188 protein-coding genes, 1 tRNA gene and 3 rRNA genes (1 of these 192 running past the window's edge) are annotated in these 230,686 nt (G+C 64.7%); 61 read left to right on the top strand and 131 right to left on the bottom strand.

Going from position 1 to position 230,686, the window contains the following annotated elements:
- The 4 genes from ACVZTU_RS10360 to hrcA form a co-directional block, all read right to left on the bottom strand.
- Positions 1 to 446, bottom strand: partial view of a PhoH family protein gene (locus ACVZTU_RS10360; RefSeq protein ID WP_482400345.1) — the 5' end (the start) only. 580 nt of this gene lie to the left of the window's left edge; the window shows 446 of its 1,026 coding nt (coding positions 1-446); the start codon lies at positions 444 to 446; its stop codon lies beyond the left edge, outside the window.
- 100 nt (positions 447 to 546) lie between these two features.
- Entirely contained in the window at positions 547 to 1,308 is a 762-nt protein-coding gene (locus ACVZTU_RS10365) for a 16S rRNA (uracil(1498)-N(3))-methyltransferase (protein WP_482400346.1), read from the bottom strand.
- Positions 1,305 to 2,420: a molecular chaperone DnaJ gene (gene dnaJ / locus ACVZTU_RS10370; protein WP_139908137.1), complete on the bottom strand. Its 1,116-nt coding sequence runs from the start codon at positions 2,418 to 2,420 to the stop codon at positions 1,305 to 1,307. The genes ACVZTU_RS10365 and dnaJ overlap by 4 nt, the downstream gene beginning before the upstream one ends.
- Positions 2,421 to 2,542: 122 nt before the next feature.
- Positions 2,543 to 3,583, bottom strand: a complete 1,041-nt coding sequence (gene hrcA, locus ACVZTU_RS10375) for a heat-inducible transcriptional repressor HrcA (protein ID WP_139908138.1) — start codon at positions 3,581 to 3,583, stop codon at positions 2,543 to 2,545.
- 160 nt (positions 3,584 to 3,743) lie between these two features.
- On the opposite strand from hrcA, the gene ACVZTU_RS10380 reads away from it, so the two are divergent.
- The 3 genes from ACVZTU_RS10380 (at position 3,744) to ACVZTU_RS10390 (ending at position 6,389) form a co-directional block, all read left to right on the top strand.
- Positions 3,744 to 4,607, top strand: coding sequence for a DUF3097 family protein (locus tag ACVZTU_RS10380; protein WP_139467369.1), 864 nt, complete (start codon positions 3,744 to 3,746; stop codon positions 4,605 to 4,607).
- Between the two features lie 164 nt (positions 4,608 to 4,771).
- A complete protein-coding gene (locus ACVZTU_RS10385) occupies positions 4,772 to 5,446 on the top strand; it encodes a magnetosome magnetite crystal formation protein family (protein ID WP_139467370.1) in 675 nt (224 codons plus the stop codon).
- An 85-nt stretch (positions 5,447 to 5,531) separates the two neighbouring features.
- Positions 5,532 to 6,389 (top strand): DUF4870 domain-containing protein, encoded by an 858-nt coding sequence (locus tag ACVZTU_RS10390; RefSeq protein WP_259356826.1) that lies wholly within the window; start codon positions 5,532 to 5,534, stop codon positions 6,387 to 6,389.
- 87 nt (positions 6,390 to 6,476) lie between these two features.
- Here ACVZTU_RS10390 and hemW read toward each other — a convergent pair whose 3' ends face one another.
- The gene (gene hemW / locus ACVZTU_RS10395) at positions 6,477 to 7,706 is read right to left on the bottom strand and encodes a radical SAM family heme chaperone HemW (RefSeq protein ID WP_482400347.1); all 1,230 of its coding nucleotides are present in this window, start codon (positions 7,704 to 7,706) and stop codon (positions 6,477 to 6,479) included.
- Positions 7,707 to 9,575 (bottom strand): translation elongation factor 4, encoded by a 1,869-nt coding sequence (gene lepA, locus ACVZTU_RS10400; RefSeq protein ID WP_253903700.1) that lies wholly within the window; start codon positions 9,573 to 9,575, stop codon positions 7,707 to 7,709.
- Positions 9,576 to 9,736: 161 nt separating this feature from the next.
- Between lepA and ACVZTU_RS10405 the strand changes: the two genes are divergently transcribed.
- The 3 genes from ACVZTU_RS10405 to rpsT all read left to right on the top strand — a co-directional run bounded on the left by ACVZTU_RS10405 (position 9,737) and on the right by rpsT (position 11,746).
- Positions 9,737 to 10,501, top strand: a complete 765-nt coding sequence (locus ACVZTU_RS10405; RefSeq protein ID WP_482400348.1) for an endonuclease/exonuclease/phosphatase family protein — start codon at positions 9,737 to 9,739, stop codon at positions 10,499 to 10,501.
- 124 nt (positions 10,502 to 10,625) lie between these two features.
- Positions 10,626 to 11,240 (top strand): type II toxin-antitoxin system PemK/MazF family toxin, encoded by a 615-nt coding sequence (locus tag ACVZTU_RS10410; RefSeq protein WP_458312333.1) that lies wholly within the window; start codon positions 10,626 to 10,628, stop codon positions 11,238 to 11,240.
- Positions 11,241 to 11,485: 245 nt separating this feature from the next.
- Positions 11,486 to 11,746: a 30S ribosomal protein S20 gene (gene rpsT / locus ACVZTU_RS10415; RefSeq protein WP_139467376.1), complete on the top strand. Its 261-nt coding sequence runs from the start codon at positions 11,486 to 11,488 to the stop codon at positions 11,744 to 11,746.
- A gap of 130 nt (positions 11,747 to 11,876) precedes the next feature.
- Here the strand turns inward: rpsT and holA are convergent, their stop codons facing one another.
- The 5 genes from holA to ACVZTU_RS10440 form a co-directional block, all read right to left on the bottom strand.
- A complete protein-coding gene (holA, locus tag ACVZTU_RS10420; protein WP_482400349.1) occupies positions 11,877 to 12,860 on the bottom strand; it encodes a DNA polymerase III subunit delta in 984 nt (327 codons plus the stop codon).
- 60 nt (positions 12,861 to 12,920) lie between these two features.
- Positions 12,921 to 15,260 (bottom strand): ComEC/Rec2 family competence protein, encoded by a 2,340-nt coding sequence (locus tag ACVZTU_RS10425; RefSeq protein WP_482400350.1) that lies wholly within the window; start codon positions 15,258 to 15,260, stop codon positions 12,921 to 12,923.
- Positions 15,244 to 16,176 carry a ComEA family DNA-binding protein gene (locus ACVZTU_RS10430; protein ID WP_139467378.1) on the bottom strand — a complete coding sequence of 311 codons (933 nt, stop codon included), beginning with the start codon at positions 16,174 to 16,176 and terminating at the stop codon, positions 15,244 to 15,246. The genes ACVZTU_RS10425 and ACVZTU_RS10430 overlap by 17 nt, the downstream gene beginning before the upstream one ends.
- A gap of 127 nt (positions 16,177 to 16,303) precedes the next feature.
- A complete protein-coding gene (locus tag ACVZTU_RS10435) occupies positions 16,304 to 17,179 on the bottom strand; it encodes a DegV family protein (RefSeq protein ID WP_139467379.1) in 876 nt (291 codons plus the stop codon).
- Positions 17,176 to 18,483, bottom strand: a complete 1,308-nt coding sequence (locus ACVZTU_RS10440; protein WP_139467380.1) for a UDP-glucose dehydrogenase family protein — start codon at positions 18,481 to 18,483, stop codon at positions 17,176 to 17,178. The genes ACVZTU_RS10435 and ACVZTU_RS10440 overlap by 4 nt, the downstream gene beginning before the upstream one ends.
- Positions 18,484 to 18,578: 95 nt before the next feature.
- Here ACVZTU_RS10440 and ACVZTU_RS10445 point away from each other — a divergent pair, with 95 nt between their 5' ends.
- Entirely contained in the window at positions 18,579 to 19,295 is a 717-nt protein-coding gene (locus tag ACVZTU_RS10445) for a hypothetical protein (protein ID WP_139467381.1), read from the top strand.
- 86 nt (positions 19,296 to 19,381) lie between these two features.
- On the opposite strand, the gene nadE is transcribed toward ACVZTU_RS10445, so the two are convergent.
- Entirely contained in the window at positions 19,382 to 20,215 is an 834-nt protein-coding gene (nadE, locus tag ACVZTU_RS10450) for an ammonia-dependent NAD(+) synthetase (RefSeq protein ID WP_139467382.1), read from the bottom strand.
- A 99-nt stretch (positions 20,216 to 20,314) separates the two neighbouring features.
- Positions 20,315 to 23,230, bottom strand: coding sequence for a leucine--tRNA ligase (leuS, locus tag ACVZTU_RS10455; RefSeq protein WP_482400351.1), 2,916 nt, complete (start codon positions 23,228 to 23,230; stop codon positions 20,315 to 20,317).
- A gap of 189 nt (positions 23,231 to 23,419) precedes the next feature.
- Here leuS and ACVZTU_RS10460 point away from each other — a divergent pair, with 189 nt between their 5' ends.
- Positions 23,420 to 25,228 carry an AMP-dependent synthetase/ligase gene (locus ACVZTU_RS10460; protein ID WP_139467384.1) on the top strand — a complete coding sequence of 603 codons (1,809 nt, stop codon included), beginning with the start codon at positions 23,420 to 23,422 and terminating at the stop codon, positions 25,226 to 25,228.
- Positions 25,229 to 25,468: 240 nt separating this feature from the next.
- Positions 25,469 to 26,512: a glutathione S-transferase family protein gene (locus ACVZTU_RS10465; protein ID WP_434589763.1), complete on the top strand. Its 1,044-nt coding sequence runs from the start codon at positions 25,469 to 25,471 to the stop codon at positions 26,510 to 26,512.
- 14 nt (positions 26,513 to 26,526) lie between these two features.
- Here the strand turns inward: ACVZTU_RS10465 and ACVZTU_RS10470 are convergent, their stop codons facing one another.
- The gene (locus ACVZTU_RS10470) at positions 26,527 to 27,162 is read right to left on the bottom strand and encodes a DedA family protein (protein WP_434595387.1); all 636 of its coding nucleotides are present in this window, start codon (positions 27,160 to 27,162) and stop codon (positions 26,527 to 26,529) included.
- 288 nt (positions 27,163 to 27,450) lie between these two features.
- On the opposite strand from ACVZTU_RS10470, the gene ACVZTU_RS10475 reads away from it, so the two are divergent.
- Both ACVZTU_RS10475 and ACVZTU_RS10480 read left to right on the top strand, forming a co-directional pair.
- Positions 27,451 to 28,488 (top strand): YhjD/YihY/BrkB family envelope integrity protein, encoded by a 1,038-nt coding sequence (locus ACVZTU_RS10475; RefSeq protein ID WP_139467386.1) that lies wholly within the window; start codon positions 27,451 to 27,453, stop codon positions 28,486 to 28,488.
- A 55-nt stretch (positions 28,489 to 28,543) separates the two neighbouring features.
- Positions 28,544 to 29,971: a glyceraldehyde-3-phosphate dehydrogenase gene (locus ACVZTU_RS10480; protein WP_139467387.1), complete on the top strand. Its 1,428-nt coding sequence runs from the start codon at positions 28,544 to 28,546 to the stop codon at positions 29,969 to 29,971.
- 259 nt (positions 29,972 to 30,230) lie between these two features.
- Here the strand turns inward: ACVZTU_RS10480 and ACVZTU_RS10485 are convergent, their stop codons facing one another.
- The 9 genes from ACVZTU_RS10485 to ACVZTU_RS10525 form a co-directional block, all read right to left on the bottom strand.
- Positions 30,231 to 30,818, bottom strand: coding sequence for a hypothetical protein (locus ACVZTU_RS10485; protein ID WP_139467388.1), 588 nt, complete (start codon positions 30,816 to 30,818; stop codon positions 30,231 to 30,233).
- On the bottom strand, positions 30,815 to 31,780 hold the full coding sequence (locus ACVZTU_RS10490) for a D-2-hydroxyacid dehydrogenase (RefSeq protein WP_139467389.1): 966 nt from the start codon (positions 31,778 to 31,780) through the stop codon (positions 30,815 to 30,817). Before ACVZTU_RS10490 ends, ACVZTU_RS10485 begins: the two co-directional genes overlap by 4 nt.
- A complete protein-coding gene (locus ACVZTU_RS10495; protein ID WP_139467390.1) occupies positions 31,722 to 33,518 on the bottom strand; it encodes an MDR family MFS transporter in 1,797 nt (598 codons plus the stop codon). Before ACVZTU_RS10495 ends, ACVZTU_RS10490 begins: the two co-directional genes overlap by 59 nt.
- A gap of 11 nt (positions 33,519 to 33,529) precedes the next feature.
- On the bottom strand, positions 33,530 to 34,174 hold the full coding sequence (locus ACVZTU_RS10500; RefSeq protein ID WP_139467391.1) for a TetR/AcrR family transcriptional regulator: 645 nt from the start codon (positions 34,172 to 34,174) through the stop codon (positions 33,530 to 33,532).
- A gap of 78 nt (positions 34,175 to 34,252) precedes the next feature.
- Entirely contained in the window at positions 34,253 to 36,325 is a 2,073-nt protein-coding gene (gene dnaG, locus ACVZTU_RS10505; protein ID WP_139467392.1) for a DNA primase, read from the bottom strand.
- Positions 36,326 to 36,328: 3 nt separating this feature from the next.
- The gene (locus ACVZTU_RS10510) at positions 36,329 to 37,636 is read right to left on the bottom strand and encodes a deoxyguanosinetriphosphate triphosphohydrolase (protein WP_446657430.1); all 1,308 of its coding nucleotides are present in this window, start codon (positions 37,634 to 37,636) and stop codon (positions 36,329 to 36,331) included.
- A 2-nt stretch (positions 37,637 to 37,638) separates the two neighbouring features.
- The gene (gene dusB, locus ACVZTU_RS10515; RefSeq protein ID WP_172169815.1) at positions 37,639 to 38,826 is read right to left on the bottom strand and encodes a tRNA dihydrouridine synthase DusB; all 1,188 of its coding nucleotides are present in this window, start codon (positions 38,824 to 38,826) and stop codon (positions 37,639 to 37,641) included.
- Between the two features lie 89 nt (positions 38,827 to 38,915).
- The gene (locus tag ACVZTU_RS10520; protein ID WP_482400352.1) at positions 38,916 to 40,592 is read right to left on the bottom strand and encodes an ATP-binding cassette domain-containing protein; all 1,677 of its coding nucleotides are present in this window, start codon (positions 40,590 to 40,592) and stop codon (positions 38,916 to 38,918) included.
- A 234-nt stretch (positions 40,593 to 40,826) separates the two neighbouring features.
- A complete protein-coding gene (locus ACVZTU_RS10525; RefSeq protein ID WP_139469824.1) occupies positions 40,827 to 41,375 on the bottom strand; it encodes a helix-turn-helix domain-containing protein in 549 nt (182 codons plus the stop codon).
- 61 nt (positions 41,376 to 41,436) lie between these two features.
- Here ACVZTU_RS10525 and ACVZTU_RS10530 point away from each other — a divergent pair, with 61 nt between their 5' ends.
- A complete protein-coding gene (locus tag ACVZTU_RS10530) occupies positions 41,437 to 42,825 on the top strand; it encodes an L-lactate permease (RefSeq protein WP_482400353.1) in 1,389 nt (462 codons plus the stop codon).
- 85 nt (positions 42,826 to 42,910) lie between these two features.
- Here the strand turns inward: ACVZTU_RS10530 and ACVZTU_RS10535 are convergent, their stop codons facing one another.
- Complete coding sequence (locus tag ACVZTU_RS10535; protein ID WP_172169823.1) at positions 42,911 to 44,239, bottom strand: M24 family metallopeptidase; 1,329 nt, start codon at positions 44,237 to 44,239, stop codon at positions 42,911 to 42,913.
- Between the two features lie 401 nt (positions 44,240 to 44,640).
- On the opposite strand from ACVZTU_RS10535, the gene ACVZTU_RS10540 reads away from it, so the two are divergent.
- Positions 44,641 to 45,126, top strand: coding sequence for an Lrp/AsnC family transcriptional regulator (locus ACVZTU_RS10540; RefSeq protein WP_101547408.1), 486 nt, complete (start codon positions 44,641 to 44,643; stop codon positions 45,124 to 45,126).
- Positions 45,123 to 46,514, top strand: a complete 1,392-nt coding sequence (locus ACVZTU_RS10545; protein ID WP_169252425.1) for an aspartate aminotransferase family protein — start codon at positions 45,123 to 45,125, stop codon at positions 46,512 to 46,514. Before ACVZTU_RS10540 ends, ACVZTU_RS10545 begins: the two co-directional genes overlap by 4 nt.
- A 79-nt stretch (positions 46,515 to 46,593) precedes the next feature.
- On the opposite strand, the gene ACVZTU_RS10550 is transcribed toward ACVZTU_RS10545, so the two are convergent.
- Together ACVZTU_RS10550 and ACVZTU_RS10555 are read right to left on the bottom strand one after the other, a co-directional pair.
- Positions 46,594 to 47,907 (bottom strand): YibE/F family protein, encoded by a 1,314-nt coding sequence (locus ACVZTU_RS10550; RefSeq protein WP_180345675.1) that lies wholly within the window; start codon positions 47,905 to 47,907, stop codon positions 46,594 to 46,596.
- A gap of 164 nt (positions 47,908 to 48,071) precedes the next feature.
- Complete coding sequence (locus ACVZTU_RS10555; protein WP_139469819.1) at positions 48,072 to 49,454, bottom strand: glycine--tRNA ligase; 1,383 nt, start codon at positions 49,452 to 49,454, stop codon at positions 48,072 to 48,074.
- Between the two features lie 383 nt (positions 49,455 to 49,837).
- On the opposite strand from ACVZTU_RS10555, the gene ACVZTU_RS10560 reads away from it, so the two are divergent.
- On the top strand, positions 49,838 to 51,643 hold the full coding sequence (locus ACVZTU_RS10560) for a DEAD/DEAH box helicase (RefSeq protein WP_482400354.1): 1,806 nt from the start codon (positions 49,838 to 49,840) through the stop codon (positions 51,641 to 51,643).
- Positions 51,644 to 51,826: 183 nt separating this feature from the next.
- On the opposite strand, the gene ACVZTU_RS10565 is transcribed toward ACVZTU_RS10560, so the two are convergent.
- The 4 genes from ACVZTU_RS10565 to ACVZTU_RS10580 all read right to left on the bottom strand — a co-directional run bounded on the left by ACVZTU_RS10565 (position 51,827) and on the right by ACVZTU_RS10580 (position 56,641).
- On the bottom strand, positions 51,827 to 52,603 hold the full coding sequence (locus ACVZTU_RS10565; RefSeq protein ID WP_139469817.1) for an isoprenyl transferase: 777 nt from the start codon (positions 52,601 to 52,603) through the stop codon (positions 51,827 to 51,829).
- Entirely contained in the window at positions 52,600 to 53,328 is a 729-nt protein-coding gene (gene recO / locus ACVZTU_RS10570) for a DNA repair protein RecO (protein ID WP_139469816.1), read from the bottom strand. Before recO ends, ACVZTU_RS10565 begins: the two co-directional genes overlap by 4 nt.
- 78 nt (positions 53,329 to 53,406) lie before the next feature.
- Positions 53,407 to 55,170, bottom strand: a complete 1,764-nt coding sequence (gene leuA / locus ACVZTU_RS10575; RefSeq protein ID WP_139908170.1) for a 2-isopropylmalate synthase — start codon at positions 55,168 to 55,170, stop codon at positions 53,407 to 53,409.
- Between the two features lie 193 nt (positions 55,171 to 55,363).
- The gene (locus ACVZTU_RS10580; protein WP_482400355.1) at positions 55,364 to 56,641 is read right to left on the bottom strand and encodes a DUF6636 domain-containing protein; all 1,278 of its coding nucleotides are present in this window, start codon (positions 56,639 to 56,641) and stop codon (positions 55,364 to 55,366) included.
- A gap of 60 nt (positions 56,642 to 56,701) precedes the next feature.
- Between ACVZTU_RS10580 and ACVZTU_RS10585 the strand changes: the two genes are divergently transcribed.
- Together ACVZTU_RS10585 and ACVZTU_RS10590 are read left to right on the top strand one after the other, a co-directional pair.
- Positions 56,702 to 57,544: a L,D-transpeptidase family protein gene (locus ACVZTU_RS10585; protein WP_139469813.1), complete on the top strand. Its 843-nt coding sequence runs from the start codon at positions 56,702 to 56,704 to the stop codon at positions 57,542 to 57,544.
- 31 nt (positions 57,545 to 57,575) lie between these two features.
- Entirely contained in the window at positions 57,576 to 58,151 is a 576-nt protein-coding gene (locus ACVZTU_RS10590) for a hypothetical protein (RefSeq protein WP_482400356.1), read from the top strand.
- Between the two features lie 10 nt (positions 58,152 to 58,161).
- On the opposite strand, the gene ACVZTU_RS10595 is transcribed toward ACVZTU_RS10590, so the two are convergent.
- Positions 58,162 to 58,836 (bottom strand): NAD(P)-dependent oxidoreductase, encoded by a 675-nt coding sequence (locus ACVZTU_RS10595; RefSeq protein WP_139469811.1) that lies wholly within the window; start codon positions 58,834 to 58,836, stop codon positions 58,162 to 58,164.
- Positions 58,837 to 58,864: 28 nt separating this feature from the next.
- A complete protein-coding gene (locus ACVZTU_RS10600) occupies positions 58,865 to 60,637 on the bottom strand; it encodes an N-acetylmuramoyl-L-alanine amidase (protein WP_482400357.1) in 1,773 nt (590 codons plus the stop codon).
- Positions 60,638 to 60,928: 291 nt separating this feature from the next.
- Between ACVZTU_RS10600 and ACVZTU_RS10605 the strand changes: the two genes are divergently transcribed.
- A complete protein-coding gene (locus ACVZTU_RS10605) occupies positions 60,929 to 61,807 on the top strand; it encodes a DUF817 domain-containing protein (RefSeq protein WP_482400358.1) in 879 nt (292 codons plus the stop codon).
- A 34-nt stretch (positions 61,808 to 61,841) separates the two neighbouring features.
- Complete coding sequence (locus tag ACVZTU_RS10610) at positions 61,842 to 64,547, top strand: penicillin acylase family protein (RefSeq protein ID WP_482400359.1); 2,706 nt, start codon at positions 61,842 to 61,844, stop codon at positions 64,545 to 64,547.
- A gap of 10 nt (positions 64,548 to 64,557) precedes the next feature.
- Here the strand turns inward: ACVZTU_RS10610 and ACVZTU_RS10615 are convergent, their stop codons facing one another.
- Positions 64,558 to 65,757, bottom strand: a complete 1,200-nt coding sequence (locus tag ACVZTU_RS10615; protein ID WP_139469807.1) for an alpha/beta hydrolase family protein — start codon at positions 65,755 to 65,757, stop codon at positions 64,558 to 64,560.
- Between the two features lie 156 nt (positions 65,758 to 65,913).
- Here ACVZTU_RS10615 and msrB point away from each other — a divergent pair, with 156 nt between their 5' ends.
- Entirely contained in the window at positions 65,914 to 66,363 is a 450-nt protein-coding gene (msrB, locus tag ACVZTU_RS10620) for a peptide-methionine (R)-S-oxide reductase MsrB (RefSeq protein ID WP_139908177.1), read from the top strand.
- Between the two features lies 1 nt (position 66,364).
- A complete protein-coding gene (locus ACVZTU_RS10625; RefSeq protein ID WP_139908178.1) occupies positions 66,365 to 66,898 on the top strand; it encodes a GNAT family N-acetyltransferase in 534 nt (177 codons plus the stop codon).
- A 4-nt stretch (positions 66,899 to 66,902) separates the two neighbouring features.
- Here the strand turns inward: ACVZTU_RS10625 and ACVZTU_RS10630 are convergent, their stop codons facing one another.
- Positions 66,903 to 67,427 carry a MarR family winged helix-turn-helix transcriptional regulator gene (locus ACVZTU_RS10630; RefSeq protein WP_482400360.1) on the bottom strand — a complete coding sequence of 175 codons (525 nt, stop codon included), beginning with the start codon at positions 67,425 to 67,427 and terminating at the stop codon, positions 66,903 to 66,905.
- Between the two features lie 101 nt (positions 67,428 to 67,528).
- Here ACVZTU_RS10630 and ACVZTU_RS10635 point away from each other — a divergent pair, with 101 nt between their 5' ends.
- Complete coding sequence (locus ACVZTU_RS10635; RefSeq protein WP_258233245.1) at positions 67,529 to 67,816, top strand: hypothetical protein; 288 nt, start codon at positions 67,529 to 67,531, stop codon at positions 67,814 to 67,816.
- Between the two features lie 143 nt (positions 67,817 to 67,959).
- Here ACVZTU_RS10635 and hemQ read toward each other — a convergent pair whose 3' ends face one another.
- From hemQ to hemE, 3 genes are read right to left on the bottom strand one after another with little or no spacing between them, the layout of a single operon-like run.
- On the bottom strand, positions 67,960 to 68,670 hold the full coding sequence (gene hemQ / locus ACVZTU_RS10640; RefSeq protein WP_139908180.1) for a hydrogen peroxide-dependent heme synthase: 711 nt from the start codon (positions 68,668 to 68,670) through the stop codon (positions 67,960 to 67,962).
- A 22-nt stretch (positions 68,671 to 68,692) separates the two neighbouring features.
- Entirely contained in the window at positions 68,693 to 70,108 is a 1,416-nt protein-coding gene (gene hemG / locus ACVZTU_RS10645; RefSeq protein ID WP_482400361.1) for a protoporphyrinogen oxidase, read from the bottom strand.
- Between the two features lie 4 nt (positions 70,109 to 70,112).
- Complete coding sequence (gene hemE, locus ACVZTU_RS10650) at positions 70,113 to 71,159, bottom strand: uroporphyrinogen decarboxylase (RefSeq protein WP_482400362.1); 1,047 nt, start codon at positions 71,157 to 71,159, stop codon at positions 70,113 to 70,115.
- Between the two features lie 168 nt (positions 71,160 to 71,327).
- Here hemE and ACVZTU_RS10655 point away from each other — a divergent pair, with 168 nt between their 5' ends.
- Both ACVZTU_RS10655 and ACVZTU_RS10660 read left to right on the top strand, forming a co-directional pair.
- A complete protein-coding gene (locus tag ACVZTU_RS10655; protein ID WP_172169860.1) occupies positions 71,328 to 71,942 on the top strand; it encodes a DUF3000 domain-containing protein in 615 nt (204 codons plus the stop codon).
- Between the two features lie 17 nt (positions 71,943 to 71,959).
- Positions 71,960 to 73,111, top strand: a complete 1,152-nt coding sequence (locus ACVZTU_RS10660; protein WP_482400363.1) for an HRDC domain-containing protein — start codon at positions 71,960 to 71,962, stop codon at positions 73,109 to 73,111.
- A gap of 59 nt (positions 73,112 to 73,170) precedes the next feature.
- Here the strand turns inward: ACVZTU_RS10660 and dxs are convergent, their stop codons facing one another.
- Together dxs and acnA are read right to left on the bottom strand one after the other, a co-directional pair.
- Positions 73,171 to 75,111 carry a 1-deoxy-D-xylulose-5-phosphate synthase gene (gene dxs, locus ACVZTU_RS10665; protein ID WP_482400364.1) on the bottom strand — a complete coding sequence of 647 codons (1,941 nt, stop codon included), beginning with the start codon at positions 75,109 to 75,111 and terminating at the stop codon, positions 73,171 to 73,173.
- Positions 75,112 to 75,848: 737 nt separating this feature from the next.
- Positions 75,849 to 78,533, bottom strand: coding sequence for an aconitate hydratase AcnA (gene acnA, locus ACVZTU_RS10670; RefSeq protein WP_482400365.1), 2,685 nt, complete (start codon positions 78,531 to 78,533; stop codon positions 75,849 to 75,851).
- Between the two features lie 310 nt (positions 78,534 to 78,843).
- Between acnA and ACVZTU_RS10675 the strand changes: the two genes are divergently transcribed.
- Entirely contained in the window at positions 78,844 to 79,038 is a 195-nt protein-coding gene (locus ACVZTU_RS10675) for a hypothetical protein (protein ID WP_101546980.1), read from the top strand.
- 13 nt (positions 79,039 to 79,051) lie between these two features.
- Here the strand turns inward: ACVZTU_RS10675 and ACVZTU_RS10680 are convergent, their stop codons facing one another.
- Positions 79,052 to 80,437, bottom strand: a complete 1,386-nt coding sequence (locus ACVZTU_RS10680) for a class I SAM-dependent RNA methyltransferase (RefSeq protein WP_482400366.1) — start codon at positions 80,435 to 80,437, stop codon at positions 79,052 to 79,054.
- A gap of 7 nt (positions 80,438 to 80,444) precedes the next feature.
- The gene (locus ACVZTU_RS10685) at positions 80,445 to 82,355 is read right to left on the bottom strand and encodes an APC family permease (RefSeq protein ID WP_482401750.1); all 1,911 of its coding nucleotides are present in this window, start codon (positions 82,353 to 82,355) and stop codon (positions 80,445 to 80,447) included.
- Positions 82,356 to 82,491: 136 nt separating this feature from the next.
- Here ACVZTU_RS10685 and ACVZTU_RS10690 point away from each other — a divergent pair, with 136 nt between their 5' ends.
- Positions 82,492 to 83,166, top strand: a complete 675-nt coding sequence (locus tag ACVZTU_RS10690; RefSeq protein WP_139469795.1) for a potassium channel family protein — start codon at positions 82,492 to 82,494, stop codon at positions 83,164 to 83,166.
- Positions 83,163 to 83,849, top strand: coding sequence for a potassium channel family protein (locus ACVZTU_RS10695; RefSeq protein WP_259356858.1), 687 nt, complete (start codon positions 83,163 to 83,165; stop codon positions 83,847 to 83,849). The genes ACVZTU_RS10690 and ACVZTU_RS10695 overlap by 4 nt, the downstream gene beginning before the upstream one ends.
- A 65-nt stretch (positions 83,850 to 83,914) precedes the next feature.
- Here ACVZTU_RS10695 and ACVZTU_RS10700 read toward each other — a convergent pair whose 3' ends face one another.
- The 3 genes from ACVZTU_RS10700 to dut are packed head-to-tail and all read right to left on the bottom strand — an operon-like array spanning position 83,915 to position 85,624.
- Positions 83,915 to 84,292, bottom strand: a complete 378-nt coding sequence (locus tag ACVZTU_RS10700) for an OB-fold nucleic acid binding domain-containing protein (RefSeq protein WP_259356859.1) — start codon at positions 84,290 to 84,292, stop codon at positions 83,915 to 83,917.
- Positions 84,293 to 84,298: 6 nt separating this feature from the next.
- On the bottom strand, positions 84,299 to 85,144 hold the full coding sequence (locus ACVZTU_RS10705; protein ID WP_482400367.1) for a DUF3710 domain-containing protein: 846 nt from the start codon (positions 85,142 to 85,144) through the stop codon (positions 84,299 to 84,301).
- A gap of 6 nt (positions 85,145 to 85,150) precedes the next feature.
- On the bottom strand, positions 85,151 to 85,624 hold the full coding sequence (gene dut, locus ACVZTU_RS10710; RefSeq protein WP_482400368.1) for a dUTP diphosphatase: 474 nt from the start codon (positions 85,622 to 85,624) through the stop codon (positions 85,151 to 85,153).
- Between the two features lie 64 nt (positions 85,625 to 85,688).
- Here dut and ACVZTU_RS10715 point away from each other — a divergent pair, with 64 nt between their 5' ends.
- On the top strand, positions 85,689 to 86,144 hold the full coding sequence (locus tag ACVZTU_RS10715; protein WP_482400369.1) for a DUF3093 domain-containing protein: 456 nt from the start codon (positions 85,689 to 85,691) through the stop codon (positions 86,142 to 86,144).
- Positions 86,145 to 86,276: 132 nt separating this feature from the next.
- Here the strand turns inward: ACVZTU_RS10715 and ACVZTU_RS10720 are convergent, their stop codons facing one another.
- Entirely contained in the window at positions 86,277 to 86,576 is a 300-nt protein-coding gene (locus tag ACVZTU_RS10720) for a DUF4193 domain-containing protein (protein WP_135541258.1), read from the bottom strand.
- A 287-nt stretch (positions 86,577 to 86,863) separates the two neighbouring features.
- Here ACVZTU_RS10720 and ACVZTU_RS10725 point away from each other — a divergent pair, with 287 nt between their 5' ends.
- Positions 86,864 to 87,091 (top strand): hypothetical protein, encoded by a 228-nt coding sequence (locus tag ACVZTU_RS10725; protein WP_482400370.1) that lies wholly within the window; start codon positions 86,864 to 86,866, stop codon positions 87,089 to 87,091.
- 66 nt (positions 87,092 to 87,157) lie between these two features.
- Here the strand turns inward: ACVZTU_RS10725 and ACVZTU_RS10730 are convergent, their stop codons facing one another.
- Positions 87,158 to 88,270, bottom strand: a complete 1,113-nt coding sequence (locus ACVZTU_RS10730) for a ferrochelatase (protein ID WP_139469788.1) — start codon at positions 88,268 to 88,270, stop codon at positions 87,158 to 87,160.
- Between the two features lie 328 nt (positions 88,271 to 88,598).
- On the opposite strand from ACVZTU_RS10730, the gene sepH reads away from it, so the two are divergent.
- Entirely contained in the window at positions 88,599 to 89,720 is a 1,122-nt protein-coding gene (gene sepH / locus ACVZTU_RS10735) for a septation protein SepH (protein WP_420096597.1), read from the top strand.
- A 2-nt stretch (positions 89,721 to 89,722) separates the two neighbouring features.
- On the opposite strand, the gene cydC is transcribed toward sepH, so the two are convergent.
- The 3 genes from cydC to ACVZTU_RS10750 are packed head-to-tail and all read right to left on the bottom strand — an operon-like array spanning position 89,723 to position 95,850.
- Positions 89,723 to 93,247, bottom strand: coding sequence for a thiol reductant ABC exporter subunit CydC (cydC, locus tag ACVZTU_RS10740; protein ID WP_482400371.1), 3,525 nt, complete (start codon positions 93,245 to 93,247; stop codon positions 89,723 to 89,725).
- Positions 93,244 to 94,266 carry a cytochrome d ubiquinol oxidase subunit II gene (cydB, locus tag ACVZTU_RS10745; RefSeq protein ID WP_259358832.1) on the bottom strand — a complete coding sequence of 341 codons (1,023 nt, stop codon included), beginning with the start codon at positions 94,264 to 94,266 and terminating at the stop codon, positions 93,244 to 93,246. The genes cydC and cydB overlap by 4 nt, the downstream gene beginning before the upstream one ends.
- A 12-nt stretch (positions 94,267 to 94,278) precedes the next feature.
- Positions 94,279 to 95,850: a cytochrome ubiquinol oxidase subunit I gene (locus ACVZTU_RS10750; RefSeq protein ID WP_172169970.1), complete on the bottom strand. Its 1,572-nt coding sequence runs from the start codon at positions 95,848 to 95,850 to the stop codon at positions 94,279 to 94,281.
- A 243-nt stretch (positions 95,851 to 96,093) separates the two neighbouring features.
- Here ACVZTU_RS10750 and ACVZTU_RS10755 point away from each other — a divergent pair, with 243 nt between their 5' ends.
- Positions 96,094 to 96,456 (top strand): BlaI/MecI/CopY family transcriptional regulator, encoded by a 363-nt coding sequence (locus tag ACVZTU_RS10755; RefSeq protein ID WP_092013109.1) that lies wholly within the window; start codon positions 96,094 to 96,096, stop codon positions 96,454 to 96,456.
- An 18-nt stretch (positions 96,457 to 96,474) separates the two neighbouring features.
- Positions 96,475 to 97,368, top strand: coding sequence for a M56 family metallopeptidase (locus tag ACVZTU_RS10760; protein WP_482400372.1), 894 nt, complete (start codon positions 96,475 to 96,477; stop codon positions 97,366 to 97,368).
- 75 nt (positions 97,369 to 97,443) lie between these two features.
- Here the strand turns inward: ACVZTU_RS10760 and ACVZTU_RS10765 are convergent, their stop codons facing one another.
- A complete protein-coding gene (locus tag ACVZTU_RS10765; protein ID WP_139469783.1) occupies positions 97,444 to 99,555 on the bottom strand; it encodes a DNA gyrase/topoisomerase IV subunit B in 2,112 nt (703 codons plus the stop codon).
- Between the two features lie 126 nt (positions 99,556 to 99,681).
- Between ACVZTU_RS10765 and ACVZTU_RS10770 the strand changes: the two genes are divergently transcribed.
- Positions 99,682 to 100,530, top strand: coding sequence for an N-acetylmuramoyl-L-alanine amidase (locus tag ACVZTU_RS10770; RefSeq protein ID WP_482400373.1), 849 nt, complete (start codon positions 99,682 to 99,684; stop codon positions 100,528 to 100,530).
- Between the two features lie 84 nt (positions 100,531 to 100,614).
- Here the strand turns inward: ACVZTU_RS10770 and ACVZTU_RS10775 are convergent, their stop codons facing one another.
- Both ACVZTU_RS10775 and ACVZTU_RS10780 read right to left on the bottom strand, forming a co-directional pair.
- Positions 100,615 to 102,045, bottom strand: a complete 1,431-nt coding sequence (locus ACVZTU_RS10775) for an RNA polymerase sigma factor (RefSeq protein WP_482400374.1) — start codon at positions 102,043 to 102,045, stop codon at positions 100,615 to 100,617.
- Between the two features lie 323 nt (positions 102,046 to 102,368).
- Positions 102,369 to 103,541 carry a DUF4192 family protein gene (locus ACVZTU_RS10780; protein WP_482400375.1) on the bottom strand — a complete coding sequence of 391 codons (1,173 nt, stop codon included), beginning with the start codon at positions 103,539 to 103,541 and terminating at the stop codon, positions 102,369 to 102,371.
- 295 nt (positions 103,542 to 103,836) lie between these two features.
- On the opposite strand from ACVZTU_RS10780, the gene ACVZTU_RS10785 reads away from it, so the two are divergent.
- Positions 103,837 to 104,589, top strand: coding sequence for a spermidine synthase (locus tag ACVZTU_RS10785; RefSeq protein ID WP_248284067.1), 753 nt, complete (start codon positions 103,837 to 103,839; stop codon positions 104,587 to 104,589).
- 233 nt (positions 104,590 to 104,822) lie between these two features.
- Positions 104,823 to 107,054, top strand: coding sequence for a HelD family protein (locus tag ACVZTU_RS10790; RefSeq protein ID WP_139469778.1), 2,232 nt, complete (start codon positions 104,823 to 104,825; stop codon positions 107,052 to 107,054).
- Between the two features lie 257 nt (positions 107,055 to 107,311).
- On the opposite strand, the gene nrdR is transcribed toward ACVZTU_RS10790, so the two are convergent.
- The 22 genes from nrdR to mraZ form a co-directional block, all read right to left on the bottom strand.
- Complete coding sequence (gene nrdR, locus ACVZTU_RS10795) at positions 107,312 to 107,809, bottom strand: transcriptional regulator NrdR (protein WP_025777954.1); 498 nt, start codon at positions 107,807 to 107,809, stop codon at positions 107,312 to 107,314.
- Positions 107,810 to 107,811: 2 nt separating this feature from the next.
- A complete protein-coding gene (gene hisD, locus ACVZTU_RS10800) occupies positions 107,812 to 109,122 on the bottom strand; it encodes a histidinol dehydrogenase (protein ID WP_139908242.1) in 1,311 nt (436 codons plus the stop codon).
- A gap of 71 nt (positions 109,123 to 109,193) precedes the next feature.
- Positions 109,194 to 112,703, bottom strand: a complete 3,510-nt coding sequence (gene dnaE, locus ACVZTU_RS10805; RefSeq protein WP_458311403.1) for a DNA polymerase III subunit alpha — start codon at positions 112,701 to 112,703, stop codon at positions 109,194 to 109,196.
- Between the two features lie 240 nt (positions 112,704 to 112,943).
- The gene (locus ACVZTU_RS10810; protein WP_482400376.1) at positions 112,944 to 113,867 is read right to left on the bottom strand and encodes an RluA family pseudouridine synthase; all 924 of its coding nucleotides are present in this window, start codon (positions 113,865 to 113,867) and stop codon (positions 112,944 to 112,946) included.
- The gene (locus ACVZTU_RS10815) at positions 113,860 to 114,396 is read right to left on the bottom strand and encodes a signal peptidase II (protein ID WP_139469774.1); all 537 of its coding nucleotides are present in this window, start codon (positions 114,394 to 114,396) and stop codon (positions 113,860 to 113,862) included. The genes ACVZTU_RS10810 and ACVZTU_RS10815 overlap by 8 nt, the downstream gene beginning before the upstream one ends.
- 124 nt (positions 114,397 to 114,520) lie before the next feature.
- Positions 114,521 to 115,324 carry a DivIVA domain-containing protein gene (locus ACVZTU_RS10820; RefSeq protein WP_482400377.1) on the bottom strand — a complete coding sequence of 268 codons (804 nt, stop codon included), beginning with the start codon at positions 115,322 to 115,324 and terminating at the stop codon, positions 114,521 to 114,523.
- 304 nt (positions 115,325 to 115,628) lie between these two features.
- Complete coding sequence (locus ACVZTU_RS10825; protein WP_101546294.1) at positions 115,629 to 115,928, bottom strand: YggT family protein; 300 nt, start codon at positions 115,926 to 115,928, stop codon at positions 115,629 to 115,631.
- Between the two features lie 93 nt (positions 115,929 to 116,021).
- Complete coding sequence (locus ACVZTU_RS10830) at positions 116,022 to 116,540, bottom strand: cell division protein SepF (protein ID WP_101546293.1); 519 nt, start codon at positions 116,538 to 116,540, stop codon at positions 116,022 to 116,024.
- Between the two features lie 78 nt (positions 116,541 to 116,618).
- Positions 116,619 to 117,377, bottom strand: coding sequence for a peptidoglycan editing factor PgeF (gene pgeF / locus ACVZTU_RS10835; RefSeq protein WP_434589935.1), 759 nt, complete (start codon positions 117,375 to 117,377; stop codon positions 116,619 to 116,621).
- Position 117,378: 1 nt separating this feature from the next.
- Positions 117,379 to 118,566 (bottom strand): cell division protein FtsZ, encoded by a 1,188-nt coding sequence (gene ftsZ / locus ACVZTU_RS10840; protein ID WP_139469770.1) that lies wholly within the window; start codon positions 118,564 to 118,566, stop codon positions 117,379 to 117,381.
- A 270-nt stretch (positions 118,567 to 118,836) separates the two neighbouring features.
- Positions 118,837 to 119,592 (bottom strand): cell division protein FtsQ/DivIB, encoded by a 756-nt coding sequence (locus tag ACVZTU_RS10845; RefSeq protein WP_482400378.1) that lies wholly within the window; start codon positions 119,590 to 119,592, stop codon positions 118,837 to 118,839.
- A gap of 5 nt (positions 119,593 to 119,597) precedes the next feature.
- Positions 119,598 to 121,013 (bottom strand): UDP-N-acetylmuramate--L-alanine ligase, encoded by a 1,416-nt coding sequence (gene murC / locus ACVZTU_RS10850; RefSeq protein WP_376906506.1) that lies wholly within the window; start codon positions 121,011 to 121,013, stop codon positions 119,598 to 119,600.
- 2 nt (positions 121,014 to 121,015) lie between these two features.
- Positions 121,016 to 122,116 (bottom strand): UDP-N-acetylglucosamine--N-acetylmuramyl-(pentapeptide) pyrophosphoryl-undecaprenol N-acetylglucosamine transferase, encoded by a 1,101-nt coding sequence (locus ACVZTU_RS10855; RefSeq protein WP_482400379.1) that lies wholly within the window; start codon positions 122,114 to 122,116, stop codon positions 121,016 to 121,018.
- A 1-nt stretch (position 122,117) separates the two neighbouring features.
- On the bottom strand, positions 122,118 to 123,728 hold the full coding sequence (ftsW, locus tag ACVZTU_RS10860) for a putative lipid II flippase FtsW (protein WP_181271722.1): 1,611 nt from the start codon (positions 123,726 to 123,728) through the stop codon (positions 122,118 to 122,120).
- A 1-nt stretch (position 123,729) separates the two neighbouring features.
- Positions 123,730 to 125,250: a UDP-N-acetylmuramoyl-L-alanine--D-glutamate ligase gene (gene murD / locus ACVZTU_RS10865; RefSeq protein WP_248284066.1), complete on the bottom strand. Its 1,521-nt coding sequence runs from the start codon at positions 125,248 to 125,250 to the stop codon at positions 123,730 to 123,732.
- Complete coding sequence (gene mraY / locus ACVZTU_RS10870; protein WP_139469765.1) at positions 125,243 to 126,331, bottom strand: phospho-N-acetylmuramoyl-pentapeptide-transferase; 1,089 nt, start codon at positions 126,329 to 126,331, stop codon at positions 125,243 to 125,245. Before mraY ends, murD begins: the two co-directional genes overlap by 8 nt.
- On the bottom strand, positions 126,328 to 127,794 hold the full coding sequence (locus ACVZTU_RS10875; protein WP_139908251.1) for a UDP-N-acetylmuramoyl-tripeptide--D-alanyl-D-alanine ligase: 1,467 nt from the start codon (positions 127,792 to 127,794) through the stop codon (positions 126,328 to 126,330). The genes mraY and ACVZTU_RS10875 overlap by 4 nt, the downstream gene beginning before the upstream one ends.
- A 1-nt stretch (position 127,795) precedes the next feature.
- Complete coding sequence (locus ACVZTU_RS10880) at positions 127,796 to 129,367, bottom strand: UDP-N-acetylmuramoyl-L-alanyl-D-glutamate--2,6-diaminopimelate ligase (protein ID WP_482400380.1); 1,572 nt, start codon at positions 129,365 to 129,367, stop codon at positions 127,796 to 127,798.
- Positions 129,367 to 131,148, bottom strand: coding sequence for a peptidoglycan D,D-transpeptidase FtsI family protein (locus ACVZTU_RS10885; protein WP_139908253.1), 1,782 nt, complete (start codon positions 131,146 to 131,148; stop codon positions 129,367 to 129,369). Before ACVZTU_RS10885 ends, ACVZTU_RS10880 begins: the two co-directional genes overlap by 1 nt.
- 75 nt (positions 131,149 to 131,223) lie before the next feature.
- Positions 131,224 to 131,790 (bottom strand): cell division protein FtsL, encoded by a 567-nt coding sequence (gene ftsL / locus ACVZTU_RS10890; protein WP_139908254.1) that lies wholly within the window; start codon positions 131,788 to 131,790, stop codon positions 131,224 to 131,226.
- Positions 131,787 to 132,749: a 16S rRNA (cytosine(1402)-N(4))-methyltransferase RsmH gene (rsmH, locus tag ACVZTU_RS10895; protein WP_259358850.1), complete on the bottom strand. Its 963-nt coding sequence runs from the start codon at positions 132,747 to 132,749 to the stop codon at positions 131,787 to 131,789. Before rsmH ends, ftsL begins: the two co-directional genes overlap by 4 nt.
- 165 nt (positions 132,750 to 132,914) lie before the next feature.
- Positions 132,915 to 133,346: a division/cell wall cluster transcriptional repressor MraZ gene (mraZ, locus tag ACVZTU_RS10900; RefSeq protein WP_039208349.1), complete on the bottom strand. Its 432-nt coding sequence runs from the start codon at positions 133,344 to 133,346 to the stop codon at positions 132,915 to 132,917.
- 458 nt (positions 133,347 to 133,804) lie between these two features.
- Here mraZ and ACVZTU_RS10905 point away from each other — a divergent pair, with 458 nt between their 5' ends.
- From ACVZTU_RS10905 to ACVZTU_RS10915, 3 genes are read left to right on the top strand one after another with little or no spacing between them, the layout of a single operon-like run.
- Positions 133,805 to 134,794 (top strand): AAA family ATPase, encoded by a 990-nt coding sequence (locus ACVZTU_RS10905; RefSeq protein ID WP_101546280.1) that lies wholly within the window; start codon positions 133,805 to 133,807, stop codon positions 134,792 to 134,794.
- A 4-nt stretch (positions 134,795 to 134,798) separates the two neighbouring features.
- Complete coding sequence (locus ACVZTU_RS10910) at positions 134,799 to 136,058, top strand: DUF58 domain-containing protein (protein WP_181271725.1); 1,260 nt, start codon at positions 134,799 to 134,801, stop codon at positions 136,056 to 136,058.
- On the top strand, positions 136,055 to 138,577 hold the full coding sequence (locus ACVZTU_RS10915; RefSeq protein WP_482400381.1) for a transglutaminase TgpA family protein: 2,523 nt from the start codon (positions 136,055 to 136,057) through the stop codon (positions 138,575 to 138,577). The genes ACVZTU_RS10910 and ACVZTU_RS10915 overlap by 4 nt, the downstream gene beginning before the upstream one ends.
- A 123-nt stretch (positions 138,578 to 138,700) precedes the next feature.
- On the opposite strand, the gene ACVZTU_RS10920 is transcribed toward ACVZTU_RS10915, so the two are convergent.
- From ACVZTU_RS10920 to dinB, 3 genes are all read right to left on the bottom strand, one after another.
- Positions 138,701 to 139,393, bottom strand: a complete 693-nt coding sequence (locus ACVZTU_RS10920; protein ID WP_139469757.1) for a YdcF family protein — start codon at positions 139,391 to 139,393, stop codon at positions 138,701 to 138,703.
- Positions 139,394 to 139,442: 49 nt separating this feature from the next.
- Positions 139,443 to 139,850 (bottom strand): DUF3040 domain-containing protein, encoded by a 408-nt coding sequence (locus ACVZTU_RS10925; protein ID WP_139469756.1) that lies wholly within the window; start codon positions 139,848 to 139,850, stop codon positions 139,443 to 139,445.
- A gap of 131 nt (positions 139,851 to 139,981) precedes the next feature.
- Positions 139,982 to 141,217, bottom strand: coding sequence for a DNA polymerase IV (dinB, locus tag ACVZTU_RS10930; RefSeq protein ID WP_139469755.1), 1,236 nt, complete (start codon positions 141,215 to 141,217; stop codon positions 139,982 to 139,984).
- Positions 141,218 to 141,277: 60 nt separating this feature from the next.
- Between dinB and ACVZTU_RS10935 the strand changes: the two genes are divergently transcribed.
- Both ACVZTU_RS10935 and ACVZTU_RS10940 read left to right on the top strand, forming a co-directional pair.
- Entirely contained in the window at positions 141,278 to 141,823 is a 546-nt protein-coding gene (locus ACVZTU_RS10935; RefSeq protein WP_229664119.1) for a hypothetical protein, read from the top strand.
- Positions 141,820 to 143,100: a polyprenyl synthetase family protein gene (locus ACVZTU_RS10940; RefSeq protein ID WP_420097328.1), complete on the top strand. Its 1,281-nt coding sequence runs from the start codon at positions 141,820 to 141,822 to the stop codon at positions 143,098 to 143,100. Before ACVZTU_RS10935 ends, ACVZTU_RS10940 begins: the two co-directional genes overlap by 4 nt.
- A gap of 101 nt (positions 143,101 to 143,201) precedes the next feature.
- Here ACVZTU_RS10940 and ACVZTU_RS10945 read toward each other — a convergent pair whose 3' ends face one another.
- Positions 143,202 to 143,552, bottom strand: a complete 351-nt coding sequence (locus tag ACVZTU_RS10945) for an Rv2175c family DNA-binding protein (protein ID WP_101546273.1) — start codon at positions 143,550 to 143,552, stop codon at positions 143,202 to 143,204.
- A gap of 129 nt (positions 143,553 to 143,681) precedes the next feature.
- Here ACVZTU_RS10945 and ACVZTU_RS10950 point away from each other — a divergent pair, with 129 nt between their 5' ends.
- Together ACVZTU_RS10950 and ACVZTU_RS10955 are read left to right on the top strand one after the other, a co-directional pair.
- Positions 143,682 to 144,821 (top strand): lytic transglycosylase, encoded by a 1,140-nt coding sequence (locus ACVZTU_RS10950; RefSeq protein WP_139469754.1) that lies wholly within the window; start codon positions 143,682 to 143,684, stop codon positions 144,819 to 144,821.
- Complete coding sequence (locus ACVZTU_RS10955) at positions 144,818 to 147,070, top strand: protein kinase domain-containing protein (RefSeq protein WP_482400382.1); 2,253 nt, start codon at positions 144,818 to 144,820, stop codon at positions 147,068 to 147,070. The genes ACVZTU_RS10950 and ACVZTU_RS10955 overlap by 4 nt, the downstream gene beginning before the upstream one ends.
- Positions 147,071 to 147,222: 152 nt before the next feature.
- Here the strand turns inward: ACVZTU_RS10955 and ACVZTU_RS10960 are convergent, their stop codons facing one another.
- From ACVZTU_RS10960 to gcvH, 4 genes are read right to left on the bottom strand one after another with little or no spacing between them, the layout of a single operon-like run.
- Positions 147,223 to 148,617, bottom strand: coding sequence for a class II 3-deoxy-7-phosphoheptulonate synthase (locus ACVZTU_RS10960; protein ID WP_173153058.1), 1,395 nt, complete (start codon positions 148,615 to 148,617; stop codon positions 147,223 to 147,225).
- A gap of 10 nt (positions 148,618 to 148,627) precedes the next feature.
- Complete coding sequence (locus ACVZTU_RS10965) at positions 148,628 to 149,113, bottom strand: bifunctional nuclease family protein (RefSeq protein ID WP_101546269.1); 486 nt, start codon at positions 149,111 to 149,113, stop codon at positions 148,628 to 148,630.
- Positions 149,114 to 149,123: 10 nt separating this feature from the next.
- Positions 149,124 to 150,296, bottom strand: coding sequence for an FHA domain-containing protein (locus tag ACVZTU_RS10970; protein ID WP_482400383.1), 1,173 nt, complete (start codon positions 150,294 to 150,296; stop codon positions 149,124 to 149,126).
- Positions 150,296 to 150,700, bottom strand: a complete 405-nt coding sequence (gcvH, locus tag ACVZTU_RS10975) for a glycine cleavage system protein GcvH (RefSeq protein ID WP_139469750.1) — start codon at positions 150,698 to 150,700, stop codon at positions 150,296 to 150,298. The genes ACVZTU_RS10970 and gcvH overlap by 1 nt, the downstream gene beginning before the upstream one ends.
- 230 nt (positions 150,701 to 150,930) lie before the next feature.
- Between gcvH and ACVZTU_RS10980 the strand changes: the two genes are divergently transcribed.
- Positions 150,931 to 151,007 (top strand) — tRNA-Pro (locus ACVZTU_RS10980).
- Positions 151,008 to 151,172: 165 nt separating this feature from the next.
- Here the strand turns inward: ACVZTU_RS10980 and ACVZTU_RS10985 are convergent.
- The 4 genes from ACVZTU_RS10985 to ACVZTU_RS11000 all read right to left on the bottom strand — a co-directional run bounded on the left by ACVZTU_RS10985 (position 151,173) and on the right by ACVZTU_RS11000 (position 155,797).
- Positions 151,173 to 152,345, bottom strand: coding sequence for an MFS transporter (locus ACVZTU_RS10985; RefSeq protein ID WP_482400384.1), 1,173 nt, complete (start codon positions 152,343 to 152,345; stop codon positions 151,173 to 151,175).
- Positions 152,342 to 153,733, bottom strand: coding sequence for a sodium:proton antiporter (locus ACVZTU_RS10990; RefSeq protein WP_139469748.1), 1,392 nt, complete (start codon positions 153,731 to 153,733; stop codon positions 152,342 to 152,344). Before ACVZTU_RS10990 ends, ACVZTU_RS10985 begins: the two co-directional genes overlap by 4 nt.
- A gap of 194 nt (positions 153,734 to 153,927) precedes the next feature.
- A complete protein-coding gene (locus ACVZTU_RS10995; RefSeq protein ID WP_181271731.1) occupies positions 153,928 to 154,431 on the bottom strand; it encodes a DedA family protein in 504 nt (167 codons plus the stop codon).
- A gap of 151 nt (positions 154,432 to 154,582) precedes the next feature.
- A complete protein-coding gene (locus ACVZTU_RS11000; protein ID WP_482400385.1) occupies positions 154,583 to 155,797 on the bottom strand; it encodes a metal-dependent hydrolase family protein in 1,215 nt (404 codons plus the stop codon).
- Positions 155,798 to 156,053: 256 nt separating this feature from the next.
- Between ACVZTU_RS11000 and ACVZTU_RS11005 the strand changes: the two genes are divergently transcribed.
- Both ACVZTU_RS11005 and ACVZTU_RS11010 read left to right on the top strand, forming a co-directional pair.
- Positions 156,054 to 160,013 carry a Pls/PosA family non-ribosomal peptide synthetase gene (locus ACVZTU_RS11005; RefSeq protein ID WP_139469745.1) on the top strand — a complete coding sequence of 1,320 codons (3,960 nt, stop codon included), beginning with the start codon at positions 156,054 to 156,056 and terminating at the stop codon, positions 160,011 to 160,013.
- Positions 159,943 to 161,469: a M1 family metallopeptidase gene (locus ACVZTU_RS11010; RefSeq protein WP_482400386.1), complete on the top strand. Its 1,527-nt coding sequence runs from the start codon at positions 159,943 to 159,945 to the stop codon at positions 161,467 to 161,469. Before ACVZTU_RS11005 ends, ACVZTU_RS11010 begins: the two co-directional genes overlap by 71 nt.
- Positions 161,470 to 161,553: 84 nt before the next feature.
- Here the strand turns inward: ACVZTU_RS11010 and ACVZTU_RS11015 are convergent, their stop codons facing one another.
- Together ACVZTU_RS11015 and ACVZTU_RS11020 are read right to left on the bottom strand one after the other, a co-directional pair.
- Positions 161,554 to 162,411, bottom strand: coding sequence for a GNAT family N-acetyltransferase (locus tag ACVZTU_RS11015; RefSeq protein ID WP_482400387.1), 858 nt, complete (start codon positions 162,409 to 162,411; stop codon positions 161,554 to 161,556).
- Positions 162,408 to 163,724, bottom strand: coding sequence for an MATE family efflux transporter (locus ACVZTU_RS11020; RefSeq protein WP_139469744.1), 1,317 nt, complete (start codon positions 163,722 to 163,724; stop codon positions 162,408 to 162,410). The genes ACVZTU_RS11015 and ACVZTU_RS11020 overlap by 4 nt, the downstream gene beginning before the upstream one ends.
- 323 nt (positions 163,725 to 164,047) lie before the next feature.
- On the opposite strand from ACVZTU_RS11020, the gene ACVZTU_RS11025 reads away from it, so the two are divergent.
- Complete coding sequence (locus tag ACVZTU_RS11025) at positions 164,048 to 165,124, top strand: hypothetical protein (RefSeq protein WP_482400388.1); 1,077 nt, start codon at positions 164,048 to 164,050, stop codon at positions 165,122 to 165,124.
- 76 nt (positions 165,125 to 165,200) lie between these two features.
- Entirely contained in the window at positions 165,201 to 166,973 is a 1,773-nt protein-coding gene (locus ACVZTU_RS11030; RefSeq protein ID WP_482400389.1) for an HNH endonuclease signature motif containing protein, read from the top strand.
- A 160-nt stretch (positions 166,974 to 167,133) separates the two neighbouring features.
- Here ACVZTU_RS11030 and ACVZTU_RS11035 read toward each other — a convergent pair whose 3' ends face one another.
- Entirely contained in the window at positions 167,134 to 168,333 is a 1,200-nt protein-coding gene (locus tag ACVZTU_RS11035) for an acetyl-CoA C-acyltransferase (RefSeq protein ID WP_259358863.1), read from the bottom strand.
- A gap of 51 nt (positions 168,334 to 168,384) precedes the next feature.
- The gene (locus ACVZTU_RS11040) at positions 168,385 to 169,128 is read right to left on the bottom strand and encodes an SDR family oxidoreductase (protein WP_259358864.1); all 744 of its coding nucleotides are present in this window, start codon (positions 169,126 to 169,128) and stop codon (positions 168,385 to 168,387) included.
- 446 nt (positions 169,129 to 169,574) lie between these two features.
- Between ACVZTU_RS11040 and ACVZTU_RS11045 the strand changes: the two genes are divergently transcribed.
- From ACVZTU_RS11045 to ACVZTU_RS11065, 5 genes are all read left to right on the top strand, one after another.
- The gene (locus ACVZTU_RS11045; RefSeq protein WP_482400390.1) at positions 169,575 to 170,789 is read left to right on the top strand and encodes an ABC transporter substrate-binding protein; all 1,215 of its coding nucleotides are present in this window, start codon (positions 169,575 to 169,577) and stop codon (positions 170,787 to 170,789) included.
- An 85-nt stretch (positions 170,790 to 170,874) separates the two neighbouring features.
- Entirely contained in the window at positions 170,875 to 171,741 is an 867-nt protein-coding gene (locus ACVZTU_RS11050) for a branched-chain amino acid ABC transporter permease (RefSeq protein ID WP_139469740.1), read from the top strand.
- A 5-nt stretch (positions 171,742 to 171,746) separates the two neighbouring features.
- On the top strand, positions 171,747 to 172,853 hold the full coding sequence (locus ACVZTU_RS11055) for a branched-chain amino acid ABC transporter permease (RefSeq protein WP_482400391.1): 1,107 nt from the start codon (positions 171,747 to 171,749) through the stop codon (positions 172,851 to 172,853).
- Complete coding sequence (locus ACVZTU_RS11060; RefSeq protein WP_482400392.1) at positions 172,850 to 173,623, top strand: ABC transporter ATP-binding protein; 774 nt, start codon at positions 172,850 to 172,852, stop codon at positions 173,621 to 173,623. Before ACVZTU_RS11055 ends, ACVZTU_RS11060 begins: the two co-directional genes overlap by 4 nt.
- Positions 173,623 to 174,327 carry an ABC transporter ATP-binding protein gene (locus tag ACVZTU_RS11065; protein ID WP_139908273.1) on the top strand — a complete coding sequence of 235 codons (705 nt, stop codon included), beginning with the start codon at positions 173,623 to 173,625 and terminating at the stop codon, positions 174,325 to 174,327. Before ACVZTU_RS11060 ends, ACVZTU_RS11065 begins: the two co-directional genes overlap by 1 nt.
- Before the next feature lie 176 nt (positions 174,328 to 174,503).
- On the opposite strand, the gene ACVZTU_RS11070 is transcribed toward ACVZTU_RS11065, so the two are convergent.
- The 24 genes from ACVZTU_RS11070 to ACVZTU_RS11185 form a co-directional block, all read right to left on the bottom strand.
- The gene (locus ACVZTU_RS11070; protein WP_139469736.1) at positions 174,504 to 175,130 is read right to left on the bottom strand and encodes an L-threonylcarbamoyladenylate synthase; all 627 of its coding nucleotides are present in this window, start codon (positions 175,128 to 175,130) and stop codon (positions 174,504 to 174,506) included.
- A 147-nt stretch (positions 175,131 to 175,277) separates the two neighbouring features.
- On the bottom strand, positions 175,278 to 176,588 hold the full coding sequence (locus tag ACVZTU_RS11075; RefSeq protein ID WP_482400393.1) for an AI-2E family transporter: 1,311 nt from the start codon (positions 176,586 to 176,588) through the stop codon (positions 175,278 to 175,280).
- The gene (gene der / locus ACVZTU_RS11080; protein WP_139469735.1) at positions 176,589 to 178,100 is read right to left on the bottom strand and encodes a ribosome biogenesis GTPase Der; all 1,512 of its coding nucleotides are present in this window, start codon (positions 178,098 to 178,100) and stop codon (positions 176,589 to 176,591) included.
- Positions 178,097 to 178,756 (bottom strand): (d)CMP kinase, encoded by a 660-nt coding sequence (gene cmk / locus ACVZTU_RS11085; RefSeq protein ID WP_482400394.1) that lies wholly within the window; start codon positions 178,754 to 178,756, stop codon positions 178,097 to 178,099. The genes der and cmk overlap by 4 nt, the downstream gene beginning before the upstream one ends.
- Positions 178,753 to 179,901, bottom strand: coding sequence for a prephenate dehydrogenase (locus ACVZTU_RS11090; RefSeq protein WP_482400395.1), 1,149 nt, complete (start codon positions 179,899 to 179,901; stop codon positions 178,753 to 178,755). Before ACVZTU_RS11090 ends, cmk begins: the two co-directional genes overlap by 4 nt.
- Complete coding sequence (locus tag ACVZTU_RS11095; protein ID WP_139908276.1) at positions 179,898 to 180,758, bottom strand: pseudouridine synthase; 861 nt, start codon at positions 180,756 to 180,758, stop codon at positions 179,898 to 179,900. The genes ACVZTU_RS11090 and ACVZTU_RS11095 overlap by 4 nt, the downstream gene beginning before the upstream one ends.
- Before the next feature lie 17 nt (positions 180,759 to 180,775).
- Positions 180,776 to 181,429, bottom strand: a complete 654-nt coding sequence (gene scpB, locus ACVZTU_RS11100) for an SMC-Scp complex subunit ScpB (RefSeq protein WP_181271742.1) — start codon at positions 181,427 to 181,429, stop codon at positions 180,776 to 180,778.
- Positions 181,426 to 182,283: a segregation and condensation protein A gene (locus ACVZTU_RS11105; RefSeq protein WP_229664124.1), complete on the bottom strand. Its 858-nt coding sequence runs from the start codon at positions 182,281 to 182,283 to the stop codon at positions 181,426 to 181,428. Before ACVZTU_RS11105 ends, scpB begins: the two co-directional genes overlap by 4 nt.
- 89 nt (positions 182,284 to 182,372) lie before the next feature.
- Positions 182,373 to 183,239 (bottom strand): ParA family protein, encoded by an 867-nt coding sequence (locus tag ACVZTU_RS11110; RefSeq protein ID WP_101546302.1) that lies wholly within the window; start codon positions 183,237 to 183,239, stop codon positions 182,373 to 182,375.
- A 38-nt stretch (positions 183,240 to 183,277) separates the two neighbouring features.
- Positions 183,278 to 184,228 carry a site-specific tyrosine recombinase XerD gene (gene xerD / locus ACVZTU_RS11115; protein ID WP_420096582.1) on the bottom strand — a complete coding sequence of 317 codons (951 nt, stop codon included), beginning with the start codon at positions 184,226 to 184,228 and terminating at the stop codon, positions 183,278 to 183,280.
- A 6-nt stretch (positions 184,229 to 184,234) separates the two neighbouring features.
- Positions 184,235 to 184,939: an NUDIX domain-containing protein gene (locus tag ACVZTU_RS11120; RefSeq protein ID WP_446657347.1), complete on the bottom strand. Its 705-nt coding sequence runs from the start codon at positions 184,937 to 184,939 to the stop codon at positions 184,235 to 184,237.
- Positions 184,940 to 185,027: 88 nt separating this feature from the next.
- On the bottom strand, positions 185,028 to 186,707 hold the full coding sequence (locus ACVZTU_RS11125; protein WP_482400396.1) for a CTP synthase: 1,680 nt from the start codon (positions 186,705 to 186,707) through the stop codon (positions 185,028 to 185,030).
- An 8-nt stretch (positions 186,708 to 186,715) separates the two neighbouring features.
- Positions 186,716 to 187,852: a glycosyltransferase gene (locus ACVZTU_RS11130; RefSeq protein WP_172170106.1), complete on the bottom strand. Its 1,137-nt coding sequence runs from the start codon at positions 187,850 to 187,852 to the stop codon at positions 186,716 to 186,718.
- Positions 187,853 to 187,885: 33 nt separating this feature from the next.
- Positions 187,886 to 189,034 carry a glycosyltransferase family 4 protein gene (locus tag ACVZTU_RS11135; RefSeq protein ID WP_446657346.1) on the bottom strand — a complete coding sequence of 383 codons (1,149 nt, stop codon included), beginning with the start codon at positions 189,032 to 189,034 and terminating at the stop codon, positions 187,886 to 187,888.
- A complete protein-coding gene (murJ, locus tag ACVZTU_RS11140; RefSeq protein ID WP_446657345.1) occupies positions 189,031 to 190,788 on the bottom strand; it encodes a murein biosynthesis integral membrane protein MurJ in 1,758 nt (585 codons plus the stop codon). Before murJ ends, ACVZTU_RS11135 begins: the two co-directional genes overlap by 4 nt.
- A complete protein-coding gene (locus tag ACVZTU_RS11145) occupies positions 190,785 to 191,654 on the bottom strand; it encodes a hypothetical protein (RefSeq protein ID WP_446657344.1) in 870 nt (289 codons plus the stop codon). Before ACVZTU_RS11145 ends, murJ begins: the two co-directional genes overlap by 4 nt.
- Positions 191,651 to 192,643, bottom strand: a complete 993-nt coding sequence (locus tag ACVZTU_RS11150) for a copper transporter (protein ID WP_139469722.1) — start codon at positions 192,641 to 192,643, stop codon at positions 191,651 to 191,653. The genes ACVZTU_RS11145 and ACVZTU_RS11150 overlap by 4 nt, the downstream gene beginning before the upstream one ends.
- The gene (steA, locus tag ACVZTU_RS11155) at positions 192,636 to 193,874 is read right to left on the bottom strand and encodes a putative cytokinetic ring protein SteA (protein WP_172170118.1); all 1,239 of its coding nucleotides are present in this window, start codon (positions 193,872 to 193,874) and stop codon (positions 192,636 to 192,638) included. The genes ACVZTU_RS11150 and steA overlap by 8 nt, the downstream gene beginning before the upstream one ends.
- A gap of 15 nt (positions 193,875 to 193,889) precedes the next feature.
- Positions 193,890 to 195,593 carry a DNA repair protein RecN gene (recN, locus tag ACVZTU_RS11160; RefSeq protein WP_482400397.1) on the bottom strand — a complete coding sequence of 568 codons (1,704 nt, stop codon included), beginning with the start codon at positions 195,591 to 195,593 and terminating at the stop codon, positions 193,890 to 193,892.
- Positions 195,594 to 196,535: an NAD kinase gene (locus ACVZTU_RS11165; protein WP_172170124.1), complete on the bottom strand. Its 942-nt coding sequence runs from the start codon at positions 196,533 to 196,535 to the stop codon at positions 195,594 to 195,596.
- Positions 196,532 to 197,338, bottom strand: coding sequence for a TlyA family RNA methyltransferase (locus ACVZTU_RS11170; protein ID WP_139469719.1), 807 nt, complete (start codon positions 197,336 to 197,338; stop codon positions 196,532 to 196,534). Before ACVZTU_RS11170 ends, ACVZTU_RS11165 begins: the two co-directional genes overlap by 4 nt.
- Positions 197,335 to 197,565 carry a hypothetical protein gene (locus ACVZTU_RS11175; protein ID WP_139469718.1) on the bottom strand — a complete coding sequence of 77 codons (231 nt, stop codon included), beginning with the start codon at positions 197,563 to 197,565 and terminating at the stop codon, positions 197,335 to 197,337. The genes ACVZTU_RS11170 and ACVZTU_RS11175 overlap by 4 nt, the downstream gene beginning before the upstream one ends.
- Positions 197,562 to 198,539, bottom strand: coding sequence for an HAD-IIA family hydrolase (locus ACVZTU_RS11180; RefSeq protein WP_248284057.1), 978 nt, complete (start codon positions 198,537 to 198,539; stop codon positions 197,562 to 197,564). Before ACVZTU_RS11180 ends, ACVZTU_RS11175 begins: the two co-directional genes overlap by 4 nt.
- Complete coding sequence (locus ACVZTU_RS11185; protein WP_180345670.1) at positions 198,536 to 200,341, bottom strand: hypothetical protein; 1,806 nt, start codon at positions 200,339 to 200,341, stop codon at positions 198,536 to 198,538. The genes ACVZTU_RS11180 and ACVZTU_RS11185 overlap by 4 nt, the downstream gene beginning before the upstream one ends.
- A 639-nt stretch (positions 200,342 to 200,980) precedes the next feature.
- Between ACVZTU_RS11185 and ACVZTU_RS11190 the strand changes: the two genes are divergently transcribed.
- Together ACVZTU_RS11190 and ACVZTU_RS11195 are read left to right on the top strand one after the other, a co-directional pair.
- Positions 200,981 to 202,459 carry an aldehyde dehydrogenase family protein gene (locus ACVZTU_RS11190; protein ID WP_482400398.1) on the top strand — a complete coding sequence of 493 codons (1,479 nt, stop codon included), beginning with the start codon at positions 200,981 to 200,983 and terminating at the stop codon, positions 202,457 to 202,459.
- Between the two features lie 48 nt (positions 202,460 to 202,507).
- On the top strand, positions 202,508 to 204,070 hold the full coding sequence (locus tag ACVZTU_RS11195; RefSeq protein WP_482400399.1) for a GMC family oxidoreductase: 1,563 nt from the start codon (positions 202,508 to 202,510) through the stop codon (positions 204,068 to 204,070).
- 218 nt (positions 204,071 to 204,288) lie between these two features.
- On the opposite strand, the gene ACVZTU_RS11200 is transcribed toward ACVZTU_RS11195, so the two are convergent.
- Both ACVZTU_RS11200 and ACVZTU_RS11205 read right to left on the bottom strand, forming a co-directional pair.
- Positions 204,289 to 205,140: a toll/interleukin-1 receptor domain-containing protein gene (locus tag ACVZTU_RS11200; RefSeq protein WP_434590049.1), complete on the bottom strand. Its 852-nt coding sequence runs from the start codon at positions 205,138 to 205,140 to the stop codon at positions 204,289 to 204,291.
- Positions 205,141 to 205,247: 107 nt separating this feature from the next.
- A complete protein-coding gene (locus ACVZTU_RS11205; protein ID WP_434590052.1) occupies positions 205,248 to 207,041 on the bottom strand; it encodes a BCCT family transporter in 1,794 nt (597 codons plus the stop codon).
- Between the two features lie 385 nt (positions 207,042 to 207,426).
- Here ACVZTU_RS11205 and ACVZTU_RS11210 point away from each other — a divergent pair, with 385 nt between their 5' ends.
- Positions 207,427 to 208,299: a hypothetical protein gene (locus ACVZTU_RS11210; RefSeq protein WP_434590055.1), complete on the top strand. Its 873-nt coding sequence runs from the start codon at positions 207,427 to 207,429 to the stop codon at positions 208,297 to 208,299.
- A gap of 206 nt (positions 208,300 to 208,505) precedes the next feature.
- On the opposite strand, the gene ACVZTU_RS11215 is transcribed toward ACVZTU_RS11210, so the two are convergent.
- From ACVZTU_RS11215 to ACVZTU_RS11230, 4 genes are all read right to left on the bottom strand, one after another.
- Complete coding sequence (locus ACVZTU_RS11215; RefSeq protein WP_434590058.1) at positions 208,506 to 208,901, bottom strand: hypothetical protein; 396 nt, start codon at positions 208,899 to 208,901, stop codon at positions 208,506 to 208,508.
- A 190-nt stretch (positions 208,902 to 209,091) separates the two neighbouring features.
- Positions 209,092 to 209,210, bottom strand: a 5S ribosomal RNA gene (gene rrf, locus ACVZTU_RS11220).
- Positions 209,211 to 209,401: 191 nt separating this feature from the next.
- Positions 209,402 to 212,522, bottom strand: a 23S ribosomal RNA gene (locus tag ACVZTU_RS11225).
- Positions 212,523 to 212,944: 422 nt separating this feature from the next.
- Positions 212,945 to 214,472 (bottom strand): 16S ribosomal RNA (locus tag ACVZTU_RS11230).
- Together the 16S, 23S and 5S rRNA genes form the textbook arrangement of a ribosomal RNA operon.
- 629 nt (positions 214,473 to 215,101) lie before the next feature.
- Here ACVZTU_RS11230 and ACVZTU_RS11235 point away from each other — a divergent pair.
- Positions 215,102 to 215,944 (top strand): formate/nitrite transporter family protein, encoded by an 843-nt coding sequence (locus tag ACVZTU_RS11235; protein WP_482401751.1) that lies wholly within the window; start codon positions 215,102 to 215,104, stop codon positions 215,942 to 215,944.
- A gap of 9 nt (positions 215,945 to 215,953) precedes the next feature.
- Here ACVZTU_RS11235 and ACVZTU_RS11240 read toward each other — a convergent pair whose 3' ends face one another.
- The 3 genes from ACVZTU_RS11240 to ACVZTU_RS11250 all read right to left on the bottom strand — a co-directional run bounded on the left by ACVZTU_RS11240 (position 215,954) and on the right by ACVZTU_RS11250 (position 218,259).
- Entirely contained in the window at positions 215,954 to 216,355 is a 402-nt protein-coding gene (locus tag ACVZTU_RS11240; RefSeq protein ID WP_025780405.1) for a YccF domain-containing protein, read from the bottom strand.
- Positions 216,356 to 216,669: 314 nt separating this feature from the next.
- Entirely contained in the window at positions 216,670 to 217,956 is a 1,287-nt protein-coding gene (gene tyrS / locus ACVZTU_RS11245) for a tyrosine--tRNA ligase (RefSeq protein WP_434590077.1), read from the bottom strand.
- Between the two features lie 135 nt (positions 217,957 to 218,091).
- Positions 218,092 to 218,259 carry a hypothetical protein gene (locus tag ACVZTU_RS11250; RefSeq protein WP_369864474.1) on the bottom strand — a complete coding sequence of 56 codons (168 nt, stop codon included), beginning with the start codon at positions 218,257 to 218,259 and terminating at the stop codon, positions 218,092 to 218,094.
- Between the two features lie 140 nt (positions 218,260 to 218,399).
- Between ACVZTU_RS11250 and ACVZTU_RS11255 the strand changes: the two genes are divergently transcribed.
- Positions 218,400 to 218,546 carry a hypothetical protein gene (locus ACVZTU_RS11255; protein ID WP_482400400.1) on the top strand — a complete coding sequence of 49 codons (147 nt, stop codon included), beginning with the start codon at positions 218,400 to 218,402 and terminating at the stop codon, positions 218,544 to 218,546.
- Between the two features lie 199 nt (positions 218,547 to 218,745).
- Positions 218,746 to 219,006: a hypothetical protein gene (locus ACVZTU_RS11260; protein ID WP_369864475.1), complete on the top strand. Its 261-nt coding sequence runs from the start codon at positions 218,746 to 218,748 to the stop codon at positions 219,004 to 219,006.
- 68 nt (positions 219,007 to 219,074) lie between these two features.
- Here the strand turns inward: ACVZTU_RS11260 and ACVZTU_RS11265 are convergent, their stop codons facing one another.
- The 8 genes from ACVZTU_RS11265 to argC all read right to left on the bottom strand — a co-directional run bounded on the left by ACVZTU_RS11265 (position 219,075) and on the right by argC (position 227,155).
- On the bottom strand, positions 219,075 to 219,314 hold the full coding sequence (locus tag ACVZTU_RS11265) for a hypothetical protein (RefSeq protein WP_369864476.1): 240 nt from the start codon (positions 219,312 to 219,314) through the stop codon (positions 219,075 to 219,077).
- Positions 219,315 to 219,427: 113 nt separating this feature from the next.
- Complete coding sequence (gene argH / locus ACVZTU_RS11270) at positions 219,428 to 220,849, bottom strand: argininosuccinate lyase (protein ID WP_482400401.1); 1,422 nt, start codon at positions 220,847 to 220,849, stop codon at positions 219,428 to 219,430.
- Between the two features lie 165 nt (positions 220,850 to 221,014).
- Positions 221,015 to 221,536 (bottom strand): arginine repressor, encoded by a 522-nt coding sequence (locus tag ACVZTU_RS11275; protein WP_039206772.1) that lies wholly within the window; start codon positions 221,534 to 221,536, stop codon positions 221,015 to 221,017.
- Positions 221,536 to 222,456: an ornithine carbamoyltransferase gene (gene argF, locus ACVZTU_RS11280; RefSeq protein WP_482400402.1), complete on the bottom strand. Its 921-nt coding sequence runs from the start codon at positions 222,454 to 222,456 to the stop codon at positions 221,536 to 221,538. The genes ACVZTU_RS11275 and argF overlap by 1 nt, the downstream gene beginning before the upstream one ends.
- Positions 222,457 to 222,571: 115 nt before the next feature.
- A complete protein-coding gene (locus ACVZTU_RS11285) occupies positions 222,572 to 223,849 on the bottom strand; it encodes an acetylornithine transaminase (protein ID WP_482400403.1) in 1,278 nt (425 codons plus the stop codon).
- A complete protein-coding gene (gene argB / locus ACVZTU_RS11290) occupies positions 223,846 to 224,874 on the bottom strand; it encodes an acetylglutamate kinase (RefSeq protein WP_482400404.1) in 1,029 nt (342 codons plus the stop codon). Before argB ends, ACVZTU_RS11285 begins: the two co-directional genes overlap by 4 nt.
- Complete coding sequence (gene argJ / locus ACVZTU_RS11295) at positions 224,871 to 226,049, bottom strand: bifunctional glutamate N-acetyltransferase/amino-acid acetyltransferase ArgJ (protein WP_482400405.1); 1,179 nt, start codon at positions 226,047 to 226,049, stop codon at positions 224,871 to 224,873. Before argJ ends, argB begins: the two co-directional genes overlap by 4 nt.
- Entirely contained in the window at positions 226,046 to 227,155 is a 1,110-nt protein-coding gene (gene argC / locus ACVZTU_RS11300) for an N-acetyl-gamma-glutamyl-phosphate reductase (protein ID WP_482400406.1), read from the bottom strand. Before argC ends, argJ begins: the two co-directional genes overlap by 4 nt.
- A gap of 44 nt (positions 227,156 to 227,199) precedes the next feature.
- On the opposite strand from argC, the gene ACVZTU_RS11305 reads away from it, so the two are divergent.
- The 3 genes from ACVZTU_RS11305 (at position 227,200) to ACVZTU_RS11315 (ending at position 230,682) form a co-directional block, all read left to right on the top strand.
- Entirely contained in the window at positions 227,200 to 228,174 is a 975-nt protein-coding gene (locus tag ACVZTU_RS11305) for a quinone oxidoreductase family protein (RefSeq protein ID WP_482400407.1), read from the top strand.
- 571 nt (positions 228,175 to 228,745) lie between these two features.
- Positions 228,746 to 229,258 (top strand): helicase associated domain-containing protein, encoded by a 513-nt coding sequence (locus tag ACVZTU_RS11310; protein ID WP_482400408.1) that lies wholly within the window; start codon positions 228,746 to 228,748, stop codon positions 229,256 to 229,258.
- Between the two features lie 653 nt (positions 229,259 to 229,911).
- Positions 229,912 to 230,682, top strand: a complete 771-nt coding sequence (locus ACVZTU_RS11315; protein ID WP_482400409.1) for a hypothetical protein — start codon at positions 229,912 to 229,914, stop codon at positions 230,680 to 230,682.
- Positions 230,683 to 230,686: the final 4 nt, after the last annotated feature.

A 230,686-nucleotide genomic window follows, 5' to 3' on the forward strand; every position in this document is an offset into this window, starting at 1 on the left:
TGGTTGCGGATGGCCCTGACGTAGTCGTGCTGGCCCATCGTCTTCGGACGGATCGACTTTCCCCTGGTGGAGAGGATGTTCGTGCCCAGCACCGCCGAGGCGGCCGCTCCCTCGGAGGAGAACGTCGTGACCCTCTCGATCGTCTCTTCGTTGATGCGATGGCCGGCCGCGTGGAGTTTCTTGAGTTCCCCGATGACGCTGACGAAAGCTTCGACGCGTTTCGGGTCGCCGGTGACCTGGACCTGATTGGCCCGGACGTGGATGTCGAGGTCGGCGAAGGTCTTCTCCAGGGCGCGCAGGTTCGATTCCCCGGGACCGAAGAAGGCGACGAGGTCGATGGAGTCGGGGATGACCAATCGCACGGTGTCACGATCGGCACCTTGGGTGTCCGTCACGGCATCATCGCGTGCGGCACCGTCGCCGGTGTCCGAGTCGGTGGGGTTCATGGAGTTCGGGTTCGGTGGGGTGATGTCCAGAATGTTCCTTTGCAAGTGAGCGCACCGTCACCGGCAGCGCCTGAGTGTGCTTCCATCCTAGTCCGATGCCTCACCAACGGCCCAATGAATTCTGGGCCAGGACGAGACCGGCGGGTCCCGCCGATGACGAGCGCAGGATCGTCGGTCCCAGCAGCACCGGGATTGCTCCACAGTCGGTCAGTGCATCGAGTTCGCCGTTGCTGATGCCGCCCTCGGGGCCGACGACGAAGACGATGCGCTCCGGCGGCTGCGCCGAGTCGTTCGCGATCAGGCTATTCAGCGCTTCGGAGAGCCTGCGCTGAGCGGTCTCGTGGAGGACGAAGACCGCATCGGCGTCGTCGAGGGTCTTGGCCAGGGCGGCTCCGCGGGCGAGGCCGTGGAGGATGGGAAATCGTGCTCGTCTGGCCTGCAGGGAGGCCGCTCCGAGGAGGTTCTCCCATTTCGCGGCCATCTTCTCCCGCTTCTTGGCCGGCCAGTCGGCGATCGAGCGTTCAGCGGCCCAGGGAATGACGTCGTCGACGCCGATCTCCGTGGCTGTTTCGATGGCCCGCAGGTCCCGGTCGCCCTTGGCCAGGGCTTGGACGAGGACGAGGCGCGGGCCCGTGCGCTCCTCGACCGTCACCTCGGTGACATCGATCGTCAGCTCATTCGCCGAGGCGGCCGTGACGGTTCCGCGCGCACGTGTGCCTTCCCCGTCGACGATGTCGATCTCCTCGCCGGGACCGATCCGACGCACCCGCACCGCATGCCCGGCCACGTCCTCACCGAGGGTGAGGGCGGACCCGACGACCGCCTCGGCGGCGGTGGCGGAACGGAAGACGGGAAGACTCACCGACCGGCGAACCTCTCACGCATGCGGGAGAACATTCCGCGGTTCTCGGTCGAGATCTGGGCGCGCGGAGTCTCTTCGCCGCGCAGTTCGGCGAGTTTCTCGAGCAGTTCGCGCTGTTCGTCGTCGAGTTTGTCCGGGGTGAGGACGTCGACGGTGATGAGCAGGTCGCCGCGGGTCTCCGAACGCAGGCGGGCGGCTCCGAGCCCGGGAAGTTTGACGATGGTGCCGGACTGGGTGCCGGCGGCGATGGTGAGGTCCTGAGTGCCGTCGAAGGTCTCGAACGGGATGGTCGCACCCAGGGTCGCTGCGGTCATCGGCACGGAGACGGCGGCCCGGAGGTTGTCGCCGTCGCGCTGGAAGACCTCGTGGCGGGTGACCATGACCTCGACGAAGAGGTCACCGGCGGGTCCGCCTCCGGGGCCGACCTCACCCTGGCTGCTCAGCTGGATGCGGGTGCCGTCGGAGACCCCGGCGGGGATCCGGATCTTCATGGTCCGCTGTTTGCGCACTCGTCCGTCGCCCTGGCAGTTGAGGCAGGGGTTCGGGATGACGGTGCCGAAGCCGTGGCAGGAGTTGCAGGTCTGGTTCGTGACCATCTGACCCAGCAGGGTCCGGGTCATGCGCTGGACGCTGCCGGCTCCGTGGCACAGCGAGCAGGTCTCGATCTTCGTGCCTTCCTGCGTGCCGGCGCCCGAACAGGTGTCGCAGACGACTGCAGTGGTGACATCGAGGTCGACGGTGCCGCCGAAGGCCGCGGTCTTCAGGTCGATATTGACTCCGACGAGGGCATCCTTGCCGCGCTGGGTGCGCGGGATCGGACCCCCGGCCTGACCGCCGCCGCCGCCGAAGAAGGTCTCGAAGATGTCGCCGAATCCGCCGAATCCGCCGCCGGCCGGGAAGCCCTGACCGTTCTCGCCGCCGCCCATATCGTAGTTGCGGCGCTTCTCCGGGTCGGAGAGCACATCGTAGGCCAGTGAGATGGCCTTGAATTCGTCCTCGTGACCGGGATTGACGTCCGGGTGGTACTTGCGTGCCAGCTTCCGGTACGACGACTTGATCTCAGCCGCGGAAGCATCTTTGGACACTCCGAGTGTTTCATAGTGATCGGCCACAGAAACTTCTCTCTCCCTGACGTAGTGGTCTTCTCTGTTCGTGGTGGTGGCTGCGTCCTTGCGCGGTGCTCACCGGTGATGCGCTGCCCGCCTGCGGGTGCCCCTGGTCGATGTCAAGGGACCTACCCTCGATCGAGGATCGAGGACACGTATTTGGCGACGGCACGGACTGCCGAGATCGTCGTCGGATAGTCCATTCGGGTCGGGCCGAGCACTGCCAGTCTGGCCGAGGAACCCGCGTCATGACCATATTCGGCGGCGACGACGGAAGTCGAGCTGAATGATTCGTGAGTATTCTCACGCCCGATGCGCACGCTGATCTCCTCGTGGTCTTCTGCCATCGAGGTGAGCAGCCTGAGCAGGACGACCTGTTCTTCGAAGGCTTCGAGGATCGGGGCCATCTTCTCTCCGAATTCGCTTCCGGAGCGGGCGAGGTTCGCGGTGCCGGCCATGATGATGCGCTCTTCACGCGTCGCGGCCACGAGGTCGACGACGGCGGCTCTGACCTGTTTGAGCCCGGAGTCGTCACGAGCGGTCGGCTCACTCGATTCGGTGGCGGTCGCCTCGGCGGCGGGGGCCGATCCGAAGACCTGCGCGAGTGTGCGTCCGGCGAATTCGGCGTTGATCTGATCGCGCAGTCCGCGGACGGCGTCTTCGTCGAGCGGGCTCGGGGTGATCACGGTCTTCTGCTCGACCTGGCCGGCATCGGTGATGAGGACGACGAGGATCCGGCCGGGTCCGAGACCGACGATCTCGATGTGCTTGATGCGCGCCCGCGACACCGTCGGGTATTGGATGAGCGCGACCTGTCGGGTGAGGCCGGAGAGGACGCGGACGGTGCGGTCGAGCATCTCGTCGAGATCGACGTCGCCGTCGATGAGCTGAAAGATCGCGCGCCGCTCGGCGGTGGTCAGCGGTTTGAACTCGTCGATCCGGTCGACGAACATCCGGTAGCCGAGGTCGGTGGGGATCCGTCCGGCAGAGGTGTGGGGCTGGGCGATATAGCCCTCTTGTTCGAGCGCGGCCATATCGTTGCGGATCGTGGCGGGAGAGACGCCGAGGGTGTGGCGCTGGACGATCGCCTTCGATCCCACGGGTTCGTTGGTGGCGACGAAGTCCTCGACGATGGCGCGCAGCACCTGTGCACGTCTGCTGTCGTTCATCGCGGATCTCCTCTCCGTCTCGCCGATCCATCGCGGTCCCGTGCCTGCGCTTGGCACTCTGTGAGTCTGAGTGCCAATTCTACGCCTCTCGTTCCCGGAATTCATTTCAGGGGTGGCCTGCGGGTCTGCACGCCTGCGGGACCGTCCTTGATTATGGTGGGTGCCCGTGAATGCTTTTGATCGATATGGTCCCGATGTGCTCTCCGGTTCCTCCCCGTCGTCGCACCGTCCGAAGAAGTCCCGCCAGGTCGAGCTCGGCCTGGGCATGGTTCTCGAGGATGCGATGAGCGGCTATGTCGGTGCTGTCGTCGGCGCGGAGAAGACCACGGCCGGTGTCGTCGTCAAGCTCGAAGATCGCGTCGGCAAGGTGCGTGCCTTTCCCCTGGGACCGGGCTTCCTCCTCGAGGGCCGGCCCGTCGATGTGCAGCTGCCGAAGAAGAAGGCGCAGCAGCCCGGACGGACGGCGTCGGGGTCTCGCGCCGTGGTCGGCGCGAAGGCTCGGGTGGCTCGTGGGTCGCGGATCTGGGTCGAGGGCAAGCACGACGCCGAACTCGTCGAGAAGATCTGGGGCGATGATCTGCGCATCGAAGGCGTCGTCGTCGAACCCTTGGGCGGTCTCGATGATGTCACCGACAAGCTCGAGGCCTTCGGTCCGGATCGGGACCATCGAGTCGGTGTCCTCGCCGACCATCTGGTTAATGGGACGAAGGAATCGAAGATCGCCGAGGCGGTCCGTGCCGATCCGCGCTACCGCGATGTCGTCCACATCATCGGTCACCCGTACGTCGATATCTGGCAAGCGGTGAAGCCCCACGTCGTCGGCATCCGCGAATGGCCGGTCGTCCCTCGCGGTGAGGATTGGAAGACGGGAATACTGCGTCGCATCGGATGGCCGCATGCCGACCATCGGGACGTTGCCCGCGGGTGGGTGCGCATCCTCGGGAAGGTGAGCACCATCGCCGATGTCGAACCGACGCTGTCGGGTCGCGTCGAGGAGCTCATCGACTTCGTCACCGTCGGCTGAGTGACTTCGGTGGTGCGGCGCGGTGGTTCTTGGTGGTCACGCGGATCTGTCGGCGTGTGCCGACGGCGTGTGCCGAATCTGTCACAGGAGTGAGGCTTTCCCGACATCCTCGGGACACTTGGCTCGGCTAGTGTGAATGGCAAGCGTTTCTCGAAAGGATCCCCATGTCGTATCACCCCGAGCAGCCGGGCAGCCGGCCGATGCCGCCGAACTACTCTCAGGCCTCAGGTCCGCAGCAGCACTACGCGCCGCAGAGCCAGCAGTATTCTCAGCCGCAGACGCACAGCGGTCAGACGAACTACGAGGGCCAGCCGGGATATGGTTCGCAGCGGGCGTACGGCGCTCAGCCGAACTACGGGGGCCAGCCGGGATACGGCGCGCAGCCGGGCTACGGTATGCCGCAGATGCACAACCCGGCGATGTTCGACTCCCGCTCCCTGCCTGAGCAAGCCTACGGACCCGGCTCCGAGCAGTTCTGGATGGCCCACGAACCCGACCGGACCACGGCATTGTGGACCCACCTCGGCTCGCTCATCTTCGGCTTCATGCCGCTCATCATGTTCCTTGTGAAGAAGGACGAATCGCCGTTCGTCCGCGAGCACTCACGTCAGGGTCTCAACGCGATGATCACGAACACGATCGTCACCTTCGGTGCGCTCTTCGTCTTCGGCTTCGTCGGTTTCATCCTGGCACTGGTGACCTTCGGGATCGGCATCATCGTCATGTATGCGGCGCTCATCGTTCCGCTCGTCTACTGCGTCTTCTACATCATCGCGGCCGTCGCAGCGAACAAGGGTGAGGGGTATAAGTTCCCGCTCACAATCAATTTCGTGAAGTGACCATTCCCGCTCACCCCGGGTTCTCTGGGGCTGCCCGGACTCTCTGGGTTAGTGTGGAGTGATCGCACACTCTGAAGGGACTCTCATGTCGGACAACCCGCAGCAGCCGAACAACGAACAGTCACAGCCGATGCCTCCGAACTACTCCCCGCAGTCGGGCTCGCAGCAGCCGTACACCCAGCAGCCACAGCAGGGTTCGCAGCCACAGCAGAGTGGTCAGGCCCAGCAGGATGGTCAGGCCCAGTACGGCTCGCAGCCGCAGACCCCTCAGCAGGGATCGCAGCCGGGCTATGGCTCGCAGCCGCAAGCCGGGTACGGCTCCCAGCAGCAGAATCCGGCCTCCGGATCTCAGCAGCAGAACCCTCAGCAGCAGTATGGTTCCCAACCGGGCTACGGTTCGCAGCAGGCAGGCGGCGCCCAGCAGCCGTACGGTTCTCAGCAGCCCTACAGCGCTCCGCAGGGACACCCTCAGCCCGGTTACGGATTCCAGGGAGCATCGTCGGCGCAGTCGGCTGCCGCAGGAGTGCCCATGGGGGCCGAACTGCCGGATGCGGCCTACGGCCCGAATTCGCTCGGATTCTGGAATGCAGATCAGAGTGAACGGACGACCGCACTGTGGTCGCACCTCGCTCACGCCGCCACCTATGTCGTCGGTGTCGGCTGGATCGTCACGCTCATCCTCTTCATCATCAATAAGGACAAGTCGCCGTTCCTCCGCCATCATGGCGCACAGTCGCTGAATCTGCTGATCATCGGCGTCATCGCGGCGTTCGGCATCGGGCTGATCGGCGGAATCCTCACGATCGTCGGAATCGGCTTCCTCATCCTCCTGCTCCTGCCGGTGCTCTCGATCTACATGATCGTCATCGAGATCATCGCCGGCATGGCAGCCAACCGCGGTGAAGGCTACCGCATTCCGATGACGCCGAACTGGATCAAGTGATCTGACGTCCAGTGAGAGCCTCACCCCGGCAGATTCGCTGAACAGCTCGCCCCGCCACTCGTTCCCGAATGGCGGGGCGAGACTCATTCACACGTATTCGGTGAGGATGCGCACCATATAGTCGGCCATGAGTCGTCCCTGCAGAGTCGGCTGGAACCAGCCGGTCGCGGCACCATCGGCGTCGAGCAGTCCCTGCCTGACGAAAGTCCTGATCGCCTGTTCGCTGCCCGGGGCCAGAGAATCGAGACGCAGCTCGCGGTCGATCCTGGCCGCCAGCATGATCCGTTCGATCTCCCGGGTCTGAACGTCGAGGACCTCACGACCGATCGCCGGGGACTCCCCCGCCAACAGCCGATCGGCCCAGGCACGGGGGTGTTTGGCATTCCAGAACCGCACGCCTCCGACGTGTGAGTGGGCGCCGGGCCCGAAGCCCCACCAGTCGGCATTGCGCCAATAGGCCATATTGTGCTCACAGCGGGTCTCGAGACCGGTCGACCAATTGCTCACTTCGTACCAGTGCAGACCAGCAGCGGAGATCGCTGCGTCGGCGATCTCGTATTTGTCGGCCAGGTCATCCTCATCAGGCATCGGCAGTTCGCCGCGGCGAACCATCGCACCCATCTTCGTTCCCGGTTCGACGATGAGGGAATATGCCGAGATGTGATCGACCTCGTTGGACAGCGCCACGTCGAGAGAGCGACGCCAATCGTCGATCGACTCCCCCGGGGTGCCGTAGATGAGGTCGAGGCTGAGCTCGAGGTCGGCGTCCTTGACCCAGCGGGCCACCTCGGGGATCTTCTCCGGGTCGTGGGTGCGGTCCAAGGTCGCAAGCACGTGCGGCACGGCCGACTGCATACCCATGGAGATCCGGTTGAAACCGGCTCCGGCAAGGGTCGCGATGTAGTCGGGGTCCAAGGTGTCGGGGTTGGCTTCGGTGGTGATTTCGACATTCTCGGCCAGGCGGAAGCGGGCGCGGACATCGTCCATCACCCCGGCGAGCACATCCGCTGCGAGCAAGGTCGGGGTGCCCCCGCCGAAGAAGATCGTCGAGACCTCACGGTCGCCGGCCCCCGCCTCGGCGAGGGTGGCCACGGACAGATCGAGCTCACGGGCGAGATTGCTGCGGTAGTCCTCGCGGGACGCGCCCGGGCCGAGATCGTCGGCGGTATAGGTGTTGAAGTCACAGTAGCCGCAGCGGACCCGGCAGTACGGGACGTGGATGTAGAGGCTCAGCCGCCGCTCCGCGGCCCCGATCCCCACCGATGTCGGCAGCGAACCGTCGCGCGGAGGGACCTCACCGGTCGGTTGTGCGGGCACTTACTTCTTGCTGTCCTTCGTCTCCGGCTCGTCGGAGGACAGGGCCGCGATGAACGCTTCCTGCGGAACCTCGACGGTGCCGACCATCTTCATCCGCTTCTTGCCTTCCTTCTGCTTCTCGAGCAGTTTGCGCTTACGGCTGATGTCACCGCCGTAGCACTTCGAAAGGACGTCCTTGCGGATGGCGCGGATGGTCTCGCGGGCGATGATGCGTGAGCCGATGGCCGCCTGGATGGGCACCTCGAACTGCTGGCGCGGGATGAGCTTGCGCAGCTTTCCGGCCATCGCCACACCGTAGGAGTAGGCGTTGTCGCGGTGGACGATTGCGGAGAACGCATCGACCTGGTCGCCGTGCAGCAGGATGTCGACCTTGACGAGGTCGGAGGCGTCCTGGCCGTCATCGGAGTAGTCGAGGGAGGCGTAGCCCTTGGTCCGGGACTTCAGCTGATCGAAGAAGTCGAAGACGATCTCGGCCAGGGGCAGCCGGTAGCGGATCTCCACACGGTCCGAGGACAGATAGTCCATGCCCTGGAGTTTGCCGCGGCGATCCTGGCACAGTTCCATGACCGCGCCGATGTAGTCGCTGGGGGTGAGGATCGTGGCCTGCACCATCGGCTCCCGGACTTCCTTGATCTTGCCCGTCGGGTACTCGCTCGGGTTCGTCACCACGGTCTCCGAACCGTCTTCCATGGTCACGTCATAGATCACGGACGGGGCGGTGGAGATGAGGTCGAGATCGAACTCCCGTTCCAGGCGGTCGCGCAGGACTTCGAGGTGGAGGAGACCGAGGAATCCGCAGCGGAAGCCGAAGCCCAGTGCCGTCGAGGTCTCGGGTTCGTAGGCGAGAGAGGCGTCGTTGAGTTTGAGTTTGTCCAGCGCGTCGCGCAGCACCGGGTAGTCGGACCCGTCGATCGGGAAGAGTCCGGAGAACACCATCGGTTTGGGCTCCCGGTAACCGCCGAGGGCCTCTGTCGCGGGCCCCGCAGCGGCGGTGACGGTGTCGCCGACCTTCGACAGACGCACATCCTTGACACCGGTGATGAGGTAGCCGACCTCACCGACGCCCAGTCCCTTCGTCGCCTTGGGCTCGGGCATGGAGGCGCCGATCTCCAGCAGCTCGTGGGTGGTGCCGGTCGACATCATCTCGATCTTCTCGCGTGGGGACAGAGAACCGTCGATGACGCGGACATAGGTGACCACACCGCGGTAGGTGTCGTAGACGGAGTCGAAGATCATCGCGCGGGCCGGGGCCTCGGCATCGCCGACGGGCGCGGGGATATCGGTAATGATGCGGTCGAGGACCTCCTCGACGCCTTCGCCCGTCTTGCCGGACACGAGCAGGCAGTCCTCGGGTTCGCAGCCGATGAGGTTGGCGAGCTCTTCGGCGTACTTCTCCGGCTGTGCAGCCGGCAGGTCGATCTTGTTGAGCACGGGGATGATCGTCAGATCGTTCTCCATGGCCAGGTACAGGTTGGCCAGCGTCTGGGCTTCGATGCCCTGAGCGGAGTCGACGAGCAGCAGGGCACCCTCGCAGGCGGCCAGGGACCGCGAGACCTCGTAGCTGAAGTCGACGTGCCCGGGAGTGTCGATCATGTTGAGCGCGTACGGGGTGTCCTCGTGCTCCCACGGCATGCGCACAGCCTGGGATTTGATGGTGATTCCGCGTTCGCGTTCGATGTCCATCCGGTCGAGGTACTGGGCACGCATATCGCGGTTCTCGACGACGCCGGTCATCTGGAGCATGCGGTCGGCCAGGGTCGATTTGCCATGGTCGATATGAGCGATGATGCAGAAATTGCGAATCAGCTCGGGTGAGGTGGCAGACGGTGAGATCCGCTTTGCAGCTTCCTTATTCACCTGAGGTGACATGAACGCCCTTTCTTTGACAGACCAGGTCCCCAGACAGACCGGATCCCCCATTGTTTCATGACTTGCGCGCGGACCTGGAATCCACGGGCGTGCACGTCGTGATCGTCCGGATCTTTCGCGATTCGCCCCGCCGAACGGTGCCGATCGGGGAAGATGGTCTCATGAGCGAATTCCGGGTCATGAGCTTCAACCTCCGCTATCCCGCGATGGACGGTCATCCGGTGGCCGAGCGGCTGCCCATCGCCGCCGATCTCATCCGGCGTGCACGTCCGCACCTCATCGGCACCCAAGAGGGCGAACTCGACCAGCTCGAGACGCTCATCAGCCTGCTGCCCGAGGAGTACATCTGGCTCGGAGAGGGCCACTCCGGTGGCAACTCCGGCGAGTTCACAGCCGTGATCCTCGATTCGAAGCGCTTCGATGTGGAAGGCGTGGACATCAGCTGGCTGTCCGAACAGCCCGACACCGTGGCCTCGGAATCGTGGGGAGTCTCGCATGCGCGCACCCTGACGACAGTCGATGTCCGCGACTTCGAATCCGACCGGCGTCTGCGTGTGCTCAACACCCACCTCGATCACAAGTCCGAGCGAGCCCGTCTCGAGTCCGGTCGGATCATGGCCGAGACCATCGCCGAGGCGGCCCATCCCTGCGTGGTCACCGGCGACTTCAACGTCGCCACCGGCTCCCCGGTCTACGACTTCTTCTGTACTGAGCTCGGCCTCACCGACACCGCCGCCGAGGTTCCCGGTGAGGACATCGGCACCTTCCACCGCTACAAGGGGCCGAAAGCAGGCGAGCCACGCATCGACTGGATCCTCACAACCCCGGGCCTGCGCACACTGTCCACGCGCATCGACACGTTCGAGGTCGACGGGAAGTACCCTTCCGACCATTTCCCCGTCGAGGCGGTCCTCGAATTCTCGTGACCGTGACGGCTCGTTCGACCGATCATTACGGGTCGTTTGCCCGTCCGCGTCGGCTCGTTCGCCCGACCGGGTCGGCACACAGTTCTTTGCAGCCTGTGACAGCCGGCTCGTTTAGGCTGGACGTATGAATTGGAGATCACTGGTCAATCGGGCCGCGAGAATCGGTGTCCGCGAAGGGCTGCGCTATCTGCGCCAATCGCAGTCGAAGAAGAACTCCGGAGGCGCATCGCAGCCGACGGATGCCAGCCGGCCGAATCCGGCACGGTCCGGCGGTGGAGGTGCCGCCTCGGCGGGTTCTGCCGATCGTTCCGACTCGGACGGCCAGGGCGGATCCGGTGCGTATCCCGGCGATTACACGGGCACGATCACGGTCAGCTACTCCCCCGACCTCGACGGCGACGCCGATCCGGGCGAAGTCGTCTGGGGGTGGGTCCCCTTCGAGGAGGACCACTCGCAGGGCAAGGACCGACCGTCCCTCGTCGTCGGACGTGACGGCCGATGGGTGCTCGCGCTCATGCTCACCAGCAAAGATCACATCCCGGGCGGCGTCGGCGAGGTCCGGCAGGACCGGCACGCGAAGTGGATGAACATCGGCACCGGGGATTGGGATTCGCAGGGTCGGCCCTCGGAGCTCCGCCTCGATCGCATCATCCGGCTCGATCCCGATTCGATCCGCAGGGAAGGCGCGATCATGCCCCGCGACGTCTTCGACCGGGTGGCCGGGCACATCTCCGGCTGAGCCCCGGCAGACCGACCGAGCGAAGCCTGCAGCTTCCCTGCGTTGCTGGGCGCGCAGGGATTTCCAGCCCGGGACGAGAGCCTGTATCATAGGTGATTGTGTCTTCATCAAGGCGTGTGTCTCGCCGAGGTCGGGTGAAGACGCCATCGGATTCGATGTCGTCGATGTGTTTCCCCGCGGAGATGATCATGTCGGTTCGATGCGCCCTCACGACCATGTACCACTAACACGAAAGAGTGTTGAAATTGGCTAATATCAAGTCCCAGATCAAGCGGATCAAGACCAACGAGAAGGCTCGTCAGCGCAACAAGGCTGTCCGGTCCGAGGTTCGGTCCTACGTCCGCGTCGTTCGCGAGAACATTGCTGCCGGCAACAAGGAAGAGGCACAGCAGGCTTATGCTGTGGCTGCCCGCAAGCTCGACAAGGCTGTTTCGAAGGGTGTTCTGCACAAGAACAACGCTGCGAACCGCAAGTCGCGCCTGGCCACGCAGATCAACGCTCTCTGAGCGCACGACTGAGGCTATAGCTTCACGGGGTCCGAACCACACGGTTCGGACCCCGTACTTTTTACTTATTACTACCTGACGGCGGCCCAGCAACCTCGCGCGAGGTTGCTGGGCCGCCGTCAGGTAGCAATTAGCGGAGGCGGGCTAGGCGGGCGACTTCTGAGACGAACCATTCGACGGCGTAGACGGGGTCACGTCCACCGCCCTTGACGGCCGCATCGGCCTCGGCTGCGGCGATGAGCGACTGGCCGAGCGCCACCTCGTTCCACCGCCTCACCTCCCGGCGGGCCCGGTCGACCTGCCACGGAGCCATCTTCAGCTCGGAGGCCAGCTCGCCGCTGGTGCCGGAGAACCCCTGCACCTTCGCCATACCGCGCAGCTTCATCGCAACTGCCGCCACCAGCGGGACCGGATCGGACCCGGTCGACAGGGCATGCCTGAGCAGGCTGAGTGCGTTCTTCGCGTCTCCGGCCACTGCCGCATCGGCGACCTTGAAGCCGGTGGCTTCGACCCGGCCGCCGTAGTACTGGTCGACGACCTCGGCGGTGATCGTGCCTTCGGTGTCTTCGATGAGCTGGTCGACCCCGGCATTGAGTTCGGCGAGATCAGAGCCCAGCGCCGACATGAGCGCGGCCATTCCCGCCTCGTCGATGCGCCGCTTCGCGGTCTTGAACCGGGTCTGGGCGAACTTCGCCCGATCGCTTTCGTTCTTCAGCACCGCCGCGTCGATGCGCGGGAAGCCGGCGGAGTCGAGTTTCTTGATGAGCTTCGCTCCCCGGTTGCCGCCGGCGTGCAGCAGCACCACGACGGCATCATCGTTCGGAGCGTCCAAATAGGCCAAAGCGTCACCCAGGAAGTCCTCCGAGCACTTCTCGACGGCATCGACGACGATGAGCTTCGAGGACGAGAACAGAGACGGTGAAGCCGCCATCGCCAACTCGCCGGCCTGGTATCCCGCTGCGTCGAATTCGATCTCTTCGGGATCCTGTTTCCGCGCGGCCGACACGATGCGTTCCTTGGCCATGCGCACGAGCACCGATTCGCCACCGGAGATCATGACGACAGGGGCCGGTTTCGCCGAGCTCCACGGGATCAGGGTCTTCTTCACTGCCATGGACCCCAGCCTATCGCGGCTGCCCGACATGACCGGCAAGGCGGACCGACACCCGCCGTCTCACCCCTTGTCCTCGGAACAGCTGTGGCCGGTGCTGAACCGACTCTGCGCGTAGAGCGCAACCGAACCGCAGTGATCGGTGCGCAGCACGGGCACGGGGCCGAAGGAGCGCAGTGACTTCTCACTCGGATGCCCGTAGCTGTTCTCCCCCACCGAGACGACGCCGAGACCGGGAGCCGCTGACGCGAAGAACTCGGGTGCCAGATCGGAGGAACCATGGTGCGGTGCGACGAGCACATCCACCGGTCGCACCTGTTGGGCGAGCACATACTGCTCCTCGGCGCCGACGTCGCCGGGCAGCAGAGTGCTCAGACCCTCCTGTTCGACCCGCACCACCAGGGAGTCTTCGTTGCGCAGCTCCTCGTCCTCTGCCGCAGGTACCGAGCGCAGGGGCGGCCACAGCACCTCCAGGCTCGCTGCCTCGAAGCTCAGCGTCCGGCCGCGGTGGGTGGGGACCGCCTCGGCGCCGATGTCAGCGATCACGCGCCTGACTTCGGGCGAGGACGCGACGTTCGCGGAGACGAACAGCCGATCGACCGTGCGCCCCCACGTCGTGCCCGCATAGCCGGCGAAATGGTCGGCGTCGAAGTGGGAGATGAACAGATCGAATTCCTCGATCCCGGATTCGTCGAGGCAGGTGTCGATGGGTTTCGGCTCGCGCCCCGTGTCGACGACAAGGCCCCGACCATCACCGAGGTTGATGATGGCAGCCGAACCCTGACCGACATCGCAGACGAGCACCAGCCAGTCCGCTGCAGGCGGCTTCGCCCTCACCGTGACGATGACGGCGGCCGTGAGCAGGCAGCACAGGACGAGGACGGGTAGACCCCAGAGGCGACGCCGCACGAGCATCCACGTACCGGTCACGGCGAGGCCGAGCAGCCCGAGCGCCAGCAGCGTTCCGAGCGGCGGCACCGGCCAGTCCAGTGCCGCTCCCGGCAGTGCGGCGCAGACTCGGGCAACGAGGACGATCCACCAGGCCGGAAAGGACCCGATCCACGCCAGCAGGGCAGAGGCGAAGTCGGCTCCGGGCAGCCCTGTCGTCACGATGCCGGTGGCCACGAGGCTGAGGAAGCCCGCCACCGTCGCCGGCATGACCGCGGGTGCGGCCGCGGCGTTGGCAGCGACCGACCACAGTCCGATGCGCGGGTCGATCGCCACCAGCACCGGGGTGCACGCGAGCTGGGCGACGAAGGGCACGATGAGCGCGGTCACGAGCACCGTGGGCAGCAGCGGCAGGTGCACGGCGAGACGGCGCAGCAGGATCGGGACGACGAACATGATCGCGGCGGTGGAGACCACGGACAGGACGAACCCCACCGAGGTGGCCAACACCGGCACGAAGGCGAGCAGCAGGCTCGCGGTCGAGCACATGACCGCGACCGGGGAGATCCCACCGCCGCGCAGAAACACGAGTGCCGCCGCAATCGCCATTCCGGCGGCCCGGATGGCGCTGGGTTCGAATCCGACGATGAAGACGTAGCCGAGGCAGGTGAGCACTCCGATGCTCACGCGCAGCCGTGGACCGGCTCGGCAGGCTCCGGCGAGCAGTCCGGCACCGAGGCTGACGATCGTGACGTTGCTGCCCGACACGGCCGAGACGTGGGTGAGGGAGACGACCCGCATATCGTCGATCATCCGGTCGTCCTGGGGCGAGGTGTCACCGACGACGAGTCCGGGCAGCAGCCGTCCTCCGTCGTTGCCGGCGGCGAGAGAATCGACGCGGAGTTCGGTGCGCAGCCGCTCACGCCACTGCCACAGTCGGTTCGGTGCTTCGAGCACCTGTGGTTCCGTATCGGTCGAGCGGATATCGTCGAGGCGCTGAGTGCGCATCCGCACGGTCGTTCCGTCGGCAGCGATTTCGGGACTGAGCACGTGAGTGAATCCGGTGGTGGTGAGCAGCGTCAGTCGCGTCCAGCCGGACGCTCCGGGTTCGCTGTGGCCGACGACGAGCCCCGTGGTCTCGGCCTCATCATCCGGTCCGTGGGCGGCGGCCAGGGCGGTGATCTGGATCGTCAGCAGACAGGTGAAGACGAGAGCACCGACACCGAGGTGGTGGTGCCGTCGCAGGATCACGATCCCGAGGAGTCCGAGCACGGGAACGCCGAAGAGCACCCATGGCTCCGGTGACAGGAGTGCGCTGGCCCAGAGGCCGGCTGCACAGCAGAGGAGGCGGACGGAGCCCGGCCACAGCGCCGCCCGCTCCCGCACCCAGGCAACCGCAGCCGCGCACACATGTCGCAGGGCAATCAGTCTGCGCTCCCACGCCTGCTGCCAGGATCGCCTCGTTCGCAGCTGTGTGTGCGCGGCTGCGGGGCCCGGGTCAGCCGACGGTGACAAGGTCTTTGAGGCTTTCGAAGGTCTTCGGCCCGATGCCTTTGACGAGCAGCAGATCATCGACGCTCGCGAACGGCTGCTGGGTGCGGTGGCTGATGATCGCCTCGGCTGTGACGGGTCCGACCCCGGGCAGCGTCTCCAAGGTGGTGGCATCGGCGGTGTTGAGGTCGACCTTCCCCGCCTGACCGGGTGCCCCGCCGCTCGCGGCTGCAGATGAATCCGCGGATCCCGGCGAACCGCCTCCTCCCGCGCCCCCTCCCCCACTTCCAGACGAACCGGTTCCGTCCTGACCGGTCCCGTTCGCCCCGGTCCCGTTCGCATCGGCACCATCGACTCCGGCTGCCGGTTCTTCGCCTTCTGTCGGGATGTGGATCTGCTCACCGTCGGCGAGCACGCGCGCCAGATTCACCGCTTCACCGTCGGCTCCGGCGCTCAGTCCTCCAGCGGCTTCGACGGCGTCTTGGACCCGCGCACCTGCCTTCAGCGTGACCACGGAGGGGTCGTTGACCGCCCCGGTGATATGGACGGTCACCTCGCCGTTCGCATTCGCCGACTTCGCCGAGGCGGCTCCTTCCTGTCCTGCGGCTGATCCCGCCGATCCCTCACCGGCTTCTCCTGTTTCACCTCCCTCGCCGGTCGCGGCAGGCGACTGACCGGCTCCTGCGCCTTGGCCGGGATCGTCACCGCCGCCCACGGGCGAATGCTGTGCAGCGGGACGGAAGAGGAAGAAGGCGAGAACGAGGATTCCGACCGTGGCGATGCCGAGAGCTGCCAGCACGGGCAGACGCACGCGACGGGGCTCGACGGGTTCTTCCTCACCGGCGGTGTCGGCGGCATAGACGTCGCCCGGCACCCAACCGCCGCGCTCGGCACTGGCGCCCAGGAGGCCGGCGAAACGATCATCCGGAGACACAGCCATGGTCCGAGGTTAGGAAGCGCCGGTACGCAGCGGCCAGGGCAGAAGCGTCGCCTGTGGACAGAGCATCTGCGTCCACAGGGCAGAGGTGATCAAGTCACCCGAGCATCCCCAGGCAGGAATGTGTGAGTCAGGGTGTGGTCTGCACGGTCACACCGACCGTACCGGGGCCGACATGCGCGGTGATGATCGTCGACAGCGTCCTGAACGACGAGTCGAATCCGAGCTCGCGCAGCCGTGAGCTCAACAGCTCGGCATCCGCTGTGTCCATCTCCCCTTCGGCGTTCTGGACCTCGACGTGCACGGTGTCCTCGGGATCGGCCACCTCCGCAGCGGCCTGCGCGGCCAAGGCGACGATCTTCTCCAGGGCTTTGGTGCGAGTGCGCACCCGGGCCAGCGGAACGACGACTCCAGCGCTGAGACCGAGCACGGGGACGATCTGCAGGGCCCGGCCGAGCAAGGAGGACGCGGCGCCGATCCGGCCGCCTCGGCGCAGGTGTTCGAGGCTGCCGGGGGCGAACACGGAACGAGTCTCGGCCGCGCACCAATCGGCGATGGTTCCGGCGATCGATTCGACGTCGAGTCCCTGCCGGATCCCGGCCACGGCTACAGACAGTGCCCCGGCCAGTCCCGCCGAGGTGGTCCTCGAGTCGACGACATCGACGAGGATGTCCTCGGCTTCGGCGGCCTTGACCGCGGAATCGCGGGTGCCCGAGAGCTCCGCGGACATGGTCACGACGATGATGGCTTCCGCGCCGTCCTCGTGCAACCGTGCATAGGCGTCGGAGAACTGGGCCGGGGTGGCCATGGACGTGGTGACCTCGACTCCGTCGGTCATCTTCGCGCACAGATGCCCGGCATCGACCTCACCGTCGGCGAAGGCGACCCCGCCGATGAGCACGGTCAGCGGCACCACGGCGAAGAGACCGCCGGTGGCCTCGCTGAGCGCTTCGCGTTCGTCCGCGGAGAGCTGCGCCGTAGAGTCGGTGACCAGCCCGATTCTCATGGACGGCCCAGGGCTCGGTAGGTCCAGCCCGCTGCCCGCCACAGTTCGGGAGTGAGCACATTGCGGCCGTCGACGAGCACTTTCCCACTCACGAGCTCGGCGGTCGCCGCCGGGTCGAGGTCGCGGTATTCGCGCCATTCCGTCAGCAGCAGCACGGCTTGCGCCCCGGTGATCGCCTCGGCGGTGTCGGCGACGTAGTCGAGTTCGGGGAACGACTTCTGCGCATTCCCGATCGCCTGCGGATCGGTGACGGTGACCAGCCCGCCCTGGGTGGCGATGAGCCTGGCCACGGCCAGGGCCGGAGAGTCACGGACGTCATCGCTGTCGGGCTTGAACGCGGCGCCGAGGATGGTGATCTTCTTGCCGATGAACGACCCGCCCAGGGCATCGCGGGCGATGTCGACCATCCGCACACGACGGCGCATGTTGATCGAGTCGATCTCCTTAAGGAACGCCACCGCCTGATCGGCGCCGAGCTCCCCGGCCCTGGCCATGAAGGCGCGGATGTCCTTGGGCAGGCATCCGCCGCCGAATCCGAGCCCGGCGTTGAGGAACTTGCGGCCGATCCGGTCATCCATGCCGATCGCATCGGCGAGCTGGGTGACATCGGCTCCCGATGCTTCGCAGAGTTCGGCCATGGCGTTGATGAATGAGATCTTGGTGGCGAGGAACGAGTTCGCCGCGGTCTTGACCAGCTCGGCGGTCGCGAAGTCGGTGATCATCCGGGGCGTGTCTTCGGCGAGGATCGAGGCGTAGACCTCGTCGAGAGTTGCGGCCGCGGCCTGCCCCGGCTCACCGTCGGCGACTCCGTACACGAGACGATTCGGGTGGAGGGTGTCCTCGACGGCATGGCCCTCGCGCAGGAATTCCGGGTTCCACATCATGGCGGCGCCGGTGTCGGCGATGATTCCGGCCAGACGCTCGGCGGTGCCCACGGGAACGGTCGACTTTCCCACAACCACCGACGTCGCAGTCAGGTGCGGGTGCAGGGATTCCACGGCCGCATCGACATAGGTGACATCGGCGGCGAACTCACCGGGCTTCTGCGGAGTGCCTACACATACGAAGTGCACGGTGGCGTCGGCGGCGCGGGAGATCTCGGTGGTGAATTCGAGTTTTCCGCGCTCCTGAGCCTTCACGAGGAGTTCACTCAGTCCCGGTTCGTAGAAGGGCGGACGACCGGAGGTCAGGGCCTCGACCTTCTCCGTGTCGACATCGACTCCCGTGACCTCATGGCCCAGAGACGCCATGGCCGCCGCATGGACCGCGCCCAGATATCCGCAACCGATGACTGAAATCTTCAAACCGAGCTCTCCTGGGTATTGGCATGCGTTTTCGACCACACTATATGCCACCCGGTTGCACGATATGTGGAGGTTGAAACAGTAGGCTTGGAATTGTGAAGCGTTTCCTTGATTTCCTCACCAACTCACCGGCCGCCGTGACGTTTGCGGTGCTCACCGTGCTCGGCATCATCGCCTTCGCCATCCCCGGGCTGCACTCTGCCGCCTGGATCATCGGGCTCGTGCTGTGTCTCGGCGTGATCGCCGCGCTGCTGATGTTCCACGGCGAATGGCGACGTGCCCAACAGCAGATCGACGCACTGCGCCAGCAGCTCAGCGTCGAACGCGGTCGGATGGACACTCTCGGACTGACCCCGGTGGACGACAAGGTCGAGTTGCTTCCCGATGAGCGTCGCGCCCGCCGCATCCTCGAGCTCATCCCGGATTCGTCGGGCCTCGTCCAGTCCCTGCGCCTCGATGCGACCTTCGCCACCGTCGCCGTCGACGAACTCGAACCGCTCACCACCTTCTGTGCCGAATTCAAGAAGGCCAGCTTCGACAACCCCCGCTCGCACACCGCGTTCATGAACCTCTATCGGGCAGCCGAGGGCCTGTCGATCTGGGTGAAGGAGGAGACCCAGGTCTCCCCCGATGATGCCGGCACCCGTGAGATCCGTCCCGGCGATGCCCGCAAGGACGGCTGGCGCGGCTACACCGAGGCTCAGAGCCGGGGCGAACGCCTCAGCGACGACTTCGTCTCCTCCCGGTGGGAGTTCAACCAGACAGCACTCGAACTCGGACTCGTCTCAGGCACCCCGCCGTTCAACGACTGACAACGTTCGACAGACGACGTTCGGTAAAAAATTGAGGCCCTCACATTGTGAGGGCCTCAATTGCTGCCAGTGTTCACGTGCTCGGCTCAGTGCCGGATCCACCACGAATCCAACGGAGCCACGGGGGTGCGGCGTTTGTGCTCTGAGCGGCGGTACTTCTCGATGAGCGCCGAGGCGGCCGCGGGCTCGATCTCCTTCCCCTCGAGGAAGTCATCGATCTGGTCATAGCTCAGACCCAGCGACGATTCGTCCGTCTGCCCGGGTTCGTCATCGAGCAGATCCGCGGTGGGGACCTTGACGATGAGATGTTCGGGAGCGCCGAGGTGGCGCAGCAGTTCCCGTCCCTGCCGTTTGTTCAGACCTGCCAGGGGGATGACGTCGGCTGCGCCGTCACCGAACTTCGTGAAGAACCCGGTGACCGCCTCGGCGGCGTGGTCCGTGCCGACGACGAGCGCTTTCTTCTCCCCTGCCAGCTCGAACTGCGCGATCATCCGCATCCGGGCCTTGACGTTGCCCTTGCCGAAATCGGTTATCGGCTCTCCGGTGGCCTTCTCGTACTCCTCGGCGGCCGCATCCGTGGCGGCGCCGATGTTGATCGCGAGTTCGTGATCGGCGGCGATGAACGACAGAGCGTCCTGGGCATCGGCCTCATCGGTCTGCACATGGTGAGGCAGGCGCACGGCCCAGAATTCGGCATCGGCCCCACGGCGGCGCAGGTCCTCCACCGCCAGCTGGCAGAGCCTGCCGGCCAGTGTGGAGTCCTGCCCGCCGCTGATGCCGAGCACGAGACCTCTGACTCCGGTGGTGAGCACATAGTCGACGAGGAACTCGACACGCCGGGCGATCTCCGTCGCCGGATCGATCTGCGGTCGCACGCCGAGGGCGTGCCGAATCTCGTCTTGGACTCTGTCGTTCGTCATGCTCACACCAGTCGTAGTCGGGGGCGAAGCGCCGCCGTTCGGCGCCCGCACTCATGCAGTCTCCCAGATGCCGTGTTACGGCGAAGTATCGGCCGGGTCTCAGGCGTCGGGGACGATGTTGACGAGCTTGGGGGCTCGCACGATCACCTTGCGCACTCCGGCGCCGCCGAGGGCCTTGACGGCGTTCGGCGATTCGAGAGCCAGCTTCTCGAGTTCTTCTGCGGTGATGTCCGGGGCCACCTCGAGCCGTGCGCGCACCTTGCCCTTGACCTGGACCACACAGGTCACGGTCTCGGCGACGAGGTGGTTCGGGTCCGCCTCGGGGAAGGCCGCATAGGTGACCGTCGACTCGTGTCCGAGACGTGACCACAGCTCTTCGGCCAGGTGCGGTGCGAAGGGTGCGAGCATGATCGTCAGCGGTTCGAGGACGTCCCGGGTCGCACCGCCCTGTTTGGTGGCATGGTTGGTGAGCACGATGAGCTTGGAGATCGCGGTGTTGAACCGCAGATGGTCCATGTCCTCGCGCACACCGTCGATGACCTGGTGGAGGACCTTGAGCGATTCGGCGTCGGCCTCACCGTCTGCGACCACGGACTCGCCGGTGGTCTCGTCGACGAAGAGTCGCCACACGCGCTGCAGGAACCGCTGTGCGCCGACGACGGCGCGGGTGTCCCAGGGACGGTCCTGTTCCAGCGGGCCCATCGACATCTCATAGACGCGGAAGGTGTCGGCACCGAAGGCGTCGTACATCTCGTCGGGCATGACGGAGTTCTTCAGCGATTTGCCGATCTTTCCGTACTCCCGATTGACCTGTTCGCCGCCCAACCAGAACGTCAGCTCACCGTTCGATTCGGTTCTCTCCTCCACCTCGGCGGCGGGGACGTAGACGCCGCGGGAATCGGTGTAGGCATAGGCCTGGATGTATCCCTGGTTGACCAGACGGTGGAACGGCTCGGACGAGGAGATGTGCCCGAGGTCGAAGAGGATCTTGTGCCAGAAGCGGGCATAGAGCAGGTGGAGCACAGCGTGCTCCTGTCCGCCGACGTAGAGGTCGGCGCCGCCGCGCGGTTTCGAGGCCCGCGGTCCCAGCCAGTACTTCTCGTTGGCGGGGTCGACGAGGCGTTCGTCGTTGTGTGGGTCCGCGTAGCGCAGCTGGTACCACGAGGATCCGGCCCAGTTGGGCATCGTGTTCGTCTCACGCTGGTAGGTCTTCGGACCGTCGCCGAGGTCGAGTTCGATGCTCGTCCATTCCTGGTTCCTGCTCAGCGCCGGTTCGGGACGGCTGTCGGCATCGTCGGGCGCGTAGGTCCGCGGTGCGAAATCGTCGACTTCGGGCAGCTGGACGGGCAGCATCTCGTCGGGCAGAGCAATCGGGGTGCCGTTCTCGTCGTAGACGATCGGGAACGGTTCGCCCCAGTAGCGCTGGCGCGAGAACAGCCAGTCGCGCAGACGGTACTGGGTGGACTCGGTGGCCAGTCCTTTTCCGGCCAGCCATTCGGTGACCCGGGCCTTCGCCGCGTCGATCTCGAGGCCGTTGATGTCGATCTCGGCGTTGGCCGAGTTGATCATCACGCCGGTGCCGGTGAACGGCGCGTCCTCGTCGTGGTCGGCCGGAGGCTGCACAGTGCGGATATAGGGCAGTCCGAACGCCTTTGCGAAGTCCCAGTCACGGGCGTCTTCGGCCGGCACGGCCATGATCGCTCCGGTGCCGTATCCCATGAGCACATAGTCGGCGATGAAGATCGGAACCTCGGCCCCGGTGGCCGGGTTGAGCGCATAGGAGCCGGTGAAGATGCCGGTCTTCTCCCGGCTCTGCTGCCGGTCGGCGTCGGTCTTGGCCGCAGCGGCGCGCTGGTAGGCGGCGATCGCCTCGGCGGGGGTTGCCTCTCCCCCGCGCCAGGACTCGGGGGTGGACTCATCCCAGACCTCAGCGGTCAGGTCGGCGACCTGCGGGTGTTCAGGGCTGAGGACGAGGTACGTGGCGCCGAACAGGGTGTCCGGGCGGGTGGTGTAGACCTCGATGTCGGACGCATCGTCACCGGCGATGGGCAGGCGCAGCAGGGCGCCCTTCGACCGGCCGATCCAATTGACCTGCATGGCGTGGATCGCATGCGGCCAGTCCAGCACGTCGAGGTCGTCGATGAGGCGGTCGGCGTACGCCGTGATGCGCATGTTCCACTGGCGCAGACGGCGGGTGAATACCGGGTAGTTTCCACGCTCGGACAGACCCTCGGCGGTGACCTCTTCATTGGCCAGCACGGTGCCCAGCCCTGGGCACCAGTTGACCGGGGATTCGGAGACGTAGGCGAGGCGGTAGCCCTGCAGAACGTACTCGCGCTCCGCCGAGCTCAGCTCCGACCAGGTGCGACCGTCGGGTGTAGGGCGGGCACCGGAGGCGAACTGCTCGATGAGCGTGTCGATCGGTCGAGCCGCGCCTTTGGCCTCACCATCGGGGGTGGTCGCCTCGGTGTCGTACCAGGAATTGAAGATCTGCAGGAAGATCCACTGCGTCCATTTGACGAATTCGTCGTCGGTCGTGGCGAAGCGACGGCGCACATCGTGGGCCAGCCCCAGGCGACGCAGCTGCTCGGTCATGTTCGCGATATTGGCATCGGTGGTGATGCGCGGGTGCTGACCGGTCTGCACCGCGTAGAGATCGGCGGGCAGTCCGAAGGCGTCGTAGGACAGGGCATGCATGACGTTGCGTCCGCGCATCCGCTGGTAGCGGCCGTAGACGTCGGTGCCGAGGTAGCCCAGCGGGTGGCCGACGTGCAGTCCCACACCGGAGGGGTACGGGAACATGTCCATGATGTACAGGGACTCGCGCTCGCTGAGGTCGGCCGGCGGACCGTAGGGCGACGAAGCATCCTGGGAGTCGAGCTCGCCGAGGTCTCCGGTGGGGTTCGGGGTGTGGAACGTGCCCGATTCCTCCCAAGTGCGCTGCCAAGACTTCTCGATCTTTTCGGCCAGCGCCGCATCATAGCGGAAACCGGTCTCCTCAGGGTTCGTCGTCATTACCTTCCTTCGCAGAACAGACGTGAGCGGGTTCTGACCATCGTACTCTGAACGCCCCCTGATTCGACTTGGTTAGACTGCTCACAGGTCAGCGGACGCCGGTTATCTCGGCAAACGTGATCGATTTCACTGAGACCCGGCCGAACTGTAAGATAACCGAGCAGTAACTTACGTCCTCGAAGGAGACTCATGAGCTCAACGACCATGCCGCAGTCGTCAACACCCGTCGTCGGTTTCGAGGTCGATACCGCCTCGTCGACCACCGATATCTTCCTCAGCACAGTCGCTGAGAACCCCAGCCGCCCTCTGGTCGCCAAGCCCGACGGGGACGGTTGGAACGAACTGACCGCGGCCGAATTCCTCGCAGAGGTCAAGGCGGCCGCGAAGGGGCTCATCGCCTTGGGCGTGGGAGTCGGTGACCGGATCGCGATCTTCGGCCCCACCTCCTACGAGTGGACGCTCAGCGACTATGCCATCTGGTACGCCGGCGGAATCTCCGTGCCGTTCTACGACACCTCTTCGGAGAGCCAGCTCAGTTGGATGCTCACCGACGCCGATGTCACTCGTGGGCTCGTCGCCACTGGCGACCATGCCGATCGGGTGCGGGCGGCGGCCAAGGCTGCCGGACGGGAAGAGCCAGCCCTGCGGGTCTGGAACGAAGGCGCTTTCGCCGATCTCACCGAAGCCGGCAAGGCCGTCACCGATGAGGAGCTCGAAGCCGCCCGTTCGCAGGTCGGCTCCGATTCCGTGGCGACGATCATCTACACCTCCGGCACCACCGGAAAGCCCAAGGGCTGTGTGCTCACCCACGCGAACTTCGTGCAGACCGCCCAGGCCGCGCGCCACCAGATCCCCAGCGTTCTCGACACGAAGATGCGCTGCCTGCTGTTCCTGCCGCAGGCCCACGTCTTCGCCCGGTTCATCGAGGTCCTGGCCATCAGCAACGGTGCTCTGCTGGCGCACCAGTCGGACCTGACGAAGCTCACCGATGCCATGGGCAGCTTCCGTCCGTCGTTCATCCTCGGTGTGCCCCGGGTCTTCGAGAAGGTCTTCAATTCCGCGCTGGCGACCGCTCAGGCAGGCGGCAAGGAGAAGATCTTCCGCCGTGCCGAGCAGGTCGCCGTCGCCTATTCGAAGGCACTCGACACCGGCAAGGTGCCCACCGGGCTGAAGCTCCAGCACGCCCTGTTCGACAAGCTGGTCTATTCGAAGCTGCGCGCGGTCATGGGCGACAACGTCACTCATGCGGTCTCCGGCGGCGGTGCGCTCGGCTCTCATCTCGGCCACTTCTTCCGCGGACTGGGCATCATCGTCCTCGAAGGCTACGGACTCACTGAGACCACGGCACCGATCACCGTCAATATTCCGGAGAAGTCGAAGATCGGAACCGTCGGCGTGCCGCTGCCGGGCGTCTCGGTGGCGATCGCTCCCGACGGTGAGATCCTGGCCAAGGGCGTGCCGGTCTTCCGCGAGTACTGGAACAACCCCGAGGCCACGGCCAAGGAGTTCCACGACGGTTGGTTCGGCACCGGTGACCTCGGCTCGCTCGATGACGACGGCTACCTCACGATCAACGGCCGCAAGAAGGAGATCATCGTGACCTCCAGCGGCAAGAACGTCGCCCCGGCTCCGCTCGAGGACGTGCTGCGTCGCCACCCGATCATCGGCCAGCCGGTGCTCGTCGGCGAGAACCGCAAATTCGTCTCGGCGCTGATCTTCCTCGATTCGGAGATGCTGCCGGGCTGGCTGAAGAACCACGATCTGCCGCAGATGAGTCTGCGCGAAGCCGCCGAGGACGATGCGGTCCAGGCCGAAGTGGCCAAGGCCGTCGAACAGATGAACAGGACCGTCTCGCGGGCCGAAGGAGTCAAGAAGTTCACAATCCTGCCGATCGAGCTCAGCGAGGAGAACGGCTACCTCTCTGCCAAGCAGTCGGTCAAGCGTCACCTCATCAATAAGGACTTCGCCGCCGAGATCGACGCGCTCTACGCCGGCTGACGCACAGCCGCTGCCGCCTGGGACATAGTCGCTGAACTCAGCCTGCGGGGTACGGCCCGGGCACGGACTCGAACGGTCCGTCCCGGGCCGCCGTCGTCCCGCCTCGGTGGCGGTGGGCGGACTCCTCCCAATCGGGAGGGCATGGCAATGGTGACGTCGTCCCGCCTCGGCGTGGGCCTGCCTCAGCGTCGTAAGCTGAGGACAGAAGTCGAACTCATCGATCTCATTGGAGGCAGCGTCATGTCCGAGACCACCGATCACACACCCAGCTACGTGACCGAAGGGGCGGAATTCAACCGGGATACGAACTACATCGACGATCGCATCCTCAACGATCCCAACGCTCAGTGGCCCGTCGAACCGGGCCGCTACCGCCTCGTCGCCGCCCGTGCCTGCCCGTGGGCGAACCGGACGATCATCGTCCGTCGCCTCCTCGGGCTCGAGGACGTCATCTCCCTCGGCATGCCCGGCCCCACCCACGATGCGCGGTCGTGGACCTTCGACCTCGACCCGGGCGGGGTGGATCCGGTGCTCGGCATCGAACGCCTGCAGCAGGCGTTCTTCGCCCGTTACCCGGACTATCCGCGCGGAATCACCGTGCCGGCCGTCGTCGACGTGCCCACCGGCGTCGTCGTCACCAACGACTTCCCGCAGATCACGGAGGACTTCTCCACCCAGTGGACCGAATACCACCGAGAGTGTGCCCCGAATCTCTGGCCCGAGGAATCGCGGGAGGAGATGGAGAAGGTGATGCGCCATATCTACACGGAGATCAACAACGGGGTCTACCGCTGCGGTTTCGCCGGCTCCCAGGACGCCTACGAGGCGGCCTTCGACCGCCTATTCAACGCGCTCGATATCGTCGAGGATCGGCTCAGCCGGTCACGGTTCCTCATGGGTGAGACCATCACCGAGGCGGATGTGCGACTGTTCACGACGCTCGTGCGCTTCGATCCCGTCTATTTCGGTCACTTCAAGTGCAACCGGCAGCCGCTCACGGCGTTCGAGAACCTGTGGGGCTACGCCCGCGACCTGTACCAGACGCCGGGCTTCGGCGACACGGTGGACTTCGAGCAGATCAAACAGCACTACTACATCGTCCACCAGGATGTGAACCCGACGCAGATCGTGCCCAAGGGCCCCGACCTCTCCGGTTGGCTCAGCGATCACGGTCGCGACCGGAAGTTCGGCGGATCCCCCTTCGGCGAGGGAACCGCTCCCGGACCCGTCAAGCCCGGCGAAGAGGTCGCACCAGCGCATACGGCAGCGGCCTGGGTGAGCTGAGCCGAGGAATCACCTCAGACCTCGAATTCTCCGGGCTCGATATGATCGTCTTCGGTCGTGTCGAGCCCGGCGGCCTTCTTCCGTCGCTGTTTGCGGATCTTGAACACGATCCACACGATGACGAAGACGACGACGGCGACGATGACGACGTTCTGGAAGTAGCCGGCGTAGGTCTCGACGACCGACCAGTTCTCACCGAGGGTGAAGCCTGCGACGATGAGGATCGTGTTCCAGATCGCGCTGCCGGCCGTGGTCAGCAGCAGGAACTTGGTCAGGCGCATGTCCCGCATTCCGGCGGGGATGGAGATGAGCGACCGGAAGATCGGGATCATCCGACCGAAGAACACGGCCTTGTCCCCGTGCTTGTCGAACCAGTCAACGGTCTTATGCACGTCGTCGACGTCGACCAACGGCATCTTCACCGCGATCCGGGCGATGCGTTCGATGCCGATCCACTTGCCCAGCGCCCACAGCAGAACCGCGCCGACGACCGAACCGATCGTGGCGAAGACGATCGCGGCCACAATGTTCATCTGGCCTTGACTGGAGGTGAATCCGGCCAGAGGCAGGACGAGCTCACTGGGGATGGGCGGGAAGATGTTGTCGAGGAAGACCATGAACCCGACACCGACCGGCCCCAAGGTCTCCATGATCGTCACGGTCCAGGCCGAGAACCCGCTGAGATTGTCAGCAGCGCTGCCGCCGGCGGCGAGGACATCGGCAGGAACTCCGCCGGCAGGCAGGCCGGCAAGGCTGTCGGTGGCAACGGGTGCGAAATCGGCAGTCGGAGCGAACGAATCAGTGATCGGCATGGTCAAAAGTCTAGATAAGGGCGCGGCCTGCCGCTCACAGTACGCTCACAGCGGCTAGTGTGGAAACGAACACCTCAGACCGGAATACGAACGCACCTTGCGGATACGCATCGAAGGAGCACACACGTGGCACCTGCCAAAGTACTGGCCTCGCGCAACACCGTCGCTGAGGTCGGCCACAATGCCGTCAACCGACCCGGACCCGCCCACCTCATGCGCGCAGTCCAGCGTTTCGGACAGCGTCTGGGCAATCAGTTCGGTGCCGCGATCACCTACTTCCTCGTTCTCGCGGTCATGCCCATCGCCATGGTCAGCCTCGCGAGCATCGGATTCGTCCTCGACGTCGCCCGCCCCGAGCTCCTTCCCGAGGTCACGAAGCAGATCGAGACCTTCACCGCCGGCAACTCCTCGCTGACCGAGCAGCTCGAGAGCTTCCTCCTCGACTGGCAGGGAGTGGGAATCATCGGTATTCTCACCGGCCTCTACACAGGTCAGGGATTCATCGGCAACCTCGGTGCCGCGGTGCGAGCCCAACTGCACGACGACTTCGACGATGCCGTGCCGGAGAAGTCCTTCGTCAGCAAGGTCATCAACAACGTGATCACTCTCATCGGCCTCATCATCGGCCTCCTCCTGGCCGTGGCGCTCACCGTCGTCGGCACCGGTCTTCGCTCGATGATCGCCGACTTCCTCGGGCTCGGCGGATTCGCCGGCAGTCTGCTGTTCATCGTTCCGGTCATCCTCACCTTCGGCGCCGCCTGGCTGATCTTCTGGTTCCTGTTCACGATGCTGCCGGAGAAGCCGGTCGACAAGCAGGCGAAGAACCGCGGTTCGCTCATCGGCGCGACCGCGTTCCTCATCCTCATCAACTTCTCCACGGTGCTCGTCAATCTCTTCTCCGGGAACAAGGCCGCCGGTGTGTTCGGGTCGATCATCGCGATCATGCTCACCCTCAACGTCTTCGCCCGCATCATCCTGTTCATCGCCGCGTGGATCGGCACGGCGAAACCACCGCGGCCGCGCGAAGAGGAGCCGGAGTATCGGTTCGTCGAACCGAAGGTGCAGGCGCAGAGCCTCGGCGCGCTCATCACCGGTGCGGGAATCGTGGCGCTGACCCTGCTGGGCTTCAAACGGTTCGAGGAACGCCGGTCCGATCGCGAATAGGCGAGACGGTAGACTGTTGGCGCATCCGTTATAACTGACCGAGGGGACACGACCTTTGACTGACGCTACGACTGCTCGCCTGGACGATTGGGCGAAGAAGCAGACCGCCGCCGAAGAACTCATTCCGCTAGTCGGACGCCTGTACCGTGAGAACGACGTGCTGCTGACCCTGTTCGGGCGGTCGCTGCTGAACAAGTCGGTGACCGGCATGATCAAGGCGCACCGCTATGCTCGCCACTTCCTCGGCGAAGAGCTCGACATCCAGATCACCCACCGCATCGTCAAGGCGCTGTCCGGGCTCAACCTGGCTCCGGCTCGCATCGATCTGGGCCGTCTCATCGAGAAGCTCGATGATCCGAACGCGGACGTCGACGCCTTCCTCGCCGCCGAGCTCGCCGAGGTCGTCCAGTCGCAGTCCGGCAAGGGCGAGGTCCGCGACGTCGTCCTCTACGGCTTCGGTCGCATCGGTCGTCTGCTCGCCCGCATCCTCATCGATCGCGCCGGCGGAACCGGTATGCGTCTGCGTGCGATCGTCGTGCGCCGCAATGGGGAGAACGACATCGTCAAGCGCGCCTCCCTGCTGCGCCGTGACTCGGTGCACGGAGCCTTCGACGGCAGCATCGTCGTCGACGAAGAGAACAGCACCATCCAGGCCAACGGCACCCTCATCCAGGTCATCTACTCGAATGATCCCTCGGAGGTCGACTACACCGCCTACGGAATCGACGACGCCATCATCGTCGACAACACCGGAAAGTGGCGCGACGAAGAGGGCCTGTCCAAGCACCTCGCCTGCCCCGGTGCGTCGAAGGTCCTGCTCACGGCTCCCGGCAAGGGCGATGTGAAGAACATCGTCTTCGGAGTCAACGACGACGCGATCCTCGACACGGACACCATCGTCTCGGCAGCTTCGTGCACGACGAACGCGATCACCCCGGTGCTCAAGGCCATCAACGACAAGTTCGGCGTCCGCAACGGCCACGTCGAGACGGTCCACTCGTTCACGAACGACCAGAACCTCATCGACAACTTCCACAAGGGCTCCCGCCGCGGCCGTGCGGCCGGCCTCAACATGGTCCTCACCGAGACCGGTGCCGCCAAGGCCGTCGCCAAGGCTCTGCCGGAGCTGGCCGGGAAGCTCTCGGGCAACGCGATCCGCGTACCCACCCCGAACGTGTCCATGGCGATCCTCAACCTCAACCTGGACAACGCCACCACCGTCGACGAGCTCAACACCTTCCTCCGCGAAGTGTCGATGCATTCGCCGCTGCGCAACCAGGTCGACTACGTCACCTCTCCCGAGCTCGTGTCCACCGACCTCGTCGGCTCCAAGCGGGCCGGTGTCGTCGACGGCCTGGCCACGATCGTCGATGAGGACCGCGTCGTCGTCTACGTCTGGTACGACAACGAATTCGGCTACTCCTGCCAGGTCGTGCGCTGCGTGGCCAAGATGGCCGACGTCGACGTCCCGGCATTTCCCTGATATCGCCGAGGCGGCCCACCGAAACGCTCGGATGAGCGCTCGGTGACCGGCTGAGACAGGCGCCCGGAGTCACATGACTCCGGGCGCCTTCGTCATTCACCTCCGTCTCCATCCCGTACCCTCGGTTGCAAGCTCTGTACTTCGGGCCGCACCATCTCTCACCGGTACTGCCACGCCCTACACCTCCCGCCGAAACCTCTCGGGAATGACTGAACCTCCCGCAGGAACGAGAGGTTCTGCCGGCAACGAGGTGTTCTGCCTAATTCGCGGCGTCGGACTCCATGGCCTCATGCAGCCAGATCGGGGTGAAGGTGGCGAATCGCTCCGCCAGATCATCGTCGCTGTCGAGGATGACGGCGAGTCGGTCATCGGCATTTGCCAGCTCATTCGCCCAGATGGGACCCAGGCAGGCCAGCAGCAGGCAGGCGATGACGACGGCGCCGGCCAGGATCGGAGTCTCGGCCCACAGCAGCATGCCGAACAGGATTCCGACGATGGCGAAGCCTACCGCGACGGCGAGTCCGGCGTTCCGCGTCCGCGGCGCCTTGGCACGAGCCGGTCGCGACGCAGCGATCGAGTCGAGCACGTCCCTGTTGATCCGCGTCCAGGCGATGATCGCGCCCAGCGCGCAGACGATGCCGATCATGATGAGGCTGAACGCCGAGAACAGCAGCACCGCATCGATGTGATCTCCTTGGGCTTGGAGGGCGGCCCCGAGTCCGGCGACGAGCATGGCCAGGGCGAGCACCAGCATGCTGAGCAGACGGGCACGGCGCACGGCGATGAGTTCGGCGATCACCCTGGCCAGGAACACCCGCTGCGCGGCGGGGTCGTCGGCCTGGCTCACCGCACGTACCCGAGCTGCTTGTCCACGGTGTGCGGGAACTGCTCACCGGCCAGATACTGTTCGAACAGGGCGTGGAACTGCTCCGCCAGTCGCATTCTCCACCCGTCGGTATCACCGCTCATATGCGGGGTGATGATGACATTGTCCAGCGACCACAGAGGATGGTCGGCGGGCAGCGGCTCTTCGTCGAAGACGTCGAGTCCGGCCCCGCCGATCTGTCCCTCGCGCAGCGCGGTCACGAGTGCGTCGGTGTCGACTGTGTCTCCGCGTCCGACATTGATGAATACGGCGGTGTCGTCCATGGCGGCGAACGCCTCGGCGCCGATGAGCCTCTCGGTCTTCTCCGTCAGCGGTGCGATGTCGATGACCCAGTCGTATCCGGCGACGTGCTCGGGCAGAGTGGCGGAGTCGATGACTTCACCGAAGTCGGCGTCGCCGCTGCGGGCGCGCGATCCGGCTCCGGTGACGTCGATGTCGACGGCCTTCAGCAGGCGTGCGATGCCTCGACCGATGGCTCCGGTGCCGACGATGAGCGCCTTGGTGCCGGCGATATCGCGGGTCGACCGGCGGTTCCACCTGCCCTCCGCTTGGTCGTCGAGCGAGCCGATCGAGCTCTTCGCGTGCATGAGGATGTAGCTGAGGACGAACTCGGCGATCGGGCGGTCGAAGATTCCCCGGGCGTTCGTCACCGTCACCGGTGAATCGACGAGCTCATCGAAGAGGAGCGAGTCCACGCCCGCCGCGGCGGCATGGACCCACTCGAGCTTGTCGGCGCTGCCATAGGCGTCCTTGAGCGCGGTGGAGAAGAAATCCCACATCAGCAGCACATCGGTGCCGGGCAGCGCCTGGGACAGGGTCGACGCCTCGGCGATGCGCAGTTCGATCCCGTCCCGCTCCCCCAGATCAGTGATCAGTGCGGGGATCTCGGTCCCGGGTGAGTTGAGTATGGTCAGTACCGTCATTCCTCGGCTCCTTGGACAGTGGGCTTTCTGCCACACTAACCGATGAAGTCTCTGCCGGGGTGGAAACCGGCGCGGACACGGCCCCCGCATGCTCGGCCTCGACATCGAGGCTCTCGCGCTTCGCCGGTTCGTTCTTCAGGGTCTGCGCCAGCGGAGTGTTCGGCAGGAAGCAGAGGAAGACGAAACCGAGGACGGCCAGCGGAGCCACCCACAGGAACAGGGGCACGAGGGCGTCGTTGTAGGAGGTGATGATGAGTGAGTGCATCGGCTCCGGCAGCTTCGACACGATCTCCGGGGTCAGCCCCGTCGAGGAGATCTTGGGCATCTGGCCGTGTGGGGCCGCCTTCGCGATCTCTGTGATTCCGGACTTGATGTTGTCCATGAGCCGCTGCGTGAACACGGATCCGATGAAGGCCATGCCGAGGGTGGCGCCGACCTGGCGGAAGTAGTTGTTCGACGCGGTCGCGGTGCCGACCATGGACACCGGGAAGGCGTTCTGGACGACGAGGACGAGTGTCTGCATGCTCAGGCCCAGACCGAGTCCGAGCAGCGCCAGGCAGCCGATGGTCTCCCAGGCCGAGCTCTCGGCCTTCAGCTGAGAGAGCAGGACGAGCGAGGCGGCCATGATGAGGATTCCGGTCAGCGGGTACTTCTTGTACTTGCCGGTGCGGGAGACGATGAACCCGACGAGAGTCGAGGACACGAGCATGGTGCCCATCATCGGCACCATCATCAGCCCGGCGACGGTGGCGTCGATTCCGTGGACCATCTGCAGGTAGGTCGGCATATAGGAGAGCACACCGAACATGCCGATGCCGACGAAGAGGCCGGCGATCGTGCACAGCAGGAAGTCGCGGTTGGTGAACAGGTGCATCGGGATGACCGGTTCGCTGACCTTGAGTTCGACGAAGACGAAGGCGACTGCGGCGATGATTCCGGTGACGATGAGCCCGTTGATCTGCCAGGATCCCCATTCATATTCGTGTCCGCCCCAGGCGGAGGTGAGCACGATGCAGGAGGTGACGATCGAGATGAGCGCCATGCCGATGACATCGATCTTCGGGCGAGGGCCGGCACCCTTGGTGTGCTTGGGCACCTTGAGGAACACGGCGGCGGCGATGAGGGCGATGATGCCCAACGGGAAGTTGATGGCGAAAGCCCAACGCCAGCCGGGTCCTTCGGTCAGCCAGCCGCCGATCAGCGGTCCGGCCACGGACGACACGGCGAAGGCGGAGCCCATGATGCCCATGTATTTGCCGCGTTCGCGGGCGGGGACGACGGAGGCGATGATCGACTGCGAGAGGATCATCATTCCGCCGCCGCCGATGCCCTGGAGCACTCGACCGAAGATCAGCGTCGACATCTCATTCGCGATGAGGGCGAAGACCGAGCCGAGGAGGAAGCAGCAGATGGCGAAAATGAATAGCGGCTTCCGCCCGAACAGGTCGCCGACCTTGCCGTAGACGGGCATCATGATCGTCGAAGCGAGCATGAATGCGGTGGAGACCCACAGCATCTGGTCGACGCCGTCGAGTTCGCCGACGATGGTCGGCAGCGCGGTCGCCAGCACCGTCTGGTTGAGCGAGAACATGAACATCGCGATCATCAGGCCCACGAAGAGCAGAATGATCGCCGAGGTGGCCATCGGCTCTGTCTGTGCGTCGGGTCCCGCGGGGGCGGAGTTCTTCGAGGTGGTTGCCGTCATCGTCTTCTCATCGGGTTCGTGGTTGCTTCTCATCACAGCTTTCGTCATGGCAGTCGGTCCAGGACCTTGCGGAACAGGTTCAGGGAGTCTTCGAAGATCGCTTGGGTGCCGCCCTTGTCCTCGACCGCCTCAGGATCGGCCTTGATCACCTGTCCCGCATGGTTGAGCGGGACCCGGCAGAGTTGGGTGAGCATGCGCGCGCTGCGCCAGGCGGAGTCCTCTGAGGAGAACTCCTGGCCGAGGTGTCGCAGTCGGTCGAGCACGTGACCGGTGACGATCTCTTCGAGTTCTTCTGCCCGGTCGAAGCTCTTGCTCACGAGTTCCGGATACAGCGCGAAGAGGCGGCGTCGCCGCGCCGGAAGTTTCGGATCGACGGAGCCGACGAGCAGCGCTTCGCGGACGAAGCGCGCCGTGTCCTCGGCCAGCGTGTCGAGCCCGGCGGGGCTGTGGACATAGTCGAAGGCGAGGCTCTCATCGACGCCGACCTCGGCTCCGAGGCCGACGATCGCGTCCTCCTTCGTCTCGAAGTAGTTGAAGAAGGTGCGTGTGGACACTCCCGCGTCGGCGGCGATCGTCGCCACGGTGGCGCAGGCCAAGCCGTCTTCGAGCACGCGAGTGATCGCCGCTTCATGGAGGGCGTTGCGAGTCAGGCGCGCCTTTTTCGAGCGCAGGGATTCTTCAGCGGGCATAGGTACATTTTGCACCACATGCAAACTTTCACCAACTGCAAATCTGCAATTGTGCACTATTTCACTGTGCGCAGTCTTTCACATGAGCATCTTCAGCCGTGCCCGGTGCTGCTCGAGGGTCTGCAGCTGACCGAGCAGTGCTGCCTGACCTGCTCCGTCGGCGGTGTCCTGGCGCTGCAGGCGGGAGTGGAGTTCCTTGGCAATGCGTTCGAGGTCGTAGTCGAAGAGGCGAGCGACGATCCCGCGGGCGAACCGATCGATCCCGTCTCCCTCGATGACAGGCAGCGGGGTCACGAGCAGCTGGGCCACATAGGGCTTGAGGTCCTCGGCTGCGGCGTCGAGCACGCGTTCGGCCCATTTCGACTGAGCCGTGCCGGCTGCACCCAGTCCCCCGGCCTGTTTGATGGCGTCCTGGATCCGCCGGTAGCCGGGGTGCTCGAAGGCCTTCGCGGACAGCGAGTCGAAGAGCTTCGCATTGACCACCTCCGGATGTTGGAGGGCGACCATGAGAGCCCCCTTCTCCGTCTTCAGCCGGGCGGGGCTGATCGGGGCCGAGAGGTTCGAGACGTCGGGGCGTTCGTCGTAGACGTATTCGATGCTGCGTTCATCGGAGACCTCCCCCGCCGAGGCGGGACCGGGCCCGCGTGCGCCTCCGGACGGGGCGATTCCCGGCTCGGTTCCGGGACCGGTCCCCTGTCCCGAACCTGACCCGTGCCCGGGTCCGGATGTGGCCGGCGACGAGGGTGCGGGTGCGCTCGGTGCCGGCGGTGGGCCGTCGCGGTAGGACGACTGGCGGGCGGGCGCCGCGGCGGGCTGGCGGTTCTGCTTCGGTTGGCGGGCGGCGGTGCGGACCGCGGCCTCCACCTCGTCGATATCGACGCCGATGCGACCGGCGACGAACCGGTAGTAGTGGGAGAGGCTGTTGCGGTCGCGGATGTCGGTGAGCACCTCGGCGGCGGCGCGGACCGCGGAGATCCGTCCTTCGACGGTGTCGAGGTCGAAGCGGGAGATCGCGGTGGTGATGACGAACTCGAAGAGCGGCTTGCAGCCGTCGATGAGTTCGCGCAGGGCCGCGTCGCCCTTCTGCATGCGCAGGTCACAGGGATCGAGGCCATCGGGTTCGACGGCGACGAAGGTCTGGGCGGTGAACAGGTTCTCGAATTCGAAGGCTTTGAGCGCAGCCTTCTGACCGGCGGCGTCGCCGTCGAAGGTGAAGATCACCTGTCCGGTCGGGTCGTCGCCGAGGAGGCGGCGGATGATCTTCACGTGTTCGGCGCCGAAGGCCGTGCCGCAGGTGGCCACGGCCTGGTCGACTCCGGCGAGGTGGGCGGCCATGACGTCGGTGTAGCCCTCGACGACGACGACGCGTTTGGTCTTCGCGATGGACTTCTTCGCCAGGTCGAGTCCGTAGAGAACCTGATTCTTGTGATAGAGAGCGGTCTCGGGAGTGTTGAGGTACTTCGGTCCCTTGTCATCGTCATAGAGTCGGCGGGCGCCGAAGCCGATGGTCCGGGCGGTCATGTCCTTGATCGGCCAGATCACCCGACCACGGAATCGGTCGTAGATTCCCCGACCGCCCTCGCTGGCCAGGCCGCCGGCGAGGATCTCCTCATCGGTGAAGCCGGCCTTGCGCAGATGGCTCGTCAGGGCATCCCAGGATTTCGGGGCGAACCCGATGCCGAATTCCCGGCTCGACTCGGCGGGAAAACCGCGGCCGGACAGGAACTCCCGGCCGATCTGCCCGGCCTCGGACTCGAGGGCCTGGGCGAAGAAGCGCCCCGCGACCTCGTGCATCTCCAGCAGCCGCTGCCTGCGGCTGGCCTGTTCCCGGTCCGGGCCCTTCCCGTCCTCGTAGCGCAGGTGCATTCCGGCCTTGCCGGCCAGCGTCTCGACGGCTTCGACGAAGCTGAGCTGTTCGACCTTCTGCAGGAAGGTGAACACGTCTCCGGACTCACCGCAGCCGAAGCAGTGGTACATCCCGACCTGCGGACGCACCGTGAACGACGGAGTCTTCTCGTCGTGGAACGGGCACAGTCCTTTGAGGGATCCGATGCCCGCGGTCTTGAGGGTGACGAATTCCCCGATCACCTCGTCGATGCGGGTGCGGCTGCGCAGTTCGTCGATGTCCTCGCGTTTGATGAGTCCGGCCATGGTCTAGAGCCGATCCTCCGCTCCGGCGTTGAGGTGGTGGTACAGGGCCCAGGCGGAATGGTCGGTCAGGGAGGCGATCTGGTCGACGATGACGCGCAGTCGTGCGGAGTCGTCGGCGGCCTCGGCGTGGTCGGCGCGGAACATCGGATCGAGCTTGTCCGGTGACTGCGAGTACCATTCGGCGAGTTCGTTGATGACCGCCGCCTGGATGTCATGCAGCCGCAGTCGATCCTCGGCGACCATGACCGTCAGCGTGGCCATGCCTTTGAGCACGGCGATCTCCACGGTGGTCGCCTCGGGGACGACGAGCGAGGCCGAGTATCGGGCGAGGGGCTCCCAGCCGAATTCCTCACGGGTCGCGGATTCCGCGGCACCGACGAAGCGCCCGATGAGCTGACTGGTCATGTGTTTGAGGCCGGCCTGAGCACGTCGGGATCCGTCGAAGGCCTCCTTGGGCCAGTAGGCGGCGGCCTGCAGTCGGCCGAGTGCCTTGTCCATCTCCGCATCGGTGGTCTCCGGCAGGTACCACTGACGGGTGATGTCGAAGAGCTCGGCCCGCCGCTCATCGGCGGCGAAGTCGGCAAGGTCCAGATGGCCTGCGACGATGGCGTCCTCGACATCGTGGACGGAATAGGAGATGTCGTCGGCCAAGTCCATGACCTGGGCTTCGATGCATTTCTGGCCGTTGTCGATGCCGTCGCGGTAGAAGTCGAAGACAGCCCGGTCGTCATCGTAGACACCGAATTTGCGCACCCCTGAGTCGCGGCGACCGGCCGTGGCTTCGGCTCGCGGCCATGGGTACTTCGTCAGTGCATCGAGGCTCGCGCGGGAGAGGTTGAGGCCGGCCGGGCGGCCGTCATCGGCGATGACCTTCGGTTCGATCCGGGTGACCAGACGCAGGGTCTGGGCATTGCCCTCGAAGCCGCCGATGTCTGCGCACAGGGCATCGAGGATCGTCTCACCATGGTGGCCGAAAGGAGGGTGTCCGAGGTCGTGGGACAGACATGCGGTGTCGACGATATCGGGATCGCAGCCGAGGTAGCGGGCGAGTTCGCGGCCGACCTGGGCGACCTCGAGGGAATGAGTGAGACGGGTGCGGACGAAATCGTCCGTGCCCGGGGACACGACCTGGGTCTTCGCGCCGAGGCGGCGCAGACCCGAGGAGTGGAGGACGCGGGCGCGGTCGCGTTGGAAGGCCGAGCGCCGCGGATTCTTCGCCGGTTCGCTCACCCACCGCTCCTCGTCCCACGACGAGTAGACCGCCACGGTCCCCGTCCCCACCGAGGTGTGCGGGTGAGTGTCGAAGGGCATTCTCATCCTCCTGAGATGTCGAGTTCGGCCTCCGACAGCAGCGACTTCCCGCTGGGATCGAAGATGCGGGAGTCCAACCACCCCTCGGGCAGGTGCGGCTTCTTCGGCCGGGTGGTGCGGCCGCGGGACCCTTCGGCGGCTTCTCCCGGGTAGGGCGCGGTCATGTCGAGCTGGTCGAGCAGTCCGGCGAGTTCCTCGAGAGAGGAGACCATGGCCAGCTGGCTGCGCAGCTCTCCCCCGACGGGGTAGCCCTTGAAGTACCAGGCGATGTGTTTGCGCAGGTCACGGACACCGAGGAATTCGTCCTCGAAGTGATCGACGAGGTATTCGCCGTGTTTGTACACGGCACGAGCCACCTCGGCGAGTCCGGGACGGTGGCGTTCGTCGCTGCCGTTCAGCGCGTTCGCGAGGTCGCCGAACAGCCACGGCCGGCCCTGACAGCCGCGCCCGATGACGACGCCGTCGCAGCCGGTCTTGGCCATCATGTCCAGGGCATCCTCGGCGGCAAAGATATCACCGTTGCCGAGCACCGGAACGGTGTCGCCGAGGTGGTCCTTGAGCCGGGCGATCGCATCCCAGTCCGCGGTCCCCGAGTAGAGATCGGCCGCGGTGCGGCCGTGCAGTGCGACGGCGGCGACGCCGGCGTTGCGCGCGGTCTCGGCGGCGTCGAGGAAGGTCGTGTGGTCAGCGTCGATGCCTTTGCGCATCTTCACGGTCACGGGCACGTCCCGGCGGGCCGCCTCGGTGACGGCCGTGGTGACGATGGATTTGAACAGGTCCTGCTTCCACGGCAGCGCGGAGCCGCCGCCCTTGCGGGTGACCTTGGGGACGGGGCAGCCGAAGTTGAGGTCGATGTGATCGGCGCGGTCCTCTTCGACGAGCATCCGCACGGCCTGGCCCATGGTCACCGGATCGACTCCGTAGAGCTGGACGGAGCGTGGGGTCTCATAGGGCTCGTGGTGAATGATGCGCATCGTCTTCGGATTGCGCTCGACCAGGGCCCGGGTGGTGACCATTTCGGTCACGTACAGGCCGGCGCCGTATTCGCGGCACAGACGGCGGAAGGCCGTGTTCGTGATTCCGGCCATGGGCGCGAGCACGACGGGCGAGGACAGCTCGATGGGCCCGATTCGCAGGGCTGTTTCGGGCTTCGGGGATGCGGCTTCTGGGGCAGGGCTGATGACACTCACGCAACCATTATCCCAGTCAAGTCAAAATCGCACATTCGTCTGCCTCTTCCGCCTGCTTCGCCGCCTCGGCTCGTCCTTATCGCCTCAACTCAATCAACGGCTTCCGTGCGCAGAAATTCCCGCACGTCCCATTCGGTGTCGACGGAGAGTTCGGCGGCGAGCCGGTCGTCGTGGGTGACGATCACCATGGCCCCGCCGAATCCTTCGAGAGCGGTCACCAGCGCCTCGAGGGATGACAGGTCGAGATTGTTGCCCGGTTCGTCGAGGATGAGCAGCTGCGGAGCCGGGTCCTGGAGGAGCCCTGAGGCCAAGGCGACGCGGAAGCGCTCCCCTCCGGACAGGGTCTGACAGATCTGGTCGGTGCGTCCGGCGCGCAGTCCCATGGCCGCGAGCACCTCGTGGACGCGGTGCGGGTCGAGCTGCGGGTTGCCCGCGCGCACTGCCTCCATCACCGTGAGCTCCCCCGGCAGTCGGTACTGCTGGTCGAGGTGAGCCGTCGGCGCGGAGACGGTGATGGCGAGGTCGCCGAAGAGTGCGGCGACCGGCGGACCGGTTTCGGTCCCGACGTGTCCCTCGACCGTGTCGCCCGTGTCCCTGCTCTGTCTGTCCTGGCAGTTGGCAGCCGCCAGGATCGCTGCCAGCAGGGTCGACTTGCCCGCCCCGTTCGGTCCGGTCAGTCGGATCCGCTCGGGACCGACGATCGTCTGGGGTCGTTCGGACCTCGCCGAGGCGGCCGTGGAGATCTCGAGGACCCGTTTGCTCGCGTGGACCTGGGTGTCCGGCAGGTCGAGGCGGACGCTCGAGGACCGGCGCAGCGCATCCTTGGCAGTGGTGAGTTCGTCCCAGGCGGCCGCTTCGTCGGCGGCTTTGTCGCCGCGGCGTTTGGCCGCGGACTTCTCGGCGAAGTTCGTCAGCCCGTTCATCACGATCTTCGGTCGACGTTTGTTCTCTTTGTCCTTCTTGGCCTTCCGGTCGGCTCGAGCGAGTTTCGTCTCCAGTTCGGTCCGTTGGCGCTTCTCGACCTGGTGGGACTTCTTCGCATCCGTGACCTTCTGCTGCTTCGCCTCTTCTTCTGCTGCGACCATGGCTTCGTAGTCGTCGAAGTTCCCTCCGTAGACCCGCAGCCGGTCGGTCATCTCGATGATCGAGGTCATATGCGACAGAAGCGTGCGGTCGTGGGAGATGACCAGGGTCGGTCCGCGCCGTTCGGTGAGCAGGGACGTCAGCAGAGCCCGCCCGTCCTCATCAAGGTTGTTGCTCGGCTCGTCGAGGATCAGCCAGGCTTCACGAACCAGTGCCGCTCGGGCCAGTCCGATGCGTGTGGCCTGTCCACCGGAGAAGCTGCTCAGACTCCGGTCGAGATCGCTGACACTCAGCTGCAGACCGAGTTCGGACAGCGCCGCCAGGGCTCGCTCTTCGATATCCCAATCGTCGCCGATGAGGTCGAAGTCGGCTCCCGTCGCCTCTCCGGCCAGGGCGCGGCCCAGCGCTTGTCGGACGGGGGCGATGTCCAGCGCGGCATCGACCCGCTGCGTCGAATGCGGCAGCAGCTGGTCGATGTAGACGGCGCCATCGGCACCTGTGACGGTTCCTGACGAGGCACTCAGCCGACCGGCGAGGATGCGGGCGAAGGTGGATTTGCCGATTCCGTTGTCGCCGACGAGTCCGACGAGGTCGGCAGGGACAGTGGCTGTGAGTCGGGAGAAGATCTCGGTATCGTCGCCGAGGTGGTAGTCCAGTTCGGACACAGTGATTGCTGCAGGCATGAGGGTCCTCATTTCGTGTACGCAGAAGCGCTGCGGGCCCGTGGCACCCGCAAGTCACGGTATGAGGATTCACTTCACAGCAGAGACGTCCTTGAACGGAAATGGAACATAACAATGATCGCCGAGGCAGCTCGCCCGGTCAAGACCACCCCTTATTGCTACCTGACGGCGGCCCAGCAACCTCGCGCGAGGTTGCTGGGCCGCCGTCAGGTAGCAATAAGGGGTCAGGCAGGTTCAGACGATGATGAGCATGAGTTCGGCGGGCTCGTCGTGAGGGTTGGCCAATTGGTGCGGAACGTCACCGGGAGCCTGGGCGCAGTCACCGGCGTGCAGGGTCGTGCGGCGGTCGATGGTGACGACCTCGATGCTGCCTTTGAGGACGAAGAAGCTCTCACGCGATCCGCTGCGGTGGGCGGCGAAGGCCGAGGTCTCGCTGCGCGGGTCGAGGCGGTAGTGCACGACATCCATGTTCTCGATCGCCGAAGGCAGATCCCGCCGCCAGACCCCCTTGCCGAAGGTCGAGGTCGTGGGGATCGCCTCACTGCGGGTGATCGTGACTTCCGGAGCGGCCAGCAGCTCGCCGACGTCGACGCCGAGGGCGCGGGAGAGACCCATGGCGTTCGATACCGATGTGTCCTGCTCGCCGCGTTCGATCTTCGACAGAGCGGCGCGGGACAGTCCCGCCCTCACCGCGAGCTCATTGAGGGTGAGGTTGTTGTACTTGCGCCGGGCTCTGATGCGGGCGCCGAAGACACGTGCGCCGAGATCCTCTTCTTTCGCCATTGGAGCATCATATTCTATTCTTGGATCATAGAATCACATCTCACAAAGGAAACTTCACCCTATGGCGGCAGTGCTGGCTCTCACACCGATCCTCATTGCCATCGTCCTGCTCCTGCTCAAACAGAGCTCCTGGGTCGCCGCTCTCGCCGGCGCCGTGCTCGCGGCCGGTCTCGTCGCCTTCGTCTTCCCCACCCCCGCCTCGGTGTTGGTGGAATCGGGGATCGACTACTTTCCGCTCATCCTCGAGGTCGCGCTCATCCTGCTCTTCGGCATGCTGCTCGCCCGGCTGCTCGAGTCCGCGGGGTCGATGTCGCAGATCTCGTCCTGGGTCGAGTCGCTGTCACCGGGGCGCCCGCTCGGGGTCGCGCTCGTCGTGTTCGGCATCGTGCCCTTCGCGGAATCGGTCACCGGCTTCGGCATCGGCGTCACCGTCGGGGTGCCGATCCTGCATCATCTCGGCTGCACCCTGCGGCAGTCCGCGATCCTCGGCCTCCTCGGTCTCATCGCGGTGCCGTGGGGTGCCCTGGGACCGGGCACCACCGTCGCAGCGGCGCTGGCCGGACTGGACGTCGACGAGCTCGGTCTGGCCACGGCGTGGATCAATGCGATTCCGGTCATCATCGTCGCGATCGCCGTGGTCGCGATCATGCGCCCGTCCGCCGCCTCGGCGCTGGGGATCATCGGTTCCGGCGCACTCATGTGGGCAGGGATCCTCGCCTCCAGCTCTGTCATCGGCATGGCCCCGTCGGGAATCATCGGCTCCCTGATCGTCATCCTCCTCGTCGGTGTGCTGTTCATGATCCGAAAGAGAGCCACGGGGCTGACGCGCCGCCTCGGCGCGGCCGTTCTGCCCTACGGGGTGCTCACGGTGGGCCTGCTGTTGGCGCGGGCCCTGCACGCCGCGCTGCCGTCGACCCTCACGCAGATCATCGCCTCTCCCCCGTTCTGGCTGGCCGCCGCCTGTCTCATCGCCGCCATCACCGTCGCCGGCAGACGCGATGTCACGGTTGCGGCCGTGCGTTCCTGGGTTCCCATCGGCGTCGGCACCGCCGCATTCATGCTCATGGGTTGGATCATGACGACGACGGGGATGAGCGAGGCGATCGGTTCTCTGCTGCCGGCCGGGCTCATTCTGCTGGCTCCCTGGCTGAATTCCATCGGAGCGGTGCTCACCGGGTCGAACACTGGAGCGAACTCGATGTTCACCGGCACTCTGACCGCGGCCGCCGCATCATCGCATGTTTCGGCCCTGCCGGTCGTCGCGGCCGGAAACGCGGCAGGATCGCTGGCCGCTCTCGCCGCTCCTCCACGGGTGGCGATGGCTGTGCAGATCGCCGATTCATCGGTAGCCGCCTCGGCGAAGGACATCTCCTGGGTGCAGGGCCGAGCACTCGCGGTGGCGGGGATCAACGCCCTTACCCTCGGCCTGTGGATCCAGTTCTTCGCCTGATCGTCGCCGGCGAGTTCGGCTCGGGGATGCGGACGGAGACTGCTGAGGCGGGCAGCCTGTGCCCGAGGCGCGGCCGCGGAACCCCTCAGACGCGGATGATCTCACGCGGGAAATGGGTGAACGGTTCGCAGCCGGTGTCGGTGATGAGCACCGGTTCCGAGAGCTCGATTCCGTAGCCGTTCATCCACATTCCGCCGATGAGGTGGAAGGTCATTCCCGCCTCGAGGATCTGGTCGTCCTCGGTGCGGATCGAGATCGTCCGCTCGCCCCAGTCGGGAGGGTAGCCGATCCCGATCGAGTAGCCCAGGCGACTGGGTTTCTCCAGTCCCGACAGGGCGAGCACGCGATTCCAGGTGCGGGCGAGTTCCGCAGTGGGCACCTCGGGTGCGGCGACGTCGAGGACCGCGGACAGCGCCTCGGCGACAACACCTTCGAGACGGACGAGCTCCTGCTTCGGTCGCCCGGTCACCGCGGTGCGGGCCAGCGGAACATGGTAGCGGCGGTGGACTCCGGCGAGTTCGATGCTCACCGATTCGTCGCGTTCGAACTTCCGATCGGTCCAGCTCAGATGCGGGGTGTCCGCGCTTTCTCCGGTGGGCATGAGCGGGACGATCGAGGGATAGTCACCCCAGACTCCGTCGCCTCCTCGGGTCTGGGCTTCGGAGATCGCGGCCGCCACTTCGTTCTGGCCGACGCCGACGCCGATCGTGCCCAGTGCCGCGTCCATGGCGGCGGTGGTCACCTTTGCGGCCTTGCGCATGAGCGCGATCTCCGCCGGAGACTTGACCGCGCGGATCCAGTTGACGAGCTCGAAGGAGTCGACGAGGCGCCATTCGGGCACGCCGTTGACCAGGGCCCGGAAGGCTCGCGGGGAGAAGAAATGCGAATCCATCTCGACGCCGACCGGAGAGGTGGAGGCACGGGCGACCTCCCACCGTTGGCGCAGGGCGAAGGCGACCCAGTCGAAGGGGTGGATATGCGGACGCTGCACATACCGTTCGGGATAGCCGACGATGTCCTCCGGCGGCAGCCAGGAGGTATGCGAGGCTCCCCGTGCGTCCATATCGCGCATGAACAGCGTCATCGGTCCCGACGACGGCACGAAGAGCAGCTGCGGGGTGTAGAACGACCACGCGTTGTAGCCGGTGAGATAGTAGATGTTCGCCGGGTCGGTGACGATGAGCGCGGCCAAGCCCTGGTCGACCATCCGGTTGCGCACCGAAGCGATCCGCCCGAGGTACTCCTCGGCGCTGAACGACAGTTCGTTCGCACCGATCGTATCGACCTCGCCGGGAACCGGCTGCGGGCGCGCCTTGACCTCTTTGCCGGCCTGCCCCTGCTCGGCTCCGGGACGCATCCCGTACACATCCGGGCGATTGTCATCGCCGCCGTAGAACAGCTCACCCTCATTCATGATCCCAGTGTGGTGATCTCGCTCACATACTGTCAATCACTGTCCATGCGCGTGTTGTCGGCGGTCTGCCGATCCGCGCACCCGCGGGGATCGGCGGGCTTTCGCAACGGCGGTTCGCAGTCCTTCGCAACAGGGATCCGGGCAACCGCCGACGCCGGGCCAGGCAACCCTCGAACCGCCACTTCGGGTGGTCGGCGAACGGCGGTTCCGGGCGGTCGGCGAACGGCGGATCCGGGCGCCGCGGAAACGGCACTCGACATGGATACCCGTCGGCCGCCTCGGCGATATTGACGAATCCAGAACCAAACATTTTCAGTTTCGACTGAATTCGCATACACAACAGCGCATTTCAGCAGATTCGGTGATAGATTGTTCTGAGACGCACATCACGGAGGTGAAGAATGGACCCGCTTCTGCCGAACGGCAGCGGTTCCCGACTGGGGAATCTCGACGAGAAATCTAAGGCGATCATCGTCGAGCTGCAGCACGACGGAAGGAAATCCTATTCGGCCATCGGCAAGTCCGTCGGCCTGTCCGAGGCCGCCGTGCGCCAGCGGGTGTCGCGGCTCATCGATTCGGGTGTCATGGAGATCGTCGCCGTGACCGACCCGCTGAGTCTGGGATTCGCGCGGCAGGCGATGGTGGGGCTCAAGGTCCGCGGGGATATCTCCGCGGTCGCCGAGAAGCTGCACGACTACGACGAGATCGACTACCTCGTCGTCACCGCCGGTTCGTTCGACCTCCTGGTCGAGATCGTGTGTGAATCGGATCGGCATCTGATCGAGTTCGTCAATGAGGAGCTCCGCTCGATCGATGCCGTCGTGGATACGGAGCTCTTCATGTACCTCTCACTCGAAAAGCAGAAATACAACTGGGGGACGCGATGACAGACAATGTCACCAGGGCCGGCACTCCTTATCAGGATGCCATCCGCAACAACGTGTGGATGCACATGTCACCACACCAAGCACTGTTCAACGGTGGTGAGGCGCCGGTCATCGTACGCGGCGAGGGTCACCACATCTTCGACGACAAGGGCAAGAAGTACCTCGACGGCCTCGCCGGCCTGTTCACCGTTCAGGTGGGCCACGGTCGTGAGCAGATCGCGAAGGCGATGTATGACCAGACGCTCAAGCTGCCGTTCATGCCGCTGTGGTCGTACGCCCACCCGCAGGCGATCGAGGTCTCGGAACGTCTGGCCAGCTATGCGCCGGGCGATCTCAACCGGGTCTTCCTCACATCCGGCGGCGGCGACTCGGTCGAGTCGGCGATGAAGCTGGCGAAGAACTACTTCAAGCTCGTCGGCAAACCCGGCAAGCACAAGATCATCTCGCGGGCGACCGCCTACCACGGCACGCCGCACGGTGCGCTGTCGGTGACCTCGCTGCCGGGTCTGCGGGAGCAGTTCGCTCCGCTGGTCCCCGGTGCGCACAAGGTGCCGAACACGAACTTCTACCGGGCACCTGAGCACCTCGCCCACGATGAGAAGGCCTTCGGCCGCTGGGCCGCCGATCGCATCGGTGAGGCCATCGAGTTCGAAGGTGCCGACTCCGTGGCCGCCGTCTTCCTCGAGCCCGTGCAGAACTCCGGCGGCTGCTTCCCGCCGCCTCCCGGATACTTCGAGCGGGTCCGCGAGATCTGCGACGAGTACGATGTGCTGCTGGTCTCGGACGAAACGATCTGCGCCTACGGCCGCATCGGCGACATGTTCGCCTGCAACGACTTCGGCTATGTTCCCGACATCATCACCTCGGCCAAGGGCATCACCTCCGGGTATGCACCGCTGGGTGCGATGATCGCCTCCGATCGGCTCTTCGAGCCCTTCGGCCCCGGCGGAGACGAGACCTTCTACCACGGCTACACCTTCGGCGGTCACCCCGTCGCCTGTGCCGCGGCGATGGCGAACTTCGACGTCTTCGAAGAGGAGAAGCTCAACGACCACGTGCACGAGAATGCTGCGGCGTTCAAGTTCACGCTCGAGAAGCTCAAGGACCTGCCGATCGTCGGCGACGTCCGCGGTGAGGGATTCTTCTACGGAATCGAACTCGTCAAGGACAAGGACACGAAGGAATCGTTCACCGAAGAGGAGTCCGAGCGGATCCTCAAGAACTTCGTGTCGGCGAAGATGTACGACAGCGGTCTGTACTGCCGCGCCGACGACCGCGGCGACCCGGTCATCCAACTCTCGCCTCCGCTGACCGTCGGTCAGAACGAGTTCGACGAGATGGAGCAGATCATCCGCGGCGTCCTGCAGGAAGCCTGGACAATGTTCTGACCCCAATTGCTACCTGACGGCGGCCCAGCAACCTCGCGCGAGGTTGCTGGGCCGCCGTCAGGTAGTTCCGGGGCTAAGTTCAGCGGTTCTGGTCGCGTTCACGGGCCTCGCGACGGGTCATCGGCGGCCGCTCCTCGGCGGGGTCCGCCGCCGTGATCGTGCCTGGGTCTGCAGCCGTGATCGTGCCGGGCGCAGCAGCGGATCCGGTGGTCCGCCTCGGCGGTCGCACTCCCGATTTCACCACGAGGACACCGAGTCCGGTCGTCAGCGGAATCGCGATGACCAGACCGATCGAGCACACGAGGATGCTCACCACCTCGACCGACATGTCTCCGAGTGTGAACGTGTCGAACAGCGGCTGATCGTGCGCGGAGACGATGATGAGCGTCATCAGCGCCGAGCCCACATACGCGAACGTGATCGTATAGACGGTCGAGGCGATGTGGTCACGCCCGATGCGCATCGCCCGGGAGAACAGCTGACCGGGCTTCATCTCCGGGGCAGCGGCTGCCAGCTCCCACACCGCCGAAGCCTGTGTGATCGTGACGTCATTGAGCACTCCGAGTCCGGTGATGAGGATCGCGCACACGATGATGTCGGTCATCCCCAGATCGGTCGTATCGACAAGCAGATACCCGTCCTCCGAATAGGCGATGCCCAGATTCGCCCAGGACGTCATCCACGCACCCAGGATGCCCGTGATGACGATGCCGAGCACCGTTCCGAACAGCGCCGTCGACGTCCGCGTCGAGATTCCGTGTGCCAGGTAGAGCGCGATGACCATGATCAGGCTCGCCGAGACCATCGCCACCAGCACCGGCGGTTTGCCGTCGAGCATCGCCGGAAGCATGAAGACGAACAGCACGGCACCGGCGAAGCCGAGTCCGATGAGTGCGCGCAGTCCGCGCAGACCGGCGACGAGGAGGACGACGATCCCGTAGATGATCGCCAGGGCGAGCATCGGCACGTTCCGGTCGAAATCGATGAACACGTAGTCGGTGCCCATCTCCGCCCGGTCCGGTGACTTCGTGAAGTCGAGGACCTTGATCGTGTCTCCGACATCGACGCCGGCCTTGACAGCGTCGGGGGTGACGTAGAGGCTGCCTTCCTGCCCGTCCGCCTCCACGGTGTATGTCGTGCAGTCGGCGCGGACCATCGGGTCCGTCTCCCCAGGGTCGCAGTCCGAAGCGTCGACGGCGGTGACGGTGACCTTCGTGTCGGTGGTCCCCTCGGCCGTGTTCGTCGTCGGCCCGCCACCGGGCAGATCCTTGTCGGGTCCCGACGGCCACAGTACGAAGAGTCCGGCGATCGTGACGACGATGAGCGGGATGAGGCAGGCGAGCATGATCAGACGAACCTTCGGCGAGGCCTTCGGTTCGTGTGTGGACGTCATATGCATGGCGATCCTTCAGGGACGGCTGACCGGACAGATGCGGGGCGGTCGACCAGGGCGGAATGGCGGCTGGTGCTCACCGAGGCAGCCAGCCCAGAACTACCTGACGGCGGCCCAGCAACCTGGCGCCAGGTTGCTGGGCCGCCGTCAGGTAGTAATTGGGGTCAGGCTCCGGCGAGGTGGTCGGCCAGGTAGTTCTCCACCTGATCGATGCTCACGCGCTCCTGGCTCATGTCATCACGCTTGCGAATCGTCACTGCCTGATCATCGAGGGTGTCGAAGTCGACGGTGATGCACAGCGGCGTTCCGATCTCGTCCTGGCGACGGTAGCGACGGCCGATGGCACCGGCATCATCGAAGTCGATGTTCCAGCGTCGACGCAGCGTCGCAGCGAGATCCTTCGCCGCCGGTGTCAGCTTCTCGTTGCGGCTCAACGGCAGCACCGCAGCCTTGACCGGGGCCAGACGCGGATCAAGCTTGAGCACGACGCGCTTGTCGACGCCGCCCTTCGTGTTCGGCGCCTCGTCCTCGCTGTAGGCCTCGACGAGGAAGGCCATCATCGACCGGGTCAGGCCGAAGGAGGGTTCGATGACATATGGGGTGTAGCGGTCTCCGCTGGCCTGGTCGAAGTACTGCAGCTTCGCCCCCGAGACCTCCGTGTGAGTGCCGAGGTCGTAGTCGGTGCGGTTGGCCACACCCATCAGCTCGCCCCACTCGGACCCCTGGAAGCCGAAGCGGTATTCGATGTCGATGGTGCCCGCCGAATAGTGCGCACGGTCCTCGGCGGGAACGTCGAGGCGGCGGACGTTGTCTTCGGAGATGCCGAGATCGAGGAACCAGGACCAGCAGTCTTCGACCCACTGCTTGTAGTAGTCATCGGCCTCGTCCGGGTGGACGAAGTACTCGATCTCCATCTGCTCGAACTCACGGGTGCGGAAGATGAAGTTGCCGGGGGTGATCTCGTTGCGGAAGGCCTTGCCGATCTGGCCGATGCCGAACGGCGGCTTCTTCCTGGCGGCGGTGAGCACATTGTTGAAGTTCACGAAGATGCCCTGCGCGGTCTCCGGACGCAGGTAGTGGAGCCCGGCTTCGGAGTCGACGGGTCCGAGGAAGGTCTTGACCAGACCGGAGAACTCCTGCGGCTCGGTCCACTGACCGCGGGTTCCGCAGTCGGGGCAGACGATATCGGCCATGCCGTTCTCCGGAGCCTTCTTGTTCTTCGCCTCATACGCCTCGACGAGGTGGTCCTCGCGGTGGCGCTTGTGGCAGTTGAGGCACTCGACGAGAGGATCGACGAAGGTGGCGACGTGGCCGGAGGCTTCCCAGACGCGCTTGGGCAGGATGATCGAGGAGTCGAGGCCGACGACGTCTTCGCGACCGCGCACGAACTGCTGCCACCACTGGGCCTTGATATTGTCCTTGAGCTCCACACCCAAGGGCCCGTAGTCCCATGCCGAGCGGGAACCGCCGTAGATCTCTCCTGCTTGGAAGACGAATCCTCTGCGCTTGGCCAGGGCGATGACGGCATCCAACTTGGACTGTGCCACTAGTTCTCTCCTTGTTTCAGTTCGCCGACGGCCGGCTGCCGTGGCTCGCAGGTACCAGCCTAACTGGTCACGCCTTCGCTTCCTCAACGCCGACCCGACCCTCCCTGACACCCGACCTCGGCAACGGCAGGAGACCACCGGAGGCGACTGATCTCACACTCGGATTCCCACTCCGGGACCGCCTCGGCGAGGGTGTGGCATGTAGACTTGGGGTACACCCAAACCTTTCTCCGTACCGACGTCTTCACGTCTGTCCAAGCGAGTTCTTGGATCTCTACGGTTTCGGCCCGGATTGCTCACGATGATTGCACAAGCGGCCGCAGGGTAGATCGCCACTACAGTCATCTGCGATCAAGTGTGTGCCGACGTGAGAGAGATCACTCATGACCGATGTGTCCGCAAACGACGAAACCACTCCGAGATTCTCCGAACTGGGACTCCACCCGCTCGTGCTCAAGGCCGTAGAGGCGCAGGGCTACGAGATCCCCACCCCCATCCAGGCCGAGACGATCCCGACCCTCCTGTCGGGCCGTGACGTCATCGGTCTGGCCCAGACCGGAACCGGCAAGACCGCGGCTTTCGCCCTGCCGGCCCTGTCCGACCTCGCCGAGGCGGGGCGCGCCGACCACGGCCCGTTCGCCCTCGTACTCACCCCCACCCGCGAACTCGCGATCCAGGTCGCCGAGGCGTTCACCTCCTACGCCACGGAACTGTCCGACTTCTCCGTGCTCCCGATCTACGGAGGTCAGGCCTACGGCCCGCAGCTGGCCGGTCTGCGCCGTGGCGCGCAGGTCGTCGTCGGCACCCCCGGTCGCGTCATCGACCACCTCAAGAAGGGATCGCTCAAACTCGGCAGCCTCAAGCACCTCATCCTCGATGAGGCCGACGAGATGCTCAAGATGGGCTTCGCCGAAGACATCGAAGAGATCTTCAGCCAGGTCGGTCCCGACCGTCAGGTGGCACTGTTCTCTGCCACCATGCCGTCCTCGATCCACCGGATCACCGGCAAGTACCTGGACGACCCAAAGGAAGTCCGGATCGCTGCGAAGTCGCAGACCGGCGCGAACATCCGCCAGCGCTACTTCATGGTTCAGCACTCGCACAAGCTCGATGCGCTGACCCGGATCCTCGAGGTCGAGGAGTACGAGGGCATCATCATGTTCGTGCGTACCAAGCAGGCCACCGAGGAGCTGGCCGAGAAGCTGCGTGCCCGCGGGTTCAAGACCGCCGCGATCAACGGCGACATCCCGCAGCAGGCACGTGAGCGCACGATCGACATGCTGCGCGAGGCGAAGATCGACATCCTCGTCGCCACCGATGTGGCCGCCCGCGGTCTCGACGTCGAGCGCATCACGCTCGTCGTCAACTACGACATCCCGCACGACACCGAATCCTACGTCCACCGCATCGGCCGCACCGGTCGTGCCGGACGCTCCGGTGAGGCGATCCTCTTCGTCACTCCGCGCGAGCAGCGCATGCTCGGCTCCATCGAGCGCGCCACGAAGCAGAAGGTCGAACCGCTGACCCTGCCCAGCGTCGAAGAGCTGACGAACACTCGCGTCGACAAGTTCACGAAGCGCATCGACGATGTGCTCGCGCAGACCGAACTGTCCGAACTCACCGACGTCATCGAGGCGTACTCGCTCTCCCGTGATGTGCCGGCCTCGAACATCGCCGCCGCGCTGGCGTCCCTCGTCCTCGAGTCGAATACGCTCAAGGCCGAGCCGATGCCCGAACCGGCACGTCGTCAGGGACGAGACCGTGACCGCGACGGCGGTCGTGACGGCGGCCGTCCGGGCCGTGGCGGACGTGCCCGTGATGAGAACATGACGACCTACCGTCTGGCCCTGGGACGAAACGAGCGCCTGCAGCCGGGCGCCGTCGTCGGTGCGATCGCGAACGAAGGTGGAATCACCTCGAAGCAGATCGGCCATATCGACATCCGTTCGAACCACACGCTCGTCGACCTGCCCAAGGACCTCGACCCGTCGGTGCTGCGCAAGCTCTCCCACACCGAGATCCAGGGCCGGCCCATCGATATCCGTCCGGATTCCGGTCGCCCGGGACGCCCGTTCAAGAAGCGCAACTTCGACAAGCAGCCCGGTGACGGCCGCAACTTCCGCGGTGATCGCCGAGGCGGCGGCAAGAAGTTCGGCGGACGCGGCGACCGCTCCCGCGACCACTACTGAACCGATCGTGTCATGACCGTGACTCCCCCGGAGTCGTGAGAACGGTGAAGCGCCGATCCGGCCGAAACCATGACGAGGGCCCCGCAGCAAGATGCTGCGGGGCCCTCGTCGTCAGCAGAGTGGAACGGGCCGGCCGAGCCTCAGAAGCCCGTGGAAGCTGCGACTCAGTCCTCAGCCTTCGCGTCAGGCCGTAGGCGTGTCGACGGCGCCGCCGAAGCGACGGTCGCGGCGGGCGTACTCTTCGATCGCCGCCCACAGGGTGCGCCGATCGACATCGGGCCACAGCACATCCTGGAAGACCATCTCGGCATAGGCTGACTGCCAGAGCAGGAAGTTCGAGGTCCGCTGCTCCCCCGAGGACCGCATGAACAGGTCGACGTCGGGCACGATGGGTGCGTAGAGGCGGGAGCGGACGGTCTTCTCCGAGACCTTGCCGGGTTTGAGCTTCCCGGCGGCCACCTCGGCGGTGATCTCATTGATCGCGTCGACGATCTCGGAGCGTCCGCCGTAGTTCACGCAGAACTGGAGCACGAGACCGGTGTTGTTCTTCGTCATCTCCGCGGCGGTCTCGAGTTCGTCGATGACCGAACGCCACAGCCGTCCGCGCCGGCCGGACCACACGATCCGCACGCCCAGGGCGTTGAGCTCATCGCGACGGCGGCGGATGACATCACGGTTGAACCCCATGAGGAAGCGCACCTCTTCGGGTGAGCGCTTCCAGTTCTCCGTCGAGAACGCATACGCCGACAGATAGTCCACGCCGACCTCGATCGCACCGTGGATGACGTCGAGCAGCGAAGCTTCCCCGGCTCTGTGCCCTTCCGTGCGCGGCAGCCCCCGCTGATTCGCCCACCGACCGTTGCCGTCCATGACGATCGCGACGTGCCGGGGCACGAACTTCGCGTCGATGCGCGGAGGTCTCGCTCCGCTGGGGTGGGCCGGTGGTGCGGGGTAGCTCATGTGCTCTCCAGAATTCTCAGTGATCGGATATTGCGCTCGAGGTGCCAGGACACCCAGTCCGAGACCAGCTTCGACCCGTCGATCTGATCGTGCAGGTCGGAGGCCTCGGCACGCTCCCAGTCGCCGGACAGGAGCGCGGCCATATGTTCGAGCGCATCGGTGTCGGGCAGCGCGGCACCGGAGGGGCGACAGTTCGTGCACACGGCCCCGCCCAAGGCTGCGGAGAACGCGCGGTGGGGTCCGGGATTCCCGCACTGGGCGCAGTCGAGCAGGCTCGGTGCCCACCCGGCCACGGACATCGCGCGCAGCAGGTACGCATCGAGGGACAGCCTCGGCGGGTGTTCGCGGTTGCACAGCGAACGGATGGCAGAGACGAGGAGGAGGAAATGCGTGCGGGACTGGGGTTCGGCTTCGGTGATGCTGCGCGCCGTTTCGGCCATCACCGAGGCGGCCGAATAGACATCGAAGTCCGTGGCGATTCCGCGGGCGAAGGGTTCGACGAGTTCGACCTGGGTGACGATGTCGAGGCTGCGCCCGACATGGCATTGCAGGTCGACGAGCATAAAGGGTTCGAGGCGGGAGCCGAACCGCGATTTCGTCCGGCGCACCCCCTTCGCGACGGCGCGGACGAGGCCGTGGCTGCGAGTGAGCACGGTGACGATGCGGTCGGCTTCGCCGAGTTTGTGCCCCTGGAGCACGATGCCTTCATCACGATAGTTGTGCACCCGCCCATTATCGCTTAAGCGCGGCGGGGAATCACCCCGCCGCGCTTAAGCGACTTCTGTGAGATCGACCGCGCAGCCTCAGCTCTGGCGGTCGCGAGCCGCACGGTTGACGGCTGAGACGACGGCCTTGAGCGAGGCCTTCGTGATGTTCGGGTGCAGACCGGCGCCCCAGACGACGCGGTCTTCGACGGCGAGTTCGACATAGGCTGCGGCGTTGGTGTCAGCGCCGGAGCCGATGGCGTGCTCGGAGTAGTCCTGGAGTCGCACGTCGACGTCGAACTGGTCGATGAGGATCTTCACCAGCGCGTCGATCGGTCCGTTGCCGCGCCCTTCGTAGGTGCGTTCCTGACCGTCGACGATGAGGTCGACCTCGATGCGCTCCGCCGACGAGCCGGCACCGTCGACATTGCCCGATTCGGTGCGCAGACCGACGATCTGAAAGCGGCCCCAGGCCTTCTCGGGATCTTCGGCGGGCAGGTATTCGTAGTTGAAGATGCGGCGGATCTCCTCGGCGGTGACCTCGCCGCCGGCTTCGGTGTGCTGCTGCACGGCGCGGGAGAATTCGACCTGCATCCGACGCGGCAGGTCGAGTCCGTACTCGCTCTTGAGCAGGTAGGTCACTCCGCCCTTGCCGGACTGCGAGTTCACACGGATGATCGCCTCGTAGCTGCGGCCGAGGTCCTTCGGGTCGACCGGCAGGTAGGGCATGTCCCATTCCATGAGGTCGACGGGGGTGCCCTGGGCGTGCGCCTTCTTCTCACGATCGGCGAAGGCTTTGTTGATCGCGTCCTGGTGCGAGCCCGAGAACGAGGTGAAGACGAGGTCGCCTCCGTAGGGGTGACGTTCGTGGACACCGATCTGGTTGCATTCGGTGACGGTGTGGATGACCTCGTCGATATCGGAGAAGTCGAGCTCCGGGTCGATGCCCTGCGTGTACAGGTTGAGAGCGACGGTGACGAGATCGAGGTTGCCGGTGCGCTCACCGTTGCCGAACAGGCAGCCTTCGATGCGGTCGGCGCCGGCCATCATTCCCATCTCCGCAGCGGCCACGCCGGTGCCCCGGTCGTTGTGCGGGTGCAGGGACACGGCCACTTCGTCGCGGTAGGGCATATTGCGGCAGAACCATTCGATCTGGTCCGCGTAGGTGTTCGGTGTGCCGCGTTCGACCGTGGCCGGCAGGTTGACGACGGTCTCGCGGCCGGCTGCCGGCTGCCACATGTCGAGGACGCTGCCGACGATGTCGAGGGCGAACTCGGGTTCGGTGTCGACGAAGATCTCCGGCGAATACTGGTAGCCGAAGTCCGCGTCGGACAGCAGAGTCTCGGCGTGCTTCATCACGGCCTGAGTGCCCTGCAATGCGATATCGCGAGTCTGGTCGAAGCCGTCTCCGTCGAAGCCGAAGACGACCTTGCGGAAGACCGGCGCGGTTGCGTTGTAGAGGTGCACGGTGGGCATCTTCGCGCCGACGAGGGATTCGACGGTGCGTTCGATGAGGTCCTCACGAGCCTGCGTGAGCACGGAGATCCGGACGTCATCGGGAATCGCGTCCTGTTCGATGATCTCGCGGACGAAGTCGAAGTCGACCTGGCTGGCGGCCGGGAATCCGACCTCGATCTCCTTGAAGCCGAGCTTGACGAGCAGATCGAACATCTTGCGTTTGCGGTCCGGGGTCATCGGATCGATGAGCGCTTGGTTGCCGTCGCGCAGGTCGGTGCTCAGCCAGCGAGGCGCCTTGCTGATGATCTGGTCGGGCCAGGTGCGATCGCGCATATCCAGCGCGATGCGGTCCTGGAACGACTTGTACTTGCCGAACGGCATGGGAGAAGGCTTCTGCAGTTTCATTGTTCCTCTAACTTAAGTTTCTCAGCGCTTGACCAGCATACGAGGACTCCGCGACGAGCGTGCTGTCCGTTCAGGACTCGTCGCGGCAAGGAAGGAGGAGGAACCTATGAGCCACACGATCACCGTAGCCCCCCTTCCGCGATCCGTCCGAATTCCGTCCACATCCTAAGATCGCCGAGGCGGCTCCCGGCTCCTACTTGAGGAAGTCGACCGAGGCGCGGCGGACGTTGAATCCGACTCCGGTGTCGTCGGATTTGCAGGTCATGCCCTCTTCGCTGGAGGTGCAGGTCATCCCCGCCGCGGAGATCGAATCCCCGTAGCCGAGGACACGTGCCGGGCCGTTGCTCTCGGGAGCCTCGACGCAGGAGAAGCCTGAGCCTTCCTTGTTCGCCACGACGATGGAGCCCCAGTCGTCGAGCTTGCAGTCGTCGGGCTTCTCCGGTGGTGAGTACTCGTAGTCCTTGATCACGCAGCGCACTCGTTCGGAGTCGATGGTGCAGGCGATATTCCCCGACGGGGATGTGAAGGTCTCTTCGGCGACGGGAGCCTCCGAGCTGCCCGAATCGGACGGCTCGGGATCATCGGTCTGACCGATCGACGGTTCGTCCGTGGGTCCGACGGTGGTGGTGTCGTCACCCTGGGTGGAGTCCCAGACGATATAGCCGACGATGCCGAGGGCAAGGATGAGCGCGATGGCAGCGAGCACCCACAGCCACGCGGGGACCTTCTTCGTATCATTTCGCCGACCATAGGGGTCGTGCGGGCCGCCGGGATTCCCCGGTCCGCCGGGTCCTCCCGGTCCGCCGGGTCCTCCGGGACCGGCAGGTCCGCCCGGCGCATAGCCGGCGGCATAGGCACCGCTGTAGGCGGGAGCGTGGCCCGCCTGCCCGTATCCGGGCCCCGCGGGGCGACCGGTGCCGGGCTGAGCGTGATCGGGTCCCGCCGGCGACTGCACCGGCCCGGCAGCCTGCGGCTGAGATGCTGCGGCATGACCGGCGGCACCGAACTCTCCGCCCCACTGCCCCTGGTGCGGCTGAGGATCTCCCTGATGCGGGTGTGATTCGGGCTGCTGCGAATGCGGCTCGGCCCGGTGCGCGTCCGCAGGCGCCGGCTGCGAGCCGGGCAGCGGGTTCCACTGCTTCGGAGCCGAGGGAGCCTCCGCAGCGGCGATATCGTCGGAGTTCACCTTGCGCGGCGCGGCCGGCAGCCCTCCCGTCTGATATCCATCGGCGGCGGCCAGTCCGCGCAGCTCTTCGAGGCTGAGCACCTCGGTGGCATCGGTGCCGTCGGATTCGACCATCGACCGCAGCCTCTGCAGTTCTGCGGGAGTGAGTGCTTGGGTGGAGCCATCAGCGGCCGCGGACTCATCCTCGCCGATGAACAACTGGGTTGTGATCGACTCCGGAGACTCCTCGGCCGGCTTCCGACGCCCGGGGCGCGGAGGATGGTTCGGCACAGGTGGAATGCTCATGGTGTCATTTTCGCATAGTCGCTACCGGCGAGTTCTCATGCTTCGTGAGATGATGACCTCATGTCCGATGGAGTCCTCCGGCGCGCGGGAGTGCCCGCGCTTCTCGCCTGCGCTCTGCTGGTGACCGCCTGCGGGGCCGATGCCGACGACGGCCCGGACGATCCCTCGGCGGTCGAGTCCGCCGGTTTCGCCGCTCCGGCACAGCAGACGAGATTCGGTGATTTCGCAGCCCCGGCCCAGGACTCCCCCACCGGCGCCGACTCAGATTCGACTGCATCCGATCAGCCCGCCACCGAGGCGACCGGACCGGTCCACCCCGTCCCTGTCCCCGGTCTGGCGAAGGAGTTCACCGACCAGATCCCGGCAGAGACCTCGCAGGTCCTCGTCGCGACCTCGCCGACAGCCGCTTCGGAGAAGTCGAGCCTGAGCTTCTATGAGTTCACGGACAAGAAATGGAAGAAGCTCAAGACCTTCGACACCCACAACGGCTCCAAAGGATGGCTGAAGGATCGCCGCGAGGGCGATAAGACCACCCCGATCGGAGTGTTCACACTCAGCGACGCGGGCGGTTTCAAGGCAAACCCGGGCACCGACCTGCCGTACACCCAAGACAATCGTCTGCCCTCCTCGGCGACGGTGGCCTATGGGGCGGACTACAAATCGGTCTTCGACTACATCATCGCCATCGACTACAACCGCAGACCCGGCACTCCGCCGACGGACAAGACCCGACCGATGGGCTGGGACAAGGGCGGCGGAATCTGGCTGCACCTCGACCACGATTCCGGCACGAACGGCTGCGTCACCCTCGACGAGGCGGACCTCAAGTGGATCATGCGCACCATCGATCCGGACGCTCACCCGCGCATCGCCATGGGGCCGGCACCCGAAGTCAAGAAATAGCAGAGCCGAAGAAGCAGAAGAGCAGGAACCCGTGCGCCGTCTCATCCTCTCCCTCGTCCAGTCGATCAACGGATCCTTCGCCGAGAACGGCTGGTCGACCGGGGTGTCCACGGACGCCGACTTCCGGCGCTTCCTCGCCCTGCGACGCAGCGCGAACGCGATCATCGTCGACCGCCGCACCGCGCTGAATCCGCAGCTGCCCGTCATCAACGCCGCAGGCAAAACGCTGCAGCACACCCCCGTGCACGTGCTCACCGAGTCCGATCCGACCGCACTGCAGAGCGAGCTCGACGCCCGCGGCCTCGACTATCGTGCCCAGCACTTCACAGCAGACACCATCACCGAGGTGGCTGCCTCGCTGCCGACGGCCCCCTCCCCCGAATCGGCACCGACCGATGAGGCGGTGCTGCTGTGCGAGTCGGGTCCGAATCTCGCGTTTCGCCTGCTCGAGCATTATCCGGGCGCGGAACTGCATCTGAGCGTGAGCCCTTGCTATATCCGCACTCCCGGCAGCCACTTCTCCGGGCTCGAGGCCGAGATCGATCTGCGCCTCATCGATGTGCGCACCGAGGACGACCAGGTCTTCCTCCGCTACACCCGCGCCTGAGTCGAAGCAGTCAGCCGGCAGAGGTCCCAGCGTTCGCGTGGATCTCGGTGCCCACCTCGAAGCGATCGGGTGAGTCAAGGATCGCGGTGATACCGTCGGCCACCTCGGTGAGTTGAACGGTTTCGACTCCCCCGGACAGATCATTGCGATCATCGCCGCCGATCGGAGCCATGATCCGCAGCTCGCGGAAGGCCACGCTCGTCGATTCCGCTGCGGCGACTTCGATGAGCATCTTCTGCGCGGCGCCGAAGACGCTGATCGCCCCTGACCCGGCCAGCGCTTCGACACTGGCGACGCCGTTGAGCGCCAGGTGGACGATTCCCCGGATCGCGCTCGTCCGGTCGGTGGCCAGGGACTGCGAGATCGCACAGGCTGTGAAGTGCCCGCGCAAGTATGAGTCATAGTCCGCATCGAACTTCTCCAGACCTCGGTCGAGCACCGGTTCGTCGATGTACCACCCGCCGATGGCGGCGATGACGGCATCGACCGGCGGCAGGTCTCTGGAGGCGAGCGCCGAGGTGACCGCCTCCGGCTCGTCCACCCAGTCCGGCACAGTCACCGGTTCGTATGCCGTCTCCGTGTCCGGAGTGCGGCGGACGATGCCGGTGACTCTGTGCTGCGGACTGAGCTGCTGGGCGAGCCCGGTGCCGACGTGACCGGAGGCGCCGAAGAGGAGGATGTGCATGAGGCGAGTCTATGTCCCCTGCGTTCGGTCAGGTGAGATAGACCTTGACGCCCTGACTCTTCGTGTAGGTCATGTACCCGTGCTCGAAGTTCTGACGGATCTTGCCCGCCGAGGAGAACTGGTCCGTCTTCGGCAGTCCGAGCTTGCTGCGTTCCCAGCCGAGGGACTTCCACTTCTTGAGCATCTCGCCGCGCATCGGCTGTCCCTTCGTCGCCGACGACCACGCGATCATCCCGTTCTCGTAGTTCTGGTAGTAGGCGCTCTTGCGGTATTTGAAGGTCTTCTCATCGCTGCTGGGGTAGCCGAGGAAGCCCTTGGTGTATCCGGCGCGCTTGTACCCGTTGCGGATTCCGCCCTTGTTCAGGTGCGCCCCTGTCTTCGACGACCAGTACACGGTGCCCTTGGCGAAGCGCTGATAGGCGCCGTTCGGATTGGACAGCTTCCCTTCGAGGCTGCGGGCCTCGCCCGTCTGCGCGGAGTGCGACCGGTAGTACGTGCCGATGGCTCCCTTCACCGGATAACCACCGACATCGGACTGCATCGACTTCGCACCGGACCGGATCGATCCGAGTCGGGAGTAGAAGGCATTTCCCGGGCAGGCGGTGTAGCTCGTGTCCCGGTGGCCGGAGACCACATTGAGGCTGACCTTCCTGCCTTCGGGATACCGGCTCGTGCTTCCTCCGCCGGAGGTGAGCGTCATCTTTCCCGTCGGGTTGAAGGCGTACTGGTTGGCCTTCCACGCGATGAGCCGCTTGACCGAATTCTGGGCTGCCGTGCTCGGCGCGGACCCTGTGTAGGTGCCCAGCACGCTGATGCCGATCGTGTACGAGTTGAATCCGGAGGCGTGGGCTCCGGTCACAGACAGATCGATGCTGTCGGCACGGCCCTCGTAGATGGTTCCGTATTTGTCGACGAGGAAGTTGTACCCGAGGTCGCACCAGCCTCGTTCTTTCGTGTGGTACGCGAGGTAGCCGCGGATGATGCCCGGGGCCTGTGCCTTCGTATAGGAGTTCGATCCGGCGGTGTGGTGGATGAAGACGCCCTTCGAAGTCGACGTCTTGTCGGTGGTGCAGCGGACGAGCTTCTCGTCGGCGCCCCATTCGCGGCGGGTGACGATGTTCGCCCTCAGCTCGTGGTGGGACACCTGCGCTGTCGCCTTCTGTGCGGTGACCGAGGCGGGCTTCTTCACTGCGGCCGCGTCGGCGCCGGTGACGGGGCTTGCGACGTTGGTCACTGCGAGGTCGTTCGTGTCGGCGTTCTTCGCTGTCGCACGGATCTCCACCGAGGTGGAGTCGACCACGGGCACGGCTTCTGTCCGTCGTTCCTGAGCCGCTGCGGGGACCTGTTTGCCCTCAGCCGAGGAACGGTCAGGGCCGGCACCGTCGTCGGCCGGCAGGGTCTCCCACGAGGACCAGCCGCCGGAGTCGCGGTAGCGAAGTTCGAGACGTGGGTCGTCTCCCGTCCACTTGGCTCCGATGACATTGACTTCGGAGTCTTTGAGTTTGAGTGCTGTGACCTTTGCCGGAGTGGCCGAATACGTCTTCGTCGTCGATCCTGCGTTCCGGCTCACCTGGGGAGCGTCCGCGGAGTCCGCTGTCTTGGTCGCTGCAGGCTCCGTCGGTGTATCCGAATCGGATGATTCCTTCGTCGGCGCGGGCTGCGGCTGGCCCCCGCCGTCGAGTGACGGTGAGCCGCTGTCGCCGAGCGATGGCGCTTCGGCGGCGAGCGCGGGACCACCGGTCATCATCGACACGGTGAGCACCGCAGCCAGTGCGGGGGTGACAAGTCGGATCGGTTTCATCGGGGCTGCTTCCTCTGCAGTCTGTCCGCCTTCTGGTTATCACGGACGCCAATGGGTTCGCGTCGCCGTCGACACTGCCTTGTCGGCGCCGCAGCGTCGCAGCACTCCTGCGACACTGATGCACAGATTAATGGCATTGCCAGTTTCTGTGAAGGTGACTCGCAAGTTCTATTCAGAATTTCACCTCCTTCGGACACGGCGATGTCACACTGCCCGCTCCGACAGCCCGGCCCACTCGCGCGATACGCTGGCACTCCACATTCCCCGCGTCCCCGTCGTCGAAGGACCCATATGGCTGATCGCCGCGAACTCACTCGACTCGAGGCAGTCCTCGACGCCTTCGCCGACCGCGTTCTCCCCCGCGTCCCCGCCGGGATGCGGGAGTTCCTCGCCTTCGGAATCAAACAGGCGTGGGCGTGTCTCTTCGGTGCTCTCATGCTCTTAGCGATCATCCTCACCGCTTGGCTCTACCCCGATGATGCGGCCATCGCCCGCAACGACTTCCTCGTCATCCTCGCCGTACTCATCCAGATCGGCATGCTCGTCGCTCGCCTCGAGACCGGTCGCGAGCTCATCGTCATCATCGTCTTCCACATCGTCGGCACCGGAATGGAGATCTTCAAGACCGCCGTGGGTTCATGGAACTACGCCCCCGGCGGGGTCCTCCACATCGGCGCAGTACCGCTGTTCACCGGGTTCATGTACGCCGCCGTCGGCTCCTATATCGTCCGCGTGTACCGTCTCTTCGACTTGCGGTTCAGCCATTACCCGCCGAGGTGGCTGACCGTGATCATCGCCGCCGCCATCTACCTCAACTTCTTCACCCACCACTTCATCGTCGACCTCCGACTGCTTCTCGTCCTGGCCACCGTCATCGTCTTCTTCCGCTGCCGCATGCACTTCCATATCCATCGCAGGACACTGACGATGCCCGTGCTGCTGGCCTTCCTCCTCGTCGCCTTCTTCATCTGGGTGGCCGAGAACATCGGGACCGCGGCCGGTGCCTGGCTGTATCCGAGTCAGGACGACGGCTGGCACCTGGTGCCGCTGACGAAGCTGGTGGCCTGGTTCCTGCTCATGATGATCTCCGTCGTCCTCGTGACCTTCGTCCACAGACCCAGGCCGCCTGAGGTCCACGGACCCGAGCCTCCTGACACCTATACTTGCTGAGAACCGAAACTTCCAGGACGGCAGAAGGAGACTCATGGCGGCACCCGATGCGCAGAATGAGAAGGAATCGAGCGCATTGCTCAAGGTGCTCCGCCCAACCAGCGGTTCCAACCTGTCGGTCAGTGCTCGTGTGCTGCTGCGCGTCATCGCCGGAGTCCTCGTCCTCGCCCTCATCCTCGCCCTCGTCGGACTGTTCCTCGTCCGTCGCTCCTTCCCGACCACCGACGGCGAGATCTCGCTGCCGGGGCTCGACGCGCCGGTCACCGTCCACCGTGACGAATCGGGTGTTCCCACCATCGAGGCCGAAACCGCCCACGACCTGTTCCTGGCTCAGGGGTTCGTCCACGCTCAGGACCGGTTCTGGGAGATGGACTTCCGCCGACACGTCACCTCGGGACGACTCTCCGAACTCTTCGGCAAATCCCAGCTGGGCACCGACACCTTCATCCGCACGCTCGGCTGGCGGAAGGTCGCCGAGCAGGAGGTGAAGAAGCTCGACAAGACGAGTCTGGGCTACTACGAGGCCTACGCGGACGGCGTCAACGCCTATCTCAAGGACAAGTCCCCCACCGAGCTGTCCCTCGAATACGCCGTCCTCGGCCTCGAGACCGGCAGCACCGAGGTCGAGAAATGGACCCCGGTCGACAGCGTCGCCTGGCTCAAGGCCATGGCATGGGATCTGCGATCGAACCTCGAAGACGAGATCGACCGGTCGATCCTCAGCTCGGAGCTCACCGACGAGCAGATGAGCGACCTCTATCCGGATTACCCATATGCCACGCGTCCGACGATCCTCGGCGGCAGAGCCGGCGACAAGGCACCGAAGGACCGCAGCGGCGACGACGTCGAGCAGAAGCCGCGAGTCGACGACCGTGCACGGGAGGACGATGAGGCACATGCCGGAGGCACCGTCACCGAGGCACCCCGAACAGGGAACACCGACACCGAGGCGGCCGTCCCCACCGATGATCTCCTCGAACTGCGGAATACGCTCACATCGCTGCCGCCGATGCTGGGACAGAACAGCGACGATATCGGGTCGAACTCGTGGGTGATCTCCGGGGACCACACGAACACCGGTCGACCGCTGCTGTCCAATGACCCGCACCTCGCCCCGGCGATGCCCTCGGTCTGGTACCAGGTGGGACTGCGATGCAAGAAGGTCACCGATGCCTGCCCCTTCGACGTCACCGGTTTCTCCTTCTCCGGACTGCCGGGAGTCGTCATCGGCCACAACCAGTCGATCGCCTGGGGACTGACGAACCTCGGCGCAGATGTCACCGACCTCGTCGTGGAGAAGATCCGCGACGGGAAGGTCATCCACGACGACGGAGACGAACCGCTGCAGGTGCGCAAGGAGACGATCGAGGTCGCGGGCGAGGACCCACGCGAGATCACCATCCGCTCCACCCGCAACGGCCCACTCGTGTCGAAGCTCGACGGCACGTATCGCAAAGCACTCGATGCGACGACCGGGGCGGATTCGCAGGACCCTAAGTCGGGACCGGGCGAGGAGCACTACGGTCTCGCCCTCGATTGGACGGCTCTGCGTCCGGGTACGACCGCCTCGGCGGTGTTCGCCATCAACAAGGCCACGAATTGGCAGGAGTTCCGGCACGCGGCGTCCCTGTTCGACGTGCCCTCCCAGAACCTCGTCTACGCCGATGTCGCCGGGAACATCGGCTATCAGGCCCCCGGAATGATCCCACGCCGAGGCAAGGCCGACGGCACCGTGCCCCGACGCGGGTGGAAATCCGACGAGGATTGGCAGGGCTGGGTCGACTTCGAGGATCTCCCACATCTGTACAACCCCGAACGCGGATGGATCGTCACCGCGAACAACCCGGTCGCCGCCCCCGGTGAGACAGTGCAGCTGGGTGAGGACTTCGACTACGGGGATCGCGCCCGCCGCATCACGAAACGCATCAAGGACGCGGTCGACGAGGGCCGGAAGCTGCGGCCGATGGACATGGCGGAGATCCAGAACGACGACCAGAATCCGTTCGCCGCGAAGCTCGTACCCGAAGCGGTGAAGATCCACTCCCATGGTGACGAGGACATCCTCGAGGCGAAGAAGCTGCTGAAGAGCTGGAACGGCTTCGACTCCGCGAACAGCGCGGGCGCCGCCTACTTCAATGTGCTCACGAAGACGCTGCTCGAGCAGACGATCAGCTCGAAGCTTCCCGACGGGGTGTCCCCCGCCGGCGGTTCACGGTGGTACCTCGTGCTCTCGGAACTGCTCGAAGACCCGGATTCCCAGTGGTGGTCGGGCAAGGGCGTCGAAGGTCGGGACGAGGCTCTGCGCAAGGCCATGAAGACGGCGTGGGCGGAGACGGAGGACCTGCTGGGACCGGAGCCCGTGACGTGGCGGTGGGGAATCCTGCACCGCCTGACGATCCGCAACGCCAGCCTCGGCGAATCCGGGATCACACCGGTGGAGAAGCTGTTCAACCGCGGCCCCTATGAGGTCTCCGGGGGTTCGGGCGTCGTCCATGCCACCGGGTGGGATGCCTCGGTCGGCTATGAGACGAACTGGGTGCCGTCGATGCATCAGACGGTCGATCTGTCGAACTTCGACGCCTCGAACTGGATCAACCTCACGGGCGCGTCGGGGCATGCCTTCCACCCGCATTACGACGATCAGACGAACGATTGGGCCGCCAATGTCAATCGACCATGGCCGTACTCGAAGGAAGCCGTGGCCGCGGCGGCAGAGGACACACTCACTCTCGAGCCGTGAGAACGGGGTTTCAGTCCTTGGGCAGGATCTTCGCTTCGAGGAAGTTCGCGACATCGTCTTCCCAGCGCACCGGGTCGATGTTCCATTCCTTCGTGTGATGGGCCTTGCCGTATGAGGGCATCGTGACCAGATCCCGTCTGACACCTGCCAGCGCGTGGGAGGGGCCGGAGGGAACGAATTCGTCGTCATCGGAGTGGATGAGCAGAACCGGCACATCGAGTTCGGCTGCACGGGTCACCCAATCCATGCGATCGAGATCGAGCGGGGTCTCGAGCCCGGTGATCGGCCGTGCCCATGGCTGCGTGATCATCTCGAGCGTGAGTTTGGCGATCGGTGTCGGCAGCAGGTTCTTCTTCGCCTGCCCGTCGAGCACGTTCACCCAGTCGACGACGGGTCCGTCGAGGACCAGTGAGGTGACGAACCTGCGGTTGCGTCCGCGGGAGGCCGCCTGCAGGGCGATGGCTCCGCCCATCGACCAACCGAAGAGCACGACGTTCTTCGCTCCGTGTTCGACCGCGAAGTCGATGGCGGCGTCGACGTCGATCCATTCGGTGTCGCCGAGCCCGTAGCGAGATGTGGTCTCCACCCGCACCTCGGCGTCGTTGCGGTAAGACATCGCGATCGAGGGCACCCCGAGGGTGTTGAGCACGGGAGCGGCGCGCAGTCCCTCGGCGCGGGTGCTGGCTCGGCCGTGGATGAGGATCGCCCAAGTGTCGTGGGGTTCCGGATGGTCGGTCGGCAGCAGCCACGCGGGCAGGTCACCGGCGTCGGAGCGAATCTCGATGTCGTCGAAATTCACTCCGGCAGCGATCGGATCAGGATAGACGACTCCGGTCCACCGTCCCCGCCAGGCCCGTCGGATATCGCCGCGGGTGACGGACAGGATCTCTCGGGAGACGGTGCGCGAGCGGGGATCGTACTCGACGATATCGCCGACGACGGCATGTCCCGAACCCTGGTTGAAGTAGAGACCATAGGTGCCGGGCACCGTGGTCTCCTCATCGGCGGGCAGCTGAATGCGCATATTCGGCGGAAAACCGTCGATGTGCAGGATGTCGAGTTCTTCCGGGGCGTTCTCCGGAACGATGATCTTGCGGGCGAAGTAGGCGGCCAGACCCGACGACGCCACAGAGATCAGGGCACCGAGTCCGGCGCCGACGCCGATACCGGCGGCGAGCAGGCGGGCGGGGAACTTCGTGTCGCGGACCATGAAAACCTCCTGTGTTCATTGTTGCCTACGGAATGATCAGGCACCAAACGCTGTTGTGCGGAATGAGCGAGTGTCACTCGCTGTTGCGCTCACCAGGGGCGGAGATCTTCTCCTCCTCGCCGCAATCACCGTCACTGACAGAGACCGGAGGTCACGATGACTCAGTCATCAGATATCAACGCTGGAACTTCGACGAACGAGGGGGCCGCGGCTGAGGAGATCCGTTGGCAGGACGTGCTCACTCCCGAGGAGTTCGCGGTGCTCCGCCAGGGCGCGACCGAACGCCCCTTCACCGGCGAGTACAACGATGAGACGGCAGCCGGGATGTACCAGTGTCGGGCCTGCGGAGCCGACCTGTTCCCCTCCGATACGAAGTTCGCCTCGCACTGCGGATGGCCGTCGTTCTACGCGCCTCTGGCCGAGGACCGGGTCCGCTACATCCGCGACACCTCGATGGGCATGGAACGCGTCGAGGTCCGCTGCGCGAACTGCGACTCGCATATGGGCCATGTCTTCTCGGGCGAGGGCTACGGCACTCCCACCGATCAGCGCTACTGCATCAACTCGATCTCGTTGAAGCTCAACACCGACGCTGCGGACAGCTGAGGTGGCGACAGACACTCAGAGCACCGAGGCGACCGAGCTCGTCGTGAAGAACTTCGACGAGCTCCGGCCCACGGAGCTCTACGGAATTCTGCAGCTGCGCTCACGGGTCTTCGTCGTCGAACAGGAGTGCGTGTTCCTCGACCCCGATGGGGTGGACTCACTGCCGGAGACTCTGCATTTCTTCTACCCTCGACCGGCCACGGCGATGTCGGACACTCACGGCGCCGAGCATGGACGCGACCTCTCGCCATGGGCCTATGCCCGTCTGCTGCCGGCGGAGTTGCCCGACGGACCGGCGGCCAGGCCGGGAGCACGCAGCATCAGTCGTGTCGCCACCCACCCCGACGCCCGCGGGCAGGGTTGGGGCCGCCGACTGCTCAGCGACATCGTCCACGCCTGGTCGACTGCCCCGCTGACGCTCAATGCGCAGTCGCACCTCGAGGGGCTGTACTCGTCCCTCGGCTTCGCCCCGAACGGTCCGCGCTTCGACGAGGACGGGATCGAGCACACCCCGATGGAGCGCCCGGCCGGCTGACCGATCAGCTCTCGGCCTCGACCTCGGCAGCGGCGTCGACGGAGGCGATGATCTTCTGCATCACAGCGTGCAGTTCACGCACTCCGTCGACGTCCATGCCGAGCTTGGCCATCATCGTTCCGGGAATCGCCTCGGCGGTCTTGCGCAGTTCACGGCCGGTGTCGGTGAGGGTGACCTCGACGATCCGCTCGTCGCTGTCGCTGCGCGTCTTCGTGACATAGGCCAGCGCTTCGAGGCGTTTGACCAACGGGGACACAGTCGCGGGTTCGAGTCGCAGCAGTCGAGCGATCTCGCGCATCGGCAGCTTCTCGTGCTGCCACAGCGCAAGCATGACCAGATACTGCGGATGCGTCAGACTGATCGGTTCGAGCACGGAGCGATACGCGCCGTTCACCCCGCGGGACGCCACCGCCAGAGCGAAGCAGATCTGGCTTTCCAGCGCCAGCGGGTTGTCCAGCGGCTCCGTCGAAGCTTCGGATTCCAGCATCGTGTGTCGTCGATCCTCCGTGTCGGCAATCAGGGCGTGCATACTCTTCGAAGATTACTTAGTGCGCTAATGATTAGTGTACACTAAAGGTGAAACCTGCCCAATCCCCGCCCAAGCGGCACCTCGTCGATAGGATCCTCGCTATGTCGTCCGCCTCGCAGCCTTCCCCCGATGGTTCGAACCGGAAACAGGACAAGAAGCAGAAGAATTCGGCACGGAAGAAGAACCAGCATCCGGAGTCCCAGCGCGGAGTCGGCTGGCTCAACAACTTCTTCCGCAAGATCGTCGGGCCGGCGCAGGTCGACAACACGCGCCCGGGCGGATACTTCGAGGACGAGACGCTGCGGCACCAGCAGCTCGATGCCATGGGGCTGGAGATGCGCACCGACGCCAACGGCCATTCCTATGTGGTGAAGAAGGGCAGCAGGTAGCCGCCGGTCACTCCCCGACCATGCACAGGGCCGCCGCACCGAATCGGTGCGGCGGCCCTTCCCGCTGTCTCGTTCTCGCTGCCTCCGTCCCGGCCGGGCGACCTGCTCTCTGCCTCAGTCCCGGCCGGGTCTATGACGTTCGGTCAGCGCCAGTCGGAGATGATGTCGACGAGTTCGCGACGCGGTCCGGTGTAGAACGGAACCTCTTCGCGCACATGCAGGCGCGCCTCGGTGTTGCGCAGATCCCGCATCAGGTCGACGATGCGGTGGAGCTCGGCGGCCTCGAAGGCCAGCAGCCATTCGTAGTCGCCGAGGGCGAAGGAGGCGATCGTGTTCGCCTTGATGTCCTTGTACCCGGCGGCGGCCATACCGTGGTCGCGCAGCATCTTCGCCCGTTCGGCGGGGTCGAGGAGGTACCAGTCGTAGGACCGCACGAACGGGTACACGCAGATGTAATCGCCGGGCTCGGGATCGGTCAGCAGAGCGGGCAGGTGCGCCTTGTTGAACTCCGCCGGGCGGTGGATTCCGACGACGGACCAAACGGGTTCGAGCACTCCACCGATCAGGCTGCGGCGGATCGCCGAGTACGCGGCCTGGACGACCTCGATTTCGGGGGCGTGGTACCAGAACATGACGTCGGCATCGGCGCGCAGGGCGGAGACGTCGTAGATTCCGCGCACGATCAGACCGCGTTCCTTCAGGGGCTCGAGAGCCGCATGCAGCTCATCGGCGAGTTCCTTACGGTCGGCATCGCCGAGTTCTCCGGCAGAGGCGAAGACGGAGTAGGCGATATACCGCGTCTGCTCGTTCGCTTCTTCGATCTGGGCGTCGGTGGGCTGAGTGTATTCGCTCATATCTGCTCCTTCTGTCTTCTCTTCATTCTGAAGTGTCACGGTGGTCGTCTGCGGGTCGGTTCAGTCTCTGGGCCGCGGCGTCCGCGCGGGCGATGCAGGCGGGTATGCCGACTCCCCCATAGGCGGATCCGGCGAGTTCGAGGCCGGGCAGCGACGCGATCTCTGCGTCGATGGCGGCGATGCCTCCGGCGTGGCCGGGCAGGTACTGCGGCAGTGCCGAGTTCCAGCGCTGGACCTCCGAGCCCAGCAGCTGCGATTCAGGACGGGAGGTGATCGTCTGCCAATCGGCGAAGGCTCGTTCGACGATCTCCTCATCAGAGAACCTGCTCCAGGCCTCGGGTCCGTCGCCGAAGCGTCCGATGCTCATCCGCACCAGGGCCGCCCCCGCGGGGATATGGTCGGCCGTCCACGGCCATTTGTTCGACACGAATGTCGAGGCCTTGATGAACGTGCCCTCGGGCGCGGGGACGAGGAACCCCGAACCCTGCAGCTCGACTCCCCCGAGGTCGACGAGGGCGGCGACCAAGGCGGTGGAGGCGTAGGGAATCTCGCCGAGGCGGCTCGCCGATTCCGGGGCCACCGACGTCAGGAGTCCGGCAGTCACATGCGCGGGCGTGGCGAGGACGAGTCCATCGGATTCGATGTCGTCCCCCTCGCCGCGGACGATCCATCTCTCGCCCTCGCGGTCGATCCCGGTGACACCGGCACCGAGGCGGACCGCCCCGCCGCCCCGCACGATCGCCTCGTGCAGGGCGGGGATGAGGCGGTTGATTCCGCCTTCGAAGCTCATGAACACCGGTTCCGGGTTCCGTGCCGACGCGGTCTGGGCGTCGCGGGCGGCGAGGAGCTGTGCGACGAGGTCGAGCACCGAGGTGCCTTCGACGGCGGCGGGCAGCAGCGCGGGCACCGTTTCGGCCAGGGACAGGTCCCGGCAGCGACCGGCGTAGACACCGCCGAGCAGCGGATCGACGAGTTCGTCGACGATGGCGCCGCCGAGGCGCGCGGACAGGAAGTCCCCCAGCGAGACGTCATCACCTTCGATCGGCGGGGTGATCCGTTCGGCCGCCAAGCGAGCGGCTGCCTCGGTGCCGATGAGGGATTCGACCTCTGCCGCTTCGGCGGGCACCCCCATGATCGTCCGTTTGGGAATCGCGTGCAGGTCTCCCCTGCTGAGCACCTGCGAGCTGTGCCGGGTCGAGGGGAACACCGAGTCGAGGCCGAGTTCGGCGGCTAGGCTCTTGGTCTCCGGACGCCGGTTGAGGCTCGCTTCGGCTCCCGAGTCGATGCCCACCGGCACGGCGCCATCAAGCGTGGTCGACCTCAGGCAGCCGCCGAGGCGGTCGCCTGATTCCAGCACTGTGACTTGGTGCTCGGCGGAGAGGCGATAGGCGGCGACGAGGCCGGAGATCCCTCCTCCGACGACGGTGATCCGAGTCATTCGATCAGCCGCGGCCGCCGAGGATCTCGGCCGAGACGCGGTGGACGAGGTCGACGACGCGTCCGGGCACTTCGGGGTCGGTGTCGGGCAGGACGCCGTGGCCGAGGTTGAAGACGAATCCGCGGTCGAGTTCGAGTCCCTTGCGCACGATCGCCTCGACGCGGGCGGACAGCGCTTCCCACGGGGCGAAGAGCAGGGCCGGGTCCAGGTTGCCCTGGAGTGCCTGACCGGGATTGACGCGAGTGGCGGCATCGGCGAGGTCGACGCGGAAGTCGACGCCGACGGTCGTCGATCCGGCCTGTGCCATGGAGCCGAGCAGCTCACCGGTCTGCACGCCGAAGTGGATGCTGGGCACGTCGTGTCCGGACAATGCGTCGAAGACTGCGGTGGAGTGTGCGAGGACATGGTCCTCGTAGTCCTCCCGAGCGAGGTAGCCGGCCCAGGAGTCGAAGAGCTGGAAGGCCTTGGCACCGGCGTTCAGCTGCACGTCGATGAAGGTCGCCGACATCGTCGCAAGCTTGCTCAGCAGGGCCGAGAACGCCTCGGGGTCGGAGACCATGAGCGACTTCGTCTTCTCGTGGTTCTTACTCGGCCCACCTTCGATGAGGTAGCTGGCCAGGGTGAACGGAGCACCGGCGAAGCCGATGAGTGGGGTGGCTTCGCCGAGTTCGGCGGTCACCCGCTGGATCGATTCGGTGATGTCGGGGATATCGGCGGCGTCGAGATCAGGCAGGGCGTCGATATCTGCGCGGGAGCGCACCGGGGAGGCGATGACCGGGCCGACGCCGGAAACGATCTCTACATCGACTCCGGCGGCCTGCAGCGGGACGACGATATCGGAGAAGAAGATGGCCGCGTCGACGCCGTGGCGGCGGACCGGCTGGAGGGTGATCTCGGAGACCATCTCGGGGTCGCGGCAGGCATCGAGCATCTGAGTGCCTTCGCGCAGCTTGCGGTACTCAGGCAGGGAGCGGCCGGCCTGCCGCATGAACCAGACGGGAGTGTGTGAAACCGGCTCCGAACGCAGGGCAGCCAACAGGGGTGATGTCATGGGGCCATCTTCCCATTCTTCGATCGCTCATGCCCACTCGCCGGCGGTTTCAAGACGGGCCGTCTTGCCGTCTCAGCATTCGGCCGAGGACACGGTCCGACGGATTGTCCGCGGCCGCCTCGGCGTGGATGATTCCTCTGTCCCCGCGGCTGCTCTATCGTGGCAACTGTGGTCAACACCTCACCTCTCAATCGCATTCCGGCGGAGTTCTCCGCCGTGACGTCGGTGCTGCGTCAGGCGCGCAGCACGAACAACGTGTCGATTTCCGAGATTCCGGCCCCGGCCAAGCTGGCCCCGTACTCCTATGCTCTCGGCGCCGAGGTCAGCGCCGATGAGACGTTCCTGCGGGCCAGCGGCGAGACCATCGACGAACTCGCCACCGGCCGTATCGTCGTCCTCTTCGATCCCGCCGCCCCGGAGGAGTGGGAAGGCTCCTTCCGGGTCGTCTCCTATATCCGCGCCGAACTCGAACACGAACTCGGCAATGAGACGATGCTCGGGCATGTGGCATGGAGCTGGCTCGAAGATGCCCTCGATGCCAACGACTGCCAGGTGCTCGCCGCCGGCGGGACGACCACTCGGGTGCTGTCCGAGAGCTTCGGCACCTTGGCCGATCGCCCGGCCACGATAGACTTGGAGCTGCGCGCCTCGTGGACACCCGTGATTGACGAGCCGGATCTGATCGGCAATCACTTCGAGGCCTGGATCGATCTGCTCAGCACAGTCGCCGGACTGCCACCACTTCCTGAAGGAGTCACAGCCCTGCCCGGGCGCCGTCGATGACATCTGAACTACCGCTTTTGGAAACACCCGCGAACGGCATCCCCGACGTCGTCGATACCCCGGAGGACCTCTCCTCCTCGATTGCCAGTCTGGCCGCCGCCAACGGTCCGATCGCTGTCGACGCCGAACGCGCGTCCGGCATCAGATACGGACAGCGCGCCTTCCTCGTTCAGCTGCGCCGGGAGGGTGCGGGCACCTTCCTCCTCGATTCCGAGTCGCTCGGTGATCTCAGCGCCCTCAATCCGGCTCTCGGAACTGATGAGTGGGTCATCCATTCGGTAACGCAGGATCTGCCGTGCCTGCAGGAGCGCGGAATGCGCCCGGCGGCTCTGTTCGACACCGAGCTGGCCGCCAGGCTGCTCGGATGGGAGAAGTTCGGTCTGGCCGCGGTCGCCGAACGCACCCTCGGGGTGCGTCTGGCGAAGGAGCATTCGGCCGCCGATTGGTCGACGCGTCCGCTGCCGAAGGAGTGGCTGAACTATGCCGCCCTCGACGTCGAAGTGCTCCTGCCGATCCGCGACATCCTCCACCAGCAGCTTCTCGACTCGGACCGGTGGGAGTTTGCGCAGCAGGAGTTCACGCACCTGCTCGATTTCACGCCGAAGCACTTCGATGAGCCGTGGCGACGCACGCATGGACTGTCGAAGATCAGGTCCCGCCGCGACATCGCACGAGTCCGTGAGCTCTGGCAGGCCCGTGACTCCATGGCCCGTGAGGCCGATCTGGCTCCCACGAAGATCCTGCGAGATCGTGAGCTCGTCGCCCTCGCCCAATCCGGTGTGAAGTCCAGCGACGATATCTTGGCTCAGTGGCGCAGACTCTCCCGCGCCGAGGCGGCCCGCCTATTCCGTGCCTACCGCAAGGCCTCCCGGCTGGGTGCCGAAGAGCTGCCGGGACGGTTCGAACGCGGACGGTCCAAACGCAGCGAGTTCAACCCGGCCGAGCTCAAGGAACGGGTGGCCGCACTCAAAGCGGCAATGTCGGAGCTCTCAGAAGAGCTGACGATCCCCCATGATGTGCTTCTTCAGCCGGCAATCGTGAAGTCCCTGGCTGCGGAGTCGAACGTCGATGTCGAGGATTACCTCGCCGAGGCGGGAGCCCGACCCTGGCAGATCGAGCTCAGTGCCCCCGCGCTGAAGAAGACCCTGGCCGGACTCCCCCAGTCCTGAATCTCACACCGCACGGCGGGAACTCTGAGCTTCACACCGCGCGGCGGGAGTGCAGAACTTCAAACCGCACGGCGGGAACTCTGATCGGCTCGGTCGGCCACCTCGGCGGGCAGGGCCTTAAGAATATCGGACACGATCGTGTCGACGTCGAGGCCCACCTCGGCGAGGATCTCTTCGCGCGTTCCCTGCGGGAGGAACTCATCGGGCACGCCGAGCTCGAGCACCCCGATACTCGAATCGGCTTCGCGCAGGTCAGAGCGGATCTGGGATCCGATGCCGCCGATCTTCACTCCGTCTTCGATGACGGCCACGAGGCTGTGGTCGGCGGCGAGGTCGATGACGGATTCGGGGACGGGCAGCACCCATCGGGGATCGATGATCGTCGCCTTCAGCCCCTGCTCGGCCAGGCGGTCGGCGACGTCTCCGGCCAATCTGGCGAATGGTCCCACGGAGACGATGAGCACATGGGATTCGGACCCGGCCGGGCCCTCACGGAGGATGTCGACGCCGTCGTCGAGCCGCCTCAGCGCCGGGATGTCGGCACCGACGCCGCCGCGGGGAAATCTCACCACGGTCGGGGCATCTTCGACGGTGACGGCTTCGCGCAGCTCTTCGGTCAGCCGTGCGGCGTCGCGGGGTGCGGCGAGGCGCAGTCCGGGGACGACGCGCAGCATCGCGATGTCCCAGATTCCGTGGTGGCTGGCTCCGTCGGGGCCGGTGATGCCGGCACGGTCGAGGACGAAGGTCACACCCTGCCGGTGGAGGGCGACGTCCATGAGGACTTGGTCGAAAGCACGGGAGAGGAACGTGGAGTAGATGCACACGACGGGGTGGAGTCCGCCGTAGGACAGGCCCGCCGCCGAGGCGACCGCATGCTGTTCGGCGATGCCGACGTCGAAGACGCGGTCGGGGAACTCCTCGGCGAATTTCGCCAGCCCCACGGGCAGGAGCATGGCGGCGGTGATGGCGACGATGTCTTCGCGTTCCTCGGCGAGTGCGCAGATCTCGGTGCCGAACACGGAGGTCCATGACGTCGATTTCGACGGTGTCGATCTCCCGGTGACGGGGTCGATGACGCCGACGGAGTGGAACTGGTCGGCGTCGTCGTTGACGGCCGGGTCGAATCCGTGCCCTTTCTGCGTGATCATGTGGACGATGATGGGGCCGCCGTCGAACTGTTTGGCCAGTTGGAGGGCCTTGTCGACCGAGGGCAGGTCGTGTCCGTCGACAGGGCCCAAGTATTTGATGCCGAGTTCGTCGAACATTCCGGTCTCGGGTGGGCTGACCATGTCTTTGAGTCCGCGTTTGACGCCGTGGATGGCGCTGTAGGCGGCGCGGCCGGGTCGGCCGGATTGGCGGAGCGTCTCCTTGCCCCAGGTGAGCAGCCTCTCGTAGCTCGAGGTGGTGCGCAGTTCGTCGAGATGGGCGGCGAATCCGCCGACGGTCGGGGCGTAGGAGCGGCCATTGTCGTTGACGACGATGACCAGCCGCCTCGGCGGGGTGGAGGTGTCGGCTGCAATGGTGTTGAGCGCTTCCCAGGCCATTCCCCCGGTCAGGGCTCCGTCGCCGATGACGGCGACGACGTGGCGGTCTCGCTCACCGGTGAGCTGGCGGGCCTTGGCGATGCCGTCGGCCCAGGACAGGGAGGCCGAGGCGTGTGAGTTCTCGACGACGTCGTGCTCGCTCTCTCGCCGGCTCGGGTAGCCGGAGAGGCCGTCGCGCTGCCGCAGGGTGGGGAACTCCTCGCGGCGGCCGGTGAGCAGTTTGTGCACATATGTCTGGTGGCCGACGTCGAAGATGATCGTGTCGCGCGGCGAGTCGAAGGTGCGGTGGAGGCCAATGGTCAGTTCGACGACTCCGAGGTTGGGGCCCAGATGTCCGCCCGTGCCGGACACGGTCGTGATGAGGTAGTCGCGGATCTCTTTGGCCAGCACTTCGCATTCGCCAGCCGAGAGTCGACGCAGATCGGCAGGCGAGCCGAGGGATTCGAGAAAGGTCATGCGGCCTCAGTTCTGACGACATCGTTGGCGGACAGATTCCATCCGCCCCATCCTATCGCTCACAGATGCGTCCCTCACCCTTCGCGACATATCTCCGCGCTGCAGTACCCCGCAGCCTTCTCGCTGCACCGCCTCGGCGCAGTATCCCTCAGCTTGCCCGCTGCACCTCCCCGCGGCACACCACCCCTCAGCCTTCTGGTCACACCGCCTCGGCGCCGGCAATTCGCACCATTGCGAGCGCACCCCTCACCGTTCATGGCACACCAACCCGTTGCAGCACGGTGTTGAGCGACTGCCGATGAGTGATGGTCGCATTTGCGCCCACCCCCACCCACGCCGAGGTGGCCGACCGCCAGCGCACGGATTCCCGCGGACGCGCTCACGCTTCCCGACAATCCCGCGCGACAGCGACCGTCCCTCACCCTTCGCCGCACAGCGCACTGTTGCAACGAGGCGATCTGCCACGAACGGTGACGGATTCCTTGGCAGCGGTGTGTTTAGTCACGAACGGTGACGGATGCCGAACTGCGTGGAGGACGTGACGCGAACGGTGAGGGATGCTCGATCAACGGCACCGTCACACGCGCCCGGGCACGACGAAGGCCGGTGGGAACAAATCCCACCGGCCTTCGATCAGCTCCGGCTCAGCGCCCCAGCGCGAACCGACTGCCGCGAGTCGCAGACTCACAGCGCAGCCTGGTGCGGCGAAGTCGCCGCTCAGGCCTCGTCTCCTGCGATCAGGCTTCTGCGAGCTGACGCAGAACGTACTGCAGGATGCCGCCGTTGCGGTAGTAGTCGGCTTCACCCGGGGTGTCGATGCGGACGACGGCGTCGAATTCGACCTTTGTGCCGTCTTCCTTTTCGGCGGTGACCTTGACGGTCGCCGGGGTCTTGCCCTCGTTGAGCTCCGTGACGCCTTCGATGGAGAAGGTCTCGGTGCCGTCGAGTCCGAGCGAATCAGCGGATTCGCCGGCGGGGAACTGCAGCGGCAGAACGCCCATGCCGATGAGGTTCGAGCGGTGGATGCGCTCGAAGCTTTCGGTGATGACGGCCTCGACGCCGAGCAGCTTCGTGCCCTTGGCAGCCCAGTCACGCGAGGATCCCGAGCCGTACTCCTTGCCACCGAGGACGACCAGCGGGGTGCCGGCGGCCTGGTAGTTCACGGAGGCGTCGTAGATCGTCGTCTGCGGTCCGCCCTCCTGCGAGAAGTCGCGGGTGAAGCCACCCTGGACTCCGTCGAGGAGCTGGTTCTGCAGACGGATGTTCGCGAAGGTTCCGCGGATCATGACTTCGTGGTTGCCGCGACGCGAGCCGTAGGAGTTGAAGTCCTTGCGCTCGACACCGTGCTCCACGAGGTACTTGCCGGCCGGGGTGTCGGCCTTGAAGGAACCTGCGGGCGAGATGTGGTCGGTGGTCACCGAGTCGCCGAGCTTCGCGAGCACGCGGGCACCCTTGATGTCCTTGACGGCTTCAGGCTTGAGACCCATGCCGTCGAAGAAGGTGGGCTTGCGCACGTAGGTCGACTCGTCGTCCCACTCGAAGACCTTGCCTTCGGGGGTGTCGAGCTGCTGCCAGCGCTCGTCACCATCGAAGATCCGACCGTATTCGCTGTCGAACATGTCGGTCGAGATCGAATCGGCGATGACCGACTCGACCTCTTCCGGAGAGGGCCAGAGGTCGGCCAGGTAGACGTCGACGCCCTCGGAGTCCTTGCCCAGCGGCTGGTTCTCGAAGTCGAAGTCCATGGTTCCGGCCAGTGCGTAGGCGATGACCAGCGGAGGCGAAGCGAGGTAGTTCATCTTCACGTCCGGGCTGATGCGGCCCTCGAAGTTGCGGTTGCCCGACAGGACTGCGGTGACCGCGAGGTCGTTGTCCTGGATGCTGTCCGAGATCTCCGAGTCCAGCGGACCGGAGTTGCCGATGCAGGTGGTGCAGCCGTAGCCGACGATGTAGAAGTTCAGCGCTTCGAGGTCCTCGATGAGGCCGGCCTTGTTGTAGTACTCGGTGACGACCTTCGAACCCGGTGCGATCGAGGTCTTGACCCACGGCTTCGAGTTGAGTCCGCGCTTGCGGGCATTGCGTGCCAGCAGGCCGGCGGCCATCATCACCGAGGGGTTCGAGGTGTTGGTGCAGGACGTGATCGAAGCGATCGCCACGGCACCGTTGGCCAGCTCGAAGTTGCGTCCGTCAGCGGTGCTGACGTCCACGGACTTCGACTCCTCGCCGGGAGCGGCGTAGTTGTGGATGTCCTTGGCGAACTGGCTCTTGGCATCGGAGAGCTCGATGCGGTCCTGCGGGCGCTTCGGTCCGGAGATCGAGGGCACCACGGTGGACAGGTCGAGTTCGAGGTACTCGGAGTACTCGACTTCGTTCTCCGGCTCGTGCCAGAGTCCCTGCGTCTTGGCGTAGTCCTCGACGAGCTGGATCTGCTCTTCCGAACGGCCGGTGAGCTTGAGGTAGTCGATGGTGACTTCGTCGATCGGGAAGATCGCGGCGGTCGAACCGAACTCGGGGCTCATGTTGCCGATGGTGGCGCGGTTGGCCAGCGGCACCTCGGCGACGCCCTTGCCGTAGAACTCGACGAACTTGCCGACGGCTCCGTGCTGGCGGAGCATATCGGTGATCGTGAGCACAACGTCGGTTGCGGTGACACCCGAGGGGATCTCACCGGTGAGCTTGAACCCGACGACGCGCGGGATGAGCATCGACACGGGCTGGCCGAGCATGGCGGCCTCTGCCTCGATGCCGCCGACGCCCCAACCGAGCACACCGAGGCCGTTGACCATCGTGGTGTGCGAGTCGGTGCCGACCAGGGTGTCCGGGTAGGCCCGGAGGACTCCGTCGACCTCGCGCGGCATGACCACGCGGGCCAGGTGCTCGATGTTGACCTGGTGAACGATGCCCATGCCCGGAGGCACGACCTTGAAGTCTTCGAATGCGGTCTGGCCCCAGCGCAGGAACTGGTAGCGCTCACCGTTGCGCTGGTATTCGATGTCCATGTTGAGCTCGACGGCGTCGGCGGTGCCGAAGCGGTCGATCTGCACCGAGTGGTCGATGACCAGCTCGGCCGGAGCCAGCGGGTTGACCTGATCCGGGCTGCCGCCGAGCTCGACGACCTTCTCGCGCATGGTGGCGAGGTCGACGATGCAGGGCACACCGGTGAAGTCTTGCATCACCACGCGGGCGGGGGTGAACTGGATCTCCGTATCGGGTTCGGCATTGGGGTCCCAGCTGCCGAGGGCTTCAATATGTTCCGAAGTGATGTTTGCGCCGTCTTCCGTGCGCAGCAGGTTCTCCAACAGCACCTTGAGGCTGAAGGGAAGCTTCTCCGACCCTTTGACCTGGTCCAGGCGATAGATCTCATAATCCTTATCGCCTACGGTCAGGGTGCTCTTCGATTTGAACGTATCGACGTTGCTCATCGTGATTCTCCTGTTTCATCCGACACTCATCCAAGAAACCGGGTCCGTCCGACTCGGCGGTCGGATCCTTGCATCACGCACCGATTTACGCGACACATATGTTTCCAAAAGTATCTTGACGTCAAGATAAATTCTATCGCATTTGAGGGGCTTTGACCACCATGGCACACGGAGGTGCGAAACCCTGCGATCGGGTTTTCCGCAGGCCCTCGTGCGGTCATCACCAGGGCCGCGGCCGGGTCGCGCGGCCTAGCCTGGACAGCACACTCAAAGCAGCAGCGCACTCGCCTGCCACCCCCGAGGAGATCCCATGGACCCGTTCACACTAGGCGCCGGATTCGGCTTCGGCGCACTGCTCGTCGGCATCATCTTCGCCGTCGTCTGCAGCTCATTCGCGAAGGAGAAGGGCCGGTCGGGCGGCTGGTGGGGGCTGTGGGGCTTCCTCACGACGTTCATCGCCCTCATCGCGCTCGTCCTCCTCCCCCGCCGCTCGGTCACCGCCTGAGGTCACCGGTCGGTCACCGCCGGAGCACGGTGACCGTCTCCAGGTGCGAGGTCAGCGGGAAGAGGTCGAAGCCGGTGAGGCTCTCGATCGCGAATCCCCCGCCTGTGAGAGCCGTGAGGTCCCTGGCCAACGTGGCCGGGTCACAGGAAACGTAGACCAGGGTGCGTGCCGCTGATTCGATGATCGCCGAGGTGGCTTTCCTCCCGGCGCCCGCCCGTGGCGGGTCGAGGATGATGACCTCCGAATCGGGCAGTCGGGCCCGATCCACGCTGAGAGCGAGGAATCGGGACTCGAGATCGGCGGCATTGTCTCGAGCATGAGCAATGGCTGTCTCCACCCCTTCGACCCCGAACAGGGGCGCTCCGGTGGCCCGGGCGGCAGTGATGCCGAGGAGTCCGACCCCGCAGTAGAGGTCGGTGATCGCCCCGACGTCGGCAGGAAGGACTCTGACGACCTCCGAGCTGAGCAGTGCGGCCGCATCCCGGTGCACCTGCCAGAAGCCGTCGGCGCCGACGGTGAAGTCACGACCGTCGACCGTTTCGGTCAGGGTGCGGTCTCCACGGATCACGCGCAGGGCGGGAGCGGGCGCATGGGAACGACCGCGACCACGGGGACGACCCCCGCGACCACGACCACGACTCTGCTCCGGTCCGGTCGCCTCGGCGAGGAGGGAGAACGACGTCGGCAGCCAGGACTCGATCTCATCGAGGACCTGCGCAGTGGGCCGACCACGGACGATGAGCGCGCCATGGTCGCCGGCCCACGCGAATTCGAGTCGGCGGACTCCCGGCACATGCAGTGTCGTCATGTCGAGGTCGTGCAAGGGCCCGGCGGCCAGAGGGGGCGTGGTCACAGGGATGACCGCATGTGATCTGGGGGCGAGCATTCCGGCACGGCCCTCATCGTCGACGGCCAGCTGCACACGGGTGCGCCAGTCCGTGCCGTCGGTCTCGCCCGGCGCGGGCAGCACCTCGGCGGCGCGGTCGATATGTCCGATGCGCTGAAGTTGGTCATTCAGCACCTCGGCCTTGAGCGTGCGGGAATGGGCGAGGTCGACGTGGGCGAATTCCATTCCGCCGAACCCGGCCGAATCCGGCACGGCCCCAGCACCGGGGCCCGCAGCGAGCCCCGCACCGGAACCGTCGGTCGAACCACCGGGGACATAGTCGAGGCGACGATCGGGGACGCGGTGAGCCGAGGCCTCGATCACCTCGGTGACGGCGGCGCGAAGAAACCGGGCGGGCGGTCCTGCCTGGGTGCGGACTCGGACCTTCTCACCGGGCAGGGCCCCGGAGACGAAGACGACCTGACCGTCGTGTCGGGCGATGGAGGTGCCGCCGGCCGCCGGTGCCTCGATGTCGAGGGTGAGGTCCTGGGCGGGAACCGAAGTGTCGCTCATGCGTGTTCTAGGCCTGTCTGTACAGCGAGGTGTCGGAATCGGGTCCGTCTCCGCCGTACTGTCGAGAGAAGGATTTCAGTCGCCAGGGCACGGAGACCACGACGACGTTGGGCACCAGCAGCAGCCGGGTGCGCAGTTTGAGTGCCACCTGGTTGTGCAGGAGGTGCTCCCACCAGCGGCCGACGACGAACTGCGGAATGTAGACGATGACGAGGTCCCTGGGCGACCTGCGGCGGATGGCGAGGATATGGGCGAGCATCGGGCGGACGAGTTCGCGGTACGGGGAGCCGAGCACGGTCAGCGGCACCGGCAGCTCCATCTCGTTCCATCGTTTCTGCAGACCGGCCGCGGCCTCTTCGTCCACGGCCACGGTGACGGCTTCGAGCTGACTCGACCGGGTCACTCGGGCATAGGAGAGAGCCCGCAGGGTGGGTTTGTCGATCTCGCTGACGACGACGATGGCGTGCGTGTTCGACGGGATCGTCCGTGAGTTCACGTCCGCGTCGGGAGCGAGCTCGCGGGCCACACGCGAATAGTGGCGGTGGATGGCGCCCATGACGAGGTAGAGCCCGGCCATGGCGACGACGGCCAGCCAGGCGCCGGCGAGGAACTTCGAGACGATGACGACGATGAGCACGCCGGCGGCGAGCACACAGCCGACGGTGTTGACCACCCGGTTGAAGTGCATCCGCATCCGGGTCTTCGAATCGATGACCAGGCGCAGGCGTTTGCGCCAGTGCAGGACCATTCCCGCTTGGCCGAGGACGAAGCTGGCGAAGACCCCGACGAGGTAGAGCTGGATGAGCACCGTCGCCGAGGCGGACGTGGCGATGACGAGAACGATCGCCGCCGCGGCCAGCAGCAGGATGCCGTTTGAAAAGGTGAGTCGGTCGCCCTTCGTCGCGAGCTGCCGTGGCAGGAACTCGTCGCGTGCCAGACGCGAGGCCAGTCCCGGGAAGCCTTCGACCGCGGTGTTCGCCGCGGCGAGGAGGACGAGGGCGGTGATGAGGACGACGATGAAGAACATCACCGGCGCGTTATCGAAGATCGCGTGAGCGAGCTGTGCGAGAACGGGTTCCTGTTCGTACTCGGCGCTGACCGGGCTGCCGTCTCCGCGGACGAGGTAGAGATGCGGGTCGTCGACGTATTTGATGCCGGTGACCGACGCCAGATAGGTCAGCCCCGTGAGCATGAGAGCGGCGAGCAGGCCTGAGAGCAGCAGGGTGTTGCCGGCGTTCTTGCCGCGTGGCTTCTTGAACGCGGGAACCGCCGTGGCCACGGTCTGCACACCGGCCAGGGCGACCGCTCCGGAGGAGAACGCGCGCAGGACGATGAGGACGGTGGCCAGGCCGAGAGTCGCCTGGTCGCCGATGTTGCTGTGCACGACCGTATAGTCGGCAGTCTGGGCCTGTGGGGTGTCGCCGAGTCCGACCCGGATGAGACCGACCGACATTGTGAGGAACACTGCACCGAGGAACAGATAGGTCGGCACGGCCAGCAGCATCGGAGTGGCTCGTGAGCCGCGCAGACCGGCGAAGCAGATGAGCAGGATGCCGACGATGGCCACGGGCACACGGTAGGGCGCGAGCATCGGGAACGCTGTGGTGATATAGGCGGCGAAGACCGTCATCGACACGGCCAAGGTGAGCACGTAGTCGACGAGGAGGGCCGCGGCGACGACGAGCCCGGCACCGGAGCCGAGGTTCTTCGACGCCACCTCGTAGTCACCACCGCCGGAGGGGTACGCCTTGACGTTGATGCGGTAGCAGGCGACGATCACGAGGATGACGATGCCGACGGCCACACCGATCCAGGGGGCCACGGTCAGGGCCACAAGTGAGGTCAGCGACAGTGCCAGCAGGATCTCATCGGGGGCGTAGGCCACCGAGGAGAGCATGTCGGAGGCGAAGACGGGCATCGCGATGCGCTTCTTCAGCGCAGGCGCACGCCTGTCCTCACTGCGGAAGGGCCGTCCAACGAGTAGTCTTTTGACGGCATCAGAAAAACTGCTGGCCACGGCAACCAATGGTAGATCACTGCGGGAAGGATTACCCATGCACTTCGTGATTATGGGCTGCGGTCGAGTCGGGGCCTCCCTGGCCAAAGCCCTTGATGCGAATGGGCACTCCGTCGCCGTCGTCGACCGAGACCCCGACGCGTTCCTCAAGCTCGGTCGGGATTTCAGCGGTTCGACGATCACGGGGATCGGTTTCGACCGTGAGACCCTGTCCCAGGCGAAGACCGCTGATGCCTTCGCCTTCGCCGCCGTCTCCAGTGGTGACAATTCGAATATCCTCGCCGCGCGTGTCGCTCGTGAGACCTTCGGGGTGAGCAATGTCGCCGCCCGCATCTACGATCCCAACCGTGCGCAGGTCTTCGAACGTCTCGGCATCCCCACGGTGCCCACCGTGCGGTGGACGGCCGAGCAGGTGATGCGCAAGCTCGTCCCGCAGGGGTCGATCACCGAATACCGTGAGCCCTCCGGCAACCTCGTCCTCGCCGAGGTGCATCTGGATCCTGGCTGGGTGGCCCGTCCGATCAAGGAGATCGAAACACGGACCAAGGCTCGGGTCGCCTATGTCACCCGCCTGTCCGAGGGCATCGTCGCCCACGATGATCTGCTCCTCCAGGACGGCGACCTCGTCCATCTCATGGCTCCGGTCGACCGCCTCGGCGAGATCGAACGGATCCTCGATCAGCCCGTGCGAACCGTGGAGGAAGAAGAATGAGGGTCATCATCGCCGGAGCCGGCTCCGTCGGACGTTCGGTGGCCAGGGAGCTGCTGGACAAGGACCATTCGGTCCTGCTCATCGACCAGAGCAAGGAGGCGCTGGGCCATGAGCGCATTCCGGGTGCCGAATGGCTGCTCTCCGATGCCTGCGAGCTCGCCGGTCTCGCCGAGGCGGGGCTGGAGGAGGCCGATGTCGTCGTGGCCGCGACGGGAGATGACAAGACCAATCTGGTGCTCTCCCTGTTGGCGAAGACCGAGTTCGGGGTGCCGCGGACGGTCTCGCGGGTGAACAATCCGAAGAACGAATGGCTCTTCGACGACAACTGGGGCGTCGATGTCGCCGTCTCGACTCCGCGCCTGATGACCGCGCTCGTCGAGGAGGCCGTGGAAGTCGGCGGACTGGTCCACCTCATGAGCTTCGAACGCGGGCAGGCCGGACTCCTCGAGTTCACCGTGCACGAGAACGCCGAGCTCGTGGCCGAGCGCGTCGGTGGGATCACCTTCCCGCTCGATACGGTGCTGGTGGCGATCATCCGCAATTCGCGGGCGTTCGCTCCGAGCGCCGATGATGTCATCGAGGCCGGAGACGAACTGTTCTTCCTCTCCTCCCCCGATCAGGAGCCGGCGCTGCTAGCGCTGCTGCAGGAGACTGCGAAGGCCGACGAGAACGCAGAGAGCTGAGCCCGGTCGTCTGCGGCCGAGATCGTCAGTTCTGCGGCCGACGGCCGCCCGGCCCCTCGGGACGGTCAGTCTTCGGAGTCGTCGCGGGTCTGCAGGAGTTCGTAGACGGGATTGTGTGCGGTGAGCACTCCGTCCTTGCCGCAGAACCGTCCTTCTAAGACGATGAGGGACCCGGGACGGATGCCGCTGATCTCCCGGCGTCCGAGGAACTGGGCTCGGGCTTCGCCGGTGCCGTCGGCGACGGTGATGTCGAGCCTGGGGCTGTCGGCGCTGCACGACTGAGTGGTCGCTGAAACGACTCCGGCGATGCGTGAGGTCTTTCGCGCCTCCAGCTCTTCGACCGGAATGACCCCGGGGATCTGGCTGACCAGTCGCAGATCGGCCCGGGCCTCGGCCTCACGGGATCCGAAGTCGCGCACGAGGCGAGGGATGAGGTTCCGCATCAGCGCTCAGCGGACCTCTGTGATCTCGGGGCCGCGTTCGAAGGGGTTGAGTTCGTCCTCGTCCTTCTTCTCCTCCGCCTCGTCCTGGTCGACCTGCGGTGCGGTCAGTGCGATGAGCTCGCGGGGAGCCATCGCCTCCTCACCGCGATCGACGACGACTCCGCGGAAGAGTGCGGAGAGTTCGGCACGCACCTCGTCATCGGTCACGGCCTTGCCGGAGAACACGGCGCGGACGAACCAGCGTGGTCCGTCGATGCCGGCGAAGCGCATGGCGCGTTTGCCGGGGCGACCGGATTCCGTCTTCGCCGGAACCTCGATGGCCAGCTCCTTGCCGAGAGAGGTGTGCAGCTCGGTCGATTCCCCACCCTGTTTGGTCACGGATTCGGCGAGCTGACCGCGCACCGTGTTCCACAGGCCCTCGGAGCGTGGTGTCGCGAACGCCTGCAACTGGATGCCTCCACCGTCGTGGATGAGGGTGACGGCCAGCACGCGCTGAGAATCGTCGTCCGTGTCCAGGCGCACCTGCATGCCGTCGACGACGGGCACCTTGAGCGCGCCGAGGTCGAGGCGGTCATGCTCCGGGTACTCTTCGGAGATGTCGAAGGGGCCCTTCTCGGACCGGTCGAAGGGTGCGGACTTCTCCAGCAGCGCTTCTTCCTCGTCGATATCGTCATCGGACTCGGCCGCTTCTTCGGACTCAGCCTCGTCGTCATCGGCGTCGTCGTCTGCACGATCGGCCGCCTCGGTGTGGGTGTCCTGAGCGTCGAGCTCATCGTCGTCGGTGAGTTCGTCGTCGGCGCGGACGTCGTCATCGGTCGGTGTGGATTTCTTGAACCGGGAGAACAGTCCCATGAGTCCTCACTTCTCCTTTTCGCTGAGGCCGGCGACGATTCCGCCGGTGGATCCGAATCCCCCGGCGCCGCGGGCGCTGTCTTCGAGGGATTCGACGATGTCGAAGTCGGCGTGAGCGATCTTCTGGATCACGAGTTGGGCGATGCGGTCGCCGCGCACGACGCGCAGCGGGATCTTCGCGTCGAGGTTGATCAGCGGCACCTTGATCTCGCCGCGGTAGCCGGCGTCGATGGTGCCCGGCGCATTGACGACCGTGACTCCGTGCTTGCTCGACAGGCCCGAACGCGGATGCACGAATGCCGCATAGCCTTCCGGCAGGGCGATCGCGATTCCGGTCGGAACGACAAGGCGCTCGAACGGTTCGAGCACGAAGTCGATCGCCGAATGCAGGTCTGCACCGGCGTCGCTCGCATGCGCGTAGCCGGGCGCGCTCATGCCCGCGTCGAGGAGCTGGAGGTTGATCTTCACGGTTTCCGTCACAAAGATGCACTCTAACGCTCCAGCCTGAGCGTGGCCAAACTTCTCGCTATGGGACAATGGCCGCATGGCAACAACTCAATCCGGAACCCATGTGGTCTATCAGGAGAAGGTCCGCCCCTCGGTCGGCATGTGGATCCTCGTCGTGGTGGCCGCTGCCTCGACAGCGCTCATGGTCATGCCCGTCTGGCAGCTCGGCACCATCATCCTTCCCGTCGTCAGCTTCGTCCTCTTCGCCTGGTGGCTGAATTCGCTGACGCTGACGATCATCGTCACCGAACGGCAGCTGTTCGTCGGCGAAGCTCATATCGACCGCACGTTCGTTCCGGGTGCGGTCGCCTTCGACGGCGAGGAGGCCCGGCAGGCCCGCGGTGTCGATCTCGACGCCCGCGCCTTCCTCAAGATCCGCCCGTGGGCGAAGTCCGTCGTCCGCATCGATCTCGACGATGAGACGGATCCGACCCCCTACTGGCTCGTCTCGAGCCGTCACCCCCACAAACTAGCCGCCGCCCTCACCCCCTGATTACTACCTGACGGCGGCCCAGCAACCTCGCGCGAGGTTGCTGGGCCGCCGTCAGGTAGTAAGGGGAGAAGAACGGACCGCGACCCTTTCGAGGGTGCGGTCCGTTTTCGGGTTTTCGCGAAGAGAAGCGATTCAGCCTGCACAGTCTGTGCAGATGGGGACACCGCCTTCTTCGGTCGCAAGCTGAGAACGATGGCGGACCAGGAAGCACTCCATGCAGGTGAACTCATCGTTCTGCTTCGGCAGGACCCGAACGGAGAGCTCTTCGTTCGACAGGTCCGCACCGGGAAGTTCGAAGCCTTCGGCTACTGCAGTCTCGTCTTCGTCGATCTTGCTCGCCTGAGCCTGGGAACGCTGGGCCTTGAGCTGCTCGATCGAATCGCTTTTGATCTCATCGTCTTGCTTGCGAGGTGCGTCGTAGTCTGTTGCCATATGGCCTCATCGCTCTCTGTCCGGAGGGGGTGCCGAAGAGGAGCATCTTCTCCTCTTCCGAGATGTGTCCCCAGCATTGTGCACTGTATGCTTGCCGTTGGCAAGATGGAATGAGCACCTGATGCGGTGATTCTCGTCACCAGCTTGTCCGCATGGACGGAGCACACATAGAGTTCACGAAATGCTCTGCAAGAATGCTTGTGATGGACAGCACCGACAGCACGCTCTGTCGGTCGAATACCGGGCTCGTCCCCTGTGGAGGCGGCCCGAGGAAGGACGGATCCACAATGAGTGAATTCGCTGATCAGCTCGACGCACGAATCGATGATGTCCGTCATCGCATTCACGAGGCCCGTTCCGCCGGTGACGACTTCCTCGTCGAAAATCTCATCGACGACCTGCAGAACCTGATGGAATTGGCCGGACGCAACGATGTCGACACCGGTCCCATCGCCGAGGTGATCCAGGCCGAGACGGGAGCCCTGCCGGTCATCCCGAGTCCCGACGACTACTGAGAGAACACACAGCAAAGAACCCTCCCTCACCGATTCGGTGAGGGAGGGTTCATTCGTCTTCAGGACTCAGTTCGCCATGGCCCAGTTCGGATAGGTTGCACGTTCGATGCGGCCGCGGCAGCAGTCGATGCTGCAGGCTCCGCTGCCAGGCACCAGAGCCTTCGTCCCGGGCAGAGCCGGAACGTCGACGTCTTCCCCGCGCAGCTGAGCCACGCGCTCCTCGACGAGGTCGACGAGTCCCCTGACGAAGGCGTCATGGGTGCCGACGGTGTCGACCCGGGTGAAGTCGAGACCGAGTTCCTCAGCAGTCTCCTTCGCTTCGGTGTCGAGGTCGAAAGCGACCTCCATATGGTCGGAGATGAAACCGATGGGCACGAGCACGACACCGGTCACCCCCTCCTCGGCAAGTTCGGTCATCCGGTCGTTGACATCGGGTTCGAGCCAGGGCACCTCAGGTGAGCCGGAACGTGAGCAGTAGACGAGTTCGGACGGAACACGATCGGCCTCATCGATGCGCCCCATGAGGTGGTCGATGAGTTCTTCGTGCTGGGCCCGGTATCCGTTGGTGGTCACCTCTGAGGCGTCCTGCATGACGTTCGGGATCGAGTGGGTCACGAAGAGGATCCGGTGCTTGGTCGAATCGATCTGCCCGACCTTCGACCGGAAATCGGCGAGGCCGTCGCCCAGGCAGTCGGCGCAGGCGTCGGCGTAGCCGGGATGGTTGTAGAACTGACGGATCTTGTCGATCGAGACGGTGAGACCCTCGTCCTTGAGCGTGTCGATCGTCTTCGCGAAGTCCTCACGGTACTGCCGGCACGACGAGTAGGAGGAATACGCGGAGGTGTCGATCGAGAGGAACTGCGTGGCACCGTCCTGTGCCAGCTTGCGCACCTCGTCAGTGAGATAAGGATCCCAGTTGCGGTTGCCCCAGATCAGCGGGGTCTCGATTCCGCGGCGATCGAGTTCGTCGCGCAGCGCGGCCAGCAGCGCCTTGTTCTGATCGTTGATCGGAGACTTGCCTCCGAAACCGAAATAGTGCTCCCCCACCTCCTCGAGCCGTTCCTCGGGAATCCCGCGGCCGGCGGTGACGTTGCGCAGGAATGGAACCACTTCTTCTGGGGCCTCCGGTCCTCCGAATGACATGAGGATCAGGGCGTCGATGGGTGCAGTCGTATTCACCTTCCCGATTTTACAGACTGTAGAGCCGCTCGGCCCGCTGTCCGCACAGTGAGCCGCGCCCACTCACGGTGCAGACGCCGACCGGAGGGTCCGACGCCCACCCTCGCCGGTGTCGTGGCGACGCCAGCGGCGTGGTGGCGACGCTGTCGGAGCCGACGCGCAGGTTCTCCTTTCGTACATTTCTCGCACGTGCGTGGCCGGTCTCACAGAATCACCCCGCCGGCTCCCGATCTGCCCCGTGATTTCGCGACTCGCGCGGAAATCTGCCCGGCACGACGCGCCGAACGTGACACGATGCTTCTGAGACGCGACAAAGGAGCTTAAGGCAATGCGTGAACTGATCTTGAACGGAGTCAACGCAGACGGCACACATCTGCTGTTGAACGACGAGAACGGGCTTCAGTACCGAGTCGTCCTCGATGAGGCTCTCTTCGCCGCGGTCCGCAGGGACCGCTCCCACCCCAAGTCCGAGACTCCCGTGCGCCCGAAAGAGATCCAGGCCATGATCCGCGGCGGCATGGACGCCGAGGAGGTCGTGGCCGCCACCGGTGCCGACATCGAATACGTGCGCACTTACGAAGGTCCGGCGATGGCCGAACGCGAACGCACCGCCTACCTCGCCAGCCGCCATCCCATCTATTCCGATCATGATCCCAACGGTGAACCGACTCCGCTCATCGAGCTGTGTCAGGAACGCCTGGCGATGCGCGACGTCGATATCGAGACGATGGAGTGGGATTCCTGGAAGCAGCAGGACGGCAACTGGTACATCCAACTCAGCTTCACCGCCGCTGATCGTGTCCGCACCGCCAGCTGGCATTACTACCGCCGTTCGCTGACCCCGATCGACGATGAGGCGAAGTGGCTCGCCGATTCCGGTCCCACCGACACCGGACCGATCCCGAACTACGGCAGCGGGGCCGAACGACAGAGGAACACCGAGGAGGTCGATGTCCTCCCGGCGACCGATCAGTCGTCCGCGTCGATCGCCGCCGACGGACCGGTCCGGCCCACCCCCGGTTCGGCGCCGTCGCAGCAGGCCCGCGATCATCAGGCCGAAACCGGCCGGATTCTGGAGAATCTGCGCAAGCGCCGCCACGCCGAGGAAGAGCCGCGGACCCGTCTGCGCGCGGTCACCGAGGACCCCGAGACTCACCCGCAGGGAGCGCACACCGCTCCGGGCCAGCCCGAAGCCGCCACCGATGACGAAGTATTCGCCTTCGAAGATGCGGCTGCCTCGGCTGAGGAACCGCAGGAGCCGACCGAGAAGGTCGGCGTCTTCGACGACGAGAATCAGCTCTCCCTGCTCAATGAGCCCGGAGTGAGCGATCACGACGATCAGTTCAAGGACTCGGCCTCGGCGAAGGATACGAAGCCGAAGTCGAAGAAGAACTCGCGTGCCTCGATCCCGAGCTGGGACGAGATCATGTTCGGGTCGAAACGGGACTGACCTCAGACTCTCGAGTGTTCGCCCTCGGGGTCGCGTGTGCCGAGGTCCGCTGCACCCGGTTCGACTGTGCCGAGGTCGACGACCTCATCGCCGTCCGAGATCAGTCTCCTGTCATGGGTGACCATGACGACCGTGCGGTCGCCCAGGCTCCCGCGGAGATCGTCGATGAGCAGCCGAGCCGTCTCATCGTCCAAGTGCGCCGTCGGTTCGTCGAGGACGATCACATCGGCTCCGGTCAGCAGGGTTCTGGCCACCGCCAAACGCTGTCGCTGACCGCCGGAGATCTCCGCTCCGTGGTCGCCGACCCACCGGTCGAGCCCCGCGGAGTCGGCCCAGTCGCTCAGTCCTGCCGCTCTCAGCACGGAGATCATCTCGTCGTCCCCGGGGACCGACCGCCCGGCGAGTGCGAGATTGCCGCGCACTGTGGAGCGGAAGACGTGTGCCTCCTGAGGGCACCAGGCGATTCGGCCGACGAGGTCTTCGGGTGAGCAGGTGAGCATATCGTGGTCGGTCCCGCTCCGGTCACGGGCACGGTAGCTGCCGGACCAGGGGTCGAGGAACCGCAGGAGCACACTCAGGCTCGTCGTCTTACCGGTTCCGCTGTCACCGCACAGCACGGTCCAACTGCCGCGTTGAGCTCTCAGGTCCAGTCCTGCGACGATAGCCTGATCGTCCCATCCGACGGTGATCTCATCGAATTCGAGGGCGTCGATGCCGACGAGCTCGACCGGGCCAGAGCGGCGCGACGAGTCGTCGCTCTCGCCGGTCGTCGTTCCGGCAGCAGGAGCCTGCACTTCGACGTCGAGTCCCGAGTCCTCGGCTTCGCGGTCCGCCGCACTGTCCGCATTGGGCAGACAGTCCAGTGCCGACCCCAGGGCGGGCAGCTGGCGGAACGCTTCGAGTGCCGAAGCGAACACTTCGCCCAGGCCCAAGGCCATGAGGGAGAGCACCGCGACGATCTCGGTCGGAGCATCCGTGGACACCGCCAGGATGACTGCGGTGGTGAACGTGCTCAGCTGCAGCCACAGTTGGGCGAGCCCGAAGTTGCGGGCAGAGGCCTTCTGCTTCTTCTCGAGGTCGGCCTCCAAGTCGGCCAACAGGCCGAGGACCGCAGAGTCGACCCGGTTCGTGCGCAGGTCGTCCTTTGCGTACAGAGCGCGAGTGAGCACGGACAGGATCCGGTTGCGGTCCTCCCTGATTCCGTACGCCAACCGGCTCTCTGCCCGGATGACGAGAATCGGGACGATGACGAGGTTGACGGCGCCCACCAGGATGAACCAGACCAGTGACCTCACGTCGAGAAGTGCTGCGGTGATGCTCACGCCGATGACGACCATGGTGGAGACGAAAGGCGGGAACAGAGTCCGGGGCACCAGGTCGCGGACGTCGTCGGCGTCGGCGACCATGGCGCGCAGCGCCGAATCCGAGGTCAGCAGCCGCCGATCACTCATGCCGACGCGCTCGAAGTGCTCCCACAGCCGTGTGCGCAGTTTCGTGAGCGCGGCGAAGATCGCCGAGTGGAGTCTCAGCCGACTGGCGTAGAGCAGCACGGAGCGGCTGAGTCCGAAGAATCGCACACCGACGATGGCGACCATGAGCAGCATGATCGGCGGCTGGTACGAAGCTTCGACGATGAGCCATGCGGAGACGGCAGTCAGAGCGATGGCCGCGAGGCTGGACGCGCAGGCGGTGAGCGCGGCCACCAGCATGGTCGGGGTGAACAGCGGCAGGCTCGAGCCCAGTATCGACCAGCGACGTCGCAGTGCAGCTGTCCAGGACTCGCCTCCGGAGTGCTGCGTCGAGACATCCGGGTGCCGCTCGACGTCGGACCGAGGCCCGGGCTCGCTGCCCGAACCCGTCCGTTCCGCCGGAGCGGGAACTTCAGTCCGCGCCCTTGTTGCAGGAACCTCGGCGGCGTCGGTTCGGGCCTGATCCGCGATCACGGTCGACTTTGATTCCGCTGGTGCACCGTTCTCTGCCGCTTCAAAGTGCGTCTTCTCCGGGCGGATCTCTGTGTCGGCCAGCGCGCGAACCTGTTCGTCATGGCTGGCGAGGATCACGCGGTGGGTGGCGGCCGCCTCGGCGATCATGTCGATGACGATGGCGGCATTGTCGGCGTCGAGGTGGGCGGTCGGTTCGTCGAGGACGAGCAGCTCGGCCCCGTCACCGAGGCGGTGCCGCACTCGCACGAGGGCCAGCCGACGCTGTTGGCCGGGGCTCAGCGCCGCCGTCTGCACACGCAGATCGGTGGGCAGTTCGGCGGCGGACAGGGCCGTCTGAGCTTGGTCGTCGTCGAGTCCGAAGAGTGCCAGTTCGGCGCCGATGGTCTCGGCGAACATGCGTGGAGCCTGCGGCACGTAGGCCGCGCTCATCGGATCGGCGGTGGTGTGCGCGTCGGCAGGCAGACTGCCGACCAGCGCACCGAGCACGGTCGACTTGCCGGTTCCGGACCGGCCGCTGATCGTCGTCACTCCCGGCCGGGTGTCGATGTCGCCCGACCACGTGATGAGTGTGCCGTCGGCATAGCGAACCCACTGGTCCCCCGGCCAGCCGAAGGCATCGAGCGCGCGTGCCCCCGCAGCCGCCGACGGCGTCTCCGCAGCTGCCGACCGAGTCTCCGACAGCAGCGACCGGGCTCTCTCACGAGCTTCGCGTCCGTTCTCGCTCGCATGATAGCCGGCCCCGAGCTCCCGCAGAGGGATGAAGCATTCGGGCGCGATGAGCAGGACCAACAGGCCATCGCCCAGCTCCATCGTCCCGTTGACCAGGCGCAGACCGATGACCACGGCCACGAGCGCCACCGAGATCGTGGCGATGAGCTCGAGCGCCAAACTGGAGAGGAACGCGATGCGCAGCGTCGTGAGGTTCGCCTGATGGTAGCGCTCCCCCAGTTCCCGCAGCCGGCGCGCGTGATCGCGAGAACGGCCGAGGCCGATGAGGACGGGCAGCCCCTCGGCGAGTTCGGCCAGGTGATCCGACAGCCGTTCCAGAGCCCCCATGGTCTCCGAGGTCGACTCTGCCGTGTAGCGGCCGATGAGCACCATGAACATCGGCACCAACGGCAGGCACACCGCGATGATGACCGCCGAGAGGACATCGCTGAAGACGATGCGCACCAGCAGCACGATGGGCACCACCGCGGCCGCGGTCAGGGCCGGCACCACCGTGGTGAAGTAGTCATCGAGATCGTCGATTCCGCGGGTGACCGTGACCGCCGCATTCGTCCGCGGGCGTCCCCGTCCGCGCAGCAGACCGGAGAGGATCGAGCGCCGCAGACCCTGTTTCGAAACGGCTGCCAGGCTGGTGCCCAGACTGCGGTCGAGCCAGAGTCCGCCGCCGCGCAGCAGCGCGCCGAGGGCGCCGAGGACCACCCACAGCCCGGGCGCGCTGTGGCCTATGATGGCTCTCACCAGGGCTTCGGCGATGAGGACGATTCCCACCGACCGGCACAGGGCGGAGAGCACCGACAGTGCCAACCCCCGCCGACCGGTGGGCAGCTCGAGCAGGATCGACAGGGGTGAGCTCACGATCGGATCGCCACCGGCAGCTTGTGAGCTTCGGGGATGTGGGTCTCGGCGATGCGGCCGAGGAACATCCGGTAGCTGAAGATCTGGTAGGCGATGATGATCGGCAGGATCACGATCGTCACGATGAGCATGACGTTCAAGGTGTAGTCCGACGAGGATGCCGCAGCGATCGTCAGCGAGTTCGCCGGGTCGATCGTCGAGGGCAGGACGTTCGGGAAGACACCGGCGAAGACGGCGGTCAGACCGGCGATGAGATAGATCCCGTGCAGGATGAAGGCGCGCTTCTCGGCACCGGCGCGGACCGCGACGAACGCGAAGATGAGAGCGACGATCGCAACGAGCACCGGCACGATGAGCCAGGTCCGCTGGGTGATCGAGGAGGCGAACCAGATGAGGAACGGAATCGCGGCCGGCAGCATGATCCGACCGGCCCATTGCCGCGACCGCGCCCGGACCTCGCCCTGAGTCTTGAGACCGAGGAAGATGAGCCCGTGGGCCAGGGAGAAGCCGAGCCCGCCGAGTCCGCCGGCGAGAGCCGGCCACGACATCCAGGCGAAGGCACCGCCGATCATGTCGCCATGATCATTGAGCGGCAGCCCGATGGTCGTCAGTGCGAGCATCGCACCGATGCAGAAGGCTGTTCCGGCCGATCCCACGGCCAGAGCCCAGGTCCAGAAGGTCTTCCACCTCTCCGAGTGCCCTTTGCCGCGGTATTCGATGGCCACGGCGCGGAAGATCAGCGCGAGCAGGCAGATGGTCAGTGGAATGTAGAGCGCGGAGAACAGTGAAGCGTACCAGTGTGGGAATGCGGCGAACATCGCTCCGGCCGCGGTGATCAGCCAGACCTCGTTGCCTTCCCAGACCGGACCGATCGAGTTGAGCAGAACGCGCTTGCTGCGTTCGCTGCGGCTGAGGAAGGGCATCATCATGCCCACGCCGAGGTCGAAGCCGTCGAGGAACAGGTATCCCATCCAGAGCACGACGATGAGGACGAACCAGATTGTGGCGAGGATTTCCATCGTGACCTTCCCTCAGTACGCGAACGACAGGACGTCGTCGCCGTTGTCGGTGATCGTGGGTTTCGTATTCGTCTGGTCGAGTTCGGGCATCGCCGAGGCGACTCCCCCCTTGACGTATTTCGTGATCAGCCGCAGTTCGACGACCATCAGAATTCCGTAGACGGAGGTGAGACTGATCAGTGAGAACAGCAGCATCGCCGGTGTCACCTCGGGTGACAGCGCCGCCTGGGTGTACATGTACACTCCGTCGAGCTGAGCCGGGTTCGGTGCGACGACGAAGGGCTGGCGTCCCATTTCGGTGAAGATCCATCCTGCCGAATTCGCGAGGAACGGTGCCGTGATGGCCAGGACGAATCCGCGGCTGAGCCATTTCGACTCGGGCACCGTGCCCTTGCGGGCCAGCCACAGTCCGATGACGCAGACGCCGGCGGCCAGGGCGCCGAAGCCGATCATCATGCGGAAGCCCCAGTAGGTGACGATCATGATCGGCTGGTAGTCGATGGGCTCGCCGGCATGGTCGCCGTACCGCGGGTCGTCGGGGATATGCGTGCCGTAGCGCTCCTGGTATTCAGGCAGCAGCGTCGTCACACCGTGGACCGGGGTGTCGAAGTCGCCGTTGGCCAGGAAGGACAGCAGACCGGGGATCTCGAAGATGTTCTGCACTCCGTCGCAGTCGTTCGACGACGGATCGGCGATCGTGAGGACGGAGAATTGGGTGCCGTCGTGGCAGGCCGCCTCGGCGGAGGCCATTTTCATGGGCTGCTGGTCGAACATCAGCTTGGCTTGGACGTCACCGGTGATCGAGACGCCGGCGAAGGCGAGGACGCCGACGATCGCGCCGATGCGCAGGGATTTGATCCACACCGCATGATCCGTCTTGTCCCGTCCTGGAAGCTCCTTCGAAGAGCCCACGATGACCTTGCCGTCGGCACCGACGGTGTCGATTCCGGCCTTGCGCCGGTGGTAGAGGTGGTACCAGGAGATGCCGAGGAGGAAGGATCCGCCCACTGCCAGGGCGCCGAAGATCGTATGCGTGAAGGCGGCGATGGCGGTGTTGTTGCCGAGGACCGCCCAGACGTCGGTCATCACGGGCCGGCCGTCGACCATTTCGACGCCGACGGGATGCTGCATCCAGGAGTTCGCGACGATGATGAAGTAGGCCGAGATCCATGTGCCGATGACGGCCAGCCACAGCGAGCCGAGGTGCACCGCCCGCGGCAGTCGGCCCCAACCGAAGATCCACAGGCCGAGGAAGGTCGATTCGAGGAAGAACGCCAGCAGGGCCTCCAACGCAAGGGGCGCGCCGAAGACGTCGCCGACGAAGCGGGAGTATTCGCTCCACGCCATGCCGAACTGGAATTCCTGGACCAGGCCGGTGGCCACGCCCATGATGAAGTTGATGAGGAAGAGCTTGCCGAAGAACTTCGTGCTCCGCAGGTACACCTCGTTGCCGGTGCGATGGTAGATGGTCTGCAGGACCGCCACGAGCATGCCGAGTCCCAGGGTCAACGGCACCATCCAGAAGTGGTAGACCGTTGTGATTCCGAATTGCCACCGTCCGATGAGGACCGGGTCCAGCTCCATGGGTGCTCCATTCAGGTTTCACGCGAGCAATGTTTCTACGTCACGTAGAATTCTACAGTTCGTAGAAACCCCGCCCGAGTGGTTTCATCATTCAAGACTCCCGGTTCCAAGCATGCTCTCGAACAAGCTCCCCTGACCAGGCCCACCCCTCTGCCGATACACACGCGCCTATGTGGAATTCGACAGGCTGTAGAGATATACTGGAGCGATCAGACCGACAACGAAATTGAGGGCGAAAGAACTGTGGGAACACTGGGTGAACTCGAACGCAGCGTCATGGACGCCATCTGGGTCCACGACGACGGGTTGAGTGCCGCCGAACTCCGCGAAGTCCTCTCGGATCGCGAGCTCGCGCTGACAACGGTCCATACTGTCCTGTCTCGACTCGAGAAGAAGGGCTTCGTCACTCGCGATCGCAGCATCCGTCCGCATCGCTATGTCGCGGTTTCGACACGTGAGGATCACGTAGCGGAGCTGATGACCGAGATGCTGTCTCAGGCACCGGATCGTCAGGCTGTCCTCGCTCGCTTCCTCGGCACCGTCTCGGAGGCCGACACCAAGGCGCTGCGCAATCTGCTCGGGCGCAATCACTCGACGCAGTCCTGACTCAGGCCGGTCACCTCAATGACCATCGTGGGAATCGTTCTGGCCGTGCTGGCTTTTCTGCTGGCATGGCCTATTCCTGCGGCCCTCGCGCGTTTCCGCGGTGACCCGATCTCAGAGGTCGTCCTCTGGCAGGCTGTCGGACTCTCCGGAGGACTCTCCCTCATCGGCGCTGCGCTCGCCTTCGCGGTCGCCCCGGGGACCACGAGTCTCCCGCAGGGACTCTTCGACCTCATCCGGGGCAAGGACCACACTCAGCTCTCACTCTTAGCCTGGATCTTCCTCGTCATCGCCGTGCTCCTCATCGGTCGGCTGCTCGGCTGCCTGGTCCTGACCCTCTATTCGGCTCGGCAGACCCGCCTGCGCCACGACGAGATCCTGCATCTGCTCAGCGAACCGTCGATCGCCTATCCCGACACGCGCATCATCACCACCGATGAGGCCGTCGCCTACTGCCTGCCCAAGGGGCCGCGGAAGGGCACTGCCGTTCTGTCGACCGGTCTGCTCAAGGCCCTCGACGAGGATGAGCGCACCGCTGTCATCGCCCATGAGCGGGCGCATCTGGATTTCCGGCACGATGTGCTCGTCATCCCCTTCGCCGCCTGGCATCGGGCCCTGCCGTACTTCTCGGCCACGGCGATCGGGTTGAACTCGGTGAATCGGCTCATCGAGCTCATGGCCGATGATCAGGCCCGCGACCATGTCGATCCGCAGATCCTGGCTCAGGCAGTGAGATCGGCCGCCGCGATCAGCCCCGACCACCGAAGCGATCTGTCCGCTCAGCGCATCCAGCGCCTGTCGCATCCCCTGGATTCGGCGCGGATCCCCGTGCGGCTGATGTCGATCGGACTGGCCGTTCTGCTGCTGCTCCTGCCGACCCTGCTCATCGTCACACCGTCCTCATTCGGCATCTGAGCCCGGACCGATTCTCGGTCCGGGCTCAGATCTGTCGGTGCTGACTCAGCATCGGTGCTGACTCAGCAGTCGAGGTCAGCTGTCGATGCGTTCGGCATCGAGGACGGCAGCGCCGGAGACGATGAATTCCTTGCGCGGCCCGACCGATGATCCCATGAGGAGCTCGAAGGTGTTCTCCGCCATCTCGGCATCCGCCATCGTCACTCGACGCAGGGTGCGCATGCTCGGGTCCATGGTCGTCTCGGCCAGCTGATCGGCATCCATCTCGCCGAGGCCCTTGTACCGCTGGATCGGCTCCTTGTAGGTCTTCTTCTGCTTCTCGAGCTTCTTCAGCAGAGCGTGGAGCTCGGCTTCGGTGTAGGTGTAGACGATGTCGTTGGGCGTTCCGCGCTTCGTCACGACCTCGACTCGGTGCAGCGGAGGCACGGCCGCGAAGACGCGACCGGCCTCGACCAGCGGCTTCATGTACCGGAAGAACAGAGTCAGCAGGAGAGTGCGGATATGCGCTCCGTCGACATCGGCGTCTGTCATGATGATGACTCGGCCGTACCGTGCAGCGTCGATATCGAAGCTGCGCCCGGAGCCGGCGCCGATGACCTGGATGAGCGCTGAGCATTCGACATTGGCGAGCATGTCGGCCAGAGTCGCCTTCTGCACGTTGAGGATCTTCCCGCGGATGGGGAACAGCGCCTGATGGTCGGAATTGCGAGCGGCCTTCGCCGTACCCATCGCCGAGTCTCCCTCGACGATGAACAGCTCCGTGTTCTCCACCCCGTTGTCACGGCAGTCGTAGAGCTTCGCCGGCAGCGAAGAGGCTTCCAGCGCGGTCTTCCGTCGCTGGTTCTCCTTGTGGGTGCGGGCGGAGATGCGTGACTTCATCTCGGCCACGACTTTCTCCATGAGCACGGCGGCCTGCTGCTTCTCAGCACGCTTGGTCGAGGCAAGCACCTCGCCGAGCTGAGACTCCACGGTCTTCGCCACGATCTGTCGCACTGCCGCGGTGCCGAGGACCTCCTTGGTCTGCCCTTCGAACTGGGGTTCGGCCAGCTGCACGGTGACGACGGCGGTGATGCCGGCGAGCACATCGTCCTTCTCGAGCTTGTCCTTGCCGACCTTGAGCTTGCGTGCGTTGGCGTCGACGGCCTTGCGCATCGCCTTCAGGCAGGCCTGTTCGAACCCGGCGAGGTGTGTGCCGCCCTGTGGAGTGGCGACGACGTTGACGAAGGACTTCAGCTTCGTGTCGTAGCCGGTCCCCCAGCGCAGAGCGATATCGACGCCGACCTCGCGTTCGACTTCCTTGGACTCGAGGTGACCCGAGGAATTGAGGACCGGGACGGTCTCCTTGAAGGTGCCGGTGTTCTGCAATCGCCAGGTGTCGGTGATCGGCGGGTCGATGGAGAGGTGATCGACGAATTCGGTGATTCCGCCGTCGAACTTGAAGACCTCTTCGCGCTCCTCGATGACGGCACCGGTCTCGTCACGGGCGACACCGCGACGATCGACGATGCGCAGCTCGAGACCGGGCACGAGGAATGCGGTCTGACGGGCGCGTTCGACCAGATGCGGGTAGTCGAACTGAGCCCTGGACAGGAAGATCTGCGGATCGGCCCAGTACTGGACCCGAGTGCCGGTGGCGCCGCGTTTGGCCTTGCCGACGATGTCGAGGCCGGTCGGCTCCTGGAAGGCCTCGAAGGGGTTGTCGGGGCTCGCTGTGCCGGAGGAGTCGTCGAAGCGTCCGGGAACGCCTCGGCGGAAGGACATCTTGTGCACCTTCGATCCGCGGGTGACCTCGACGTCGAGGCGAGCGGACAGGGCGTTGACGACCGAGGCGCCGACTCCGTGCAGTCCGCCCGAAGCAGCGTAGGAGGAGCCGCCGAACTTTCCGCCGGCATGGAGCTTGGTCATGACGACTTCGACGCCGGTCAGCCCGGTCTTCGGTTCGATGTCGACGGGGATGCCGCGGCCCTTGTCGGTGACGGCCACCGATCCGTCAGCGGCGAGTTCGATGAGGATCTCTGAACCGTGTCCTCCGAGCGCCTCGTCGACGGAGTTGTCGATGACCTCCCACAGACAGTGCATGAGTCCACGGGAATCGGTCGTGCCGATGTACATGCCGGGTCGCTTGCGAACCGCCTCAAGACCGGACAGGACGGACAGGTGCCTGGCGCCGTAGCTTTCGTCTTCCACACAATTCCTCTCGTTCGATTAAATTCTAATCGCTGCGCGCTCAGGACCCTATTCCCTCGGGCTCGTGTCGGGAATGCATCCGGTCGACCCCGACCATGGGCACGCCTTTGCTGAAACAATGGAGTCATGCCGCATCGCCTCCTCGTCCCAAGTCTCCTTCTCACCGCCGCTCTCAGCCTGCCCGGACTGGCGGCCTGCTCCCAGGACGCAGGTGCCCCCGAACGAACGAGTCAGGCGGCCGAGACAACCGACGCGTCTCCGACTGCCGGCAACGGTGCGGACGGAGGCGACGACGCGAAGTCGGGCACCGCCTCGGCGAAGGAGGAAGGAACGGATCTGAAAGGGAAGGTCATTGCGATCGATCCGGGACACAATGGCGGAAATGCGGACCATCCGGAGAAGATCAACCGGCAGGTTCCGGACGGGCGCGGCGGAACGAAGGCCTGCAACACCACGGGCACCTCGACGAACTCCGACTATCCGGAGTCCGATTTCACCTGGGCCGTGGCGAAGAAGCTGGAGAAGTCGCTGACCGACGCCGGAGCCGAGGTCGTGCTCAGCCGGAAGGACAACGCAGGAGTCGGACCGTGCGTGGACGAGCGCGGAAAGTTCGCCGACGACGCGGACGCGCTGGTGAGCATCCATGCCAACGGCAGCGAGTCGAGTTCGGTGAAGGGCTTCCACATCATCGTCGCCGATCCCGGTGAGGACGAGAAGACCGAGAAGGCCTCCGGGGAACTGGCGAAGTCCGTGGGGAGTTCGATGGGCGAGGAGTTCACCCCGAACAGGGCCTATGGAAAGGATGCGATCAGCCGTCGCCCGGATCTGGCCGGGTTGAACAACGCATCGGTTCCCGCCGTCATCGTCGAATGCGGAGAGATGCGCAACCCGTCGGAGGCAGAGCTCATGGAGTCGAAATCCGGGCAGAGGAAATACGCCGACGCCCTGTTCGAAGGCATCGTCGACTGGTTCTGACCCGTGAATGCCGAACGCCCCTGGGACGATCCCAGGGGCGTTCGCATCTGACTGATCCGGCTCGTGCACCGGCCGAGTTCAGACTCAGTCGAGGTAGTCGCGCAGCACCTGCGAGCGGGACGGGTGACGCAGCTTGGCCATCGTCTTCGACTCGATCTGGCGGATGCGCTCACGGGTGACGCCGTAGACCTTGCCGATCTCGTCGAGGGTCTTCGGCTGACCGTCGTTGAGTCCGAAACGCATGGACACCACTCCCGCTTCACGTTCCGAGAGCGTGTCGAGCACGGAGTGCAGCTGCTCCTGGAGGAGGGTGAAGCTCACCGAGTCCGAGGGCACAACTGCCTCGGAGTCCTCGATGAGGTCGCCGAACTCCGAGTCGCCGTCTTCACCGAGCGGGGTGTGCAGCGAGATGGGCTCGCGACCGTACTTCTGGACCTCGACGACACGCTCGGGTGTCATGTCGAGTTCCTTCGCGAGCTCTTCCGGGGTCGGTTCGCGACCGAGGTCCTGCAGCATCTGGCGCTGCACGCGGGCGAGCTTGTTGATGACCTCGACCATGTGCACCGGAATGCGGATCGTCCGAGCCTGGTCGGCCATCGCGCGGGTGATGGCCTGGCGGATCCACCACGTGGCGTAGGTCGAGAACTTGAAGCCCTTCGTGTAGTCGAACTTCTCGACGGCGCGGATGAGGCCGAGGTTGCCTTCCTGGATGAGGTCGAGGAACAGCATTCCGCGGCCGGTGTAGCGTTTGGCCAGGGACACGACGAGTCGGAGGTTGGCTTCCAACAGATGGTTCTTCGCGATGCGACCGTCGTGGATGATCCACTTGTAGTCCATCGTTTCGCGCGGGTCGGTCACCTCTCCGCCGTCTAGCAGATGCTCGGCGTACATTCCGGCTTCGATGCGCTTGGCGAGATCGACCTCTTCGGCGGCGTTGAGCAGGGCCACCTTGCCGATCTGCTTGAGGTAGTCCTTGACCGGGTCTGCGGTCGCACCGGCGGAGACAACCTGCTGAGCGGGCGCGTCCTCTTCGTCTGCATCGGAGACGATGAAGCCACCGGCCTCGGCCACGGCGGCATTCTTCTCCTTCTCTTCCGAGTTCTTCGTCTCGGTCGCCTCGGCGGGGCTCTCCTCTGTGGCCAGAGCGTCCGCGGCCGGTTCGACTTCCTCGGTGGTGTCGATATCGTCGTCGGCCTTCTTCGCCTTGGTCGCCTTCTTGGCTTCCTTGGCGGCGGTGGCCTTCGTCGTGGTCTTCGCCGGAGCAGCCGTCGACTTCGCAGCAGTCGTCTTCTTCGACGCAGCCGTCTTCTTCGACGCAGCCGTCTCGGTCTTTGCGGCAGTCGACTTCGCAGTCGCCGACTTCGCGGTCGCTGTCTTCTTGGCTCCGGCAGCGGTCGTCTTCTTCGCAGTGGACTTCGACGCCGCAGTGGTCTTGGATCCACCGGTCGAGGTCGTGCCGGCCGTTCCCTCCGACTTCTCCGTCACCGTTGTGGATTCCTTGTCGACTCTGGGCACGTGTTCACCTTTCGCGAGCGTTGAAACTTCCCCATGCATTCGGACAGTACTAAGACCCAAGTCAAGTGGTCCGCGTGCGGTCCGGGGCGAACGCAGAGTTCGCCCATCATGCAATGACTGGGTCAACGCTTAATTTTCTCACGTTATTCCCCGCTTTGCGAATCGGCCGTCGAAGACTCCGGGACGATCCGTCCGGCCTGTCCCCGACAACAATGTGACCTGCGAATCTGTTCCCCTCGCCTCCCCCTCGCGTTGATCTCGCCGAGGCGGCCGACCGTCCGCATCGGGGAGGCCGACCGTCCGCGCCGTACACGGCGGCCCGATCAGATGGTCGTACGCTGAGTCTCCGTCAGCCAGCGGGGCAGGCACCCCATATCGACCGCGCTGACGATGAGTTCGGCCAGCCCGTGTTCGGCTTCGAGCCCGAGGGCGGCACGGGCATAGTTCAGCGCCATCGTCGATCCGCCCAGAGACCATTCGAACCAGGCGATGACGGCATAGGTGTTGGCTCTGGCCCGCGGGTGGCCGGCCTGCAGGTAGTCCTTGAGGAAGGCGATGGTGAGCATGATGTCGCGTGGCCTGGGCGCACGCGCTGAGAGCCCGACGAGCTGTTGAGCCGCCTGTGCTTGGGCAACCACACGGCGGCTCATCACGATGAGTTCGTCACCGTCGAGTCCCTTGACCAGGGAGGGTGGGAAGTCTGGGTGGTCGAAGCTGAGGATCATCTCGAGTGCGTCGCGCGACCATTTCTCGACGAGCAGGGTATCGAGCGCCATCACGGTGGGCAGGTCCATGAGGTCGTGGATGCGCGCCTCGTCGATCGTGTCCTCCTCGCACCGCATGGCGTCCAGGCGCGGGTAGACCTCGGCGAGGATCGCGAAGGCCTCGTCCGTGCCCATCCACTCCTCGGCATGTCCGCGACGACTGTCGGCGAAGGCTTCGGCGGGCATCGGGGCGATGACGAGATCCTCCGGATCGCTGACTGGGTTGGATCCGCCGGCGACGAGTTCCGTGGCACACGCCGAGGTGGTTGCCTCGATCAGCGGTGTGCAGTCATAGCCGTCCTCATCGATGCGGCCGAAATGCTCTTGGTTGACCCACCATGCGCTGAGGGTGTCGACGCTTCTGGCGGCGAAGGTGATGGCCAGTTCGTCGATCGCCGCTCGGATGAGGCCACGGTGGACCTCCGCGTATTCGGCGTCTGCACCGGCGCCGAAAGCGCTGACCGGCTGATAGTCGTCATCATAGAGAACGAGGAAGACCCCGGCGACCGTACCGGCGCGCATGACGAGGTCGGCGTACCAGCCGCCGCCTTCGGACAGTGTCTGCGCCGCGCTCTCACGGTCGAAATCGATGCGCAACGTGGTCGAACTGGTCTGGGACCCGTTGAGCTCGGTGCCGACGATGACAGCGACGAGGCTGCGACGCGGAGTGTACCCGAGAGTATGGGGGATGATCCCGATGATGTCCTCGGGTGTGCGGGCCGGTGTCTTCACTGCGTCCTCCTTGATCAGTTCGGAACCAGCCGGTGCGGAGCGGTTCCCGTGCCTGAGGCGAGGCCCATGCCTGGGATGGGCTGCCTGTCTGGGTACCCACTTCAACCGATCCCGCAGCCGTTCCTCCAGATCCTGGTCTGCGCCTGTGGACGGACCGCACGGGTCCACAGCGCTCTGATGGACGAGTGACATCCGTCATCCCCACGAGAACCCGGGCCGAATTGCCTCACACGCCTTACTGGCATACAAGTGAGGGGTGGCGAAGAGACGGATATACACAGCTCCTGGTTCTCAAGTGGTCGACATCTCGACGGGTGAAGCCCGGTTGGAGAAGCTCGACGGTGAGGCCGATTCCTATGTGCTCCACGTCAATGGGGTCCCTTCTTCGTCGATCACGCTCGGCGATCCGCAGCGACTGGACTTCGAGTACCTGGACTGGATGCGACGCATCATCGACGTTCAACTCCCTGACCGGACGCTGCGGGCCGCACACATCGGTGCCGCCGGCTGTGCCCTGGCCCGGGCGCTGAACTCGGCACGACCGGGGTCCAAGCAGACGGCGATCGACATCGATGCCAAGCTGCTCGACTACGCTCGCGACTGGTTCGACCTGCCCCGCTCCCCCGCCCTGGCGCTGCGAGCCGGCGATGGAGCGGTGGAGATCGGCAAGTTCCGGCCCGATGCCCTCGACGTCCTCGTCCGCGACGCCTTCGACCACGACTCGGTTCCTGCGTCTCTGCAGATTTCGGAGTTCTTCGCCTCCTGCGCCGAGGCGGTCAAGGACTCCGGAATCTACGTCGCCAATGTGCCTGACTCAGGTGACCACCGCGTCCTCCGGTCCGAACTCCGCAGCCTCGGCGACCACTTCGCCCATCTTGCCGCAGCCACGGAACCGGCGATCCTCAAGGGACGTCGACGCGGAAACGTCGTCGTCCTCGCCTCCAATACTCCCCTCGACACGGGCGGGCTCGACCGCAGTCTGCGCACCGCCGCCTCCTCAGCGACCTTCCTGGCGGGAGCAGAACTGCGCTCCAGGTTGGGCCTCTGATCTTCACGAGATCGGGACTCTGACCTTCACGTCGGCACCGGCCGCCTCTCGGGTCCCACGCTCCTGCACTTTCCGACCCAGCTGGCTCTTCTCCCCTCGCCCTGCTGACCCGGCTGGCTCTGCCTACCCCCGGCAGACAGGGAATGTGAGGTACGCCCCGGTCCGAAATGACGATGCGACTACAGACACCGGGGAAAGTTCGGCATAATTGAATGCCGACCCAAGAAGGTGAGATGACCGAAACTTCAGAAATTCGTGTCGAGCAGACCAAGCTCGACGAGCTCTATGCCCGCCTCGATGAGCTCCGGGAGGAGACGACGGCCCGCCTGGGCACGGTGAGGGTCTCCGAGGTCGGAGGCAACCACCAGCACCGCACCGAACGCGATGCCTTCGCGACAATGTACGAAGATCAGCTCATCCGTCTCGACGGCGCCGAGGAGGGGCTGTGCTTCGGTCGCCTCGACATCATCGACGAAGACGACCCCACCTACATCGGTCGCATCGGACTCACCGACGAACAGCGTCAGCAGATCCTCATCGACTGGAGGGCACCGGCTGCCGAGCGCTTCTATCAGTCGACGGCCGCCAACCCCGACGGGATCGCCCGCCGACGTCACCTCGTCACCGCGAACCGGAAGGTCACCGGCATCGAAGACGATGTGCTCGACATCGACGCACTCGATGACGCTCAGCGGTCGAATCTCCAGGGCGAAGGCGCACTCCTCGCCGCCCTCAGCACTCATCGCACCGGACGGATGGGCGATATCGTCGCAACCATCCAGGCCGAGCAGGATGCGATCATCCGCCGTCCGCTCTCCGGCGTGCTCGTCGTCCAGGGAGGGCCGGGAACCGGCAAGACCGCCGTCGCGCTCCACCGTGCCGCTTTCCTGCTCTACCGTCACCGTGAGCGCATCGCGAAGTCCGGTGTCCTCCTCGTCGGCCCGTCGACTGTGTTCCTCAAGTACATCGAGAAGGTTCTGCCCAGCCTCGGCGAAACCGGGGCCGTTCTGCTCACTCCCGGTCAGCTGTATCCGGGACTCGATACGGATGCCGCAGATGCACCGGCTGTCGCCGAGATCAAGGGCCGCTCCGTCATGGCTCGGGTGCTGAAGAACCATGTTGCGAACTACCAGCGCATTCCCGACCACGATGTCGAGATGCGGGTGCGTTCGCACACGATCGTGCTGCGTCGCAAGGACGTTCAGTCCGCGCGCGATCGGGCTCGTCGCAGCGGGGACCCGCACAATGCCGCCCGCACCGGTTTCGTCACCGGTCTGCTGAAGATCCTCGCCGAGGATCTCGCCCGTGAGATGGGGATGGATGCGGCCGGCGAACGGCTGCCCGAGCTGCTCGAAGACCTGCGCTCCTCCGTCGACGTCCGACGCGCCCTCAACCTCGCATGGTTCCCCATCGGCCCGGCCGCCGCGCTGCGGTCTCTGCTGGGCAGGCCGCACAAGCTGCAGGCCGCTGCCCGCAAGGTCCTCACTCCTGCCGAGCAGTCGATGCTGCTCGAGCAGCGTCGGGATGAGTTCACGGTCGACGATGTGCCGCTGCTCGACGAGTTGGCCGAGCTGCTCGGTTCCGCCCCGCAGCAGACGCAGGCGCGGGATGACTCGGCACGCGAATACGCCGAAGCCGTCGTCGACATGACCGAGACCGGAGGGATGGTCTCCGCCGAGACCCTCGCTGCCCGCTGGGAGGAACAGGGACCGACGATGACGCTGGCCGAACGCGCTCTCGAGGACCGCGAGTGGACGTACGGCCACCTCGTCGTCGATGAGGCGCAGGAGCTCTCTCCCATGCAGTGGCGGGTGCTCTTCCGTCGCGTGCCGTCGAAGTCGGCCACGGTCGTCGGTGACCTCGCCCAGTCCTCGCAGGTCGACAACGCCCGCACCTGGTCATCGATCCTGAGCGAATTCGTCGGAGATCGTTTCGCCCTCCAGGTGCTCACGGTCTCCTACCGCACCCCGCAGTCGGTGATGGATCTGGCCAACCGCTACCTGCACCGGCATTTCCCGCAGCTCGAGCTCGTCGAATCGGTGCGCCAGGGAGGATCGGATCCGCGCCTGGATACCTTCGCCGACGAAACGGAGATGCTGGGCGCCCTCCCCGAGGCGGTCGCGGCCGAGGTGTCCGCCGCCGAAGGTGGGAAGATCGCCGTCATCGCTGATGAGGAACTCATCGAGCCCATCGCCGAGGCGATCGCGGACTTCGATTTCGGGCGGTCGGTCACGGGCTTGGATCATCAGATCGCCCTCATCACCCCGCAGCAGGCCAAAGGCCTCGAGTTCGATGCGGTGATCATCGTCGAACCCGGCCGCATCGCTCCGCTCGGCGGCGAGGAGGGCGTCGGCGGCCTCTATGTGGCGCTGACCCGCACGACTGAACGTCTGCGTGTCCTGGCATCGGCATCGACGGAACTCACCGAGCTCTTCTCCGCCGAAACGATCCGCCAAGCCGGCTGACCCAAACCCCCTATTACTACCTGACGGCGGCCCAGCAACCTCGCGCGAGGTTGCTGGGCCGCCGTCAGGTAGTAATTGAGGGGTGAATGTGAAAGGCCGCTTGGGTTCGGCTTCCCCTCCGAACCGCAAGCGGCCGCGCGCCGTAGCGCGCACGTTCAATACTACACAACTATTTCTGTACCGCGGTACTCGAAACGAAGATTTCTGACAGAAATCTCAGCAGTCTCAGGATCCGGTCGGCCGGGTCCCCGAGCAGCTCAGTCGGCGAAGTCGTCGGGGGTGGGTTCCCGAGTCTGACCGGACTGCAGCAGCGCATCGGCGCGCAGCGAATCGATCGCTGCCTCGAAGTCCTCGAGCGAGTCGAATCCCTGGTAGACGCTGGCGAATCGCAGGTAGGCGACCTGGTCGAGTTCGCGCAGCGGTTCGAGGATCGACAGTCCCACCTCGTCGGCGTCGATCTCGGCGATTCCGCGCGACCGGATATTCTCCTCCACCCGCTGAGCGAGCTTCGCGAGATCATCGTCGCTGACCGGACGTCCCTGGCAGGCCTTGCGCACACCCGACATGATCTTCTGACGGGAGAATTCCTCGGTGACTCCGGAGCGTTTGATCACCGACAGGCTCGTGGCCTCCATCGTGGTGAAGCGGCGACCGCAATGACGGCACTGCCGGCGCCGGCGGATCGCAGCGCCGTCTTCGCTGGTCCTCGAATCGACGACCCGAGAATCGGACTCACGGCAGAACGGACAGCGCATCTCTACTCCTCGAACCTGATGTCGACAGCCCGGCCGTGGGCCGGCAGCTGTTCGCCGTCGGCGAGAACACCGATGTGCTCTGCCACCGCGGACAGTGCCTGTCGGTCATAGTCGATGACCTGGCTGACCTTGATGAATGAGTGCACACCCAGCCCGGAGCCGTGCGCGGCGGTGCCCATCGTGGGCAGCACGTGGTTCGACCCGGCACAGTAGTCACCGAGTGACACCGGGGCCCAATCGCCGAGGAAGACCGCGCCCCCGTTCGTGATTCGTGCCCCGACCGCTTCCGCATCGACCGTGTGGACCTCGACGTGCTCACCGGCATAGCCGTTGACGACGGTGATCCCGGCGTCGAGGTCGTCGACGAGCACGATCGCCGACTGCCGTCCGGCCAGAGCCGTCCCGATCCGCTCGGTGTGCATCGCCTCCGGCACCTGCACGTCCAGCTCCTTCTGCACCGCGTCGGCGAGATCGACGGAGTCGGTGACCAGCACCGAGGCGGCCAGTTCGTCGTGTTCGGCCTGACTGATGAGGTCGGCGGCGACGAAGCGCGGATCCGCCTGTTCGTCGGCGAGGATGATGATCTCTGTAGGGCCGGCGACCGCGTCGATGCCGACCCGAGAGCGGACGAGCGACTTCGCCGCAGCCACATAGGCGTTTCCAGGACCGGTGATGAGGTCGACCGGCTCGAGGTCCTCACCGTCGTCGAAGCCATATGCCAGAGCACCGATCGCCTGTGCCCCGCCCATCGCCCAGACCTCGTCCACGCCGAGGATGTGTGCGGTGGCGAGCACGATCGGGTGCGGCAGACCATTGCTCTGCGGTGGGCTGGCGATCGCCAACGAGCGTGCACCGGCCGTCTGTGCTGGCACGACGTTCATGATCACAGTCGACGGGTAGACGGCCAGTCCGCCGGGCACATAGAGTCCGACCCGTTCGACCGGCAGGTGACGGGTGGTGACGAAGGCACCGGAGGCCAGTTCGGTGCGGACATCGACGGGGCGCTGATCGGCGGCGACCTTCCGGGCGCGGGCGATCGATTCGTCGAGCGCGGCCCTGACTGCGGGATCGAGTTCTGCCGCTGCTTCGGCCAGCGCGGATTCCGGTACCCGCAGCGTTTCGGGGCGCACTCCGTCGAAGCGTTCGGTGAAGTCCTTCACCGCGGCCGCTCCCCCACCGGCGACGGTGTCGAGGAGTTCAGCCACCCGTCGTTCGATATCGGCATGGGTCTCGACGGCCCGAGGCAGTTTCTGCGCCAGGAATCGCTTGTTGAGGGTCTCACCACGGAAGTCCAGAATGTTCACCCGCACCATTCTAGTCTCCGCAGCAGCACCGCTCTCCTCCCGCCCGAAGTGCGGACGAGGGCGGGCTCGGCGCTCGCGCCTCAGACGCTCAGGCAGCGGGAACCCAGCAGCGCCTTGAGATCTCCGTAGAGGCTCGGGTTCGGGTCGACTCGGATCGACCTGTCGAGGCGCATCACCGTCTGCCGTCCCGGCTGGGACAGAGTGATGTGGACATCGGTCTGGCCCTTGTTTGATTCGAGGATCTGCTTGAGTTTCGTCGCCATCTCCTCTGTCGCCTTCTCCATCGGCATGATGAGGTTGAGCGGCCGATCGTTGGGGTCGGTGACATCGGGAATCGTCATCGACATCGCCATCAGCGAGGTCGGACGGTCATCGGAGGTGCGGATGCGTCCGGTCAGGGAGATCACGAGGTCGGTCGCGAGAAGGCTCGCCACGGGCTCGTAGGTGTCGCCGAAGAACATCACTTCGATCTCGGCTTCGAGGTCCTCCAAGGTCACGATCGCATAGGGACGCCCGGAGTTCTTCGACACCTTGCGGGTGACCTGCGTGATCATTCCGCAGACCTTGATCTGGGATCCGTCATGACGGTGTGATTCAGGGTCGACCACCTCGGCGATGGAGGCATCTGATTCAGCGGCCAGCACGCCTTCGAGCCCGTTGAGCGGGTGGTCGGAGACGTAGAGGCCGATCATATCGCGCTCGAAGGACAGCTTCTCCTTCTTCTCCCACTCAGGACGGTCGGGAATTGTCACGGAGAATCCGGGTGAGTCGTCTCCCCCGCCGAGACCGGCGAAGAGATCGAACTGACCGTTGGCTTCCTGCCTCTTGACGCCGATGACCGAGTCGACGGCCTCCTCGTGGACTTCGACGAGTGAGCGGCGGCTGTGGCCGAGCGAGTCGAAGCCGCCGGCCTTGATGAGCGATTCGATCGTGCGCTTGTTGCACACATGGCTGGGCACCTTGTCGAGGAAGTCCGTGAACGAGGTGTAGGAGCCCTTCTCTCCGCGGGCCTCGACGATGCCCTCGACGACGTGGGCGCCGACGTTGCGCACCGCTCCCATGCCGAAGCGGATGTCCGTACCGACAGGGGTGAAGTGGAGGGCGGATTCGTTGACGTCCGGAGGCAGCACGGTGATTCCGAGGCGACGGCACTCGTTGAGGTAGATCGCGAGCTTGTCCTTGTTGTCACCGACCGAGGTGAGCAGGGCCGCCATGTATTCGGCCGTGTAGTGCGCCTTGAGGTAGGCGGTCCAGTAGGACACGACGCCGTAGGCGGCCGAGTGCGCCTTGTTGAACGCGTAGTCCGAGAACGGCAGCAGGATGTCCCACAGGGCTTGAGCGGCGGCTTCGGAGAAGCCGCGTTCCTTCATTCCGCCGAAGAAGCCGACCTGCTGCTTGTCGAGCTCGGACTTCTTCTTCTTGCCCATCGCGCGGCGGAGGATATCGGCCTGTCCCAGCGAATAGCCGGCGACCTTCTGCGCGATCGCCATCACCTGCTCCTGGTAGATGATGAGGCCGTAGGTGGTGTCGAGGATCTCCTTGAGCGGCTCCTCGAGCTCCGGGTGGATCGGGGTGACCTCCTGCAGACCGTTCTTGCGCAGGGCATAGTTCGTATGCGAATCCGCGCCCATCGGACCGGGGCGGTAGAGCGCCAGGGTCGCGGAGATATCCTCGAAGTTATCCGGCTTCATCATCCGCAGCAGGGCACGCAGACCGCCGCCGTCGAGCTGGAACACGCCGAGGGTGTCGCCGCGGGTCAGCAGCTCGTACGCCGCCGGGTCGTCGAGGGCGAGGTGCTCGAGGTCGAGATCGAAATCCCGGTTGGCTTTGATGTTCTCCACCGCATCGGAGATGATCGTGAGGTTCCGCAGCCCCAGGAAGTCCATCTTGATGAGCCCGAGGCCCTCAGATGTCGGGTAGTCGAACTGGGTGATGACCTGACCGTCCTGGAACCGACGCATGATGGGGATGACGTCGATGATCGGGTCCGAGGACATGATGACACCGGCGGCGTGGACGCCCCACTGACGCTTCAGCCCTTCCAGGCCCTTCGCGGTCTCGAAAGTCTCTCGGGCCTCCGGATCGGTGTCGACGAGTTCGCGGAACTCCCCGGCTTCCTTGTACCGCTTGGACTCCGGGTCCTCGATGTCCTTGAGCGGGATGTCCTTGGCCATCTCCGCCGGCGGCAGCGCCTTCGTCAGCCGCTCACCCATCGAGAAGGGTTTGCCGAGCACCCGCGCAGAGTCCTTCAGCGCCATCTTCGTCTTGATCGTGCCGTAGGTGACGATCATCGCCACACGCTCATCGCCGTACTTCTCGGTCACATAGTCGATGACCTCGCTGCGGCGACGATCATCGAAGTCGACGTCGAAGTCGGGCATGGACACACGGTCCGGGTTGAGGAAGCGCTCGAAGAACAGTCCGTGCTGCAGCGGATCGAGGTCGGTGATGCGCATAGCGTAGGCGACCATGGAGCCGGCTCCCGAACCACGGCCGGGTCCGACGCGGATGCCGTTGTCCTTCGACCAGTTGATGAAGTCGGCGACGACGAGGAAGTAGCCGGGGAAGCCCATCGAGATGATGATGTCGAGTTCGTAGTCGGCCTGCCGGCGGACGTCGTCGGGTACGCCGTTCGGGTACCGGTAGTCGAGACCCTTCGCGACTTCCTTGATCAGCCACGAGGTCTCGTCCTCACCGGGAGGGCACGGGAACTTCGGCATGTAGTTCGCCGAGGTGTCGAAGGAGACTTCGCACTTCTCGGCGATCTCGAGGGTGTTGTCGCAGGCTTCGGGAAATTCCTTGAACAGGGACCGCATCTCTGCGGGGGTCTTGAGGTAGTAGCCGGAACCGGAGAAGGCGAATCGCGAACCGCCCTGATCGTAGGTGGGTTCGATGAGCTTGGAGCCGGACTGGATGGCCAACAGCGCCTCGTGCGCCTTCGCATCCGATTCGTGCGTGTAGTGGAGGTCGTTGGTGGCGACCAGCGGAATGTCGAGTTCCTTCGACAGCCGGATGAGGTCCTTCGTCACTCGCTTCTCGATGGACAGACCGTGGTCCATGAGTTCGACGTAGTAGTTGTCCTTGCCGAAGATCTCACGGTATTTCCCGGCGGCCGCCTTGGCCTCTTCGTACTGTCCCAGGCGCAGCCGCACCTGCACCTCTCCCGACGGGCAGCCGGTGGTGGCGAGGAGTCCGTCGGAGTAGCTCTCGAGCAGGTCCTGGTCCAGTCGAGGCCATTTCGCCGTCACCGAGTCCAGTGAGGCATACGACGATGCCTTGAACAGGTTGCGCATGCCTGTGTTGTTCCGAGACAACAGGGTCATGTGGGTGTAGAGACCGCCACCGGAGAGGTCGTCGCTCTTCTGCGATTCGTCGGTGCGCCACTTCACGCGGGTCTTGTCCCGACGGTCCGTGCCGGGGGTGACATAGGCCTCGACGCCGATGATGGGTTTGATTCCGGCGGCTGTCGCCTGCGACCAGAAGTCGAAGGCGCCGAACAGGTATCCGTGATCGGTCGTGGCGATAGCGGACATTCCCGATGCCTTCGTCGCCGCCATCAGATCGGCGAGGCGGGCCGCACCGTCCAACATGGAGTATTCGGTATGGACGTGGAGGTGGACGAAGTCCTCGTTCGGCACTGGGCGCCGCCTTCCTGAAGTTGCCGGTGTTGCCGTTCCAGCTTAGTCCATCGGCACCCGTGGAGCGGGTTCCCGCGACTGTTGTTCCGGGCACTTCACGACGAGGTTCCGGTTTGTGCGGGTCCCGTCGGCGCGTCGCTCAGCAGTCAGTCTCCGACACAGTCCGGCAAGCGGCAGCGCGTGGTCGCGGCGTCAGTGCGGCCGGATGCGGTCGAGCGCGGTCTGCAGGTCCTCGGGGTAGCCGCTTTCGAATTCGACCCACTTCTGCGTGTCGGGGTGGTGGAAGCCGAGTTTGACGGCATGCAGCCATTGGCGTTCCAGACCGAGTTCCTTCGCCAGCACCGGATCGGCACCGTAGGGCAGGTCGCCGACGCAGGGGTGTTTGGTGGCGGAGAAGTGGACGCGGATCTGGTGGGTGCGTCCGGTCTCCAGGTGGACCTCGACGAGTGCGGCGCGGCGGTGGGCTTCGATCACCTCGTAGTGGGTGATCGCGTTCTTGCCTTCGGTGCGCACTGCGTAGAGTCCGTCGTGCTTGGGGTGTCGGGCGATCGGGGCATCGATGGTGCCGAGCACTGGATCGGGCAGTCCCTGCACGACCGCATGGTAGGTCTTTTCCACCGTGCGTTCCTTGAAGGCGCGTTTGAGCACGCTGTAGGCGTATTCGCTCTTCGCCACGACCATGAGCCCCGAGGTTCCGACGTCCAGTCGCTGCACGATGCCCTGACGTTCGGGGGCGCCGGAAGTCGCGATGCGAAATCCAGCGGCGGCGAGCCCGCCGACGACGGTGCGTCCGGTCCAGCCGAGAGCCGGGTGTGCTGCCACCCCGACGGGCTTATCGACGACGACGAATGCGTCCTCGTCGTGGACGATGCGCATTCCCGGCACTGGATCGGGCACGACCTCGAGGGGCTTCTTCGGTTCGGGCATCATGATGTCGAGCCGTTCGCCGGCGATGACGCGATCGGACTTGATGACGAGGCGCCCGGACATCTCCACTCCCCCGTCGGCGCAGATATCGGCGGCGGCGGTCCGGGAAAGGCCGAGCAGCTTCGACATCGCAGCGTCCACGCGCTGACCGTCGAGTCCCTCGGGGACCAGGATGGAGCGTTCAGTCATGAGAGTCCTCTTTCACGCGGGTGGAGTCCGATCCGTCGATGTCGATGCCTCTGAGACTGACGATGACCAAGGTCACCGCGGCAGCGGAGATCGCGATGTCCGCGACGTTGCAGATGAACAGCGACAGATCGATGAAGTCGACGACGGCTCCGTGCAGGAATGCGGGTTCGCGGAAGAGCCTGTCGACGAGGTTGCCGAAGAGTCCGCCCAAGAGCAGACCGAGACCGATCGCCCATGCTCTCGAGCCGAGTTTGCGCGAGATCACGAGGATCGCGACGAAGACGCCGATGGCGATGATCGGGAAGATCCACGTCACGCTCGAGCCGAGGCCGAGGGCGGCTCCGGGATTGCGGTAGAAGGTAAATCCGGCCAGCGATCCGATCACAGGCACCGGAGGCTGGTCTTCGAGGAGACTGACGGCGAGGAATTTGGTGAACTGATCGATCACGAGCACGACTGCCGCGATTGTGAACAGCAGGGCCATCATGGCGGCGCGAGGTCGTTTCACCCGTGAGGCAGGATCGTTCATTTGGTTCATTCTAGACTACCGCCGAGGCCGCGGGATTCACCCGCACGACGGTGCAGTGTGCGGACACGACGGAGGCCCGGGTACTCCGCGGAGTTCCCGGACCTCGGTCGGTGATGCGCTGAGATCAGAGCTTGTGGTTCGAGGAACCGCCCAGTGGGCCGTTTCCGTCGAGGGTCTCCGGAGCCAGGCTCGTGGAGTTCTCGAGGTCACGCAGCTGATCGTTGAGGTAGCTCTTGAGTCGAGTGCGGTACTGGCGCTCGAAGTTCGAGAGCTGGTCGATGGAGCGCTCGAGGGTCGACTTCTGCGATTCGAGGGTCGACAGAGTTTCGTCGCGCTTGGACTCGGCCTTGCCGACGATGTCGGCGGCTTCCTTCTCGGCGCCCTTGATGAGCTCGTCGCGCTTGCGCTCACCTTCGGCAACATGCTCGTCGTGGACGCGCTGAGCCAGAGCGATGAGACCATGAGCGTCTCCGTCGCCGCCGACCGCGGCAGCACCGAGACCGGCACCCGCAGCTCCACCGGCGGCACCGGCGGTCATCGCTGGTGCGGCGGAGTTGTCCTGCGGAGCGGGAGTGGCTTCCTTGACGACCGGGGCCGGGGTCTCTTCGACCGGTGCCGGAGCGGCAGGTGCCTCGGCCGGAGCCGGAGCCTCTTCCTTCGCTTCGGGAGCAGGAACGGCGGCGGGCATCGCCTGAGTGGCGTCGATGTCCTGTGCCGGTGCAGCGGAGGCGCCGCCGGCTTCGAGTTCCTTCACGCGCTGTTCGGCGGTGGAGAGCTTCTGACGCAGTTCGTCGTTCTCCTGGTAGAGACGGCGAATCTCAACGACGACCTCATCAAGGAAATCGTCGACTTCGTCCTGGTCGTACCCGTCGCGGAACTTCACATGCTGGAACCGCTTGTTTACTACGTCTTCAGGCGTGAGCGCCATGAGGTCACCTTCGGTCGATCTACATTCATTACGCTGCCGCCCAGAAGGACGGCTTCAACGTCACATTAGCGTAACACCTGCAGTTTTGTCCCGCAGTAATGGCGTGTCTCGCATTCAATGACGAAGTTTTCCGCGTTCGAGGCTAACAACTCGAGCACACTGACAGCCAATTCCGGTGAGCATATTCACCATTTATCCGGTATTCGATCAATCGAATACCCTTCATCGACCGGCGCATTCTTCACGCCGTTCCCCATATCCATTCACAGTGGTTCTTCAGCGGAGAACACTGTGATGGCGGGTATCAGGCGGAGGTGTGCGAAAGGTTGAAGAACACCGACGCGATGATCTGGATGCCGATGAGCAGGACGATGAATCCCAGGTCGAGCGAGACCTGTCCCAGCCGCAGCGGCGGAATGATCTTGCGCAGCAGCTTCAGGGGCGGATCGGTGAGTGTGTACACGATCTCGGCGAGGACGAGGAGGAAGCCCGTGGGCCTCCAATCGCGGGAGAACACCTGGACCAGATCGAGCACGACTCGCGCCAGGAGCACGTAGACGTAGAGGCTCAGTGCAGTCCCGAGGATGTAGAAGATGATGGCCACGTGGGTCCCCCGCGCCTTTCGTTGTTGCTTGAGTTCTGAGGCTTCAGCCTATCGGCTCCAGCTGAGGACGAGTTGAGAGCTTCTCCGGCCCACTCAGCTCTGATTGAAGAAGCTGGCCTGAGTGTCCGAATCGGCTTCGCTCTCGCCGGCGACTTCGATGTTCTCGGGGGTGAGCAGGAAGACCTTGTTCGTCACGCGCTCGATCGACCCGTGGAGGCCGAAGATGAGACCGGCGGAGAAGTCGACGAGGCGCTTGGAGTTGTTCTCGTCCATCTCCGAGAGGTTCATGATCACAGGGGTGCCCTCACGGAAGGCGGCACCGATGACCATGGCGTCGTTGTAGCTGCGGGGGTGGATGGTCCTGATGCGGTTCATTGAGGTTCCTGGCGCCGGGGTGTCTACGGGACGAATCGGTGACGGGTGGATCGGTGTCACCGGAGCCGGAGTCCGTTCCTCGGCTGCGGCCGGTTCGTCGTACTGGTCGTCCTCGTCGAAGGTCTCGACGACCTCGCGATCCCGGCGGGCGGGTTCACGACGGTCGGTGTGCTGGGTGGTCTCGTCCTCTTCTTCGACGAAACCCAGGTATTCCAGCGTCTTCTTGATTGCTGACATGTCTAAAGCTCCTCGGACTTCGGCACTTGCTCACCTGTCGCCCAAACTATCGCACGCAAGCATCTGGGCCGGTGAGTCCTATGGGTGTGTCGCGGTGTTTTCTTCCTGCAGCCAGATGATCCCTGCGAAACGGCCCGTGCGCTTCTGCCTGCGGTAGGAGAAGAGGTCCTCGGATTCCTTCGTGCAGGTGCGCGAGAAATGATCGATGGTCACATCGTTCCGGCGCAGCTGTTCGGCCACGGCCCCGGCGACGTCGAGTGCCGGTGTTCCGGTCACCGACACCGAGGCGGCTGTCGGCTCGATCGCCGCGACCTCGCTCCTCAGCTCGGCTGGGACTTCGTAGCAGCGCGGACACACCGAGGGACCGATGACCGCGTGGATGTCCCGTGCACCGGCGTCGTGCATCGCGGCCACTGTTCTGCCGACGATTCCTGCGGCCATTCCCGGGCGGCCCGCGTGGACGGCGGCGATGACACCGGCGTCGGCATCGGCGAGCATGACAGGGGTGCAGTCGGCGACCATGATCGCCAATCCGAGTCCCGGGACGGTCGTCAGTTGGGCGTCGGCCTCCACCGGAGTCTGCCGCAGCTGTGCTTCGTCGCCGATGATGTGCACATCGGTGCCGTGGACCTGGGAGACGAACGAGAGCCGCTCGCCGCTCAGGCCGATGACCTGAGCGAGAGCGGCTCGGTTGGCTGCGACGAGTTCGTCATCGTCTCCGACGTGGCGGGCGAGGTTGAACGAGGAGAAGTCCCCGCTCGAGTATCCGCCGTGCCGGTCGGTGAAGGCGATGTGGGCGGTGCGCCCGCCCGGGATGACGAACCTCGAGCGCAGCATATTACTTGAGGAAGTCCGGGATATCGAGGTCGGAGTCGAAGTTCGAGCTGCTGCGTTCGCCCGGCAGCGAAGCGGGAATCTGGTGTTCCTCGCTGCGGCGCGGCGCAGGTGCAGGCTCGTCGGCTTCGGGGGCCTCGGGCTCGGATTCGGCGATGACGGGCGACTCGGACTCGGTCTCGGCCGGAGCGGCGGCCGGAATCGGCGCGGGGATCTGGTCGGATCCGGCGACCTCAGCGTTCGGGGAGGTGTTGTCGAATCCGGCGGCGATGACGGTCACTCGGCATTCGTCGCCGATGTTGTCATCGATGACGGCGCCGAAGATGATGTTCGCCTCGGGGTGCGCGGCCTCCTGGACCAGGCGTGCGGCCTCGTTGACCTCGAAGAGACCGAGGTCGCCGCCGCCGGTGATGCAGAAGAGCACTCCGTGGGCGCCGTCGATGCTGGCTTCCAGCAGCGGGGACGCGATCGCGGATTCGGCCGCCTGCACGGCACGGTCGTCGCCGGTTGCCGCACCGATGCCCATGAGCGCGGTCCCGGCATCCTGCATGACCGACTTGACGTCGGCGAAGTCGAGGTTGATCAGACCCGGGACCGAGATGAGGTCGGTGATGCCCTGGACACCGGAGCGCAGCACCTCATCGGCGGAGCGGAATGCTTCGACGACGGAGACGCTGCGATCGGAGATCGAGAGCAGACGGTCGTTGGGGATGACGATGAGGGTGTCGACCTCTTCGCGCAGCGCCGCGATGCCGGCTTCCGCCTGCGCGGAACGACGGCGTCCCTCGAAGGTGAAGGGGCGGGTCACGACGCCGATGGTCAGAGCGCCGAGCGACCGGGCCACGCGGGCCACGACCGGGGCGGCACCGGTTCCCGTGCCGCCGCCTTCGCCGGCGGTGACGAAGACCATGTCCGCGCCCTCGAGAGCGTCGCGGATGGCGTCTTCGGAGGATTCGGCGGCCTTCTTGCCGATCTCCGGGTCTGCGCCGGCGCCGAGGCCTCGGGTCTGGTCGCGGCCGATCTCGAGCTTGACATCGGCGTCGGAGAGGACGAGAGCCTGGGCGTCGGTGTTGATCGCGATGAACTCCACGCCGCGCAGGCCGACGTCGATCATCCTCTGTACAGCGTTGACACCGCCGCCGCCGGTTCCGGCAACTTTGATGTCCGCTCCGGATTGTGGGAATTCAGCCAAGTCGGTTCCTCGTCTCAAGCGCTTGCGCTCCGCAGGGTCTGCGTGCGCATTCGGTCTGTGTTCTCTGCCCTGAGGCTATTGGGCGGGGCAATCTCACTGCAACCATTCTCGCCGGAGTGTCGGGGTTCGGCCAAACTTCACACCCGGTGTGTCGGGGCCAAACGGAGGCAATCGCAGCGACTGGCCCATACGGGGCAGCTCACGGAGGCCCGGGGCGGCCGCGGCGAAGTGTTCGACACCGGCTCGGACCGACGACCGGCCGGGTGGGACTCAGTCGGTCACGGGCACCGAGGGCACGGAGACATCGATCTCGGTGCGGCCCTCGGCGGCCAGCTGGGCGGCGGTGCGCACCTTGAGGCTGGAGTCCGAGGAATCGCCGAAGACGACCGTGGCCTTCTGCTTTCCGGTGTCGAGGCGTCCCTTGAGGCTCATTGCGTCCTTGGCCTCGATCGTCACCAGCTGACGCCTCAGCTCCGGTCGCAGTTCGCCCATGAAGCGAATGACCGCGGAGACGGTCTCTCTGTCCGGCTGGTGTCCTCCGCCGCTGAGCACCGTGAGCTTCTTCGGTGCCGTGTCGACCGTGCCGAGGTCGACGGCTTCGGAGTCGTAGAGGCGATAGCCGGATTCGCCTCTGATGGCGATGACGGGGGTGCGATCGGTGATCTCGATCTTCAGCGCCCTGGGACCCGCGTAGTGGACGGAAGCCGCCTCGGCTTTCGGGAATTCCTCCAGCACGGCGTCCTCGACGCGACCGGGACGCACCTGCGGAAGCGGTCGGCCGCCCTGGTCGTCGAGCACGGAATTGCTGACCTCATCGGTGTTGAGCAGTCGACTGCCGCTCACCTGCACCTTCTGCAGGGACAGCAGGGGCGAGAACCAGGCGACGGCGACGAGCGCGATGAGGGCGGCCACGATGCCGATGCCGATGAGGCGTCGACGCCAGGTCTTGAGGCGGCGGGCCCGAATGACTCCGGTGAGGTCCGCGGTGGAGTTGTCACCGGCCTGAGCCGGGGGAAGCGGCACCATGGGCGTCAGCCCTCCAACGCGCTCAGCAGCTCGGGCCCGAGGATGGTCACGTCACCGGCACCGACAGTGAGCACGAGATCGCCTGGCTTCACGCGAGCTGCGACGAAGGGGACCGCCTCGGCGAAGGACTCCAGGAAGGTCACGTTCTCGTGCGGGACACGGTCGGCGATGAGCGCGCCGGTGACTCCGGGCACGGGATCTTCGCGCGCAGGGAAGACGTCGAGGACGACGACCTCATCGGCCAGACCGAGGGCCTGTCCGAATTCCTCCCGGAATTCCATCGTCCGCGAGTACAGGTGGGGTTGGAAGACGGCCCAGACCCGTCCCCCGTCGGTGACGACCCCGCGGGCGGCGCTGAGCACCGCGCGCACCTCGGTCGGGTGATGGGCGTAGTCGTCGATGACGCGCACGCCGGCGGCGATTCCGCGTTCTTCGAAGCGGCGGCGGGTGCCTCCGTAGCCGGCGAGACCCGTGGCCGCACGTTCGACATCTGCGCCGAGGCTGTGCGCCACGGCGATGGCGGCGGTGGCGTTGAGTGCATTGTGCATCCCCGGCTGCCGCAGTTCGACTCGCAGCTCGCCGTCCCGGCCGGGCAGGTCGAGGACGAAGCTCGAGCCGATTCCGGAGTCGAGGTCACGCAGCACGATATCGGCATCCTCGGACGTGCCATAGAGGACGACGTCGGCTCCCTGACTGCGGGAGTGCAGGGCGACGTCGTGGGAGCCGGGGTCGTCGGCGCAGGCGATGATCGTTCCACCTCGGGTCTGGATGCCGTCGCAGAACTCGATGAAGGCTTCGCGCACCTTCTCCGGGGTGCCGTAGTGATCGAGGTGGTCGGCTTCGACGTTCGTGAGGATGCCGATGGCCGGTTCGTAGAGGAGGAACGATCCGTCGGATTCGTCTGCTTCGGCAACGAAGACGTCTCCGGTGCCCAGATGGGCGTTCGTGCCCGTCGTCGACAGCACTCCCCCGATGACGAAGGACGGGTCGACTCCACAGGCCTGCAGCGCCACGGTGGTCATCGACGTGGTCGTGGTCTTCCCGTGGGTGCCCGCCACGGCCACGGCCCGCCGGTCGACCATGAGCGAAGCGAGCGCTCCGGAGCGGTGGAGGATGCGCAGTCCCCGGCGCTGTGCTTCGACGAGTTCGGGGTTGTCCTTGCGGATGGCCGATGAGATGACGAGAGTATCGGCCTCGCCGAGATTGTCGGCCGAATGCCCGATCGCGACCGTGGCGCCCAGGGTCCGGAGAACGTCGACGACGTTGGATTCCTTCGCGTCCGAACCGGAGACGGTGACTCCGTTCATGACCATGATCCGGGCGATTCCGGACATTCCCGATCCGCCGATGCCGATGAAGTGGACGGCTCCGAGTTCGCCGACGGGAACGATGTTCGCGGGGCTCGTGTTCGCAGAGGTCATGGTCAGCCTTCCAGCGCGCGGTTGACGATGGCGGCCATGCGGGCCGCGGCATCGGTGGGGTAGTTGAGATGCAGTGCCGCCTGGCTCATCTGCGTCAGACGGGGCTCGTCGACCAGCAGCGGCAGAATGGTGTCGACGACCGTCGACGGTGAGAATTCTGCATTGTCGACCATGAGTGAGGCACCGGCCGAGACGCTTCCGGAGGCGTTGAGGCGCTGTTCGCCGTTGCCGATGGCCAGCGGCACGTAGACCGCCGGGACTCCGGCGACCGTGGCTTCGGAGACCGTGGCGGCACCGGAGCGGGCGACGAGCAGATCGGCGACCGCATAGGCCCGATGCATTCCGTCGACGTAGTCCACGACGTGGTAGTCGGGCAGCTCGGCCGCCGCCTCCCGCAGGGCCTCGCCCTTCCCGGCTCCCGTGATGTGGAGGACTTGGACGCCGGCCTCCTGGCACGCGGTTGCGGAGGCCAGGAAAGCTTCGTTGATCTTCTGCGCACCGGAGGATCCGCCGGTCACGACAAGGACCGGACGGTCGTCGCGCAGCCCGAGATCGGCGCGGAACGCCGCGCGCTGTCCCGCGTCGCGGCGGTCGAGATCCGTGATCTCTGTGGGCATGGGCATGCCGACGAGGGTGGAGCCCGGCAGCTCGGTGTCCGGGAAGGTGATCCCGACGCGCCCAGTGGTGGTCAGTCGGGCGCCGAGGCGGTTGGCCATTCCCGGCTTCGCATTGGCTTCGTGGACGATCAGTGGGATCTTCGCCTGTTTGGCGGCGAGGAAGGCCGGCGGGCAGACGTAGCCGCCGACCCCTACGACGGCGTCGATGCTGCGGGAGGCGATGATCTGCTTGACGGCGGAGATGTTGCCGCGGAAGCGTCCCGGGAATTTCAGCAGGGCGGGACTGATCGACCGCGGCATGGGCACCTTGTCGATGGTGAGCAGTTCGAACCCGGCGCGCGGTACGATTTCGGCTTCGAGTCCGTCGGGGGTGCCCAACGCCACGACATCCCAGTCGGGGTGCTGCCGGCGCAGCTCACGGCCGATCGCCAGCATCGGCGAGATATGGCCGGTGGTGCCTCCACCGGCGAGGAGGATACTCGTCATCTCATTTCCTTTTCTTGCGGGCAAGCACGGCGAGTGAGGATCGCAGACGTTCCTTGTTGGCGGCGATGGCCGCCTCGGCGCCCGGTTCGGTGCGAGCGAACGACAGCACCACTCCCACTGCGAGGAGTGAGGCGATGATCGAGGAGCCGCCGTAGGACACGAACGGCAGCGGCAGACCGATGACCGGCAGCAGTCCGGTGACGACGCCGATGTTGATTCCGGCCTGCCCGATGATGAGGGCGAAGAAGCCGGCAGTGGCGACCTGGACCATGAGACTGTTCGAACGCATCACCACGCGGACCATGGCGAAGCCGAGGACGGCGAAGATGAGAATGACGACGAGGGTGCCGACGAGGCCCAGCTCCTCTCCGATGATGGCGAAGATGAAGTCGTTGTGGGCTTCGGGCAGCCAGGACCATTTCTCACGGCTGGCGCCGAGCCCGACCCCCAACCATCCGCCGGAGGCCAGCGAGAACAGTCCGTGGTTGGACTGCCAGGCTTGGCCCATGGTGTCTGCAGCGCTCTGGTCCGCGTGACCGGTGAGCATCGCCTGGATGCGGTCAAGACGGTTCTGGGAGCTGAGGACGAAGAAGGTGACCGCCGCGGCGAGCACGCCGCCCAGGAGGATGAAGTACTTCATCGGGAATCCGCCGACGAACAGGCAGACGACGGCCATGGCCATGATGACCAGGCCGGTGCCGAGGTCGTTGCCGGCCACGACGAGTCCGGCGGCGCCGAGGACTCCGGGCACGACGGGAATCATGGCGTGGCCGAAGGTGGTCATCTTCCCGGCCTTCTGGGCGAGGATGAAGCCGAGCCACAGGGCGAGGGCGACCTTGAGGAACTCCGAGGGCTGGATCTGGAATCCGCCGAACCCGATCCAGTTCGCATTGCCCTTCGTCTCTTTGCCGAGTCCGGGGACGAAGACCGCCGCCTGCATGAGGAGTCCGCCGATGATGGCGAACCATGCGATCCGCTTCCAGAACTGCAGCGGCATCCGGCTCGCGATGTACATGAGGACGAGGCCGACCCCGGCGAACATCGCCTGCTTGTTGAAGTAGGCGAATGAGGAGCCGGCTCCCCCGTCGTAGGAAGTGATCGATGAGGCGGAGAGCACCATGACCAGGCCGAGTCCTGTGAGCAGGACGACGGAGGCGAGGATGAGGAAGTAGGTCGTCAGCGGGTGCGCGGAGAGGCTGGAGATGTCATCGCGCAGATGGATCCATGCCTTCTTGAGCACCGAGGCGGTCTTGTTCTTCCCCGCGGCCTTCGCAGGCTTCTTCGAGGTGGCCTTCGCGGCACTCTTCCCCGCGGCCTTCGCAGGCTTCTTCGCCGCCCCCGCCTTCGGTCTGGAGTCGCGTGCGGCAGATGCCGACCTGCCGGTTCCTGACGAGCGCCTGCCTGCGGTCGTCGTCGGCGCTGTCTTCGCGGCAGACGCTGTGCCGGCAGACTTCGCGTTTCGCGCCTTCGGTGCGGTCTTGACCCCCGTCTGCTGCCGCCCGGTCGTCGACCGTGACGTGGTCGACGTCGTCGGAGCGGATGCGGAGACAGACGTCCTCGCCAGCTTGCGGCGGCGGCGTTCATCCGCCTTCGCGGTGGTCTGCCGTCCCATCTCAGCGCTCCAGGTGCGAGTTGACGGCCTCGGCGAAGAGGTCGCCGCGAGTGTTGTAGTTGAGGAACTGGTCCATGCTCGCGGCTGCCGGTGCCAGGAGAACGGTGTCTCCGGCTTCGGCCAACCGTGCGGCTGCGTCGACGGCGGCCGCGGCGACGGCCTCTCCGCGGCGTTTCGGGACTCCGGAGTCCACGGCCAGGGCCGGTTCGATCCGGACGACTTCGAGGTCGGGGATGGTCGCGGCGATGGCCTCACGGTAAGCCGAGTCGTCCGATCCGATGAGCACGAGTGCCTTCAGCCGTTCGCGGTGGTCGGCGAACAGCGAGGTGAAGTCGGCGCCTTTGGGCAGTCCCCCGGCGATCCAGATGATCGAGTCGAAAGCGGCCAGCGAGGCATTCGCGGCGTGGGTGTTCGTCGCCTTCGAATCGTCGACCCAGCGGATGCCGTCCGCTTCGGCGACGGTGACCATGCGGTGGGCGCCGAGCGAATGGTTCTGCAGTCCCGCGGCGATCGCCTGACCGGGCACGTCGATGGCGCGGGCCAGACAGGCTGCGGCCAGAGCATTGGCGACCTGGTGCGGGGCGGGCCGCGAACCCGCGACCCCGGTGGCCGTCGCCACATCGTCGAGGGAGGCGAGTTCGGCGGCCGATGAGTAGCGCTGCGGAATGAAGGCTCGGTCGACCAGCAGGTCCTCGACGACACCGAGCTCGCCGGGGCGAGGCACACCGGTGGTGAAGCCGATGGCCTTGGCCCCTTCGATGACGTCGGCGTCCTCGACCATGTGCAGAGTCACCTCGTCGGCGCAGTTGTATACGCAGGCGAGCTGCGCATTGTGGAAGATCTTCGCTTTGTCTGCCGCATAGGCTTCGGCGCTGCCGTGCCAGTCGAGGTGATCGGGAGCGATGTTGAGCACGGCTGCGGCGTCGGCGCTCATCGACTCCTGCCAGTGCAGTTGGAAGCTCGAGAGTTCGATCGCGAGGACCTCGAGCCCGGGTTCGAGCACGGCTTCGAGCAGCGGGGTGCCGATATTGCCGCAGGCCTTGGCCTTGAGCCCTGCTGCCAGCAGCATCGATTCGAGCATCGTAGTGGTCGTCGTCTTGCCGTTGGTGCCGGTGATGGCGAGCCATTTGGCGTCGTTGGTGCCGCGGATCCGCCACGCGAGTTCGACTTCGCCGATGACCGGGATGCCGGCCTTCGCTGCGGCCGCGAGCACGGGCTGGTCCGGGCGCCATCCTGGTGAGGTGACGACGAGGTCGAGTTCGCCTTCGGGCAGAGCTTCGACGTGTTCGGGTCCCCGTCGGATGTCGACGTCGAAGACCTCGAGGATCTGCGCCTTCTCGCTCACATCGGCGGTGGCGTCGCCGTCGATGACGATGACATCGGCGCCGCGTTCGCCGAGGTGGACGGCAGCGGGGAATCCCGTCACCCCGAGACCGGTGACGAGGATGCGCAGTCCTGCCAGGGATGAACTCGGTCCGTGCAGTGCGGCCGGGATCTCCTTGGTGGTGGGTTCATCAGCCAATGCGCGCCACCCAATCGGCGTAGAACAGGCAGATTCCGGCGATGACGAAGAGGGCGGCGATGATCCAGAACCTCACCACGATCGTCACTTCGGCCCAGCCCTTGAGTTCGAAGTGGTGCTGCAGGGGCGCCATGCGGAACACGCGTTTGCCGGTGGTCTTGAAGGAAGCGACCTGGATGATCACCGACAGGGTGATGATGACGAAGAGTCCGCCGAGGACGATGAGCAGCAGCTCGGTGCGCGACATGATCGCCAGTCCGGCGAAGGCACCGCCGATGGCCAGCGAACCGGTGTCGCCCATGAAGATCTTCGCCGGCGAGGTGTTGAACCACAGGAAGCCGAAGCAGGCAGCGGCCATGGCGCCGGCGACCATTGCGAGGTCGCGGGGGTCGCGCATGTAGTAGCAGGCGTTCGTGGCCTCGGACATGAGGTTGCAGTTCTGGGTCGACTGCCAGGTGCCGATGACGACATAGGCGGCGAAGACGACCACCGAGGCGCCGGCGGCCAGTCCGTCGAGGCCGTCGGTGAGGTTCACCGCGTTCGAGACAGCGGTGACGATGAGGTTCGCCCAGATGACGAACAGGATGAGGCCGAGGATCGCCGAACCGAAGGCGAGGTCGAGGTTCGTGTCGCGGATGAACGACACCTTCGTCGACGCCGGGGTCTCACCGAAGGAGTTCGGGAACTGCAGCGCGAGCACGGCGAACGAGATTCCGACGAAGGCCTGGCCGATGAGCTTCGGCATGGGGCGCAGTCCCAGTGACCGCTGCTTCTTGATCTTGATGAAGTCGTCGAGGAAGCCGACGACCGCCAGTCCTGCGGCCAGCCACAGCACGAGCAGACCCGACGCTGTGGGCACGGAACCGGTGAACAGGTGTCCGAGCAGGTAGGCGAGCACTGCGGCGCCGATGATGACGACTCCGCCCATGGTCGGGGTTCCGCGCTTCGTCGCGTGCGAGGTCGGACCGTCGTCACGGACGAACTGGCCGTACCCTTTCTTGACGAGCACCCGGATGAACAGCGGTGTCCCGACGAGAGCGAAGATGAGAGCCAGGCAGGCTGCGAGCAGTACGGCAATCATTGGGCCCCCGATACTCCGGCGATTTCGTCTCCCAGATAGCGCAGACCGGCATCGCGGGAGGATTTGAACAGAACGATGTCGCCGGGAGCGAGTTCGGCGCTCAGAAGGTCCTTCGCCTCGGCCGCGGTGGCGACCCAGGCCGCCTCGTTGCCCCAGGAGCCTTCGAGGTTCGCAGCGTTGAAGATCGGCTTCGCGCCCTCTCCCACGACGATGGTGCGAGTGATGTTGAGGCGCACGACGAGTTCGCCGATGTCCGAGTGCGCGGACACCGATTCGGACCCGAGTTCGAGCATCTCGCCGAGCACGGCGAAGGTGCGACGTGGGCTGTTCTCCTCATCACCGCGGCCCATCGAGGCCAGGGTCTTCAAGGAGGCCCGCATGGATTCGGGGTTCGCATTGTAGGCGTCGTTGAGCACGGTCACGCCCGACGGCGAATCGATGAGCTCCATCCGCCAGCGACTGGCCGCCGAGGAGGTCGACAGCGTCGTGACGATCGACCTGGCCGCTACGCCGCAGGCGTGGGCGATGGCGGCTGCCGCCAGAGCGTTGCCGACGTGGTGCTCGCCGATGAGCGCCAGACGCACATCGCGGGGCTCCTCACCGGGCAGGGTGAGGGTGAACGTCGGATGACCGGAGGAATCCGTGGACACCGAGGTACCGCGCACGACCAGGTCGTCGGCACCGACCCATTCGGGCAGGGACTCACGCTGTGAGAACCACAGGGTGGTCACCTCTGGAGCGAGCACCTCGCGCATCGCCGATACGCGGGTGTCGTCGGCGTTGAGCACGGCGGTGGATCCGGCCGTCAGAGACTCGACGAGTTCGGCCTTCGCCCGCGCGGTGTTCTCGATCGAACCGAAGACTCCGGAGTGGGCGGTGCCCACGGCCAGCTCGACGGCGATATCTGGTCGGATGAGGCTCGTCAGATAGGCGAGGTTGCCGATCGACCGTGCGCCCATCTCGAGGACGAGGAAACGGGTGGTTTCGACCGCACGCAGAGCCGTCAATGGGACTCCGACCTCGTTGTTGTAGGAGTTCGGCGGCCACACGGTCTCCGCCTCACCCGAGAGCAGATCCGCGGCGAGGTCCTTCACCGTGGTCTTGCCGACGGAACCGGTGATCGCGATGACAGTGAGTTCGCCGTCTGTGCGCAGGCCTTCGATGCTGTGCTTGGCCAACTGGCCGAGCGCTTCGGTGGCATCGGCGACGACGACGACCGGCAGAGGTTCGTCGTCGATGGTGGGGACGGATTCGCCGATGATCAGGGCCGCTCCCGCCTCGACGGCGGCGGCGGCGAATTCGATGCCGTCGAAGCTCTCGCCTCGGCGGGCGACGTAGATATCGCCGGGTCCGACTTCTCTCGAGTCGGTCACCACACCGGCGGTCAATGGGGTCTCGGGGTCGATGCCGTACAACTCGCCGCCCAGGGCGGTTGCGATTTCGGCTGCAGTCAGTCGCTTCATATCATCTGTGAACTTTACCTGGTTGTGCGCCGCCCAGTCGCATGGACAGCGCTGAGCGTGTCCTGGCCCGGTCGTCGAAATCGGTGACCGTGGTGCCCACGGTCTGGCCTGTCTCATGCCCCTTGCCCGCGATGAGCACGGTCGCCGAGGCGTCTGCTTCGGCAATCGCCTCATCGATGGCGGCACCGCGGTCGGGGACCTCGATGATCTTTTTCACACGGGCCCGTCCCGCATCCACCTCGGCGTCGATTCCCTGCCTGATGGCTGCACGGATCGTGTCGGGATCCTCGGTGCGCGGATTGTCGTCGGTGAGAACGATCACATCGGCTTCACGTGCCGCCGCCTGACCCATGCCGAAGCGCTTGCCGCGGTCGCGGTCGCCTCCGGCGCCGAAGACGATGATGAGCTCATCGGAGTCGGCGTGGAGCGTCGCCAGCGCCTTCGCGATCGCGTCGGGGGTGTGCGAGTAGTCGACGATGGCCCGCGGCAGGATGTCCGGGTGGGATTCGCTCAGCGCCCGCGGACCGGAGACATCGATGATCTCCATCCGTCCGGGCACCGTGGCCACGAAGCTGCGGCCGATGGCATCGATCTCTTCGGCACTGACGCCGGCCTCGATGAGCATCGAGGCTGCCAGGGCCGTATTCGTGACGTTGAAATCGCCTGGCAGCGGTGAGCGGAGCTGGATGCTCTCCCCGTCGTCGAGGTGGAGCACGAAGTCCGAAACGCCTGGGGTGTGCTCGATGCGCCACTGGCTGCGTTCGTCTCGTCCCAGCGTGCGCACGGGCACCTGTGCGGCCGCCGTCATCCGCTCGCCCCATTCGTCTTCGACGACGATGACGGCTTTGTCGGAGAATGTGCGGGTGAACAGCTGGGCCTTCGCCTCGAAGTACTCCTCCATCGTGTTGTGGAAGTCGAGGTGATCCTGGGACAGGTTCGTGAACCCTGCGACGCTGAAGTGAGCCCCGTCGACGCGGTGCTGGCTGAGCGCGTGGGAGGAGACCTCCATCGAACAGGTGTCGACCTCGGCCGCGCGCATCTTCGCGAACAGGGCGTGCAGTTCGGGGGCCTCCGGAGTCGTGCGCACGCTGGGCACCGTATCGCCGGCGATGAGGATGGCGACCGTGCCGATGACGGCGGTGCGATGGCCCAGTGCCGCCAGCATCCCGTCGGCCAGGTAGGTCGTCGTCGTCTTCCCGTTCGTTCCCGTGACTCCGATGAGCTCCGGCACCGAGGTGGTCCCGTAGACGGCTGCGGAGACGAACCCGAGCACGGCGCGGGGTGCTTCGACGATGAGAGCGGTGACTCCGGCGAGCAGGTCCCGGTCCGCCTCGTCCGTGCTCAGCGCTTCGGTGATGAGCTGCCAGCCGGCGTCGTCGGTGAGGATGGCGTCGACCCCGGCGCGGATCAGCTCGGGGCCGAACTTCGCACCGTGGACGTTCGCTCCCGGCAGGGCGGCGTAGAGCTGGCCGGGTGAGACCGCACGCGAGTCATGGGAGACTCCGGTGACCTCTGTCTCGGGGTCACCGTGGAGGGTGCCGGGTGCGATCGGCAGCAGCTGTGAAAAGCGCATCATTTCCATTCTCGGGCGGGCAGGTCGGGCTTCTGCGTCGACGGTGGGATCTTGAGATGCCGCATGGCGAAGCCCGCGACATCGGAGAACACGGGGGCTGCGGCCTGTCCACCGTAGTAGCCGTTCCGAGGACGTTGCAAAGTCACCGAGATCGCGAGTTCGGGATCTTCGGCGGGCAGGACGCCGACGAAGGAGGCGGTGTATCCGTCATAGCCTCCGCCCTCGGCTGCCGGTGCCTGCGCGGTGCCGGTCTTCCCTGCGACCCTGTAGCCGGAGACCTGGGCGGACTTGCCCGTGCCTTCGGCCACGACGCCTTCGAGCATCCGCAGGGTCTCGTCGGCGGCCTTCTTGCTGACGACGCGTTCCTTCTCTCCTGCGGGGGTGGAGATGGTGCGTCCGTTCGGGGAGATCATTCCGTCGACGAGGCGGGAGGGCACGTGGACTCCCCCGTTGGCGATGGTGGAGATGACGTCGGTCGTCTGGATCGCGTTCGCGGCCACACCCTGACCGAACATCACGGTGTACTTCGTACGTCCGTCCCACTCCTCGTACGGATGCAGGATGCCCGAGGTCTCGGCCGGGAAGTCGATTCCCGAACTGGTGCCGAAGCCGAACTTCTTCATGTATTCGTAGCGCTGGGCTTCGGTGAGTTCCTTGCCCGCCAGCACGGTGCCGGTGTTCGAGGATTGGGCGAGGATTCCGGCGAAGGTGAGCTTCTCGTCGGGGTGCTCGTGGGAGTCGCGGAACTCCTCGTCGTTCGGTGCCTTCCACTTGTCCGGGACGGTGAACTCCTGTTCGGGAGTGACGAGTCCCTGGTCGAGCAGCGCTGCGGCGGTGACCATCTTCGCGGTCGAACCGGGCTCGAACATGTCGGTGAAGATGCGCGAACCGCGGTCGGGGCCGTCGACCTTGCCCGGGGAGTTCGGGTCGACGGTGGGAGCATCCGCGGCGGTGATGATGCGTCCCGTCTTGATCTCTTTGATGACGATCGACGCGGATTCGGCTTCGTGCTTCTTCCGCTGCTCTTCGATGGCCTGCTGTGCGTAGTACTGCATCGCCGGGTCGATCGTCGTCTGCAGGCCCTGGCCGTCGACGGCGTCCTTCATGTTGTTGTCGCCGAGAGGGATGATCTCTCCGCGTGCTCCGCGTTCGTACTGCTGCTGGCCGTCCTTGCCCGACAGCTGTTCGTCATAGGCCGATTCGAGACCGGCCTGGGCCGTGCCGTCGGAGCTGAGGAACCCGACGAGGTTGCCGGCGACTCCGCCGGCAGGGTATGAGCGCACGGAGTACTCCTCGGCGGAGATGCCGAGGACCTCGAGCTTCTTCACCGCACGCCAGGTCTCCGAGGTCAGCCCCTTCGCAACGGGGTTCCATCGCTTGTCGCCGACGAGTTTCGGATAGAGGACACCGGGGTCGGTCTTCAGCGGCTTCGACAGGGCTTCGGCTGCGCCCCAGGCTCCGACGAGCTTGCCGTCGACTTCGTACTGGGCGACGTTCTGCTGATCGACGACGAGCTGGTAACGGGAGACGCTGTCGGCGAGCACTGTGCCGTCGGCGGCCAGGATCTGTCCGCGATCGGCCGGCAGGGTCCGAGTGACCAGGCGATTCGACAGCGCCTTCTCCGCCAGCTTCATCGAATCCATACCCTGGATGGATACGAGGCGGACGGAGGTGATGAGGAGGACGAGGACCGACACCGCGGCGATGAAGCCCATCCGCCAACGCAGATCGGGGCCACCGCCCTTGCGCTTCTTCTTCAGTCGGGTCTTGGCTGGGCCCATAGCTTGAGTCCTCGGTCCTTGGTGTGGTCGGCGAATGTGTCGGTCAGGCCGTTCCCTGGTCCCGGTGAGCTCGGACTACTTCGGCGCCTCCTGGCTCGGAGCCGCCACGTCCTGGCTCGGGCTGCCCCCGACGACCGGGAGCTTCTCATCCGATCGTAGATTGGGTCGGATGTCATCACGTGTATCGGCACGCGGGCCAGGCACGACTGTGGGCTCTTTCTCACCGCTGACGTCGATTCCGGGGGCATCGATCATCTTCCCGGTCTTCGCGTCGAGGAATTCCGGTGAGGAATCACGGACGAGACCGAGCTCTTCGGCGGCCAAGGCGATGTTCTGCGGGGACTCACGGTACGAGTTGTCTTCGACGAGGCGGTCCTTCTGCTCGGCCAGAGCTTCCTTCTCACTCGTCAGCTGGTCGACCTTGTAGGAGGTGTTGGCGACGAAGATGTTGAGCAGCAGCACGGCCACGAGGGTGGCGAGAAGGATCCCCACGCACAGCATGGAGAAGGGCAGACGGGACTTCGGCAGTTCGAACTTGAGCAGCCGCAGCCTCGCCCCACCCTGCTGACCACCGGCCTCTTCGAACCGGCGCGGACGTTCGGGGAAGTTATGCTGACCAGCTCTTGCCGAGGAATTGCTCACGATCGTGCCTCCCTGATCTTCTGCACTGCCCGCAGTCGGACGCTTGCCGCCCGCGGGTTGGTCTCTGCTTCTTGCTCATCAGCCATTTCGGCGCCCCGGATGATCTCGGTCAGCCAGGGCTGGTGCTCTTCGGGCACGACCGGCAGATCCGGCGGCGCCGAGGAGGTCGTGGCCGCTCGGAAGGTCTTCTTCACGATCGTGTCCTCCAATGACTGGTAGGACTCGATGACGGCCACTCCCCCGATGTGCAGCGCTTCCAGTGCCGCCGGCAGTGCGGTGCGCAGCACCCCGAGCTCGTCGTTGACCTCGATGCGCAGGGCCTGAAAGGTGCGTTTGGCGGGATGCGACTTCTTCTTCGTCTGCGGGATCACCCGCGAGAGCATGGCCGCGAGCTGGTCCGAGGTCTCCCACGGGGTGTCGACTCGGTCGGTGACGATGATCTTCGCGATCTTGCCGGCCAGCTTCTCCTCTCCGTATTCGCGGAGGATGCGGCGCAGCTCGGATTCCGAGTAGGTGGCCAGCACTTTCTCCGCCGTGAGCTCCTGGGTGCGGTCCATGCGCATGTCCAGGGGCGCCGGCCGGGAGTAGGAGAATCCGCGTTCGTCCTCGTCGAGCTGCAGTGAGGACACTCCCAGGTCGAGCAGGATCGCGCTGATCTCTGAGATGCCGAGGTCGGCGAGGACCTCGGGCAGCTCGTCGTCGACTGCGTGGACGATATCGATGCGGTCAGCGAAGGGGGCCAGGCGTTTCGCGGCGATGTCGATGGCCTGCAGATCACGGTCGATGCCGACGAGGTGGACATCGTCGAAGGCCGTGAGGACGGCTTCGGCGTGACCGCCCATTCCGAGCGTGCCGTCGACGACGACCGGGGTGTGGCCCGCGCCCCTGGCGGCTTCGACGCCGACGCCGATGAGTTCGACCACGCGCGTCAGGAGCACCGGTACGTGCTGAGCTGTCATTCGTGGGTCCTTCATACGGGGGTGGTCGGGGGTGCGCTGCTGGAGCCAGAACCTTGACCGCCGTGGCCCTGCCACCGGGGAAGTGTGTCAGGACGTCCGAGCTTCGGAAACGGGGAAGTTCCCCGAAACTCGAGCACGGCGGGCAAGGATCAAACCCGAGCAGAATCAGATCACTCCGGGGATCACCTCCTCCTCGCGTTCGGCGAAGGCCTGCTGAGCGCCGACGAGGTAGTCCTCCCAGGTCGGTGCATCCCAGATCTCGACTCGGTTGCCCATGCCGATCACTGCGACTTCCCGATCGAGTGATGCGTACTGCCGCAATATGTTCGGGACCGTGATGCGTCCCTGTTTGTCCGGTTGGTCCGCAAATGCCGCCGACAGGAACACACGCTGGTAATCGCGGGCTTCCTTATTCGTCTTCGGCGCGTTCTGGATTCGCGCGTGCTCGGCTTCGAACTCCGTGGTGGGGAACAGGGTGAGGCAGTTCTCCTGGCCACGGGTCAGAACGAGTCCGGGCGACAGCTCCTCGCGGAACTTTGCGGGCAGGATGAGGCGACCTTTGTCGTCGAGCTTCTGCATATGAGTGCCCAAGAACATGTCGTCTCACCCCTTTCGAAACCCATCGGCTCCGATAGCAACCACAGTACTCCACTTCCCTCCACATATTCCAGCTTTTCGCTTCAACAATGCTCCTGACTCAGTGTTTTCCCAGGTCAGATAGGTGGAGGAAAGTGGGGAAGATTTCTCAAAGGCGCGTCGCGGGAGTGTCGGATGCGGGAAGAACGGCGGGCCCGCGAAGGCGGTGGGCTGCCTCGGCGAGGACGATGAGAACGGCACAGATCCGCGAGAATCCGGGGATCACGGGCGAGACCCGCGCCGAGGTGGAGGCGAGTGGGGAGGAAAGTGGAGGGTCCGCGTGGAGGAAAGTGGGGAGAGTGGTGGGGAGTGGGGTGGGGCGCCTCGGGGAGGGCGTGGGAGTGGGGAGGAGAAGGGAGTGACGAAGCTGAAAGAAACTCGTGTGGCTGGGGTGCGGGCTTTAAGGGACAATGGAGGGTATGTCGACCAGCCAAGAAGGTACACAGACCAATTCCGTGATCGGCGCCGAACACATCGAGTGGGTGCAGAATCTGACCTCGCGGGCACGCACCGCGATGAACTCGGTGCTCGAGGGCAAGGATGAGGCCGTCGGCCTCTCACTCATCGCACTGCTCGCCGGCGGACATGTCCTCCTCGAAGACGTCCCCGGCGTCGGCAAGACCCTGTTGGCCCGTGCCATGGGCAAGGTCGTCGACGGTTCCGTGCGCCGCATCCAGTTCACCCCGGACCTGCTGCCCACCGACGTCGTGGGTGTGAACCTGTTCAACCAGGAGACTCGTCACTTCGAGTTCCGACAGGGACCGGTGTTCGCGAACATCGTCATCGCCGACGAGATCAACCGCGCGTCCCCGAAGACGCAGTCGGCGATGCTCGAGTGCATGGCCGAGGGTCAGGCGACGATCGACGGGCAGACCTATCCGATGCCCACGCCGTTCATCGTCGTCGCCACTCAGAATCCGATCGACATGGAGGGCACCTACGCTCTGCCCGAGGCGCAGCGCGACCGCTTCCTCACCCGTATCTCCCTGGGATATCCGGCGACGTCCGATGAGGTCGATCTGCTGGACAACCAGATCCAGAACGATCCCCTCGAGACCGCTGCCGCGGTGACGAACCTCGAGCAGATCACTCAGGCCCGCACCATCGTCCGCCATGTCTCCGCCAGCCGGCAGCTGCGCGAGTACATCGTGGCGATCCTCCATGCCACCCGCAACGATCAGGCGATCCTGCTCGGCAGCTCCCCGCGCGGCGGCGTCCATCTGCTGCGGGCGGCGAAGGCACGCGCGGCACTGTCGGGTCGCACCTTCGTCACCCCCGACGATGTGCAGGCTCTGGCCCCGTACATCCTCGCCCACCGCATCATCCCCCGCGACGGAGACGACGCAGATCTGGCTGCCGACCTCATCGGTCGGGTGTTGTCCCGCGTGCCCGTCTCGGCGAACCAGTGACCGCATGCGACTGAGCACTTCGGGCATCATCTTCGTCCTGGCCGGGGCGGCCCTGATCATCACGGCCTACCGCTTCGCGCTGCCTGGCCTGCTGCCGGCCGGTCTGCTGCTGCTCGGCCTGGTCCTGCTCTCGGCGCTGCTCATCCTGTGGGGCACCCGTCGGGTGTCGATCGCGATGAGCACGAACCTCCACGAAGTAGCGCTGTCTCCTTCGGGAGACCGCTACCCGCTGGCCGCCGAAGGCAAAGAGGTCGAAGTCCAGGCGCGCGTGACGAATGTCGGCCAGCTCGCGATTCCCGCCGCGACGATCGATTTCACCCCGGCCGAGGGATTCGGCGACTCCACCTCCGGTGATGTCCCGGCTCTGGCCCATGGGGCATCGCAGACGGTGCTGACGTCGTTCACCCCCAATCGCCGCGGTGTCTCCGGGATCGATGCGGTCCTCATCACCGTGTTCGGACCCTTCGGCCTGGTGAAGATGAAGAAGAAGGCCCACGGGGCCTTCCCCGTGGCCGTGTCCGTGCCGATCCTGCCTGCGCGCATCCCGCAGGATTCGTCGATCCGGCCCTCCCGCCTCGACGACGGCAAGGTCCGCACCGGACACACCACCCGGGACTTCCACACACGTGAGTACGTGCCCGGCGATGATCTGCGGCATGTGCATTGGCCCTCGACGGCGAAGTCCGGCGAGCTCATGGTCCGGCACGAAGCCGATGAGGAGACGCTCCATTCGCTCATCCTCATCGACCTCGTCGCCGATGAGGGCGCCGAGGAGCCGAGCGACCTCGAGATCGAGTTCCTGCTGGCCGCGGCGACCGCGGCCGGAACCGCGTTCCTCAAGGCCGATTACGAAGTCAATGTCGTCGCTCCCGGACACCAGATCAGATTCAAAGGAGCCCGCGAGATCGACAAGCTGCGTCTGCTCTCCGCCCTTGTGCGCCCGGGCAGGGTCGAACTGCCCTCGCACGACAACCCCAACCACATCGTCATCTGCTCCGTCGGCGACCAGCGCGGGCAGGAACTCGCCTCGCACTTCTCCCGCCGCGTGCCGGTGACTCTGCGCACGCTCAGCGAGATCGACGATCTGACGATGCTCGGTCTCAGCGAGGACCTGCCGGAGTCCTGGACGACGTTCGAGTCCAAGCGCTCTCGCAGCGGCACCGGTCGGACCTCGGCCGAACCCGGACCGGGAACTGCCGGTGCCGGCAGCGCGTCCGCGGCTCCGGGTGGTGCGAGCTCGACTCCGCAGGGGGTGCGCCGATGAGTCTGAATACTCCCGACACACGTCTGCGCGGAGCCGATTCCGAGTCTCCGGCGAACGGCTATTCGGCTCCCTCGTCGACGGGCGATGAGCGCCCGAGCACGGGCTGGCTCGAGGCGATCGTCGTCTTCGTCGCCATGGCCCTTACCGCTGTCGCCGTATCGGCGGTGTTCAAGGACTTCGCCTGGGTCTCGCCCGTCCTGGTCGCCGTCGCCGTCGTCGTCATCGTCGGCGCCGTGTTCCGCACCGTTCCGGCACTGCGCTCGACCGGCACCGCGGTCATCGCCCAGTGCGTGGCCGGTCTCATCGCGGTCTTCATCGTCTGCGCCGGGGATTCGCTGCTGCTCGGGTTCATCCCGACCGGTGAGTCCTTCGGAACGGTGATCGATCTGCTCTCCGAGGGGGTCAGCGACCTCTACGCGACCGCTCCCCCGGCGGCGAGCACACCGGGCTTCATCGCGATGCTCACGATCGCCTTCACCCTCATCACGATCCTCATCGACGGCCTCGTCTCGGATCTGCGAGCACCGAAGGTCGGCGGTGTGCTGCTGCTCGTGCTGTGGATGATCCCCGTCTACTTCGCCGCGCAGGAGGTGAAGTGGTGGCACATCGTCGCGATCCTCGCGGCGTTCCTGCTGCTCATGCTCAGCCCCTATCTGCCCGCGACCCGGTGGCGCGGAGGAATGACGGCGGTCCTCGCCGGAGCTCTGGCTCTGGCGATCGGCATCGGCCTGCCCCTTCTGCTGCCCCCGGTGCCCACCCTGCCCGACCGGGCCTCGAAGGGCCAGGGCGATCTGACGGTGACGAACCCATTCCTCAACCTGCGCCAGAACCTCGGTGACCGGGATGATAAGACGCTGTTCAGCTACCAGACGACGGACGAGGACGCGGACCCGATCCGGTTGACCTCGATCGATGACTTCGACGGTGAGAACTGGGCACCGAGCCCGTTCAGCCTCGATCCGTTCGCGATCGCCGCCGACGGAATGCCATGGCCCGCGGGGATGCCGCGGGACAAGAACTTCAAAGAGCAGACGATCAGCGTCGCCGTCGGCGACAGCTACGACCAGCAGTATCTGCCGTCTCCGTATGCTCCGCAGCAGCCGAAGGACCTGAGTCGTCGGTGGATCTTCGACGAGAAGACTTTGACGGTCGTCGGCAACGGTGAGAAGACCGGTGGACTGCAGTATTCGATGGACTATCTGTCCCCGAATCCCGACGTCGAGGATCTGCAGTCGGCAACTCCGGTGTCCGAGAGCGACTTCGAGACCGAACTCGCCGTCCCCGATTCCCTGCCGACCAGCGTGAAGGAGACCGCAGAGCGGGTCACCGCCGATGCGGATAACCAGTGGGAGGCCGCAGTCATGCTGCAGGCGTACTTCCGCGGCGGCGATTTCGAGTATTCGCTCGATGCCCCCGAACGGGCCAGCGGCGACGCGATCTCGGACTTCCTGGCGGATAAGCAGGGCTACTGCGTCCAGTTCTCCTCGGCCATGACGATCATGGCCCGGACGATGGGAATTCCGGCCCGCATCGGCGTCGGATACGCCGGCGGGGACGAAGCCGAGAACGGCGTCGACGTGAGCATGCAGGATTCGCATGCCTGGCCGGAGCTCTACTTCGAAGGTGCCGGCTGGGTGCGCTTCGAACCCACCCCCGGCGGTCCCGCCGGAGATCCGCCGAAGTGGACCCTCGCCGATGGCGCCGACCGGCAGGAGGAGGGCGACGAGTCGGAGTCTGCGAGCCCGAGCGAAGAGCCGAGCGAATCTGCTTCGCCGACCGGTGGCTCCGAGGAACCCACCGAGGAGGAGACGAGCACTCAGGCCGCAGAGCCGGCCGGTTCGAACTTCGGCACTGTCTTCGGCATCGCAGCCATCGTGCTCGTCCTGCTGCTGCTCGCCGCACTGCCCGCGATCTGGCGTTCGATCCTGCGCTCGCGCAGGACGAAGGATCCGCAGAACCTCGAGGCGGTGTGGACTGAGGTCCGTGCTCTGGCCACCGACTACGGGCAGAGCTTGGATTCGAGTCGGACGCTGCGCTTCAACGAGCTCGTGCTCGCCGGTGCCGTCCCAGCAACCGGTGCTGCCGGCGGTGGTGGCACCGAGGCTGCGGATACCTCGAGTACCACCGGTACGGATGCCGGCTCCACGGCACCAGAGATCGATCCGGACACCGGCGAACCGTTGCGCAAGTCCGCTGCCGAGGCGGCTGCCGGCTCCGGTGCCGCCGCTGAGAAGGCTGCCGGTTCCTCGACGTTCGATCGTTCGGATGAACGGCTGCGGCGTTTGAGCAGCCCGGCCCCGTCGCGTCCGTCAGAGTCGGGTCATGATGACTCTGCGCTCGGAGCGTTCGTCGATGCCCTCGAAGCTCAGCGTTACGGTGCGGCTCCCGAGGCGCTCGATGGCTCGGAGGTGCAAGCGCTCGTCGACGAGGTGAGGACGGACTTGTCGGAGCGGGCCACTCCGGGCAGTCGGATCTCTGCGAAGATCTGGCCGGCCAGCCTGTTCAATCGTCCGAAATGACGAGGAGCTGACGATCCAGGCCGATACCTGGCGGTCCTGGTCGATGTGCGAAGAGGCGGTCCTGCGGGGCCGCCTCTTCGCTGTCTCGCAGAGCCTGGGCCCTCCATGCGAGAGTCTGGGACCTCAGTGCCCTGCCGCGTGTTTCGCGTTCTCTCGATCGAGTGCACGCAGGGCGAGCAGGCCGCGCACGGCGGCGATGGGCTTCACCAGCGGATGTTCTCCGAACCGGTAGTCTCCCCCGCGGACCAGTCGTCGTGCAAGGTCCGGGCGCATCTGCCACAGGTGGTCACGGGCTTTCTCGGCATGATGGGAGTTCGAGACGATGCTGATCGTTGTGGCCGGGGTGAGTTCGCGGTCGATGATGGGGATCGCGTTGGCGATGTTCTCCCACGTCGTTGTGCTCTGCGCTTCCAACACAGTTCGGCCGGCGAAGCCGAGTTCGTCCCGGGCGAAGCGTTCGAGGATGAGGGCCTCCGGTGTTCGTCCTGTGACGGCCCCTCCGCAGAGGATGAGGAGAGTCGACCGGGCTGTCGGATCGATCGACCGCAGACCCGCGCGGACCCTAAACCGGTTGATTCCGTTCGGTCGCTGACCGCGGTTTGCATATCCGAGGACGATGATGATCTGGTCACTGTCGGCTGTGGTCAGGGCCCGAGTGTCCGGACACGACCACCGGTCGCTCCGTGATCGCCGGCCATCAGAGGTATCACAGTCTCCCAGCCGACGACGGCTCGATCGCCAGTGGGCCGCCTCGGCGAAGAGGAAGACGCCGGCAAAGACGCCAAGGACAGTACCGGCGAACACGCGGACCGGCATTGAAAAAGGCACTCTCATATCGAGAGTGCCTTGATCGCCCTGAGCAGGATCATTCGCCGCGCTGGCGCTTCTCCCACCGGTCTTCCATTCGGCTCATGAACCCGGAGTTGCCCTTGGCACCGGTCTTCGCTCCGGAGTTCCGAGAGTCCGTCTGAGTGGTGTGCACATGGCCGGGACGGCTGAACGCCCAGTACATTCCGGCTACCATGAGGCCGAAGCCGACGACGCCGAGGGCGATCCACCAGGCGGAGCTGGAGACGAGCGAGATCGCGAGGATCGTCGCGGCCAGCCCGGCGAGTGCGATGAGAATACCGAGGACGAAGCGCTTCGCCGAGAACCCGGGCCCCGTGGCAGCGGCCTGGGTTTCCGAGATATTCCGGGCAAAACGAGGGTCTTCACTGCGCAGCTGCTTCTCAAGTTGATCCAACAGCTGCTGTTCGTGATCGGAGAGTGGCATCTCGAACCCCCGTTTCGCTTCCCAAGTCTTTCCCCCAATCATAGTCTCTGAGGGCCGAAAAAACATCTCCGGGGGCCGTCAGGAGCCGGATTCCCACGGGGTCTTCAGACTGTGCTCCCGCTCACCCGCTCTCAGGCCTCGGGGCGTTTGCGCAGAAGCGAGGCCTGCGAGATCGCTTCGCTGCCGAATCGCCGCCTCACCTCGTCGAGGGCGACCTCGGCTTCACGTCCGGAATGTTCTGGTTCGTCCAAGGTGGCCTGCCGTCCGGTGACGGCGAAATCGCTGAGGCCGGCGGCTCGGACGCCGAGCAGCCTGACTCCCTGGGAGCGCTGCTCACGCAGTTTGCGCAGAGCCGGGCGCAGCGCCTCGTACATCTCCCGGGCCAGATCCGTCGGCGCCGACAGAGTCACAGACCTCGACAGAGTCGTAAAATCGCCGAGACGGTACTTCAGTCCGAGGCTTGTGGCGACCTTTCCTTCTGCGCGGACTCGGTAGGCGACCTTGTCAGCGAGGCGCAGCAGTTCGTGTTCGAGCACGTCGACGTCCCAGATGTCCTCGCCGAAGGTGTTCTCAGCACTGATCGAGTGTTCCTTGGCCTGGTGGTCGAAACCGGACGAGTCCTGACCGTGGGCAGCCCGCCACAGCTGATGGCCGTGCGCACCGAAGACTCGTGCGGCCCAATCCTCGTCGACTGCGGCGAGGTCGCCGATGAGGCGGATTCCATAGCGGAAGAAGCCCTCCTGCGTCTTCTCCCCCACCCCGGGCAGGGCTTCGATGGGCATCGGGTCGAGGAACTGCTGGGTCGCGGCTGCGGGCACGAGCAGCTGGCCGTTCGGCTTCGCCCTCGTCGAGGCGAGTTTGGCCACGACGCGGCTGACGGCGATGCCCACCGAGGCGCTCAGACCGGTGCGCTCCTGGATCTGGGCTCGCAGCTGGGTGGTGATCTCCACCGGAGAGCCGAGCCGGCGCACGGCTCCGGAGACATCGATATAGGCTTCGTCGACGCTGACCTGCCGTACGTCGGGGGTCACCTCGGCGACGAGATCGAAGACTTGGCGGGAGTACGAGGAGTACAGGCCGTGGGAAGGCGGGATCACCTCGGCGACGGGGCACAGGTTCATGGCCCGCGACATCGGCATCGCCGCATGGACTCCGAACTCGCGGGCTTCATAGCTGGCCGAGACGACGACTCCGCGTCCGCTGCGTCCGCCGACGATGACGGGGCGGCCGACGAGATGCGGGCGACTGAGCAGCTCGACGGAGACGAAGAACGAGTCCATGTCGAGGTGGAGCATGGTGGCACCGGAGTCGTCCGTGCCCAGACGGCTCAGATCACCTCCGGATCGTGCCAGCTGCTTCCGACTCATCGCCTGCCCCTCGCGCTTGTTCCTTTCGGCTCCGCCGAACAGTCCAGGTACTCTTGAAGCATGGTATCGCGCACCGCTGTCATGACACTGCCCATCGTTGCCGCGCTCGCTCTCGCGGGCTGCTCGGGAAACGGTGGAGACAAGGCCGAATCGACCCCTTCGGCTTCTCAGGAGGCCCCTGCCTCCGCATCCCCGGCCGAATCCGAGACCGCCTCGGCCGAAGCATCGACCGAGGCCACAGGCTCGGACCCCGATACATCGAACGATGTGAAGGATCTGCCCGAGTACATCAAGCCGTACCCGGATTCCGAGGTTCTCTCCGCGTCGAGCGTCAAGGCTCACAACGACAAGGACAAGAAGCTGCCGGAACAGGTCAGCCTCGTCGTCAAAGCGAAGGCCGATGCCAAGGACATCTTCGAGTTCTACGAGAAGGAGCTCGGCAAGGCGGACTTCGAACGCCTCGGCGAAGAGGTGAAGACGAAGAGCGCCCGCGTGGTCAACTTCAAGCACAAGGACAATGACAGCGTCCTCGTCGTCACGGTCGCCGAGGATTCGGAGGACAAAGCGAATTCGATCGTGACCGTCGGCGGAAACATCGGTTCATGACCTCGCACAGATCGGGGATGACCGGCGACGCCCCTGAGCCCGGCCCGTCCACAGCACCCGGCTCGGCCGACGCTCCTCCCGCCCTCGTCGAATTCCTCGACTCTCCCGAGTCCATCGCCGCCGAGGTGTCCGCCCAACTGGAGGCCTTCCTCGCTGAGAAGGCTGCCGAGTTCGAGGCGATCTCACCCGATGCGACAGCGATCGGCGACGCGCTCATCGAGTTCACCCGCGGCGGCAAGAGGATCCGCCCCGTCCTGCTGTGGTGGGGCTTCCAGCTCGCCGGCGGTGACGTCCGCGCCGGCGAGGCAGGCGGGACCACAGCCGACCGGACAGCCGGCTCCGCAGCCGACGTCACCGCGGGTCTGGCGCAGGCGGCCGGTTCGCTCGAGCTGCTCCACGCCGCCGCGCTCATCCATGATGATGTCATCGACAATTCGGACACCCGTCGTGGCCGGCCGGCCCTGCACCGACAGTTCGAGGCCCGCCATCAGCGCTCCGGCTTCCATGGCGACGGCGCGTCCTTCGGCGTCTCCGCTTCCATCGTCATCGGCGATATCTGCCTGGCGCTGAGCGAGGAGCTCTTCGAACGATCGCAGGAGGCCCTGGGCAACAGCCGCACGGCCCTCGAGCTGCGCGGAACAGTGCGCCGAGATGTCATGGTCGGCCAGTACCTCGACGTACTCGCCGAGGTCATTCCGCTCAGCGACGACCGGATCGCCGAACGCGCATGGGAGGTCCTGAGCTATAAGTCCGCGAAGTATTCGGTCGAGCAGCCGCTCCTCCTCGGCGCGGCCCTGGCCGGAGCGGATGGTGGGCAGCTGCAGGAGATCTCCGCTTTCGGCCTCCCCCTCGGACAGGCGTTCCAGCTGCGCGACGATGTGCTCGGCATCGCCGGTGACCCCGAGTCGACCGGCAAACCCGCCGGCGACGATATCCGGGAGGGCAAACGCACCGTGCTCATCGCCGAGACCGCGGCCCGGATCTCGGCGGACCAGCTCGAAGTCCTCGCCGCGCGGTTGGGCGATCCGGATCTCAGCGACGCCGAGGTGGCCGAATGCGTTGACATGATCACGGACTCGGGCGGTCTCGCCGCCGTCGAATCCTTCATCGCGGACAAGCATGCCCACGCAGCGACGATCGTCGATACGTGGGCAGAAGCCGATGCCGGTGCAGGTTCAGCGGCAGGGCCGACCGCCTCGGCACAGGTGCGCATCGGATCGGCCGCACAGGAGCGACTCAAGGGTTTTGCGAAAGCGCTGAGCTACCGCTCCAGCTGAGGCCGGCGAACAGGTCTGCTCGCTTCGAGGGTGCCGCGTTGACCACGTCAATCGCTGCTCACCTCAAGGGTGCTGCGCTGCTCTCCTCGAGCCCGCGCAGATCAGAACGCGAGGGCTTGAGCGCGGCGGCGCACTTCCTTCTTGTTACCCGAGCGAAGCAGGTCGATGGGCCGGCCGGGCAGGGACTCGTCATGGGTGAAGAGCCACACGATGGCTTCTTCGTAGTCGAATCCGGCGTCGTAGAGGGTGTGCAGGGTGCCTTTGAGCGGTTTGACGACCTCGCCGTCGACGAAGAAGGCCAACGGAACCCGCAGAACCTTCGGATTGCCGATCTTGATTCCGCAGATGGCGCCGTCTTCGAGCAGCCTCCGCACTTGGGAGATGCCGAGCCCGGTGAGCTCTGCGATGTCGGGCAGCGGGGCCCAGTCCTGGACGAGTTCTTCGGTATTCACGCCCTCAAGCGTAGCAATATTCGGCAGAAACACCCCGCCATGCGGTGCCGAATGCTCGGGTCGAGCCCGCCTACTCGTTAGGCTGGAGACCGTAGCTTCCCCACTCGACATGAAGTCAACAGGTGACAGATGACACGACCGCGACGGCACAGGCCCGTCACCGCCGCTCCTGACATCCGCGCCGCATCGAAGGTGAATTCGACCGGTCCGATCCCAGGAGCCGAACGGGTCGACCCCGAAAACGACTCCCCCACCGAGGTGGCCCCCACCGCCGAATCCCCCGACGATCAGTCCGATGACGGCGTCGAGGACACATCCGACCGTCGCTCCGCTGACGAGGACGCAGCCACCTCGAGCACCGGTCCGCAGTGGATCTCGGGCACCGCGAGTGCCACCGTTCCCGTCACCCACGGCGGCCGCACATACAAGGTCAAGCAGGGCGACACCCTCTACGGTGTGGCCAGCAAACACGGCGTCTCAGTGCCCGCGCTGGCCGAACTCAACCGCATCTCGCCGCGTCAGAACCTCCACCAGGGTCAGGTCCTGTCCCTGCCGGAGAAGAACGATCTACCGGACGATGATCCCTCACACGTCGTTGCCCCGGGTGACACCCTGCAGGGGATCGCGGCGCGGCACGGAATCTCGCCGGCGACCCTGCGGCAGGCCAACGCCATGGGTGAAGATTCGTTCATCACGGTCGGCGAACTCCTCCTGCTGCGACCGTCGAAGGCCCGCCCGCGTCGCACCCCGGCCGAACCGCCGAGCGACGTGCCCCGCGTCGCCGCCAGCGCGCAGGTCGAGGGCATCCGCCCCTCGGTGCTCCACGCGGCGCGACTGAACAAATACACTCTGCTGCACCGCCGCCATCCGGCCCCGGCGCAGGCGAAGCTGCTCGTCGCCTCGCTGGCTGTCGAGCTCGGCGCCGATCCCGCCCTCATGCAGGCCGTCGCCGCTGCCGAATCCGGTTTCCAGCACACGACGGTCTCTGCCGGCAACGCGATCGGGATCATGCAGATCACTCCCCGATCCGGTCGCTGGGCGTCCGATATCGTCGGTCGCGGACTCGACCTGCTCGACATCGAAGACAATATCGTCGCCGGCACCGTCATCCTCGGCTGGCTCATCGAAACCGCCGAATCGGAGAACGAAGCCATCGCCGGCTACTACCAGGACCTGCGCTCGGTTCGCGCCGACGGACTGCTGCCGGAGACGAAGGCCTTCGTCCGCGCCGTCCAGCTGCAGCGTGCGCGTTTGGAGGAGGCCCTGTGACCGCCCGCCGAGATCCCCTCATCGGCACGGTGCTCAATGAGCGCTACCGCATCGATGCCAAGATCGCCCGCGGCGGCATGGCCATGGTCTACCGCGGCACCGACCTGCGACTCGACCGTGAGATCGCGATCAAGGTCATGCATGAGCACCTCATCTCCGATGACACCTTCGTCGAACGCTTCCGCCGGGAGGCCATCAACGCCGGTCGGCTCACCCACCCGAACCTCGTGGCCATCCACGATCAGGCGCGCGACGGCGACATCGTCTACCTCGTCATGGAATACCTGCCGTCGGTGACGCTGCGCCGCGAGCTCAAGCACCGCGGAACCTTCACACCCAGACAGGCGATCGTCGTCCTCGATGCGATCCTCGCCGCGCTCGAGGCCGTGCACTCGACCGGGATCATCCATCGCGATCTCAAACCCGACAATGTGCTGCTGGGCACCGACGGTCAGGTCAAGCTCGCCGACTTCGGTCTGGCCCGTGCCGTGACCACAGCGACGACGACCAAGACCCTCATCGGCACGGTCGGCTATGTTGCTCCCGAACTCGTCACCCGAGCCGGAGCAGATGCCCGCACCGATCTGTACACGGTCGGCATCATGTTCTACGAGATGCTCACCGGTGCTCAGCCGTATACCGACGACGTCCCGATCCAGGTCGCGTACCGTCACGTCCACGACACGGTTCCGCCGCCGTCGGACGTCGTCACCCGCTTGAGTCCGCGCCTGGATGCGCTCGTGCTGTGGGCAACGTCGAAGGACCCCGAGGACCGTCCTGCCGATGCCGCCGAGTTCCGCTTAGCGTTGGCAGAAGCGCGTGCGGAGATGTCCGAGGCCGAGCTCGACCTCGGAGATCCGCAGATCGCCACCGGTGAGCACTCCCCCGTGCTCACCGCGAGCATCGACCTCGGCGAGGAAGTGCCCAAGGAGAAGCGCTCCCGCACCGACGAGATCCCGTATCTCGAAGGCGAAGAAGACGACACCGAGGCGGACACAGGTGCGGCGGATCTCGACGATGCCGATGACGACGAGTCCTCCGCCGAGGCGGCTGCCGCGGAAGCGTCCCACGACGATGCCGACGGGGTCGACGGTATCGAATCGGGCGACTCTGATCCTGACGATGACGCCGACTCCGATGACGCCGATCGTGGCGATGACGACCACACGGACGGTGCCGCCGGCGCGGCCGCCGTCGCTGCGGCCGGAGTCGGAGTGGCCGGCGCCGCGGTTGCCGGTGCCGGTGCCGCCTCGGAATCCCCCGACGCAGACACGTCGGGCGCGGAAGCCGCAGGCGCTGCCGCCGATTCAGCTGATTCTGACGCTTCGGACGGTTCCGCTGACCGAGAGGACTCCGACGACGAACCGGTGTCGAAGGATTCGGATTCCGACCGCCACGATAAGGCTGCGGTGGTCGCCGGCTCCGCGGCCGCCTCGGCGGGGGCATCTCCCGTCCGACGTCGCCGACGTCGTGTCCTCGCGGGACTCGTCGCCGTGGTTGCCGTCCTCGCTCTGGTCGCCTGGTTCGTAGTGGCGAACCTGCCTACACCGAAATCCATCGTTCCCGGTGAGTTGGCGGGTAAGCCCGTCGGGGAAGTCACCTCGCAGCTGGAGGACAACGATCTCAAGGCCGAGCCCAAAGAGGTCTTCGACGACAAGGTTCCCGCCGGGACTGTCATCGGCACCGAACCCGTCAGTGGTGCGGAGCTGGCCCCAGACTCTTCCGTCACGGTCGTCGTGTCCAAGGGTGAGGAGAAGTTCGCGGTTCCGAAGCTCGAGGGCACGACCCGCGACGAAGCAGAGGCCGCGCTGAAGAAGGTCAACCTCGAGGTCGGCAAGGTCGAGGAGAAGTACAGCGACACTGTCGCCAAGGACTCCGTCATCTCGGCATCGCAGAAGGCCGGAACCAAGCTGTCGAAAGGCGAGAAGATCGATCTCGTCGTGTCCAAGGGCGTCGCGCCGATCCCGGTTCCCAACGTCGAGGGGCTGACCTTCGACGCCGCCTATGCGACCCTGGCCAAGCGCGGATTCCGCGTCGGCAAGGACGAGGTGTTCTCCGACGATGTACCCAAGGGCAAGGTCGTCTCGCAGTTCCCGAAGAGCACCGAGGCGAAGCCCGCGAACTCGCTCATCATCGTCCGCGTGTCCAAGGGCAAGGAGAAGAAGGAAGACTCCGACTCGAAGGATGACAAGAAGGACGAGAAGGACAAGAAGTCTGACGACAAGAAGGACGACGACAAAGACAAATAGGACTCGTCGGTCAGACGTGTCGGTCGGTCAGGCACGACGGGCGGACAGGCACGACGGGTCGCTCGGGCGCAGATGATTCCGGTCGGTCAGACGACAAAGCCGGGGGCTCCGCAGAGATTCTGCGGAGCCCCCGGCTTTGTCAGTTGTGGCGGTTACTGCCGTCGGGTGAGGTACTCGGCGACCTGGAACGCCATCTCCAGCGACTGATCGTGGTTGAGGCGCGGGTCGACGAGGGTCTCGTAGCGGCGACGCAGGCCCTCGTCGTCGATCTCGGTGGCCCCGCCCATGATCTCGGTGACGTCATCGCCGGTGAGTTCGATGTGCAGTCCACCGGGGATCGTGCCCGCATCGCGGTGCGCGTTGAAGAATCCTTCGACCTCGGCCATGACGTCTTCGAAGCGGCGGGTCTTGTACCCGGTGTTCGAGGTGATCGTGTTGCCGTGCATCGGGTCGCAGACCCAGGTCACATGCGGCAGACGGTCGCCGATTCCCGACAGCAGAGCCGGCAGCGACTCACCGATCTGACCGGCACCCATGCGTGTGACGAAGGTCAGGCGGCCGGGCTCGGCGTCCGGGTCGAGTTTCTCGGCCAGGGCCAGGGCGTCATCAGCCGTGGCAGTGGGTCCGAGCTTGACGCCGATGGGGTTGCGCACCTTGGACAGGAAGTCGACATGGGCGCCGTCGATCTCGCGGGTGCGTTCGCCGATCCACAGGAAGTGTCCGGACACGTCGTAGGCTTCACCGGTGCGTGAGTCGATGCGAGTCAGTGCACGTTCGTATTCGAGCAGCAGCGCCTCGTGGGCGGCGTAGAACTCGGTGGTCTTGAGCGCATCGAAGTCGGCTCCGCAGGCATCCATGAAGCGGATGGCACGGTCGATCTCGGCAGCGGTCTGCTCGTAGCGCTGGTAGCCGGGGTTCGATGCGAGGAAACCGCGGTTCCAGTCGTGGACGAATCGCAGATCGGCGAAGCCGCCCTGGGTGAACGCACGGATGAGGTTCAGCGTGGAAGCGGAGATGTGGTACGCCTTGAGCAGACGTTCCGGATCGTGGCGGCGGGATTCCTCGGTGAACTCGTAGCCGTTGACGATGTCGCCGCGGAACGACGGCAGGGTGACTCCGTCACGGGTCTCCATATCGGCCGAACGCGGCTTCGCGAACTGACCGGCCATGCGGCCGATCTTCACCACGGGCATCGATCCGCCGTAGGTCAGCACGGCTGCCATCTGCAGAACCGTCTGCACACGAGCCCGGATCTTGTCCGCCTGGGCTCCGTCGAAGGATTCGGCGCAGTCGCCGCCCGCCAGGACGAAGGCTTCTCCGCGCGAGGCGGCGGCGATCCGCTGCTTGAGCACATCGGCTTCACCGGCGAAGACCAACGGGGGTGAGTTGCGCAGATCGGTGAGCACCTCGTCGAGCGCAGCACTGTCAAGATACGTCGGCTGCTGCTTCGGATCCATCTCTCGCCAGTCGTCGAGACCGCGGAGATTGTCGTGGCCGGCAGCGGCGATTTCTCTGTTGGACAGGACCGGATCGGTGTGGAGACTCAATGTTTCACTTTCATGGGTTTTCGGTACCGGTCTCGAAGTCCTCGGCCGAGACATTGTCGAGGAAGTCTCTGAACTGTGCGACTTCCTCTTCATCGGCCTCGGGGGCTTCGATTCCGGACTCTTCAAGCAATTGTGTTTCGACGAACACGGGGCAGTCGGCTGTCAGCGCCAGTGTCACCGCGTCCGAAGGGCGCGCGGAGATCGACTTCCCGTCATTCGTGTGCAGCTCTGCCAGGAAGATCTGACCGTCCTTGCCGGTGATCGTCACGTCCTGCAGCTCGGCCCCGTACTTCTCGAGGACGTCGAGCAGCAGAGCATGCGACATGGGGCGCGGCGGGGTCAGTCCCCGCTGCGCGATCGAGAGCGCATTGGCCTCGATCGCACCGACCCAGATCGGCAGATAGTAAGCAGGTTCGCTGGCCTTGAGCAGCAGAATCGGTTGGTTGGCGGGCATTTCGATGCGGACGCCGACAACCTCGACTTCGACTTTTGACATTATCCCCCGGTCAGGAGCGCGGACGCTGCTGGAAGATCATTCGGAACTTGCCGATCTGCACATCGGCTCCGTTCTGCAGTTCGATGGAGTCGATGAGCTGACGGCCCACATAGGTGCCGTTGAGCGAACCCGTGTCGCGCAGAGTGAACCCGCTGGGAGTGCGGATGAACTCGGCATGCTTACGCGAGACCGTGACGTCATCGAGGAAGATGTCGGCATTCGGGCTGCGACCCACCGTGACCACGTCGGTGTCGAGCAGGATCTGTGAACCGGAGTCCGGTCCGGAGACGACGACGAGCAGAGCATCGGCGTCCTGCAGACCTTCGAGGTCGGGCACAGGGTGGATCTCGCCGGTGTGCGGATCCAGGATTCCCTGGAACTGCTGGCTGCCCGAATCGTTCATCGGGTCCTGTCCACCGTTCGTCGGAGCGCCCTGCGGCTGGCCGCCCTGGGGCTGACCCGACTGGGGCTGACCGGACTGTGGCTGACCATACTGGCCGGGGCCGGGCTGGCTGCCCTGCTGCTGGTTGGGATCGAACTGGCCGTACTGGCCGGCACCGTTCGAACCGTACTGCTGCTGGCCGCCCTGCTGCGGATGGTTCCCGTACTGCGGCTGACCTTGGCTGCCCTGAGGCTGCGCAAACTGACCGGCACCATTGGAGCCGTACTGCTGCTGACCCTGGCCGCCCTGAGGCTGACCGCTCTGCGGCTGGCCGCTCTGCGGCTGGCCGTAGTTCTGCGGCGGATACTGATTCTGCTGAGGCTGATACTGCGGCTGCCCCTGACTGCCCTGCCCCTGTCCGGCATACGGCTGATTCGCCGGCTGCGACGCACCATAGTTCTGTCCGCCCTGCGGGGTGCCGCCGAACTGCTGACCATTGCCATAGCTCTGGCCGCCCTGGGGCGTTCCGCCGTAGTTCTGGCCACCTTGGGGCGTTCCGCCGAACTGCTGGCCATTGCCGTACTGCGGTGCCTGCGGGGCACCGTCGGCAGGCTGCTGACCGTAGGGAGGGGTGTTCCCCTGACCGTTCTGGTCGACCTGAGGGTTCATCCGAGTCGCGGACTCGTCAGCGCCATTGCCGTTTCCGGCCCCGAACGGGAACTTCTTCGACTGCGGGACCTGTCCGTTGTCATACCAGGGCTGCGAGGGGGTCGGACGATTCTGATCGTGGTTCTGCGACATTACGCCTCCTCGCTCTGAATGAGCTCTTTGTACGTCTCGCTGTCCATCAGCGATTCGAGCTGTGTGGGGTCACTGAGTTCGACGAGATACATCCACCCGTCTTCGAAGGGAGACGAGTTCACCGTCTCCGGTGAATCGTCGAGTGAGTCGTTGACCTCTGTGACGGTCCCCGACACAGGTGCGATCAGATCGGAGACACTCTTCGTGCTCTCGACTTCACCGCAGGACTCCCCTGCGGTGACCGAATCCCCGGTTTCAGGCAGGTCGACATAGACGACGTCACCCAGCTGTTCCTGGGCGAAATCAGTGATACCCACACGGACTACTGCGTTGTCTTCCGTGGTCGCAACCCACTCGTGGTCGCGCGAGTACCGCAAAGACACTGGATAATCCAGATCTGCCATGTCGACTCCTCTAGTTTGTCGGTGTACCAAGCATAGCCGCCTGGGCCACTTTCATAACAATCACGAAACGGAAATGTTACTGAGTCACCCTGTCAGGCATCTGCAGGACCCGCTTCTTCGGTATCTACCTGGGATGATACCTGTTTTTCGAAGGTCACGGAACGCGGTTTTGGCAGTTGGCCTCCGATCGGTATAAGCTAGTTCTCGTTGCCCACGAGGGAGTACGGTAACGGGCTATGGCGCAGCTTGGTAGCGCGCTTCACTGGGGGTGAAGAGGTCGTGGGTTCAAATCCCGCTAGCCCGACCACCCGGGTCATCACCCGCTTTCAATAGAATGTGTCGCCACTTCGCTGAGACGAAGGAGCGGCACATTTTTCGTTCCCCGAACCTGTCAGCCCCGCGTTGTGGCGACGTCTATTCAATCCAAGCCAGGGGACTTGACTCGAGCCAGGGAACATCCCGCCCACACTCGTCAGGTCCGACGGACGTCCAAGCGGTTCGCGAAGACCACGGTCAGGAGGCCGACGAGCACGAGGATGCCGAGTCCCCACCGCAGTCCCCCTCCGGTGGCGACAACCCCGACCAGCGGACTCGTCCCGAGGTACCCCACCCGCATCAGCCAGTTCACCAGCGTCACTCCCCCGGCACGCCCGACACCGGGCAGACGAGCGGCCGCTCCCAGTGCTCCGGGCACGAGCGTCGCTGACCCGAATCCGAGCGCTCCCATCGAGACGAGCAGCAGAACGGGCTCCTGGGCCGCGATGACGCCGATTCCGCCGCATGCGATGAGACCGCCACCGAAGCCCGCGATCCGACCGCCTCCGAACCTCGTCACGAGCACGTCCCCGCTGATTCGTCCGAGGCATTGGCTGCCGATGACGATGCTGAAGGCGATCCCTGCCGAGGCGGCCGGAACTCCTGCGAATTCGACCGCGGCCAGCCCCGCCCAGTTGTTCGCAATGTCCTCGACCGCGGCACCGCAGATCGCAACGATCGCCAAGGGCAGCGCAGCCCAGAGGACCATCCGTTTCGATCGCCCCACGGCCCCGTCTCCGCCACGGCCAACAGGAGAGGCGTCGGAATCGGCGACCCGCCTCGGCGAGGCATAGTCTCCGATGAGACGGCGCCCAACGATCGTGATGACCACGCCTGCGACTCCGATGAGTCCCAGCCACGCCCGCATGTCGGCACCGGAGCTGGCGGCCGCGGTTGCGGCGGCTCCGCTGAGCAGACCGCCGAGGCTCCACAGCGCATGCATCGACGACAGGATCGTGCGACCGGCCCGCTCCTGGACGGAGATGCCGACGACGTTCTGCGCGACATCGACGATGGCATCGCAGCACCCCAACAGGAGCAGACAGATCGCCATCATCACGCCGTTGACCGACCACGCCGTCGCCGAGGCGGCCACACCGAGCATCACCGTCCCAACGATGACGACACGGTGCGCTCCGAATCGGGCGATGAGGGCGGCGGGCAGGACCGAGGACAGCAGCGACCCGCCGGCGAAGCAGGCGACGACGAGGCCGAACTGCCAGGAGCTCAGTCCGAGTCGGTCGACGAGCAGCGGATACCACGGCAGGAGAGCGGCGAAGACGGCACCATTGCCGGTGAAGTAGAGGCCGACGCCGGCTGCGGCCCTCACTCTGCCTTGACGACTTTCGCCGCGCGCAGGTCACGTCCGGCCTGCCCGAGGATCACGAGCGCGACCAGGACTCCGAGCAGAATCCACCACAGTGAACCGGTCATGAAGATGAGCACCATCGAGGCGAGGATCGGCACCAGACGGCGCAGCGACCACCACACGTAGCCGCCGAAGCTCGGCATCGCCACATTCGCCGAATCTGCGACGGACTTGACCATGAAGTTCGGTCCGTTGCCGATGTAGGTGATGGCCCCACCCATGACAGCGCCGAGCGAGACCGCGATGAGCAGGGTCTCGGGCACTCCCGCCACCTTCGGTTCACCCGGCACCTGGGCGGCCATCTCGAAGAAGGTGACATAGGTGGGAGCATTGTCGAGCACGGAGGACAGACCGCCGGTGAAGATGAACAGGGAGATCTCGCCCAGCGGGATCTTGTGGGCGATCTGCCCCAGGTACTGCAGGGCCGGCATCATCGTGAGGAAGATGCCGATGAAGAGCGACCCGACCTCGAGGATCGGCGTCCAGGTGAATTTGTTGAGATTGAACCGTGCACCGCGGTCACCGACGAGGAATGACGTCACCGCGGAGACGAGCATGACGAGCTCACGCCACGGCACGAAGTCCGAGGCGCTCGCATGTCCTGTTTCGATCGCATGCAGGTCGACCGAAGGGATGAAAGCGACGGCCACGATGATGATCGCGAGGAACAGCAGACCGCTGGCGCCGCGCAGGCCGAGTTTAGTCACATACTCGGCATCTTTGGCCAGCGCCTCGGCCGGTTCCTTCGCATACATCTTCTTATCGAGTGCGAAGTAGCTGATGAGCAGCAGGGCGTTGACGAACAGCCAGTACGGCCAGAGCCCGAATGTCCATTCGAATGGCACTCCGCGCAGCATTCCGAGGAAAAGCGGCGGGTCGCCCAGCGGTGTGAGCAGACCGCCGCAGTTCGCGACGATGAAGATCGTATAGATGACGGTGTGGGTGCGGTGCTTGCGGTCCTGATTCGTGTTGAGGATCGGGCGGATGAGCAGCATAGCCGCACCCGTGGTGCCGATGAACGAGGCGAGCACACCGCCGACAGCGAGGAAGATCGTGTTGTTCCGCGGAGTCGCCTTGATGTCGCCGACGAGGAAGATTCCGCCCGAGGCGACGAAGAGGCTGCCGATGAGCATGATGAATTGGAAGTACTCGAGCAGCGCGTGGATGACGGTCGTCGACTCTCCGCTGAGCAGGAACCACACGGCGATCGGCACACCGAGGATGAGCGCGACGATGAGCTTGACGAGGTTGCGATCCCAGATCTTCTCCGTGGCCGGAATGAGCGGGAGCACCGCGATGCATCCGAGCAGCAGAACGAACGGAATGATGCTCCACCAGGCCACGACCATCCGGGGACTCCTTTACTCAGTGTCGACGAGCAGGCTCGTCCAGTCGACGTTGACGCTGTCTTACTCTACTGAACTCGCGCAGCGCATCGGACCACGGTCTGCCACACGGACGTAGCTTGCCCATGGATGCAAAGAGCCGCCGGCGAAGATCGTTCAGTTCGCCGAGGCGGCCGGTGAGTCAGCAGAGGTGCCGGTCAGTTCGCCGAGGCGGAGGCCGATTCCTCGGCGGGAATGCGATCCTTGCGCAGTCCGATGAGCAGACCGCCGATCGCGACGACGAAGACGAGACCGAGCCCGACGGTCAGTCCCGGTTCGGCCTGGTAGGCCTTGGCCACTGCTTTGAAGCCGAGGAATCCGACGGTCGAGTAGATGAGCGCCCACAGCGATCCTCCGACGGCGAGCGCCGGGACGTAGCGGCGGTAGCGCATCCCCGTGGTTCCGGCAGCGAGGTTGACCACGGTCTGCAGCCCGACGGTGAGGAAGCTCAGGGCCACGACGGGCGCCCCGAAGCGGTCGATGGTGTCCTCGGCGCGGCGGTATTTGGGTCCGGCCATGATCTTCTCGACCCGGTGGAACTTGCGGATTCCCTTGCGGGCGAAGCGGCCGAGGACGAAGGTGCCGCCGGCGCGGACGACAATGATGCCGAACATGATCAGCCATGTCACTGCGATCGGAAACGACCAGTCGAGCGGATTCATCGGTGCGGCGCACTCCTCACTCTGGGCATTCCGCTGCGCGGACGCACTGCGGCTTCACGGATCGGTCGCTCCCATCATAGCCCCGTTAGGTTAGGTTTCCCTCACAGAGCGGCCGGTCGAGACCGATCTCACCCACCGAGGCGGTGACCGCTCAGACGCGCCCACCATCGAGGTAGACCGAGTTGACCCGGTTCTCGATTCCACGGACGTCGGCGGTGCGCAGGTCGCCGTCCACGACGACGAGGTCGGCCAGTCCGCCCTCACCGATTCGGCCGACCCGATCTTCATCGAGCAGGCGGGCTGCCACGGAGGTTCCGGCGGCGAGCGCCTCCGTCGTGGACAGTCCCACCTCGGCCAGCAGGCTGATCTCTTCGAGGTTCTCCCCGTGCGGGCCGACTCCGGCATCGGTGCCCAGCGCGATCGGGACTCCTGCTTCGTGGGCCCGGCTGATCGACTCCTGATGGGCGTCGACGACGCGACGGGCCTTGTCCACGACGGAGGCAGGCAGCCCGGCACCGGCATCGGCGGCCTTGATGACGGCCTGCGGGGCCTGCAGGGTCGGGACAAGGAAGGTGCCGTGCTCGAGCATGAGGTCGATGGCTTCGTCGTCGAGGTAGATTCCGTGTTCGATCGAGCGCACCCCGGCACGGACGGCGTTCTTGATTCCCGGTGCGCCCTGCGCGTGGGACATCACATGCGCACCTTGGGCGGCCGCCTCGGCGACGATGACAGCGATCTCGGCTTCGGTGAATTGCGAGTGGCGCGGATCGTCGCGAGGGGAGAGCACTCCCCCGGTCGAGCAGATCTTGATGTGGTCGGCCCCGGCCCGCAGCAGTTCGCGGGTCTTCTTCTGCACCTCTTCGAGTCCGTCGGCGACCCCCGAGGGCCGGCCGGGGTGCGGGGCCAGGAAGGGAGACTCCGCCCCGGAGACGAGGTGGAAGTCTCCGTGGCCACCGGTCTGGGACATGATGTTGACGGCGATCGTCAGCCGCGGCCCGCGCACCACACCGGTCTCCACGGCCACCTTCGCACCGAGGTCGGTGCCTCCGGCATCGCGCACGGTCGTGACTCCGCCTTTGAGGGTGGCCTCCATATTCTTCACGGAGTTATAGAACTGGAGCGAGAACGGGTCGTGGAAGTTCGAGGTGGCTGCCGCGCCACTGCTCGTGAGGTGGACGTGGCAGTCGATGACTCCGGGGATGATCGTCTTCCCCGTGCAGTCGATGTGGTCGTCTCCGGCGTTGTGCGAACCCTGCCCTCCTTCCGCCACCGAGGCGATCCGTCCGCCGTCGATGACGACGTCCCGGGTGCCGGGTAGGAAGCGGGTTCCGTCGAAGACCGTGGCGTGGGTGAGAACTGTGACCATGGGCGTGCTCCTCATCGTTGAAAATCAGCTGGTCGACCGTGAGCGGCCGTCCCCTCACATCTATCACGGACGACCGCTCCGTGACGATCAGGGCGGTGACACGGAGAACAGTGACTTAAGATCAGACATCGGAACCGGAACGCGCACTGTTCGCACCCCGACCCGTGTTCACGTCCGCGACACCTTCCTGGGTTATGGTCACCGGCGGCACCGGTCGGCCCGGCGCCGATCAGCTCCCGAACGACCCGGAAGACACGTGAGAGAATACGCACCGCAGTTCCCGTCCCCTGTACGGCCCCGTGAGGACCGCACCCTCATCGACGTCCTCCTCGAGTCGGCCGCCGCGCATCCCGATCAGCCGGCCCTCGACGACGGCACACGGGTGCTCAGCTATTCGGAGCTCATCACCGCGATCCGCGATCTCGCACTGGAGATGGCCGAGACCGGGATCGGCCCCGGTGACAAGGTCGGCGTCCGTGTCCCTTCGGGGTCGGTGGATCTGTACCTGGCGATCCTCGCCACGCTCATGCTCGGCGCGGCCTACGTTCCCGTCGACGTCGACGATCCGGATGAGCGGGCGCGCACCGTGTTCGCCGAGGCGGCCGTGACCGGAGTGATCACCGCCGGACCACACATCGAATCCCGCACCGACCGCGGCCCCCTCGACCGTTCCGAGCTGCGGTCCCCCACTCCCGATGACGACTGCTGGGTGATCTTCACCTCCGGGTCGACGGGCACCCCGAAGGGCGTTGCCGTCACCCACCGTTCGGCCGCGGCCTTCGTCGACGCCGAGGCGGCCCTGTTCTGCGTCGAGGAGCCGCTGAGTCCCGGCGACCGCGTTCTGGCGGGACTGTCCGTGGCCTTCGACGCCAGCTGCGAGGAGATGTGGTTGGCATGGCGGCACGGAGCATGCCTGGTCCCGGCCCCGCGTGCGCTGGTGAAGTCCGGGATGGATCTGGGTCCGTGGCTGTCGTCGCGACAGATCACCGTCGTCTCGACCGTGCCGACCCTGGCCGCGCTGTGGCCGGCGGAGAGTCTCGACAATGTCCGCCTCCTCATCTTCGGCGGCGAGGCGTGTCCGCCTGAACTTGGACGGCGGCTCAGTGATGATGACCGCGAGGTGTGGAACACCTATGGTCCCACCGAGGCGACCGTCGTCGCCTGTGCCGCCATGCTCGACGGATCCGAGCCGGTGCGCATCGGCCTGCCGCTCAAGGGCTGGGACCTGGCCGTCGTCGATGCCGAGGGCGTGCCCGTCGCCGATGGAGAGACCGGTGAGCTCATCATCGGCGGGGTCGGTCTGGCCCGCTATCTCGACCCGGCCAAGGACGCCGAGAAGTTCGCCCCCATGCCGAGTCTCGGCTGGGAGCGGGCGTATCGGTCGGGCGACCTCGTCGTCAACGATCCGGCCGGGCTGATCTTCGTCGGTCGCGCCGACGAGCAGATCAAGCTCGGGGGCAGGCGCATCGAGCTCGGTGAGATCGATGCCGCCCTGCAGGCTCTGCCCGGAGTCGAGGGTGCCGCGGCGGCGGTGAAGAAGACCGCGGCCGGCACGGACGTCCTCATCGGCTATCTCGCCCCCGGTGCCGGTTCCGGCGAGGCCGATCTTTCCGCCTGGGAGGCCCGACTGCGTGACGAACTGCCGGCCGCGCTCGTTCCCCGTCTGGCTCTCGTCGAGGATCTGCCCACGAAGACCTCGGGCAAGGTCGACCGCAATGCCCTGCCGTGGCCGCTCGATGACGGCCCCGAGGCGGCCGGATCCGATGAGGTCTTCGACGAGGACACGGAGTGGGTCGCCGAGCAGTGGGCCGCGGTCCTCGGTGCCCGACCCGGCAGCGCTACGGACTTCTTCACCGCCGGCGGCGGTTCACTGGGAGCAGCGCAGCTCGTGTCCCGGCTGCGCACCCGCCATCCCAGCGTCACCGTCGGCGATATCTACGCCCATCCGCGCTTCGGCGCCCTGTCCAGGCTCTGCCTCGGCGAAGAAGGATCCGGCATCGGACCGACGGGTCCCAAGCGCACGATCACACGCACCTCCCGGGGGATGCAGGCCTTCCAGGTTCTGCTCGGGATCCCGGTGCACATCCTCGGCGGGGTTCGGTGGGTGGTGCTGGCGATGCTGGCGGCAAATATCGGTGTCGGACTCGGCGCGGATCTGCCGCTGACTCCGTGGCCGGTCATCATCGTCCTCTTCCTCGTCTTCGTCACCGCCTGGGGGCGAATGCTCATCTCTGCGGGAGCGGCGCGTCTGCTCATGATAGGGATCCGGCCCGGGGACTATCCGCGCTCTGGCTGGGTGCACAAGCGGCTGTGGCTGGCCGAGCATATCGCCGATCTTGCTGCGGCGGTATCGGTGGCGAGCGCACCCTGGGTGACCTGGTATGCGAAGCTGTTGGGCAACCGCATCGGGCCCGATGCCGATCTGCACTCGGTGCCGCCGGTGACCGGTTTCCTCACCCTCGGCGAGGGTGCGGCGGTCGAACCCGAGGTCGATCTCAAGGGCTGGTGGGTCGATGGCGATCTGCTGCGCATCGGACGCATCGACATCAGTCGCAACGCCACGATCGGCGCCCGGTCGACGCTCATGCCCGGCGCCGAGGTGGGCGTCGGGGCCCTCATCGAAGCCGGATCCGCAGTGACCGGACGGGTTCGGAAGAATCAGATCTACTCGGGTTCACCGGCCGTGCGCGTCGGGAAGGCGAAGAAGTCCTGGCCTGCTCCCCCGCCCAGGCGGCGTCTGCCGTTCCTGTTCTACGCCGTCGGCTCGCAGATCAATGCGCTGCTGCCGTATCTCGCTGTGCTGCCGGGCATCGCCTTGATGCTCGCTCTGTCCGGGATCGAGGTCGTCGAGTCGCCCTGGCTGCTGGTGGCGTGGTCACCGGTCGTGGCCTGCCTGTGGTTCTTCACCACTGCACTGTTCATCCTCATCGCTGTGCGGATCCTGGCGATCGGCATGGAAGAGGGAGAGTTCCCTGTCCGCTCGGCCCGCGGTTACCGGGTGTGGGCGACGGAGCGGCTGCTCGACATGGCCCGGGACCTGCTGTTCCCCCTCTACGCGTCGATGCTCACCCCGTGGTGGCTGCGCCTCCTCGGTGCGAAGGTAGGTCCGGGCACTGAGATCTCCACCGTTGTCTTCGTTCCGAAGATGACGACGATCGCGGCCGGTGCCTTCCTCGCCGATGACACCATGGTCGCCAGCTACGAACTCGGCCACGGCTGGATGCGGGCCGGGCGCGCGAAGGTCGGCAAACGCGCCTTCCTCGGCAACTCGGGAATCGCCTCTCCCGGCCGCAGAGTGCCGAAGAACTCGCTGGTCGCGGTGCTCTCGGCGGCGCCGGCGAAGGCGAAGAAGGGGTCGTCGTGGCTCGGCTCTCCTCCGGTGCAGCTGCGCCGCGCCGCCGTGGAATCCGACGAGTCGCTCACCTATGCCCCGACCTTCGGTGTCAAGGCCGCCCGTGCCTTCTGGGAGACTCTGCGGATCTCATCGATCATCGCCGGCGGTGTGCTCATCACCGCTGTCGTGCTCACCATCTGGTTCTTCCTCGGTCTGCCGGGCGGGGTGGCCGCTCAATCGACGACGTTCCTCACCTCCGTGCTGCTGGCCCTGCTCACCTCGGGGGTCGTGATGATGGCCGCCGGTGCCGTGGCGGCGGGACTGGCCGTGGCTGCGAAATGGATCCTCGCCGGTCCGATCCGGCCCGGGGAGCATCCGCTGTGGTCGTCATTCATCTGGCGCAACGAGGTCGCCGACTGCTTCGTCGAGCTCGTGGCCGCTCCCTGGTTCGCCCGGAACGCCGTGGGCACGCCGGCGATCGTGTGGTACCTGCGGGCGATGGGTGCGAAGATCGGGCACGGCGTATGGTGCGAGTCCTACTGGCTGCCGGAGGCTGACCTCGTCGATCTCGGGGACAACTCGACGGTCAATCGCGGCTGTGTGGTCCAGACTCACCTGTTCCATGATCGGGTGATGAGCCTTGATACCGTTCAGCTCGATCCCGGTGCCACTTTGGGACCCAACAGCGTCATCCTCCCGGCCTCCACCCTGGGGGAGAACGCCACTGTCGGGGCGACGTCGCTGGTCATGCGCGGCGAGTTCGTGCCCGCCCATGCCTACTTCAGCGGCAATCCTGTCATACCCTGGGTGGATGCCCCAGAACTTCCCTCACTCGAAGAAGAAGACCGAGACGGCGACCGATCGAGCCGATCGCATGCTTGATTCCTACACCCAGGGCGTCGGCAATGCGGACCTTCACATCGACCACTACGATCTCGACCTCGACTACCGGATCGGCCCGAATCGGCTCTCCGCCAGGGCGGTGCTCAAGGGACGCGTCCTCACGGAAACTTCGTCGATCGTCCTCGATCTCACGGGTCTGCGGGTGACGAAAGCCAGCGTCAACGGCAAGAAGGTCCGCTTCTCCGCACGAGGGAAGAAGCTGCGGCTGACGACCCCTGCGCTGAAGAGCGACCAGCCTGTGGTCATCGACATCAGCTACACGGGCAATCCGGAACCGGCGATCGGCACCTGGGGAGACGTCGGCTGGGAGGAGCTCGAAGACGGGGTGCTCGTGGCCGGTCAGCCCGTCGGTGCCTCGACCTGGTTCCCGTGCAATGACCATCCCTCGAACAAATCCCAGTACAGGGTCTCGGTGCTCGTCGAGTCCGAGTACACGGTGGTGTCCAATGGGTCGCTGACGAAGAAGACGCGCAAGGCAGGGCGGACCCGCTGGACCTATGAGTCGACGACTCCCCTGGCGACCTATTTGGCGACGGTGCAGATCGGTCGCTACAAGTTCGGGCAGATTCCATTGAGCTCCGGTGCGACGAGGTTCGGCGCCGCGATGCGCGGGGCGGCGAAGGATGCCGTTGCCGGTTCGGCCGGAGACGCCCTATCGAGCGCTGTCCGAGGAGTCGCCGGCGCTGCCGGTAAGGACGTGTCTGTTCACGATTCGGCGGGCAAGCGAACGAGGCACAGCCGGACAGAGTCCCCTGTTCCCCTTGGCGTCTATGCCGATGATCATTGGGATGTGGCAGTCGAACGCCTCGGTGTCCAACACGGAATGATGAACCTGTTCATCGACCGCTTCGGACCCTATCCGTTCGACGTCTATGACGTGGTCGTGACCGATGATGTGCTCGAGATCCCGCTCGAGTCGCAGCCGCTGTCCGTGCTCGGTCCCAATCATCTGGGACCGGAGTGGGAGGCCGAGCGTCTCGTCGCCCACGAGATGGCGCACCAGTGGTTCGGAAACTCGCTCACACCGTCACGGTGGAGGGACATCTGGCTCAATGAGGGCTTCGCCTGCTATGCGGAGTGGCTGTGGTCGGAGGAATCCGGGCGTGCGAGCGCCGATGAACGTGCGCGGCAGTGGTGGGAGGAGCTGTCCGCTCAGCCTCAGGACATCATGCTCGGTGATCCGGGCGGGCCGGACATGTTCGATGACCGCGTGTATAAGCGCGGTGCCCTGTGCCTGCATGCTCTGCGCATCGAGCTCGGCGATGCGGAGTTCTTCACCGCCGTCGGCGAGTGGACGAAGCGGTACCGTCATTCGTCGGTGAGCACCGAGGAGTTCATCCGCTGTGTCTCCGAAGTGGCAGAGCGTGATATCGCCGAGGTGGTCCGCCCTTGGCTCGAGGAGCTCGAACTTCCGAATCTTCCGGACCTTCCATAAAAGGGCCAGGGGGCTGAGGAGCTGACTGCGCCTCAGTAAATTCCAGCTCCAGAAGCTGTTGCGAAATCTCGGCAGCGGTGTGCCTCAGCCGAGCTTGCGGACGAGCACGTTCGAGTCGCCGTTGCGTCCGACGGACACGAATCCGTGGTCGGTGTAGAGTTTCGCCGCCCCGTTGCCGTCCTCGACGGACAGGCTGACGGCGGGAAAGCCGCTCATCCGCGCCAGAGCGCAGACCGTATCGAGAAGGGCGCCGCCGATTCCCTGCCCCTGGTGGTCGGGCAGCACTGCCATCGAAAGTTCAGGGATGTCGGCTGCGACCCAGCCGTACCCGGTGAAGGGCATCTGCTCATCCGACGGCGTCAGATCGACGGCCGCGGACTCGGCGGCCTCGGACTCGGCGGCTGCGTTGTCTGCGTCAGCGGACCCGTCGGTGTCGGCACCGGCCGGTGCATCTGAACCTAAGCCAGCCCCAGCATCAGCCTCAACCTCAGCGTCAGCGTCACCCTCGGGCACGACTTCGCTGCGGACCACCTCGGTGCCGGTCTTGTCCAATGCTGCGGCGAAGTCTCCGCCCACCTTCTCATCGGCCCTCCCGACGACATCGTCGATATCGGCCAGACGCACCCAGGCGAGTCCGACGATCGGCGACTGCGCATCGGCTTCGGCGTGCGCGGCGACGGCGATATCTCCCTCTCGTCCCCAGCCGCGGTAGTAGAAGACGGCATCGCTGCGGTAGCGGAGGTCCTCGAGTTCGATTCGGGGCCTGTCCATCGACCAGTTGAAGCACAGATCGAGGAAGGGCAGGAAGGTCTCGTCATCGGTCTCGGCCGGGAGCGGACGGATCCGTCCGCGCAGGGAGGCGGCGGCCGCCTCGGCGGAGGTCTCCGGCGAATCAGCGGAGGTGTTCTGCGAATCATGAGCGTCAGTGTGTGCAGCGTTCATGAGATTCCTTTCTCGACGGCGCGTTCGATCCACGCCCGGTTGCGTACTCGCCAGCCCAGTGTCAGGGCGCGGAAACCGACGAATCCGATGCAGAAGCCGGCCCAGAGCCCGGGTGCTCCCGGCCAGATGCTGATGATCGGGATGAGCAGAATTGCGTATCCGATCACAGCGACCAATTGTGCCAGAGCCAGATACTTCGCGTCCTCAGCTCCTATGAGCACTCCGTCGAGGACGAAGACAAAGCCTGCGATCGGCATGCTCAAGGCGAGGACCGGCAGGAGGGCGGCCAGTGCCGCTACTACGGCCGGGTCCGAGGCGAAGGCACGGGGGATGATTCCGGAGCCGGCGAACAGGACGACGCCGACGACGATGCCGAAGACGATCCCCCACAGGCACAGTCGGCGGTTGATCGCGGCGACCGCCTCGGTGTTCTTCGCCCCCAGCTCGAGGCCGATCATCGCCTGGCCCGCGATGGCCAAGGAATCGAGGGCGAGGGCGAGAGCGAAGAAGATGCTCTGAGCGACCTGGATCGCGGCGAGGTCCGTCGTGCCCATCGCCGTGGCCAGGAAGACGAGGAGGATGAGGGCAGCACGCAGCGAGGCGTTGCGCACCAATAGCCATCCGGAGGTCTTCGCCGAGGTGAACACGCCTGTCCAGTCAGGGCGGATGCTGGCGTGGAGGCGACGGGCCGCGCGGATGGAGATGGTGAGGTAGACCGTGCACATTCCGGCCTGCGCGATGACCGTGCCCATCGCCGATCCCGCGACTCCCATGTCGAGGCCGTAGATGAAGATGGCGTTGAGGCCGATATTGGCGATGCAGCCGGCGGCCGCGACGAGCAGCGGGGTCTTCGTGTCCTGAAGTCCGCGCAGCAGTCCGGTGGCCGCGATGACCATGAGCATGAATGGCAGCCCCCACCATGAGATCGCAAGGTAGGAGTGTGCGCCCGCGGTGATGATCGGATCCGGGTCGAAGGCCTCGATCGCTGTATTCAGCAGGGGCAGCCCGATGATGATGAGCAGGACGGAGGTTCCCAGTGCCAGCCAGATTCCGTCGAATCCGGCCGTGATCGCGCCCGGCCGGTCCCCCGATCCCATCCGTTTCGCCACCCGCGGCGTCGTAGCATAGGCGAGGAAGATCATCAGACCGAGCACCGTCTGCAGGATCGTCGAGGCGATCGCCAGCGATCCCAGGGCACCGGCACCGAGGTGGCCGACCATGGCCGTGTCCGTAAGCAGGAAAATGGGTTCGGCGATCAGGGCTCCGAGTGCGGGAAGGGCCAAACGGAGAATGTCTTTGTCGATCGCTGCCACGTCCCCGATTCTAGCGAACCGGTGGTGCGGTGAGCCTGTCGCGAACCGGCGGTGCGGTGAGTCTGTCGCGATGGATCACTTCAGAGCAGCCACGGGCTCAGCTCGATCGCAATGTCGTGTCAGTGCCGAACTGTAGAGTCAGAGGACAAACTTACCAGAGTCGATAAGGATGACTACCAATCGATTCTTATCGCATCTGCTAGTTTGCTTGTTCTATTTGTAATCGTATTGTTATGTGAATTCATAGCGGCGGATCATATAATTGAGATAGCCGACTTCCCTGACGACTGACTTCCACAGAGGCGTGGAGAGGTGAGAGACCGATGAAGAACATCGGAGACAGCGACGGACAGGAATTCGGTCTGCCCACCGCTCCCCCTGCAGGGGCTGACCGTCGAGCTCTGTCCCAGTTCCGCCGCGCTCACGGACGTCGCATGGAGATCGCCGAGGAGAATGAGCTTGTCGACCTGCTGAGCACCTATGCGCAGAGCAGCCTCGCCCAGGTCAATTCCTTTATCGCCACCAGCCACGTCGTGGCCCAGGATGTCGCCTACGCTCTGGGGCTCATGGGCACTCGGCTCGATACGGTCTACGAATTCGCATCTTTCACCAGAACCGCTGCCCGGCACCGTCTGCCCGAGGACAAGGGAGTCGATCGTAAGTCCGACGGCGACGACTGCATCGTCGACGTTGCTGACGACGACGCATTCTCGTCGACCAGAAGCTGGACCCGAAGAGAGACACGTGCATGGACCCAGGCACTGGCCGCTGTCGAGGCCGAAACCGGGAGGAAGATCGACGCAGACAAAGGACGGAAGAAGGACCGCGCTGCCGGTCGCCGCACTCGTCGCGTGAAGAAGCTGGCAAAGCAGCTGCTGACCGACCCCGCTCTGCTGCCTGACTTTCCCGGCTACGACCCGAAACTGACGTTCTTCACGTGGCTGCGCGGCAGCATCGAACCGACTGAGGCCGGGGTCTATTCGAGTCTCCTCGGGGCAACGACGAGTAACTCGCTCAGGCATATGACCTCGTCGATGACGCTGACCCAGGGACTTCCGAAGTTCCTCAAGCGATGCCTCGATGGGGACTTCACGATCGAGCACGTCGATTGTGTCACTCGCGCATGCCGTGACCTGCACTTCGAGCACCTGCCGGAGTTCGACGATTATCTGGCGCACAGGCGCGCCGACATCACGATCGAGACGTTCAAGCGCTCGGTCGCCTTGAAAATCGCGGTAATCCAACCGGCCGAGGACACTCTGAAGAGTGTTTCACTGCGTCGTCGGGTCGATTTCAGCAGCGGCGACGATGGGACTGCGTACCTCAACCCTGACCGGGCCCGCACCGGAGCTTCAAGCGTGCTTCAGAAGGCTCGACGCCTTTGCCCGGGCAGTGCATAAGAGCCATACGAGTGCGTTCTCAGGTCAGTTGAAGGCTGGAGACTGCTTTGATGAGGAGCGTACGATCTCGGCTCTCATGTTCGACATCCTCACGCGCACGCGTCCGCAGCTGAAGCTGCGCATCATCAGCACGAACGACACCGACAGCTCGTCGACAAGCACCGATTTCCCTCTCGACGGCCTCTTCGCCGGACCCGACGGCACACCGATGCACGAGGGTGAGTCCCTGCTCGACTACATCGAGCGGGTATTCGACGACATGGACAAGACCGGCTGCCAATCACAGGCTCAACCTGTGCCAACCGATTCGGAAACCTCCGCTCAAGATGGCTCCACCACCGATGCACCCACCACACCGGCCGACCGCGTCTTCGAATCCCAGATGCTCGAGGCCATCCTCAGCAGCAACAGCGCCACGGACCGCGACAAGGTCGACGCGCTCTCAACTTTCATCGGATCGCGTGCCAGCGGAGCTCGCCCCGCAGCTGAGGGCACCGGAGCAGAGACAGCGGGAGTAATCGATGCTTTCGGCAATCCCATCCTCGACGCCGGCGAGCGCCGCATCAGTTTCGAGTTCCTGCTTGATATGCCGACCAATGAGTATTGGCTGGCAAATCAGGCCAGCACCTTCATCACCGTTCCTCTGCTGACTCTGCTCACCCAATTCCAGTCGGAAGACGGCAACGTTCCGCCACCTACCGCCGATCCCCCGGGTGCGCCGCCGCCGACAAACGATCCGCCGGGTCCACCGCCACTGAGCACCGATCCCCCTGATGCGCCACCGCCGCCCATAGTTTCCCCGGACCTGCCGCCCACGGCCGAACCACCGACCGCACCGACCGCACCGACCGCACCGACCGCACCGACCGCACCGACCGCACCGACCGCACCGACCGCACCGACCGCACCGACCCACTCAAACACACCGGCTACAGGACCTGACGGACCGCTGACCTCAAATGAGGTGTGCGATCTGGCGGGCATGCTTCCAAACGGGTCGCCGATTCCCGCCGACATGGCGCGGCGGGTCGCAGGATACTCCACCACCTGGACCCGGCTGCTGACCGACCCTGCGACCGGAACACCGGTCGATGCGAAGGCAACGTCCTACGCCATTCCCAACAGCGTACGCAAAACTCTCGTCGCACAGTTCGTTACGTGCACCTTCCCCGGGTGCACTCAGCCCGCCGAAGTGTCAGAGGTGGACCACATCGACCCGTTCAATCACTCCGACCCGACCCGAGGTGGCCTCACCCGCTTCGGAAATCTCCATTGCCTGTGCAAGGCGCACCACTTGCAGAAGACCAACGGCAGTTTCGACGTGCGGATGACCGAGCCCGGCCACCTGGAGTACGTCTTCCGCAAGGGCGTCACCGTGGAGGTCGTCTCACCGGACAACCCGATCAGCGTTGAGCATGCGCGGCTGTTCCTCGAACGGTTCGGCAGGGGCCTCTCCCGCATGGGACGAGCAGCAGCACCGGAGGAGTTGAGCACAGAGGGTCCTCTGACCTGCGAAAGCGCTCCAGCAGCCGAGCACGAGCCCGGCAGCGGTGCTGGGTCCGGCAGCGATCTTGAGTCTGGCGCCGAGACGTCGTCTGCGCACAGCGGCGATGCAGACACCGCTGATCCCGCGCCCGGCGATCGGAAGCGAGCACGGGAATGCCCTGAACCGGCCGCGGCCGACGGTTCCCCTGGCTGGAGGGAGCTCACCGCCGACGACCTCTTCGCTTTCACACCCACGCCTGCGCCGAGCAGTTCCGGCACCACATCTGGCACCGCGCGTACAGACGAGGACAACGCCGAAATGCGCAGCTGGTTCTGGGACAACGGCGAACCTCCACCGTTCTGAGACGACTCCGACAACCCCGCAATGCCCTGCGGCAGGTCCTCTCAACCCGAGAGTCGTCGGTCTCCACATCAACGGAGCACGCAGAAAGGGCCGGCGATTCTCGGTCAGAATGACCGGAGAATCGTCGGCCCACCGTTCCTGCTGAGCTGCCGGCAATGCCTCAGCAGACTTCGAACAGTCCGGCTGCGCCTTGGCCCCCGCCGATGCACATCGTGACGACGACGTACTTCACTCCACGGCGACGTCCCTCGATGAGGGCGTGTCCGACAAGCCGGGCGCCGGTCATTCCATAGGGATGTCCGACGGAGATGCCGCCGCCGTCGACGTTGTACTTCTCCGGGTCGATGCCGAGCCGGTCACGGCAGTACAGCGCCTGGACAGCGAACGCCTCGTTGAGTTCCCAGAGTCCGATGTCATCGATCGACAGACCATGAGTCTTCAGCAGCTTCGGAATGGCGAACACAGGACCGATGCCCATCTCGTCCGGCTCGCAGCCGGCCACGGCCATGCCGCGATAGATGCCCAACGGTTCAAGTCCGCGTCGGCTGGCTTCATCGCTCGACATGACCACCGAAGCAGAGGCCCCATCAGAGAGCTGAGAGGCATTGCCGGCAGTGATGCTCGGAACTTTCGACGCCACACCGGGCTCGAGAACCGGATTGAGTCCGGCGAGGCTTTCGATCGTCGTCGATGGGCGGTTGCCCTCGTCGGCTTCGAGGAGCACATCCTGACGCGAGGTCTCCTTCGTCTCCTTGTCGACGACGACCTTCGTCGTCGGCAGAGGCACGATCTCGTCATCGAACCGTCCGGCCTCCTGAGCAGCGGCGGTACGCTGCTGCGAAGACAGGGAGTACTCGTCCTGAGCCTCACGGCTGACACCGTAGCGTTCGGCAACCACCTCGGCCGTGGCCAGCATCGGGTAGTAGATGCCCGGGATGCGCTCCACGAGCCACGGATCCTTGGCCCGGAACGTGTTCATCTTGTCATTCTGGACCAGCGACACCGACTCCACGCCACCGCCGACGGCGATCTCCTGGCCGTCGAAGAGGACCTGCTTCGCCGCGGTCGTAATGCCCATCAGCCCGGAAGCGCACTGCCGGTCGATCGACATGCCCGGAACCGTCACAGGAAGACCGGCTCGCAGTGCCGCCTGCCGAGCGACATTCGTCCCTTGGCTGCCCTGCTGCAGAGCGGCACCGAAGACGACGTCCTCGACCTCACCGCCTTCCAGACCGGCGCGCTCCACAGCATGCTTGATCGCATGGCCGGCCAACTCCTGAGCCTGGGTGTCGTTGAAGGCACCACGGTAGGCCTTGCCGATCGGCGTGCGAGCCGTCGACACAATCACTGCTTCTCTCATGGGTCTCACCTTTCGAAGATGTTCGTGAACTCGTCGTGAGGACGGTGGCGATCAGTCCTTCGGACCGCCGGCGACGTAGATGACCTGACCGGAGACGAATCCGGCACCCTCGGAGGCGAGGAACGATGCCGTGTGGGCGATGTCCTCGGGCTTGCCCGATCGTGCCACGGGGATCTGCTTGACCGAAGCTTCGACGAACTCCTCGAAGCCCATACCTACGCGCTCGGCGGTGGCCTTGGTCATATCGGTTTCGATGAAGCCGGGAGCGATGGCGTTCGCGGTGATGCCGAACTTGCCGAGCTCGATCGCCCAGGTCTTCGTGATTCCCTGGATGCCGGCCTTGGCAGCGGAGTAGTTCGTCTGTCCGCGGTTGCCCTGAGCCGAGGTGGAGGACATCGAGATGATGCGGCCGAACTTCTCTTCGACCATGTACGACTGCACGGCCCGAGCCATGAGGAACGCTCCCCCGAGGTGGACGGAGAGAACCTTGTTGAACTCCTCGTGAGTCATTTTGAACAGGAGGTTGTCACGCAGGATCCCTGCGTTGTTGACCAGAACGGTCGGCGCGCCGAGGGTCTCGGCGACCTGCTTGACCGCAGCGTTGACCGAGTCTTCGTCAGAGACATCGGCTTCGAGGCCGAGCGCTTCGCCGCCGGCTTCCTTGATGGCGGCAACGGTCTCATCGGTGGGGCCCATATCAAGAACGGCGACCTTGAGTCCGTCGGCTCCGAGTCGCTTGGCGATGGCGGCTCCGATGCCGCGGCCTCCACCTGTGACGATTGCTGTACGAGTCATGAACAAGCTCCTAAAGATGATGTTGCGTCATTGCCGTGGGGAACCGAGTGTTCGACTGCGGTTCGCGTCTGCACCGGAACCGATGTGACACAGCTCTCCCATGCAGCTAAGGCCACTGTAGACCAATTCCGTCACTGAACGATTGTTTGCTCACCTTTCAGACATATAGCCGGGTCCAGCGACTCAAAACCTCGACGCCGTTCTGCGAAGCTCCGCTCGCAAGCACCCCGACCTCGCCTTTTGTTCTCCCTGCCCGGCTCGCCCGGCAGATTATCGAACGTTCAAAAATCTAGCTCAAAACCATTGACTTCACCAGAGTGATTTGGAAGTGTTCACATCAGTCGAAGTCCATTACGGATTGCCGACGACTCCGAGCACCGTCACTGACGACGGCTCGGGCAACGTGTGGAGCGAGCCCGCTCCAGGAGCTTTTCAAAGGAGAAAAGATGAACTCTGTCTCGCGAAGTCGCCGCCGCAGACTCTCGGCAGCCGCAGTTTTGGGAGCAATCGCATTGACTGCCACAGCCTGCGGAGGAGGTGGTGGCTCGGGTGAGGGTGACACGGTTGTCATCGGCTACACCGGACCGCTCAGCGGAGGAGGCGCCGCGTACGGCGAGAACGTGAAGATCGGTCTCGAAATGGCCATCGACGACCTCAACGCAGACGGTGTAGAGGTCGACGGCAATCCCGTGACACTGGAGCTGAAGTCCCTCGACGACAAATACGCACCATCCACCGCGGCAAGCAATGCTCAACGATTGGCCGATCAGGACAAGGCCCCGGTGGTCGTCTCCCCGAACGCCGGAGCGATCAAGGCGATTCAGCAGATCAACAGCGGCAGGTCGAACTTCCTCATCTCCGCCTACACCTCTGACCCGGCGATCGTGCAGGCCGACAACCCTCTGACGATGATGATTCCTCCGAACTTCGAGTCCTATGCCGAGGAATTCTCCGAAACTGCCATGGAGCACGGAGGCAAGAAGCTCGCTCTGCTAGGTACTCAGAGTGAGTACGGACAACAGTGGACCAAGTCGATCAAGGATGCCTGGAGTGAAGCCGGCGGGAAGATCGGCGGCGACAACAGCGTCGACTACGCCACCGTGTCCGACTTTGCGGGCCCCGTCTCGAAAGCCCTGTCAGAGAAGCCTGACGCCATCTTCGTCGGCGGACCTTCCCAACCGACAGCGCTGATCATGGAAGAAGCTCGAAAGCAGGGCTTCAAGGGCAGCTTCCTCGTCATGGACCAGGCGAAACTGGATGAAATGGCCACGGTGACGAAGCTCGACAATCTCAAGAATTCGGTCGGCGTCCTGCCAGTCTCCGAATACGAGGATCCCGGTACCGAGGACTTCCTGAAGAAATTTGCTGAGAAGGCCGGAGAGAAGAAGGTCCCGACCAGTGAAACGGCACTGAACTACCAGGGAATTGCGATCATCGCGAAGGCGATGGAGACTGCGGGGACAACCGACGACCCCGAGAAGATTCGCGAAGCCATCAGCGAGGCACTGCCTGAGGTCGATGACAAGTACAAGGTCAATGGCTTCCCCGACGAGATCACAGAACAGGGCCACCTCCTCAACCCGAATCTGGAAGCAACCTTCCTCAATGAAGACGGCAAATACACCAAGGTGCCGATCGAACAGGTATCCGACGACAAGTAATCTCCGTCAACGGCCGTTCTGAAGGTGAGGCGCATCGGTGCGCCTCACCCGGGCCGCACTCATGCCTGCAGAGGACCCAACAATCATGACCCTCTTCATCCAACAACTCTTCAACGGCCTCGCGCTGGGCGGTGTCTACTGTCTCGCTGCGATCGGGCTGACATTGGTATTCGGAGTGCTGCGCATTCCCAACCTGGCTCACGGTGCGCTGTATATGCTCGGCGCCTACATCACCTACTTCTTCCTGACAACCGTCGGCGTTCCCTATATCGCCGCAATCGGCATCGCTGCGATCATGCTCTTCATTGTCGGAGTCGGTCTCGAGCGCCTCGTCTTCCACCCCCTGCGCAACTCCCCACACACTCACCACATGATCGCGGCCGTCGGTGCGATGTTCTTCTTCCAAGCACTGGCCCAAGCGATCTGGGGCGCTGACTTCCGCCGCATGGACACACCGATCACCGGCGAACTCCGCATTCTCGGCGCCGAGATCTCTGCGCAGCGAATCGTCATCATCGTCACCGCTGTGATCGTCTTGGCGCTGTTGGCGCTGTTCATCAAGCGGTCTATCCATGGCCAGACGATCGAAGCGATCGAACAGGACCGCGTCGGTGCATCGCTGGTCGGCATCAACCCGTCAATGGTTTCAATGCTGACACTGGGGCTGTCCGCCCTCCTGGCCACCATCGCGGCGGGCCTCGTCGCACCGATCAATCTCCTGTCCCCGACGATGGGCGACGCACTCAATCTCAAGGTGTTCGCCATTATCATCCTCGGTGGTCTGGGGTCGCTTCCCGGCGCCATCGTCGGCGGTTTCGCACTCGCTATCGCAGAGACGATGACGGCGACCTACATCTCCTCAGCCGTCGGAGAGGCCGTGGCGTTCATCGTTCTCGTCGCTGTGCTGGCCATCAAGCCGAACGGACTGTTCACAAAGGCGGTGCAGCGATGAGCTCGATGAAGAATCCTCGAATCGTCGGCACCATCGCCGTCATCATTCTGCTCGGTCTGACGCCCCTGGCGTTTGCACAGGAGAACTACGCGATGCGAGTGATCACCGTGGGCATGTGTGCGGCGATCGCTGTCTACGGCCTCAACATCATCCTCGGCTTCACGGGACAGCTGAACCTGGCTCAAGGCGGGTTCTTCGGAATCGGCGCCTATGGAGTCGGGCTGCTCACCACCGATTACGACTGGAGCTTCTGGGCAGCCTTCGTCGTGTCAGTCGTCGGGACTGCGGTCATCGGCTACCTCTGCGGGCTGATCGCCCTGCGGACCAAGGATGAGTACTTCGCCATCTTCACAATGGCCATCGGCTTCATCATCTTCCTCGTCATCAGCCGCTGGGAGCCCGTGACTCATGCCCATTCCGGGGTCAACAATGTGAAATTCCCCGAAGGCGGAGGGCTCATCGACTTCGAATCTCCGGTCGCGATGTTCTACCTGGTGTTCGCAATCCTGCTCATCTGTGTCTACACGACCTATGCGATCAGGCGTTCAAGCGTAGGCCGCACACTGCTGACCATCAGGACGAGCGAAGACCTGGCGGATGCGATCGGAGTGCGCGTCGGCTTCAGCAAACAGCTCGCCTTCGCCGCCTCGGCTGTCTTCGGCGGAGTCGGCGGCGGCCTCTACGCAACAGTGGTCGGTTTCATCGGACCCGATGCGGCATCGATCGACAAGACCTTCGAATTCCTCATGTTCATTCTCGTCGGAGGCATGGGCACTGTCGCGGGTCCTCTGCTCGGAAGCATGATCGTGACATTCCTGTTTGAACTCTTCCAGGACTTCCAGGCCTATCGATTCATCGTGCTGGGTCCCATCATCGTCGCCCTCGTGATCTTCGCGCCGCGGGGAATCGTCGGATACCTCGGCGGTTTCGTCGACAGACGCAATCGACGGCGCAGGGCGGAGGAAGCCCGTGGTGCCGACGACGATCTCGATTCGACAGGTGCTTCGACCTCTGGCGGAACAGGCGACCACCGCGCACGCAACGTCGCCGACGGGATCGAATCGGGTGCCGGCCGGACCGGAGGCACCCCCTCTTCCGAGGAGACGAAATGACAATGCTTGAAATACGAGACCTCGGTAAGCGCTTCGGCGGGCTCGATGCGGTCAAGGACGTCAGTCTGGACGTCGAGGCAGGTCAGATCACTGCAGTCATCGGTCCCAATGGAGCAGGCAAGTCAACGCTGTTCAACCTTGTCCATGGATTCTATCGGCCCACAGCCGGGACCATCAGCTTCAAGGGTGAGGACATCACTCATTCCTCACCACACCGGACTGTGGCCGGCGGCATTGCCCGCACATTCCAGACAACGAACTTGTTCGATGACAGCACTCTGTTGGAAAACGTCTTGGCCGGTCGAATCGTCCGTTCGAAGTCCAACGTCTTCGACGCGGTCTTCCACACGCCTCGCCATCGTCGTGAATCACGTATCAACGAAGACAAGGCGATGGAAGCTCTTGAGTTCTGCGGGGTCGCGGAATATCGGCACGATCTGGCGTCCAATGTTCCGCAGGAGGTGCAGAAACGCACCGCAGTGGCCATGGCGCTGGCCACGGAGCCCGAGCTGCTGCTGCTCGACGAACCCGCCGGCGGCATCCCCGAAGAGGAGACCGTCGATTTCGGCAACCTCATTCGGTCGTTGCCACAGCGAGGCGTTTCCGTCCTCCTCGTCGAGCACAAGATGACGATGATCATGGACCTCGCGGACACGATCCTCGTCCTGGACCACGGGCAGAAGCTGGCGCTCGGCGCACCGGCGGAGATCCAAACGAATCCGGATGTCATCCGTGCCTATCTCGGTTCGACAGCACAGGAGGAGAACTGATGCTCACGCTCGACAATGTCAGCACCGGGTACGATGCCACGAACGTTCTCCACGGGGTGAGCATCACGGCGAATCCAGGAGAGCTCACCGTGGTCCTCGGAGCGAACGGGTCAGGCAAGACGACACTCTTCAGAACCATCAGCGGACTGATGCGTGTCCGTGCCGGGTCGATCACCTATGAGGGTCGTCAGCTGCAACGAGCTCGCCCGAATGCCATCGTCAAAGCCGGTATCGCGCACTGCCCGGAAGGTCGCCACCTGTTCGGCAAGATGTCGGTGGAGAAGAACCTGCGTCTGGGGTCCTATCCTCACCGGAACAGATCGCGAACAGAAGAGGTCTACGCTGAGGTCCTCGATATGTTTCCGATCCTCAAAGAGAAGGCGAAGCAACCAGCAGGCTCCCTGTCCGGCGGACAGCAGCAGATGGTCGCAATCGGACGAGCATTGATGTCCGACCCGAGCCTGCTGATCCTGGATGAGCCGTCGATGGGCCTGGCTCCCATCGTCGTCGAGCAGGTGCTCGAGTCAGTCGCCCAGATCAATCGAAACGGCATCGGCGTCCTGCTCAGCGAGCAGAACGCGAAGGCATCGCTGGCGATCGCCCACAGAGGATACGTCCTTGCTGAGGGGAGGATCGTCCTCGCTGATGATGCCTCTCGGCTGCTCGACAACCCCGAGGTTCAGGCGGCCTACCTCGGGCTCTGACGAATAAGAGAATCATCCGTTCAAGAGGGCGACAGTTCAGAACGATCATCTCGCCGAGGCGGCCCGGCCACCTCGGCGAGATTTCGCTGAGTTGATCGTTCCGAACGTTCAGAACGATCAGTCACACAGAACGATCAGTCACACTCATTAAATTCGGTTGGGCGTGCCCGGCCGTCTCATTCATCCTGGAACCGGGAGACGTCCCCGGCTCCGACGCGAGCCACCTCGGGGTACCGTCCGGTGAAATCGATGACCGAGGTCGGCACGACTCCGGGGACACCGGACTCGACGACGATATCGAGGTCATTGCCGAGCTGGTCCATGACATCCTCGGCGTGAGTCAGCGGATCCTCATCGCCGGGCAGCAGCAGCGTCGAGGACAGGATCGGCTCCCCCATCGCCTCGACGAGGGCGAGGGCCGTGACGTTCTGCGGAATCCGAGCGCCGACCGAATGCTTCTTCGGGTGCATCATCCGGCGCGGGACTTCCTTCGTCGCCTTCATGATGAACGTGTACGGCCCCGGCGTCATCGATTTGATGGCTCGGAAATCGGAATTGTCGACGATGACGAACTGGCCCAGCTGAGCGAAGTCATGGCACATCAGCGTGAAATGGTGCTTCGAACCGAGGTGCCGGATGCGGGTGATCCGCTCGATGCCTTCCTTGTTGTCCAAGGCACAGCCGAGGGCATAACAGGAATCCGTCGGATAGGCGATCAGGCCACCGTTCCTGAGTGACTCAGCGGCCTTCTCGATCAGTCGGTCCTGCGGGTTCTCCGGATGGATATTCAGTAGTGTCGCCATACTTCATGCTAACCACTCTGCCGCCACAGTGCGAGGGGTTGACGGACAAGTGCCCGGCAATGCGAAATCGGTGGGCTCTTCGAGCCGAAACCTTTCGGCGGCGTCGGGTCAGTCCGTCAGACTCCCAGACCGGGCAAGAGGTATTGATCAGTCCGCCGTCACCGGCTTCTTCAGGCCCTTGACCAATTCGGCTCGGCCGGTGCGCGGATCGGAGGCGAGAAGGATATTCACCCACCTGGCTCTGGGATCCGCGTCGACCAGCAGAGCCTTGATGAGCAGTGTCGCCGGCAGTGCGAGCAGGGCGCCGAGCCAGCCGAGGATCCACACCCAGAACAGCAGTGACAGGAACGAGATCAGCGGGGTCACGCCCACCGACTCACCGGTGAACTTCGGCTGGATGATCGCCTGGATGACGAAGTTGAGCACGCTGTAGGCGATGACCACCCACAGGGCCGACTGCCAGCCGCTGTCGACCAGCGCCAGCAGAGCCGGTGGGACGAGACCGATGACGAAGCCGATGTTCGGAATGTAGTTCGTCAGGAATGCGAGGACTCCCCACACCCAGATGAGCGGGACGTCGATGATCGCCAAGGCGATGACGTCGAGGAATGCGACGATGAGGCCGAAGACCGTGGCCACCACCCAGTAGCGGCGGACGCCACTGGCGAAGTCGCCGATCGACGCCGACAGCGAGGGCTTCACATCGAGCAGCATCGCCATCCGCTTGTCGATGCCCATCGAGTCCATCGCCACGAAGAACACCGCCATGATCACCGTGGTCAGCAGGCCCGCAACCGACGACAGGTTCGTCAGCAGCGGATAGACGGCGTCGAGGACGGAGCGGACGTCGAAAGCCGAGAGCTGCTGCTGGATCACCGAGGATGTCACCCCGATGTCCGACAGCAGCGCCAGAGTGCTCTGGTAGGTGGCCACGAGTTCATTGCTGTAACTGGGGATGAGGATGACGAGCTCGGCGACAGACCATGCCGTGAGGCCGAAGAAAGCGAAGATCATGCACAGCACGAGCACGACCGAGATGCACGCCCCGATCGCCCGCGGCACCTTGATCCGAGTGAGCAGCCGCTGCACCGGGTAGACGACGATGTAGAAGTTGAGCGCGAGGAACACCGGAGCAACGATGTCCTGGAGTCCGCGGAAGAACATCAGCGCGTACGCCAGCCCTGCCAGCGTCACCGCGATCATCAGAGCCCGTGCCGGCGGCCGTGCATGCCAAGGGCGTGCCTCGCCCGCTGCGTCGGAGGCGGCGTATCCGACCTTCCCCGACGCAGAGTCAGCGTGTGCAGACTCCGAGTCCGCCACAGGGCCCGTGTGCCCGGACGTCGAACCGGCTAACGGTGTTGAGGACGGCGCAGGCTCGGCCGGGCGCGCGGCATCGCCGGCTGATCCGACCGCACCGTCAGCGGCGCCCGACGCCTGCGCCTGCTCGTCCTCGTTCATTCAGCGTCCCCGACGCTTCTCGCGGATGCGCATCGACACCTCGATGGGAGTGCCCTTGAAGCCGAAGGTCTCGCGCAGGCGACGGATGATGAACCGGCGGTAACCGGGATCGAGGAAGCCGGTGGTGAAGAGCACGAACTTCGGCGGACGCGACTGCGCCTGAGTGCCGAAGAGGATGCGCGGCTGCTTACCGCCGCGCACCGGGTGCGGGTTGGCCGCGACCAGCTCACCGAGGAAAGCATTGAGTCGTCCCGTCGGAATACGGGTGTCCCAGCCTTCGAGAGCGGTCTCCATCGCCGGTACGAGCTTCTCCGCATGGCGGCCGGTCTTCGCCGAGATGTTCACGCGCGGTGCCCATGCCACATGGCCGAGATCCCGTTCGATCTCCCGCTCCAGATAGAAGCGACGTTCGTCATCGAGCAGATCCCACTTGTTGAACGCCAGCACCACGGCACGTCCCGCCTCGACGGCGGTCGTGACGATGCGGACGTCCTGCTCGCTCAGGGGATCCTGGACCTCCATGAGGACGAGAGCCACCTCGGCGCGTTCGAGCGCGGTCTGCGTGCGCAGCGCTGCATAGAAGTCGGCACCACTGGCCTGATGAGCGCGACGGCGGATACCGGCAGTGTCGACGAAGCGCCACTGCTTACCGCCGAGCTCGATGAGCTCGTCAACCGGGTCACGAGTGGTGCCCGCGACATTGTCGACGAGCACCCGGTCGGAACCGATGAGCTGGTTGAGCAGGGACGACTTGCCGACGTTCGGACGGCCGACGAGGGCCACACGACGCGGTCCGCCCTCTTCGACGCGGGTGTCGACGGCCGAGACCTCAGGCAGGATCGTGAGCACTTCGTCGAGCAGGTCGGCGACTCCCCGACCGTGCAGAGCCGAAACAGTCCACGGCTGGCCGAGGCCCAAGCCCCAGAGTTCGGCGGCCATGAGCTCGCCGCGCTCGTCGTCGACCTTGTTCGCGGCGAGGAGGACCGGCTTCTTCTTCCGGCGCAGCATCTTCACGACCATCTCATCGGTCGAGGTCGGGCCGGTCGTGGCATCGACGACGAGGAGCACGGCATCGGCCATGTCCACGGCGACCTCGGACTGGATCGCGATGCGCGAGGCCATGCCCTTCGAGTCCTGGTCCCAACCGCCGGTGTCGACGAGGGTGAATTCCTTCGTGTTCCATTCCGCCCGGTAGCTCACGCGGTCACGAGTGACGCCCGGAACGTCCTCGACGACGGCTTCGCGGCGGCCGAGGATGCGGTTGACCAGAGTCGACTTGCCGACGTTGGGGCGACCGACGACGGCCAGCACCGGTGCGGCACCGAGCGTTTCATCGTCGTCGTCATCGAAGCCGTAGGCGCGCAGCAGCGCACGGTCCTCGTCTTCGAGCTCATAGCTTTCGAGTCCGGCCTCCAGCGCGGTCGCCCGCTGCTCGGCCTCCTCGTCGCTGATGCTCTCGACACGATCGACGAGGTCTTCGTCGGGTGTCTCGTGGAATTCGGATTCGCTCATTGTGAGTCCTTCACCAGCTGCAGCACCGTCTCGACCACCTGGTCGAAGTCGATGTCACTGGTATCGAGTGTGAACACTCCGTCGGCGGCCTCGAGGAAGCTCGTCGTGGCGGAGTCCTTGGCGTCACGGCCCGTGACGAGGTCTTGGGTGGCGGCGATCGCCTCGGCGTCGGCATTGCCGTGCACTTCCTTGGCCCGGCGGGCCACGCGGACCTCATCGCGGGCGGTCATGAGGATGCGCACATCGGCATCGGGGGCCACCACGGTGGTGATGTCCCGGCCCTCGACGACGATGCCCTCGGGAGCGGCGGCGATATAAGCCCGCTGCAACTCGATGAGCTCCTCGCGGGCGTCGATGACACCGGAGACCGTCTGCACGTTCGCCGACACGTCCTCACCGCGGATGTCCTCGGTGACGTCGATGTCGTCGACGGAGACGAAGAATTCGTCGGGGCTGAGCGAGATCTCCAGATCCGCTCCGCGCACCTGCTCGAGCACGTCGACGGGGTCGGTGACTCCGCGGTTGAGGCACAGCCACGCCATCGCCCGGTACATCGCACCGGTGTCCAGGTACTGGTACCCCAGTCGCCGCGCCACCTCCTTGGCGGTGCTCGACTTGCCCACTCCGGACGGTCCGTCAATGGCTACGACGCTCATGCAGTTCCTTCTTTCTCGATGGCGGATTCGGGGATCTGCCATCCCTTCGACAGCAATCCGATCTCCAGCTCCTGCTGGATGGCCGGGACCACGGACACGTCGACCATGCCCAGTTTCCGACCGGAGGCGTGATCCATCCGGAAATCCTCGACATTGACGCCGAGGTCGCCGATGTCCTTGAACAGCCGGGCCAGCATTCCGGGCGTATCCGGAACCAGGATCGTGACAACAGCATAGGTGGTCGGCGGCTGCCCGTGCTTGCCGGGAATTCGGTCGTGTCCCTCGTTGCCCAAAGCGATCATCTTGGCGAGCAGTCCCGTCGACCCGGGTCCGAGTTCGAGTGCGCCGATGACCTCGTCGAGCTCGGTGCGCAGATCGATGAGCACGGAGCGGACCTCTTCGGCGTTTCCGGTCAGGATCTGCGTCCACAGACCCGGGTCCGAAGCGGCGATGCGCGTGACATCGCGCAGTCCCTGCCCGGCCAGTGAGATCTCCTCCAGAGGCGCGTGCCGCAGCTGAGAGGCGACGAGGGAGGACACGATCTGCGGCACATGCGAGACCTTCGCGACCGCGGCATCGTGGATGCGCGGATCCAGGTGGAGCACCGAGGCACCCGTATCTTCGGCCATGGCGATGACCTCGCCGAGGCGGTCGGCCGGGGTCTGCTCATCCGAGCAGATCACCCAGGGCCGGGCCGTGAACAGGTCCGACTGGGCGGCGATCGCCCCGGACTTCTCGCGTCCGGCCATCGGATGGCAGCCGATATAGCGATCGAGCTGAGGTTCCGTGACCAATTCGCGCACCGCTTCGAGGAGGCGGGTCTTCACGCTGGCGACGTCGGTGACCGTAGCGTTCGGGTAGTCCTCGAGCGCCGAGGCGATCACCCGTGCGGCGACGTCGGGCGGGGTGGCCACGACGACGATGTCCGGGTGCGCGCCAGAAGATGCCGCGTCGGCGGCGACGGTCGGGTCGGCCGCCTCGGCGAGGTCTTCGGTCGGATTGACAACCTGACCGGCGCCGAGATCCGCGGCGAGCTGCTGCGCGGTCGGTGAGGTGTCTTCGAGGGTCACCTGATGGCCCTTTGCGCTCAGCGCCAACCCCAGGCTGGCACCGAGCAGGCCGGTGCCGATGATGTGGACTCTCACAGACCGACGGCCTCGAACAGTGCGCCCACCTCATCGGAGCGCAGCGGGCGGATCTTGCCCTGCTTCTGCTCGTCGAGGACGATCGGTCCGAACTTCAGCCGCACGAGCCGCTCCACCGGGTGGCCGATCTCGGCGAGGAGGCGGCGCACGATGCGGTTGCGGCCGGAATGGAGGGTGAGTTCGACGACGGACTTGCCCGGAGTCGAATCGACGAGCTTGAAGTCGTCGACCTTGACGAACCCGTCTTCGAGGTCGATTCCGGCCTTGAGGATGGCACCGGCATCCTTCGCCAGCTGTCCCTTGACCTTCGCGAGGTAGGTCTTCGGGATCTCGTAGCGCGGGTGGGCCAGGCGGTTGCTCAGCTCCCCGTCGTTGGTGAGCAGGATGATGCCCTCGGTCTCGGTGTCGAGACGGCCGACGTGGAAGAGGCGCTCATTGTTGTTGCGCACATAGTCGGCCAGGCAGGGTCGGCCCTCGGGGTCGCTCATGGTCGACACGACTCCCGCTGGCTTGTTGAGCACGAGGTAGACCTTCTTGGTCTGTGTCGAAATTCTCACTGTGTCCACGTACACGGACTGTGTTTCGGGGTCGATCCGGGTGCCCAGTTCGGTGACGATGGACCCGTCGACCTCGACGCGGCCATCGGCGATGAGCTGCTCACAGGCACGGCGTGATCCCAGTCCCGCCTCGGCGAGCACCTTCTGCAGCCGCACACCCCCGCTGACGTGGGCGTCTGATGTCTGACCGGCTCCCGAACCGCCCTTGTTGGAGGCCTGATTCGCCGTCGCTGCGCGCTGTTTTCGGCTGGGTCGGTTCTGGCGCCCGCCGGGGGCGCGGTGATCACGGTAGGGACTCATACATCCATTCTCTCAAATCAATCAGCGACTCGTGACATCTCGGCGGCCGAATCGGAGTCATCGTCGAGATCGTCGTCGAGGGCGCCGTCGATCTCGGCGAGCACTTCGGTGTCTTCGGCGCCGAGTTCGGCGACGTCGGCGTCTTCGGGCAGGTAGGGGGCGATATCGGGCAGGTCGTCGATCGCGTTCATGCCCATCGTGTCGAGGAACGTACGCGTGGTGGCGTAGAGCAGCGCCGAGGTGGACGCTTCCTTGCCTGCTTCGACGATGAGTCCGCGCAGCAGCAGGGTGCGGATGACGCCGTCGACGCTGACGCCGCGGATGGCTGCGATGCGGGGCCGGGAGATCGGCTGCCGGTAGGCGATGACTGCCAGAGTCTCGAGCGCAGCTTGGGAGAGCTTCGCGCTCTGCCCGGCCGTGAGGAAGTCCTTGACCACCTCGTGATAGTCGCCGCGGGAGAAGATGCGGAAGCCGCCGGCGACATGGCGGATCTCGAACCCGCGCTGCCGGTGGTGCTCGTCCCCGTCGTAGTCGGCTTTGAGCGTCTGGATCGCTTCGAGGACGGTGTCCTCGTCGAGGCCGAGGGAGCCCGCGAGGTCTTCGGCAGTCACCGCCGAATCGGCGACCATGAGCACGGCTTCGATGCCGGCGAGGATCTCGTCATCGATCATGATTGTTCCCCTTCTGCTTCGTCTCCGCTCCAGTCGCCTTCGGTGCGCAGGTCGACTCCGTCTTCGTTCATCTCGGTGCGGTGGATGAGCAGCCGTCCCAGAGGTTCGGGCTGGTCGAAGTCGCAGAGGCCGACCTTGAACAGTTCGAGCAGGGCGAGGAACCTCGCCACGACGACCAGGGTGTTCTCGGCTGTTTCGAGCAGATCCTGGAAGTCGACGTCTCCGGCGCGCAGCAGGGACAGGATGTGCCCGCGCTGCTCGGACACGCTCACGAGCGGCAGGTGGATATGGTCGACGGCGACGCTCGGCGGGGTGTGGTCGCGTTGGAGCACGGTGGCGAAGATTCCGGCGAGCTCACCGGGACCGATGTTCAGCTCCAGCGGCGGCAGCACGTCCTGGAACTCCGGCTCGAGGTCGACATCGCGTGGGGCCCGGATCGAGCCGGCGGCCATCGCTTCGGCCAGGTACCCGGACACGGACTTGTACGCCTTGTACTGCAGCAGCCGGGCGAAGAGGAGGTCACGGGCCTCGAGCAGTTCGAGGTCGAGGACCTCTTCACCGTCTTCGTGGGGCAGCAGCCGTGCGGTCTTGAGGTCGAGCAGGGTCGCGGCGACGAGGAGGAACTGGGAGATCTCGGCGAGATTCGCCTGATCCTTCAGCTCTGTAGTGTAGGCGATGAACTCGTCCGTCACCTCGGCGAGGGCGATCTCTGTGACGTCGAGGCGTCGTTTCGAGATCAGTCCGAGCAGCAGGTCGAAGGGGCCGGTGAAGTTGTCCAACCGCACCTGGAATCCCTGTGCGGAGTCATTCTCGGAAGCCGTGTCATCGCCGGGCGCTGCGCCATCGCCGGACACGATGTCAGTGCCGGATTCAGCGCCATCGCCCGAGGCGACGCCACCGCTTGAGGCAGATGCCGCTTCCTCCACGTCTGTTACGGAGTCGCTCAGGGTGCGCCTCCGCGGGCGATGAGCTCCCGGGCGAGTCGGCGGTAGGCTTCGGAGCCGGCGTGCTTCGGGGCGAAGCTCGTGATCGGTTCGGCGGCCACGGAGGCGTCGGGGAACTTCACGGTGCGGTTGATGACGGTCTCGAAGACCTTGTCGCCGAAGGCTTCGGTGACTCGCGACATGACTTCCTTCGAGTGCAGGGTCCGCGAGTCGAACATCGTGGCGAGGATTCCGTCGACCTCGAGTGAGGGGTTGAGCCGGTCCTGGACCTTCTCGATCGTCTCGACGAGCAGGGCGACGCCGCGCAGGGCGAAGAACTCGGTCTCGAGCGGGATGACGACACCATGGGCGGCGGTCAGAGCATTGACGGTGAGCAGTCCCAGCGAGGGCTGGCAGTCGATGAGGATGACATCGTATTCGTCGGCGACCTTCGACAGGGCACGGGCGAGCACCTGCTCGCGGGCGACCTCGCCGACGAGCTGGACTTCGGCGGCGGAGAGGTCGATATTGGCCGGCAGGATGTCGATGTTGTCGAATTCCGTTTCGACGATGACCTCGTGCGGGTCCAGTCGCGGGTTCATCAGCAGGTTGTAGATGCTGATGTCGAGCTCATAGGGGTTGAGTCCCAGCCCGACGGACAGTGCGCCCTGCGGGTCGAAGTCGACGAGCAGCATCTTGCGTCCGTAGGCGGCCAGAGCCGCACCGAGGTTGATCGACGAGGTCGTCTTGCCGACCCCGCCCTTCTGGTTGACCATCGCGATGATGCGGGCGGGTCCGTGCGAAGCCAGGGGTGCCGGCTCCGGGAAGTCCTGGGGCTCGTTTGCGGTCCGCTGCTGGGGGATCTCCAACGCCTCTTGCGTATTCATCTCTCGGATGGCCACCTTTCGTTGCTCTACGTCCAACCCTACCGCGCTCGGGGGTGCGAGGTCGCGTACACTTCCCGCAGTGTCTCCTCGGAGACTTTCGTATAGATCTGCGTCGTCGTCACCGAGGCATGGCCGAGCAGCTCCTGGACGACGCGGATGTCCGCACCGCCCTCGAGGAGGTGCGTGGCGAACGAGTGTCGGAACGTATGCGGAGACACCTCGGCGTCGATCTTCGCCGCCTCTCCGGCGTCCTTGACGATCTGCCACGCCGAGACCCGGGAGAGCCGGGTTCCGCGTGCGTTGAGGAACAGTGCCCCGGCCGGGGCCGAGGATCTCGCCTTCGCCGCCATCGACGGACGCACCCGTGACACCCACGCTCCCAGGGCGCGCGCGGCGTGGGATCCGAAGGGCACGATCCGCTCCTTCCCGCCCTTTCCGTAGAGCCGGACGAGCCCTGAGTCGAGGTCGAGATCGTCGAGGTCGACGCCCACGGCCTCGGAGATGCGGGCTCCCGTGGCGTAGAGGAGTTCGAGCAGGGCCGCGGCCCGGATCTGCACGGGTTCCTCGCCGTCGGTGGTGGCGATCATCGCTTCGATCTCGTCGAGCGCCAGTGCCTTGGGCAGTCGCAGTCCTTCCTGCGGTGGGCTGACCTCGGAGGCCGGGTCCGTGGGCGCGAGGTTCTCCCCCAGCGCGAACGTGTGGAATCGTCGCACCGCGACGAGTGCGCGTGCCCGACTCCGCGGTGCCAGTCCCGAATCGAGCAGGTGAAGCGCAAAGTTCTCCACCTTCTGTCGATCGACATCGCCGAGGCGGCTCACCCCGTCATCGGTCAGCCAGGTTCCGTACCGGGCGAGGTCACGAGCATAGGCGTCGATCGAGTTCATCGACAGTCCGCGTTCGAACCGCAGGGAAGCGAGATAGGACTCGAAGGCGCGCCGCAGGTCTCCGGGCAGGTTCTCCGGCAGGAGTTCGGCGCCGTGCCGAGCCACAGGGTCTCAGTCCTCGCCCGAGCCGATGGTCTCGACCTGAGCACCACGACCGAATTCGGGGCGGCCGTCGACGAGTCGCCTCGGCGCATCGACGGGACGGAACTCCACCGGTGCTCCCGCCGCTTCGGCGCGCAGCACCCGGTCGACCTGGAAGATCGCGAGCTGGGCGATTGCGTTGGTGATCCGTCCATCGGCCACGGCTTCGAGTGCTTCGTCGATGTCGACCCAGGCGTAGCGGAAGCCTGCCTCTTCTTCGCCGCGTTCGTGACGGTCGGCTTCGGGAATAGAGGACAGCCCGCGTGCCAGGTAGAGACGCATCGTCTCCGAGCTGCCGCCCGGGGTCAGGCAGGAGTCGCTGAGGACGTCCCAGTGGTCGGCCGTGAGGTCGGCTTCCTCGATAAGTTCCCTCTTCGCCGCTTCGAGCGGGTCCTCTCCGGGAACGTCGAGCAGACCGGCCGGGACCTCCCACAGCCTGGCTCGGACGGGATGCCGGTACTGCTGGGCCAGGAGGATCCGCTGCTGGTCATCGACGACGGCCACGCCGACGGCACCGGTGTGCGCCATGAGATCGCGGACGAGCCCGGACGCCTCGGGCAGGTCGAAGGTCTCTCTGCGGATATCCCACACTGCGCCTTCGTAGACGACCTCGGAGGAGGTGATCGGCGGGATCACCGGATCGTCCTGCAGGATCTCATCGTGCTGAGTGCTCATCGGCTGCCTCCCGAAACTCGACGGTGGTGGAACGGCGAATGCCGCCGGCGCTCTGGCCGACGGCATTCGCTGTGAAGATGGACAACGGTCACTGACGCTCGAGGGCGGCGGCGACCAGACCCGCGAACAGCGGATGCGGAGAGGTCGGACGCGACTTCAGCTCGGGGTGCGCCTGAGTGGAGACGTAGAACGGGTGCTTATCATGCGGAAGTTCGACGAATTCGACGAGCTCACCGTTCGGTGAGGTTCCGGAGAACTCGAGCCCCGCCTCGGCGAGCTGATCCCGGTAGGTGTTGTTGACCTCGTAGCGGTGACGGTGACGCTCACTGATCGTCGTGTCCCCGTACACGCCGGCCACGACGCTGCCTTCGGTGAGCTTGGCTTCGTAGGTGCCCAGACGCATGGTGCCGCCCAGGTCGCCTTCGCCTTCGACGATCGAGAGCTGCTCGGCCATGGTCGCGATGACCGGAACCGTGGTCTCGGGGTCGAATTCGGACGACGAGGCCGCCTCGATGCCGGCGACGTTGCGCGCGTATTCGATGACCATGCACTGCAGACCCAAGCACAGGCCGAGGGTCGGAATGCCGTTGGTGCGGGTGTATTCGAGTGCACCGAGCTTGCCTTCGATGCCGCGGATGCCGAAGCCTCCGGGCACGCAGATCGCGTCGAGGCCGGACAGTGCCGACGCGGCTCCGGCTTCGGTGGAGCAGTCATCGGACTGGATCCACTTGATCTTGACCTTCGCATCGTTGGCGAAGCCGCCGTGGCGCAGCGCCTCGGTGACGGAGAGGTAGGCATCGGGCAGGTCGATGTACTTGCCGACGATGCCGATGGTGACTTCCCGGGACGGGTTGTGCACGCGTTCGAGTACCCAGTCCCACTTCGTCCAGTCGACGTCGCGGAACGGCAGGTTGAGGTTGCGGATGACGAACACGTCGAGGCCGCCGTCGTGGAGGACCTTCGGAATGTCGTAGATGCTCGGGGCGTCGACGCAGGACACGACAGCTTCGGTCTCGACGTCGCAGGCGCCGGCGATCTTCGCGCGGATCGAATCCGGCAGCTCGCGGTCGGAGCGGAGCACGATCGCATCGGGCTGGATGCCGATGGAGCGCAGGGTGGCCACCGAGTGCTGGGTCGGCTTCGTCTTCAGCTCTCCGGAGGGCCCGAGGTAGGGCACGAGGGAGACGTGGATGAAGAACACGTTGTCCCGGCCGAGGTCGTGACGGACCTGGCGGGCCGCCTCGAGGAAGGGCTGGGATTCGATATCGCCGACGGTGCCGCCGATCTCGGTGATGATGACGTCGGGGCGGTCCGCCTCGGGGCGTTCGGCCTGGGCACGCATCCGCGCCTTGATCTCATCGGTGATGTGCGGGATGACCTGGACGGTGTCGCCGAGGTACGCACCGCGGCGTTCTTTCGCGATCACCGAGGAGTAGATCTGTCCGGTGGTCACATTCGCTGCGCCGTCGAGGTCGTTGTCGAGGAAGCGCTCGTAGTGGCCGATGTCGAGGTCGGTCTCGGCACCATCCTCGGTGACGAAGACTTCGCCGTGCTGGAAGGGGTTCATCGTGCCGGGATCCACGTTGAGGTAGGGATCCAGCTTCTGCATGGCCACGGTGAGGCCGCGCTGAGTGAGCAGATGGCCGAGGCTCGATGCCGTCAGACCCTTGCCCAACGAGGAGGCGACGCCTCCCGTGACGAAGATGTGCTTTGCCGTATGTGTGCCGCCTGGGCCAGTTCGATTCACCACGGGATTTGATTCTATCAAAGTCCGGCTCACGAATCCGAGACAGCGTCGACCTCGGCGTACAGATCGAGCAGCGTCTCGGAGATCGCCGCACCGTTGCTCACGTCGATGACCCGCTTCTTTGCTGCCACGGCGGAGGTTCCGCGTCCGGCCGGGTCGTCGAGAAGATGATTGATCTCACGCAGCAGCGCCTCCGTGTCGTCGGCGGGAACGGCCTTCGCGGCCTCTCCCCAGATGCCGGCGCGGCGTTCGCTGCCGATGAAGACCGCGGGCTTCGACAGCTGCATGAGGTCTTCGTGGGACAGTCCCGTCATCGTCTCGCTGGCGATGACGACATCGGCGGCGGCCGCGACATCGACGAGGTCTCCGGCCGGTGCCACAAGGACGCCGCGGTCGGAGAATTCGCGGGAGATCGTCGACCGGTCCTTACCGGTGCCGGTGAGGACGAAGACGACCTTGCGGTCGCGGCGGCGCTGGTTGATCTGGTCGGCGGCGTCGAGGACCGTCGCCAGAGCGGTGTGGTCACGCAGCGCGATGGGGCTGGCGACCATCCAGGTGCCTTCCGCGAGGCCGAGTTCACGACGGACCTCGGCGCGCGGGGTGCGGACCGTGAGGTCGGCGTCGATGTCCGGGTGGACGAGTTCGGCGCGTTCGACGACCGGGACGCGGCCGCCGTAGTAGTCGACGACGGGTTCGGTCGTGCCGAGCACTGCGGTGGCCGTACGGCCGACGATCTCGGCTCCGGTCTTCTCGATGACGTTGGCGGAGTCGAAGGATTCGATGGTGGCGACGACCTTCGGGTGCAGGCGGGCGGGCAGACCGGTGAAGGCCAGTCCGGCGAGCGTCGCCGCATGCAGTCCGTGCGCGTGGACGATGTCCACGTGCTGGTAGTACTTGTGAAGAGTGAAGGCGGAGCCGGGGTCAGCGGTCGTGAGTCGGCGACGGGCGGTGAGTTCGATCTCGCGGAATTCGCCGGCCAGTTCCTCAGGGACTCCGAAGGTGCCCAGCAGTGACCGGTGCGCGGCGACGGCGACCTTGAAACCGGCCCGGAGGTGACCGAGCACGGCGAGCTTCGCCACTTCGACGACGGGACCGGTGGTATCGGCGAGCACGTGCAGAATCCTCGTGTCTGCGCTCAGTGGGTTGACCTCGCCGGATTCGCTCATTTCCTCATCCTTTTCTTTCGTTCGACGCTGCTTCTAGCCTACCTGGGCAGGCACGAGTTCCGTGTAAAGACCTGCGAGTTCTTCGGCAACTTCCCTCTCATCGGGAAGCTCCGCTCCGCGTGCCCGTGCCCTGGCTCCGAGTTCTGCGCGGCGGGCAGGATCGACGGCGAGTTCGGCCACGGCAGCGGCGAAGGCGGCATCGTCGTCATGGTCGATCAGTATCCCCGCATCGCCGACGAGTTCGGCGCTGCCGCCGGTGGCGGTGGCCACGATCGCCTTGCCGGTCATCAGCGCCTCCTGGAGCACGAGCGCCCGGGCCTCCCACACGCTGGTGAGCGCGTAGATGTCCGCAGCCGCTGCGAGTTCGGCGATGTCATCGCGGGGTCCGAGGAAATGCAGGGCCGGAATCGCCGAGGCGGCTGCGGCGTCATCGTACTGAGCGCGGACGTCGGCGAGCACCTCCTCGTCGGCGGCACCGGCGATGAGGGCGACGATCTCGCCCTGGTGGTTCTCCTCGCCGAGGCGGACGAGTGCGCGCACGAGCATCGGGTAGTTCTTCTGTTTGGCGACGCGACCGACGGCAAGGACGATGAGTGCCCCTGGGGCGAAGTCGAACTCCTCGGCCAAGCTCGCGCGGGTGGTGGCGGCCGCCTCGGCGGATACGGGGGTCACCTCGGGGGCGGCGGCGGGGAGGAATCGGGCGGTCTGCGCTCCGAGTTCGCGGGCGCGGTCGACGAGGTCGGTGCTCGCGCCGAGGACGAGGTCGGCCCCGCGGGCGAGCATCGTCTCGACTCGGGTTTCGACCCGTCCGCGCAGTCCCTGTCCGCTGGCCTGGTTGTGGAGGCTGAGGACGAACTTCGGGCGGGTCTTCAGCATGCGCAGGGTCAGCAGGGTGATGAGCCCGGCGCGGAAACCGTGGGCGTGGACGATCTGCGGGGAGAAGCTGCGCAGCAGTGTGCGCTGCCGGCGGACGAGGGCTGCGTCGGAGGCGCCGATTCCGGTGCCGAGTTCGAGGACGCCGAATCGGACTCCGGGCAGCAGCGAGAAGCCGAAGTGTTCGTCGGTGGCGGCCGGTCCGATGACGCCGATCTCATGTCCGGCGGCGGCGAGGTCGCGGGCGAGTGCGTGCACGTGGGTGCCGACTCCCCCGGTCGAGGTGCCGATGGTGAAGACGATTCTCATGAGTCTTCCTCCCTGTCGGTGTCGCTGGGTCTGTCGATGTCGCTGGGGCCGTGGTCTCTGGTCTGTGCTTCGGCGGCGTGCACGGTCGTTTCGTCGTTGACGCCGGCCCGGTTCCGGTCGGCGAGCAGGCCGCGGATCTCTCCGAGGAACCCGCGGTCGATGATGAGCACGATGAGTCCGAATACGATGCTGCCGAGGAGGGCTGCGACGATTCCGGCGATGACCGCGGAGCTTGCCGAGTTGTCGAGGAGTCCCCCGAACCACTGCGAGGTGACGACTCCGGCGGTGCCCGCGACGACGGCGGCCCCGAGCGCGAGCAGCGACCGGCGTCCGACGAGGGCGAGTCCGGTGGGGCCGAGGACGCGGCGCATGTTCACGAGCAGGAATACTCCGGCGACGGTCATGCCCAGCACATAGCCGCTGCAGATGCAGACGAGGGTCAGTCCGGGATTGCCGTTCGAGCCGGTGACGAGGATGGCTCCGACCATGCCGACGATGACGAGGATCCACCCCGTCGTCGTGGCTGCCGCCGAATAGCGGGAGCGTTCCACCGCATAGAAGACGCGGGTGCCCCACGCCACGAAGGACCACCCGGGCACGGCCAAGGCCATGACCATGATCGCCGTGGCCATGGAGTCGAAGGGTGCGGCGGATTCGCTTTCGGCGTCGATGGCGATGAAGAAGGTCTGCAGGGGGCCGGCCGCCGAGAGCAGGATGACGGCGCCGAGTCCGCCGATGGCGATGATGAGGGCCGTCGTCGTCGAGGTCACCGACCGCATCCGCGCCCCGGCTTCCGCGCGTTTGTCGGCAGTCGCCTCGGGGTCGGTGGATCGTCCCACCCAGGTCGACAAGGTCGGGAAGACCACCGTCGCCACGGTCACGGCGAGCACCGCGTAGGGCAGCAGGTAGACGGCGTTGATGTAGCTGAAGAGGACGAGCGTGCCGTCCCCACCGACATGGTTGGCCAGGCTCAGGGTTGCGAGCACAGCGGCCTGCTGGGCGAGCAGGGCAGACATTCCGGCGCCGGCCAGGCGCAGCGCACGATGGGCGACTCCGGGTGGGAAGGAGAAGGTGGGACGCAGCTTCAGCCCGGTCGTGGCCATCGGCAGGGCGAGCGGCAGCGCGAGGGCTGCGACGCCGACGGTGGTGCCCCAGCCGAGCCAGCCGAGGTGGGTCTGCCAGGTGTCGTCGCTGCCGCCGACGGAACTGTAGGCGATATAGCTGCCGATGACGATGAGGCTGGAGAGCAGCGGGGCGAACGCCGGCCACAGGAACTTCCGGTGGGCCTGCAGCACTCCGGTGAGCACGGCGCCGATTCCGTAGAGGACGAGCTGCGGGGAGAACATGAGCAGCAGCTCCACGGTCGCCTGCACTCCCGCGGCGCTCGTCTTCGTGTCGACGAGGATCCTCGCGATCTGCGGGGCGAACACGGCCAGCAGGATCGACAGGGGCAGGGTGACGCTGACCGCCCAGGTCAGCAGGCCGGAGGCGATGCGTCCGGCGGTCTCCCGGTCCGATCTGGCCAGTGGCACGGCGAGAAGCGGGATGACCGCTCCGGCCAGGGCGCCTCCGGCGACGACCTCGAAGAGGATGTTCGGGACCTGGTTGGCACTCTGGTAGGCGGTGCCGACGGTGCCGGCGCCGACGTTTGCCGAGAACACCAGCCAGCGCAAGAAGCCGACCAAACGGGTCAGCAGGGTGATGATCGATACGAGCAGCGCCGTGGAGGCGAGGACTCGAACGAGCTTGTTCACTTATCCTCGCGGCCGAACGAGTCGATCTCCCGCAGTCCCGGAGTCGATTCGATGACGGAGGTGAAGGAGACCTTCTCGCTGGCCAGGGTGAGTCCGGCGAGGACAGCGAGGATGAGGCGTCGCTGTGCCGGTGTGGCGGTTTCGGCGAGGATCACGCCGATTGCCGCTCCCAGGGCATTGGCTCCGGTGTCGCCGAGCATCGCGTCGCCGGCGAGGTCGTCGGGCCAGGCTGCGGCCGTGGCTCCCGCGATCGCTCCGGCTGGTGCCCAGGACACGCGGCGTTCGTGGTCGGTGAAGGCCAGGGTCAGTGCTCCGGCCTTGAGTGCCCGGCCCGGCCGCAGGTCGAGGAGGTTGAACAGGTTTGCAGAGCCCGCGATCACTCCCCCCGTGACGATGACATCCGCGGTGGCCGCGTACCAGGGCCGGTCGCTTGTCGAGTGCGTGGAGCCGAAGAGCCCGGACGGGCGGGTGCGGCTGCGCAGGATCGCGGCGGCCGCGATCGAGGCGAGCGGAATGCCCGTGACCTTGATGGCCCCGGTCGTGATCTCCCCGCGGGCCAGAGCCGACAGATGACCGCGCAGTCCTTTGGAGGATCCGGATTCGCAGAAGTCATCGACGGCGCCGAGGCTGCCCGCCGCGGCCGTGGCCAGCAGGGTCGCCGACCGCTGCCGAGGATCTTCGATGAGCAGGCTGCCGGCCAGCAGTCCCGCCGCGACGGCAGGGCCTTCGGCGAGCGAGACGTCGTGTCCGGCGTGGTTGGTGCGCACCACGGAATCGTGGGTGCGCAGCCGCGATCTGAGCACGGCTTTCGTCGCGGCGAAGCCGGCGAGTCCGGCGACGGCGGTGCTGACGATGGAGCGGATCATTTCTCGTCTCCCTTCGGGGTGTCGTCGGACGGCTTCTCTTCGATCTTGCCCGGCAGAATGCCTTCGGCGTCCTCAGCGAATCCGAAGTGTCCGTGCTTTCCGGCTTCCCCGGAGGCCAGGGCCCGCACGGTGATGACGGGACCGGCGCCGAGGCCGAGGCCGTCGACGGTGCTGGCGCGGGACTTCTCCGTCCGCAGCACGTTGACGAGTCCGTTCTGTGCCGAGCCGGCGTCGCCGGCGACGACCACCGAGGTGGCTTCGGCGGTGAGCGCGGTGATGAAGTCGGTGACGAGGGTGCGGGTGCCCTTGTCGTCGGTGGCCTTCGGGCTGGGTTCGGTGTCCTCGGCCAGTGTCGAGTTCTCATCATCGATGACGATGAACAGCGAGGTGGTCTTGTGGTCTGTGTCGGTGCGCAGACGGTCGGCTTCGACGAAGACGTCGTAGAGCTTCGCCGCCTGCTTCTCCGCATCGGCCTGATCGTCCTCGTCTTCGAGCATCGAAGCGTCACCGGTCAGGGCGATGACGAGGGCGGCGCGGATCGCGGTCGAATCGTCCTTCGGCAGGTGCGGCACGACTGTGCGCAGCCGCTTGAGGAACTGGGTGGAATCCTCCAGGCTGAGCGTGTTCGGCACGAACGAGACGTCACCGGCGATGGTGCCGTCGGCTTCCTTGACCCGGTTGCTGACCTCTTCGACCTGCTCGGAGTCCGCCTCGGGGGCGGCGATGATGCTCACTTCCTGCCCGTCGAGGGTGCCGTCGATGAGTTCCGGGGCCGCGGCGGTGACGAATTCGTTCTGCTTGTCGATATTGCCCTTGGCGGCGTCGAGGTCGGAGCGCAGGTTGTCGCGGTCCGAGCGCAGCGCATCGACCTGGCTCTGCAGGGACTCCCCGATCGGTTCCTTCAGCGGTCCCGCGCCGAGGACGATGCCGACGGCGAGGGCGAGGAACACCGAGACGAGGGAGACGAGGTGGTAGCGGAAATCAATCACTGGTCAGTCCTTGGATGAGGCCGGCGGAATCGGTCGAAGCTGCGGGGTCGCCGCCGAAGAGGGAGCCGATCCAGCCGAAGAGGCCGTCGAGTTGGGCGCCGATGAGGCCGAGGAAGGTCTGTCCGGCCGAGGTCGCGGTCATCGCCACACCGAGGGCGACGAGACCGGCGATGATGAGCACGGCCAGCTGCAGGCTGGAGATGCGCTGCCGGTAGAGCAGGGACACGCCCTTGGCGTCGATGAGCTTCGATCCCACACGCAACCGGGTGATGAACGTCGAGGCCATGCCCTTGCGGCCCTTGTCGAGGAACTCCATGACGGTGTCGTGGGTGCCCACGGCGACGATGAGTTCGGCACCCTTGTCATCGGCGAGCAGCATGGCGATGTCCTCGCTCGTACCCGAGGCCGCGAAGGCCACGCATTCGACTCCGAGGGCTTCGACCCGTTCGGTGCCCGGGGCGGTGCCGTCACGGTAGGCGTGGACGACGATCTCGGCACCCGAGGTCAGAGCGGTGTCGGACACGGAGTCCATGTCCCCGACGATCATGTCCGGTCGGTAGCCGGCTTCGATGATGGCATCGGCTCCGCCGTCGACGCCGATGAGCAGCGGCCGGTATTCGCGGATATAGGAGGCCAGCATCGCCAGGTCCTCCTTGTAGTGGTACCCGCGGACGACGATGAGCACATGCCGGTCGGTGAACGTCGTCTTCACCTCGGGCACGACGAGTTCGGCCGAGAGCAGATCGGAGTCCTTGCGGATGTATTCGATCGTATTGTCGATGAAGTCCACGAGCACGGAGTTCATTCCGGCTTCGGCGGCGTGCATGTCCTCGGAGATCGTCTCCGCCGTCTGCAGGACTCCCGTGGCCACCTCGGTTTCGCCTGCGTATACGGTGGCGCCCTCGATGGAGATCTCGGCATTTTCGTCGACCGCATCGAAGATGTCGGCACCGGCGGCGTCGATGAGGGGGATGCCGGCGTCGACGATGATGCTCGGACCGAGGTTCGGGTAGCGGCCGGAGATCGACTTGTCGGCGTTGATCACCGCGGCCGGCCGGCAGGCGACGAGGGCTTCGGCGGAGATGCGGTCGATATCGGAGTGCTTGATGATGGCGATGTCGCCTGCTTGGAGGCGTTTCGTCAGATTCTTCGTGCGTCGGTCCAAGCGGGCAGGGGCGGGGCCGAACCGGGTCGGTGCGGTGAGGTTCTCACGGTGTCTGCGCACTTTCATGGTCAGCCCATTCTCTCATCTGCTGCCAACGCCGGCCTCCTTGACCTGCCGAGCGTTGTCGAGCAGTTCGGCTGCATGGGCCTTCGCGGAGGCGGAGTCGTCCATGCCCGCCAACATGCGGGAGAGTTCGACGACGCGTTCTTCGTCGGTCAGTTCCTGCACTCCCGAGCGCACCGTCTCGGCGTCATCGTCCTTGACGATGGTCACATGGGTGTCGGCCCAGGCGGCAACCTGCGGCAGGTGGGTGACGACGATGACCTGGGCGCACTGGGCGAGTTTGGCCAGCCGACGGCCGATCTCCACGGCAGCTTTGCCGCCGACTCCGGCGTCGACTTCGTCGAAGACGTAGGTGGGGATGGATTCGCTGGCGGCTCGGACGACTTCAATGGCGAGCATGACACGGGAGAGCTCACCGCCGCTGGCGATCTTCGCGATGTCGTCGGGGATGGAGGATTCGTGGGCGGCGAAGGTCAGTCGGACCTCGTCGGCCCCGTGGGTGGTGGGTTCGCGTTCGGAGATCTCGAAGGCGACCGCTGCCTTCGGCATCGACAGGGCGGTGAGCTCTTCGCTGACCGCTGCGGAGAATTCGTCCGCGGTGGCCTTGCGGATCTCGGTGAGCGCTAAGGCGGCCGCCTCCATGGTCTCGCGGGCTGAGTCGAGTTCGGCGTCGAGTCCGTCGAGGTCGCGGTCCTCGGCTTCGAGTTCGGCGAGTTCCGCGGCCGAGCGGGATTCGAAGTCGAGGACTTCGGCGACGTCTTGGCCGTAGGGGGCCAGGGTGCCGAGTTCCGCGCGGCGTGCTTCGGTCTCTTCCAGCGAGGTTTCGCCGAGTTCGTCGAAACCGGAGAGGTAGGACGACAGTTCCGCGGCGGAGTCGGAGAGGCGAAGCACGGCGTCGCCGAGGGCTTCGCGGATGGTGACGAGTTCCTTGTCGGAGCCTTCGACATCGGTGATCGTGCTGATGGCCTGGTGGACGAGGTCGACGGCGGCGCCGGCATCGTCGATCTCGGAACCGAGCAGCAGGTCGTGGGCGGCGCCGACAGCGCGGGTGATCTCGGCGGCGGCACCGAGTTTCGCGGACTGTGCGGCCAGGGTCTCGTCTTCGCCGGGTTCGGGGCGGACCTTGTCGATGGTCTCCAGGCAGCCGCGCAGCCACAGGATGCGTTCGCGGCGGGCGGCGGTGGAGTCTTTGATGCGGCTGACGCGGGCTTCGGTCTCGCGCCAGTTCTCGAAGGCGGCACGGTAACGGTCGGCCACCTCGGCGAGAGCAGTGCCCCCGGCGGCGTCGAGGAGTTGACGCTGTTGGGCGGCGCCCTTGAGGCGCAGCTGTTCGGACTGGCCGTGGAGGGTGATGAGGTCGGAGGAGATGTCGGTGAGCACGGAGATCGGTACGGTGCGGCCGCCTGCAGTGGCTCGGGCGCGGCCCTTGAGCGCAACGGTGCGGGAGATGATCGCTTCGTCGTCGGCGCTGCCACCGGCCTCTTCGATGCGTTCGCGCACGGGTTCGGCCACATCGGTGAAGATGCCTTCGACCTCGGCTTTCTCCGCGCCTTTGCGCACGACTCCGGAGCCGACCTTGCGGCCCATGAGCAGGGACAGGGCGGAGACGAACATGGTCTTTCCCGCACCGGTCTCACCGGTGACGACGGTGAAGCCGGTGTCGAGTTCGACGGCGGCCTCGGCGATGACGCCGAGGTGGGAGATGCGCAGTTCGGAGATCATTCAGGCCTCCTTGATCGGTCCTCGCCAGCCGGAGACGGGCAGGCGGAACTTCGCGACGAGTCGGTCGGTGAAGGGGCCGGTGTGGAGGCGGGCGAGCCGGATCGGTGATTTCGAGCGGGTGGCTTCCACGCGGGCCCCGGACGGCAGCTCGAGGGCGCGGCGGCCGTCGCACCACAGCACGGCGGAGAATTCGGGGTTCATCTGGGAGATCTCCACGCCGAGGCGGGAGGTCGGGTTGACGACGAGCGGTTTGGAGAACAGGGCGTGGGCGGAGATCGGGACGAGGATGAGTGCTTCGACTTCGGGCCAGACGATGGGTCCGCCGGCGGAGAACGAGTACGCGGTCGAGCCGGTGGGGGTGGCGAGGATGACGCCGTCGCAGCCGAAGGAGGACACGGGGCGGGCGTCGACGCCGAGGACGACGTCGATCATCCTGGATTTCGAGGTCTTCTCGATGGTCGCCTCGTTGAGGGCCCAGGCGTTGAAGATGTTCTCGCCTTCGTGCCACACGGACACGTCGAGGGCGAGTCGCTCCTCGACGGAATAGTCACGTTGGGAGGCGCGATGGACCGCCTCGGCGAGGTCTTCCTTCTCGCTTTCGGCGAGGAAGCCGACATGGCCCAGGTTGATGCCCATGAGCGGAGCACCGGACCCGTGGAAGCGTTCGGCGGCGCGCAGGATCGTGCCGTCGCCGCCGAGGACGATGACGAGTTCGCAGGCGTTCTTCCACTCACCGAGTTCGGAGGGGTCGATGATGACGCAGTGGTTGAGGATGGGTTCGTCGTCGACGGCCTCGGCCTGGCGGGCGCGGATGCCGACGATCTCGTCGGAGAGGACGACGGGGGTGACTCCGTCGTCGAGGAGGGCCTTGAACACGCTGACGGCGGCCACGGCCGACTCATCACGTTGGGGGTGCAGCAGCACCATGATGTGTCTGGTCACGACTCTCCTCTCATCATTTCGTCCAGGTGGGCGGGGATGTCTGCTTGGTCGAGCCTATCGGACTGGTCATGTGTTCGGCCTGGGCGAACACGCAGGAAGTACTCTCGGTTCCCGCTGGGGCCCGGCAGCGGTGAGGGTGCGATGTCGGTGACGCGTCCGGCGTGTTCTCTCACGGCGTCGAGGACGGAGTCGATGGCGCGGCGGCGTTTCTCCCGGCTGGTGACGACGCCGTGTTTGTCCAGCGATGCTCGTGCCAGTTCGAATTGGGGTTTGACCATGAGGAGGAGTTCTCCCGCGGCCGCGGTGGCGGCCAGCAGCGGTCCGATGAGCAGGCGCAGGGAGATGAAGGAGACGTCGGCGACGACGAGGTCGACGGTCGGCACGTCGGAGTCGGTCAGTTCGCGGAGGTTGAGTCCTTCGCGGACGTGGACGCGCGGGTCGTCGCGGAGGATGGTCGCGAGTTGATCGTGGCCGACGTCGACGGCCCAGACGTGTGCGACACCGTGATGAAGGAGGACTTGGGTGAAGCCTCCGGTGGAGGCGCCCGCATCGAGGGCCGTCAGATCATTGAGTCGGTCGGTGAGGTCGAAAGCCTCGAGCGCGCCGAGGAGTTTGTGGGCGCTGCGGGCGACCCAGGGGTCGGGTTCGGTGACGGAGACGTCGTCGGTTTCTCTCACATCTTGGGAGGCCTTGGTCGCGGTGCGGCCGTTGACGCTGACGCGACCGGCGGCGATTTCACGGGCGGCGCGAGAGCGGGAGTTCAGCAGCCCGCGGTCGACAAGTGCCCGGTCGAGTCTGCTCACAAGGAGCCCACCTGCGCGTCGAGGTCGCCCAGCAGGGAGTTGAGAAGTTCGTGCCGCTCGGCCGCCGGTGCTTCTTTGGCCTCGGCGAGGCTGGACCGCCAGGTCTCGATCGGCACGTCCCCGCTCACCGAGGCGGGTGTCGGGGCAGAAGCAGGGCCGGGTGTCGGGGTCGAGTTCGTGCCGGGATTCGGGCCGGGTCCTGGGCCGGGAGTTGGGATCTGGCTCATGAGTCCTCCCCGATCCGGCGGGGCAGGCGTCCTTCGGACAGGACCGCCTCGGCGTCGGTCTCCCCCGCGTCGATGGCAGCCCAGGCTCGACGGAGTTCGGCTTCGATCCGGGCGGACTCGCCGCGGTCGGTGCCGGTGATGAGGGCTTCGAGTCCGCGCAGATTCGGCAGGATGAACGTCGGTCGGCGCTCCGGGCCGGCACGCAGGGCATCGTGGATGTCGTGGATTCCGGTGAGGACGAGGGCGGTGTCGATGCCGGCGGCACAGCCGCCTTCGATATCGGTGTTGAGGCGGTCGCCGACCATGAGGGGCCGATGCGCGCCGAGGCGGCCGGCCGCGAAGTCCATCATGTGCGGTGCAGGTTTGCCGACGATGACGGGGGTGGCGTCGGTGAGCCGGGCGATGAGGTCGACGAAGGCACCGTTGCCGGGGACTTTCCCGGTTTCTGTGAGGAGGGAGAAGTCGGGGTTGCTCGCCCACCATTCGGCGCCCGAGCGGATGATTTCGCAGGTGCGCACGATCTTCGTGTAGTCGATCTCCGGGTCGAGTCCCTGAGCGACGGCGACGGGTTCGGCGTCGAGTGAGTCGGTGATCTCGAGGCCCGCCTCTTCGAGCGCGACCCGCAGTCCGGTCGTGCCGAGGAGGTGGACGCGGGCGCCCGGCCCGAATCGTTCGGCTAAGCGTTCGGCGAGCACCTGCGCCGAGGTGGTCACTTCGCCCTCGGAGGCGTTGACGCCCATTCCGGTGATCTTCTCGGCGGTGGCTGCGGCCGTGCGGGTGGCGTTGTTCGTGACGTAGTTGACCGGGATCGACTGGGAGTGGAGCCAATTGATGCCGTCGACGGCGCCATCGACGGCATGTGTGCCGTGGTAGACGACTCCGTCGAGGTCGAACAGGACGCAGTCGATGGGCGTGCCCGATGATTCGGGCAGGCGCCCATCTGCTGAGTTGTGCTGTTCGGCGGTCAGTGTCACTGCTCTCCGTCGGCCTCGTCTGCTGTTGTGTCGGGCTCGGAGCCTGCGTCGGCTTCTGCGTCGGCGAGGATCTCGTCGAGTTCGGCTTCGATCTCGTCGTCGGAGACCTTGACCGACTTCAGTTCCTTCGCCGAGACATGCGTCTTCGGCTTCGGTGCTGCGGCCGGAGCCTCGGCGCCCGTGTCTTCCGCCGAATTGTCGGCAACGTCAGATTCCGTCTGCGGCTTCTCGGCTTCGGGCGCGCTGGCCGAGCCTTCTACGGCTTCGGCCGTCTCAGCATCGGCGGCCTCAGCGTCAGCGCCTGCAGAGGTCTCGGTGTCGGCAGCCTCACCGTTTGTTGCCTCACCGTCGGCTGAATCTACGTCGGTGCCTTCGGAAGTCTCGGCGTCGGCAGCCTCGGGCTCGTCTTCGACTTCTTCGACGGTTTCGATTTCGACGCCGGCGTTGAGGTCAGGCTCTTCGTCGCCGAAGAGGGTGCCGGTCGCCTTGGCGGTCCGGCGCGAGAGCTCTTCGTATTTGTCGGCGAGTTCGGGTTCGCCGTCGATGCGCAGCACCTCGGCGTAGGCGGCCATGAGACGAACCAGTCCGCCGCCGGGCTTCTGGGTGAAGTCCTCGGCTTCGATGAGTCGGCGCGCACCGGCGATGTCGTCGAGGTCGGACTTGGCTCCGGCAGCGACGATGACGAGTTCGGTGCGGGTGTCGTTGTCGAGGTCGAGTTCTTCCGAGTTCTTCAGCAGCTCGATGGCCTTCTCGGGCTTGCCGCGGCCGCGTTCGGCGTCGGCGATCAGCGCGATGTTGTCATTCGAGCCGGAGATGCGACGGTGGGTGCGCAGTTCGCGGACGGCTTCGTCGTAGTTCTCCACGTAGTACGCGGCGATGCCGAGTGCTTCGCGGACGACGGCGACACGACCGGCGCGGGCCATGGCGGCCTTGGCGTGTTCGTGGGCGCGTTCCGGGTCGAGGTCGAGCAGCCCGCCTGCGGCGACGAGGTGCTTGGCGACCATGTCGGCGTTCTCTTTGTCCAGGGAGCGCAGCTGTGACGAGATCTCTTTGTCGAGTTCACGGCCGGTGACGCCTTCGGGAATCTCGGGTTCCTGAATGCGCGGACGGCGGGCACGCTGTTCGCGTGCGTAGTCGCCGGTGTCGGTCTTGCGGGATGCACGGCGATCGTTGTCGTTGCGACCGTAGCCGCCGCGTCCTCCGCGGTTGTCGTCCCGTCGGTTTCCGCGGTAGCCGCCACGGCGGTCATCACCGTCGCGACGTTCGCGGTTGAAGCCGCCCCGGCGATCGTCATCGTTCCGGCGGTTGCCCTGGTAGCCGCCTCGGCGGTCATCTCCACCGCGACGGTCGTCGTCGTTGCGACGGTTGCCCTGGTATCCGCCGCGTCGGTCGTCACCATCACGGCGATCCCGGTTGAACCCACCACGACGGTCATCATCGTTCCGACGGTTCTGACCATAGCCGCCTCGGCGATCGTCGTCGTTACGACGGTTGCCCTGGTACCCACCACGACGGTCGTCATCGCGGCGGTCTCGATTGAATCCGCCCCGGCGATCGTCGTCACGACGGTCACGGTTGAACCCACCACGACGATCATCGTCGTTCCTGCGGTTCTGACCGTAGCCCCGACGGTCGTCGTCGTTGCGACGATTGCCCTGGTAGCCGCCTCGGCGGTCGGACTGGCGTGGCCCGCGGCCGTCCCGGCTGTCCGGTCGACGGTTGCGATTGTTGTCGCGATCTGAGCGGTGACCGCCATCTGCGCGGCGGTTGTCCTGGCTGTCTCGCGAATCCCCTTGGGCCACGATTCTCCCTATGAAGTCTTTTCGGTGTTCCGCTCTATTCTAGTCCACTCACCGCTTCGACGCCGTGTGGGCGGGGACACGTCAGCACCTCGATTCCACTCAGCGTCGCGCCCGTTGTTCTGTGGGTCAACGCCCAGGTCACCGCCTCAGCGCTCTGTTAGAATCAAGGCGAATCCAGTGGAACGGCCGACGGCAATCGAAGAGGTTCGGCGGCAGCGGATGTCCGCGCCGCCTCGACACCAGGGGACGAATGACACCTGACGTGGGAGCTCATTGTGCGGATGACGGATGTCTCCGCGATTCCACGATCAGAATTTCCGGCCCCGTTGCCTGCCCGTCCCCCAGTGCGGTTAGTGCCTGCCCGTCCCCCAGTGCAGCCGCCGTCCCCCGCCATGTGATGACCAAGATCACTTGCCGGTGTGACCAGCATCATCGGATTGCGCATTCGGCCCCTGATTTCGCCTATTGTGATTGCCGGAAGCATGTGAATGAATGCCGCCGAAGCAGTTCGAGTCGCAGGTCAAACGGCAGATCCGCGGCCGTCCGGAAACTCCCCGACACCACAGGCTCCACTGCCGCGACTGCGCGTTCGGCCCTTCAGATCGCACAACCGTTCACCCGCTAGGAATAGGAGAAATCGTGCCAAACACACTCTTCATCGACGGACAGTGGGTTTCAGCCGTCAACGGTGGAACCCGAAAGATCCATAACCCGGCCGACGGCAGCTTCGTCGCCGAGGTGGACGAAGCCAGCCCCGCGGATACCGAGCTGGCGATCAAGGCCGCTCGTCGTGCCTTCGACTCCGGCGTCTGGTCCTCCGTTCCCGCCAGCGAACGCGGCGACCTGCTGCTGAAGTTCGCCGCCGTTCTGCGTGAGCGCAAGGACGAATTCGCGCGCGCCGAGTCCCTCGACACCGGCAAGCGCTTCGTCGAATCGCAGATCGACATGGACGACATCGCGAACTGCTTCGACTACTTCGGCAAGCTCGCCGCAAACGATGCCGGTCGCGTCGTCGACGCCGGCACCGACACCGTTGCGTCGAAGATCGTGCACGAGCCCGTCGGTGTCTGCGCGCTCATCACCCCGTGGAACTACCCGCTGCTGCAGGCCGCGTGGAAGATCGCCCCGGCCATCGCCGCCGGCAACACCTTCATCCTCAAGCCTGCCGAGCTCACCCCGCACACCGCGATCCTCACAATGCAGGTCCTCGAAGAGCTCGGTCTGCCGGCCGGGGTCGGCAACCTCATCCTCGGTGCGGGCGCCGATGCCGGTGCCCCGCTGTCGACGCACGAGGACATCGACATGGTCTCGTTCACCGGTGGTCTCGTCACCGGTCGACTGCTGTTCCGCAACGCCGCCGACTCGATCAAGAAGATCGCCCTCGAACTCGGCGGCAAGAACCCGAACGTCGTCTTCGCCGATGCCGACTTCGATGCGGCTCTGGACAATGCTCTCAACGGTGCCTTCGTCCACTCCGGTCAGGTGTGCTCGGCCGGTGCCCGACTCATCGTCGAGGAATCCATCGCCGAGGAGTTCGTCAACCGCCTCGTCGAACGTGCCGAGCAGATCCGCCTCGGCGGTCCCTTCGACGAGAACGCCGAGACCGGTCCCCTGATCTCCGAGGCTCACCGCGACAAGGTGCATGCCTATGTCGAGAAGGGTATCGCCGAAGGCGCTCGTCTGCGCTGCGGCGGCAAGTTCGGTGAAGGCGACCTGGAGAACGGCTTCTACTACCTGCCGACCGTGCTCGACCAGGTCAAGCGCGGAATGTCCGTCGTCTCCGACGAGGCCTTCGGCCCCGTCGTCACCGTCGAGACCTTCTCCACCGTCGATGAGGCTGTCGAGATCGCCAATGACACCTACTACGGTCTGGCCGGAGCAGTGTGGAGCCAGGATGCGGGCAAGACCCAGCTGGTCGCTCAGCGTCTGCGCCACGGCACCATCTGGATCAACGACTTCCACCCCTACCTGCCGCAGGCCGAATGGGGCGGTTACAAGCAGTCCGGCTTCGGTCGCGAGCTCGGCCCCACGGGGCTGGCCGAGTACCAGGAAGCCAAGCACATCTACCAGAACCTCGAGCCTGCAGTCACCGGCTGGTTCCCCGATCACACCAAGTGATCCGCCGCAGCCTGTAGACGAATACCGCAGTACAAGGAGAGATGAACAGTGAAGACTACTCATAGCTTTGATTACGTCGTCGTCGGCGGCGGCTCTGCCGGCGCAGCGGTCGCGGCCCGGCTGAGCGAGGACCCCGAAGTCACCGTCGGACTCCTCGAAGCTGGCCCCACCGACACGGACAAGGACGTCGTCCTTGAGCTCAATCGGTGGATGGAGCTCCTCGAATCCGGCTACGACTGGGACTACCCGATCGAAGAGCAAGAGAACGGCAACTCGCACATGCGCCACGCTCGCGCCAAGGTGCTCGGCGGCTGCTCGTCCCACAACTCGTGCATCGCATTCTGGGCTCCGCGCGAGGATCTCGACGAATGGGAAGAGAAGCACGGCGCAGCGGGATGGGGTTCGAAGGACACCTTCGGCCTGTACAAGAAGCTCGAGAACAATGAGCTGCCCGGCGACCACCACGGCCATGACGGCCCGGTCCGTCTGATGAACGTGCCCCCGGTCGATCCCTGCGGTGTCGCGCTCCTCGACGCCTGCGAGCAGGCCGGCATCCCTCGCGTGCAGTTCAATGAGGGCCAGACCGTCATCAACGGTGCGAACTTCTTCCAGGTCAACCGCAAGGACGACGGCACCCGGTCGTCCTCCTCGGTGTCCTACCTCCACCCGATCCTCGACCGTGAGAACCTCACGATCCTCACCGATACCCAGGCCAAGGAGCTCGAGTTCGACGAGGACGACAACTGCACGGCCGTGCTCGTAGTCAACAACGCTTTCGGCAAGACCAACCGGATCGAGGCGAAGAAGGAAGTCATCGTCTCCTCCGGCGCGATCAACACCCCGCAGCTGCTCATGCTTTCGGGCATCGGCCCGAAGGCCCACCTCGCCGAGGTCGGCATCGAGGCTCGCGTGGATTCGCCGGGAGTCGGCGAGCATCTGGGCGATCACCCGGAGGGCGTCATCTCCTGGGAGGCCAAGAAGCCGATGGTCGAGGATTCCACCCAGTGGTGGGAGATCGGCATCTTCTCGCCCACCGAGGACGGGCTCGACCGTCCGGACCTGATGATGCACTACGGTTCGGTTCCCTTCGATATGCACACTCTGCGTCAGGGCTACAAGACCTCGGAGAACTCCTTCTGCCTCACCCCGAATGTCACTCATGCGAAGTCGCGCGGCACCGTGCGCCTGCGCTCGAAGGACTTCCGTGACAAGCCGAAGGTCGATCCCCGCTACTTCACTGATCCGGAAGGCCACGACATGCGCGTCATGGTCGCCGGCATCAAGAAGGCCCGCGAGATCGTCTCCCAGGACGCCATGTCCGAATGGGCCGGCGAGGAGCTGTTCCCCGGCAAGGATGTCCAGACCGACGAGCAGATCGCCGACTACATCACCCGCACCCACAACACCGTCTACCACCCGGTCGGCACGGTGCGCATGGGTTCTGCCGATGACGAGATGTCGCCGCTGGATTCGCAGCTGCGGGTCAAGGGCGTCAACCGTCTGCGCGTCGTCGACGCTTCGGCGATGCCCGAGATCACCACGGTCAACCCCAACATCACCGTGATGATGATGGGTGAGAAGTGCGCGGAGATGATCAAGAACGGTCAGTGATCTGACCGGGCCGCCAGATGCTCAGGTCACCGAGGCGGCCCTGCGCTGATTCGATGACCTGAGTGGGACCTTCCGGCCCAGAACCGAAACGACCAAGGGGGCGCTGCGATCGCAGCGCCCCCTTCGCTTCCGCTCGTGCCAACTGTGTAGGTCATCCACGACGAAATCACGATCTGGCAAAAGTTATCGAACTTCTACCAGAATCGTCTGTTCAAAATTTACCCAAGTGGCCAGTATTCCGAACTTCTCACTTCGGACTGTCCAGCTAACACACGCTTAATGGGCACGGCGAACTCGTTCGCGACCATCAAAGGATCGCCTGGGCTATCCAGTTTGAGAAATTTCAACTGCTTCAAGGAATCCGGCACAACATCAAGGCAGTCTTCTTCAATCGCAGCGAAAATTGTAACGTCCCTACGCCCCATATAGCGACTCAAAAACGATTCGAACTCCGACCTGCACCAGTTTGACCGAAGAAATCCGTCGGAGACCCAGAAAATCACCGCATCAGAACTTCGAACGCCGCCCTCGATGGCAGTAGCCAGGTTTTGCCCGTACTCAATATCGTGAATATCAAACCAAGTAGGAACATTCCGATCCGCCAGCAGTTGCTGCAGCTCGGTTACTTCGGGTTTCCTGTCGGACTGATGGCTGAGAAATACGCGTGATTTTGCTACCCATGAACTGAAATCAAAGCCCAACTTCTCCAGTTCAAGTTTCGACTTATACTCAAATGGAATAACTATTTCCATTCCCTCCAATGTGCCGATTGAATTCAACCTCCTCTTAGACAGCGCTTCGACTAGACTCTCAGGAGTGATATCGGTGCGCACCTTTCCGCCAGCGTTAGCCAGGATTTCCTGCGCTTCAAGCGCCTTCTCTTTAGCGCTTGACGACCCAGCCAAGAATGCCAGTTCAGAAAATAATCTTAAATCATAGGGAATATCTGACCAATAAATAGTCATACCAGTCAGAACGTCTTTGTCGAAGATATTTACTCTGTTAAGGGCGCTTAGCACGTTCTCGCGATCTCCATAGTCAAACTCCCAAATTTGAATATAATGATTCATATTCCCTCCAACCGCATTCATTTAGTCTTAGTGTTGCATTCTGTAGGCTGATTCGATGCCGTGGCTTCAACCAGTGACTGGCTCAAACTCCGTGAACGCAGTCCAAGCTACTCGTTCGTGTCTTTTCCAGCCGTTCGTCGGCTGCCGGTGCGGCTGGCCAGTGTCCCCTCACGTCGCCCCTTCTTCTCATGAGGGATTTCGATATAGGGGTCACGGAACTTCGGCGCCGGTTCGACGGCCTGCGGTTCGGTGACGACCTCCTCCTCATCGTCGTATTCGTGACCGAACTGTTCGTCCCCGCCTTGGCGGCGTTCGACCTCTTCGGGCGGCAGCACCTTCTTCCAGCGGCGCATGCGCACCCGCGGCAGAATGCCTGCGTCCTCGCGCAGCGCTCGCATGAGGGCGTAGATCTGGAAGTAGGCGATGATGAAGAACGGCAGACCGACGAGGATGATCGTCGACTGCAGTGCCTCGAGTCCACCGGAGCCTGAGAACACCAGCAGTGCCGCGGTGACGACGGCGACGGCTAGGGCCCAGAAGATGCGCTGCGGCAGCGGGTTGAAGTCCTCGTGGCCGTTGTTCATCGTGTCGACGACGAGCGCTGCGGAATCCACCGAGGTGACGAAGAAGATCACCACGAGCACGATTGCGATCACCGACACGGGTCCGGCCAGCGGGTAGTGGTCGAGGAATGCGAACAGCGCTCCCGGAATGTCTCCCTGATCGACGACTCGGTCGACCAGTCCCCCGCCCTGGTTGAACTCGATGTCGAAGGAGGCGTAGCCGAAGATGCCGAACCACAGGATCGAGAAGGCCGAGGGAATAGCGAGCACGCCGATGACGAACTGGCGGATGGTACGTCCGCGGGAGATGCGAGCGATGAAGATGCCGACGAAGGGTGACCAGGTGATCGTCCAGGCCCAGTAGAAGACGGTCCACGTATTCTGCCAGCCGGTGTTGGCGAACGTGTCGTTCCACAGTGCGAGTTCGGGCAGCTGGTGGATGTAGGTGCCGAAGGATTCGAAGACGCCCTTGGCCATGAACAGCGTCGGGCCGAAGACGACGATGAAGATGAGCAGTAGTACGGCCATGACGATATTGAGGTTCGACAGGACCTTGATGCCTTTGTCGAGGCCGAGAGAGACCGAGATCGTGGCCAGCCCGCAGACGACGCCGATGATGATCAGCTGCCACAGGGCGTTCTCCGGAACGCCGATGACCTGAGCGAGTCCGCCGTTGATCTGCAGCGTGCCCAGACCGATCGAGACTGCGATTCCGAAGACGGTGCCGATGATGGCGACGACGTCGATGGTCTTGCCGATAGGACCGTGGATCTTCTCACCGAGGATGGGCTGGAAGATCGAGCTCACCCGCGGCGGCAGGTTCCGCTTGTGGATGAAGTAGGCGAAGCACAGCGCGGGCAGGGTGAAGATCGCCCAGGTGTGCAGGGTGAAGTGGTAGTACGTGAAGTTCATGGCGTCGACCGCGGCGGCGGGCGTTCCCGCTTCGATACCGAGGGATCCGCGCGGCGGGTCGCCGAAGTGGCTGACGGGTTCAGCGACACCCCAGAACATGAGGATCGAACCGATGCCGGCGGCGAAGAGCATGGCAAACCATGCACCGTTGGAGTGCTCCGGCGGTTCGTCATCGGGACCGAGCTTCGCTCGCCCATACCGGGAGGCAGCGATGTAGATGAGGAATGCGACGAAGACTGTGACGCCGAGGATGTAGAACCATCCGAGGTTGGTCAGCAGCCAATCCGAGGCGACAGAGACGCCGGCGTCGAGCTGGTCGGTGAAGAAGATCGTCCCGAGGACGAAGATGATGATCACGGCCGCGGAGGAGAAGAAGATGGCCGGGTTGGTTCGGAGTCGAAGTGCGTCGTGCAATTTATCGAGCATGGCGTACCTTCCGTAGGGATGTTGGCGTCCACACTACAGAAGCATCAATTAATTTCAACAGAATCGCTTGTCACGAACCCGTCTCACTGCGCTCCTGGCCAACCCCTGGCCGAGGCGGCCCTCCCCTATGTTCGTCCCGTTCATCTGCGGTACCCGGAAGTCCGATTACAACGAGACGGTGCCCGAACCTTGTTGGGTTCGGGCACCGTCTCCTCTGCCTCAGGCAGCTCTCACACCTCCTGGGTGAGACGTGTCAGTGTTTCGGCGCGTCAGGGTCTCCACCGTCGTCGAGAGGATCCACCCGTCCGTCGTTCTGAACGTATGGATCTCGCGGGCCGCGCCGGTCAGCACGAGGGTCGTAGTCCTCGGCCAACGGTTCCTCAGCATGAGGACGGGTTCCGCTCTCTGGCGGTTGCTGGTCAGCACGCACGTCCTGCTGTGCGTAGGGATCTCGGCGCACGAACTCCTGCGGGCCAGACTGGTCCGGCCGGGGCGCATCCTGCCGAACAGGCTGTTCGGGATAGCCGCCATTCCGCTGAGCGGGCGGGTCCTGCCGAGGCACATTCTGCTGAACGGGCTGGTCGTGGCGGACGTCGTTACGCTGGACCGGATCGTCAGGGCGATGTCCGCTCTGTTGCGTGTACTGATCGCGTTGCGGATCGGTCTGGTCAGCTGGCGGTTGCTGACGGGCGTCATTCTGCTGTGCATGCTCGTCATGCCGAGGGGGATTCGCCTGAACCTGCTCGTCGTGCCGCGGTGTGTTCTGCTGTGCAGCATCGTCGCCACGGTACTCATTTCGGTCGACTGCAGAAGCTCCATGGGCCCCAGCCGCGGCCGCCCCCGCAGCACCGGTGCCGTCTGCACGACGGGTGTCCCCCGCGTTTTCCGGCGTGTCCGGATCCAGTTCGTCAGCACGCTGCAGCTTGCGATCGTGCTCGACGCGTTCAGCTTTAACGGCCTCTTCGCGTTTCGCTGCCTCGGAATCCAGCTGCTCGGCCTCTGCCGCCTGACGATCAGCCTCGGCAGCACGAGCGTCAGCCTCAGCCTTTGCGCGCTTTGCCTCTGCTCTCTGTTTCTCGACTTCGGCCTCTCGCGCACGAACATCATGTTCGGACTCGGCAGCCTCCTGCCGAATCTGCGCGGCCTCTTGCCGCTGGTGTTCGCGCTTCTTCGCTGCCGCCTTGCGGCTGACTGCGATGATGATCCCGACGATGATCAGGACCACGACGATGGCGACGACGATCCAGATGATGGTTGATGCGTTCATGCGGTCTCTCCCTTGCTGTCTATTCGGATGTCGCTATTCACTTGCATCCGGCGCAGCGGACAGCTTCATCGTGACACGCAACACATCTATCGACAAGCATTTGGACTTCGGAGGGAGTTCGCGCCTCCAACTATCCGGACGGATCTATTCGGTGGGCCACCGGCTTGATGGCCGTCATTTGGTCGCTGGGCCGAACGTCAGATCGGATTGCCGCGAACCATCAGTTCCATGACGATCCATTTGGCGAGAGTCTCCGGGTCGACTTCGAGCATATGGGGCATCCGCAGCGTCCGCCGGCGGTCGGGAGTATCTGGAGTTCTGATGCTCACGTCGATATACGAGCTGACGTTGACCTTGGTGATGTGGACTTCGAGGATGCGCGCCCACGGCACGCCACCTTCAGGGAAACCGTCAACAGCAGCCCAGAGACCGAAGTCAGTGACGGTCACTTGTGGTGCGGGCGGCCCGGTCCATCGTAGTCCAAGGAAGCCAACAGGATTGCGCAGAAACTGCTTCGCCCGGTTGAACCCGATTGCGACCTCACCGTCGCGAGCAAGTTCGGCCTTAAGAACGTCAATTGTCTTCATCTCCATCCCTTCCCTCCTCCCCTAATTACTACCTGACGGGGGCGCAGCAACCCCGCGCCAGGTAGCAGCACCCCCGTCAGGTAGTAATAAGCACCGGCAGCACGCCCACACACGAACACAAACAACACACCCATGCGTGAATACAGTAATGGCCCCGCCCAACACAGTCGGACGAGGCCATCACCACTAAAAAATATTGCGGCAGTCACTTACTCTCCCACAACCACCAAGTTGCAGTACCATCAGCGCGAATGGGCTTAGCTACCGGGATCGGAACGGTTAACCGGGCGTTTCCCCACCACTATCACCACCGCAAAACCAACAAACCACCACCACAACCCCACAAAAACAGAGTTGTCAGCGGTAGTGGTCCAAGAACCGCACAGCGAACGCGAACACCAAAAACTATGTCATGCACACCCCACAAAACGGGGCGCATTCTCTCATCACAACCAGAAAGGCGAATAAAGACTCTTCGCACACACCAACCCCACTAAAGGGAAAAAGTTGATGAGTGATCGGTGTATTAGTACCAGTCAACTCCACACCTTACAGTGCTTCCATACCCGGCCTATCAACCCCATCATCTATAGGACACCTCCCCTGACAAAAGTCAGTTGGAAATCTCATCTCGGAGCCGGCTTCCCGCTTAGATGCTTTCAGCGGTTATCCATCCCGAACGTAGCCAACCAGCCATGCTCCTGGCGGAACAACTGGCACACCAGAGGTTCGTCCGTCCCGGTCCTCTCGTACTAAGGACAGACCTCCACAAATTTCCTACGCACGCAGCGGATAGGGACCGAACTGTCTCACGACGTTCTAAACCCAGCTCGCGTACCGCTTTAATGGGCGAACAGCCCAACCCTTGGGACCGACTCCAGCCCCAGGATGCGACGAGCCGACATCGAGGTGCCAAACCATGCCGTCGATATGGACTCTTGGGCAAGATCAGCCTGTTATCCCCGAGGTACCTTTTATCCGTTGAGCGACCACGCTTCCACAAGCCATGGCCGGGTCACTAGTCCCAGCTTTCGCTCCTGCTCGACACGTCCGTCTCACAGTCAAGCTCCCTTGTGCACTTACACTCGACACCTGATTGCCAACCAGGCTGAGGGAACCTTTGGGCGCCTCCGTTACTCTTTAGGAGGCAACCGCCCCAGTTAAACTACCCATCAGGCACTGTCCCTGAACCCGATCAGGGTCCGAAGTTAAGGAATCCACTATGGTCAGAGTGGTATTTCACCGATCGACTCCACCCCAACTAGCGTCAGGGCTTCCCAGTCTTCCACCTATCCTACACAAACCACACCGAATCCCAATACCAAACTATAGTGAAGGTCTCGGGGTCTTTCCGTCCTGCTGCGCGTAACGAGCATCTTTACTCGTAATGCAATTTCGCCGAGTTCGTGGTTGAGACAGCAGAGAAGTCGTTACGCCATTCGTGCAGGTCGGAACTTACCCGACAAGGAATTTCGCTACCTTAGGATGGTTATAGTTACCACCGCCGTTTACTGGGGCTTAAATTCTCCGCTTCACCCACAAAGTGGGTTAACAGGTCCTCTTAACCTTCCAGCACCGGGCAGGCGTCAGTCCGTATACATCGACTTACATCTTCGCACGGACCTGTGTTTTTAATAAACAGTCGCTTCTCTCTGGCCTCTGCGACCACCACCAGCACATCCCCACGCATGGTGGGTTCACCGGGATGGTCCCCCTTCTCCCGAAGTTACGGGGGCATTTTGCCGAGTTCCTTAACCACGATTCTCTCGATCACCTTAGTATTCTCTACTCGACCACCTGTGTCGGTTATAGGGTACGGGCAACACACACCCTCACGTCGATGCTTTTCTCGGCAGCAGAGGATCACCAGATCACCCCACCAATGTGGGGCGCCCATCAGCTCTCACACTCAAATGTGGGGACGGATTTACCTACCCCCACGTGCTACAACCTTAGACCGTGACTACCATCGCACGGCCTGGCTACCTTTCTGCGTCACACCTCACGCTTACCGACTCCACACTCAGGTCCCCCACTCAAACCCAACCACAGGCCCGAAGGCCTGACGGGGTCATCACGGGGTTAGTATCGTGTGTTTTGGTACTGTCGGTTGTGTGTCGGTACCAGAATATCAACTGGTTGTCCATCGACTACGCCTGTCGGCCTCGCCTTAGGTCCCGACTTACCCAGGGCGGATTAGCCTAGCCCTGGAACCCTTGGTCATCCGGTGGACGGGTTTCTCACCCGTCTTTCGCTACTCATGCCTGCATTCTCACTCGAATCGCCTCCACCACTCGTTCACACGGCAGCTTCTCCGGCAACTCGACGCTCCCCTACCCAACACCACACCATTACGGCTATACGTGGTGCTGCCACAACTTCGGCGGTGTACTTAGCCCCGCTACATTATCGGCGCTCAATCACTTGACCAGTGAGCTATTACGCACTCTTTCAAGGGTGGCTGCTTCTAAGCCAACCTCCTGGTTGTCTTCGCAACTGAACATCCTTTCCCACTGAGCACACGCTTAGGGGCCTTAGTTGATGGTCTGGGCTGTTTCCCTCTCGACAATGAAGCTTATCCCCCACTGTCTCACTGCCACGCTGAACCTTGACTGGCATTCGGAGTTTAGTTGACGTCAGTAACCCGGTAGGGCCCATCAGCCATCCAGTAGCTCTACCTCCAGCAAGAACCACGCAACGCTGCACCTAAATGCATTTCGGGGAGAACCAGCTATCACAGAGTTTGATTGGCCTTTCACCCCTAACCACAGGTCATCCCCTCCATTTTCAACTGAAGTGGGTGCGGGCCTCCACGCGCTCTTACACACGCTTCACCCTGCCCATGGCTAGATCACTCCGCTTCGGGTCTAGGACACGCGACTAGGATCGCCCTATTCGGACTCGCTTTCGCTACGGCTACCCCACACGGGTTAACCTCGCCACGCACCGCTAACTCGCAGGCTCATTCTTCAAAAGGCACGCCATCACAGTCATCTAGATACTGCTCTGACGGATTGTAAGCACATGGTTTCAGGTACTCTTTCACTCCCCTCCCGGGGTACTTTTCACCATTCCCTCACGGTACTTATCCGCTATCGGTCATCAGGAAGTATTTAGCCTTACCAGGTGGTCCTGGCAGATTCACACGAAATTCCACGAGTTCCGTGCTACTCGGGCATGCACACACTGCGAACAGTCAGCGTTTCGTCTACGGGACTCTCACCCACTCCGGTCCTGTTTCCCACCAGGTTCGACTACACCAACAACACTCACAGACCGGTCATGCTGGACCGGACCACGTACACCCCACAACACCCCTGCAGCAACACCAGCACGCTTGACACTGCACAGGTTTAGGCTCATCCAGTTTCGCTCGCCACTACTCCCGGAATCATTGTTATTTTCTCTTCCTGCGGGTACTGAGATGTTTCACTTCCCCGCGTTCCCTCCACATGCCCTATATATTCAGACACGGGTCACCACCCTCACGAGTGGCGGGGTTTCCCCATTCGGAGACCCTCGGATCAACGCCTGTTTATCGGCTCCCCGAGGCTTATCGCAGATTTCCACGTCCTTCATCGGCTCCTGATGCCAAGGCATCCACCATGCGCTCTTACACACTCACCCAACCCCCAAAAAGGGACCAGCTTCATGTGCGCGAAAAATATTGTTTCATTCACCTTAACTAGATGATGACAAGAAAAATCACATTACATAAACACCACACAAATATGGTGTTTGATGCTCGCGTCCACTATACGATTCTCAAACCACTACCAAACACCCACCACCACACAACCGCTTCACGCTGCTGCCTGTTGGTCGGGTTGGTCCTGTTGGTTGAAACCACACCCACACAATCGTGTGGGGTTTGTGATTCCAGGACCCAATAACGTGTTCGTTCTAGCCCACCCGATCACTCACCGCACCCGGGGCATTGACCCCAGCCGGGCTGTGTGGGCAAGCGGAAGAAGTGATGTTCCACCCTTGAGCTCTCATGATGACCACAGACGGGTCATGCCATGAGGATCTTAATGTGTGCTCCTTAGAAAGGAGGTGATCCAGCCGCACCTTCCGGTACGGCTACCTTGTTACGACTTAGTCCCAATCACCAGTCCCACCTTAGACGGCCCCCTCCCACAAGTGGGTTGGGACACCGGCTTCGGGTGTTACCGACTTTCGTGACTTGACGGGCGGTGTGTACAAGGCCCGGGAACGTATTCACCGCAGCGTTGCTGATCTGCGATTACTAGCGACTCCGACTTCACGTAGTCGAATTGCAGACTACGATCCGAACTGAGACTGGCTTTAAGGGATTCGCTTACCCTCACGGGTTCGCCTCTCTCTGTACCAGCCATTGTAGCATGCGTGAAGCCCAAGACATAAAGGGCATGATGATTTGACGTCATCCCCACCTTCCTCCGAGTTGACCCCGGCAGTCTCCTATGAGTTCCCACCATCACGTGCTGGCAACATAGAACGAGGGTTGCGCTCGTTGCGGGACTTAACCCAACATCTCACGACACGAGCTGACGACAACCATGCACCACCTGTACACCAGCTCCAAAGAGAAGAACTGTTTCCAGAACGGTCCAGTGTATGTCAAGCCTTGGTAAGGTTCTTCGCGTTGCATCGAATTAATCCGCATGCTCCGCCGCTTGTGCGGGCCCCCGTCAATTCCTTTGAGTTTTAGCCTTGCGACCGTACTCCCCAGGCGGGGCACTTAATGCGTTAGCTACGGCGCGGAGAACGTGGAATGTCCCCCACACCTAGTGCCCAACGTTTACGGCATGGACTACCAGGGTATCTAATCCTGTTCGCTCCCCATGCTTTCGCTCCTCAGTGTCAGTTACAGCCCAGAGTCCCGCCTTCGCCACCGGTGTTCCTCCTGATATCTGCGCATTTCACCGCTACACCAGGAATTCCAGACTCCCCTACTGCACTCTAGTCAGCCCGTACCCACTGCACGCGCAACGTTAAGCGTTGCGTTTCCACAGCAGACGTGACCAACCACCTACGAGCTCTTTACGCCCAATAATTCCGGACAACGCTCGTACCCTACGTATTACCGCGGCTGCTGGCACGTAGTTAGCCGGTACTTCTTCTGCAGGTACCGTCACTTTCGCTTCTTCCCTGCTGAAAGCGGTTTACAACCCGAAGGCCGTCATCCCGCACGCTGCGTCGCTGCATCAGGGTTTCCCCCATTGTGCAATATTCCCCACTGCTGCCTCCCGTAGGAGTCTGGGCCGTGTCTCAGTCCCAGTGTGGCCGGTCGCCCTCTCAGGCCGGCTACCCGTCGTCGCCTTGGTAGGCCATTACCCCACCAACAAGCTGATAGGCCGCGAGCCCATCCCCGATCGAAAAACTTTCCACCAACCCTCATGCAAGGATTGGTCATATCCGGTATTAGACCCAGTTTCCCAGGCTTATCCCGAAATCAGGGGCAGGTTACTCACGTGTTACTCACCCGTTCGCCACTCATCCACCAACAGCAAGCTGTCGGCTTCAGCGTTCGACTTGCATGTGTTAAGCACGCAGCCAGCGTTCGTCCTGAGCCAGGATCAAACTCTCCATAAAAAACTTTATGTTACGAATGAATCCCAGCAAGACAGCCAACCCCTCACGGGGTGAGAAGGTTGACCAAAAAATACTAACCAAACACACCATCCACCCATGTGATGCGAGAGGTTCGGCGAAGAACCACCCACCACAGGTGAACCAATGTTTGGCCAGATGATTGTCTTACCAGAAAATAAAAATGTTCTGGCATCACAACTTGTTCAAACAAACACGCTATTGGATTCTCAAACCACAAACACACACCCATCACCACACCACACAAAACGCAGCATGTTCACTGGGGGTATCAGTTTCATTTTGTGTCACCCACCCGATCGTCTGAACCCTTAGACCAAACCGTGTTTGTCCTGGTCAGACCCGGTGGAAACTCTGTCTCGAAGACGGTGTTTCCGGCGGGGCAACGAGATATAACTCTAGACCACCCCAGAGCCACCGTGCAACTCGAAACCGGAAATTCACCTGTGACACCCGTCACCAGCTCCAGATGCCCGGTTTCGCACCTACTTCCACAAGCACAAACGTACGGCTGCAGAACCCCGCCATGCTCTCGCCGGCGGCAGCAGATTGCCCTCATTGTGCAGATGATTCCCAGCGTTTCAGCGCGTCCCGACCCCTACACTGACGGGATGACTCAGAAAGAGCAGCGAGAACGACTTGGCCGCAACGACCTCGATCTCGAAGACGCCCTCATCGACGAGGCGGCCAATACAGTCACTGAGGGTGCCAAGCGGCTCAACCGGAAGTGGCCGGAACTCATCGTCACCGGGCTCTTCGGCGGCATCGATGTCGGGCTTGGCATCTTGGCCATGGTGCTCGTCAAGCAAGCGACCGGGTCGACGATCCTCGCCGGGATGGCATTTGGCATCGGCCTCCTGGCATTGAAGCTGGCGCACTCGGAACTGTTCACCGAAGAATTCCTCCTTCCGATCAACGCCGTCATCGCCGGCCAGGCGAATTGGATCCAGGTGCTCCGCCTCTGGCTGACCACTCTCGTGACGAACCTGATCGGGGGCGCGGTCTTCGCCTGGCTGATCGTTATCGCCCTCCCGGATTACCACAAGACGATTGCGGATATGGCGCTCGGCTATATCAACCAGTCTTCACTCATCGTCATGCTCGCCCTCTCACTACTGGCCGGCGCGACAATCACTTTGTCAACCCGTATGCAGCAGGGAACACAGAACGACGTCGTCAAGGCGATCGTCTGTATGATCACCGGTCTGTTGGTGATCGGCGTCAGCATGCTGCACGGAGCTATCAATGCGATCGTCATCTTCGCCGCCATGATGACGGGCGCGGACATTTCGATCCTCGATTTCCTGCAGTGGTTCGGAATCGTGATCCCGTTCAACATGCTCGGCGGACTGCTGATCATTACCCTGCCCCGAATCGTGCGCACTCGCCGCGTGCTCTGGGCAGTACGCCAAGGCCGCATCTCTCTCGAGGACCTCGAAGAACAGGGTTCCTGAATCCGTGGTTCAGGCTCCGCGGTAGCCGGGCATCAGCCGGTCGCTGTCGACGATCTGCTTGCCCAGCGGCATGAGCGAGACGGGGATGAGTTTGATGTTCGCCCAGCCGAGCGGGATGCCGATGATCGAGATGAACAGCGGGATCGACGTGACGACGTGTCCGATGGCGAGCCAGACGCCGGCGACGATGAGCCAGATGATGTTGCCCAGGGTGGTCGCCACACCGGCCGGGCGGGTTTCGATGACCTCGCGGCCGAAGGGCCAGAGTGCGTAGTTTCCGATGCGGAAGGACGCGATGCCCCACGGGATGGTGACAATGAAGATGCAGGCGATGATGCCGGCGGCCCAGTATCCGAGTGCCAGCCAGAGGCCGGAGAAGATGAACCAGATGATGTTGAGCAGAGTGCGCATGATCTCCTCGTGCGTTCGTCAGTCGGTATTCGTTCGGTTGTCCGTCATCTGCCAGTCTGCTCGATGACCGCATGCTTTTCCATGGTGATGCCCCCACATCGGCGATACGGTTGACCGCAGTCTGCCAGAGCGCACGCTGATTGACCGCGTTCCGTTGGCCGCAGAGCTGCCGCTGAAGCCGCCTCTACAACTCGGCCTTTTGTATTCGCGGATGACAAGGTTTCCCATTGTCGAACGGGCCTAACCGGAGTGAATACGACAATGCCGCGCCCTCCGGGAGCGGAGGACACGGCATTATCAGTGACGGAGGTTGCTCAGCCGACGATGTCGACAGCACCCAGGGTCTTCTTGCCTCGGCGCAGGAGGACGACTCCTCCAGCTTCTGTCGAGAGCACATCATCGGAAGTCAGAGTCTGCTCCTGGTCGGCGACCTTGACGTTGTTGACGTACGCTCCTCCGTCCTTGATGGCACGGCGAGCCTCACCCTTGGACTTGACGATGCCGGAAGCGACGAACGCATCCGCAACAGGCAGGCCTTCGGCCAGCTGGGTCGTCGACACCTCACCGCGCGGCAGCTCGGAAGTTGCCGCACCCAGCGTCGACGAATCAAGGCCGGTGAGCTCTCCCCCGCCGAAGAGGGCGGAGGCCGCGGCGATGGCCTGTTCGTAAGCCTGGCGCCCGTGGACCAAGGTGGTGACATCCTCGGCGAGGGCCTTCTGCGCTACACGGGTGTGCGGGGCAGCAGTGAACTCGGCTTCGATGGCTTCGATCTCGTCGAGCGGGCGCAGCGAGAACACCTTGAGGTACTTCACCACGTCGCGGTCGTCGGCGTTGAGCCAGAACTGGCTGAACGCGTACGGGCTGGTCAGCGACGAATCGAGCCACACGGTGCCGGATTCTGTCTTGCCGAACTTCGTGCCGTCGGCCTTCGTGATCAGCGGGGTAGCCAGGGCATGGACGGACTTCTGCTCGACGCGACGGATGAGGTCGACGCCCGAGGTGAGGTTGCCCCACTGGTCGGAGCCGCCGGTCTGCAGGGAGCAGCCGTAGCGGCGGTTGAGTTCGAGGTAGTCGTTGCCCTGGAGGATCTGGTACGAGAACTCGGTGAAGGAGATGCCGGCTTCGCTGTTGAGGCGCGCGGAGACGGATTCCTTCGCGAGCATCCGGTTGACCGGGAAGTGCTTGCCGATGTCGCGGAGGAAGTCGATGGCCGACAGCTGCGAGGTCCAGTCGAGGTTGTTGACGATCTGGGCGGCGTTGGGGCCGTCGAAGTCGAGGAACTTCTCGACCTGGGTGCGAATCTTCGCCACCCATTCCTCGACGACCTCACGTGGGTTGAGCGTCCGCTCCCCCGACATGCGCGGGTCGCCGATGAGGCCGGTGGCGCCGCCGACGAGGGCGAGCGGATTGTGGCCGGCCTGCTGGAGGCGGGCGGCGGTGAGCAGCTGGACGAGGTTGCCCATGTGCAGGCTCGGGGCCGTCGGATCGAAACCGACATAATAGGTCAGCGACTCCTCGGCCAGGGCTTTCTGCAGGGCGGTCTCGTCGGTGGAAACTGCGACGAGCCCGCGGGCCTTGAGTTCGCTGAAGATGTCGGTCACTTCGGTCCTTTCGAATCTGAGGTCTGTGCCGGCGCGGAGCCGACGGGATCAATTCTACGTGCTCGCCGAGGTGGGACTTCCCTTGCCTGCCATCTGAGCTCCTGCTGCACAGAGCATCGTCGGAATCGTGTCCGATCAGGATTCTCTGTCGCGTGGGTTATTCAGACCGAGTTCACGCTCCAATTCTTCCTGGCTCACTCGCCCGGTTTCCCGGCGAGCAACAGCCGCAGCGCGAACATCCTCTTCATCTTCGAGCACACGGCGACGTCTGTCGAAAGGATTGGGCTGGTTCTCACGGGACATGGATCTATTGTCTGCCTTTTGGTCCGAACACGGCTATGTCCGCCAGCTGTCTTCGTCAATTTCTTTGGCGGAACAACTGAAGAAACACTAGATTGTGGCACGTTGCCGTTCTTAGAATGAGCGTATTCGAGGAGGCAACAATGACTGCTCACTCATACGATTCGGCACAGTCGTCCGAGCTCGAGCAGGACGGACTGACCCACGCTGAGGCACAAGATGCGATCAATACCTACGCCAAGCACGTCCGACCTCGGATCAGGCACGAGCAGGGCTCCGTGCGAGGTTGATCGCGCTCACTTCAACGACCTCCCACTGGCGTCTGAGGCCACTCAGAAGCAGGCTGTGCGCACCGCAGATGCCCGGGCCCGACTCGTCCAGGACGAAGGTGTGGCCACCTATCAGACTCTCGCAGAGCTCCGCGGAACCAGAGAAGGCGGTGCACGGTCGTGAGTCAATCGACTCCGTAGAGACAATCGGCTGTTCACCGTGGAGGTCAAAGGGAAGACGCTCGTCCCCGCTATCCAGCTCTTCGCAGATGGGCAGCTTGACGAGCTCGTCAGCGAGCACCTCGTGAAGCCGCTGCTGTCTACTGGCATGGAGCCCTGGTCGTTGTGGTCGTGGCTGACCAGCCCCACGGGGCTGCTCAGCGGAGAGTTTCCCGCCGAGGCGGTCGTCATCGATCAGAAACGTGTGCTTCGCACAGTCGAACGTCAGGTCGCAGACCTCGAGTTTCCCGTTCGCGTATGAGTCTGGTCCTCGGGCCCGAAGATCTCGGCGTTATCATGGTCTCGCTTCTCAGCTGAGACCGTGTCCTCTCATCGGCGCGTGGAGGAGCTCTGCCTCAATCGCACCACCAGGGCCGCAATTGCCCAGACCACAAGAACACCCAGACCGACCACTCCGAAGATCTCAGCGAATCCCATCGCCATTCCCGCTCCGATGTTGGGATCGCCGGGGATCGATTTGCTGTCCCAGTACAGTCCGAGGCCATACAGTCCCGCGCCGAGGAGGATGATCACGGTACCGCCGATGAGCAGGATCGTTCTTCTCCGCATGCTTCGGACCTCCTTACGAGATCGTTGATGTGAAGGGCCGGTGCCTGGACCAACGGATTTCATCCGCTCATCCGGGCACCGGCCCTCACGTCAGTGTCTTATTCTTCAGCCTCTCACACGCTGCGAGCCGACCCGGCGAACTCACGCAGACGCGTGACCTCGGCCTTCGCGTTGGCGATCTGCTGATCGACGGCCGAACGTGCCGTGCCGCCCTTGGCGTTGCGCGAATCGATCGAACCGAGCGTCGTGAGCACTTCACGAACGGCCGGAGTCAAATGTGAAGAGATCCCCGCAAAATCCTCGTCGGAGAGGTCCCACAGTTCGACATCCCGCGATTCGGCCAACTGCACGCATGCGCCGGAGAGTTCATGAGCCACACGGAACGGCACGCCTTCACGGACGAGCCATTCGGCAATATCAGTAGCCAAAGCGAATCCACGCGGAGCCAGGTAGGCCATCCGCTCGGTGTCGAACTTCAGCGTCGCGATCATCCCGGTGAACGCCGGCAGCAGCAGCTCGAGAGTGTCAGTGGCGTCGAACACCGGCTCCTTGTCCTCCTGCAGATCCCGGTTGTACGCCAACGGCAGCGCCTTGAGCGTCGACAGCAGGCCGGTGAGGTCACCGATGAGGCGACCGGACTTGCCGCGGGTGAGCTCGGCGACGTCGGGGTTCTTCTTCTGCGGCATGATCGACGATCCTGTCGAGTACGCGTCATGCAGGGTGACGAACGAGAACTCCTTCGTTGCCCACGCGATGACTTCCTCGGACAGGCGAGAGAGGTCGATGCCGATCATCGTCGTGATGAACAGGTATTCGGCGAAGACATCGCGCGAGGCGGTGCCGTCGATGGAGTTCTCCACCGAATCGTTGAATCCGAGGTCCGCGGCCACCGCCTGCGGGTCGAGCCCCAACGACGACCCTGCCAGAGCACCCGAACCATAGGCCGAAACTCCTGCTCGCGCATCGAAATCAACGAAGCGGGCGACGTCGCGCAGCAGCGGCCACGCATGAGCGAGCAGATGATGGGCCAGCAGCACCGGCTGAGCGTGCTGAAGGTGCGTGCGCCCGGGCATCGGCGCCTCGGGGTGTTCTTCGGCCTGAGCGATGAGCACCTCGACGGTGTCGAGCACGAGACCGGCGACCTCACGAGCATGGTCGCGCAGGTACATCCGACCCATCGTCGCGATCTGGTCATTGCGGGACCGCCCGGCACGCAGCTTCCCGCCGAGCTCAGGCCCCGCGATCTCGATGAGTCCGCGCTCGAGCGAGGAGTGCACGTCCTCATCAGATTCGGCAGCCACGTATTCGCCGGATTCGACTCGGCGTAGCAGCTCGTCAAGCGCCGAGTGCATCCCCGACAGCTCGTCATCGGAGAGCAGTCCCGCGTGGTGGAGGACCTTCGCGTGGGCCTTGGACCCGGCGATGTCGTACTTCGCCAGGCGCCAGTCGAAGTCCGTGGACTTGCTCAGCGCGGCCAGCGCATCGGCCGGACCGTCGGAGAATCGTCCGCCCCACAGGCTCAGTCGTTCGCTCACAGATCGTCCTTTCCCACCAGCACGGATGCGCCGGTCCGTTCATTGAAATGATGAAACTCAGTTGTCATTGTTCCAGGATTTGCTCGGTCCGGCTGGTTCCATCCCCATCCGAACGTCGCCGAGGCGGCCCCTCCGTCCCGCACGAAAGCGCGGCCCCCGGATGGCTCAGCCCTCGGCCAATCCGCCCGCGGCGTATTCGAGGAAGGTCTCGGCCAGGGCCGCTCCCCCGACTGCCGCATCGGCGATGACAAGCACGGTGTCGTCGCCGGCCAGGGTTCCGAAGATCCCGACCATCGAGGATCGGTCGATCGCCGAGGCCAGATACTGCGCGGCTCCCGGCGGGGTGCGCAGCACGACAGTATTGTCCTGGGAGACTGCGGAGACGAGCAGCTCCTCGAGGATCCGCGGCAGTTTCGCATCGAGGCTCTCCCCCGTCGACTGCTGCAGTGACCGGTCCCCGCCCTCACCGGGGACGGCGTACACGGATCCCGCGGTGGATCGGATCTTCACAGCCCCCACCTCGGCGAGGTCGCGCGACAGGGTCGCCTGGGTGACGGTGATGCCCTGCGTCGCGAGCGCCTCGGCGAGTTCGATCTGGCTTCGCACGGATTGGCGGGTGATGAGGTCGATGATCTTCTGCTGTCGGGCAGTCTTCGTCAGCGGTGCACTGTTATTCGTCTCGGCCATCATCGCTCCAGGAGGAAGGTCATGAGCGCCTTCTGCGCGTGGAGGCGGTTCTCGGCTTCATCGAAGACCACCGAGGCGGGGCCGTCGATGACCTCGGCCGTGACCTCTTTGCCGCGGTAGGCGGGCAGGCAGTGGAGGAAGATCGGATCGTTGCCGGCCTCCATGAGTTCCTGGCTGACCTGGAACTTCATAAACGGTGAGGCCTCGTCGTCGCGTCCGGCCGAATCCTGGCCCATCGACACCCAGGTGTCGGTGACGAGGACGTCGGCGCCGGTCGCGGCTGCGACCGGGTCGTCGGTGACGGTGAGCGACCCGCCGGTCTGCGCGGCGAGGGCCTCGGCTTCGGCGACGATCGCGGCATCGGGCTGGAAGCCTGCCGGTGCTGCGATGCGCACATGCATTCCGGCGTTGACTCCACCCAACGCGTAGGAGTTGGCCATGTTGTTCGCCCCGTCGCCGAAGTACGTCATGGTCTGGCCCTTCACGTCGCCGCGGTGTTCGCGGATGGTGAGCAGGTCGGCGAGGATCTGGCAGGGGTGGAAGTCGTCGGACAGCGAGTTGATGACGGGCACAGAGGAGTGCTCGGCCATCTCTTCGAGGCCTGACTGGGCGTAGGTGCGCCAGATGATCGCCGAGACCATCCGGGACATCACCTGCGCGGTGTCGGCGATGGATTCCTTATGCCCGAGCTGCGCCTCACCGGGGTTGATGATGAGCGGCTGCCCGCCGAGTGCGGCGATGCCGGCGGCGAACGAGACCCGGGTGCGCGTCGAGGTCTTGTCGAAGATGACGGCGGCGGTCTGCGGGCCGGCGAGCGGGGTCCGCGAGTAGGGGGCGGCCTTGAGTTCGACGGCGAGGTCGAGGACCTCGGCCTGCTCGGCCGGGGTGAGGTCCGTGTCCTTGAGGAAGTGGCGTGTCATAACGTGTCCTTCGAAAGTCTTAAGTAGGTGATGCCGGCACCGAGGTGGCCCGCCGTTCCGTGCCAACGCTGGCTTGTCGTCAGTGCCGAGTCCGCGGGGCGGCTGAGTTCGCGGCTCAGCCGGTGATGAGTCCGGGCAGGGCGTCGATGAACGGGGTGAGTTCGTCGGTGGTGATGGTCAGCGGCGGGGCGAGGCGCAGGCGTCCTGGTGCGACGGGGTTGATGATGAACCCGGCTTCGAGCGCGCGAGCCGCGACGGCCTTCGAGTCTGGGACCTGGCCGTCGGCGGCTCCGGCCGCACCGTCACCTGACGCACCGGCTGTCAGTTCGAGTCCGAGCAGCAGTCCCTTGCCGGTGATCTCGCCGATGCCGTCAACCTCAGCCAGTTTTGCCTTGAGCCAGTCACTGGTCTCGGTCACGTGGTCGAGGAGGTTGTCCTTCTCGATCGTCTCGAGCACGGCGAGTCCGGCCGCGCAGGCGATCGGGTTGCCGCCGAAGGTCGTGCCGTGCTGACCGGCTTCGAGCAGCTTCGTGTTCGCATCCCCGACGGTGATGGTGGCACCGATCGGCATACCTCCACCGAGGCCCTTCGCCGAGGTGATGATGTCCGGGACGACGCCTTCGCCGATCGACCAGTCCTGGTGGGCGAACCAGTATCCGGTGCGCCCGATGCCTGACTGCACCTCGTCGAGGACGAGCAGCGCGCCGGCTTTCGTCGTGAGTTCGCGGGCGGCCTTGAGGTAGCCCTGCGGGTGCTTGCGCACGCCGACTTCGCCCTGGATAGGTTCGATGAATACGGCGGCGGTGTTGTCGTTGATCGCTGCGGCCAGTGCCTCGACATCGCCGTAGGGGACGTGGACGACTCCGGGGACACCGGGGGCGAAGGGCTCACGGTAGGCCTCCTTCGCCGTCAGCGCCAGTGATCCCATGGTGCGGCCGTGGAAGGCGCCCTCGACGGCGATGATGAAGGGGCGTCCCCCTCCCCCGGCGCGGCGGGCCATCTTGAAGGCCGCCTCGTTGGCTTCGGTGCCGGAGTTCGAGAAGAACACGGCGGAGCCGGTCGGCAGGTTGAGGATCTCGTGGATCTTGTTCGCCAGTGCGATCTGGGGCGGCGAGGTGAAGAAGTTCGATATGTGGCCGAGCGTCGAGGCCTGCTCGGTGATGGCATTGACCCACGCGGGGTGGCAGTGGCCCAGGGCGTTGACGGCGATGCCGGCGAGCAGGTCGAGGTACTGCTTGCCCGCCGCATCCCACACATAGGAGCCTTCGCCGCGCACGATGTCGAGCTGCGGGGACCCGAACACCGGGGACAGCACACGGGAGAAATCGTCCCGCCACGTCTGGGCTTGATCGGAAGTCTGCCCGGTCGAAGCCTGGTCGGTCGTCTCGGTCATGAACGTCCTCCATTGCTGTCGTTGCTAGCGTTCAAACCATCCGTTGGGGCCGCCTCGGCGGGGTTCGTCTGGTGCCCGTCGCCCAGCGGTGCGGGTTCGACGATGGTGTCCTCGACCATGGTGCCGATGCCCTCCGAGGTGAAGACCTCGAGGAGGAGGGAATGCGCCATCCGGCCGTCGATGATGTGAGCCTGCTTGACCCCGTGCTCGATCGCTTCAAGCGCCGCGGTCATCTTCGGGATCATCCCCGAATCGAGCGACGGCAGGAGCTCGCGCAGCTTGTCCGGGTCGATGCGGGAGATGAGCGAGGACGTGTCCGGCCAGTTCGCGTAGAGGCCAGGCACATCGGTGAGCATGATGAGTTTGTGCGCCTTGAGCGCCTTCGCCACCGCCGAGGCGGCCAGGTCCGCATTGATATTGAGTGGCTTCCCCGCCTCTCCCCCGATCTCCGAGGCGATGGAGCAGATGACGGGCACCCTTCCGGCGTCGAGGAGTTCGGTGAGCACGGTGGTGTTGACCTGGGCGATCTCGCCCACTCGGCCGAGGTCGATCACTTCGCCGTCCACCTCAGCGGTGGTTTTGTTCGCGAGCAGAAGGTCCGCGTCTTCACCGGACAGGCCGATCGCGGCGTCGCCGTTCTGGTTGATCCGGGACACGATGTCGCGGTTGACCTGGCCGGACAGGACCATGCGGATGACTTCGGCGGCTTCCTCGGTGGTCACGCGCTGCCCGGCTTTGAACTCGGATTCGATGCCCAGACGTTTGAGCATCGCCGAGATCTGGGGGCCGCCGCCGTGGACGACGACGGGGCGGATGCCGGCGAAGCGGAGGAAGGCGATGTCATCGGCGAAGGACTGCTGCAGCTCCGGGGAGACCATGGCGTTGCCGCCGTATTTGATGACGATCGTGGCACCGGCGAAGGTCTTGATCCAAGGCAGCGCCTCGGTCAGTGCTTCGGCCTTGACCTGGGCGGCGGCGAGCCGGGCGGCCGTGGATTTCGTGGACATGTCGACGGGGGTGTTCATGAGGAGTAGGCGCTGTTCTCTTCGACGTAGTCGTGGGTGAGGTCCGAGGTCCACACAGTGGCGGTGTCAACGCCGGCGTGGAGGTCGATGGTGACGTCGACGGTGCGGTCGAACGTGACGTTCGCGGGGTCTTCGTCGGGGCCGGAGGCCGTGCACACCTGGACGCCGTTGATGATCACATCGATCTGGGTGGGATCGAAATCCGCCGAGGTGGTTCCCACCTGAGCGACGACACGACCCCAATTCGGGTCCTCCCCGAAGATCGCGGCCTTGAACAGCGCCGAGCGGGCCACTGAGCGGGAGACTTCGACGGCGTCTTTCTCGCTGGCGGCACCGCGTGTGGTGATGGCGATGTCGTGGTGGGCGCCTTCGGCGTCGACGTGGAGTTGGTGCATGAGGTCGAGGCAGAGTTCGCGCAGCAAGGTGGTGAACTCGTCGGCGTCGACGTCGGCGTCATGGGCGCCGGAGGACATGAGGATGACGGTGTCGTTCGTCGACATGCAGCCGTCGGTGTCGAGGCGGTCGAAGGACTGGCTCGTCGAGGCACGCAGAGCCTGGTCGAGCACGGTCTGGTCGAGTTTCGCGTCGGTGGTGATGACGACGAGCATCGTCGCCAGGCCTGGGGCGAGCATGCCCGCGCCTTTGGCCATTCCGCCGATCGTGTACCCACTGGCGCCGGTGCGGGTGGCGACCTTCGCCACGGTGTCGGTGGTCATGATCGCTTCGGCGGCGGCTTGGCCGGATTCGACGCTGTTGTCGGCTGCAGCGACGAGCGGGGCGAGGTTGGCAACAATCGAGTCGCGGAAGTCCTGGCCGCCGACGCCGATGAGCCCGGTCGAGCAGACGAGCACGTCATCGGCCGGGGTGGCGGTGCCGGCGTCGGTGAGGAGTTCGGCGGTGGTCTGCGCGGTAAGCGTGGTGGTCTCGTAGCCGAAGTCGCCGGTGTAGCAGTTCGCTCCCCCGGAGTTGAGGACGACGGCGCGGGCCTGCCCATCGGCGGAGGCTTTCTGGGACCACAGAACAGGGTTGGCCTTGCACCTATTCGAGGTATAGACGGCGGCGACGGCGGTGTCGGGGCCGTTGTTGACCACGAGCGAGAGGTCTTTGGTGCCAGACGGCTTGAGTCCGGCGGTGAGTCCGGCAGCGGTGAAGCCGAGTGGGGCGGTGACGCTCATGGGGCGACTCCTTCGAGGGGAAGTGCGGTGGTCTCGTCGAGACCGAGGGCCAGGTGGATAGATTGGATGGCTTGACCGGCAGTGCCTCGCACAAGGTTGTCCAGTGCCACGACGACGAGGATCTTGCCTGCGCGTTCGTCGACGGTGAACTGGATTTGCGCGACGTTCGATCCGGTCGTCGCCGCGGTCTGCGGCCACTGGCCGTCAGGGAGGACGCGGACAAAGGGTTCGTCACCGTAGGCCTGAGCAAAGGAAGCGGCCAGCTGGTCCTTGAGTGCTGCGGTGTCGAGGAGTCCTTCAGCGGTCCGCGGTGCCGCTTCCCCGGCGTCGGCGGTGATGGTCGCGAGGATTCCGCGGGCCATGGGCACGAGCGTGGGGGTGAAGGAGATGCGAGTGGGTCCGTCGGCGGCGTCGGCGCCGAGGACTCCGTTGAGGTTCTGTTCGATCTCGGGCACATGCCGGTGCGTGCCACCGGTGCCGTAGGGCGAAGCATTGCCGAGGATCTCTGAGGCGGTGAGATGCGGCTTGAGCGCCTTGCCAGCCCCGGAGACACCATTGGCTAAGACTGCATTGAGCCCGGCAGGTGCGGCGAGTCCTGCCTGAATGAGCGGTGCGAGCCCGAGGCTCACTGCGGTGACATTGCAGCCGGGCACAGCGATGCGTTTCGTCGACTTCAGTGCTTCGCGCTGCTTCGTGCCATCTGCGGTGAGCAGCTCGGGCAGACCGTAGGTCCAGGTGCCCTGGTGCTCGGAGCCGTAGAACTTCTCCCAGGCGGCAGAGCTGATAAGCCGGTGGTCGGCGGCGAGGTCGACAATGAGGGTGTCGGGGCTCGTCTGCTCGAGTTCGGCGGCGATCTGTCCGGACTGACCGTGCGGGAGCGCGAGGATGACGACATCGTGGCCGGCGAGCACCTCGGCGGTGGACTCCTGGACCACGAGGTCAGAGAATCGGGGAAGATGGGGTTGATGTCGGCCGAGCTTCTCACCCGCGGTGGAATGTCCGCACACCGTGGTGACGTTCAAGTGGGGGTGAGTGCTCAGCAGCCGGAGGACCTCTCCCCCGGCGTATCCGGTGGCACCGGAGACGGCAACCGTAAGATCGTTCATATGTATAACCATACCAGGCAATTAATTTATATGCAGGAGGCGTCATGACCCAGGCAGTTCGTGCGATGCAGGCCGGTGGACCGGAGGTCCTTGAGTTCGGTGAGATCGAGACCCCGAAGCCGGGCCCCGGTGAGGTACTCGTCAACGTCGAGGCTGCGGGCGTGAATTTCATCGACACGTACCGTCGTTCGGGTGTGTATCCGATGGAGTACCCCCACATCGTCGGGTCCGAGGGCACAGGTCGCATCGCCGAGGTTGGCGAAGGCGTCGAGAGCTGGCAGGTTGGTGACCGTGTCGCCTGGCATGAGGCACCAGGGTCGTATGCGACGCAGGTTGTCGTGAACACGGATAACCTCCTGCGCGTGCCGGAAGGCGTATCCGCCGAGGTGGCTGCGGCGATGCCGCTGCAGGGGCTGACTGCGCAATACCTGGCGACGAGCTCGCATGAGATCAAGCCGGGACAAACGGCACTCGTGCACGCCGGTGCCGGTGGTGTGGGACTGCTGCTCACGCAGATCATCAAGCACTTGGGCGGCAATGTCATCTCGACGGTGAGCACGGACGAGAAGGCGGAGCTGTCGCGGAAGGCCGGCGCGGATGACGTGTTCCTCTACGGTGAGGGCGTTGATATCACGGCGAAGGTCAAGGAGCTCACCGATGGTGAGGGCGTCGATGTCGCATATGACGGTGTCGGCAAGGACACCTTCGATGCATCTTTGGCATCGATCAAGCCGTTGGGTTCGATGGTGCTCTTCGGCGGGGCATCGGGTCAGGTCCCTCCGTTCGACATTCAGCGCCTGAACTCCTCGGGCGGAATCTTCCTCTCCCGTCCCTCTCTGGCCTGGTTCGTCCGCAGCTCGGAGGAGCTGGCGAAACGTTCGGCAATGCTCTTCAACGGCATCGAGCACGGCTGGCTCAACTTCCGAGTGGGTGCGACTTTTACCCTGGCCGATGCGGCAGAGGCACATCGGGCGCTCGAGGGGCGGAAGACGACTGGCAAGGTTGTGCTGACTGTATGATCAGGGCCTCAACTTGAAATTAGGCCGGGTTCTCCAACCATGGTGAACCCGGCCACTGCATAATCCATTCACCAGGCCAAACTGAAAGACAGGATTTAACCCATACCAATTGAGGCACGTCGAACACCTCCAGCGATGAGCGGTCGGGTCGATCAATTTCACGATGCAATTTGACGGCTCCTTACCTCTGGACGAATCTCTATAGCATTCAGAACCTAACACCACTTACGCCCCTAACTGCCTGGTAGATGGCCCTCCGCCCAATCGAGCAATCTACTTCCGCCACGCTCCAACGGCCCGAACTCGGGACTAAGCAGGCTAGAATCCCGTTATGAGGCTCATCGCGGTGGCTTTAAAGTTGGCGGTAGGCAAACTTGAGTTGATCCAGCCCAGATGAACGGTGCGCCGAACGACCACCAATGCAAGTTAGTACCATCTTCGTCGAAGAAGCAGTAGCAGGCGAGAACCTGCAGCTCGAAATCGTACGCGGTCGCAGGTAACCGTGGTAGGACAATGTTGACCAACCACCGTTGAAATTACCGCCAAGGTGGCCGAGTAGGTTGGAGGAAAGATGGCACGGCAGGGCGTAGACTTCGAACGTGGCATGGCACGTCTAGCCTCGTATGCCCGGTTCCATGGGCATGCAAACCCTAAGAACAATGAAGTATGGCTCGAATGGAGGGTCGGACTTTGGGTGCGCGAGTTGCGGGAGAAGCGTCGTGCGGGAAAGCTCTCGGAGAACCAGGTCGCCGATGCCCTCAGAATTGGCGTGCGTTTTGAACCGCCGTACCGGGACAAACCTGTCCGACTTACCGGAGCGCAGCGCCGCGAGGCTGAGCAACTGGTACGGCTAGAGAAGCTCAGGCCGTTCTACAAGAAGCACGGGCACATCAACGTGAAGCAGATCGAGGGAGTGGACGGTTGGCCACGTGCGGGAGGATGGATTGCACGCCTACGCCAAGCTTATCACCATGGGAAGCTGCCGGTGTCGGTCATCGAAAAGGCGGAGGCGATGGGAATAACGTGGAAAGCCAAGTCGCCCCCACGTCAAAATTGCGCCTCGGTTGCTGATTCTCGACCGTGAGGTCAACAGTAACTTTTCCGCTTCCTCAGCTACCGACCTCGACTGGATCAGCAGCCTGAGCATTGGAGTGTTGTCGACAGCAAGGTCAGGCAAACAGCGGAACACGGCACTAAATTTCACCCACACCTGAGTACCAGTAAGGCGGCAATGGGGCCCACCTCGCGCACTTCGGGTTCGTCGGCAAGCTCTAACAGTGATCCAGTGAAGCAAACTAGCCGCGAGAAGTCGCAGACCACCAGCCGATCGTCTTTGCGCAGGGTGTTAAGGCAACACTCCCGTTCGGGGCGGAACACGCCCTTCCTTCCAGAAGTCTTCGCGGAAGAACTGGTCGCAGATAGCAGTCTTGAGTTGACTAGGCCGTCGATCGCGAAGGTGATGCTTCGTGCCGACGCGTGCAAAACTGAGGTCCAAATCTTCTCCTGGTGACATCAGACGAAGACCCTAATCACGGAAAGTACCCGGCTTACATGCCTCCGGAGCAATTCTCTATTTAGAAGAGTTTGCAGTGGACGTGATAAGGAAGACTCTGTCAGCAAAGTACGACCCGAAGCAGGGCGGGGGTTGCGGAATTTTGACTGCTTGTACAGCTATGCCGCATATAGCTCGTTTGTGGAGAGTGGATGTGCATCCCTGGACAGTGCGACAATCTGGTCGTGAGCACACTCTCGTCCCGAGCCGAACAAATCGCAGCCTACCTCGTCCGCCACGACAAGGGCGCAGAGGTCATCCCGTACGACACCGACGGCCGTCAGGGAGCCGTCGACTACCAGCTCCAGTGGCCAGATGGCACCGTCGGCGCTCTGGAGGTCACACTGGTTACGGACCGAGCTTCAATCGTTTGGCAGGGCATGGCGATGAAGGACGGATGGAGATGGCCGGCCGAAACGTCTTGGGACTTCCGACCAAACAAAGTGAGCTTCCCGTACAAGAAGACCAAGCAGGCGGCGATCCGGGCTGTGCGACTCTGCGATCATTGGTCCGTGGATGATCCCGCCGAACTATCAGCTAAGGTCTTGGCTGCCGAGCCAGAGCTCGCAATGTTTGGCCCAGATGGCGTCGGAAGACTCAGCCGCACTGGCCTCAAGCCAGGGATCACGCCCTTCCAGAGCACGAGGGCTGAGTTCACAGAGGCGGCACCAGAGGACTTCGCACGAGTGGTCGAGTCCTGGCACGAGCACCCACACCTTACACCGCACCTAGAGAAGGTGAAGCGCGCGCCTCTTGCTTCCCAGCGTCAATTGTTCGTAGTCGTCGTAGACGAAGCACTGCCATCTCGCTTTTTCACGGACGACTTCGATGAGCCCCAATCAGCCCCACAGGGATTCGAGGACCTCGACGCACTTTGGGTCTGGTCCAACTATTGGCATCGGTACCTTGTCTATCGCGCAGGTACTTGGGCCTGGCTCGATTTTCCACCGAAGTAGATGG

Source organism: Brevibacterium sp. OS20 (assembly GCF_056837565.1).

Bases quoted from the DNA above. Each gene is read 5' to 3' on its own strand.
- hrcA (WP_139908138.1), bottom strand. From the start codon at position 3,583: ATGAACGACAGCAGACGTGCACAGGTGCTGCGCGCCATCGTCGAGGAC.
- ACVZTU_RS10385 (WP_139467370.1), top strand. From the start codon at position 4,772: ATGTCGTATCACCCCGAGCAGCCGGGCAGCCGGCCGATGCCGCCGAAC.
- ACVZTU_RS10390 (WP_259356826.1), top strand. From the start codon at position 5,532: ATGTCGGACAACCCGCAGCAGCCGAACAACGAACAGTCACAGCCGATG.
- lepA (WP_253903700.1), bottom strand. From the start codon at position 9,575: ATGTCACCTCAGGTGAATAAGGAAGCTGCAAAGCGGATCTCACCGTCT.
- ACVZTU_RS10405 (WP_482400348.1), top strand. From the start codon at position 9,737: ATGAGCGAATTCCGGGTCATGAGCTTCAACCTCCGCTATCCCGCGATG.
- ACVZTU_RS10410 (WP_458312333.1), top strand. From the start codon at position 10,626: ATGAATTGGAGATCACTGGTCAATCGGGCCGCGAGAATCGGTGTCCGC.
- holA (WP_482400349.1), bottom strand. From the start codon at position 12,860: ATGGCAGTGAAGAAGACCCTGATCCCGTGGAGCTCGGCGAAACCGGCC.
- ACVZTU_RS10430 (WP_139467378.1), bottom strand. From the start codon at position 16,176: ATGGCTGTGTCTCCGGATGATCGTTTCGCCGGCCTCCTGGGCGCCAGT.
- ACVZTU_RS10435 (WP_139467379.1), bottom strand. From the start codon at position 17,179: ATGAGAATCGGGCTGGTCACCGACTCTACGGCGCAGCTCTCCGCGGAC.
- nadE (WP_139467382.1), bottom strand. From the start codon at position 20,215: ATGACGAACGACAGAGTCCAAGACGAGATTCGGCACGCCCTCGGCGTG.
- leuS (WP_482400351.1), bottom strand. From the start codon at position 23,230: ATGACGACGAACCCTGAGGAGACCGGTTTCCGCTATGATGCGGCGCTG.
- ACVZTU_RS10460 (WP_139467384.1), top strand. From the start codon at position 23,420: ATGAGCTCAACGACCATGCCGCAGTCGTCAACACCCGTCGTCGGTTTC.
- ACVZTU_RS10465 (WP_434589763.1), top strand. From the start codon at position 25,469: ATGTCCGAGACCACCGATCACACACCCAGCTACGTGACCGAAGGGGCG.
- ACVZTU_RS10470 (WP_434595387.1), bottom strand. From the start codon at position 27,162: ATGGAGACCTTGGGGCCGGTCGGTGTCGGGTTCATGGTCTTCCTCGAC.
- ACVZTU_RS10490 (WP_139467389.1), bottom strand. From the start codon at position 31,780: ATGACGGTACTGACCATACTCAACTCACCCGGGACCGAGATCCCCGCA.
- ACVZTU_RS10495 (WP_139467390.1), bottom strand. From the start codon at position 33,518: ATGAGAAGCAACCACGAACCCGATGAGAAGACGATGACGGCAACCACC.
- ACVZTU_RS10500 (WP_139467391.1), bottom strand. From the start codon at position 34,174: ATGCCCGCTGAAGAATCCCTGCGCTCGAAAAAGGCGCGCCTGACTCGC.
- dnaG (WP_139467392.1), bottom strand. From the start codon at position 36,325: ATGGCCGGACTCATCAAACGCGAGGACATCGACGAACTGCGCAGCCGC.
- ACVZTU_RS10510 (WP_446657430.1), bottom strand. From the start codon at position 37,636: ATGCCCTTCGACACTCACCCGCACACCTCGGTGGGGACGGGGACCGTG.
- ACVZTU_RS10520 (WP_482400352.1), bottom strand. From the start codon at position 40,592: ATGCCTGCAGCAATCACTGTGTCCGAACTGGACTACCACCTCGGCGAC.
- ACVZTU_RS10525 (WP_139469824.1), bottom strand. From the start codon at position 41,375: ATGGCGAAAGAAGAGGATCTCGGCGCACGTGTCTTCGGCGCCCGCATC.
- ACVZTU_RS10530 (WP_482400353.1), top strand. From the start codon at position 41,437: ATGGCGGCAGTGCTGGCTCTCACACCGATCCTCATTGCCATCGTCCTG.
- ACVZTU_RS10535 (WP_172169823.1), bottom strand. From the start codon at position 44,239: ATGAATGAGGGTGAGCTGTTCTACGGCGGCGATGACAATCGCCCGGAT.
- ACVZTU_RS10540 (WP_101547408.1), top strand. From the start codon at position 44,641: ATGGACCCGCTTCTGCCGAACGGCAGCGGTTCCCGACTGGGGAATCTC.
- ACVZTU_RS10545 (WP_169252425.1), top strand. From the start codon at position 45,123: ATGACAGACAATGTCACCAGGGCCGGCACTCCTTATCAGGATGCCATC.
- ACVZTU_RS10550 (WP_180345675.1), bottom strand. From the start codon at position 47,907: ATGACGTCCACACACGAACCGAAGGCCTCGCCGAAGGTTCGTCTGATC.
- ACVZTU_RS10560 (WP_482400354.1), top strand. From the start codon at position 49,838: ATGACCGATGTGTCCGCAAACGACGAAACCACTCCGAGATTCTCCGAA.
- ACVZTU_RS10565 (WP_139469817.1), bottom strand. From the start codon at position 52,603: ATGAGCTACCCCGCACCACCGGCCCACCCCAGCGGAGCGAGACCTCCG.
- leuA (WP_139908170.1), bottom strand. From the start codon at position 55,170: ATGAAACTGCAGAAGCCTTCTCCCATGCCGTTCGGCAAGTACAAGTCG.
- ACVZTU_RS10580 (WP_482400355.1), bottom strand. From the start codon at position 56,641: ATGAGCATTCCACCTGTGCCGAACCATCCTCCGCGCCCCGGGCGTCGG.
- ACVZTU_RS10585 (WP_139469813.1), top strand. From the start codon at position 56,702: ATGTCCGATGGAGTCCTCCGGCGCGCGGGAGTGCCCGCGCTTCTCGCC.
- ACVZTU_RS10595 (WP_139469811.1), bottom strand. From the start codon at position 58,836: ATGCACATCCTCCTCTTCGGCGCCTCCGGTCACGTCGGCACCGGGCTC.
- ACVZTU_RS10600 (WP_482400357.1), bottom strand. From the start codon at position 60,637: ATGAAACCGATCCGACTTGTCACCCCCGCACTGGCTGCGGTGCTCACC.
- ACVZTU_RS10605 (WP_482400358.1), top strand. From the start codon at position 60,929: ATGGCTGATCGCCGCGAACTCACTCGACTCGAGGCAGTCCTCGACGCC.
- ACVZTU_RS10610 (WP_482400359.1), top strand. From the start codon at position 61,842: ATGGCGGCACCCGATGCGCAGAATGAGAAGGAATCGAGCGCATTGCTC.
- ACVZTU_RS10615 (WP_139469807.1), bottom strand. From the start codon at position 65,757: ATGGTCCGCGACACGAAGTTCCCCGCCCGCCTGCTCGCCGCCGGTATC.
- msrB (WP_139908177.1), top strand. From the start codon at position 65,914: ATGACTCAGTCATCAGATATCAACGCTGGAACTTCGACGAACGAGGGG.
- ACVZTU_RS10630 (WP_482400360.1), bottom strand. From the start codon at position 67,427: ATGCACGCCCTGATTGCCGACACGGAGGATCGACGACACACGATGCTG.
- ACVZTU_RS10635 (WP_258233245.1), top strand. From the start codon at position 67,529: ATGTCGTCCGCCTCGCAGCCTTCCCCCGATGGTTCGAACCGGAAACAG.
- hemQ (WP_139908180.1), bottom strand. From the start codon at position 68,670: ATGAGCGAATACACTCAGCCCACCGACGCCCAGATCGAAGAAGCGAAC.
- hemG (WP_482400361.1), bottom strand. From the start codon at position 70,108: ATGACTCGGATCACCGTCGTCGGAGGAGGGATCTCCGGCCTCGTCGCC.
- hemE (WP_482400362.1), bottom strand. From the start codon at position 71,159: ATGACATCACCCCTGTTGGCTGCCCTGCGTTCGGAGCCGGTTTCACAC.
- dxs (WP_482400364.1), bottom strand. From the start codon at position 75,111: ATGACCTTTCTCGAATCCCTCGGCTCGCCTGCCGATCTGCGTCGACTC.
- acnA (WP_482400365.1), bottom strand. From the start codon at position 78,533: ATGAGCAACGTCGATACGTTCAAATCGAAGAGCACCCTGACCGTAGGC.
- ACVZTU_RS10675 (WP_101546980.1), top strand. From the start codon at position 78,844: ATGGACCCGTTCACACTAGGCGCCGGATTCGGCTTCGGCGCACTGCTC.
- ACVZTU_RS10680 (WP_482400366.1), bottom strand. From the start codon at position 80,437: ATGAGCGACACTTCGGTTCCCGCCCAGGACCTCACCCTCGACATCGAG.
- ACVZTU_RS10685 (WP_482401750.1), bottom strand. From the start codon at position 82,355: ATGCCCGTCTTCGCCTCCGACATGCTCTCCTCGGTGGCCTACGCCCCC.
- ACVZTU_RS10690 (WP_139469795.1), top strand. From the start codon at position 82,492: ATGCACTTCGTGATTATGGGCTGCGGTCGAGTCGGGGCCTCCCTGGCC.
- ACVZTU_RS10695 (WP_259356858.1), top strand. From the start codon at position 83,163: ATGAGGGTCATCATCGCCGGAGCCGGCTCCGTCGGACGTTCGGTGGCC.
- ACVZTU_RS10700 (WP_259356859.1), bottom strand. From the start codon at position 84,292: ATGCGGAACCTCATCCCTCGCCTCGTGCGCGACTTCGGATCCCGTGAG.
- ACVZTU_RS10705 (WP_482400367.1), bottom strand. From the start codon at position 85,144: ATGGGACTGTTCTCCCGGTTCAAGAAATCCACACCGACCGATGACGAC.
- ACVZTU_RS10715 (WP_482400369.1), top strand. From the start codon at position 85,689: ATGGCAACAACTCAATCCGGAACCCATGTGGTCTATCAGGAGAAGGTC.
- ACVZTU_RS10720 (WP_135541258.1), bottom strand. From the start codon at position 86,576: ATGGCAACAGACTACGACGCACCTCGCAAGCAAGACGATGAGATCAAA.
- ACVZTU_RS10725 (WP_482400370.1), top strand. From the start codon at position 86,864: ATGAGTGAATTCGCTGATCAGCTCGACGCACGAATCGATGATGTCCGT.
- sepH (WP_420096597.1), top strand. From the start codon at position 88,599: ATGCGTGAACTGATCTTGAACGGAGTCAACGCAGACGGCACACATCTG.
- cydB (WP_259358832.1), bottom strand. From the start codon at position 94,266: ATGGAAATCCTCGCCACAATCTGGTTCGTCCTCATCGTCGTGCTCTGG.
- ACVZTU_RS10750 (WP_172169970.1), bottom strand. From the start codon at position 95,850: ATGGAGCTGGACCCGGTCCTCATCGGACGGTGGCAATTCGGAATCACA.
- ACVZTU_RS10760 (WP_482400372.1), top strand. From the start codon at position 96,475: ATGACCATCGTGGGAATCGTTCTGGCCGTGCTGGCTTTTCTGCTGGCA.
- ACVZTU_RS10770 (WP_482400373.1), top strand. From the start codon at position 99,682: ATGCCGCATCGCCTCCTCGTCCCAAGTCTCCTTCTCACCGCCGCTCTC.
- ACVZTU_RS10790 (WP_139469778.1), top strand. From the start codon at position 104,823: ATGACCGAAACTTCAGAAATTCGTGTCGAGCAGACCAAGCTCGACGAG.
- nrdR (WP_025777954.1), bottom strand. From the start codon at position 107,809: ATGCGCTGTCCGTTCTGCCGTGAGTCCGATTCTCGGGTCGTCGATTCG.
- hisD (WP_139908242.1), bottom strand. From the start codon at position 109,122: ATGGTGCGGGTGAACATTCTGGACTTCCGTGGTGAGACCCTCAACAAG.
- dnaE (WP_458311403.1), bottom strand. From the start codon at position 112,703: ATGTTGGACGGTGCGGCCCGCCTCGCCGATCTGATGGCGGCGACGAAG.
- ACVZTU_RS10810 (WP_482400376.1), bottom strand. From the start codon at position 113,867: ATGACTGAACGCTCCATCCTGGTCCCCGAGGGACTCGACGGTCAGCGC.
- ACVZTU_RS10815 (WP_139469774.1), bottom strand. From the start codon at position 114,396: ATGAACGATCCTGCCTCACGGGTGAAACGACCTCGCGCCGCCATGATG.
- ACVZTU_RS10820 (WP_482400377.1), bottom strand. From the start codon at position 115,324: ATGGCGCTCACGCCTGAAGACGTAGTAAACAAGCGGTTCCAGCATGTG.
- ACVZTU_RS10830 (WP_101546293.1), bottom strand. From the start codon at position 116,540: ATGTCAGCAATCAAGAAGACGCTGGAATACCTGGGTTTCGTCGAAGAA.
- pgeF (WP_434589935.1), bottom strand. From the start codon at position 117,377: ATGCTGCGCTCGAGGTTCGTCATCCCGGGCGGGCGCACCGCCCACATC.
- ACVZTU_RS10845 (WP_482400378.1), bottom strand. From the start codon at position 119,592: ATGGTGCCGCTTCCCCCGGCTCAGGCCGGTGACAACTCCACCGCGGAC.
- murC (WP_376906506.1), bottom strand. From the start codon at position 121,013: ATGACCTCTGCGAACACGAGCCCCGCGAACATCGTTCCCGTCGGCGAA.
- ACVZTU_RS10855 (WP_482400379.1), bottom strand. From the start codon at position 122,116: ATGACGAGTATCCTCCTCGCCGGTGGAGGCACCACCGGCCATATCTCG.
- ftsW (WP_181271722.1), bottom strand. From the start codon at position 123,728: ATGGGACGGCAGACCACCGCGAAGGCGGATGAACGCCGCCGCCGCAAG.
- mraY (WP_139469765.1), bottom strand. From the start codon at position 126,331: ATGATTGCCGTACTGCTCGCAGCCTGCCTGGCTCTCATCTTCGCTCTC.
- ACVZTU_RS10875 (WP_139908251.1), bottom strand. From the start codon at position 127,794: ATGAAGCGACTGACTGCAGCCGAAATCGCAACCGCCCTGGGCGGCGAG.
- ACVZTU_RS10880 (WP_482400380.1), bottom strand. From the start codon at position 129,367: ATGCGCTTTTCACAGCTGCTGCCGATCGCACCCGGCACCCTCCACGGT.
- ACVZTU_RS10885 (WP_139908253.1), bottom strand. From the start codon at position 131,148: ATGGGCCCAGCCAAGACCCGACTGAAGAAGAAGCGCAAGGGCGGTGGC.
- rsmH (WP_259358850.1), bottom strand. From the start codon at position 132,749: ATGACAGCTCAGCACGTACCGGTGCTCCTGACGCGCGTGGTCGAACTC.
- mraZ (WP_039208349.1), bottom strand. From the start codon at position 133,346: ATGTTCTTGGGCACTCATATGCAGAAGCTCGACGACAAAGGTCGCCTC.
- ACVZTU_RS10905 (WP_101546280.1), top strand. From the start codon at position 133,805: ATGTCGACCAGCCAAGAAGGTACACAGACCAATTCCGTGATCGGCGCC.
- ACVZTU_RS10910 (WP_181271725.1), top strand. From the start codon at position 134,799: ATGCGACTGAGCACTTCGGGCATCATCTTCGTCCTGGCCGGGGCGGCC.
- ACVZTU_RS10915 (WP_482400381.1), top strand. From the start codon at position 136,055: ATGAGTCTGAATACTCCCGACACACGTCTGCGCGGAGCCGATTCCGAG.
- ACVZTU_RS10920 (WP_139469757.1), bottom strand. From the start codon at position 139,393: ATGCCGGTCCGCGTGTTCGCCGGTACTGTCCTTGGCGTCTTTGCCGGC.
- ACVZTU_RS10925 (WP_139469756.1), bottom strand. From the start codon at position 139,850: ATGCCACTCTCCGATCACGAACAGCAGCTGTTGGATCAACTTGAGAAG.
- dinB (WP_139469755.1), bottom strand. From the start codon at position 141,217: ATGAGTCGGAAGCAGCTGGCACGATCCGGAGGTGATCTGAGCCGTCTG.
- ACVZTU_RS10935 (WP_229664119.1), top strand. From the start codon at position 141,278: ATGGTATCGCGCACCGCTGTCATGACACTGCCCATCGTTGCCGCGCTC.
- ACVZTU_RS10940 (WP_420097328.1), top strand. From the start codon at position 141,820: ATGACCTCGCACAGATCGGGGATGACCGGCGACGCCCCTGAGCCCGGC.
- ACVZTU_RS10950 (WP_139469754.1), top strand. From the start codon at position 143,682: ATGACACGACCGCGACGGCACAGGCCCGTCACCGCCGCTCCTGACATC.
- ACVZTU_RS10965 (WP_101546269.1), bottom strand. From the start codon at position 149,113: ATGTCAAAAGTCGAAGTCGAGGTTGTCGGCGTCCGCATCGAAATGCCC.
- ACVZTU_RS10970 (WP_482400383.1), bottom strand. From the start codon at position 150,296: ATGTCGCAGAACCACGATCAGAATCGTCCGACCCCCTCGCAGCCCTGG.
- gcvH (WP_139469750.1), bottom strand. From the start codon at position 150,700: ATGGCAGATCTGGATTATCCAGTGTCTTTGCGGTACTCGCGCGACCAC.
- ACVZTU_RS10990 (WP_139469748.1), bottom strand. From the start codon at position 153,733: ATGGTCGTGGCCTGGTGGAGCATCATTCCGTTCGTTCTGCTGCTCGGA.
- ACVZTU_RS10995 (WP_181271731.1), bottom strand. From the start codon at position 154,431: ATGAATCCGCTCGACTGGTCGTTTCCGATCGCAGTGACATGGCTGATC.
- ACVZTU_RS11000 (WP_482400385.1), bottom strand. From the start codon at position 155,797: ATGGTCACAGTTCTCACCCACGCCACGGTCTTCGACGGAACCCGCTTC.
- ACVZTU_RS11010 (WP_482400386.1), top strand. From the start codon at position 159,943: ATGCCCCAGAACTTCCCTCACTCGAAGAAGAAGACCGAGACGGCGACC.
- ACVZTU_RS11015 (WP_482400387.1), bottom strand. From the start codon at position 162,411: ATGAACGCTGCACACACTGACGCTCATGATTCGCAGAACACCTCCGCT.
- ACVZTU_RS11025 (WP_482400388.1), top strand. From the start codon at position 164,048: ATGAAGAACATCGGAGACAGCGACGGACAGGAATTCGGTCTGCCCACC.
- ACVZTU_RS11030 (WP_482400389.1), top strand. From the start codon at position 165,201: ATGTTCGACATCCTCACGCGCACGCGTCCGCAGCTGAAGCTGCGCATC.
- ACVZTU_RS11035 (WP_259358863.1), bottom strand. From the start codon at position 168,333: ATGAGAGAAGCAGTGATTGTGTCGACGGCTCGCACGCCGATCGGCAAG.
- ACVZTU_RS11040 (WP_259358864.1), bottom strand. From the start codon at position 169,128: ATGACTCGTACAGCAATCGTCACAGGTGGAGGCCGCGGCATCGGAGCC.
- ACVZTU_RS11045 (WP_482400390.1), top strand. From the start codon at position 169,575: ATGAACTCTGTCTCGCGAAGTCGCCGCCGCAGACTCTCGGCAGCCGCA.
- ACVZTU_RS11050 (WP_139469740.1), top strand. From the start codon at position 170,875: ATGACCCTCTTCATCCAACAACTCTTCAACGGCCTCGCGCTGGGCGGT.
- ACVZTU_RS11055 (WP_482400391.1), top strand. From the start codon at position 171,747: ATGAAGAATCCTCGAATCGTCGGCACCATCGCCGTCATCATTCTGCTC.
- ACVZTU_RS11060 (WP_482400392.1), top strand. From the start codon at position 172,850: ATGACAATGCTTGAAATACGAGACCTCGGTAAGCGCTTCGGCGGGCTC.
- ACVZTU_RS11065 (WP_139908273.1), top strand. From the start codon at position 173,623: ATGCTCACGCTCGACAATGTCAGCACCGGGTACGATGCCACGAACGTT.
- ACVZTU_RS11070 (WP_139469736.1), bottom strand. From the start codon at position 175,130: ATGGCGACACTACTGAATATCCATCCGGAGAACCCGCAGGACCGACTG.
- ACVZTU_RS11075 (WP_482400393.1), bottom strand. From the start codon at position 176,588: ATGAACGAGGACGAGCAGGCGCAGGCGTCGGGCGCCGCTGACGGTGCG.
- der (WP_139469735.1), bottom strand. From the start codon at position 178,100: ATGAGCGAATCCGAATTCCACGAGACACCCGACGAAGACCTCGTCGAT.
- cmk (WP_482400394.1), bottom strand. From the start codon at position 178,756: ATGAGCGTCGTAGCCATTGACGGACCGTCCGGAGTGGGCAAGTCGAGC.
- ACVZTU_RS11095 (WP_139908276.1), bottom strand. From the start codon at position 180,758: ATGAGTCCCTACCGTGATCACCGCGCCCCCGGCGGGCGCCAGAACCGA.
- scpB (WP_181271742.1), bottom strand. From the start codon at position 181,429: ATGATCGATGACGAGATCCTCGCCGGCATCGAAGCCGTGCTCATGGTC.
- ACVZTU_RS11110 (WP_101546302.1), bottom strand. From the start codon at position 183,239: ATGAATACGCAAGAGGCGTTGGAGATCCCCCAGCAGCGGACCGCAAAC.
- ACVZTU_RS11120 (WP_446657347.1), bottom strand. From the start codon at position 184,939: ATGAGCACTCAGCACGATGAGATCCTGCAGGACGATCCGGTGATCCCG.
- ACVZTU_RS11130 (WP_172170106.1), bottom strand. From the start codon at position 187,852: ATGAGCGAATCCGGCGAGGTCAACCCACTGAGCGCAGACACGAGGATT.
- ACVZTU_RS11135 (WP_446657346.1), bottom strand. From the start codon at position 189,034: ATGAGAATCGTCTTCACCATCGGCACCTCGACCGGGGGAGTCGGCACC.
- ACVZTU_RS11145 (WP_446657344.1), bottom strand. From the start codon at position 191,654: ATGATCCGCTCCATCGTCAGCACCGCCGTCGCCGGACTCGCCGGCTTC.
- steA (WP_172170118.1), bottom strand. From the start codon at position 193,874: ATGAAAGTGCGCAGACACCGTGAGAACCTCACCGCACCGACCCGGTTC.
- recN (WP_482400397.1), bottom strand. From the start codon at position 195,593: ATGATCTCCGAACTGCGCATCTCCCACCTCGGCGTCATCGCCGAGGCC.
- ACVZTU_RS11175 (WP_139469718.1), bottom strand. From the start codon at position 197,565: ATGAGCCAGATCCCAACTCCCGGCCCAGGACCCGGCCCGAATCCCGGC.
- ACVZTU_RS11200 (WP_434590049.1), bottom strand. From the start codon at position 205,140: ATGAATCATTATATTCAAATTTGGGAGTTTGACTATGGAGATCGCGAG.
- ACVZTU_RS11205 (WP_434590052.1), bottom strand. From the start codon at position 207,041: ATGCTCGATAAATTGCACGACGCACTTCGACTCCGAACCAACCCGGCC.
- ACVZTU_RS11210 (WP_434590055.1), top strand. From the start codon at position 207,427: ATGAGGACGGGTTCCGCTCTCTGGCGGTTGCTGGTCAGCACGCACGTC.
- ACVZTU_RS11215 (WP_434590058.1), bottom strand. From the start codon at position 208,901: ATGGAGATGAAGACAATTGACGTTCTTAAGGCCGAACTTGCTCGCGAC.
- ACVZTU_RS11235 (WP_482401751.1), top strand. From the start codon at position 215,102: ATGACTCAGAAAGAGCAGCGAGAACGACTTGGCCGCAACGACCTCGAT.
- ACVZTU_RS11240 (WP_025780405.1), bottom strand. From the start codon at position 216,355: ATGCGCACTCTGCTCAACATCATCTGGTTCATCTTCTCCGGCCTCTGG.
- ACVZTU_RS11250 (WP_369864474.1), bottom strand. From the start codon at position 218,259: ATGTCCCGTGAGAACCAGCCCAATCCTTTCGACAGACGTCGCCGTGTG.
- ACVZTU_RS11255 (WP_482400400.1), top strand. From the start codon at position 218,400: ATGACTGCTCACTCATACGATTCGGCACAGTCGTCCGAGCTCGAGCAG.
- ACVZTU_RS11265 (WP_369864476.1), bottom strand. From the start codon at position 219,314: ATGCGGAGAAGAACGATCCTGCTCATCGGCGGTACCGTGATCATCCTC.
- ACVZTU_RS11275 (WP_039206772.1), bottom strand. From the start codon at position 221,536: ATGGCCGAGACGAATAACAGTGCACCGCTGACGAAGACTGCCCGACAG.
- argF (WP_482400402.1), bottom strand. From the start codon at position 222,456: ATGACACGCCACTTCCTCAAGGACACGGACCTCACCCCGGCCGAGCAG.
- ACVZTU_RS11285 (WP_482400403.1), bottom strand. From the start codon at position 223,849: ATGACCGAGACGACCGACCAGGCTTCGACCGGGCAGACTTCCGATCAA.
- argB (WP_482400404.1), bottom strand. From the start codon at position 224,874: ATGAACACCCCCGTCGACATGTCCACGAAATCCACGGCCGCCCGGCTC.
- argJ (WP_482400405.1), bottom strand. From the start codon at position 226,049: ATGAGCGTCACCGCCCCACTCGGCTTCACCGCTGCCGGACTCACCGCC.
- argC (WP_482400406.1), bottom strand. From the start codon at position 227,155: ATGAACGATCTTACGGTTGCCGTCTCCGGTGCCACCGGATACGCCGGG.
- ACVZTU_RS11305 (WP_482400407.1), top strand. From the start codon at position 227,200: ATGACCCAGGCAGTTCGTGCGATGCAGGCCGGTGGACCGGAGGTCCTT.
- ACVZTU_RS11310 (WP_482400408.1), top strand. From the start codon at position 228,746: ATGGCACGGCAGGGCGTAGACTTCGAACGTGGCATGGCACGTCTAGCC.